The sequence below is a fragment of the Aliamphritea spongicola genome, assembly GCF_017051665.1.
Classification (GTDB): Bacteria; Pseudomonadota; Gammaproteobacteria; order Pseudomonadales; family Balneatricaceae; genus Amphritea; species Amphritea spongicola.
The window spans coordinates 1-230,686 of record NZ_JAFIDL010000007.1 but is presented as its reverse complement, the minus strand read 5'-3'; the positions used below and the strand labels follow the sequence as shown (position 1 = coordinate 230,686).

Sequence of the window (230,686 nt, the reverse complement as noted above, 5' to 3'; positions counted from 1 at the left end):
ACTTTCATGCAGCACATTTTTTACTGCTGACCATGCTAAATATGCAGTCTGAAACAAAACTGAATACTTTTACGGCTAAACTGCCCATACTGCGCAACCGGAAACATTATTATCTCTAATGACAAAGATTCACTTTTCTGACTTTATTCCCAAACCGTTTTGCTGGATGCTTAGCGAAAATAAGACAAGTGCAACCCTTGAGAACCCAGAAGCACAATTATGAACAAACTCATTCTCATCATGATCGATGGCATCAGTGCCGGTAAATTTGAACAGATGCGTGACCAGCTCCCTCATCTGGATGCGCTGGCCAGACAGGGCTGCCAGGTAAAGGAACTGACGCCTGAAATCTGCGGGACATCCTTCCCGGGCCGGACCTCAATGATCATAGGTCGTCCGCCGGCAGAGCACGGCGTGTATGGCAACAAAATCTGGGACGGTGACGTTTTCCGCTGGTCGAATCCATACGATGTTCGCGGTGAAACGCTGGCAGGCTTCGCCCGTAAGGCAGGGGGTGACGTTGTTAACGTGGGTTACGGCATGGTCCGCCCTGAAGACTGCAACCTGTTCATCAAGCCATGGTGGGTGAATGATGTCATGAGCCGTGGCCGTGATAACGAGCCACATCCGGCCAATGAACAGTGGCGCCTCACCGGTAAAGATCTCGATCCGGACAATCGCCTGTCACAACTGGGCCTGAACATTGATGACATGGTTGACCCTATTGCTGACCGTGAACAGACCCTGAGTCTGGGCATGCTGGCGGATTACCAACTGATGCAGGTAGCCGCAACTCTGGCAGGCGCTGACGCACCGGACCTGATCATGCTGGAAGTCGGTATCACTGACTATTACCTGCACCAGTACGGCACTGAACATCCGCAGACAGAACTTTCCTTGCGTACCGCTGATGCTCAGGTAGGCGCACTGATGACCCAGCTGCGCAGTAACGGCACGCTGGATAAATACAACTTCGCCATTATGAGCGACCACGGCCACACCGCCATGCCGGACGCTGTACGCTGCGACCTGTTACTTCCGGAAGGTTGCCGCTGGTCCAGCGAAGGCAGTGTGCTTCTCGTTGCCCCACGTTCAGATGAAGAAGCCGCAACCGTCACAGAGCAGCTCCTGGCACAGGGCATGGAAATCATGCCGAAAGACTTTATTCCTGCAGACCTGCACGACACGCTGATTGCGTTCACCTGCCCGGCCGGGGAATATGTCAGCTTTGAAGCCGACGTGATGGGCACAGGCACCATTCGCGGGGCATCCAAGTACAAATCCAATCACGGTATGCGCCCGGGGACCCCGGAAGATAACCGCTTCTGCATTTTTTCCGGCCCGAACGTACCGCAAATGGAAGTGGACTTCGCCACAGCTGTTCAGGTCGCGCCGACTATGGCCGAGATTATGGGTGTGGAAACTGACTGGACCGTTGAGCCAATCCTTAAAGCTGTTTAAGCGGCGGTCTGCCCTTTAACAGATACAAAAATCCCGGCTCAGGCCGGGATTTTTTATGTAAGCTTCAGCAATTTACAGACTCAGGTTCCAGTCCAGATTATCTTTGCAGGGATGCTGCTCTAACTCTTCCAGCATCCAGCGGCAGAAGTTATCTACCTTAGCGGTCATCGGCCGGTTAGGCAGCACCAGATAATGGCCGCACTCCGCTTCCATCTCGTATTCATGGGCCTTAATCAGCCGGCCACTTTGTAACGGTTCATATAAATGGCCACTCAGCCCCAGCAACGCCCCAACGCCGGCTTCAGCCATATCAATTGCCATCGTGGTGTTATCGCTTTCAAAACTGGTCATCGGCTGCAGCTCTACCAAGCCCTGTTCACCGAACCAGCTGTGCCACCCTTCGCGATATCCCATGATACTGATGAGCGGCATTTCGATCAGTTGCTCCAACTGATGGCTCCCCGGATACTTTTCCATAAACTCCGGACTGGCCACCACCTGCCACTGTTCTTTAATGATCCGCTGTACCAGTGAACCGGAGAAATCACCGTAGCCATGACAGATTTCCAAATCCACGCCATCAACACTCTCACCGTTCGGCCAGACCGACGTCTTCAGCCGCACCCGGTATTCCGGATACTTCGCCATAAATTTCGGCAGTCGCTCAACCAGCCAGCGCTGTGCAAAGGTTGTACCTGACTTAATCTGCAAAACAGGCTGATGAGAAGTATCAAACAATTCCTGGGTACTGGCCCGCATATTACTGAACGCCTGCGTCAGTACCGGCAAATAAGAACGTCCCAGATCCGTCAGCTGCAACTTACGTGACTTACGGGTAAACAGAGGCGCACCAAGATACTCCTCCAGTAACTTCACCTGCTGGCTAACCGCTCCCTGGGTTACAAACAGCTCCTCAGAAGCCTTTGTCAGACTCTGTAACCGCGCAGCTGCCTCAAAGGCACGCAAAGCATTCAGAGGTGGCATAGGTTTTTTCGGTCGCTGCATGCGAAATAATCTCCCGACAATCAATCTGTATAACGAGGAACCTGTCTACATCACCGGAAGGTATCCGGACGCAAAAAACCGCATAAGTAACGGAAACAGACAAACCCTTAATTGCCTAGAATGTAACTCAGGCGTCTCTCCGCGACAATGAAAGCACAACAATTTTATTAGATTTTCTGGAAAATTATTTTTTTAAAATTTGACAGAAATCAAATTTCCATATTTTTGTAATATTTCATTAACAATACTAACATACTGATAGTAAAGAATTTTAAGCCAAAAAAACGCTTTCACTTAACACTGTAACATTACATTAAAATGACAGCTTTCTTTAGTAAAACTAAAGCTTTTGTTCCGAAATTCTCGCTTTTTAGGCTATCGTTAATTTGCCACTATTGAGGTCACCTGAAATGACAGCAAGTACGTCGCTGTTCAGGATAAGAATAATTACTTTAGCTAAACAGGTTCAGCAACCGTCCAACCGCTCCGTGAACGCCAGCAACATCCGGCCAGACGGAACAGGAAAAGGCAGGGGGCGGACCTGATTATGCATACCGGTGACCACCGGCTACTTAACTGAATAAAAAAAGAGGTAGACATGTCACACGATTTAAATAAGTTGGCAATTGAAGCGGCGAAAGGCCGTCTGAGCCGCCGCGAATTCATGCGCCATGCAGCAGCCGTAGGTGTTGCTGCCCCATTCGCTTCCACACTGCTGAGCCAGGGTGTTCTGGCAGCAGAAACACCGAAGAAAGGCGGCCATCTGATTGCCGGCCTGAAGGGCGGCAGTTCAACTGACGTACTTGACCCGGCACTGAACGCTTCAAAAGTGCCATACAGCTTCCTGCGTACCTGGGGTGAAACCCTGGTAGACATTACCCCTACCGGTGAGCCTGTTCCTTACCTGGCGACGTCCTGGGAACCATCAAACGGTGCCAAAACCTGGACCTTCAACCTGCGTAAAGGTGTGTTGTTCCACAACGGTAAAGAAATGGACTCCGACGATGTGGTTAAAACCCTGCAGCGTCACTCCGGTGAAGACACCAAGTCCGGCGCGCTGGGTATCATGCGTGACATCGTAGACATCAAAGCCAACGGCAAGTACCAGGTTGTTCTGGAACTGAAAGAAGGTAACGCTGACCTGCCATACCTGATGTCTGATTACCACCTGACCATCCAGCCAGGCGGCGGTTTCGACGACCCGAATGCCGGTATCGGTACCGGTCCTTACGTTGTAACTGTTAACGAGCCGGGCATCCGTCACGTTGGCGAGAAGTTCAAAGATTACTGGAATGACGAAGTCGGCCACGCTGATACCGTCGAAATCCGTGTAATGAATGACCAGACTGCCCGTATGTCTGCCCTGCAATCCGGCAGCATTCACATGGCGAACCAGGTTGCGGCGAAAACGGCCAAGCTGATGACCCGTCTGCCAAACATCACCATTGAAAACACTCAGGGTAAGGGGCACTACCCATTCCTGATGCACGCTGATACCGCACCTTTCGACAACCTGGATCTGCGTCTGGCACTGAAATACGCCATCAACCGTGAAGACATGGTATCCCGTATCCTGCAGGGCTACGGTACTGTCGGTAACGACTTCCCAATCAACAAAGCCTACGACCTGTTTGACGAGTCTATCGAACAGCGTACTCAGGATCTGGATAAAGCAGCGTACCACTACAAGAAGTCCGGCCACACTGGCCCGGTTGTTCTGCGTACCTCTGACGCAGCCTTCTCCGGCGCAGTTGATGCGGCAATCCTGTTCAGCCAGCAAGCTGCTAAAGCGGGCATCAAGGTTGAAGTTAAGCGTGAACCGGCTGACGGCTACTGGTCGAACGTCTGGAATGCGCAGCCATTCTGCCTGTCTTACTGGAGTGGCCGTAACACCCAGGACGAGATGTACTCCGTTGCCTACAAGTCTGACGCTGACTGGAACGACACCAACTGGCGCCGTCCTGAGTTCGACAAACTGTTGTCTCAGGCCCGTGTAGAAGTTAACCGTGACACCCGTAAACAGATCTACAGCGACATGGGCCGCATGGTACGTGACGACGGTGGTGCGATGATTCCGTTCTTCAACGACTTCATCGACGGCGTTTCCAAGAAGGTTGGCGGTTTCGTCAAAGATCCTTCTGCAGAAATGTCTAACGGTTACGCACTGATCCGCTGCTGGTTGGCATAAACCATGGTTCTTGCGTCTAACTCACTGACCGCCCTTGTGGCCAAGCGCATTGCGCTTGGCCTCGGGCTCTTACTGGCGATCTCCGCACTGATCTTTGCCGGCACTGAAATGCTGCCGGGCGATGTTGCGCAGAGTATTCTTGGCCAGAGCGCCACCCCTGAAGCTCTTGCTAATCTGCGGGCAGATATGGGTCTTGATAAACCGGCACTGGAACGTTATCTGTCCTGGCTGGGTGGTATTTTACAAGGTGACCTGGGTAACTCCCTTAGCAGTGGTCGCGACATCGGCGAAATGATCGGCGGACGTCTTGGCAACACACTGTTTCTGGCGATGTGCACAGCAATTATTGCCGTCCCGCTGGCCGTCATTCTTGGTATGATTGCGGTTCACTTCCGCAACGGTATGGTTGATAAGCTGATCTCTGTTACGACGATCACCGCTATTTCACTGCCTGAATTCTTTATCGGTTACCTGCTGATTCTGGTATTTGCAGTTAACCTGGGCTGGTTACCGTCCAGCTCGATCATCTACGACGGTATGTCGTGGGGTGAAAAACTGACCGCTATCGCACTGCCCTGCGCAACCCTGACTCTGGTTGTACTGGCTCACATGATGCGGATGACCCGTGCAGCCATTCTCAATGTAATGTCCAGTGCATACATTGAAACTGCCGAACTGAAAGGCCTCAGCCCGTTCAAGATTATTTTCCGCCATGCATTTCCGAATGCCATATCGCCAATCATCACCGTTGTGGTACTGAACCTGGCGTATCTGGTTGTTGGTGTTGTGGTGGTTGAAATCATCTTCGTTTATCCGGGTATGGGACAACTGCTGGTTGACCACGTAACCAAGCGAGATGTACCTGTGGTACAGGCTGCTGGTCTGATTTTCGCAGCGATCTACATCCTGCTGAATATGTTTGCCGACATTATGTCGATCATTGCAAACCCGCGTCTGCGTCACCCGAAATAAGAGGCCAGGAAGAAAAATAATGAACTCAACTGCTTCTGACTTATCCGGCGCTGGCGCAGCTCAGGCTGCACCACACAAGCCAAACGCGCTGAAGAAATTTCTCAGCCACCTGTCGTGGGGTGCCCGGATCGGCTTACTGAGCCTGATGGTATTCGCACTGGCAGCCATTTTTGCGCCATGGGTAGCCCCTTATACGCAGGAAGAAATCGTCGGCGACGTCTGGTTGCCAATGTCCGGTGAATTCCTGCTGGGTACCGACCAGCTCGGCCGGGACATTCTGTCCCGTCTGATTTACGGTGCCCGCAACACTTTCTTCATTGCCGGCGCAGCCACCCTACTGTCCTTCTTTATGGGAACCTTTCTGGGCTTCCTGGCAGCGGTTACCGGTGGTCATACCGATCAGGTACTGAGCCGTCTGAATGACCTGATGATGTCGATCCCGACACTGATTTTTGCCTTAGTGGTACTGTCCGTACTGCCTGCAAACATGCTGTTCCTGATCCTCATCATGGGTGTACTGGATTCAACCCGTGTATTCCGTCTCTCCCGTGCGGTTGCAGTGGATATCGTGGTAATGGATTACGTGGAAGCCGCCCGTCTGCGTGGCGAAGGTACTCTGTGGATTATCTTCCGCGAGATTCTGCCGAACGCCCTTTCACCGCTGTTTGCTGAATTCGGTCTGCGCTTTGCCTTTGCGGTACTGTTCCTGAGTACCCTGAGCTTCCTGGGATTAGGCGTTCAGCCACCTGAAGCTGACTGGGGCAGCATGGTTAAGGAAAACAAAGACGGTATCGTCTTCGGTATTCCTGCCGCACTGATTCCGGCTGCGGCCATTGCAACGCTGACCATCAGTATTAACCTTGTTGTGGATTCAATTCTCAGCCGTACCAGCAGTCTGAAAGGAGGCCGGGAATGAGCACCTTACTCGACGTAAAAAACCTGCAAATCTCGGTAACCAGCCATGTTCCGGGAAAACCTGCCAAGACCTTTACCATTGTTGAAGGTGTTTCCTTCACCCTTGAAAAAGGTAAGGTGCTGGGTCTGATCGGTGAATCCGGCGCCGGTAAATCTACCATCGGCCTGTCCAGCATGGCCTATGGCCGTGGTGGCTGCCACATTTCCGGTGGCGAAGTCTGGCTGAACGGCGAGAATATTCTGGCCCATAATCACAGCCAGATCCGTCAGGTACGCGGTGCCCGGGTGGCCTATGTTGCCCAGTCTGCTGCAGCGGCATTCAACCCGGCTCACCGTCTCGGTGATCAGATCATCGAATCGGCGATGGAACACAATCTGATGAGCCGCAGCGAAGCAGAAAGCTACGCTAACACGCTCTACCATAAGTTAGGCCTGCCTAACCCGGACAGCTTCGGTGAGCGTTATCCTCACCAGGTATCCGGCGGCCAGCTGCAGCGTGCCATGACCGTTATGGCGCTGTGTTCAAAACCGGACCTGATCGTATTTGACGAGCCAACCACGGCGCTGGATGTAACCACCCAGATTGACGTACTGGCGACCATCAAACACGCGATTGCCGATACCGGTACAGCAGCCCTGTACATCACCCATGACCTGGCGGTTGTTGCGCAGATTTCTGATGACATCATGGTACTGCGGCACGGTAAAACCGTTGAATACGGCAGCGCTGATCAGATCATCAATAATCCGCAGGAAACCTATACCCGCGACCTGGTAAGCGTCCGCGGTATTGAAAAAGATCAGGCACCACCCTGTGACCAGGAACCGATTCTGAAAATCAATCAGATTGATGCGGCGTACGACGGCAAGAATAAGATTCTGCACGACGTCACCATGTTCCTGAAACCGGGCCAGACCCTGTCGATTGTAGGTGAGTCAGGCTCAGGCAAGTCGACGCTGGCACGGGTGATTACCGGCCTGCTGCCACCTATGTCCGGCAGCATTGAGTTTGCCGGTGAGACTCTGCCTGCCGCACTTAAGGCCCGCACAACAGATCAACTGCGTGAACTGCAGATGATCTATCAGATGGCAGACGTGGCAATGAATCCGCGCCACACCATCGGTCAGATTATCGGCCGCCCTCTGGGATTCTATTTCGGTGTCAACGGTGCTGAACAGCGTAAGCAGACCATTGAACTGCTTGAACAGATTGAGTTAGGGGAAGAATACATCGACCGTTATCCGGCCGAACTTTCCGGTGGTCAGAAGCAGCGGGTATGTATTGCCCGGGCACTGGCAGCCAAGCCAAAAATGATCATCTGTGACGAAGTAACCTCGGCACTGGACCCTCTGGTTGCCGATGACATCCTCCGTCTGCTGCTACGCTTACAGAAGAAGCACAATATTGCTTATCTGTTCATCACGCACGATATCGCCACTGTCCGGGCAATCTCTGACGCCATCGCCGTGATGTATCAGGGCAAGCTGATGCGATTCGGCGACAAAGACAGCGTGCTGTCACCACCTTTTGATGACTACACCGACCTGCTGCTCTCTTCCGTACCGGAAATGGAGCTGGGCTGGCTGGAAAAAGTCCTCAGCACACGCCGGATGGAATCGGCAGGAAACTGATCTTCCCTCATTGGGAATCATCAGACTTACTGACCCGGTCTCTCCCAGAGAGACCGGGCCCGTCCTTATTTATCTGACTACCGGTAAGCCGGCAGGAGACACTCGACTTAACATGGTACAGGCATAATGCATTCAGCGGTCGGCACAACAGTTCTGATCAACCTTCTCGGTGGCGTAGCCCTGCTTCTCTGGGGGCTGACCATGGTGAAGACCAGCATCATCAGCGCCTACGGTGGCAAGCTGCGACGGCACCTCGGCCGCAGCATGAGCAACCGTTTTAAAGCGTTTGGTGTGGGCATCGCTGTTACCTGTATGCTGCAGAGCAGTACAGCAACCGCATTACTGGCAAGCTCTTTTGCCGGTCAGGGGCTGTCAGCAGCACCAGCACTGGCATTACTGCTGGGCGCAGACATTGGTACCACCCTGGTCGCGCAAGCCCTGTCGATGGATCTCAGCCTGCTTAAACCGGTACTCATCTTTGCCGGTGTATGCCTGTATTTTAATGCCCGCAGCGAGCGGCAAAAACATCTCGGCCAGATCATTCTTGGGCTTGGCCTGATGCTACTGGCACTCCAACTGATCGTTACAGCCTCAGCCCCGATGCGGGACTCTTCCACCATTCAGTTCCTGCTGTCATCACTGGCAGACGAACCTGTACTGGCAGTCCTGATCGGCGCACTGATCAGCTTTCTGGCACACTCCAGTCTGGCAACGGTTCTGCTGGTTGTGGCACTGGGGGCATCCGGCTCCCTGCCGTTACACGTTGGCTTCGTTCTGATACTCGGTGCAAACCTGGGCGGCGCACTGCCCGCCATTCTGTCCACCATGCGTGCAGAACCCGCCATTCGCCGGCCACCACTGGGCAACCTGATATTCCGTACCGTTGGCGTACTGCTGATGCTGCCGATGCTGAACATTGTTACAGCCTGGCTACCGGAACTGGGAGAATCTCCGGCCCGCCAGTTGGTTAACTTCCATATGCTGTTTAACGTTGGCCTGGCGATCCTGTTCCTGCCACTGGTTAACCCGGCAGCTAAACTGGTCACCCGCATCCTGCCGGAACGGGAAGAAGACGCCAACAGCATTAAACCCCGTTATCTGGACCGTTCCGCCCTGGATAATCCTGCCATCGCCTTATCCAACGCCATGCGGGAAGTGCTGCGCATGGGTGACCTGCTGGACAACATGGTCAACAAAAGCATTGAAGCCCTGCAGCAGCGGGACAGCAGTGCCCTGAAGAAAATCACTCAGTCAGATGATCTGGTGGATGAATATCACGAAAAGATAAAACTTTACCTGACTGAACTGAGCCGGCGGGATCTGGGTAAGAAGAACCGCCGCCGCTGTAATCAGTACATGTCATTCACCACCAACCTTGAACATCTGGGTGACATTGTCGAAAGCAGTCTGGCAGACCTGATCTCCCGCAGTCTGAGCCAGAATATCCAGTTCGCCACCGCCGATATGCGAGCCATTGAAGAACTGCATAAAGCCACCCAGAACAATATGAAGCTGGCGTTTACCGTCTTAATGAATGGCCGGGTTGGCAATGCCCGTGAACTGCTGGAACAGAAAACCGCCATTCGCGAAATGGAAAACAAAGCCATTAACGCGCACCAGCGCCGGTTACGCGAACAGGTGAACTCTCCGGCAACAGACAGTGCACTGTTCCTGGATATTCTCCGCGACATCAAACGTATTAATTCACACCTGGCATCCGTTGCTTATCCGATCCTTGACCGGGCCGGAGAATTACGTGCCAGCCGGTTACGCCGTCAGCAGACGCCCGAACCGGAACAAAGCAACGTTCAGGAAAAAAAAATAGCCACTGCCACGCCCGATACCAAGCCGTCGCAGTGATCCGAAATTCACACTCAGTTCTATAAGAAAATAATTATGACCCAGTACAAAGGCTTACTTTTCGATAAAGACGGCACACTCATCGACTTCATGGCTTCATGGTTACCACTGATTCATGAAGCATCTAAAAAAATGGCCGGAGGCGATGAGCAGACGGCTGCGGAAATGCTGGCCGCCACCGGCTACGATGCTGAACAGGATATTATCCTGGGTGGCTCTGTACTGGCCGCCGCCAGTAACCGTGAAATCGCAGAACACTGGGCACCGTTCATTAAGCGTCCGCTGGATGATGCACTGGTCGATGAACTGAACACTATTTTCCAGCAAGGCAGCACCGAACACAGCGTACCGGTCACCGATCTGGGTGAGCTGTTTGACCAGTTCCGTGCCAGAGGCCTGAAACTGGGCATCGCCACCAGCGACAGCGAACAGGGCATTCACTGTTCACTGGGCCGGTTTAACGTACTGGATAAACTGGACTTCATCTGCGGCTACGATACAGGCCACGGCATTAAACCCGGAGCAGGTATGGTCAAAGGCTTCTGTGCAGAAACCGGACTGAAAGCTGAAGAAGTGATTGTGGTTGGCGATAACCTGCACGATATTGAAATGGCCCGCAACGCCGAAGCAGGCATGGCTATCGGTGTTCTTACCGGCACCAGCTCAGCCCAACTGCTCGGTGAACATGCCGATCACGTGTTGAATAACATTAACGAAATTCCGGCCTTGCTGGACCGCTTGCAATAAGCACCTGCTTGCGGCATCTTGGCCCTTTTTCACGGAAGAGGGCCAATCATGTTTACCTCAGTACAACATCTGTTTATTGCTTCAACCCTTCTGACAACAGCCAGCCTTGTGCAAGCCAGTCATCAGTGCGCCGCCGATCGCGTCAGCTTACAAGTGCTAGGTTCCGGTGGTCCTGAATTTACCGATAACCGCGCCTCCAGCAGTTACCTGATCAGCCTGGATAACCGCGCCCGTATCATGGTCGATGCCGGTGCCGGCAGCAGTATTAACTTCGAGAAGAGCGGCGCAAAAATCCAGGATCTGGATGCCATTCTGTTCACCCACCTGCATGTCGACCACAGCGCGGATCTGCCAGCCTTCATCAAGGCATCTTTCTTTACCCCGCGGCGCTCTGATCTGCAGGTATTCGGTCCGGCCGGAAACCGGGTAATGCCATCCACTACCGCCTTTATCCGTAAGAACTTCGGGCCTGAAGGCAGCTATTCATACCTGCAGAACTTTGTTGAACCTGATCAGCGCAGTGCCTATAAAATTCAGGCAACCGATGTACCGCTAACACCTCACGAAGTGAGCAACCACTCACTCAATGATGACATCAGCCTGCAGGCAATTCCTGTTAACCACGGCCCAATTGCCGCGACTGCATGGCGAGTGAACATTGCCGGCTGCAGCATCAGTTTCACCGGTGATATGAGCAATCAGTACAAAACCTTCGGCACACTGGCAAAAAACAGCGACATTATTGTTGCCCATAATGCCATTCCTCAGGGCGCTGGCGGCGTTGCTGCCCGGCTACATATGCAGCCCAGTGACATCGGCGTAATTGCCGCAGAAACGAATCCAGGAAAGCTGGTACTGTCTCACCGTATGAACCGCAGCCTGGGTAAGGAAACACAAACAGAAGCAGAAATTCGTAAGCACTATGATGGCAACATCATATTTGCGGACGATCTGGACGTGATTCAGCCAGCAAGCCACTGAATGCTCTTTCAAAAACAGAAAAGGCGCTATATGCGCCTTTTTTTGTAAGTCATGCCCGGTTAAAGTTGCCCTGCTCTTTCCCGGGCCTGCTTAGCCCCGCTGCTGTCACCACCTTCCCGGCGGATATCCGCAATCAGTAACCATAAGCGACGCTCCACTTTTGGCTGCCCACCGGCAACAGCAACACCTTTCAGCGCTAACTGCTCCGCCTGCAGGAACTGTCCCTGACGCCAGCGAACATCCGCCAGCTGGTAATACACCTGTGGATCCCGCGGTGCAATACGCTGGGCCCGTTCAAGGCTGGACTGAGCAGAGCTCAAAGATCCCTGCTGCTGTTGCTGTGCGGCCGTATTCAGCAGAGCAATCACCGCAGGATTGCGCGGCGGTGCAGGCGTCAGCGATGCAGAGGTCTTAATCGGCTTATTGGTCTGGGTAGGCAGCACATCAGGTTTGAGTGGCTGGCTGTCCAGTGAACGTGACTGAATCTGCCCACCGTTTTCCACCGGCGTGACAGTACCAATCGGCTGACTCGGATCAACCGGTGTCACAATAACCCCCTGACGGGAATCCGCCGCCGGGCGGGTTTCACCCACCGAGCTCTGACCACGCTCTTCAACAACCGGAACAAAATTTGAAGTGGCGCAACCGGTCAGCAATACGCTGAATGCCAGAGCGGAGAGTCGAATCAGTGACATGATAAGTCCTTATCTGCTGCAAAAAACTGAGCCGGGCTAAAAAGCCCTGTATATGTGACCATTATACCGGCCGCAGTTCATACAGCTAGTGCCCAAAAGCTCTCAGGCGTGATAAGTCATGTACACTGATTTCAGCGCCGTGCACAGAAATAATGCCAGCACTCTTCATTTCCTTGATCAGCCGGGAAAAGGTTTCCGGCTGCATCCCCAGTTGCGAAGCAATCAGTTGCTTAGCCATCGGCAAATCGAAACAGCAAGTCTGGGCGGTCTGATCCGGTGCCAGATTGGACAGATAATGCCCCAGACGGTGACGGGTATTCTGCAGTGTCAGGGTTTCTATCTCATTGATACGGCGGTGTAATTTCAACGCCATACTGCCCAGTAAACGCACCGCACACTCCGGTTCAGCCATCAGCAGCTTCATGTAATACTGGCGTGGGATCAGCAGAACATCTCCCGGCTCCATCCCTTCGGCGTTCAACGGATACTTGTGCTGGTCAAGGAACATCAGCGCTTCGGCAAATGCCTGACCAGGGCTGACAACTTCAATGACCTTCGTCTGACCATCTGGGGAAACCCGGAATAACTTTACCCTGCCGCTAAGGACAATATAAAAACTATGCGCTTCGCTTCCCTGATGAAACAGACTCTCGTTGTGCCCCAGGTGCACAATCCGGCAATGGCTGATGAGTTCAGCAAATGCCTGATCGGACATCGATGAAAGTAACAGATGCTGTCTCACCTCTGCAGCAATTTCTTCAATCATGATAAACGGGCTCTCGGACTGATTATTTATTAAACGAAAGTCTCCTCATAATAGCAGGCAGGAAGCGTTGCTTATTTAGACACATGTCAAAGCCTGTTCAGTTGATCATCAAAAACCGGGCAAAAAAGTGAACTTTCGTCGACCACACCGACATATTCAGTTGCCCGGGCATAAAAAAGGCCCTTCTTATGAAGAGCCTTTGTAACACTGCAGCGTGTTATTGTTTAACAGCGTTTATCTCAGCCTGATCATCATCCAGTGCTAACTTGTAGCCCAGGGATACATGGTGATAACGCCCGTTGGTGAAGTCATCGTGAATGGCAAAACCGAAGTTATACAGTTTGCCCGGTTCAATGCTGACATCTCCCGGCTGATCAGATTTCAGCTTACGCTTCACAACCACTGACCAGGTACCGGCTTTCAGAGACGCTTCTACTTCCGCACCCTGACCACCGTGCATGGTCCGTTCAGCCATAATCTGACCGTCTTCCACTTCATCTGCACCGGACTTGTAGCGCACCAGATCCATATACTGGTTGGCTGCCATCGCCGCGGTGAGATCCCCTTCAGACTTCAGCTTATCCCAGCCGCCAAGCGCTTTGCCGCGACGTCCTTTAAGCTCAATCTTAGTACGGGACTCAGTCAGATACTTGGTTACACCGGCACTCAGATCCAGACGGGCTGCCAGTTCGGAGTCTTTCAGCGCCTGATTTTCAGGTGCAAAAGGCATCTCATCAGCGTCCGCGTGGCAGGTGCCCCAGCAACCGGCACGGTCAGCGTACTCAACTTCATCTGTAGCCACCATGAAGGCCAGCTTCATTGGGTTTTCAGGATCCATCTTACCGCCTTCAACGAACGGCACCGGTGCGTGATCTCCGTCTGCCCAGTTAAAGCGCAGGTACAGGTATTCATCATCGTGAGTGGCATTGATTGTTACCGGAATGCTGCCCCGCTTACCCGGAATCAGATTCGGCTCCAGCTCTTTTTCACTCTCACCGCTGACAATCAGCTGACCAATGGTTTCTGTTTCTTCACCGTGACATTCAACACAGCGATCACCTTTGGTGAAGGCACGTTTACCACCGTGTTTACGGCCCAGGATCCACTCCATTGACGCAGTACCCGGATAGAACACAGTAATATCAGACGTACTGGCCTTGCCCCAGTCGACATTGATATTGCTGGCTGCCGCCGGTACAGCACCGACAGAGGCAACATTGTTTTTCGCATCAGCAACCAGACGTTCATTTTCAGCTTTCAGCGCAGCAACAGCACGCTCAATGGCCGCTTCATTTTTTGCTTTCGCTTCCGCTGCCATGGCCGCTTCCTTCGCCTCAACACGTGCCAGACCTTCCAGATATTCTTTTGGAATTTCACGGACGTATTTCGGATCCGGTGCTTCAATGGCTTCCAGCTCTTCGTCAGTTAACTGATCTCTGACGTTATGGTGCGCAATGCCTTTGTGGCAGTCGATACAGGTCTGGCCTGTTTCAAAGGAATTCATGTGCTGCTTACGGGCACGGGGTTTCTGGAATTCCGGATTCATCGATTCAAAGTTGTGACAGTTACGGCACTCTCTGGAATCGGTAGTTTTCATTGCCGACCAGACACTTTTCGCAAGATCCAGACGGTGTTCTTCAAATTTTTCAGGAGTATCAATTTTGCCTGTCGCCCAGTAGAACAATTCTCTGGAGGCTTTAATTTTACGTACCACCTTGTGAATCCACGGACGGGGTACGTGACAGTCAGGACAGCCGGCTCTTACACCGGTACGGTTTGAATAATGGATGGTTGGCTTGTATTCCTGATATACATTATTTTCCATCTCATGACAGCCAATGCAGAACTCAGTGCTATTGGTTGCTTCCATAGCAGTGTTAAAACCGCCCCAGAAAATAATACCAACAACAAAAAATACCAATGCACCGGCAGCGGTTACGCCCAGCACACGGCGGCGGGACCAGAAACCAGATTTGCTTGATGTATTTATATCCATAATCAACTCTAACCAAAGCGAGGTGAGCGGACATGGCTTGCGCCATGCCCGCATTCAGGGTTTACAGGGAGTGACTAGGTTTTATGGTTCATACGGTTGTAAACGTTGAACTTACCGGTAGGAGTTGTCAGGCCTTTAATGCGGGACTTCTCTTCAAGAGTCTTCGCATCGTAAACCACGATTTCACCGGTAGGGTTCTTGCTGTCTGTACGGTTCCAGACAGATACCCATACTTCAGAACCATCTTCGTTGAATTCCATGTGCAGTGCCGCTTTACCCGGCTCTTCAGTTACACGGATAGTCTTAACAATCTCACGGGTATCTTTATCAAATACCTGTACTGACTGCTGAATTTCTGGCTCAGGGTGTTTAATCTGGTCAGCCCAAACATACTGTGATGTCGGATGGGTACGGATGAATGCACCGGCACCATCAGTCTCCACTTCGTAGCACAGTTTCCATGCCTGATCAGGTTTACCGGCAGGATCATTACCCCAAACAGATACCAGACCAGTACCTAAGTGAGTTGTGCCGCCAACAGGGCCACACTCTTTGTCGTTCCAGTTAGCACCAGGGCCAGGGTGTGGCAGTGAATCAACATCAATCTGCGCTTCCAGCTTACCGGTTTCAGTATCAACGATTACCATCTTGTTTGAAGCGTTAGCCGCAATCTGGAAGTAACGACCGGTAGGATCGTAGAAACCGTCATGCAGGAACTCAGAAGAGGCAATGGAAGTAATGGTTAAGTTATCCAAGTCGCTGTAATCAACCTGCAGCATCTGGCCGGTTTCTTTAACAGCAACGGTAAACTCAGACTTGTTCGGAGAGGTGTAAACAGCCGCTACACGCGCTTCGTTAACAAACTCACCTTTTGTGTTGTAACCACGGGTTGTAATAACCTTCAGCGGGTTCAGTGTCACCGCATCCATGATTACAAAGTGCGCAGGCCAGTAACCACCGGCAACAACGTATTTGCCATCACCGGAAACGGCAATGTCACGTGCGTCATAAGCCATCTTGGTTTCAGCAACCAGCATCTTGTCAGGAGTCTGCCACAGGTCGATCTTGTTCACCTTGCCATCACGGCCAATGGTGTACCAGAAACGGCCAATGTCTTCTGCGTGATCAATCTTGTGATGCTCAGTACCCTTGATTACGTGTACTGCGTAACCGGTATTGATGTGGGTAATAACTTCTTTAGTGTCGCCATCAATGATTGCGGCTTTACCGGCATCACGCTCGATAACCACGAAGAAGTTCTTCCAGTTACGGCCGTGCAGCGGCTTGGTCGGGTAATCTTTTGGCGCAACGTACTCTTTGGTGTGAGAACGCATTTGCTCCAGAGACATTTCAGGTGGCACCGGTGGTTCCATCTGAATGAAAGTCGCCAGGTTGGCAATCTCTTCTTCAGAGAAAATGTCATCGAAGTTGTTCATACCGCCTTCTGTACCGTAGGCAATAATCTTCTCCAGACGCTCCTGACCTTTCTTCAGCGTTTCTTTTGGCTCAAGGTTCTTACCGGTAGCACCTTTACGTAAAACACCGTGACAACCAGCGCAACGCTGGAAGTACTGCAACTGTGCTTTAGCAAAATCTGCTTCAGATAAGGTAGGCTCAGCAGCGACAGCAGACATGCTCAGCGCTCCTGATGCCATACCGATAGCCAGGCCAATGGTGGATAATCCATACTTGAGTGTTTTCATCGAACAGCTCTCCAGCGGTTATTTACGTTTTTCGTTTGGCTAAATAACTTCTACTGGATGCACTATTAATCAAACCGGCAACAAAAAAACTGACAATGGTCAAGTTTAAAAACTTTTTATCATTTTTTTGCTATTTAAATGGAACCCTGTCTTTTTATTTAATAAAAACTCTGCTATTAGTTTTTATTATTTCAAAATACTGCTTCGGTTCTGAAACAATTACCAACAAAAGACATTACCAATACATATCAACAAGTTATGAGGACAACAAAGACGCCAGCCTGAAATCTGGCAGGGGAAACTCTGTGTAATTAAACACATTGTTTTAAAGTGATAAATACGGATAAAAGCAGTGCACTCACCATTGAGTTACAGTAAATGCACTGAGTTTATCCGCAAATTTTTCTAATGACTGGTGCCCGCGGAACGGGTTATTTTATTGTGAACATTGTATTTACCGACGGGTTTTTTCATCGGTAAGCGTTTCACTTCCTCCAGCGTTTCAGCATCGTAGACAATAATCGCACCATCCATCTCCCAGATACTGAGCAATGCATAACGGCCGTCTTTGGTGAACTCGATATGCCCGGACGTTTTACCCGGCTCAGGCTTCAGGGTTTTAACAATTTCCAGTGTTGCCTTATCGATCACGTGCATCACGTCTTTATCGGGTCCAACAAAAACATCCACCCAGGCATAACGGGAATTTTCATGGCTGCGCATGAAGAAGCCCGGCCCTTTGGTGTCGATCTTCTTGATGGTTTTCCAGTTTTGCGTATCGATAAAGGTAACCGTGTGCTCCTTAAGATTTGGCGTGGCCAGTACGGTGGTCCCCCCATACGGCCAGGTAATACCGGAGCCCAGATGGGGCATACCGGTCAGATCCAGATCCGCTGCTTTTTGCTGGCTGTTAAGATCAATCACCTGACCATTCTTCGCGTTTCGGGCAGCCCCCATGATGTGGTTATATTCCTGATCGAAGAAAAAATCGTCCAGATAATCATCCATTTTAATGCGGGCCACCTGTAACGGTGTTTCCGGCGCATAACTGATTTCCCAGACTTCGCGGAAGTCTTTCAGGGCGGCGATAAAACTCTGCCGGGGAGCAGCGGCATACACCGCACTGACCCGGGAGCTTTCGCCCTGTTCATCCGTCACCGGAATGGTCTTTACAAAGCTCAGATCAGTAGCATCCAGTACCACCAGCGTATGCGGCAGGTAATTACCCACCAGTACATAACGATCATCCCCGGATACGGCTACATTGCGGGCATTAATACCCGCACGCACTTCGGCGACCACTTCCAGGTTATACATGTCATATTTGGTTACCCAGCCATCCCGGGAAGCAAAATAGACAAAGCGGCCATCTGAGGTATATTTCGGCCCGCCATGCAGTGCATAGCGTGATTTAAAGCGGTGAATAGGCTCGAAGGTATCGCCATCCAGTACCGAAACATGGTGATCTCCCGCTTCCACCACCAGAAATACGTTCAGCGGATCCGCGTCATACACAGGTTTGGCAGTGGTAGCATCCCCGGTTACCAGATCCGGTTTGTAGATCACATGACTGTCTTTAATCGCCTGTTCGGTCCACTGTGGCACTTCCGCCAGCGGGGTGTAGATATAATCCGCCAGACTGGCAATTTCCGCTTCACTCAGTACATTGCCGAACGCCGGCATTTGCGTGGCGGGTAAACCATTGGTCACCGAGCTCAGCGCGGCCTTTTTTCTTACCCGCTTTAAATTTTCCGGTAACAGTGCCGGGCCAATCAAACCAAGCCGGTCGGCACCGTGACAGGCAGCACAATGTTGCTGGAACAGCTGTGCCGGATCAGGCTCAGCGGCAGCAACCGCTCCGCTGAGTAATAACGGCAGCAATACAGAAAGATGTCTAGCTGGCAAAGCGAATCCTCCGCACATTCAGATCCATTTTGATAGGTTTTTCTGCTTCATAGTCCGCCAGATTAATGCCCAGCTCCTGATCATCCAGATAGCAGGCAGGATCTTCCCACCATGGATCACCGGTTGTCTGGAACGCCCGGACACGGGTATTTCCGCCACAGACATCCTTATAGGTACACACACCGCAGCGTCCGCCCAGGCAGCGTTCTTCGGCTTTGAAACCGGCCATCAGCGGATCGCTGGTATCCTGCCAGATTTCTGAGAAAGGCCGTTCCAGCACATTCCCCAGGTTATAGTTCCACCAGAAGGTATCGGGATGCACATTGCCGAGGTTATCAATATTCGCCACATTCACACCGGATGAGTTACCGCCCCACTGAGACAGTTTCGCCCGCATATGCTCGTAACGGTCCGGGAAATGCCGCTGCACCCAGTGCAGGAAGTACACGCCGTCAGCATCGTTATTGCCGGTTACAAATTCCCGGTGACGGCCGGCCTGAACATCTTCCCAGCAACGTTCAAACAGCAGGTCCAGCGCTTCACGGGTAATCTGATGAACCGCATCATGTCCCCGGTGACGGTTACCCCGGCCACCGTAATTGAGATGGGAAAGGTAAAACTTATCGACCTTTTCCTCGTCCATTACATCCAGCAGGTAAGGCAGCTCATGGGAGTTATCCTGGGTGATGGAGAAACGCATCCCCACTTTAATACCTGCTTCACGGCACAGCTGCAGCCCTTTGAAAGAGGCGTCAAACGCCCCCTGTTTCTGGCGAAACTCATCGTGGGTTTCCCGTATACCGTCAATACTTATCCCCAGGTAGTCATATCCCACCGCAGCCAGTGCTTCGATATTAGATTCGTCTATCAGCGTGCCGTTGGTGGACAGCGCCACATAGAAACCCATGGCTTTTGCCTGATGGGAGATATCCAGAATATCCGGCCGTAACAACGGTTCACCGCCTGACAGAATCAGCACCGGCACTTTAAAGCTGCGCAGGTCCTTCATGACATCAACCACCTGAGCGGTGGAAAGCTCACCGGGGAAATCAACATCGGCAGAAATTGAATAACAGTGCTTACAGGCAAGGTTGCAGCGACGCACCAGATTCCAGATAACCACCGGTCCCGGAGGGTTACGCTTAGGACCTATAGGTGTTGGATTGACAAGCTCCTGCATATACTGAGAGATACGAAACATGGTTCAGCCTCCAATGCGGATTCCGGTTTTCTTTAAGATTCGGCTACTGAAAAGAACATCTCTGCTACGGCAGTGCTCTCCCAGTAAATCCGCTATTTTTTGTGCTTTTTCAATGACTTCTTCGCGGCTGCGGCCATGCACCATAGCAAACAGGTTATACGGCCAGTCAGGCAAAAAACGCGGGCGGTGGTAACAGTGGCTGACGTAGTCCAGCGCACCGATCATTTCGCCCAGCTCATGTACCTTTTCATCAGGTACATCCCAGACAGACATGCCGTTGCCCGTATACCCCAGCCGGTAATGATTCGGCACAGCACCGATGCGTCTGATCCGGCCATCTTCCTGCATAATTCTGATTCGCTGCATCAGCAGTTCGACATCAATATCCAGTTCAGCAGCGATCTGCTGATACGGCTCGGCGATCAGGGGCAATCCGGCCTGGGTTTTGAGAATAATGTCCCGGTCCAGCACCTGTAATTCTGCGTCAGATTTCAAAATACAGCCCCACATAAAACTCGTGTAATTTCGGCATATTCCGGACGGTCAGACCGGTTTTAGCTTCAATGGCAGCCAGCGTGTCTTCCAGCTCCTGCCAGCTCTCTGTCGCGGCCACAAACCACATATTCAGTTCATGATCCCGTTCATAATTGTGTGCCACCTGAGGAAAGGCATTAACCTGTTCAGCCACTTCATCGAAGCGTTCCTGAGGCACCGCAATGGCACACAGACTGACCGCACCGTCAAAACGGTCAGCGTTATAGAGGGGGCCAAAACGGCTCAGGATTTTACCTTCACGCAACCGCTGTAACCGGCTGATCAGCTCACTTTCTGTTGTACCGAGTTCTTCAGCCACCACCGCAAAGGGATGATCACACACCGGAAAACTGCGTTGCAGCGTATTGATAATGCGCTTGTCCAGAGCATCCAGCGCATCAGCCGGAGCGACTGTATTCAGATCGTTCATCGCAATACCGCCTGTTGATGTGCATTTTCCTGAACGATGTATTTCGCGCCGCACTGTTTAAACCGCTGCAATGAAAACAGCACTTCGTAAGGGGTATCTTTCAGTGCCAGCTTATCCACCAAATCATCTACGTAAGCCATTACTTCATCACGGCTTTTACCGTGAATCATGCTGAACAGGTTGTACGGCCAGCGGGGCTTGATTCTCGGACGCTGATAGCAAAGGGTTACCTTCTGCTCTGCACTCAGTTGCTGCCCCAGCGTATCCACCTGATCATCCGGTACGTCCCACACCAGCATGGCATTGGCCCGGTAGCCCAGTTCATGATGGCGGACAATGACACCAAGACGGCGAATGATGCCCGCAGACTGCATTTGTGAAAGTGTTTCAATCACTGTTTCTTCTGACAGCCCAAGCTGTTCACCCACCGTCAGGTAAGGCCGCTCTGTCAGTGGCAGGCCGGTCTGTATTGCCGCGATCAGTGAACCGTGCAGAGCCGGATCAAAGCTGCAGTCGGTATTATTCTGTTCCGCACTGCTGGTAACCTTTTGTTTGTCGCCGGCATCCATCCGGAAGCCCAGGTCAATGTGGTACTCCTTCAGCAGAGGCAGACTCATCACTTCATAGCCACTGCGGGATTCAATATCGCTGAGCACCTGTTCCAGCTTTTCCTGATCAGCCGCCACAGCAACAAACCACAGATTCAGCCGGTGCTCACGCTCATAGTTATGGTTCACTTCCGGGTAACCATTCACCAGAGTAGCCACCTCGGTCAGCATCTCCTGAGGTACACTCATGGCCGCCAGCGTGCTGCTGCCAAGCATACGGGGTTTAAACACCGGACCGACCCGGCTAACCTTGCCCCGCATCAGTAATTCCGCCAGCAAATCCCGGACGGTCTGGCTGTCCGAGCCCAGCTCACTGGCTAACTGCTCATAAGGCTCAGGCACCAGTGGGAAGTTACGCTGATAGTTATTCAGTAATCGTTGTTCCAGGCTACTCATGATCATAACCCTATGGTGTGTGCACGGTTGGTAAAGAAGATGCCGGACGGTTTTTCAACCGGCAGCTGATCAAGTTTTTCAAAACTTTTGGTGTCGTAAATCTGCACCTGATCATCATCCCGGACAGACGCCCAGACTTTGTCGCCCTTCGGCGTAAACTCCATATGTAATACGGCTTTACCCGGCTTCAGCGTCTTGATGATTTCCTGACTTTCGGTATCAATCACCTGCAGGGTATCGTTATTGGGGTAAGCAAAATTCACCCACATGTGCCGTCCGCCTGGCCGTGCCATAACAAAAATAGGCTGACCGTGTACCGGAATCTTGCCGACCTGCTGCCAGCTTTTGCGGTCAACAACGATCACCTGGTTATGTCCTACAGCCGGAACAAAGGCAAAGTCCCCGGCAATCGCCCAGCCTTCAAGATGCGGCATCTTATACACCGGCAGTTTCTCTTCACCGCGGCCATAGTTATCCAGAATTCTCCGGACGCCTTTTTCCGGATACCACAGATCCACCAGCGCCATACCATCTTCACCAAACAGACCGGCGATGTAATGGCGACCGTCCGGCGTGATCAGTGCGTCGTAGGGCCCACGGCCAATATCAGTAAACTTGGTGATTTGAGGTGCTGCCGGGTCAGACACATCGGCAATCCAGATTTCATCGGATTCATAGAGGCTGAAGACAAAGCGGTTATCCGGCGCATCCACCAGCCCGACCACTTTGGACTGCATACCGTTGGCGCCAACCGCGGGTATATCAGCCACCAGTTCCAGAGTCTGGGCATTGAAAATTTTCACACCGCCGGGTTCATAGTTTGAAACCGCTACCAGTGTGCCGTCTTCAGAGATCGCGCCACCAATGCTGTTACCGCCCTGTATCACCCGCTTATCAATCTCACCGCTGAGGATATCCACCTTGGTTAAGCCGCCATCCCGGCCGAATACATAGGCGAAGCGCTCATCACGGGAAAAAACAATGGAGGCATGGGATAAATCTCCCAGCCCTTCAACATGATAAAGCTGAGAGCCACCGGTATGTTCAACCACCTGCACACTGCCGGTGGCACGTTCAATAATTACGCCCAGATCCCCGGTGCCGCGGACAGCGGCAGCCTGGCTGACAGAAGCAATACTGATTAACAGCGGTACCACACAGCAGCTGAGTGCATGCCGGCGCCAGTTCTTAATATTCATGAATCAACACCTTCCTTAAGTGCGTCTACCAGCCAGCGGATATCATCATCACTGAGAATGCCCTGCCAGGGAGGCATCGGCGTTCCCTGAAGGCCATAGCTGATGACATGAAAAAGATATTCTTCAGGTTTGTTACTCAGGACATCCGGGGTTAATGCCGGCCCCAGCCCTCCTTTAAGGGTCATACCGTGGCAGGAACCACAGTCATGTCTGAGTAAGTGGGACAGTTCTGCCTGCCGCTCTGAGGAAAGTACGGCAGACTGATCACTGTCAGCGAGCGAACCGGCCTGCGCCAGGCTCAGAGTTGAAAAGCAGATAGTCAGAACAGCTAAATACTTCATATTCTTCACATCTCCCTTTTTACAGCGGGTAAATTACATCTGACTCATGGACTGCTGTTCTATCGGTTCACTGGCCGGCTCAAACCAGTCCAGTGTTGCAGCCAGATTAACCACATCCCCGATCACGACCATGGCCGGCGGCTTAATGCCCGCATCGGCAGTATCGGCAACCAGATGTGCAAGATCAGTCACAAGCCTGCGTTGCTGCGGCGTAGTACCCTTTTCGATAACGGCTACCGGTGTGGATGCAGAACGGCCGGCTGCCAGAACCGCATTCACAATTGGCGTCAGATTCGCCAGCCCCATGTACACCGCCAGGGTGCAACGGCTGTCGCTGAATGCGCCAAGATCCAGTTCAAGGCCCTGATCATTCTGACGGTGGCCGGTAACGATATGGACGCCGTCAGCAACCCCACGGTGAGTTAACGGAATGCCGGCATACGCCGCGCAGGCCATCGCTGAGGTAATGCCAGGCACAATTTCAAAACGCACATTGTTCTGTGTCAGCACCGCCGCTTCTTCACTGCCGCGGCCAAAAATGAACGGGTCACCACCTTTCAGACGCACAATATGGCGATACCCTTTTGCCAGCTTGACCAGCAGCTGATTAATTTCATCCTGCGGCAGGGAATGGCGGCCTGTGGCCTTACCCACGTAGATCCGGGCCACGCCCGCCGGAATCTGAGCGATAATTTCTTCAGAGACCAGACGGTCATATACCACCGCATCAGCTTCGCGAATCAGACGCTGTGCTTTCACAGTCAGCAAATCAGGATCGCCGGGACCGGCACCCACCAGATATACACAGGCATTGCTCTTAAAGTTGCGTGCTTTATTCCCCTTAGCAGACGGAGAATTATCAGTTTCAGGCAAGCTCATATCACATTCCTTCTGACTGTGATTGGAAAGACAAATCCAGTGTACGCAGCAGGTCTGCCAGCCACATTGATAAAAATCAAAAGATTAGAAATTAGCTGAAAGCGCTTCCGGCATGTCGAAAAACTGCTTATAAAACAATATGTAACAAGCCGGAAGGCGAAAATAAAACAACAGAAAAATAACAGGAAAGGCGTGGATCAACTCTGGCTGTACCAGTCCAGCCGGTCACGCAGAGCAACCACTTTGCCAATGATAATCAATGCCGGCGGCTGGAAGTCTGTCACCGCTGCCTGATCAGCAATATCCGCAAGCGTGCCGGTAAGAATACGCTGCTCAGGTAAGGTACCGTTTTCCACCAGTGCAATCGGCATACGCGGGGACATACCGTGGCGCATCAGTTGTTCACAGATCTGCGTCAGACTCAGCAGCCCCATATAGATCACCAGCGTCTGATGTTCCTGCACCAGCTCTGGCCACGGTAAGTCGCATTGGCCATCTTTCATATGCCCGGTCACGAAACGGACGGACTGGGCATAATTCTGATGAGTCAGCGGAATGCCGGCATAGGCGGCACACCCGGACGCCGAAGTAATACCTGGCACCACCTGAAAGGGAATATCTTCCGCCATCAGCTCACCGATTTCTTCGCCACCCCGGCCAAAAATAAACGGATCACCACCTTTAAGCCTCAGTACCCGTTTGCCTTCTTTCGCCAGCCTCACCAGTAAGGCATTAATTTCCTCCTGGGAGATAACGTGCTGATTGCAGGCTTTCCCCACAAACACCCGGTCAGCATCCCGGCGGCACAGATCCAGCACCCGGCGGGACACCAGACGGTCATACACAACCACATCCGCCTGCTGCATCAGCCGCAGGGCTTTGAACGTCAACAGATCAGGGTCACCCGGGCCGCCACCCACCAGATAGACTTCACCGTCTGAATGGCCGGTACTGCCTTCTTCCAGCGCCTGTTCCAGCAATTGCTCGGCTTTACGGTCCTTGCCGGCAAATATCATTTCAGCCACCGGCCCCTGCAGCACGGATTCCCAGAATACCCGGCGCTGATTCAGGGTTTCAAAACGGGCTTTCACCTGCTCGCGGAAACGGCCGGCCAACTGCCCCAAACGCCCGTAGCTGGCAGGAATCATCGACTCCAGTTTCCCCCGTAGCAAGCGGGCCAGAACCGGGGACTGCCCGCCACTGGATACCGCCATCACAATGGGTGAACGGTCGATAACCGCAGGAATAATAAAGTTACTCAGGGAAGGCTTATCCACAACATTCACCGGCAGGCCCTGCTGTTTGGCATCCGCAGAAACCTGCTCATCCACAGCCTGATCTTCAATGGCCGAGATAACCAGTACGACCCCTTCCAGATGGGCGGCAGTGTAGTCGGTCGGATAGTACTCACCGTCATGCTCCTGAATCAGAGCGTCCAGATCCGGACACAATTGGGGTGCCACGACACAGAGTTTGGCGCCTGCACTGACCAGAAGACTGGCTTTACGCAGCGCGACATCACCGCCGCCGACCAACAGGCAGCGTTGTTGCTGAAGATTATAAAAGATTGGCAGAAAATCCATTGACCGGCCCCCTGGCAAAGATCAGACATGCAAAGCTCGTAAGAAATGCCTGTAAACGAACGCTCGTAAACACATGCTCGTAAACACAGCCACTTTAAAAGCACTATTTGCACATCAGCCTAAACAGACAGGGGGATTTGCGCCTTGATGCATATCAATCAGCAACCGGCAGTTGCTTCAGTGTTCCAGCAGCTTGCCGGTCAGCTTCAGATACAGTTGCGGAAGTTTTTTCGGTAGCTGGGTCGCCCGGTGAATAAACGTATATCCCTGACGGCCAAACAGATACGGAAGATACTGATTAGCCTGCTCATCAATGGTGATACAGAATGGTACCAGCCCCATGCTGCGGGCTTCCTGAATCGCCTTACGGGTATCTTCAATGCCGTGCCGGCCTTCATAGCGATCAAGGTCGTTGGGCTTGCCGTCGGTCACAATCAGAAGCAGCTTTTTCTCTGCCGGCTGTTTCGCCAGCAACGCAGAGGCATGGCGGATAGCCGCTCCCATCCGGGTATAAAAGCCCGGCGAAATATCGGCGATACGGCCACGAACCGTGTCATTATAAGTTTCACCGAAATCCTTCAGGCAGTTAAAACGCACATGCTCCCGCCGGCGGGAAGAAAAACCGTGAATGGCGAACTGATCTTCACTGGCATGCAGGCTTTCCGAAAACAGATACAGGCTGTCACGGATCACATCAATCACCTGACAGTCATCTTCCGCATTCTGAGTGCCTACCCAGGCATCTGTGGATAACGACAAATCAGCCAGCAACAGACAGGACATATCCCGCTGCAAACGCCGTTTCTGACTGTATAAGCGGCCATCATCGCCCTTACCGGTAGCCAGAGCAGTGCGGTGTTGCAGATAGGCATCAATATCCAGCTCATCGCCGTCATACTGGCTGCGCAACCGCACGGAACGGTTAGTCAGCATTTCAAACTGGCGGCGCAGACGCCGGGCGGTTGTCTGTAGATGAGCCGGTAAATCACTGGCCTCAGCATTACGGCTTTGCATCGGAATGATACAGCTATAATCCGGCAGCAATACCTGCCGCTTATAATCCCATTCCGGATAACGGATACCATCACCCAGGGGGATATCATCTTCCTCAGCGGATGGCAGATCCAGGTCAAACTTAATCCGGCTGGCCACCGGGGTGCTGTCCTGGGTGACAGACATTTTATCAATGTCATTGGCAATGGACTCCGCCTGATCAAGGTCATCCTCGTCTTCACTGCCACGGTCCATCTGACAGAACTCAGCATAGGAGAACAAATCAGCCTCGTGCCGAACCCCCAGTGTTGTGCCGTTTTCCTCGGGCTTTTCCACCCGTTCCGCCTGACGGCGACGCTGCTCACCCTGCTTACTCTGCCCCTGGGAAGAATCCCGGTCTTTGCCGCTGTCTTCGCTGCGTAGCCCTTCTGCCCGGGGCGGATTCGGGTGCAGCCACAGGGGGACAGGGTCCGGTGCAAAATCATCCGCCGGCAGCTCGGTTACCGAACCAGGCTCACGTAACGCCTGATACACCGCCGACAGCACGGCCGCCTGGCCACTGTGTTTCAGATCAGCAGGATCACGTTGCTGAATAAAGGCATCCACCAACCGCCTGTAACGGGATCTCAGCCCTGGGTATAAAGAAAGCGTTTGCTGGCAGCGTGACTGGTTATCCACCAGCCAGTTCATCCCCCGGTGCACTTCAGCCGTTGCCGGCGTACCGGCCAGCGCGGCCAGCCAGAAATACAGTTCGCGGTTCAACTCTGCCTGCGGAAAAACATCCAGACGCTGCGGCAAGTAAAGGCAGCGCTCGTCATACCAGGCCAGTTCAACTTTGCTACCGGTACCAGCAACCCGGTGCAGCCAGTTACGGCGGGCACGGTGCAGAGTCGGGGTAGTGGCACTGATCGTCAGGCCGCTGTCTCCGCCCAGTCCGCGGTAGAAAACACCCAGCGCTGCTTTCACATCATCCAGCTGAACCGCCGCCTCAGGATACCCCTGATACGCCAGCTTAGTGATCCACTTATCCCATATCTGACCGACTCGCTCTTCCATTACTGCCTCTTCGCTAACCGTCTGATTTAAATATCACTCTGCGCCAAAAGCTGCCTGCGCCAACTCCATTAAACCAACAATGGTCTGAGCATCGTCGGTAAGCGGTTCGATCATACCTGCCCGGCACGCCTGTAACGGATCAAAACCTGCCGCGATCAGCGTGGCGGTATAAACGATCAGACGGGTACTGGCCCCCTCTTCCAGATCCTGATCTTTCAGTTCCCGAAGGCTGTTTGCCAGCGCCACCAGACGGGTGGCAATTGCCTGATCAACACCGGTTTCATGAACAATTACCGCGGTTTCTTCAGCCGCTGGCAGGTAATCAAAACTCATCGACAGGAAACGCTGCCGGGTACTCGGTTTCATTCCCTTAAGTACATTCTGATAGCCCGGGTTATAAGACACGATCAGCATAAAATTATCCGGCGCTTCCAGTACTTCACCGGTGCGGTCGATCGGCAGAATACGCCGGTCATCCGTCAGCGGGTGAATAACCACGGTGGTATCTTTACGGGCTTCCACCACCTCATCCAGATAACAGATGCCCCCTTCGCGAACCGCCCGGGTCAGGGGGCCGTCACTCCAGACGGTACAACCATCACCAATCAGGTGACGCCCTACCAGATCCGAGGCACTGAGGTCATCATGACAAGCTACCGTGTGAAGCGGCAGGCCAAGCTTTTCAGCCATATAACTGATAAAACGGGTTTTACCGCAACCGGTCGGCCCTTTCAGTAATACCGGCAACTGGTGCTCATACGCGTGCATAAACAGCGCTTCTTCATTGCCCTGTGGCTGATAAAAAGCAGCAGAGCCTGCCGCGGAAGTATCGATGGTTGTCAGATTATTCATCACATATTTCTCCATACGGCAAACGCCGTTGTTCGCCGCGAAGCGATCCGAGCGGTTGCTCAAAACAGATAAGTCACACTCACAATCACCCCGATCACCGGAGCGTATGCCAGTAACATAAAACGCCATACCCGCGGAGCTTTTCTCAGCCCCATAAAATAATCCACAACACAGAATGCTTTAACCGCACTGGCAGACAGGATCAGCACTACTGTTGCGAAGGTAATGGCACCATTCTCGCCGAAATATGCCATGGCCACCGTGACCAATATCAATAATATCCAGATACTGTCCGCTAAACGTGCTTCGCTCATAAGAGATATACCAAAGGAAAAAGTACTAACCAGAGAAGATCGACCATGTGCCAGTAGCTGGCACCGCTTTCAAACTCATTCATTCGCCCGTCACGGTACCTGCCGCGCCGGTTTTGCCACATCAGCCACACCAGCACCAGCATGCCCAGAATGACGTGAAACATATGAAACGCCGTCAGGCCATAATAGAAAAAGTAAAAATCGTTGGTGCCCAGATCAAAACCCAGCGCTGCCGAATGCTGATACTCTGAGCTTTTTATCCACAGATACACACATGCGGATATCAGGGCCAATAACAGAAATGCATTTCCACCGGCCTGACCTCTGTGTACCTTCAGCTGCGCACGTGCCACAAACCAACTGCTCGTCAGCAGCGCCAGTGTATTACCCACACCAGCCAGCACACTCAGTTGCGCCTGCCCCTCGGCAAACATTTCAGGAAAGCGCAGCCGGGTTATGGCATAGAGAATAAAGAACAGAGCAAATACACTCAGCTCAGCAAGAATAAACAACCAGACAGCAAAGTCCCCGGGCAACTGTCTGACATTAATGTCTGCCTGCGCGGTCATTTCCGGGCTCCTATATCGACACTGGGAATAATTTTATCTGCATCAGAGCTGCGTCGCGGATCGCCGTTACCCCAGTGCAGCAAACTGCCATCGGGGTTATCCTTCTGCACGACATTACACGCCTGAATACATTCACTGCACTGAGTACAGGTAAACTTCTTCCGCTTAATACTGCGGGCTGGCAAACGCATCGGACAGGCTTTATCGCAAGCTTTATCGCAGTCTTTACATAAGGCTGCACGGCTGGCATCAAAACTCACCATCAGTGCTTTGGGGTTCATCATCCAGACCAGGCTCTGAAACACACCCAGTGCACAGCCAAACTTGCAGAACAGATGGCGAGCAAACAGAAAATCAATAGTAAACAGCGTGGTGGCCACGCCTAAAAACAGCCAACTGGTGAATCCCAGCTCACCGGTTAATAAATCTTTATAAAGCTCCAGCGGCGGCAACAGATACCCCAGCAACCCAACCGCCCAGGTAAAGGCGATGAGCACCGCAACAACAACAAGGCTCAGCCAGGAAGACACACTGTGAGGTTTAGAGCCAGCTTCCCAGATGGTTGGCCGTCCCAACAGCTTTTGCATCCGGCCATTAATCAGTTCAACGACAGAGAAGTGCGGGCACAGCCAGCCGCAGTAGAGCCGACCAAATTTGTAAGCAATCCAGATACCCAGGGCAATCAGTATTACTGCAGGTAACAGCACCCGCAGAAGAATCTGCAACGCAGCATCGTGACCCTGTATCGATTCCAGCCCCAGACTCAGCGGATAGGTAAAAATTACGAAATGTCCGGCAACCAAATCATAGCGAAAGATATCCAGCACCGGTGCAACGAGAAACAGCGCAAAGAATGCGCTGCGGGTCAGAGTTCTTAAGCGTTGGCTTGGCTGCTTCATTACTTCACTCCGACAATCAAGCCCTCCCCGCGAACGGGGAGGGATACTACTTACACTTACTTAACTTGCTCTTCTTACTCTGCTTACTCTACAAGCGTCTGCTCAGCAGGCTTCAGTCGGGCTTCTTCACCCTTCACGAAGAAGCTGACGATGTAGACAATCAGGCCAAGCAGGAAGATCACACCGGCAAATTCACGTAACCAGTAGAACAGCTCGATCTTGTCCTGCACGATCATGAACGGCAGTGGTGCATCGCTGAAGCGTTGCAGGTAAACCTGCAGGATGCCTGCGCCGGTCAGGAACAGAGTAATGAAGACCATGGAAACAGTCATCAGCCAGAAGCCCCACATTTCAGTCACCTGAGATTTGTTGCTGTTAGCCGCTTCACGTCCGTTCAGCATTGGCATCGCGTAAGAGATCATAGTCAGTACGATCATTACGTAAGCACCGTAGAAGGCCATGTGACCGTGTGCTGCAGTAATCTGCGAACCGTGAGTGTAGTAGTTAACCGGCGCCAGAGTGTGCAGGAAGCCCCATACACCGGCACCCAGGAAAGCCATTACACCAGTACCCAGCGCCCACAGAACCGCCGCACGGTTCGGGTGCTGACGACGACGCTTGTTCACCATGTTGAAAGCAAACAGAGTCATCATGAAGAACGGAATCGGTTCCATTGCAGAGAATACTGAACCTACCCACAACCAGTACTCAGGAGTACCGATGAAGAAGTAGTGGTGACCGGTACCCAGCAGACCTGTAATCAGAGCCATGGCGATGATCACATACAGCCACTTCTCGATAACTTCACGGTCTACACCGGTAACCTTGATCAGTGTGAAGGCCAGGATTGCACCCAGGATCAGTTCCCATACACCCTCAACCCACAGGTGAACAACCCACCACCAGAACATCTTATCCAGTACAGGGTTATGCGGGTTATAGAAAGAGAACAGGAAGAATACCGCCAGTCCTACCAGACCCAGGAACAGCACCATGGTGATAACAGTCTTACGACCACGCAACAGTGTCATGCCCACGTTAAACAGGAAGCCCAGCGCCACAATCACAATACCGATCTTGGTAATGGTTGGCTGCTCAAGGAACTCCCGTCCCATAGTTGGCAACAGATCATTGCCGGTCAGCTCTGCCAGACGTGCATAAGGCACCGCCAGATAACCCACAATGGTCAGTGCACCGGCCACCAGGAAGACCCAGAACAGGAGCATTGCCAGCTTAGGCGAATACAGTTCGGTTTTAGACTCTTCAGGCACCATGTAATAGGTGGATCCCATAAAGCCGAACAGCAACCAAACGATCAGTAAGTTAGTGTGTACCATACGGGCCACGTTGAACGGAATTTCCGGGAACAGGAAATCACCGACTACGTACTGAAGCCCCATAATCAGGCCGAACAGAATCTGTCCGACGAACAGGCCAATTGCCGCAATAAAATACGGTTTGGCTACCTTTTGAGATTGATACTTCATAATCGTCCCTTACCCTTGAACATTAGGTGGCCAGTCATTGGTGTCTATCTCAGACATGTACTTGAGGAACTCAGCAATTGCGTCGAGCTCTTCTTCGGACATGTTGAACTGAGGCATACTGCGACGCCCAGGAATACCATCGACAGGACGGCTTGTAATAAAGCCCTTGATCGCTTCTTTGCTGTTACCGTAGCGGACATACACGTTGCCCAGCTCTGGTGCAAAATAAGCGCCTTCGCCCAGCAGGGTATGACAGCCCAGGCAGTTATTGTCTTCCCAGACTTTCTTGCCCAGTGCCACCTGCGGTGTCAGGTTTTCGCGGTTATCCCTTTCGGGCAGCCGTTGCACGGTATCCGCAGATAAACCGACCAACAGCAAAAAGAAGAACAGACTTCCGCCAAAGAAGATGTTCCTCGCCATTGATTTTGTAAACGTTTCATTCATAAAGGTATCTCCACCCTTTGCACCTTTAACTAAGTCACTGAAAACAGTGAATTAGCCCCAGTAACCACTACGAGTCAGCATTCTCCTATTGCACCCCTTCGGCCACCTTGACCTTTATCAAGTGTTGAAAAAAACTTATGCGTTACAAACTGTACTAACGGCTAAGACATATAATGAGAGGGAGGAGGAAACCGATGCAGACAGCGAATAAAACCGGACAAAAACTGGCCAGCATTGCGGCTTTAATGTATCTGGTGAACCTGCTGTTACTGCCGGGCATCACGCTGGGAGGACTCATCTGGATGCGCAGCCGCTATGCAGCAAGCAGCCCGCCACTGGCGGTCTATCACCTGCGTCTGGCAATCAATGCCAGCCTGATTGCAATTCTGATAATTGCCGGGGGAAGTGCCGTACTCTGGCTGCTGTTTTCTCACAGCGCAACGGGCATCAGCATGGTGCTGCTGTACGCCATCACCAGCCATACGTTTTGTGTTTTATGGGGAATTTTTTGTCTGGCCAAAGCCATGAGCGGGAAATACCTGAGTAATCACCTATAAAAAACCGGGCGGATATTGCATCCGGCCCGGTCAGTGAATCAGTTAAGCTTGCAGGCTTAGCGGAACCATTTTTTCAGCCAGTCCAGCGGTTCGTCTTCCACATAACCCGGCGCATACGCAGCGGCGCATGGAATATACTCCTGCGGCTCATTCTCCAGCAAGAATGGCAGCTGCACACCGCCACACTCTTCTGCCGATCCCAGCCCGGTCAGTTCGTCCACCCACAGGTATTCCACTTCAGCAGGCTGATCCAGAATCAGTGGCTGCGGCCGTTCCCGCTTCATCAGTTCTATCCAGGTTTTCAGCGCACCGCTGCTGCCGGTTAACGGCAAGGTACTGTTATCATCCGCCCCCAGCCAGACAACCGCCAGGCGGTCACCGGTAAAGCCAGCAAACCAACTGTCACGCTGATCATTAGTGGTACCGGTCTTGCCCGCCAGATTCAGGCCCTGTGGCAGGCTGGCATACGCCGAACGGGCAGTACCGATATGCCCTACCTGCTGCAGGGCGAACTGTAACTGATACATCGGCCCGGCATTCACCGTTTGCTGCACCACCAGCGGATAACGGGACAACTCCTGATTTTCGGCATCAGCCACCATACGGATCGCCCGCAGCGGTAACTGGAAGCCATTACCGGCAATGGTCTGGTAGATCTGCGCCACCTCAATCGGTGACATCGCCGTCGCCCCCAAGAACAGTGACGGATAGGCCGGTAAGTCACGGTTAAATCCTAAGCGCCGCAGGGTATCCAGCACCTCATCCACGCCAACATCCATCCCCAGACGCACCGTGGACTGGTTATAGGATTTAGCCAGTGAATAATACAGCGGCACCGGACCATGGCTCTTACGGTCATAGTTTTTCGGTGACCACGGGCCATCCGGCAATTCAACGGTTAAAGGTTCATCTTCCAGAAGCGACGCAAGGGTGTAACCTTTTTCCAGCGCGGTCAGATACACCGCCGGCTTGATCAGTGAGCCCACTGGGCGGATCGCATCAATGGCACGGTTAAATCCCTGATAGCGGGTATTCTTACCGCCGACCACCGCCAGCACTTCACCGCTGTAAGGGTTACTGACCACCATACCACCCTGCAACTTGGCCACTTTTTTGCCGTAACGTTTGGTTATCGATTTCACACTCGATACCAGACTCTGCTCAGCATTGGCCTGAACCACAGGGTCCAGCGCGGTAAAAATCCGCAACCCGTCACTGCTGAGCACTTCATCCGGATATTCTTCCCGTAACTGGCGTTTCACCAGATCCAGATACGCCGGATATGCACCGCGATGCAGACTCTTCTGCTTTACCACTCCCAAAGGCTGTTGCTGTGCCTGATGGCGCTGTTTAGCGGTAATCGTGCCCTGATCCTGCAGTACTTTTAGTACCAGATCCCGGCGCTTTTTCGCCCGGGCAGGATTACGGCGCGGATCATAATAAGACGGTCCCTTGACCATTGCGGCCAGCAACGCCACCTGATGCAGTCGGAGTTCCTGAATGGGCTGAGCAAAGAAATACTGGCTGGCCAGTCCGAAACCATGAATCGCACGGTTACCCTTCTGCCCCAGATAGACTTCGTTCAGATACGCTTCAAGGATTTCATCCTTGCTGTAATGACGGTCCAGCAAGAATGCCATCGGGATTTCCAGTAACTTACGTACATAGGAACGTTCCGAGGTTAAATAAAAGTTTTTGATTAGCTGCTGAGTCAGGGTACTGCCCCCCTGAACAATCCGGCCGGCTTTGAGGTTTACCCACATGGCCCGGGCAATCCCTTTCGGCGAAACCCCGTAGTGGGAGTAATAATCCCGGTCCTCGATAGCCACCAGCGCGTCTACCAGATAAGGCGGGGCCTGCTCGATCTGCAGCAGGTCCCGGTCTTCATTCGACTTGGGGTAAATACCGCCAATCTGGATCGGCTCCAGACGTGCCAAGTTAATATTACGCCCGGCATCGTCCCGAATCCGGCTGACAGTATCGCCGGAAAAATCCACCAGCAAACGCCGGCTCGGCTCGAGGCCGTCTACAAAGTCAAAGCCCCGTGAATAAATCCGGGCCCGGCGGCTGGCCCACTCAACGGTCCCGGGCTGACTGGCCCGGGCTTGAAATTTATACCCCAGGCCCTTCAGCTCCAGTTTAAGACTTTCACGGCTCAGCACCTGTCCCGGGTACAATTCCAACGGGCGGGCATATACCTTGGCCGGCAACGCCCAGCGCTTACCCTCAAATTTGGCCCGAATCTGAATATCCAGATACACCAGACCGATTGCGGCAAATACGCTGAGTAACAGCCCCAGCTTAAAGAACAGCCAAAAAAGCCGCCGTAACCATGAAGGTTTAGCTGCCTTAGACTTTGAATTACGCGACTTACGCTTCGTCGCTGCTTTTTTGGCCATAAATACTTAATAATCCTGGAATAAGAGCAAAGCGCCTGCACCGAAAAATAGGTAACAACTGCTGCAGGTTAAGAATGAAACGAGAGTTTATCAGACCCCGGTATTGTGTAAATTGTTGCCTGAATATGTTCTGAGCAAATAATAACTTTTGTTCAGCACATCACTGACGGATAAGATAGACACAATTTTTAACGGAGAATTCCCTATGCAACCTCTCTGCCTCGCCAGCGAGATTACAGAACAGCAAAGCAAAGGCTTTGAAATTGACGGCAGAGGCATTTTTGCAGTCCGTAAAAACGATCAGCTATACGTTTATGAAAACCGTTGCCCCCACCGGGGTGTGCCGCTTGAGTGGATGCCGGATACTTTCCTGGATCCTGAAAAACAGTTTATTCAGTGTGCCACCCACGGCGCATTATTTACCATTGATGCAGGCTTGTGTATTGCCGGCCCCTGCAATGGTACATCCCTTGAACCGGTCAGTTTTGAGGTTATCGACGGTCAGCTGTGCATTGCTCCGAATTGACTCCAGGGACATTTTTCTGGCCGGGTAACAGCTGGTAAATCACTATACCGGCCAGCATTGATACAACAAACATCACCGTATCCTGTTGCCCGTATACCAGTGCCGCCAGCGCGGGCCCCGGACAGTAACCATACAACCCCCAGCCGATGCCAAACAGAACCGCACCGCTTAATAACCGTGCATCAATTCCTGCAGCTTCCGGCCAGTGGAAACGCTGAGCAAATACCGGTCCGGAACGTTTCCCCAACCAGAAAAAACCCGCGACAGAAGTGCCAACCGCAGCTGCCAGCACAAACACAAGCTGCGGGTTCCATGCGCCGGTCACATCTAAAAAGCCGATAATGTTTGCCGGGTCAGTCATACCGGATAACGCAAGCCCTGCACCAAACAATCCGCCGCAGAACAGCGCCAGTGAAGATTCCGTTAATCTGCTCATGTCAGCCTCCCATCTTCATTACGAAAACAGTCAGCATCGCAGCCAGTACAAACACACAGGTAGCCACCAGTGAACGCACTGACAAACGGCCAATACCACAAACGCCGTGCCCACTGGTACAGCCTGATCCTAAACGGGCACCGAAGCCGACCAGCAACCCTGCCAGAACAATCTGCCAGGTATCTGTTTCTGGCAAAACAGGCAATGCCAGCCCGGTTACCCTGTGTACTGTCCAGGCGCCGGTTAACAAACCAATCAAAAAGAAAAGGCGCCATGCGCCACCGGAGAAAAAAGCAGGCCGGCTAACAGCCTGCCAGAATATCCCGCTGATACCTGCAATACGGCCCAGCCAGGCCATCATCAGCACCGCACACAACCCTATCAGTAAACCACCGGCCAGCGCCGGCACTGCCATACTGGTCATTTATTGCCCCTTTGCCATCATAAAAATGTAAAGACGCAACAATATTAGCGACAACTAATTTAATCAAGTCTAATATTCCTTAAAGCATAACCGGTAACTGCCGCACCAGTGTGACTTCATCCGGTGTAATGCGGGCTCCGTAGGCAATCACTTCCACTCCGGCATTGACTGCTTCACGCAATAACTGACCATATTCAGGGTCGATATGATCCGCCGGCATCACCCGTTCAATCCCGGTATGGGGCACACAGAAAAACAACACGGCCCGGTGACCTTCAGCTACCATGGCCATCAGTTCCCGCAAATGCTTGGCACCACGGGTCGTGACGGCATCCGGGAATGTCCCCAGCCCGTCACCTTCAAATAAAGTGACATTCTTTACTTCTACATAACAGTCAGCCCGGCCTTCCTGTTGCAGCAGTAAATCGATACGGCTGTTTTCCGCACCGTATTTCACTTCCGTACGCAGGGTTCCATAACCTTGCAGCGGCTCTGCTACGCCGCTTTCAATTGCCTCACGCACCAGATGGTTAGCCCGGCCGGTGTTAATACAGGCCAGATAACGGCCTTCAACTTCCACCAGCTCCCAGCCATAGACATATTTACGTTTCAGATTGCCGGAATCCTGAATCCAGGCACGGCTGCCGGGGTCTGCACAGTTTTTCATTGAACCGGTATTCGGGCAGTGAACGGTCATTTCACGGCCATTATCCAGCTCAATATCGGCCAGAAAACGCTTATAACGTTTGATTAACCGCCCTTCGAGCATGTTTTCAAGCTTCATACCTGTAACCGCCTTGCCAGTCGCTCCAGTGCTGTTTCGATTTGCTCAACACTGGTTGTATAAGAGAATCGGATAAATTCATTGGCCCGGTGGGAACCAAAATCTACCCCCGGGGTAACGGCCACATGCTCTTCTTCCAGTAAATCCCAGCAGAAGGAGAAGGTATCATCAGTAAACCGTGATGCATCCGCATATACGTAGAAAGCACCTTCCGGCATCAGCGGAATGACAAAGCCCAGATTACGTAACCCTTCCACCAATACATCCCGGCGTTCTTTAAAAGCGTGACGACGTTGTTCAAGAATACTCAGGGTTTCCGGCTTAAATGCCGCCAGTGCCGCGTGCTGAGCAATAGTGGATGGCGAGATAAACAGGTTTTGCGCCAGTTTTTCCATATCTGCCACAGCATTTTCCGGTACAACCGTCCAGCCCAGACGCCAGCCGGTCATGCCGAAATACTTGGAAAAGCTGTTCAGCACAAAGGCGTCTGCATCCACTTCCAGTACAGAAGGGGCATTACAGCCGTAAGTCAGGCCGTGATACAACTCGTCAACTACCCGGTGACCACCAAGTGTTTTCACCGTTTGGGAAATCAGTTCCATATCGTCCCGGTGTACCACACTGCCGGTAGGATTCGCCGGTGAAGCCAGCAAAATACCTGCGGTATTCGGCTGCCAGTGCTGCTCTATCAATTCCGGTGTTAACTGAAAATTGTCTTCTGCAGTGACCGGTACCAGTTGCCCGCGGGCTTCTACCAGCCGCAGAAACTGTCGGTTACAGGGGTAACCGGGATCAGCCATCATGAATGTCTGTCCGGGATTGGCGAGCAACGAAAACACCATCAGCAGCGCGCCGGAGGCCCCTGCAGTCACCAGTACCCGTTCCGGTGAGATATCCAAACCATAGGTATTGGCATAGTGTTCTGCGATCAGTTGGCGCAGCTCAGGAATACCGCCGGAAGGCGTATACTGGGTATGACCGTTCTGAATCGCAGCAACACCGGCCTCAGCAATTGGCGCGGCGGTAGCAAAATCCGGCTCTCCGGCTTCCATGTGAACTACATTATGCCCCTGCGCATCCAATTGTTTGGCACGCTTCAGCAATTCCATTACTTTAAAAGACTCAATATCGCGGACCCGGTCCGACCACTCGTTCATCAGAAATTTCCCGATTTAAAAACAGGCTGAAAATATTGCTGCGCAGTATACCTTAGTGGGATCAGAAAGCAGGGGAATTATCACGACCTGCAGCAAGCTTTTTCCTGTAGCCCACAGCCATTGCGGGCTACAGAGTACCCAGTGTGAGAAATCAGCAAAGCGTTGATATCAATATGAAACTACAATTATATGTCGTTAAGATGATTTTTCGTCGTAAGGGCTGGCCTAAGCCGAAAGGTTCTGGTAACGTCAGCTCCCTTCTGATTCTTGTGTTTACATTTAGTAAGCGCATTAATAAGTGCCGGTAAGAGATCAGGATAATTACCGCCGGCGTAGGTAGCGAGAAGCGAGGCAGAGATATGCCCAATCAAGACACACAATTTACACACTTCGAGCCTTACCCGATTGTGGAAGGCGAAGAATACATGAATGACGCTCAAAAGGATCACTTCAGGAAGATCCTTCTTGCCTGGAAGCAAGAGCTTATGGAAGAGGTAGATCGTACGGTTAACCATCTGCAGGAAGATGCAACCAACTTCGCCGACCCAAGTGACCGCGCCAGCCAGGAAGAAGAATTCAGCCTGGAATTACGTACCCGTGACCGTGAGCGCAAGCTGATCAACAAGATCGGTAAAGCCATGGATACCATCGATGAAGATGACTACGGTTACTGCAATGCCTGTGGCGTAGAGATTGGCATCCGCCGTCTGGAAGCACGTCCGACAGCGACACTTTGCATCGACTGCAAAACCCTTGCAGAGATCAAAGAAAAACAGCTGGGCATCTGATTCCCTCTGTGGCCGGCTCCCGCCGGCCACGCGCGTTTATGACCTATACCGGACGTTTTGCGCCCTCACCCACCGGCCCGCTGCACTTCGGCTCCCTGCTTGCTGCACTGGCCAGTTACCTTGATGCACGACACCATAACGGCCAGTGGCTGGTTCGTATTGAAGACCTTGATCCTCCCCGTGAAGCAGCCGGCGCCAGCGATGCCATTCTGCGTTGCCTGGAAAACTTTGGTTTTGAGTGGGATGGCGAAGTCATTTACCAGAGCCAGCGGCATGAATATTACCGGGAACACTTACAATTACTGATTGCCGGTCAGAACGCCTATTACTGTAACTGCTCACGGCAACAACTGCGCCAGCGCAGCGGCAGCCATCTGTATGATGGCTACTGTCTGACACACCCACCAGCAGGTTCAGAAGGCTGCGCAATCCGCTGTCGGGTGCCCGCTACCGCTAATCCGGAAAACGCCACATTCTCAGACCGTATTCAGGGCCTGCAACTGGCATATTGCAGTGAAGACTTTGTACTCTTTCGCCGGGACGGTTTCTTTGCTTACCAACTGGCGGTGGTGTTGGATGATGCCGTACAGAAAATCACCCATGTGGTACGCGGTTCCGACCTGCTGGACTCCACTCCTAAACAGTTACAACTGCAGCAGCGCCTCAACCTGCCAGATTTGTCATATGCACACATTCCGGTTGCCGCTAACGATCAGGGGCAAAAACTCAGTAAGCAGACTTTTGCCCGGGCGCTGGATGATGAACCCGTGCCACAATTACTGGCAGCGCTGGAATTCCTTGGCCAGCAGCCCCCTGCAACACTGAGCGGCTGTAACAAAGAAGATATTCTTGCCTGGGCCATCCAACACTGGCAGATTAACAACGTTCCGGCACAGGCCAGTATTATCTGGCAACCTGCCCCTTAGCCTGCCAGACCGGAGAACCCGGCCGGCAAAGAGAGATTGCTATGCAGCTATACCGATTAATGCTGGTATTCGTCGTTGGCGTGTACTTACTTTCTCCCGCTCTGATGGAGTGGTGGCACGAACATGACACCCCCTGGTACCGGCCCTTTATCCTCTGGGGCGGTCTGATCTTCATTGCCGTGCTGCTGGAAAGGAGCTATCGCCGTAATGAGTTTTAACTTTAACGACCTGTTACTGGCGGGTATTACTTTCCTGACCCTGCTATTCGGGGCGGCTTATATTACTGAACGGGGCTGGATTCCCCGACGCATCATCCGCCACCCTCTGACCTATATTCTGTCACTGGGTATATATGCCAGCGCCTGGACCTTCTACGGTACCTTTGGTCTGGCACAGCAGTCGGGTTACAGCTTTCTCGCCTCTTATCTGGGAGCCAGTGCAGCCTTCTTTCTCGCACCACTGGTGCTGATTCCCATTCTGCGCATTACCCGAAAAAACCAGCTCAGTTCACTGGCGGACTTATTTGCCTTCCGGTTCCGTTCTGCCGGAGCTGGTACCATGACAGCCCTGATGACAGTGGTCGCCACACTGCCGCTGATCTCCATTCAGATTCAGGCGGTGGCTGATTCACTTCACATACTTACCAGCAACTTTTCATCCAACCGGATTGCCCTGGGCTTCTGCAGTATTATTGCCCTGTTTTCGATTCTGTTCGGTGCCCGCTACCCTTCCCTGAAGCACCGGCATGCCGGACTGGTGGTCGCCATGGCCACCAGCTCACTGTTTAAGCTGATCGCGCTCGGCGGCATTGGCCTGTATGCGTTCTTTGATATTCTCGGCGGACCTTCAGGGCTGAACCAGTGGTTCGAACAGCAACCGATTGTACTGGAAACGTTTTACACCCCGCTGGACAGCGATACCTGGCGCACCATGCTGCTGAGTTTTTTTGTCGCGGCAATCGTCATGCCACACATGTTCCACATGATATTTACCGAGAACACATCCTCGGAAAGCCTCTACAAAGCCAGCTGGGGCGTACCTCTGTATCTTCTGCTCATGGCACTGGCCATCCCTCCAATCCTTTGGGCGGGTATGAAACTGCAACTGGCCAATGACCCTGAGTTCCTGATTCTCCATCTGGGTATAGGCATTCAGTCAGAGTTTCTGACCATGCTGGCGTTTATCGGTGGGTTGGCTGCCTCAAGCGGAATCATCATCGTTGCGACTGTTTCCATGGCTTCCATGCTACAAAATCACTTGATATTGCCACTGCTGCCGGCACCGAAAACCCAGCGGTTTTATTCATGGCTGCTGTGGTTACGCCGCAGCCTGATCATTGCCCTGATGCTCGGCAGTTACTTCTTCTATATCAATATCGGTAAACAGCACGACCTTCACTTGCTGGGCACCATCGCTTTTATTGCTTTCCTGCAGTTCCTGCCCGGTATTATTGCTACGCTTTTCTGGGCGTCTGCCAACCGTATCGGCTTTATCCTGGGTGTCATCGCCGGCATGAGCATCTGGCTATTAACCATGCTGGCACCGCTGTTTAACGGCTTTGACAGCAGCAGTTTTCTGCTTTCGTATCCGGAAGTCCGTGAGTGGCACCAGGCGGCCATGTACTCACTGGTGGCGAATATTTTTGTCTTTGTGCTGTTATCGGTTCTGCTGGACAACTCACCTGAAGAATTTCAGGCAGCCAGCGCCTGCCTGGTATCAGCCCCTCAGCAACTATCCGCACCGCAGCTGACCATTAAAGACAGCAACCAGTACATCAGCCTGTTAACACCACGACTTGGCCGCTCTGCTGCTTACCGGGAGGTCAATGCCGCCCTGCAAGAGCTGGATCTGGCAAACAGTCGTCTTTCACCGGTCAACCTGCTGCGCTTACACGTACAGATCGAAAACAACCTCAGCGGTTTGCTTGGCCCGATAGAAGCGGCCTCCCTGCTCAGACCCGCCAGCAGTCAGCTATCCGATACGTTCAAAACCCGTGACGTTAACCTGCTGGAAAACCAGCTGGAAACCTACCACGCCAAACTGACAGGCCTGGCTGCTGAGCTGGATAACCTGCGACGCCATCACCGCAGCACCCTGCAAAAACTGCCAATCGGCGCCTGTTCACTGGACGATCAGGGCAAGATCATTCTGTGGAACGCAGAGATGGAACTGCTTACCGAGCTGCCCCACGCGCAGGTTTTAGGTAAAACACTGGATGAGCTGCCAGCCCCCTGGGCAGACCTGCTGCATAACTTCGCCCTTGAAGAAGGCGCCCACCTGTTATCCCAGCGGATAAAGATTGAAAACCATGAACACTGGTTCAGCCTGCACAAAGCCAGCCTGGCCCACGACACCGATGCGGCGGTTATTCTGGTGGAGGATGAAACCGAACATCAGACACTGGTGAACAAGTTATCTCACAGTGAACGCCTGGCATCCATCGGCCGGTTTGCTGCCGGTGTTGCCCACGAAGTAGGCAACCCTGTTACCGGCATTGCCTGCCTGGCACAGAACCTGAAACTGGAAACTGACAGTGAGCCGGTCCTCGAGACCGGCGAACAGATCCTGACACAGACAAAACGGATCACCCGTATCGTTCAGTCACTGGTACGCTTTGCCCACACCGGGCAGGGTGAAGAACAGGAAGACCATTTACCCCTTAACCTGCATGAACTGATCGGTGAAGCCATTCATCTGGTATCACTGGACACCCGCAGCAAACAAATCAGTTTCATGAATGAAACACCTGTGGGAATGCAAATCAGCGGTGATCCGCAGCGATTACTGCAGGTATTTGTAAACCTGCTGAACAATGCCAGCGACGCCTCAGAAGAGCAGGATGAAATCTGTATTGAGGCTGATTACGAGGAAGGCTCGGTGGTTATCCGTGTAACCGATCAGGGTAGCGGCATATCCCCTGAGCATCAGGCCAAAATATTCGAACCGTTTTTTACCACCAAAGATCCTGATAAAGGCACCGGTCTTGGACTATCTTTGGTCTATAACATCATCATTGAGCATTATGGTAGTATTAATATCGTTAGCCCCGCCAACAACAAGCAGAATAAAGGCACACAGGTGGTTATCACCTTACCTATTCCTGCCACGGACAGCAGCATATAGCGTCATGCAGGAACTCAAGAGACAGGCAAAAAGGTAGACCAGATGAGCCGTATTCTGATAGTTGAAGATGAGAGCATTATTCGCTCTGCATTACGACGACTGCTCGAAAAAAATGACTACGATGTCGCCGACGCGGCATCCGTTGATCAGGCAACCCGCGATAACAACCTTGAGTCATTTGATCTGATCATCAGTGACCTGCGCTTACCGGGCGCTCCGGGCACTGACCTGATCACCCTTGCCGGACAAGTACCGGTACTGATCATGACCAGCTATGCGAGCTTACGCTCCGCAGTGGACGCCATGAAGCTGGGCGCCGTTGATTACATCGCAAAACCCTTTGATCACGAAGAAATGCTGGCAACAGTAGCGAGCATTCTGCAACGCTCAGCGAAAGCCCAGAGCACTGATGAAGCCACCGACACCGAAGTACAGCCCTCACAAAACACCATTACCGGTAACAGTGAGCCGATGCTGGAACTGTTCAAACGCTTAAGTAAAGTTGCCAAAACCCAGGCAACGGTACTGATACAGGGCGAGTCCGGTACCGGTAAAGAACTTACTGCCCGGGAAATCCACCAGCAAAGTACACGGGCAAGTGCCCCCATGGTCTCGGTGAACTGCGCGTCGATTCCTGACACTCTTATCGAATCTGAACTTTTCGGCCACGAAAAAGGGGCGTTTACCGGTGCGGACTCCAGCCGCAGCGGCTTAATTGAAGCAGCCGATGGCGGTACCCTTTTTCTGGATGAAATCGGCGAATTACCCCTCGAAGCCCAGGCACGTTTACTGCGTTTCCTGCAGGAAGGCGAAATACGTCGGGTCGGCTCGGTGAATTCCAAGCAGGTAGATGTGCGCCTGGTTGCGGCCACCCACAGAAACCTGAAAGCCATGGCTAAACAGGGGCAGTTCCGCGAAGATTTGTATTACCGCCTTTATGTAATGGAACTGCAGATGCCACCGCTGCGGGAACGTGGCCAGGATATTCTCGATATCGCCCAGCAGTTTCTGCGTAACAGCGGCAGTAAAAACGGCAAACCGGATCTGCAGTTTTCCCACCATGCGAGCCAGACCATGCTGCAATATCGCTGGCCCGGTAACGTACGTGAACTGCAAAATGCGGTTGAACGGGCTGTCATTCTCGCCGACGGTGACTTCATTGACACTGACCTTCTGGGTCTGGACCTTGAAGTGGATTCACTGGCGTCCCTAGAAACCAATTTTGTTGCCACTCACAAAAATGCTGTACCGGCCCCGGCCAACACAGCAGCCAATGACAGTGGCCGGCAAGACCATCAGAACCTCTCTCTGGACGACTACTTTCAGCGCTTTGTTCTGGATAACCAGGACGGTATGAGTGAAACCGCTCTGGCCAAAAAACTGGGCATCAGCCGGAAATGTTTATGGGAACGCCGGCAGAAACTTGGCATTCCCCGTAAACCCAAGAAAGCTTAGTCCGGGTAACAAACCTGTTACCTGGCACGGTTACAAAAGTGTTACCTTTCGCCCCGCAGAGCGGTTACAAAGTGTGTAGAGAGGTAACACTTTTTCAAGTAACAATGTTACAAAATGGTAACAAACAAGTGTTCGAAAAATACAATACCTATAAAAAACAATAACTTAAAAAAAGTGGCACGCCTTCTGCAATAATTAGATCAACAAGAAAAAGAATACTTAACACACATAATCACAATAAAAATAAAACCCAGATTGTGAGTGACTAAGTAACCGCCTCGAATAAAAATAATAATGAGGCTTAAAGCTGATCGCTGAAATTGACGCCTTTTACAACGGTCCCGAAATCAGTGCTTAGAAATAAAAACAACAAGCTAACACTAGCGTTGTTGTCTAACTAAGCGGTCAGCTTTACCCATCTCCTTCTCTCATAACAAATACCTTAAACCTCCCCTGATTCGTTGTTTTATGAAATTGCGTACATTACGTATTTTTGCTCAGTCACTCTCTGATCAGATCTGAATTCCTAATTATCCTTCATCAGCCACCTTCAGAAGCGCGCTTAATGATAATTTCATGATAAGATGCGCGTTTTAATCAGGCCTGCATAAGTAACACTACAGCATGGAAATAAGCGTACTCGTTCTACTTGTTATCAGCATCGCTGCAATTCTCTATTTTTTGCGCAATGCCTCCGGTAAACGTCAGCACAATGATCAGCCAGCTGCGGCCTCCCAATCTGCCTCAATGACTGACGCTGTGAATAACCAATATCCCCCTGCTCATTCATCCGATCATAAGCAACTTATTATTCATCAGGATGAACACAACATTCCCCGCCGCCATCTGAATGATGCGGCAATGAAAGTGGCCTATCACCTTCAGGATGAAGGTTATGAAGGCTACCTGGTCGGTGGCTGTATTCGCGATTTATTGCTTAACAAACGGCCGAAAGACTTTGATGTTGCCACCAACGCCCACCCTGAAGAAGCCCACGAACTGTTCCGCCGTTCACGGCTGATCGGTCGTCGCTTTAAACTGCTGCATGTCCGGTTTGGCCGTGACCTGATCGAAGTCGCAACCTTCCGTGCCAGCCACGACAGCAAGCAGGATAACAGCGACGGTGAACATGGCCGCCAGAACGACAGCGGTATGATTGTTCGGGACAATGTATACGGCACTATCGAAGATGATGCTCTGCGCCGTGACTTTACCGTTAACGCTCTGTATTACTGCCCCCGTGATCACAGTATCCACGATTTTGCCGGCGGTTATACCGACCTGAAAAACAAAGTACTTCGAATGATCGGTGAGCCGGATGCCCGCTACCGTGAAGACCCGGTACGGATGCTGCGTGCTGCCCGTTTCGCCGCCAAACTGGATTTCGACATTGAACCGGCTACCGCCGAACCGATTCAACGCCTGGCACCATTACTGAAAGACATTGCCCCTGCCCGGATGTTTGACGAAGCACTGAAAATTTTTCAGTCCGGACATGGCGTTGCATCGCTGGAACAGACACGTCATTACGGATTGTTCGAACAGCTTTTTCAACAAACCGAAGCTGCACTGAACAATCCACAGGGCATGCCTGTTGAAACGCTGATCAATAATGCCCTCAGCAATACCGATCGCCGCTTACAGCAGGGTAAAAGTGTTACCCCGGCATTTCTGTTCGCAGCATTTCTCTGGTACCCGATGGCCCAGCGCATGCAGCAACTGCAGGACGAAGACGGCATGCACCCGTTACCGGCCCTGCACGAAGCGGCCAATCAGGTTATCGCGGCACAGGTTCGGCAGACGGCGATTCCACGGCGTTTTTCAACCCCAATCCGGGAAATCTGGGAATTACAGCTGCGCCTCTCCCGCCGTCAGGGTAAACGTGCTGATCGTCTGATGGAACATCCACGCTTCCGGGCTGCTTATGATCTGTTGGTTTTACGGGAAAACAGCGGTGAAAACCTCGACGGTCTGGGTGAATGGTGGACCCGCTACCAGGACAGCAATCCGGGTAACCGTATGGAAATGAACAAAGAAGCCAGTAGCGACGATGCACCCAAGCGCCGTCGTCGCCGTCGTCGCCCATCCAAATCCAAGCAGCAACAACCGCAACCGCAGAATGACTGATATGAATAACTGGCAACTGTGTTACATAGGTCTGGGCAGCAACCTGGAAGATCCCTACCAGCAAGTGAGCAGCGCCCTTGAAGAACTGGCCGCTCTGCCAGACTGCAGAGCACACGCTCATTCACGTCTGTACCGCAGCGACCCGGTAGGACCGCCTGGCCAGCCAGACTACGTGAATGCGGTCGCCTGCTTTGAAACCACACTGGAACCTCTGGCGTTACTGGATGCACTGCAAGCCATTGAACAGGCACATCAGCGTGTCAGAATCCAGCACTGGGGACCACGTACACTGGATCTGGACCTGCTGCTGTATGGCAATCAGGTCATTGAGAATGAACGCCTGACCGTGCCTCACGCCTTCATGAAAGAACGTAGCTTTGTGCTATACCCGCTTGCGGACCTGGCACCCGACACAACCTTACCGGACGGCACAGAACTCGCCGAGCTGTTGAAGGATTGCCCGCAAGGCACACTGGAACCGATAAACCAATAAGCTTCATGCTTATACTTATTTGCTAGGTTTTTATTCCGCAGTTGCAACATAAGGAATAGTTAATCCCCCGGTGCATAGGTATAATCCCCGCCTGAGAGCCATATAAATCAGGTTAGACTTATGAGCAAGGTTACCCTACACACACTATTTACCCGAAAGCAGGCCGGAGAAAAGTTCGCTGTTCTGACAGCCTACGATGCCTGCTTCGCCAAGCAGATCAGCGATGCGGGTGTTGAAGTGTTACTGGTAGGTGATTCCTTAGGAATGGTCCTCCAGGGCAACGACAGCACACTGCCTGTCAGTGTTGAGCAAGTGGCATATCATACCGCTGCGGTTCGCGCCGGCAGCCAGAACGCAATGATCATGGCAGATATGCCTTTCATGAGTTACGGCACCCCCGCACAGGCAATGGAAAGCGCAGCCGCACTGATGCAGGCCGGCGCACACATTATCAAGCTTGAAGGCGCAGCCTGGCTGGATGAAACCATTGAACTCCTGGTACAGCGCGGTGTACCCGTTTGCGCACACCTCGGCCTTACTCCTCAGACAGTCAATGTACTGGGTGGATATAAAGTCCAGGGCCGTAATGATGATGCAGCGCAACAAATCCTCAGTGACGCACGCCGTCTGGAACAGGCCGGCGCCAGCCTCCTGTTACTGGAATGTGTTCCAAGTGATCTTGCACGGGCTGTCACCCAGGCTGTCAGTATCCCGGTCATAGGCATTGGCGCAGGTGCCGATACCGACGGACAGGTACTGGTCATGCACGATATGCTGGGCATCACACCGGGCAAAAAAGCCCGTTTCGTTAAGAACTTCATGCAGGAAGCCGACAGCATCTCAGGGGCATTCAAAGCTTATGCCGATGCAGTTAAACAAGGTAGCTTCCCCGGGCCGGAACACGGCTTCGAATAACGGCACTGATGCCAGAGCCGGAGGCATTCCGGCTCATATTTCGGATTTCAGATTATGCAAACAATTCACAGCATTACCGAGCTGCAGGCAGTTCTGGGTAATGAACGTGCTGCTAATAAGCGCATTGCTTTCGTACCAACCATGGGCAACCTTCATGAAGGTCATATTCAGCTGATTCATCAGGCAAACCGTAATGCCGACATTACCGTTGCGAGTATCTTTGTAAACCCGCTTCAGTTTGGTGAAAACGAAGATCTGGATGCCTATCCACGCACCCTGCAGAGCGATCAGGAAAAGCTCAGCGCTGCTGACTGTGACTACCTGTTCGCCCCTAAAATGGAAGATATGTACCCTAATGGTCAGGTCATCCAGACCCTGGTAGAGGTACCTGGCATCTCACAACTGCATTGTGGTATTTCACGGCCAATTCACTTCCGCGGCGTTGCTACGGTTGTCTGCAAACTGTTTGGCATTGTACGCCCGGATGTTGCCATTTTTGGCGAGAAAGACTTCCAGCAACTGATGGTAATCCGCCGGATGACCGAAGATTTGTTCCTGCCAGTTGAAATTCAGGGCGCTCCGATTGCCCGCGCCGAAAGCGGCCTGGCCCTCAGCTCCCGAAACGGTTACCTCAGCGAACAGGAAATGGAAATCGCTCCGACCCTTAACCGGACTATCCGTGAAACTGTTGCCCAGGTAATTTCCGGCAATCATGATTACAGCCAGTTGGAAGAATCAGCTCAGCAACAGCTGGAAGAAGCCGGCTTTAAACGTGATTATTTCAATATTTGCCGCCGGCACGATCTGCAACCTGCCCAGCCGGAAGATAAAGAGCTGGTTCTTGTTGCGGCAGCCTATCTGGGTAAAGCACGACTGATCGATAACATGGTAATTGATCTTTAACTGAACAGCGGCGGGAGCCTGTCCCGCCCTCCTCTCTTCTACCTGCCCCAGCATCTTCACTCTCTGCTAAGCCCTTGATAATCCTTAAAAGCCAAAAGCCCTTCGGATTACTGCGTTGCAGTTAAAAACTGACTATGTTTTACTGCAGTGCACAAAATAAAATACTTGCTGCCGGATAACCTCTGAATCAACATCGTTTTCTGCCCTGAGCGCAATAAAACAGTCATCAGAATCCCTTATCCTACAGCCAAGTTTTGATCAGCAAGAGGGAATATTATGCGTGACGTAGTAGTTGTAGCTGCAAGCCGTACGGCAATCGGTAGTTTTAACGGAACCCTTGCCTCGGTTGCAGCCAGCGACCTTGGTGCAACTGTGATTAAAAGCCTGCTGGATAAGTCAGGGGTTGATGGCAGCCAGGTAGAAGAAGTCATCATGGGTCAGGTACTGACCGCCGGCTGCGGGCAAAACACCGCTCGCCAGGCCAGCATCAATGCAGGCTTACCGGTTGAAGTGTCTGCAATGACCATCAACAAGGTATGCGGTTCCGGCCTTAAAGCCATCCAGCTGGCCACCCAGGCAATTCGCTGCGGCGATGCTGACATCATCATTGCCGGCGGCCAGGAAAACATGAGCGCATCTGCTCACGTACTGCCAAATTCCCGCAACGGTGCCCGTATGGGTGACTGGAAAATGGTTGATACCATGATCAAAGATGGCCTGTGGGATGCATTCAATGACTACCACATGGGTATCACCACCGAGAATATCGTTGAGAAATACGGCTTCACCCGTGAAGAACAGGATGCCTTTGCAGCCCTTTCCCAGAATAAAGCTGAAGCCGCTCAGGCAGCCGGTAAATTTACCGATGAAATCGTGCCTGTGGTTATCCCTCAGCGCCGTGGCGATGACATCGTATTCGATACCGATGAGCAGCCCCGTGCCGGTGTAACCGCTGAAGCGCTGGGCAAGCTGCGTCCTGCTTTCAAAAAGGACGGCACCGTGACCGCCGGTAACTCTTCAACTATTAACGATGGCGCTGCTGCAGTGATGCTGTGCTCGGCTGAGAAAGCAACCGAACTGGGGCTGCCTGTCCTGGCCCGTATCAAAGCCTATGCAAGTGCAGGTGTTGATCCGTCCATCATGGGCACCGGCCCAATTTGTGCCACACAGAAAGCCCTGGAAAAGGCTGGCTGGGGCATTGATGAACTGGAACTTGTTGAAGCTAACGAAGCCTTTGCTGCTCAGGCGATGTCAGTAAACAAGGATCTGGGATGGAATACCGACATTGTTAACGTTAATGGCGGTGCCATTGCGCTGGGTCACCCGATCGGTGCATCCGGCTGCCGAGTATTTGTCAGCCTGCTGCATGAAATGCAGCGCCGTGACGCCAAGAAGGGCCTTGCTACTCTGTGTATCGGTGGTGGTATGGGTACTGCTCTGGCTGTCGAGCGGGATTGAATCGCTCTTTCAGGTACAAAAAAACGGGACTGATGTCCCGTTTTTTTATGCGCAGGCTATATCCGCTTACCAGGGAACTAAAGCACACAGGAGGTAGCGAGACTCAGGTATGCTTCGGGCAGCGAATCAACCGTTAACGCAACAAGTCTTCCCCACTGAGTCCGTTTCGTTCGACAATCTCACGCAACTTACGCAGGGCTTCTACCTGAATCTGCCTTACCCGCTCACGGGTAAGCCCGATCTCACGGCCAACCTCTTCCAGGGTACTCATTTCAAATCCGCGCAGGCCGAAACGGCGGGACAATACCTCGGAGTGTTTCTCCGGTAGCATATCCAGCCACTGATTCAGGTTACCGCTGATATTAGAGTTCTGCAGCAGGGTTTCCGGATCAGAACTTTCTTCATCCGGAATCGTCTCCAACAACATTTTATCGGAGTCTTTACCTACCGGTGTATCTACAGATGTAACCCGTTCATTAAGCCCGAACATCCGCTCAACGTTTTCGACCGGCTTATCAACCGCCTGGGCAATCTCTTCAACAGAAGGCTCGTGATCAAGCTTTTGCGCCAGTTCACGGGCAGCCCGTAAATACACGTTCAGTTCTTTAACCACATGAATAGGCAACCGGATAGTACGGGTCTGATTCATAATCGCCCGCTCAATGGTCTGCCGAATCCACCAAGTAGCATAGGTTGAAAAACGGAATCCCCGCTCAGGATCAAACTTTTCAACGGCACGGATCAGTCCGAGGTTACCCTCTTCAATCAGATCCAGCAGGGTAAGCCCCCGGTTGATATAACGTCTGGCGATCTTAACAACCAGTCTCAGGTTGCTTTCGATCATACGCTTGCGCGCGGCCTCGTCGCCCTTCAGAGAGCGGCGGGAGAAATAGACTTCTTCTTCAGCAGACAGCAACGGAGAAAAGCCTATCTCATTGAGATAAAGCTGCGTTGCATCCAGAGTTTTGGCGTTTAATAAATCATTATGCGCCATACTGCCTTTACCACGCCCGCTGTTCATGAATTTAGGCTTCGCGGCCTCATCACGCTCAGTGGTTACTGTGGCTGTATCTTGCTCAGTTTTTTCAATATTTTCCATCGACCCACCTCAAATAGTTCCATTAACTGTGTGTCCCGGCTATCTTCTTTTGGGCAAGTACTTCTTAGGATCAACCGGACTCCCATTCCGGCGTATCTCAAAATGCAGCATGTTACGGGTGGCACCGCTACTGCCAATTTCGGCAATCTTATCACCGACTTTTACAACATCATTCTCCTTTACAAGAATTTTGCTATTGTGCCCGTAAGCGCTCAAATAGGTTTGATTGTGGTTAATGATCACCAGATTTCCATAACCTAATAATCCACTACCGACATATACAACTTTGCCGGATTCAGCCGCATAAACGGACTCACCCCGCTCACCCAAAAAGTTGATACCCTTATTTACCTTACCACTGCTGCTATAGCCCTGTACAATCCGACCCTTAGCTGGCCAGCGCCATTGCAGCTTACGATTTGCTGCTAAAGTAACGCTCTTGCCCGCAGTAGCAGGCTTTACCGGCGTTTTTTTAACTTTAGTCTCATTTTGGGTATTTTTGGGTTTTTTAACTGTTTTTTGTGCAGTCTTAGTCTTGGCTTTAGTGGGTTTAACTGAGGCTGATGATTTACTTTCTGTCCGGTCAGCCAGAGGGGCGGCATCAGAACCGCGGGCTACCGCTGAGGTATTCAGGGACAGTTTCTGCCCGGGGTAGATAGCATAAGAACGGTCAATATTATTGGCCCGGGCAAGCTGACGGTAATCCAGCCCGTATTTAAATGCGATACCGTAAAGTGTATCGCCCCGACGAACGGTATATTCTGAAAGGTTACCACTGCGTACAGCGCTGGTACTGACCCGGCGCTGATCGCTGGCTGAAAGATCACTGATAGGTGCGTAGGCGCTGTTGCTCGCGCAACCGGACATTACCAGCAAAGATGCAAGCATCATTACCAATAACTGTCGGTCGAGCACTCCAGCCATACACATTACTCCCAAGCGTTACCTGTCTGAGGACAAACCACGCTCCATTAACAGTACAATCGCCCCGCCCAACACCATCAAAGCAAGACTCGCATATAAGTATGATGGCTCACCGGTCAGCGCCTGATAACTCAGGGGTAATACATTATCCTGAGCCAGAGGAATCTGTTCGCCATGGCGGTTAATGGTATACGCAGTGGTATATTTCCAGGGCCAGATTTTATTCAGCGAGCCCAGCATAAAGCCCGCCAGGATCGCCAGAGTTGCCATCTTATAATGGGCAAACATCCAGCTAAGCACCCGTGAAAAGCCACTGATCCCCACCACACAGCCCGCCAGGAACAGGCCCAGCACCTGAACATCAAACGCCTTTACAGCACCCAAAACCGGTGTATACATACCAATAATCAGCAGAATAAAGCTACCTGAAATCCCCGGTAAAATCATTGCGCAGATAGCCACCATTCCTGACAGAAAAACCGCCAGAGCCGTAGGTTCTATTTCAGTGGGTGTTATTGACGTCACCAGATAAGCGAGCATTGCACCGACGACGAAAGTTATCGTCAGCGTGACATTCCAGTGATCAATCTGAGTCATCACCAGCCAGCAGGAAGCCAGAATCAGCCCAAAGAAAAACGCCCATAACATAACCGGATAGGTATCAAGCAAGAACAATACACTGCTGGCAACTGTCGCAATGCTCGTTACAATTCCCAGCACAAGCACCAGCAGAAAACTGCCGTTTATATGATTCCAGGCATTTCTGATTTGTCCGGAAAACAGCATCTTCAATGCTTCTGCATCGACTGACTTGATACTGTTAATCAGTTCTTCATAGATTCCGGTAATAAATGCGATTGTGCCGCCGGATACGCCGGGAACAGCATCTGCAGCCCCCATAAGCATACCTTTTAAGAACAACCTGATCCGTGCTGATACCATTCGCTTCCCATTACTGCAAACACACGCTAAGCGTATGAACTTTATACTTTATCGTACTGTACCACTTAACAAAGGAACAAATTTAACCGCTTCAAGTACTTCAGTGGTAAATTCCATTTCAGACTGACGTATAACCAGCTTCAGTTCCTGCTGACGGCCACCGACCGGTATCACCAGACGACCGCCAATAGCTAACTGCTGAAGTAATTCCGGCGGTACCTGCTCAGGTGCAGCGGTCACCAGAATACCATCAAAAGGCCCTCGCTCAGCCCATCCCATTCCGCCATCTGTATGCCGCAAATGGACATTACGCAAAGACAGCAACTGTAAACGTTTACGGGCTTTTTCCTGCAAAGGACGAATCCGTTCAACGCTGTATACCTGATCAACTAACTGTGCCAGCACGGTCGTCTGATACCCCGAGCCGGTGCCAACTTCCAGCACCTTCTTCATTGGACCTTCAGCTAACAGCAGCTCCGTCATCTTGGCGACGATGTAAGGCTGCGAAATGGTCTGGTTGAAGCCGATTGGCAAGGCAGTATCTTCATACGCCCGGTGTGACAGCGCCTCATCAATAAAAATGTGTCGCGGAGTGCTTGCCATCACATCCAGCACCTGCGGATCAGTAATACCCTGATCCTGCAACCGCTGCACTAACCGGCTGCGGGTGCGTTGCGAGGTCATACCAATCCCCTGCAACTGTAATTTATTCACAACAACTCCTTAAACACTTAATTCTCTGACAGCGATCAGTCACTCAGGTTTTCCAGCCACTGGCTTAAATTATCCATACCTGAATACTGGGTCATATCCACATTTAGCGGGGTAATTGCCACATAGCCTTCCTGAACAGCGTAAAAATCTGTTCCGGGACCGCAGTCAGCGGCTGCGCCTGCACCGGCAATCCAGTAACGCTTTGCACCACGCGGATCAATCGACTCAACCGGTGTATCTGCCAGTACCCGGTGACCCAGCCTGACCAGCTGCATGCCTTTTATATCCTCTAAAGGACGATCAGGTACATTAATATTTAATACTGTACGGGGGGCCAGATTCAAGCGTCTGACATCTGCCAGCAGCTGCTGAATAATAACCGCTGCCGTATGATAATTATCAGGATGACTGCCCAACATAGAGACAGCAATTGGCGGCAGCTTCAGGTAACGGCCCTCGATAGCTGCAGCAACGGTTCCGGAATAAATAACATCATCCCCCAGATTCGCCCCGGCATTGATGCCTGAAATCACGATATCAGGTTTCTCACACAGCACACCGGAAATTCCCAGGTGCACACAATCCGTTGGGGTGCCGTTCAGGCTGTAAAAACCGTTATGATGCTGATGCGCTTCCAGTGGCCGGTCCAGTGTCAGCGCGTTACTGGCACCACTGCGGTTACGGTCCGGTGCAACAACATCAACACTGAAGTCTTCATACAGCGTCGTCGCCAGCACTTCCAACCCCGGTGCATACACACCATCATCATTTGATAACAAGATTCGCATTAAAATTCTCCACGCTGTGCGTTTTCAACCTGACAGATCTCCCGCAGGACACTGGTCGCAAAAGACCCCACCGACAGATCAAAACTCAGTAGCAGCTGATCATCCGCTTCCTGAACCACACTGAGATTCTGTGGCAGTAAACGCAGTGCACGGCGCTCCTGATTCAGGCCAAGCTTTTCCAAACCTGTCTGCAGTTCTTCATAACCTGCCAGTTGCGCGGTTTCCCAGTCAAAGGCCTGATCGGTACAGATGGAACGACCACGCCCCCACATTGGCGCAGTCAGATGAATATCCAGATTAGCCAGACGCTCTCCAATGGTATGGTCTTCTGCATCATACGCAAAACAACTCTGACTGCCCTGATGCATCAGCACATCACCGGCCATCGGGCCGACTTCACCGGCATATCGTGCCGATACCACCTGATTAAACAAAAAAGAACGAACGGCTGAAATATACATCCCTTTCTTATGCTTCTGCCGTTCTTTATATTCACCTTTAATCAGGGCGGCCCCTTTTGTCAGGTTCCCCCCATGGTGACCAAAACGCTGCTCACCGAAATAATTAGGAACCCCCTGGCGAACCAGCTCACAACGACGCATGACATCATCGACATCGGTGACATTGCGCAAACGGATAGCAAAACGGTTACCGGTCAGGCTCCCCAGACGTAACTTACGCCCGTGTTTAGTAGCCTTTAATACCTGAATCGTCTCACGCTCAAACAACGACCATGTCAGCGGTGCCCGCCCTGGCAGATGTACACTGAACCATTGTTCAGTCACTGCATGACGGTCTTTTTTTCCGGCATAGCCAACTTCCCGCGGACTTACCTGACAAAAGTGCGCCAGTTGCCGAGCAACCCAGTCTGTATTTTCACCGGTTTTACGGATATACAGATAAACATGATCACCGCTGCCTTCCGGTTCAAATGCCAGGTTTTCAGTAACCTGAAAATCTTCGGGCTGCTGGCGGATAAGGGCGGTGGCCCGGGGTTCGCCATAGGCATAATTCAGTTCAGTGGGAAATGCTGTGGTCATGCAAATATCCAGCGGTTAAACAATCAGGGAGTATCATCAGATACAGGGGATTTTCCGGGAATTAACTGAAAGAAGGTTTCGTCTTCGCGCACCATACCCAGGTCATTGCGGGCACGTTCTTCAAGGGCTGCCAGCCCCTTTTTAAGGTCCTGAACTTCTGCCTGTAAGCGATGGTTCCGCTCCACAAGCAAGTCATTCTCAGCCTGCTGACTCTGAATCTTATCCTGTAGCGCCCAGACCTCACGCAAGTTCGCCTCGCCAAACCAGAGACGATACTGCAGAGCTGCCACAGCAATAATCAAAATCCAAACAAGCCAGCGAAACATAGAATACCGACGCCGATCCCCAGTTAAAAAAGGGGGCTTCCGCCCCCTTATATTCAGTACTCAGTCAGCGATTAACCCTGACCTTTGATCTCTTTCAGACCATTATAGACAGCTTTATCGCCCAGCTGGTCAGCAATCCGCAGCAAGCGGTTGTACTTAGCTACACGGTCAGAACGGCACAGAGAACCGGTCTTAATCTGACCTGCAGCGGTACCAACGGCCAGATCTGCAATGGTTGTATCTTCAGTTTCACCGGAACGGTGAGAGATAACAACTGTGAAACCAGCGTCTTTAGCCATAGCAATGGCATCCAGGGTTTCAGACAGTGAACCAATCTGGTTGAACTTGATCAGGATAGAGTTACCGATGTTCTGTTCAATACCGCGAGACAGGATCTTGGTGTTAGTCACAAACAGATCATCACCAACCAGCTGTACTTTATCACCGATCTTACGGGTCAGGCTTGCCCAGCCATCCCAGTCAGACTCATCCAGACCGTCTTCAATAGAAACAATCGGGTAGTTCTCAGTCAGGTTAGCCAGGTAATCGCCGAAACCTTCGGAATCGAATACCTTACCTTCGCCAGACAGATCGTACTTGCCATCTTTGTAGAACTCAGATGCTGCGCAGTCCAGCGCCAGAGTAACATCTTTACCTAACTCATAACCGGCATTCGCAACCGCATCACGGATAACAACCAGCGCTTCTTCGTTAGAACCCAGGTTAGGCGCAAAACCACCTTCGTCACCAACAGCTGTGCTCAGGCCTTTAGCCTTCAAAACCGCCTTCAGTGCGTGGAAAATTTCCGCGCCGCAACGCAGTGCATCGGCAAAATTATCCGTTGCAACCGGCTGAACCATGAATTCCTGGATATCTACGTTGTTATCCGCGTGCTCACCACCGTTCAGGATGTTCATCATCGGCACAGGCATAGAGAACTGACCAGCAGTACCGTTCAGCTCCGCAATGTGCTCATACAGTTCAACACCTTTGCTGATCGCTGCAGCTTTAGCCGCCGCCAGTGACACAGCCAGAATAGCGTTTGCACCGAGGTTAGCTTTGTTTTCAGTACCGTCCAGCTCCAGCATTTTATTATCCAGAGCACGCTGATCAGCAACGTCCATGCCTACCAGGCTGTCACGGATTTCACCGTTAATAGCAGCAACTGCTTTCAGAACACCTTTACCCAGGTAACGAGACTTATCACCGTCACGCAGTTCCAGCGCTTCACGTGAGCCTGTAGAGGCACCGGAAGGCGCACAGGCAGATGCCTGCTGGCCAGTGCTTAGAATTACATCCGCTTCAACGGTTGGGTTACCACGGGAATCAAGCACTTCGCGAGCTTTGATATCAGCAATTGTTGCCATTAATAGAACTCCAATATTACTTAGATATTACTTTTCAAGATCCGCCTGGGTTAAGGCAGCTTCAATAAATCCACGGAATAAGCCATGGCCGTCACGCGGGGTCGAGGTAAACTCAGGGTGGAACTGACAGGCAACGAACCAAGGGTGATCCGGCACTTCCACTACTTCAACCAGTTCACCATCAACAGAACGGCCAGCAATGACCAGACCGGCTTCTTCCAGCTGTGCAACGTAGTTGTTGTTCACTTCATAACGGTGACGGTGACGTTCTTTAATTTCTGTCGCGCCGTAAGCTGCTGCAGAGGTTGTGCCTTCTTTCAGGTGACAAACCTGTGCACCCAGACGCATTGTGCCGCCCAGATCATCAGCATCGCCACGTAATTCAGTCACACCTTCTTCGGTCATCCACTCGGTGATCAGACCAATCAGCGGGTTATTCGCATCTGCATCAAACTCTGTGCTGCTGGCATCTTCAATGCCGGCTACATGGCGTGCATATTCAATAACCGCTACCTGCATACCCAGACAAATACCCAGGTACGGTACTTTGTTTTCACGGGCATACTTAACCGCAGCAATCTTACCTTCCACACCGCGCTCACCAAATCCGCCCGGTACCAGGATTGCAGATACGTCTGACAACAGATCAACGCCATCACGTTCTACCTGCTCAGAATCGATATACTTGATGTTTACCTTGGTGCGCAGCTCGATACCGGCATGGGAAATCGCTTCGATCAGCGACTTGTAGGCATCCAGTAATTCCATGTACTTGCCCACCATCGCGATGGTCACTTCGCGGTGTGGGTTCAGCTTGGCATCGGCAACACGGTCCCATTCGCTCAGATCAGCGGCTGGACAATCCAGATTAAACCGTTCGATAACGATCTGATCCAGACGCTGTTCGCTCAACAGGCGAGGGATTTTATAGATGGAATCAGCATCCGGCAGGGAAATAACCGCACGCTCTTCAACGTTGGTAAACAGTGACAGCTTACGGCGTGAGCTTGCTGGAATCGCCACTTCAGAACGGCACACCAGAATGTCTGGCTGAATACCGATAGAACGCAGTTCTTTTACGGAATGCTGTGAAGGCTTGGTCTTGATTTCACCGGCAGTGGCAATATACGGCACCAGGGTCAGGTGCATGAACATCGCGCGGTTGAAGCCCAGCTCAACTTTTAACTGACGCACTGCTTCCATAAACGGCAGAGATTCGATATCACCCACTGTTCCGCCAATTTCCACCAGCGCAATATCAGCATCGCCGGCACCGTCAATGACACGGCGCTTAATTTCGTCAGTGATATGAGGGATAACCTGAACAGTACCGCCCAGATAGTCACCGCGGCGCTCTTTACGCAGTACGTGCTGATAAACACGACCGGCAGTGAAGTTGTTACGCTTACCCATGGTTGTACGGATAAAACGCTCATAGTGGCCCAGATCCAGATCCGTCTCAGCACCATCTTCGGTGACAAATACTTCACCGTGCTGAATCGGGCTCATCGTGCCCGGATCGACGTTAATATAAGGGTCCAGCTTAAGCATGGTGACTTTAAGCCCCCGCGCTTCAAGAATTGCAGCCAGTGAAGCGGATGCGATGCCTTTCCCCAACGAAGAAACAACACCGCCAGTGACGAAGATATAACGCGTCATGTGGAACCTGTATATGGTCGTAAACTTGGATAACGCCGTTTAATCAGCTATTCCTTTGCGGAATATTTTTTTCACGCAATAAAAAATACCGGCCGGAACAGGTATTTACGAAAGGCTTTCAGTCTGATTAAAACAGCAACATAAGATGGGGCTACAGGGTACCAGAATCACTGCCGGCAAACAATGCAACGGGCTGCCAATCTAGCCAGAAAGGCGGCTTATTTTCACCTTCACACCAGCCCTCACAAATACAGATTCCCGGGACCGCTACAATTTCATCACCGCGAACACATACCGGCCACTGATCCCGTTGCCAGGGCGGTACGCCAGCTTCCTGAAATAAATGCTTTAACGACTTTCCCGGCCGGCCTGACGGATAACACTTATCCCCATCCCGACGGTTGCGGATTTTCACCCCCGCCAGCCATGGATCAGGACAGATATCAGATTCTGCAGTCAGTGACAGACGCCCTGGATAACGCTCAGGTGCCGCCAGTACATCTACCAGCAGAGCATCCCATTGCGGACAGGCCTTCACCGCTTCAATAAATAAACGGTTACGGTAGCGGCGAATAACCCGGTCACCCAGTATCAGCTCCGGCTGCCGGTCACTGGCTGCTGCAATTAATGCCTTAAGACTACTCAGCTGTGCAGCACTGAGCAAAACACCGGCGCAGCGGCACCAGTAACGCAACAGGTTTGCCTGACGCCGCTGCGACAGCAATTGCAACTTAACTGTCAGCAAACAGTTATCGACGGAACAGTTCTGGAAATCAGACTGAGCAAGCTCTTCCAGCAGTGCTTCAGCATCCGCCAGATGACTGGCCGTTGCCTGAAGGCGCTCACTGATACCGGACCAGCGTCCGGCAAGTAAAGGCAGTACCTGCTGACGGAGAAAATTACGGTCATACTGAATATCCGTATTGCTCGGATCTTCCACCCAGCACAAACCTTCCTTCTGCGCCCACGCTTTCAGCTCACTCCGGCTAAAATCCAGCAGTGGTCTGAATAACGCCCCATCGCCCAAGGCACGCTGCCGAGGCATTGCAGCCAACCCCCGTACACCAGCCCCCCGAAACAGACGGAACAACAGGGTTTCAGCCTGATCATCACTGTGATGCGCCAGTAATACACAGGTATTCTCAGACTGCGCCTTTGCAAATACTTCATAGCGGGCATTTCTGGCGGCAGTTTCAATACTGCCCGGCTGCAAGTTCACCTGCTCGGCACAAAACGCCAGCCCCCGTTGTTCAGCCTGACGGGCACAAAACGCCTGCCACTCATCGGCTTCTGCCTGGAGCTGATGATTAATATGCAGCACCGTTAACCGGTCAGCAGGTAAACAGCGACTGGCAAGCTCCAGCAGCACCATTGAGTCCAGCCCGCCACTGAGCGCGACAATCCAGTGATCAACACCGGACTGACTCGCCAGTTGCTGTTCAAAGCGCTGCAGGAAGGTATCGTTAGCCATCTTGCCCATATACAGGTCTCTGTCTGAATTACTGGTGATTGTAACCTGAAACAAAAAAACCGCCGGGGATACCGACGGTTTTTTTTATAACAGAGTAATCTTACTGATCAATGCCGTAAGACATCAGACGCTGGTAACGACGCTCCAGCAGCTCTTCTGTGTTGAATTCATCATAGCGTGCCAGGGTTTCCATCAGATGCTTCTTCAGGTTAGCCGCCATTAAACCGTGGTCACGGTGCGCACCGCCCAGAGGCTCATCAACAATCTGGTCAACCAGTCCCAGCTCAGACAGACGGTCAGATGTCAGCCCCATTGCCTTGGCGGCATCCGGCGCACGTTCTGCACTCTTCCACAGGATAGACGCACAGCCTTCAGGTGAAATTACAGAATACGTTGAATAACGTAACATCAGCAGTTCATCGCAAACACCGATCGCCAGTGCACCACCGGAACCACCTTCACCGATAACGGTAGAAATAACTGGGGTTTTCAAGCGAGACATAACGGCCAGGTTATAAGCAATCGCTTCACTCTGACCACGTTCTTCTGCACCGATACCCGGATACGCACCCGGTGTGTCAATGAAGGTCAGAACCGGCATATTGAAACGCTCAGCCATTTCCATCAGACGCAGCGCTTTACGGTAGCCTTCAGGACGTGGCATACCAAAGTTACGGCGTACTTTTTCTTTAACTTCACGGCCTTTCTGATGACCTACCAGCATTACCGGACGGCCTTCCAGACGTGCGATACCGCCAATCAGTGCCTGATCATCCGCGTAATGACGGTCACCGTGCAGCTCTTCAAACTCATCAAAGATGTGCTTAACGTAATCAAGCGTATACGGACGCTGAGGGTGCCGCGCCAGCTGTGACACCTGCCATTCGCTCAGGTCAGAGAATAAAGACTCAGTCAGGCTGCTGCTTTTTGCCTGCAACTTGCTGATTTCTTCTTCAATATTCAGTTCGTTGTCATTACCAACCAGACGCAACTCTTCGATCTTCGCTTCAAGGTCAGCAATTGGCTGTTCAAAATCCAGATAATTGGGATTCATGCGTAACGTATTCCGTTTGTTTCTATATCGCTGCCGGGCGTGTCCCGGTAACGGAAAAAAATTCTGCTAAGTGTACCCGTACATGGAATTAAGAACCAGTATCAGGCGACACTTAGCGGCGATTTAATAACAAATAGACACAGCATCACCACCAAACTGATCCTTCAGCTTCAGTAACACTTCATCTGTTGGTTCCACTTTCCAGTCATCCCCCAGATACACCCGCGCCGATGCATCTTCCCGGCTGTACTGCAAAGCAACACTCACAGCTGAAGCCCCTTTAGCACCTTCAAGTACTTGTTCAAGGGCCTTAAGCTGACGTTCTTTCAGCTGATCAGCCTGACAATTTACCTGAATATGGGATGCATAACGGGCACGTGCCTGAGTGATATCGATGACTTTACTGGCCCGAACTTTAGTCCGGCCTGAATAGTCATCGTGGGCAATTTCACCTTCCACCAGCAGGATCGCATCTTTGCTCAGCAGATGGCGGTGCTCATCAAAGCTGTCGCCGAACAGGGTGATCTCGATTCGGGAAGTCCGGTCATCCAGCGTAATAAAGCACAGCGGATCACCTTTCTTGGTTTTCTTCATCCGGATATCGACCACCAGCCCCAGCATTTTCTGCTGCTGACCCCGTGCCGGCTGCAATTCAACAATCCGCTTGGAAATAATATTTGGCAATTCAGATTCGTATTCGTCGATCGGGTGACCCGTCACATACAAACCAAGGGTATCTTTCTCACCCTGCAGGCGTTCCTTATCCGTCCAGCAACGCAGCTTCATGTAGTCTGCATAAGGATCACGGGGATCTTCGGCCTCCATATCCCCGAACAGGTCAAACATCCCGGCGCTCTGATTACGCTCATTCTGGTCAGCCGCTTTCAGCGCTTCAGGAATGGCCGCCCACAGCTGAGCCCGGTCCGGGCCGAGCTTATCCAGTGCGCCACAGCGAACCAGCGCTTCCATTACCCGCTTGTTAATCTTCTTGCTGCCAACCCGCTTACAGAAATCAAAAATATCCTTAAACGGCCCTTCCTGACGGGCTTCAACAATCGATTCAATAGGACCTTCACCAACGCCCTTCACAGCCCCCAGCCCGTAAACGATTTCACCGTCGTCATTAACGGTAAACATATATTCGCCACAGTTCACATCCGGCAGGACCAGTGGTAGCTCCATGGTCCGGCATTCTTCAATGAAGATCACCACTTTGTCGGTGTTCTGCATATCAGATGACAATACTGCGGCCATAAAAGGCGCCGGATAATGGGCTTTCAACCAGGCTGTCTGATAGGAAACCAGTGCATAGGCAGCAGAGTGAGATTTGTTGAAACCGTAACCGGCAAACTTTTCCACCAGGTCGAAGATGTTACCGGCCAGATCCCGGTCGATACCATTCTTTTCCGAACCGTCCAGAAAGGAGATCCGCTGCTTAGCCATTTCTTCAGGCTTTTTCTTACCCATCGCCCGGCGCAGCATGTCCGCACCGCCAAGGGTATAACCCGCCATGACCTGGGCGATCTGCATAACCTGTTCCTGATACAGGATGATGCCGTAGGTCGGCTCCAGTACAGGCTGCAGGCTATCCAACTGGTAATCCGCATGAGGATACGCCAGCTCAGCCAGACCGTGCTTACGGGCAATGAAGTCATCAACCATGCCTGACTGCAACGGCCCCGGCCGGAACAGTGCCACCAGTGCCACAATATCTTCAAAACGGCTTGGCTTCAGACGGTTTACAAGGTCCTTCATACCGCTGGACTCAAGCTGGAAAACCGCCGTGGTTTCGGCAGATTGCAACAGATCGAATGTCTTTGGATCTTCCAGATCAATCAGCGCAATATCCAGCCGTTCTTCGCCGTTCTTCGCCCGGATCCGGTCGATGGTCTTCACCGCCCAGTCGATAATGGTCAGGGTCCGCAACCCCAGGAAGTCGAACTTAACCAGCCCGGCTTCCTCCACGTCGCCCTTATCAAACTGAGTAACCAGCCCCTGCCCGTGTTCATCACAATAAGTGGCGGCAAAGTCTGTCAGTTTGGTTGGCGCGATTACCACACCTCCGGCGTGCTTACCGACGTTACGGGTAACCCCTTCCAGCTTGTAGGCCATGTCCATGATTTCCTGCGCTTCTTCGCTGGACTCCACAAACTCACGCATCATCGGCTCTTCTTCCATAGCCTTGCTGAGCGTCATGCCAATTTCAAAAGGAATAAGCTTGGACAGCTTATCCGCCAGACCAAATGCCTTGCCCTGTACCCGGGCAACATCCCGTACAACCGCTTTTGCTGCCATGGTACCGAAGGTTACGATCTGGGATACCGCATCACGACCATAGGTCTCAGCCACATAGTCGATAACCTTATCGCGGTTATCCATACAGAAGTCGATATCGAAGTCGGGCATCGATACCCGTTCCGGGTTCAGGAATCGTTCGAAAAGAAGGTCATATTCAAGCGGATCAAGGTCGGTAATTTTTTGCGCATACGCCACTAACGAACCTGCACCGGAACCCCGCCCAGGACCTACAGGCACACCGTTATCCTTACCCCACTGAATGAAGTCCATTACGATCAGGAAGTAACCGGGAAAACCCATCTGGGTAATGATATCCAGCTCGAAGTTCATCCGTTCTTCGTAGGGTTTACGCTTCTCTGCATAATCCTCGGCATCTTTATCCAGCAGGATTTCAAGGCGCTCTTCCAACCCTTTCCACGACACATCGGCGAAAAACTCGTCCATGGTCATGCCTTCCGGAATCGGATATTTCGGCAAGTAATAGGTACCCAGATCAAGCTGCAGGTTACAGCGCTTGGCTATCTCTACCGTATTGGCAACCGCTGAAGGAATATCCGCGAACAGCTCCTGCATCTCTTCAGCAGATTTCAGATACTGAGTATCACTGTAATCTTTAGGACGGGTAGGATCTTCAAGCGTGCGGCTTTGGTTAATACAGACCCGGGCCTCGTGAGCCTCAAAATCATCCGGGGAAATAAACATGACTTCATTGGTCGCCACCAGTGGGCAACCGCTGCGCTGGGCCAGCTGCACCGAAGCATGTACACACTCTTCATCGTTAGTCCGGTCGGTTCGCTGGATCTCCAGATAAAACCGCTGCGGGAACATTTCCTGCCACTGAGCAAGTATGGCATCCGCTTCATCACTACCAGCAAGTAAGGCTTTACCGATTTCACCTTCTTTCGCACCGGACAAAGCGATCATGCCTTCCGGCTGGGCGGCAATCCAGTCTTTGAGGATGACCGCACGGTCATGCAACACATTCTGACCTTTCTCATACGCCAGAGAAATCAGTTCCGTCAGGTTCCGGTAACCGGTCTCATTCATTGCCAGCAAAGTCAGTCGGTGCGCCTCATCATCCTTGAGGCTGTTTACCACCCAGACATCTGAGCCGAAGATCGGCTTAACCCCGGCACCCGTAGCTGCTTTGAAGAATTTAATCAGGCCAAACAGATTAGTCTGGTCCGTCAGTGCAATTGCCGGTATCTGTTGTTGCTTAACAGCTCCCATCAGCTCTTTAATACGAACCAGGCCATCAACCAGTGAGAATTCACTGTGCAGGCGCAGATGGACAAAACCGGGAGCGTTATTCATAAATAAACCAACTCAGTTAAACAGATTGTTGTTCGAGTAAACGGGCAACAGGCTTAAAGCTGCGCCGGTGTTCTGCAATAGGGCCATATTTTTCAAGTTGCGCCATATGCAGGGCGGTCGGATACCCTTTATGCTTGGCAAAGCCATATTCCGGGTAAAGCTCATCAAGCGCTTTCATTTCCCGGTCCCGATATACCTTCGCTAAAATAGACGCGGCACTGATCGCAGGTTCTTTAAGATCACCTTTTACAATGGCTTCAGAAGGACAAACCAGCCCGGTCGGGCAGCGGTTACCGTCAATCAATGCATACTCAGGTACCGGGTTCAGCTGATTAACCGCCCGGCTCATAGCGAGCATTGAAGCATGCAGAATATTCAGTTCGTCTATTTCAGCTACATCAGCCCAGGCTATGGCCCAGGCAAGTGCTTTTTCCTGAATTTCAGGGTACAGCAGCTCACGTTTTTTTTCGGTGAGTTTTTTTGAATCAGTCAGCCCGGCAACAGGATTATCCGGATCAAGAATCACCGCAGCTGCCACCACTTTTCCAACCAGCGGACCACGGCCAACTTCATCAACACCGGCCACCAGCTGATGGCTGCGAAAATCAAATCCCTGCGTTTGCATTCAGGCCCCTCCCTGCTTATCAGTTACCAGCTGTAAAACTGCCTCTGCAGCACGCTGATCAGCATCCTGCCGAAGCTCAAGGTGTAACTGATGAAAGCGCTGCGTCATCGGCCCGTGCTGTTCACTGTCATGTAAAGCCTTCTCAACCAGAGGGCCCAGTATTTCCGGCCGCACATCATTTTGTAACACTTCAGGTACTAACTTTTCACCAGCCAGTAAATTTGGCAACGAGATGTAAGGGGTTTTAACCAGACGGGACAGAATCCGGTAAGTCAGTGACGCCATTTTGTAAGCGACCACCATCGGCTTTTTAAGTAACATCGCTTCAAGGGTAACCGTACCCGAAGCCATCAGTATGGCATCGCTTGCCTGCATCACTAAACGGGATTCCTTCAGATGCAGTCTGACAGGTAAATCCTGGTATTCTGACTGTAACAACGCCTGGAGCGTGTCAAAACGGGTCTGATTTGCCGCCGGAAGAATGAAACGCAAGTCCGGATTTCTTTCCAATAACCATCGCACAGTATCCAGAAAAGGGCGTGCCAGATACTTCAGTTCCCCGCCACGGCTCCCGGGCATAACAGCAATCAGTTGCTCTTCTTCAGAAATGCCAAGCTGACGCCGTGCTTCAGCCTGATCCGGCTGAAGGTCAATCATATTTGCCAGCGGATGACCCACAAATCTGACCGGCATATTATGCTGTTCATAAAAACGTGCCTCAAAGGGCAACAGCGTTAACATCAGATCAGTGGTATTAAGAATCTTAAATACCCGCTTGCTGCGCCAGGCCCACACTGACGGGCTGACATAATGGACGGTAGGAATACCTGCAGCGCGCAACTTCCCTTCCAGGTTGAGGGTAAAGTCCGGTGCATCTATGCCAATAAAGACGTCTGGCTGCCAGTCAGTGAGTTGCTGTGTCAGTTGCTTACGGATATTAAGAAGCTCTCTGAGCCGCCCTAGCACTTCAACCAGCCCCATCACCGACAAACGCTCCATCGGATAAAGCGAATGGCAGCCTTCAGCCTGCATCAGCTCACCACCAATGCCGCGGACTTCAAGATCTGGATTTGACTGGCGTAACGCCCTGATCAGACCGGCGCCAAGGATATCCCCTGACGCCTCACCGGCTACGACAGCAACTTTCATACGTCCGGCCATAGAAATGATTAGCGGATTATGCCCCGCTCAGAAGATTTCAGTGAATCGATAATCAGCTGTACTTCAGCACAGTCAACAACCAGCTTTTGCAGTTCAGCCAGTGCTTCATCCAGTTTTAAACCGCTGCGATAAATCAGTCGGTATGCGCGCTTAATCGTACGGATAGCATCATCGCTGTATCCTTTACGGCGTAATCCCACTGAGTTAATACCATGTGGTTTCGCCGAGTTACCATTGCACATAACAAAAGCAGGCACATCCTGCAGCACGACAGTTCCAGCACCACACATACTGTATGATCCAATATGGCAAAACTGATGCACCGCCGTAAAGCCACCCAGGATAATATAATCCCCTAAGTGAACATGGCCGGCCAGCGCTGCATTATTCGCGATAATATTATGGTTACCCACAACACAGTCATGCGCCACATGCGCATTGGCCATGAACAGATTATCACTGCCAATTATCGTAATGCTGTTATCCTGAACAGTACCCCGGTGAATCGTACAACCTTCACGAAAAACGTTGTCATCACCGATTACCAGCTCTGTAGGCTCACCCTGATATTTTTTATCCTGACAGTCTTCACCAATGCTGGTGAACTGAAACACACGGTTATTTTTGCCCATCTTTGTCGGGCCTTTTATCACCGCATGGGGACCTATACGGCACCCGGCACCAATCTCAACATCCGCACCGATGTAGCTCCAGGGACCTACTTCAACATCGTCAGCCAGCTTTGCGCCGGGCTCAACTATTGCTTGTGGATGAATCAATCTCAGACCTTTCTGTCAGCACAAAGAATTGTCGCAGAGCTTGCAAGCTCACCGTTCACAGTCGCTTTAACATCAAATTTCCAGATACCGCGCTTTTCTGAAACGATTGTAGCTTCCAGCTGTAGCTGGTCACCTGGCACTACCGGACGCTTAAAACGCAGCTTATCAGAACCTACAAAGTAATAAATAGAGCCGTCCTGCGGTGTTTTATCCATGGTTTTAAAACCAAGGATACCTGCCGCCTGTGCCATTGCCTCAACAATCAGCACACCAGGCATTACCGGATGATCAGGAAAGTGCCCGTTAAAAAAAGGCTCATTAATCGTAACATTTTTATAAGCAACGATGGATTCCCCGGGTATTAGTTCAACCACCCTGTCGACTAATAAAAAAGGATAACGGTGGGGTAAATATTTGCGGATCTCATTAACATCCATCATTCGGATCAACCTTTGCTTTGTATTGCTTAAATTCTGCTTCTAACTTTTTCAGCTTACGTGACATATCGTCAAGCTGACGAAAACGAACAACATTCCGCTTCCATTGTGAATGTGGCTCGGCGACTGTACCGGAGGAATAAGCACCGGCAGAGTCAATATTCTTACTTACTAACGACATAGCCGTTATATGTGTACCGGCTACAATTTCGAGATGTCCGGTAATACCACAGGCACCTGCCACAGTACATCCTTCACCGATATGCGTACTGCCGGCAACCGCAGTACAGCCAGCGATGGCGGTATTATCACCGATGACAACGTTATGTGCTATCTGTACCTGATTATCGATAATAACACCGTCACCAATGTACGTATGATCCAGAGCTCCGCGGTCGATCGTTGTACCGGCACCGATCTCCACCCTGCTTCCGACCCGCACACCACCTAACTGGTAAATCTTCAGCCACTGACCGTTATTCTGCGCGAAACCAAAACCGTCGGCACCAAGAACTGCCCCACTGTGAATACGGCAATCCTCACCCACCTTTACGTCGTTATAAAACGTCACGTTCGGCTGAATAACCGATCCTGCACCGATCTCACACTCATTGCCCAGTACAGTATTTGCACCGACAGAAACACCACTGCCAATCTTACAATTTTCACCAATGACAACGTTCGGCGCAATCGTTACATCCGCATCAATGGTTGCTGTCGGGGCTATTACCGCACTGCTGGCAATACTGCCCATCTGCACACCATCGGCTCCGCTGAATAAGCGACTAACCCTGGCATACGCAATATAAGGATCGTCTACAATCAGGCAAGCAGTCGGCACCAGAGCTTTATGCTCTTCACTGACTAATACCGCACCTGCACGGCATTTTTTCAACTGTTGCAAATAACGGGGTTTTGCACTGTGAAAAAACGTAAGATGCCTAGCGTCCGCATGCTCAAGAGTTGCTAGGCCAGTAATTTCCGCCTCGCCGCCTTCAAGCGTTGCATTCAGATATGTTGCTAACTCTTGTAGTGAATACTGCAAACCCGACACAGCCAACTTATTGCTTGTTCAGTAATTCAACAACCTTTGCTGTGATATCCAGCTCAGGCTTGGCATAAATTGTGGACTGTTTGTTAATCACAACGTCGTAACCGCCTTTTTCAATCATGTCACGGATGACAGCATCCAGACGTGGACGCATTTTCTTTAAAAAAGCCTGCTCTCGCTCACGCTGTTGTAACTGCATTTCCTGTCCCTGACGCTGATACTCGGTCACCAACTTTTGGAACTGCAGATTCTTCTGTTGCAAATCAGCCTGACTGGCACCCGCTGCCTGCGCACTTTGCAGGTCACCCTGCATCTGCTTAACCTGACTTTCCAGTTCAGCTAACTGTGCCGCCTGCGGCTTGAATTCTTCTGTCATTTTCTGACGGAATGCTTCCGCAGCCTGACTGCTCAGTAACGCCTGCTGCACACTCAGTGTGGCAACTTTATCTGCCATGGCCGATGAACTCAGACCCAGTGCAACAACCAGCCCCATCGTTTTAAAAATATTCATCACTTTCTCCTTAGAAAGTCCGGCCCAGTGCAAATTCAAATGTCTGCTCATCATCCCCGGACTTGGAGTTCAGAGGCTGCGCCAGTGCAAATGACAGCGGTCCCACCGGTGTTAGCCAACTGAAACCAATACCCGCTGAATAACGCAGCTCATCAAACTCAATACCCGAATCACAGTTCGTACTACCGGCCAGGCACTCAGTCTGGAATACGTTACCGATATCGAAGAACACCAGCGTACGGATAGAAGATGAGTCTTTAATAAACGGTGCCGGAACAATCAGTTCAACACTACCATCGATCTGCACGTTACCACCGAACGCATCATTCTGGCTGTCCCGCGGCCCCAGCGTATTGGTCTTAAAACCACGAACTGACGTCAGACCACCGCTGAAGTAGTTCCGGTAGAACGGATAATCATTATCCCCCAGCGAACCGGCATAACCTAAACGGCCTCTTGCAGAGATAATCCAGTCTTCTACACTATCCAGCGGCTTATACCACTTATACTCATAACGCTCTGAATGGTACGTCAGATCACTGCCCGGAATGGCTACAGTTAACTCAGCACTCTGATAAGTACCCCGGGTTGGGAATACACGGCGGTTCAGTTTGTTTTCAGTCCAGCGCAATGAAGTCGTGAAATTCAGGTAGCTATCACCTTCTTTTTCGATGAAATCAAATACTTCCTGAGCGGTATTGCTGCCGTTAGTTTTCAGATCAACCTGCTCAGCCCCGACACTGAAATTAATACGCTGGAAGTCGTCAATCGGATAGCCAAAGTTTACCCGCGCGCCAATCTCATCTGTCAGGTAATCACTGACGTTACTGTTAGTGAAGTTTCTTTCCCGGAAAAAGAAGTTAAACCCGCGGCTTACACCATCAACCGTATAATATGGATCTAAATAACTGAATGACAGTTCTTTACGGGTATCAGATTTCTCAACATTGATACCGACCTGCTTACCGGATCCCAGGAAGTTATCCTGCCGTAGCCCCAGGTTCAGAATCAGACCGGACGTACGGGAGAAACCAATACCTGCAGTTAAGCTTCCTGAGTTCTGCTCTTCCAGAACATAGTTGAGATCCACCTGATCATCAGTGCCCGGTACAGGGACTGTTTCCACATCTACTGACTGGAAATACCCTGTCTGTTCTATACGCCCTTTCGAGGTCTCGATCTTTTCTGAAGATGCAAGTGCACCTTCCATCTGAGTAATCGTCCGGCGAGCTGCTTCATCGGAAGTCCCGGTATTACCGGTAATGTTAATCCGGCGAACATAGGTACGCTTACCAGGTGCTACAAAATAACGCAGTGCAACTGTCTTATCGTCTTCATTCAGTTCCGGCACAGGGCTTACATTGGCAAACAGATATCCCTGATCACCCAGTTTACGTTCTACTGCTGTCTGGGAGGTCGTTACTTTTTCTCTGGAGAAAATTTCTCCTTCACTGATCGTCAGGGCCGCCATCAGCTCTTCTTTAGGCACCACCAGATCACCGGTAACATCAACACTGCTGACGCTGTACTGATCACCTTCAGTAATGTTAATACTGATGAATATGTGCTTTTTATCCGGTGATACAGAGACCTGTGTTGAATCAATATTAAAATTCACATAGCCGCGATCCAGGTAAAATGAACGCAAACGTTCAAGATCTCCGGACAATTTTTCACGGGCATAACGACCACTTTTTGTGAAGAACGACCAGAAACCAGGCAGTTTCAGACTGAACAGATCGGTCAGCTCTTCTTCTTCAAAAACGGTGTTACCAACAATATTGATGTGCTGAATCGTTGCGACCTTACCTTCCGTCACATTAATGTTCAGCGCAACCCGGTTACCGGATAGAGGTTCAACTTCAGTCTCAATATCCGCACCGTAACGCCCACGACCAACATAAAGGCGCAACAAATCCTGACGGATCTGATCCAGCGTTGCCCGCTTGAATACATCACCTTCCTTCAAACCGGTTTGTTCCAGGCCTGCCAGCAGTGCTTCGTCATCAATAACACTGTTACCTTCAAGACGAATCAGACTAACCGCCGGGCGCTCTTTTACCCGTAACACCAGAACGTTACCGTCACGCTCCAGCTGAATATCTTCAAAGTATCCGGTTTTAAATAAACGACGCGTCGCACTGGCCAGTTCAGCACTGTCTACCTGTTCACCTGAGTCTATTGCGAAATAGCGTAAAGCCACTCCCGGCTCTACCCGTTGAATCCCCTCAAGACGAATATCTTCTACTGTGAATGTTTCTGCCTGCGCACCAAATGCAAACAAAGCCAGGGAAAACAGAACTCCGAATCTGCGTTTCATGAACCACTTCTTTTCGTCGTTATTTTGGTTATTAAAGCCGCATGAGATCATTAAAGATCGCGACTCCCATCAAGGTAAACAGTACAGCCATACCCAGCCTTAATCCGACTGCCTGCACTTTTTCCGACACCGGTCTGCCCCGAATCATTTCGATGCAGTAGTACACCAGATGCCCGCCGTCCAGCATTGGGATCGGTAACAAATTTAAAATACCCAGGCTAATACTCAGATATGCCAGAAAGCTGGCAAAGGTTTCGATACCCGATGCCGCTGAGGCAGCTGCCACTTTAGCAATGGTTATCGGTCCACTCAAGTTTTTTACCGATAAGATGCCTTCAAGCATTTTCCAAATAGAATCAAGGGTCAGGGTGATCATTTGCCAGGTTTTTCGCACTGCGTGCTCAACCGACTCAAATACGCCGTACTGGACTACACGGTGCATTTCTTCCGGCCACTCAACAGGCTGAACGCCCGCACCGATATAACCCGTAACCTCACCGTTCTCCCAGCGTTTTTCCGCCGGAATAATGGACAACAAGATTACATCGTCGTTCCGTACAACCTCCAGCTGCAATTCCTGACCAGCACTCTTCTGAATCAGCGCAACAAAGTCTTCCCACATACCGGCAGGCACACCGTTCACGCGCACAACTTCATCACCGACCTGTAGCCCACTCAGTTCAGCCTGACCGGAAGGCTCAACCCGGCCGATCACAACAGGCACCTTCGGCCGGTACGCTTCAAGACCAACAGAGCTCAGCGGACTCTCTGTTTCAAGATCCAGCTGCCAATCACGCAAATCAAGATCGTAGCTTTTGCTGGTTTGCTGCGATTCGTACCGTACTTCCATCGGCACTATTGCCTCATCGCCAATACGGGCCGCCAGTCGCAGATTAATGTCATCCCATGTCTGGGTTTCATAACCGTCAACCGCAACAATTTCACCGCCAGGCATAACCCCGGCTACTTCCGCAATACTTTGTGGCTTAACGGATCCGACCACAGGCACAACAGCACTGATACCGGAAAGAAACAGCGCCCAGTAAACAAAGACAGGAAAGATAAGATTGACTAACGGCCCTGCTACAACGACAGCAAAACGCTGCCAGACCGTTTTACGATTAAAAGCTTGTGACTTGAGAGACTCTGGCACATCGCCCTCACGCTCATCAAGCATTGACACATAACCGCCCAAAGGAATAGCGGCAATAACGTATTCAGTATCCAGCTTATCCCGCCAGCGCACCAGCGGTTTACCAAACCCAACAGAAAAACGAAGTACTTTAATGCCGCAACGCCTTGCGACCCAGAAATGACCGTACTCATGGATTGTCACCAAGATTCCCAGGGTAACAATCATCGCAAGAACAGTGGTAAAGAAATCCATAGATCTGACTCCCTGAATTACACAGTAGTCAGCACATGCACACCCAGAACAAACATCGGTGCCGCAGCGGTAATACTATCGATACGATCAAGCACACCGCCATGCCCAGGCAATAACTTGCTGCTGTCTTTAATGCCCCGCTGACGCTTAAGCATACTCTCAAAGAGATCACCCAATACCGATGCAAGACCAGCAATGACAGAAAGCACAATCAGATAGAAACCATCCAGTGCAGAAAAATCCAGATAAACAACAAAACCAACAGCAATCAGAACGCAGCTACCGATACCACCCCAGAAGCCCGCCATGGTTTTACCCGGGCTCACCTTAGGCGCAAGTTTTTTACGCCCCCAGGTCTTACCGGCAAAATATGCACCGATATCCGCTCCCCATACAAGCAACAGGAGCATAAGCAGAAACACACTGCCATCTGGATGCTGACGAATACTTACCAGCGCCATCCAACTGGGCACCAGAACAAGCAAGCCGATAATCATACGTTGCCAACTGGACTGCCAGCCTCTGACAACAGGGAACCTAAGCACCCAGAACAACGCCATTATCCAGAACAAAACAGTCGGCAGCATAAAGTCTTTAAAGTGTTCAACCGGAAGGCTGTAGTCCACCAGCGCTATACAGGCTGCAACAAAAGAGGAGTATGCCACCCGCGCACTTGCAGACGGCACACCTGAAAGATCAGCCCATTCCCAGGCCGCAAATAAAACGATTACACAGGTAAACAGCTTGAAAAGATCGAACGAAAGGAAAAACAGCCCAGCTAATGCACACGGAGCTAAAATCAGGGCGGTAATCAATCGTTGTTTAAGCATTCTCAGACTCTAATTGTTCGCTTGTTTTGCCGAAACGTCGCTCCCGGCCCAAGTAACTTTCAATGGCATGAACCAATGCATACTTATCAAAATCCGGCCACAACAAGTCACTGAAATAGTACTCACTGTAGGCCATCTGCCATATCAGAAAATTACTTACCCGCTGCTCTCCTGCCGTTCTGATACACAAATCAGGGGCAGGAACATCAGCCAGATTAATATATTCACCCAGCATTGTTTCAGTAATATCTGCAGGATTCAGCTGCCCGTCAGCACATGCTTTCGCAAGCTGCTGACAAGCCTGTGTAATATCCCAGCGACCACCGTAATTGGCAGCAATATTCAGCGCAAGCCCGGTATTACCGGCTGTTTGGGCTTCCGCCTTTGCAATTTTATCCTGCAAGCTCTGGCTGAAACGGGACTTGTCACCAATAATACGCAGCCGGATATTATGCTTATGTAACTTACTGACTTCACGATCAAGAGCCCATGCAAAAAGCTCCATCAGCCCTTTTACTTCAAGCGCCGGCCGCTGCCAGTTCTCGCTACTGAAAGCAAACAGAGTAAGTGCTTCAACACCCAGCTCCACACAGCCTTCAATAACACTGCGGACACTGGCAACACCTGCTTTATGACCAGACAGACTGACACGCCTGTGTTTTTTTGCCCAGCGATTATTGCCATCCATAATAATTGCAATATGCCGCGGCACAACCTTCCCTTCCGGAAGGCTAAGATGAAGTTTTTCAGCCATCAACAAAGCACCCGACACCACTTAACAATGGTGCCGGGCATATCCCTATCAGATTTCCATCAGATCCGCTTCTTTCTCTTCAAGAAGCTTATCCACATCGGCAATGAACTTATCCGTTAACTTCTGAATCTGATCTTCACCGCGACGCAAATCGTCTTCGGTGATTTCCTTTTCTTTCAGAAGATCCTTCAGATCACCGTTAGCATCACGGCGAACGTTACGTACAGATACACGGCCTTTTTCCGCTTCCTGACGCGCCTGACGGATATAACCTTTACGGGTTTCCTCTGTCAGCATCGGCATTGGTACACGAATAACAGCACCTGCTGAAGAAGGATTCAGACCCAGATCAGACTTCATGATCGCCTTTTCAATTTCCGGGGCCAGATTATTTTCCCACGGAGAAATAGACAGAGTACGACCATCTTCAACAGAAATGTTAGCTACCTGGCTCAGCGGAACATCAGAGCCATAATAAGACACAGTTACAGTGTCCAGAATACTTGGGTGCGCACGGCCGGTACGAATCTTTTTCAGGTTATTCGCCAGTACTTCCAGGCTCTTTTGCATCCGCTCTTGAGCATCCTGAGCAATCTCATTCAGCATACTTATCTCCTACCGTCTCATTATTATCGATCACGGTGCCTTCATCGCCGCCAACAATCAGATTTGCCAGGGCGCCAGGCTTATTCATATTAAACACACGCAGCGGCATATCATGGTCACGGCTCAGACAGATAGCCGTCAGATCCATTACACCTAACTGTTTTTCAATTGCTTCATCAAAGCTCAGGTGACGGTAACGTCGTGCAGTCGGATCTTTCACCGGATCAGACGTATAAACACCATCAACTTTGGTTGCTTTAATCACGACATCTGCGCCAATTTCGATTCCCCGCAGACAGGCAGCAGAATCCGTCGTAAAGAAAGGATTACCGGTACCGGCAGAGAAAATTACCACATCGCCCTGATTCAGGTAACGCACTGCGTTACGGAAATCATAATCATCAACCACACCGGTCATCGGAATCGCCGACATAACCCGGGTTTTGATGTTTGAACGCTCCAGAGCATCACGCATTGCCAAAGCATTCATTACGGTAGCCAGCATACCCATGTGGTCACCGGTCACCCGGTCCAGACCGGCAGCGCTCAGTGCAGCACCGCGAAACAGGTTACCACCACCGATAACCATACCAACCTGAACACCAATACCTACCAACTGGCCAATTTCCAGCGCCATACGATTCAGAACTTGCGGATCAATACCGAAGTTTTCATCGCCCATAAGGGCTTCGCCGCTGAGTTTTAAAAGAATACGTTTAAATTTTTTGGAAGGCTGACTCGAGGCCGACATTGATTGCGTCTCCACCAAGACTGAAATTAGAAGCAGTGTAACAAGAAAAAAATGGATTGCGCACCTGAAAAGATGAGCAATCCATTAGCAGGCAGGTATTAGCCTTTCAGTTGCTCAGCAACTTCATCAGCGAAGTCTTTCTTCTCGACTTCAATACCTTCACCTACTTCGATACGCACGAAAGAAGCAACGCTTGCGCCTGCATCTTTAACCAGCTGACCAACTTTTACGTCTGGGTTCTTAACGAAAGGCTGTTCAGACAGGCTGTTCTCAGATAAGAACTTGTTGATACGACCAACAACCATCTTCTCAGCGATTTCAGCCGGCTTGCTTGCCATATCAGGCTGCGCCAGGATAATTTCTTTTTCCTTAGCAACAACATCAGCAGGCATGTCTTCTTTGTTAACAACCTGTGGGTTAACAGCAGTTACGTGCATTGCAACGTCTTTAGCCAGCTCAGCGTTACCGCCGTTCAGAGACACCAGCGCAGCCAGGTTACCGGTACCGTGCACGTATGCAGATACTACGTCACCTTCAACCAGCATGATGCGACGAACACCGATGTTCTCACCGATTTTCTGAACCAGTGCGTCACGGGCTTCGCTCAGTTCACCAGCCATCAGTGCTTCAACGTCAGTCTGCTTTTCAGCGAACGCTTTAGCCAGAACAGTCTGACAGAACGCAGCAAAGTTTTCGTCACGGGCAGCGAAGTCAGTTTCAGAGTTAACTTCAACAGCCAGCGCGTAGCTGCTGTCTTCAGCAACCTGAACAACCACAACACCTTCAGCAGCAGTACGGCCAGCTTTTTTAGCAGCCTTCATGCCTGAAGCTTTACGCAGCTCTTCGATAGCCTTGTCAACATCACCATCGGCAGCAGCCAATGCTTTCTTACACTCCATCATACCCAGACCGGTACGATCGCGCAGTTCTTTTACCTGCTTAGCGGAGAAGTTTGCCATTTAATTGTACCCCGTACACAAACTTTTAAATTCACATTGAAAAAAGGGGAGCTTACCGCTCCCCTCTCGCGAGCCCGGACATTATAGTTCCCGGCCGCTTACAGCCTGATTACTCAGCAGCTTCGTTCTGCTCTTCAACTTCGACGAATTCGCCTTTGTCAGCAGCAGTCGCTTCGCTACCTTCAGAGCACGCATCAGCAACAGCTTTAACGTAGATCTGAATAGCGCGCAGAGCATCATCGTTACCTGGGATAACGTAGTCAACGCCGTCTGGGTTGCTGTTAGTATCAACGATACCGATAACAGGAATACCCAGCTTGTTTGCTTCGTTGATAGCGATACGCTCGTGATCAACGTCAACAACAAACAGTGCGTCTGGCAGACCACCCATATCCTTGATACCGCCGATAGAACGCTCCAGCTTTTCCATTTCGCGCTGACGCATCAGAGCTTCTTTCTTGGTCAGCTGAGCAAAAGTACCGTCCTGGCTCTGTGCTTCCAGATCACGGAAACGACGGATAGACTGACGGATAGTCTTGTAGTTAGTCAGCATACCACCTAACCAGCGGTGGTTTACGTACGGCATACCAGAGCGGGTTGCTTCTTCTTTGATGCACTTGCTTGCAGCACGCTTAGTACCAACGAACAGGATCTTGTTCTTGTTACCAGCCATACCTTTAACAACATCCAGCGCACCATTCAGAGCAGGCAGAGTGTGCTCCAGGTTGATGATATGGATCTTGTTGCGAGCACCAAAGATGTACTTACCCATTTTAGGGTTCCAGTAACGGGTCTGGTGACCGAAGTGAACACCTGCTTTCAGCAGGTCACGCATTGTAACTTGTGCCATTTTCAAAATTCCTAATATTAGGGTTAGACCTCCATGCACCCCATCCCCCAACCGCAAGCGGCACCCAAGGCAATGTGTCGGTACATGTGTGGATTATTTATAATTTACGGGCAGTACCGGGATTACCGGCAACAGCTGCGCAAATTTGCGGGCGGATTTATACCATAAACCAAGCATATTTTGAAGTGCTTGTTTTGTTCTTAAGCGCTTAATTCGCTACAATGCGACGCTCAGACTATATAAGAGAGTTCCCGTACAATTTACGGACAAACAACTCTCAACACCGTCCCAGCCAATACAGTTTAAGGGTATATATGAGCATAGTAATTAAGACAGCCGACGCCATCGAAAAAATGCGGGTGGCCGGCCGCCTGGCGGCGGAAGTACTGGAAATGATTGGGCCTTATGTTAAACCAGGCGTCACAACCAATGAAATCAATCAGATCTGTCATGATTACATCGTCAATGAGCAGCAGGCGATTCCTGCGCCACTGAACTATCACGGTTTCCCGAAATCCATCTGCACATCGGTTAACCACGTGGTATGCCACGGTATCCCTAACGATAAGGCACTCAAAAACGGCGATATGATCAACATTGATATCACCGTCATAAAAGATGGTTACCACGGCGATACCAGCAAAATGTTTTTTGTTGGTAAAGCCCAGCCCCATGCAGAACGTCTGGCCAAAATCACTCAGGAATGTCTGTATAAAGCAATGGAACTGGTTAAACCCGGCGCACAGCTTGGCGATATCGGCCATGTCATTCAGCAGCATGCCGAATCCAACCACTACTCAGTGGTTCGCGAGTACTGCGGACACGGCATCGGCGAAGGCTTCCACGAAGACCCTCAGGTACTTCACTACGGCAAAGCCGGCACCGGCGTCACACTGGAAGAAGGCATGATCTTCACCATTGAACCAATGATCAATGCCGGTAAGCGTCACGTTAAGCTTCTGAAACGGGATGGCTGGACGGTTGAAACCGTCGACAAACGCTTATCTGCCCAGTGGGAGCATACAATTCTGGTCACAGCAGATGGTTATGAAGTACTGACCAAGCGTCAGGAAGAAAACTTCTGAATACAAACCTGACACAGGCTTAAAGATGTCCGACACTCTTTTCGCTGCGGATGAAACACTGTTCTGCGCAGCCGAATTCAGCGAAGAACTGGCGGCGGCACCGTCGCCAATAGTCGCTTTCAAACAAACCCTTAAAAAAGCGCGGGCCCTGATGGATGAGCGCTTTATTCAGGGAGAGGACATCCGGAAACTGATCTATGGTCGCGCCTGGCTGGTAGATCAGTTGTTACTGCAGGCCTGGAACCTTTTTGACTGGCCCGATAACGATGGCTTCGCACTCATCGCTGTCGGAGGTTACGGCCGCGGAGAACTGCACCCTCACTCAGATGTAGATTTACTTATCCTGCTCGATGAGACAGAAGATGAGCAGATGCAAGCCAGCATCAGCGGTTTTCTTACCCTTCTCTGGGACATCAATCTGGATATTGGCTCCAGCGTCCGCACCCTGGAAGAGTGCTATCAGGAAGCAGAAAAAGACATCACCATTGCCACCAACCTGATCGAATCCCGTCTTATTACCGGCAACCAACACCTGCATGACAAGATTTTTCACCGGGTTACTTCCGGCGCCTGGAGCGACAAAGAATTCTATCTTGCCAAGATCGAGGAGCAGAAAAGCCGCCACGATAAGACGAACGACACCGAATACAATCTTGAGCCAAACTTAAAAACCTCACCCGGCGGCCTGCGAGACCTGCAGACCATTGGCTGGGTAGCCAAAAGACACTTCGGCACCACCTTTATACATGATCTGGTGGATCACGGTTTCGTTACCGAGTCAGAGCTGGACACCCTCGAGAAAGGCGAACGCTACCTCTGGACCGTTCGGTATGCGCTGCATATGCACTGCAAGCGCCGGGAAGACCGCCTGCTATTTGACCACCAGCGGACACTGGCAGACCTCTTTGGCTATAAAGATCAGGATGGCGCACTGGCCGTTGAACAGTTCATGGTGAAGTACTACCGCGTCGCCAAAACCATGTCCGAATTCAACAACATGCTGCTACAGTATTTTGATGAAGTGATCCTCAGTGTCGGTGAAGAACAGGTAATCGAGCCTCTCAACAAACGCTTTAACCTGCATAACGGCTACATCAAAGCTGCCTACCCGAGCGTTTTTGAACACCATCCTTTTGCCATGATGGAACTGTTCGTCCTGCTGGCAGAAAACGAGCAGATTAAAGGGGTACGGGCTTCTACCATCCGGCTGATCCTGAACAACCGTCACCGGATAGATGATGATTTCCGTAAGGACATCCGCAACATTTCACTGTTCATGGAATTACTGCGGGGTAACCTGAAAGTTTCCACTGAGCTCAAGCGCATGAACCGCTTCGGCATACTGGGACGCTACCTGCCTGAATTTGGCGAAATTATCGGCCAGATGCAGCACGACCTGTTCCACATCTATACCGTTGATGCCCACACACTCAAGGTCATTCAGAAACTGCGCCAGTTCCGGCATACGGATAACAGTGAAAAATTCCCGGTTGCACACAGGATCATTAATCAGATTCCTAAAATTGAACTGATATATATTGCCGGACTTTATCACGATATAGGGAAGGGCCGTGGCGGCGATCACTCCGAATTGGGGGCAGAGGACGTCAAACTTTTCTGCGAACGGCACCACCTTGGTAAATGGGACACCCACCTGGTCACCTGGCTGGTCCGCAACCATCTGTTAATGTCGATGACTGCGCAGCGTAAAGACATTTCTGATCCGGACGTGATTCAGCACTTTGCAAAACAGGTGCGTGACCTGGACCACCTGGATCACCTTTACATACTGACCGTCGCTGACATCAACGCCACCAATCATACACTCTGGAACAGCTGGCGTGCGGCACTGCTTCGCCAACTGTACTCGGATACAAAAATCGCCCTGCAACGGGGGCTGGAAAACCCGATCAACCGGGAAGACCGGATCGAACAAACCCAGCATGAAGCGATGGTACAACTGCAACGTAACGGCTGTGGCGGTATGGAAGTACTCAACTTCTGGGAACACCTGGGTGATGATTACTTCCTGCGTGAACAGGCCCTCAACATTGCCTGGCAAACCCGTGCCATTCTGGAACACGGTGAGTCCGACCTGCCACTGGTTAAGATGCACGAGACCTCGCGGCGGTCATTTGAAGGGGCTACGGAAGTATTTATCTACATGCGCGACCAGCCAAACCTGTTTGCGGCGGCAGCATCTGCACTGGATCAGCTGAATCTGAACATTCAGGATGCCCGCATCATGGTTGCCGATAACAACCAGACACTGAACACCTACACTGTGCTGACTGCAGACAACCAGCCACTGACAGATAACGCCGCCCATCTGGACTATATTCAGCAAAGCCTGGTGAATGCACTCAACAACCCGGAAGAGTACCCGAACATTATTCACCGGCGCATTCCCCGCCAACTGAAACTCTTCGCCAACCCCACACGGGTCAATATTCTGAATGATACCGACAGCCAGCTCACCACTCTGGAAGTCATGACACCGGACCGGCCTGGGTTACTTGCCCGCCTGGGACGAATATTTATGACCCACGGAATTTCAGTGCGCAAAGCTAAAATCGCCAGCATTGGCGAACGGGTGGAAGACTACTTCTTTATCAGCGATATACAGGGCAACCCTCTGACTGACGAAACCCTGTGTGATGCACTGCAAAAAGATATCTGCCAACAACTGGATGAACACATTCAGGCCGAACAATAACCCAGCCTGCCGGTTACGGCAGGCCGATGTAAGGAATAAACATGGATAAGCAACAACAAACTGAACTGGAAGCAGCTGCCTTCCGCCGTCTTGTTAAGCACCTCGACAGCCGTAAAGACGTACAAAATATTGACCTGATGATTCTGGCTGGCTTCTGCCGTAACTGCCTGTCTAAATGGTATAAAGCTGCAGCTGATGAGCAAGGCATTGAAATGAGCTACGAAGATGCCTGCGAACAGGTTTACGGCATGCCGTATGCTGAATGGAAAGCCAACCACCAGAAAAAAGCCACCCCGGAACAGCTGGCTGCATTTGAAAAAGTTCAGAAACCTGAATAAAAACAATCAGGCACAAAAAAGGGCATGATTTCATGCCCTTTTTTAATTACAAACAGTTACTGGCTATCCCGCCATGCCCGCTGTAACTGATTCAGATCCACTTCCAGAATTGTGGCATAGACATCATCCTGAACCGGATAACTCTTCACCACCCGGGCCCCCCGGATAATACCGGCCACAGCCCCCTGAAACGAATTACTCTGTAAAATCATATCCTGTACGGACGTACTGCCCGCCAGGTGCTGACCATGAACAACAGCTGTCAACTCACGGTACGCATCAAGCTTTGACGCCTTAATCGCGTTAAGAATTTTGTGCTGACGGTTCAGCCCCGACTGCAAACTGATCGGCGCATAGCCTGTCACCTGCACCCAGTCCGGCGGCAACGGCGTATCATCAACCCGCGGCGGTATATCAGGCAGGGCACTGACAATATCCTTAGTCGACTCAACAAAGGTTTCACAACCGGCCAGCGAAATACTAAATATCGCTACCAGCAAAATCCGGTATAACTTTGCAGCAATCGTGGTCATTGCGCTCTCCCCTGACCATTTTCGATAATCATACCGGCAGCATCACTGGCCAGCGGATCATAGCCGGGAATTTCACCTTCCAGGCGGGCAACAGACACATGGGACTGCCCGGTCGCCATCACCTGCCGGGTCGTGGTATCAAGGACCCGGGCATTGATCACCAGACCATCCGGATGACGGGCATAAGTGCCGGTCAGAATAAAGTGAATTCGGAAACGGTTACGAATTGATGAAAGATTATCCCGGGACAGCGGATTCTTCAGCGTCGTATTCAGGCTCACCGCCCGATAATCCACCAGGTTATAACCATGCTGCTGCAGCTGGAAAATCATACTCTCACTGAGCCGCTCTCCCAGTCCTGCCGGGGTCGTGTTACCGTCAAGATTTTTGAAAGGCAGAATTGCAATCGGCAGTTTTTTCACTCGGTTCTTCGCCAGCCCGGAATCAATCTGAACCGCCATCTGGGCAACCACTTCGCTCATCGCATCAGCACCGTTAGAAACCGTATCGACCATAACGACTTCCCGTGTCAGGGCTGCCCGCTCAGCCTTCACGGCCTCAGTCTGCGTTTCACGTAATGTCTGAGCCGCTTCCGGACTGATACTGTCGAGCTGGATTTTCACAGTCTCATTCCGGGGTGCCGAACAGCCGGTTATCCCGATGATTATCAAAGCTACACCCAGTTGTCGTAAATATTTCATCAGCTGATCACATCTGCCATTATACGCTTTCAGGAAACTGCTAAAGTCACATCTGTATAGTCACAGGTAAGACCTATAATGCAGTCTGGATAAATTACCATAATTTTCTGCAGAGAATGCTATCTTATCCACCTGAATGACATATTCTCTACGCATATATGTACTGTATCGGTGACCCGAAGCTTATGTTTAATCTGTTACGCGTAATTTTTACCGCCTGCTTACTGGCATTTTCATCCCTCAGCACTGCGATTACGGTTGAAGCTCAGGGGCAATCAATGATTTTCGACGGCGACCTTGACTCTGCCCGCCGAAATGCAATCCGCAATGCCTCCCAACAGGCAGCATTACAGGCCAGCGTCTTCGTCAGCAGTACCCAGAAAGTCACCGATGGCGTACTCAGTATCGATAACATGCAAATCAAAACCCTGGGGCAGGTAAATGACATCGAAATCATTGATGAAGTCATCCGCAACCAGACACTGCACGTCAGAATACGGGCTAACGTTGAATACGAAGCAGACTGTAAAAACGGCACCCGCAGCCAGGGTTATATGAAGTCACTGGCAATTACAGCATTTCCACTGCTGACCCCCACCCAGGCAATCCTGGGTTCACTGGAAAATATCCAGTCAGGATTCAGTACTCAGCTGACCAATGACATCAATGAGAACACCAGCCTGACCGCCCGTAACGCCGGCCTTCTGACCATGCACCCCGAATTACTGACCGCCCCTTCCAGACAGCTCTCAGCAGGGGCTATTTCAACAGTACTACAGGAAATTCAGCAATTAGATGTGCAGTACGTTGTCTCCGGCGTCATCCGTGATATGACCATGCACGATCCGGACACAATCGCCCTCAAGCGCAACATACTGGTAGATTTTTATAACCGTCAGGATTACCGCAGCAAACGCCATTTACGCAATCTGGTTGTGGATGTGTTTATCCATGACGGCTTCAGCGGGGCTTTGTTATTTAATAAGCAGTACGTCATGGCAGGTCGCTGGAATCTGGCTCCGGAAGCCAAAATAGGCTTCGCCAGCGCGGCATACTGGAAACAGGATTACGGCACTCAGACCCGACTTCTGATCAGTCAGATCACCGACGATATTCAGACAGAGTTACGCTGCAAACCCTTTGCCGCCAGCATCACCCAGACCGATGGCAACTTCATCTGGTTCAACGCTGGCTCACAGGCGGGTATCAATGTCGGAGACCGGCTCAGCGTTTACCGGAAGTCCAGCTTCTACACCAACGGTCTCAGTGAAAACGTTCAGCTGACCAACACCCAGAGCAGCATTACCGTGACAGATGTGCAGCCGTTTTTCTCTGTCGGCCGCCTGACTCAGGAAGGCTCTACCTACAATATTCAGCCAGATGATGTGGTTATTACCCACTGAAACACAGCAACATACAGACACAAAAAAGCCGGCGCTGTTGAGAAACAGCTCCGGCTTTTTTACCTCAGCGATTCAGCAATGACTTACTGCTGTGTACCACGAATCTGAACTTCTACCCGGCGGTTCTGAGAACGTCCCGCCGCAGTATCATTACTGGCAACAGGATAACGTTCACCATAGCCACGGGCCTGCAGCCGCAAGTCTGAAACCCCGGTGCTGGCAAGATACTGAGCAACAGATGCTGCCCGACGCTCAGAAAGCTCCTGGTTGTACTGAGCAGAACCGGTGCTGTCGGTAAAACCATCTACATTCACAATTGTTTTATCGAACTTAACCAATACCTTACCCACAGACCCCAGCACGCCATTAAAGCCCGGTGCAATAGTGTAAGAATCAGTAGCAAAGGTAATATTACCCGGCATAATCAGACGAATTTCATCACCAACCCGCTCAACCCGTACACCGGTACCTTCCAGCTCCTGACGTAATAACATCTCCTGCTGATCCATATAGTAACCGATACCGCCGCCAACAGCGCCGCCCACCAGCGCACCGGTAATGGCACCTTTGGTACGGTCACTCTTACTGGAAACAGCCGCCCCTAATACAGCACCGGCCAATGCACCAATGCCGGCACCTTTAGTCGCATTACCGGTTTTTTGTTCCTGCGTATACGGATCCAGCGTCTGACAACCGGCTAAAACCAGCGCACAGGCAAGGACAGTTAATTTCTTCATAAATATACCTCAACATTCTTTATTGCCGGACCAACCGGCTACGCCACAGGCTGTGACTCCGGCCAACGCAAATAATTCAGCATCTTTTCCTCAAATTATCATGCCGGATGTAAAAAACATGTACATCTGCCGGAATGCTAAAAAATTATAGTCAGGGAATATGAATAATTACTGAGTTTATGAAAATTCCCCCGTCTATCCCCTAGTCAGTACGGGTCACAACTTATAGAATCGTTCGTTAATATATTTGTAAGATTCTGTTCCGAGGAAAGTCCCTTGTCTCAACTCCCGGTTATTGTAGGTTTCGGCGGCATCAGCCCGGCCGGTCGCAGTTCCTTTCACCATGGTTATCGTCGCCTCGTGCTTGACGAGCTGGATGAGACGAGCCGTGCAGAAACATTATTAGATCTGGCAACACTGATGGGGCTGGCCGGATTTGAAAATGGCCATTATGTTGATACTGAAGGCAAGCAACGCCCGGTAACAGAACTGGCACAAAGCCTCGCTGAACAGGTTAAAAACAATACCCTGATCCGCCGCATTGAAAACGACTGCTTTGACATCAACAACGTGGTGTTCAACCAGCCAGCCAAGCTGAATACATCTGAAACCGTGACTTTTACACTGCGTAAGCGGCAAATGCCACAGCAGATACCGGAAAACTGGCAGGTTACAGAACTCAATGCCAATCAGGTTGAAGTCACTTTCAGCGGCGAACTGAATACAATTTTACCGGACACCCGCGGTGCCCAGGTACGCACTGCCGGCCAGTTACCGACAGGCTTTAAACCCGGTACCCTGTATCAGTCCCGTAACCATCCGCGCAACCTGCAAATGACCGTTTTCGGGGCATCCGATGCGCTGAACTCAGCCGGTATTCCGTGGGAGGTAATTGCCGACTCCGTCGCACCGGACCAGATTGGCGTTTATGCCAGTAACTCTATCGGACAGCTGGATGACCTTGGCTTTGGCGGTCTGGTGAAATTCCCATCTATCGGAAAACGCACCACCTCAAAGAATATGCCACTGGGCTATGCTCAGATGCCCGCTGACTTTATCAATGCCTATATTCTTGGCAGCGTCGGTGTAACCGGTGGTGCTCTGGGCGCCTGTGCAACTTACCTGTATAACCTGCGCAGTGCTGTTAACGATATCCGCAGTGGCCGCCGCAAAGTCGTACTGGTAGGCGGCAGTGACGCACCTGTTACCCCGGAAATCATTGAAGGTTTCCGCGCCATGGGCGCACTGGCGGAAGATAAAGCCCTGCTGGCACTGGATAAGCTCAGCGAACTGAGCGATGAAGACTATCGCCGTGCTTGCCGGCCTTTTGGTGATAACTGCGGTTTCACCATTGCCGAATCCTGTCAGTTTACCCTACTGATGAGCGATGATCTTGCACTGGAACTGGGTGCTCAGATTCACGGAGCTATTCCGGAAGTGTTTGTAAATGCTGACGGCCATAAGAAATCCATTTCAGCGCCGGGCATCGGTAACTACATTACGATGGGCAAAGCCGCTTCCCTGGTAAAAAGCATGCTGGGTGAAGACTCACTGCGCCAGCGCAGCTTCGTACAGGCTCACGGCACCAGCACCCCGCAAAACCGGGTAACTGAATCTCACGTTATCAATGAAACCGCCAAAGCATTTAACATTCCGGCCTGGAAAGTTGCCGCTATGAAATGCTATCTGGGGCATTCTCAGGGAACCGCCGGCGGAGACCAGCTGAACCTGTCACTGGGTGTCTGGGAACACGGCATTATTCCGGGCATTGTCACCACACCGGCATTTGCAGACGATATTCACGCCAGCAACCTGCACCTGAGCAATCAGCATATGCAGGTAGGCAGCGACGGTATGGACTCCGTCATTCTGAACTCCAAAGGATTCGGCGGCAATAACGCCAGTGCGGTGATGCTGTCACCAACAGTCACGACCGCTATGCTGACCAAACGTCACGGTAAAGAAGCGATGGCCCGGTATCAGGATAAACTGGCTGAAACCCTGACCAATGCCAAAGACTATGATGAACATTCCGTCAAAGGCTTGAGCAAACCTATCTACCGCTATGATCATAACGTTCTGACCGGCGAAGATTTGCAGATGACCGACAGCGAAATTCAGCTGCCAGGCTACGCCAACCCTGTGGATCTGAAAATCGACAACCCGTTCAGCGATATGAGTGACAACTAAGTCATTTACGGGAACCGGCTGCTAAGCATGAGCAGCCGGTTGCTCATGCTTAGCAGCCATATCAACAACCCAGTTTCTTCCTGAACAGCCCTGCTTTTCGGCTTAAAATATCAAAACGCCGGTAAGACTCGCAAAGGCTGATACTCTCTTCCACACCGATCGCCAGAAAACCACCAGGCACCAGCGCATCCGCCAACTTATCCAGCACTCTGTTTTTCAGCTCATGGCCAAAGTAAATAAATACATTACGGCACAAGATCAGATGGGCTGATACATGATTCGGTTGCTGAACCAAATCATGTTTTTCAAAAGCGATACGCTGTAACAGATTGTCATTAAGCCTCAGTTGGCCATTCAGCGGCGTGAAATACTCTCTCAACTCCCCGCGCCCGCCTGAAGCCTTATAGCGTTCGAGTACATCGACATCCAGTGGACGCTGTAAGATTCCGGAACGGGCATTCCCGAGTGCCCCGGGGCTTATATCCGTCGCATACAGCTGGGTACGCTCCAGCAAACCGGCTTCTGCCAGTAAGATCGCCAGTGAATAGACCTCTTCACCATCAGCGCAGCCGGCAATCCAGATTGATAATCGGGGGAATGACTGCAGATACAGCAGCACATCTTCTTCCAGTCGCTTAAACAGCTCCGGATCACGGAACATTACTGAATAACTTACCGTGAGACGGTCGATGACATTGCGCCGGAACGCCAAATCATGCGCCACCAGAGGTATCAGATCAGATACATGCTCAAGGCCGTGTTCTGCCAGAACATTCTGAATCAGCCGCATCAGAGAACGACGCCCGTATTGGCGTAAATCATAATCACAAAAGCGGTACAGTGCCTCCAGCAAAAGCTCCAGCTCATCCATCTCCAGCGGAGTATAAGTCGCAGGCATAAGCAGCCCGTCATCAAACGGTTGCCGTGCCGTTATTTTATGACTGCCAGACATATTTATAACAACCGCTGCATATGCACCATCAGCTCTTCAATATCGACTGGTTTAGACAAATAATCATCAGCGCCGGCCTGCAGACATTTTTCCCTGTCGCCCGGCATGGCATTCGCCGTCAGAGCTATGATCGGTAAATCCGTATAACGGCTATCATCCCGTATTCTGGCAATGGTTTCATAACCATCCATTTCCGGCATCATAATATCCATCAGCACCAGTTCGATACCATCCATATCATCCAGCAATTCCAGAGCTTTAAGGCCGCTCGGCGCAATATGCACCGTCATTTTCTGCTTACGTAATACTTTTGCCAGTGCAAAGGTATTACGCATATCATCATCCACCAGCAGTGCTGTCCGCCCGCACAGATCCGTCTGTTTTTCTTCGACAGTTGCGACCTGAGGCACCGATACAGAAACAGGCGCCGATACCGCAGCACTGACCTCCGCATGCTCCTCCGACCCCACATCATTGAGAAACTGGAATACTTCGCTCAGCAAACGCTCCGGCGAACGGGCCGACTTAATAACAATTTTATCGGTGTACTGGCTCAACTCCAGATATTCATCATTGGTAAGTTCTTTACCGGTATGCACAATCACTTGTGGCAGAATTTCCTGAGGCAGATCACTCAGCGATCTCAATACTTCAAACCCCGTCATATCCGGCAATCCCAGATCAAGAATAATCGCCACATAACTTTGCCGGGTAACCGCATCCAGCGCGCCATGGCCTGTATGCACAAAATCCAGCTCCAGCTGATCCTGCTTAAGCAGCCGCTGCAGTGCAAGACTCCCTGCAGCATCATCTTCCACAATCAGTAAACGGGATTTCTGCGTCTGACTGGCGCCGTACATCTGATGCAAGACATCAACAATCTGCTCCTTACTGACCGGCTTAACCAACTGGCTGTCAGCTCCCCGCTGACTCAGATCTGCCAGATTATCCAGCGCACTCATCACATGTACGGGGATATGCCGGGTGGCTTCATCCGCCCGAAGCTGACTGATCACATCATCGCCATCCATACCCGGCAGCATATAGTCCATCACAATTCCGGTAACCGGGTACTGTTTGGCCAGCATCAGGCCCGTTTCGCCGTCGCCGGCAACCAATGCCTGAACACCCTGCTGATGACAGGTCTGATACAGAATTCTGGCAAACTTAGGATCATCTTCAACAATCAGAAACAGCGGGCGGCTCTCATCAAGACAATGACGATCATCTTCGTTGAGATCCTGCACCATGTTCAGTGAAGGCTCCAACAGATCAGCCGGCTCAAATGCGGCTTCAGTGGCGGTGGCAGTTTGCGCTTTAGAAACAGCCTTTACCGGTAAAACGGTCTTACGCGCCGGAATTCTCAGCGTAAACGTACTCCCCTTACCGGGAATACTTTGCAATTCAATATCCCCGCCCAGCAACCGGGCAAATTCACGGCTGATAGATAAGCCCAGCCCTGTTCCGCCAAACTCCCGGGTAGTTGACCCGTCAGCCTGCTGGAAAGCCAGGAACACATTTTCCTGCTGCTCTTCTGCGATGCCGACGCCAGTATCAGAAACCACGATTGCCAGCCAGCTTTCGCCAGACATATCAGCCTGCAAACTGAACCGCACGCTGACAGCCCCTTCGGAGGTAAACTTCACACCATTGCCGATCAGGTTAGTCAGAATCTGTTCAAGTCGAACATAGTCACTGATAAAGTTCTCCGGCACTTCAGCTTCCCGGGTTATCGAAAAACCAATACCTTTATCTGTGGCCAACGGCGTAAAGCGATGATTCAGGCTGCGAATAAGCCGGGTCAGTTCAATGTTCTCATCGTTCGCTAACATCTTGCCTGCTTCAACTTTCGACAGATCCAGAATGTCATTGATCAGGTTCAGCAAGTGCTTCCCGCTATCCTGAATAACCTCTGCTGATTCAACCTCATCCGCAGACAGGTTACCGTCATCATTGCTGGCCAGCGAACGGGCCAGAATCAGCAAACTGTTCAACGGCGTACGGAGCTCATGGGACATATTCGCCAGAAATTCCGACTTATAGCGGCTGGTCTGCTCCAGCTCAGAAGCCTTCATCTGAATATCTTTCTGTGACTGTTCCAGCGCCACTTTCTGGGCTTCAAGATCACTGCTCTTTGACCGCAGAGACTCATTCATGATCCGCAACTCTTCCTGCTGGGTCTGTAACTCCTCCGACAGGTTTTGCGAATCTTTCAGCGCAACACTCAGCGTATTTCGTGTAGTGACGTTTTCAAAGGCAATGCCCAGTGGCTCCCGTAACGTTTCCAGTAATCCGATGACTGAATCGCCGACCTGATTAAGGAAGCCTAATTCAATTACACCCCGCAGCTCGTTCCGGAAAGAAAAAGGTACCAGCACCAGACTGTGCGGTTCTGCCTGACCGCAGCCAGAGGCCAGAGTGAGATACCCCATCGGTACATCACCGACAACAACAATCTCATTTTCTGTGGCTGCCTGTCCGATCAAGCCCTGCCGAAGCTGGTAACGCCGATTTTCCCGGCCAATATCCATATGTGCAAAAGCAGCTACCCGCTCCAACACTCCCTGTCCGTCATCCAGTTCAGCATCCCGCCACAGATATAAACTGCCGGCCTGCGCCCCCACATACCTGGCCAGAACCTGCAGTGTTACCTCCGACATCACATCAATGTCCCGCTCCTGCCGCAGAACATCACTGACAGATACCACTCCCTCTTGCAGCCAGGCCTGCTGTTTACTGGCCTCACTGGTTTCACGCAGGTTAGCCGTCATCAGTTGCAGCGCATGATAAACACTGCCTTCAGTCGCTTTATCATTAAACGTCAGATCAAGATTACCGCTGGATATAGAGTTGGCAATCTGATTCATGGTAACCGGCTCACCACCCAACGGTTTCAGCACGATTCGTACCAGCAGCCAGGAAAGGCCCAGAGAAAATAACAGTAACGCAACGGCCATGACTTTCAGAATTAACAGCAGATTATCACTGCGCCCGAGAAAGCCGGCGACTTCCCCTGAGGTACGGCTATCCAGCAATACAAAGAAGTCATCGAGTGGACGCATAATCCGTTCTTTTTCCAGATGATAATCCCGGTTATGCAGCAGTTCAGTAGCCATTTGCAAATCAGGCGTACCGGCAACTGTGAAATCCCCCATAGCATCCTCGTACTGCCCGACAATTGCGTGCATCGCAATTTCCTCGGTCCGTACAAGGCCGTTAGAGTTAGCTTCAGCTTGTGCCAGTTTAGCCAGTTCAGCCTCATCAAAGCCCGCTTTCTCCATCAGGCTCTTCAGTGATTCAGTGTTGCCATCACGGCGTGGCGCAACATCTCTGGCCGCAAAGAAATCCCAGTAGATCCGTTCATACTCTTCCGGACGCGGTTTTTTTCCGTCACGGATATCAAGTACATCATGATAGTACTGCTGGTAACGCTCATCGCCGGTAATAGCATAGGTTCTGGCAAAGCGGGTAAGGTCATCGGAGCTTTGCCGCAACTGATCCGCCAGTAAATAGGACTGATAACGGTTTTCGTAGCTTTCAACCAAGGCTTTCTGATTGGTAAACACCAGTAAAACCACAGTCACCAAGCTGATGGAGAACAGTAACATCGTAATAAACGTTGTCAGTATTAGCCGTTTAATTGTCATGATATTCAGATCCGTCTTAATAAATGCTGTTCTTGTTGCTTGCCAGGCAATAACGCGCCACTACTGCGATACAACTGTTAACGACTGCACTGCAAATACTCAATAAATTCCTGCCGGGGTAAGGGGTGGGAAAAATAGAATCCTTGGGCCATGTCACACTTCTCATCTCTGAGAAAATGCCATTGCTGCTCGGTTTCCACACCTTCCGCAATCACTTCCAGCCCCAGCGCATGCCCCATTGCAATAATGGCCTGCACCAGCGCAACACTTTCTGCGTCCTCCGGGATACCGGCGACAAAGGTCTGGTCAATTTTAATTCGGTTCACCGGACAACGTTTCAGATACCCCAGGGCAGAATAGCCGGTGCCAAAATCATCAATTGAAAGGCCAATCCCCATCTGGCGAATTTTTTCCAGACGGGCGTCCACGTCATCGGTATTCGACAGCAATAACCCCTCGGTAATTTCTATGGCAGTTTTATCCGCTGCCAGTGCGCCGCTCTCCATCAGGTTAATCAGCTCTGCACACAAGTTATTATCATTAAACTGCAATGCCGAAGCATTCACACTGAAGGCAATCCCCGGACACTGCTCCATTGTTGCCGCTGACTGACGTAACACCCAGATCCCCAGTTGCTGAATCATTCCACAGCTTTCTGCCACTGGAATAAACTCCGCAGGAGACACAGCACCAAGCTCAGGGCTGTTCCAACGTAACAGAGACTCAGCCCCCACCGGCGAACCATCATCGGTCCTCACGATAGGCTGATAGTAGACTTCAAGTTCTTCTCTGATCAGAGAGTCCTGGATATGCCGTTCCAGCAAGAGACGACGCTGTAAACTCTCATTCAGCTCATCCGTATAAAAGCGGAACGTATTTTTACCCGCATCCTTTGCCAGATACATAGCGGCATCCGCACGTTTAATCAGGGTATCGCCATCGGAACCGTGATCCGGAAACACCGATACGCCAATACTGACACCTGCGGTTAAGTCATTCCCCTCCCAACTAAAAGGCTGCTGCGCCTGAGCGGCCAGCTGCTTCAGCCGGTTAGTCAGCGCGAGGGAATCATTCAGATCAGACAATAAAACAATAAACTCATCGCCACCGTAACGGGCAATGACATCGAAACTTCGAATCTGGCTGCTGAAACGGTCTGCAACATCCTTCAGGAAGGCATCTCCCGCTTCGTGTCCCAGCTCGTCGTTAATCCGCTTAAAACCATCCAGATCCAGAAATAAAACAGCAAATTTTTCTTTCGTACGGGTTGTACGGTCGATCATCCGTTCAATTTCGATATGTAACTGACGGCGGTTAGGCAGGTGGGTCAAAGCATCGTGCTGGGCGAGGTATTCAATTTCTTTTTCAATTTCACGGCGGCGGGAAATTTCCTGCTCCAATCCGAACCTCAGGGTCCACATGTTCAGGAAGATTTGTATTTTAGAAAGGAGAATATCCGGGCTCACCGGTTTCTGAATGTAATCGATGGCACCTGCGCTATATCCCCGCAGGCGCTGTTCTTCATTATGCTGAAACGCGGTAATAAAGATAATCGGAATATTTCGGGTCTCTTCCATTTCACTCAACAGCTGAGCAACTTCAAAACCATCCATCCCCGGCATATTCACGTCCAGAAGAATCAGTGTGACATGTTCTTCCAGCGCCATCGCCAACCCGTTATTCCCGGAGTCAGCGGTCACTACCTCTGCGGCAATATCTTTTAACAGTACTCGCATTGCTTTCAGGTTTGCATGAACATCGTCAATCACCAGAATTTTTGGCGTGACTGTTTGCATACTTCCCATTAATCAACCCCTTGCGATACAGCTTTGTTCTTATAGAGGAATACTCCTTTTATTCCCCGGAGATCTTACAAAACCTGCATCCGTGCAAAAGATCTGACTTTCCATACAACGTTGCATATATCTAAACGGTCTGGCGCTCACCCTTTCGTGCCAAACCGATACGCTAATACTCCTAACGCCCATTCAATCTTAAACTTTAATAAGAGCACAAAAACGGACACAAACGAAATCTTAGCCACTCATTCCGGGCATTCAATTATTTGTAACAGAAAACAATCAACGCTTCAGGTTCGGATCTGAAAAACTTCCCGGGTATTCTGCATGGTCACTTCAGCAACCTCTGCCGGAGCCATCCCCCGAAGTTCTGCCAGTACCTCAGCCACCAGCGCTGCCCGTTCAGGATAATTCGTTTCCCCCTGATACCCGCATAAAGGCATATCCGGCGAATCCGTTTCTAAAACCAATGCCCTCAAAGGCAGATAGGAAAAAGTCCGGCGCAGTTTTTTTGCCCGTTCATAGGTGATACTGCCACCGACCCCTAACTTAAACCCCAGCCTGATATACTCCCGGGCCTGCTGTTCGCTGCCACTGAAAGCGTGTACAACACCACCCCGTGCAAGCCCAACACGCCTCAATTGCTGCAACATCAGATCGTGGGCTTTACGCACATGAAGAATAACCGGCTTATCAAAATCTGCCGCCAGCCGAAGCTGCCGGTTCAGGATATCCAACTGACGCTCCCGGTCTTTGTCTGACTCATACAGATCCAGACCGATCTCCCCTACAGCCACAACTTCCGCTTCATGCTTAGCAAGATAATCAGCTAATACTGCAAGATCACCTTCACTGTTCGCATCGAGAAAACACGGATGGATTCCCAGTGCAGGGTAAATATTTCCGTACTGCTGCCCAAGCCTGATAACCCCATCCCAATTCGCCCGGTTTACCCCCGGCACAATAAACTGCCGGACACCAGCTTCATCAGCCCGCCGTAAAACATCCTGCAATTGTGACTGTAAAACCGGAAAATCCAGATGACAGTGGCTGTCGATAATCTCCACACGCGCTACCTGATTAAAAACCGTCTGAAACACATATTTATCATATGCTGAATCACAGATATAAAAAAACCGCTGCAATCGTTGATTACAGCGGTTTTCTGAAACCCTTTGGCTTAGTGTTCGCGAGTGGCCCGGAACTGCAGGTCCGGCCAGCGCTCTTCTGTCAGACTCAGGTTAACCCGTGTCGGCGCCAGATACGTCAGCAAACCGCCGCCATCCAGTGCCAGGTTATCACCGCCTTTACGGCGGAACTCTTCCAGCTTGCGCTCATCTTCACACTCTACCCAGCGGGCAGTCGCCACACTGATCGGCTCGTAAATGCACTCAACCTTGTATTCGTCTTTCAGACGGTAAACAACCACTTCAAACTGCAGCTGACCAACCGCACCAAGAATCAGATCGTTTTTAGTGATCGGCTGGAATAACTGTACCGCCCCTTCTTCAGATAATTGCTGCAAGCCTTTCTGCAACTGCTTCATCTTCAGCGGATCTTTTGCCCGGACACGGCGGAACATTTCCGGTGCGAAGTGAGGGATACCGGTAAATTTCAGCTCTTCCCCTTCGGTGAAGGTATCGCCAATCTGAATAGTACCGTGGTTATGCAAACCAATGATGTCGCCGGACCAGGCCTCTTCCACGTTGGAACGGTCACCCGCCAGGAAGGTTACTGCATCGGCAATTTTCACATCCTTTTTGATACGCACGTGGCGCATTTTCATACCCTTGGTATAACGCCCTGAACACACCCGCATGAAAGCAATCCGGTCACGGTGTTTCGGGTCCATGTTTGCCTGAATCTTAAACACGAATCCGGAGAACTTCTCTTCATCAGCCGGAACATCACGGGTCAGTGCCGCACGGGAAGCCGGGGCCGGCGCAAACTCAACAAAGCCGTCCAGCATTTCACGGACACCAAAGTTGGAAAGCGCTGTACCGAAATAAACCGGGGTCTGACGACCAGCCAGATATTCTTCCAGCTCAAACTCATGACTGGCACCGCGCACCAGCTCAATTTCATCCAGGAAGTCATCGTATAAATCGCCCAGTAACTCGCGGGCTTCATCCGACTCAAGACCTTTCACCTGAATATCATCAGGAATAATATTGCCCTGGCCCGGGGTAAATACGTGAATGATATCCGTGTACAGGTTATAAACACCGCGGAAGTCCTTACCCATGCTGATTGGCCAGGTAATAGGCGCCGCCGCAATCTTCAGAACTTCTTCAATCTCATCCAGCAACTCAATCGGATCACGGATATCCCGGTCCATCTTGTTCACGAAAGAAAGAATCGGCGTATCCCGCAGACGACAAACTTCCATCAGTTTGATTGTCCGGTCCTCGACACCTTTAGCACCGTCCACCACCATCAGGGCAGAGTCTACGGCGGTCAGCGTCCGGTAGGTATCTTCCGAGAAATCTTCGTGACCCGGTGTATCCAGCAGGTTAACAATCCGGCCATTGTGGGGAAACTGCATCACGGAAGAGGTAACCGAAATCCCCCGCTCCTGCTCCATGCTCATCCAGTCAGATGTGGCATGACGGTCAGCCTTTTTACCTTTAACAGTACCGGCTTTCTGAATCAGGTTTCCGAACAGCAACAGCTTTTCGGTAATGGTGGTTTTACCCGCATCGGGGTGCGAAATAATCGCAAAGGTGCGTCGAATATCGACTTCTTGAGCAATAGCAGAGCTGGACATAAGTAAGATCAGAATTCATGACGGCCAAAAGCAATGGCCCTGGTTGAAATTTGGCCGTCATTTTCGCTGATCCGGCGTCTTTACACAATGAAAGGTGAAAAATAACCGGAAAAGTTCTTAAAGAAACTCCACCATGACCTGACCACACCAGGCTTCCACCCGGTCATCCGTCATTTCACGCTGGCAGTCTTCATCCAGCGCCAGGCCGATAAAGAACTTCTTATCCTTGGTCAGTGCTTTAGACTCATCAAACTCATAGCCTTCGTTTGGCCAGTAACCGACAGCTTCCGCACCACGGGCCACAACCTTATCGTGCAGCATACCCATCGCGTCGACAAACCATTCAGCGTATCCGTACTGGTCACCCAGACCAATAAACGCAACAGTCTTACCAGTGAAATCCAGATTATCCACTTCATCCCAGATTTCCAGCCAGTCTTCCTGAACTTCACCGTAATCCCAGGTTGGAATCGCGAAAATGAGCTGATCGTAATTCGCTATCACACTGACAGGGGTGTCTTTCACATCAAACAACTCAACATCATCAAGATGCTCTTTAACCTTAACGGCGATATCACCAGTGTTGCCTGTTGTGGTGCCGTAAAATAATGCAATGCTCATCTGCGTATCCAGAAAGATAATAAAATCGCAATGATAATAATTTGCATTATGAAATCAAGTAAGATTTAGCTATAACTCATAACCGATCACACTAAGCTTAAAATCCGGGAGAAGATCAGCGGGAGACTACCTGCTTGAATACCGCTGCCAGATCATTGTCTTCAAGACAGCGTCTGTATAATTGCTCATCAATAATCCGGGACTCATTCTGATGGCACTCCAGATAGACAGTATCTGACTCCGGATCAACAAAGCTCACCAAGGGAATGCGCCGCAAGCATTCCAGCAAAAACTGACAGTTATCAGCAACATCCAGAGAAGCATTGGCCGGATATACTTCTTCCGGGCTGTTCGCATAGATATTTATCTTCTGATAGCGCTGAATATTCACCAGCCCCAGTGGCCGGTATATACGCATGCTTTTCTGGGTACCGGTGGCAATCGGTAAGGGAAACTCCCCTTTCGGAACACTGTTATCAAGGAACTCATAGCGAAATAATGGCCGGTCATACGCAAGCCATTTACAGAAAATCTTTGGCATTCCCGCATAGGCCTCAACACTGTGCCCCAGAAAATCTTCCACTGATTTATAACGGCCGCGCTGCAGGCCCCGCTCCCAGCCCCGCTCAACGGTTGCTTCCGGTGGGGTTATGACAAAATACATCTGCAGGGTGTGCACATACTTTGCGTAAGTATCATGAAGAATTCGGGATACCTTTTCGCTGGAAAAACTGTCAAAGCGAAAGCGGTCTACCAGTAAATGAGAAATTGAAGCCTGTTCATCCGCCTGCCGCCGCACATAGTGATCGAATTTAGCATCAATCACATTCACTTCATTACTGGTAAAGCGCCCGGCATATTTGTAAGCCTCACCCAGCGCTTCGTAATCCAGTAACAAACGGCGCCATATATCAGGGCTCACCGTTGCATAACTGCCGGGCTTAATACCCTTTGCCCGCAGAATTGTTTGCAGCATCGGTCGTAAAGAACTTTTGCCCGCAGCGGAAGCACCTTTAAGGCTGATCAGCAGGGGCTCCGCCACTTTCTCTACTTTCAGATAACCGCGACTCTGCACTGCCGCTTCAATACAGGGCATTATCCATTCGCCTATACGGCGACTGCCATAACCGTTCATGACGTGACGGGTCACCAGTAAACTGAGATTATCCAGGTCGGTTCCCAGATAGCCCCGTCTGCCGGCCACCCCGCTCAGCACCTGATAAAGGCTCCGGTAAACAGCCCTGGTAAAACGGTCATCACTGGCAAGACCGGCCTGCTTAAACTCATTGATTACCCGGTAATCACGCTCCAGCGCTGACTCCATAACCGGTTGCCGGACAGGCTTGCTTCGCTGGCGGCTCAACCCCGGCAGCCAGCGGCGCCAGCCGGAAAGCTTTACCTCTTCAGACTCCGTTACCGCATTTAACTGCCGGGCTAAAATATCCCTGGCCCGCTGTTCTACGTCAGCCTGCAAGCGGTTGAAATCTGCTGAAATCGCAGGCATTTGCGGGCGAATAAAATGCTCAAAAATATCATTCACAATCACCCGGAAATTAATGCCCAGCGCTTCATCGGTTTCACCTTCCATCACCCTAAGGTCTGCAGTCACCCGAACAATCAGTTCATGCAAAGCCAACCGCTCGGTCCGGAACGCAACTAAATCACCGGCAGACATTCCGGTCTGATCAACCCACTCCATCACATCGCTGTAACGGCTCAGCACATTATCAGGTAAAAAAATGGTTTCCTGATCCAGCAGATGTCTGGGCAGCTCAGATTCCAATCCCGGAGACCAGGCACTGAAAACATCAGGGCTAACCACTATATTTTGCTGTTCAGAGATGGACATACAGATTCCTGCTGACGGGCTGTTACCGGAAACTAACTCATACTAAAGTTTAAGTCTGCCAGAACAATAACAGGAATTGGAATCAATTTGCGTCAGTACAGCGGCTGCCTACGACAGAAATTTTGAATTCCGGAAACAGAAACGCCGTACCTGACTGCTCAGCTACGGCGTTTATACGACGGTCTCTGTAAAAACCGCAGAAGTGAAACTCAGTTACTTCTTAACATCTTCGTTAATCAGTTTACGTACTTTGAACGCGCCCCAGACCATGACAGCAGTCATACCGGCAATTCCCAGCAGGCTTGGCCACAAAGTTTCGAAAACATAAGGATCAATACCAAACATACGATCACCCCAATCAGCTCTATTAATCATTGAGGCCATGGTACGCCCATTTGTATTAGCGAATATTGATATAACTCAATATCTGAACCGAAAGCAGATTGAGTGCACCACCGGTGTAAATTTGCAAAAGCGGCTTTTGTGACCCATAACTTAATGGAGCACCCGGGCTGCTAGCTGCAGCCGTGCGACGTAATACCGCTGGCGGATTCAGATCCGGGCAGCCGCTGTAAATTGAGGCACACCATGACACAAGTTATAAAACACTGGACCCCAGAACAGCTCCGGCAAATGAATGAACAGGCCTTCCTGCTTGATTTACTCGATATGATCAAAATATCGCCGACAACCGACGAATCAGACAGCAGCCTGGCCGCCCTGCAAATTCAGCTGGCCACGATCGAAGCGATGATCGCCGACAGACTGGACTGAACTCAGCTTTTCTTCATCATCTTCCACACACCAGAATACAGACCAGCACCAGACAGGCTGTAACAACAGCCTGTCATCTGGCGCTTACAGACAGCCCGTATCCCTGGCCTGGGAGAAAACATTTCTTTAGTCAGACGCTTCCCAGCCCCTCCTTCCCCCCCTTCAGCTTTTTTCACTTTTCAATGCAAAAAACACCGTACCTGCCTTCTGTGGCCCTGCCAGGGCTCCAAAAACGCAAAAACCACAAGAGACCAATCAACAATAAATATTGATAATTTTATATATGAATAAGAATTATCTAAATCTATTATTAAGCATTTATTGATTGATATTACTTTTGCCTGCTAAAACCAAAAAAACCTTTTAATTACAACAAGTTAGAATTATTGACATCGCTTTCTGCAATATCTGCAATATTTTTTTATTTCCCCTTTAAAAACAATGAATTACGACCTTAGAAATATCTATTTTTATTTTCAATAAATCATTAAAAGATATATACTTAACTTAATAATATTTTGATCAATCACAAAGGTATAAAGACCATGCAAGAAAGAGAAATTAAACTTCTTTTTAAGGCAGGTGTTTTTGAATCTTGTCAGGCCGCGCCGGTATCAATGGCCCGTGGCTGGACCCTGAAATTCATCACCAAACAAAGCGAAGTGCTGACACTGAATTTGCAGCGTTCAAAAGGTGAGCGGGAATTCAAAAGCCTGGACGGTGCTGCCGCAGTTGCACGGCGAATTGGCTTTGAATGGCTGAATGTTCAGATCGGTGATCTGAAATGGCAGGAAAAAGTCTGAAGCCCTGCCAACCATGGCAGGTGTGAAGTCGCAGACATAAAAAAGGGCGCCTGAACAGGCACCCTGTGTGTACAATTTTGTCGTAGCAGTCTTACTGCTGGTATGACTCAGTTGTCTCTGTTCATCGCCTCTGCGATTTTCTTATCTGTCTTGTACTGGCTCAGTGCGTACACCGACCAGATTGCCGCAGGAATCCAGCCAATCAGCGTAATCTGCAGAATCAGGCAAATAATGCCTGCGAAAGGCCGGCCAATCGTAAAAAACTGAAACCAGGGCAGTAATAAAGCCAGTATCAAACGCATTGTAATATTCCTCGCAAATTTACATCAGTGATTACTGAGCAACCACGCCGTCTTTTAATTCGGCATCTGTTGCTTCACGAACCACCATTACTTCTATCTCAAAATTAAGAGTTTGTCCGGCAAACGGATGGTTAGCATCAATGGTTACTTCACCTTCCTCTTCATTAATGGCAACAATTGTTACCAGCTGAGGGCGGGAAGGGTCATCACCAATCTGACAAAACATGCCTTCTTCAATGCTTGGGAAAGCATCAAAAGAAGCTTTATCCACAATGCTAACCTTCTCTTCATCCCGGTCGCCGTAGCCCTGAGCAGGTTCAATGGTCGCAGTAAACTTATCGCCAACCTGATGACCAGCCAGCGCCTGCTCAAGCCCGGGGATTATATTTCCCTGACCATGAACGTAAGGTAAAGGCCCTGCATCCCGTGAACCATCAACCACTTCTTTTTCTTCATTAAACAGTGCGTAATGAAATTCAACGTAACAGTTTTCAGTAATATTCATTTCAGATAATTCCGCTACGGCTCTAAGCCTTTATATTTAAAACATTTTTCAGCCAGCCTGAAATCATTTCAACTTCTTCAGCACTGACACTGTGATCGATCGGATAGGTTCGCCACTGTGGTGAAAAACCTAACACTGTTAAGAATTCTTTTGCCGACTCACCTAACTGTGGCGGTACAACATCATCCTGTGAACCATGGGCTATCATCACCGGCATGTCACAGTTACCCGGATTTACCGAAGCACGTAAACTTTGTTCACAGGGAACATAGGTAGACAGGGCAAGAAGACCAGCCAGAGGCTGTGGATAAGCCAGCCCCGTCTGATAAGCGACAGCACCACCCTGGGAGAAGCCAGCCAGCACAACACGCTCAGGAGCAATGCCCCGCTCAGCTTCCCGTCTGATCAGCGCACTAACCTGACCGGCAGATTCAAGTAAGGAATCAGCATCGACTTTTCGGCTGATATTCATTTCCAGAATGTCATACCAGGCACGCATAACCCAACCGTTATTCACGGTAACCGGCCGTTCCGGTGCATGGGGAAAAATAAACCTGACGGCAGCATCTTCAGGCAAATTCAGCGCCGGTACGATACCGGCAAAATCATGACCGTCAGCGCCCAGTCCGTGAAGCCAGATAACCGTCGCATCTGCCGGTTTTACCGGTTCTACCTCGACACAGGGCAATAAGTTTGTATTCATCTGCCATCCAATAAATTATGCTAATAATTAAGTGTTAACTGCCGGTTAACCGTCTGACTGTTTCACTGCCCGCTTACCGGTACTACTATGCCATGACATCATGTATGCAATAACTTCATGAAAACACCAGCCAGCTCATTCACCGCCTGTCACGACTGCGATCTGCTTATCGCCCGCACCCGTCTGAAAAAGGGCCAGTCACTGAACTGTCCCCGCTGTCATGCCAAGCTCTTTCATGCCCGGCTGAATCCTATTGAACGGGGGCTTGCGCTGGCAATCACCAGTTTGATCCTGTTTTTACCGGCTAACCTGCTGCCAATTTTAAGCCTGAGCATTTTTGGTCAGCAGCAAAGCGAAACCATCTTACAAAGCGTATTATCCTTATATGACGGTGGCTTAGCTATAGTCGCAGCGGTTGTCCTTATTTTTGCGGTGCTGGTACCGGGTCTTCAGATCCTGCTGCTGACTTACATTACCGCCTGCTTACAGTTCCGGATTAACGGCCATTACCTGCGCCAGAGCCTTAATCTTTACCACACATTACATGGCTGGGGCATGCTGGAGATCTATCTGATCGGCACGCTTATCGCCGTCATCAAACTAAAAGATATCGCCAACCTTGAACCCGGACTCGGGCTCTACTGCCTGGCTGCTCTGATTTTCACTACGTGCCTGACCAACAGCCTGTTTGATATTCAGCATGCCTGGCAGGTATTCGGGCAACGCCGCGACACCCAGAAGGCTCACTTATGAACACCGGGAGCTATAAATCCGCACGTCAGGAAGGCTACCTGCTTTGCCGTCACTGTCACACCTTGCATACACTTGATCAGCAAGATCAACACTGCCACGTTTGCGAAACCCCGCTGCACAGCCGTATGGAACACACCCTGCAGCGCAGCTGGGCTTTTCTGCTCGCCTCAGTTATCTGTTTCTTTCCGGCTAACCTGCTGCCGATTATGACGTTTAAAAGTTTTGGCAGTGGCGCACCAAGCACCATCATGGGCGGCATCATCGAGTTATTCACCGGAGGGTTCTGGGGCATCGGACTGGTGGTTCTTATCGCCAGCATTATCATTCCCTGCCTGAAGATTCTTGGTATGCTGACCCTGTTACTCAGCCTTAAATTCCACTGGCGTACCAGCGCCCGCCAGAAAACCTGGCTCTACCGCGGCGTCGAATGGGTCGGCCGCTGGTCTATGCTGGATATATTTGTAATCGCTGTACTGGTCGCACTGGTCCAGCTGGGCAGCCTGGCGAGTATATCCCCGGGACACGGCGCCACAGCATTTGCTGCGGTGGTAATACTGACCATGCTCTCCGCTCTTAATTTTGATACCCGTTTAATCTGGGATAAATACGCACCTACGGACACTCAACATCATGACACCTGATAATACCCCTGCGACAGACGCCGTCATAAAGCAGCACCGCGGCCCGTCATTTGTCTGGATACTGCCACTGGTTGCAGCACTGATTGCCGCCTGGCTGGCCTGGCAGAGCTATCAGGATGCCGGCATCACTATTGAGGTGCAGTTTGAATCAGCAGAAGGACTGGAAGCTGAAAAAACCAAAGTACTGTTTCGTGGCCTGCCCAGCGGCACAATTAAACAACTGCGCCTGAATGAGGACCTGAAAGGCGTCACAGCGATCATTGAAATGGCCAGTGAAGCCGAGCCGCTGCTGCATGAAAACACCCGTTTCTGGCTTGTAAAACCCCAGGTATCCCTCAGCGGTGTCAGAGGGCTGGAAACACTCCTGTCCGGTTACTACATCGGTATTCAGCCCGGTGACGGAGAAGATCGCCGTGAGTTCGTGGCCGACAGCGAACCACCACCATCCAGCAAAGATAAACCGGGACTGTATCTGACCCTGAGCAGTGACTCGGCCGCGTCTGTTTATCGCGGCTCCAAGCTGTTTTACCGGGATATACAAGTCGGTGAAGTCATCGACGTTAAACTCGGCAAAGCAAAGCAACAGGTGCTGATTGACCTCTATGTAGAAAGTAAATACAGCGAACTGATCAACGGTGGCACCCGCTTCTGGAACGCCAGCGGTATCAGCATCAAAGCAGACTTACCCAAACTGGACATTAAGTTTGATTCGCTGGCCTCTATTGTAGCCGGCGGCATCAGCTTCTATACCCCTGCCGATGGTGGTGAACTTAATCCAGATACGGTACTGCCTCTCTACAGTGACTATGAAGCAGCCGAAGACGGTGTTGCCGTGACCGTTAAGTTCCCGGCCCGTACGCCACTGTCAGAAGGGACCAAAGTGGTCAGTCAGGAAATTGTCATTGGCCGGATACAAAAGCTCGAATTTAACAATGATCTGACCACCCAAACAGCCCACCTGCTAATCGATCCCCGGGCCAAGCCCCTGTTACGGGCAGGCAGCCAGTTCTGGTTACCAAAGCCGGACTTTGACATTACCCAGATCGGCCAGCTGTTCGACGGCAACGCTATCCAGCTGCAGCCAGGCCCCGGCATTCCCCTGTTCCGCTTCATTGCCCTGAATACCCCGCCGGCGAAACGCCCTGGCATTCCGGGACTGGATATTCAGATTATCGCTGATCAGTTAGGCTCACTGGACTTCGGTTCACCGGTACTCTACCGGCAGGTACCCGTAGGTGAGGTCCGCGGCTATGAACTGATCGAACAGGGCAAGAAAGTCCTTATCCACGCCACCATTGCCAAAGAACATTCACAGTTACTGAAATCCAACAGCCGATTCTGGAACATCAGCGGCGTTCAGGTTGCCGCCGACCTGGACGGCGTTAAACTCGATACCGGCTCACTGACGTCTGTCATCAAGGGCGGTATCAGCTTCTTTACCCCTGACATTAAAGAGAAACAGGACGCAACGCCGAATCAGCAATTCCACCTATATAAAGATTTCGATACCGCCAGCCAGCAGGGCAAGCTTATTTACAGTAATCAGGCAGGCAAACTGCAGATACGGCTGGTCAGCGAACAGCTCGGTTCAGTTAAAGCAGGCTCTCCGGTACTTTACCGGCAGTTGCCAGTCGGTAAGGTACATGGCTACCGCTTAAGTGAAGACGGACAGAATGTTGAAGTGCAGCTACTGATTGATAAGGCTTACCGTCACCTGGTCACCAGCAAAAGCCGCTTCTGGAACGCCAGCGGCATTCACGCCAAGCTTGATCTTTCCGGGCTGACTCTGCAAACAGAATCGATTGATACCATCGTGCGCGGCGGTATCGCCTTTGATAACAAACCGGGTAAAGGTAAAGCTGCCAAATTTAATCAGCGCTTCACCCTGCATCCAAACAAGCAGGAAGGCCTGTACGACGCGCTGGCTATCCGGATCAGCTTCCCGGCAGGTAATACGCTGGAGCCCGGTGCTGAACTGCGTTTTCAGGGACTCAAAATGGGCCGGGTGGACACCGTCAGGCTGCTTGATGCCAGCGGACGTATTGAAGCCCGTGTGATTATCGACCAACAGGCAGAGTTTCTGGCACGTGAAGGCAGTCGTTTCTGGGTTGCCAGCAGCCAGATTTCCCTCAGTGGTATCAAGAACCCGGAAGCCTTACTTAGCGGAAACTACATTGTCGCCAGCGCTGGAAAGAATCTGAAGGCTCCCCGCAAAACGCAGTTTAAAGGGATTAATAACGCCCCTGCCGTCAGCCTGCCGGGGCTTAACGTCACTCTGACCTCGCCGGCACTGGATTCTGTCGAAACCGGCAGCCCAGTCTATTACCGTGGTCTCAAAGTGGGTCAGATAACCGGATTTGAACTGGGAGAAGACCTGCAAAGCGTTGAAATTTATGCCAATATCCAGCCTAAATACAGCAAGCTGGTCAAAGTCAACAGCCGCTTCTGGAATCTCAGTGGCATCAGTGCTGACTTTGGCCTGTTCAGTGGTCTGGAAATCGAAACCAGCACTCTGGACACCCTGGTAAGCGGTGGCATCGCATTCGACTCCCCGGCAGGTTCCGGTACAGTCGGCCCGCAACCACGCTTCCGATTACTGAAAGACGCCCCTTAAAGGAATACGGATATATGATGCGCAGTTATACACATTTGTTAAGCCTGTTACTCCTGATCAGCAGCCTGCTGATCAGCGGCTGCGCAACCAATAACAGCGGTTTTAAAATCAGCCAGTTGGCCAAAACCGATATTGATACGGTGACCGATGCCCATATTACCGAACTGAAACGTCTCAACCGGGAACTCGCCGCTAAGCTTTATAAACGCAACCCCCGGGAACTGATGAAAGCCGGTACTGCTGATATCACTGCGCGCATCGACCTGATGTTTAACCGCGACAGCCCACAGCGACAGGCAGAAATGAACAGCCTGGATGGCATTGATGCCGTGCCGCTGGCCTTTGCTGAAGATTATCAGGGAGACAGGGTATATGCGCTAATGGCCGGTATGATCAGCATGCTGGACGCCTCATATAACTACAAGGATGAGTTCTTTCTGCTGGACGAACTGGACCATCAAAAGCTCTACAACAGTGCCCGTAACCTTGAAACCATCGCCTGGCGGCTGAACAGCCTGAAAAAAGAAGATGGCGATTTGTTTCTGTTAAGTAACGGTGTCAGCCCGCAGGGTGTAAAAAACCTCAGTTTTGAACGCATCTTCGGCAAGATGATTGCCCTGCAGGATATGATGGCCAATCTGGTAGCCGGCAGCAGTAACCGCACGATCACTAAAGTGGTGCACAGCGTCGCCTCAACAACCCTGTTACCGATTTAACAACCAGTCACATACCGGCTGAATCTGCGCCGGCATCATCAGCGCCGGAGCATGTCCGGTCGCGGCAATTTTAAGAACATCCAGCTGCGGATTCACCTGCTGCATATGGTCGACACTACCGGCCTCCAGCAGGTCAGAATCTTCTCCCCAGATAAGTAACTGCGGACAACGCACCTGCGACCAGAACGGCATAAGATCAATATCCTCATGCGGACTGGTTTTCAGACCTTCTGCGATTCGGGGATCATAATGCAGATGCAACCTGCCGGATTCATCCGTCCGGTGCCCACACTCAGCCAGATGCCGCCACTGCCGGTCTTCTAAATCATGAAAAGCCCGATAAGTGTTACGCATATACGTTTCCACGGCTGAGAGCGAATCAAAACCGTGGTCACCCATATATATCGCAATCCGTTCTAGCGCTGCAGCAGGAATCCGGCAGCCCACATCATTCAGCACCAACTTATGAACAGGCGTCTCAGGTAACGATGCCAGTATCATCCCGATAATGCCTCCCATGGAGGTTCCCAGCCAGTCTACCTTTGCAAGCTGCAAATGCTTTAGTAAAGCTTGCATGTCCTCCACATACAGCGGCATATCGTACTCAAGGTCTGCCGGTAACCAGTCGCTCACGCCCCGGCCAACCACATCAGGGCAAATCACCCTGTACTCACTGCTCAGCTGTTCAGCAATAAAATCGAAGTCCCGTCCGTTCCGGGCCAGCCCATGGACGCACACCAACACTCTGGGATTATCTGCTTTTCCCCACTCATGGTATGCCATACGGTATTCTGCACCGCGCTGTAAGGTTAAATAATGTGTTTGCATCAGATTCCATCCTAACTGTCTTAGCCGGCAGCGTCGTTAAATACTCCCCGGGCTGTGTAAAGTAATGTAAACACAACTGTGGATATCTGTCTTCATTCCCCAGGAATGTATTATGATTCAAAGAGTAGATCACTTTTGACAACTAAAGAACTGAGCCAACATGCCAACAACCCGCAAGCCATCCCCGCTGGCCAAATTTCTGTTGCCAGTACTATTTATCGTCCTGGGCGTTGGCAGTCTGCTTTACCTCAATAACAACAAAGCAGCGGTACCCGCGAAGCCGGTTAAAGAAAAAATCTGGCGGGTAAAAGTACAGCAAGCTGAGTTTTCCCAGGGCCAGCCTGAGCTTACATTATTCGGTAAAGTTGAATCGCCCCTCAGCAGTAATCTGACAGCCCCTTTAACGGCTTATGTCAGCCAGCGTCTAGTTGCGGAAGGTAATCGGGTAACCAAAGGCCAGGTACTGGTCAAGCTGGATGACCGGGATGCCCGCCTGCTGCTGGATCAGCGCAACGCCGAGGTACAGCGTATTGAAGCTCAGATCGGCGCTGAAGATGTCCGTTTTGCCGCGGATCAGAAAGCTCTGAAAATCGAACAAGAGCTGCTGACCATCAGCCAGCGTACACTGAACAGATACCAGAACCTCAGCAGCCAGCAGGTCGCCAGCCAGAACCAGCTGGACGATGCACGCCGCACCCGTCAGCAACAAGCCCTTTCACTGAACAACCGCCGTCAGGCAATTGCAGACCATCCAAACAGACTGGCACAGCTAAATGCCCAGTTGTTGCAGGCTAAAGCCCTGCAGGCCAGTGCCGCGCTGGATGTCGAACGCAGTGAAATAAAAGCCCCCTTTGATGGCCGCATTACACGGCTGGAGGCAGCTCCCGGAGACCGGGTGCGCGGCGGTGATCAGATACTCAGCATGTACAGCGATAAAGATCTGGAAATAAGAGCACAGCTACCGAACCAGTATCTGAGCGAAATCCGCGCCCAGTTAGCACAGCAGGCAGGCATTCCCGCAACCGGCCAGCTAAACGGACAGAATATTCCCCTCACACTGGACCGCATAGCCGCAGAAGCCAACGCCACCCGCCCGGGTGTTGATGCGCTGTTCAGTGTTAAGCAACAGGACCAGGTACTGGAACCCGGACGCTCACTGGCAATGACCCTGACACTGCCGCCTGTTGAGCGCAGTCTGATTATTCCGCCACAGGCACTTTACGGTACCAACCGTATCTACAGAATTACAGACGGCCGTCTTGAAGCGCTGGAAATCCAGAGAATCGGCGATACCTCAGTCAACGGCAAAGCAGGTATTCTGATAACCGCCAGCGACTTGCAGGAAGGCGATAAAATTCTAGCCACCCAACTGCCCAACGCAATTTCAGGCCTGCGGGTCGAGGCAGCGGAATAAATCATGAATACTTATCAGGGCCCCCTTAAAAACCTCACCACGCTGTTCACCAGCCATAAGGTTGCCGCCAATTTGCTGATGCTGCTGATGATACTGAGCGGCATCTGGGGCCTGAAAAAACTTAACACCCAGTTTTTCCCCAGCTTTGAGCTGGACGTTATTACCATTGCAATCGTCTGGAGCGGTGCCGCTGCCGAAGACGTCGAACGCTCGGTTATATTACCCGTCGAACGGGAACTGAAAGCCGTCAGTGGTATAGACACACTGTACTCTACAGCCACTCAGGGAGCGGCCTCCATTCGGCTTGAACTGGAAGAAGGCAGCGACAGTGCCTTCATTCTTGATGAGGTCAAACAGAAAATAGACGGCCTCAGTAACCTGCCTCAGGAATCGGAAACGCCGATTATTCAGCAAGTCATCCGCTATGAGAATATAGCCAGTCTGCTGATCACCAGCAAACAGGGCAGCCTTGAAGAACTCCGGCAACTGGCCAGAAAATATGAACGGGAACTGCTGAGACGCGGCATCAGCAAGATCGACTTTATCGGCATGCCTGAGGAAGAAATTGCCATACAGGTCTCCTCTGCCAAACTCCATGAACTGGGCTTATCCCTTGACCAGATAGCCAGCAGAGTCAGCCAGCGCAGCCTGGACATTCCTGCCGGAACAGCCGCGAAAGATGACGGTTCCCGTCTGGTACGCGGCCTCAATCAGCAACGGGATGTTGAAGGCTTTAACCAGCTGCCCCTGCTCACTGAAGAAGCAGGCCGTTTAATCCGTCTAGGAGACATCGCCGATATAGACTGGCGCATGCAGGATGATCAGATTTATCTGACCTATCGCGGCAGCCCTGCCATTCAGTTACACCTGCGCCGTACCGAAAACAGCGACACTCTGGAAGCCGCCGGGATCCTGCGGGACTGGCTTACAGAACAGGAAGGTCAATTGCCGGACGGCGTTCAGCTGATCCCGTTTGACGAAAGCTGGAAACCCATTCAGGACCGCATCAACCTGTTGCTCAAGAACGGCCTGGGGGGCCTGATTCTGGTTATTGCCACCCTGTTCCTGTTCCTTAACGCCCGGGTCGCCTTCTGGGTAACCATCGGTATTCCGGTGTCCTTCATGGCAACTCTGGCGGTGCTTTATGGCATCGGTGGCAGCATCAACATGATCAGCCTGTTTGGCATGATTATGGCGGTAGGGATCATTGTTGACGACGCCATCGTCGTCGGTGAAGACACCCTGACCCATCTGCAAATGGGTGAACCCGGATTACAGGCAGCCATCGGCGGCGCTCACCGGATGCTGGCGCCGGTTATGGCCTCATCACTGACAACCATTGCCGCGTTCCTGCCGTTACTGTTAATCGGCGGCATTATCGGCAACATTCTGATCGACATTCCCACCGTTGTTATCTGTGTCATTGTGGCATCTGTGATCGAATGTTTTCTGATACTCCCCGGCCACTTACATCACAGCCTGCACAAAGCCAGCGACCTCCAGCCATCGAAATTAAGAAAGCGGCTGGATGCCGGATTTGAGCGCTTCAAGCAGGGGCCGTTCAGAGGCGCTGTTGAAACCGCAATTATCTATCGCTGGTCAACCATCTGTGCAGCCATTGCGTTACTTACCCTCAGCGCCGGTCTGATCTCTAGCGGCCAGTTGAAATTCACCTTTTTCCCCGCCGTTGAAGGGGAAACCATGACTGCGAACATTCAATTCAGTGCCGGCACCGATGCCAGCAAAGTGGATAACTTTCTCCAGCATCTGGATACGACATTGCGGGAAACCAATGATGATCTGGGGGGCGACCTGGTCGTCGTGGCTCTGCAAAAACATGGTCAGAGCAGCACATCCCGTAACAGCAGCCGGGCAACACGGGGAGATGAATTCGGTGCGTTATTTGTCCAGTTAACCCCTGTTGATGACCGGGAAGTCAGTAATTCTGAATTTGTAAAAACCTGGCGTGAAAAGATCATTCAGCCCGCCGGCATTGAAAAATTCACCATCGACATCAGCCGTTCAGGCCCACCGGGGAAAGCCATTGAAGTAAAACTCAGTGGCCAGGACGTTGAAACGCTCAAACAGGCATCCCTCGCGGTGCAGTCAGCCCTGCGAAAATATGCCGGCATCAGCAATGTGGATGACGACCTTCCGTTTGGTAAATCACAGCTGATTTATGCCCTGACACCCGCCGGTGAAACCGCCGGACTCAATCTTCAGTCTGTCGGGCGACAGCTCCGCGCAGCGCTGGACGGGCAGCAGATTCAGGTATTCTTCCGCGGTGAAGATGAAGTAGAAGTTCGGATGGTATTACCGGACGCTGAACGTAACCGCCTCAGCGCCCTTCAGCACTTGCCGGTGATATTACCTAATGGCGATACATCACCGCTGGCGAATGTTGTCAGCTTCACTGACAAGCAGGGACTCGACCGGTTACAGCGGATCGACGGCCAGCTGGCCATTAACGTAATTGCGGATCTCGACGAGTCCGTCGCCAACGCTAACGAAATCATCGCCGACTTCCAGGCTAACCAGTTGGGGGAGATCCTCGCTGAGTATGGCATCACTGCGACATTTGAAGGTAAAAATAAAAATCAGCGCGAAACCCTCTCAGACATGAGGACCGGCCTGTTTCTCGCACTGCTGCTGATATTTATCATTCTGAGCTGGGTGTTCTCTTCTTACAGCTGGCCACTGGCTGTGATGCTGGCCATTCCACTGGGGCTGACCGGCGCAATTTTAGGTCACTTCCTGACTGGCCAAACCCTGACCATTCTTTCTTTATTCGGTTTTTTTGGTCTGTCCGGTATCGTCATCAACGACTCTATCGTGCTGATCACCTTCTATCAGAAGCTGAGAAAAATGGGACAAAGTGTGCATGAAGCCATTGTCGAAGCCGCCTGTCAGCGCTTACGGGCAGTGCTTCTGACGTCACTGACCACCGTTGCAGGTCTGGCACCGATTCTTTTCGAAACATCCCGTCAGGCACAGTTTCTGATCCCGATGGCAACCTCGATCGTCTTCGGCTTGTTATACGGTACAGTCCTGATTCTGTTAGTCATTCCGGCACTTCTGGTGGTAATAGAAAATGCCCGGGCAAACCTGTTCTGGCTGCTGGGAAAGAAAGACCCTTTACATCAGGAAAACACCGCCAGTAAGCAGACGGGCTAAAGATAACAGTCGATCAGCGCTGCCAGCTGAAGTTTTTGTGCAGCGCTGTTATAGATAAAGCGCATGCCCCATTCATACTGATGCTGCGACAACCTGCGTACATGCACCAGCCGGCAATGGCACTCAATATTTTCGCCATCCAGACAAAAGCCGACCATAAACTCACTGCTACGCTGTGACTCAGGCCGGTCAAGCCGTAAACTTCTGACTAACGCCTGTTCACCCTGAACCGTAATGCCACCCAAGCTGATATTAGTAATCTTTGCTAACGCGGGTTGTTCCTCCAACGGAACTCCATACATGCCAATCTGCGCTGTCAGATCAATCGCCACCCTGGGATGTACCCGATTCTCTGCAAACATAGAAGTCTTTCGCACCTAAAACACTGTGTAACACCCTGATTATAGGTGAACATTCGACAGGGGATATATCCATACGCATGCAGACAAAAAAATCCCCTGTGACAACTGGCCCGGACAAGCCCGGCCACACAGGGGAAAGATCAAGCTCCATAAGGACACAGACCGGACAATCCAGGTTACCGGTCTGCGGTGAGTACCGTTACTGATCAGCCATGGCCGGTCAGTAACAGTAAACCTGTTTTATGCCGTTACTGAACCCCCAGAGATTTCAGAGTCTGAATGGTCAGCTGGCCGATAGGTAACTGATTATCCTGCTGATAAGCCTCCACGGCCGCCATCGTCTCCTGACCGATCACACCATCAATTGGCCCCGGACTGTAACCCCGGCTGTTCAGCGCCTGCTGTATCTCAGTGACAATGCCCGGATGGGTATTGGTTTCACAGAGAATTGAGCGCCATTCCAGCCGGGCATCAGCGACTTTTACCCGCTGGCTGACGGTTTCATACTGCGCCGGAATCTCCACAACCTGCTGCGAAGGGGCTTCAGCCAGCCGTTTTACCCGTACCGTTTCATACACAGCGGGAGTGACGACCTCACGGGTAGTTTCCGGCGTGTCAATCACCCGGCGTTCAACCGTTTTATATTGCGCGGGAATTTCAACTTCGCGGATCTGTTCAGGCTCAGCAAGTACCTGTCGGGTAACCGTCTGATATTCAGCGGGGACTTCCACCAGGCACATGATTTCGCCGGTTGCCGCATCAATCCGCTCAATCGGACCACGGCCTTTCTTCCAGATCGTATGCGCCGGTTTAATCAGAATCTGCTCTGTTACCGTTTCATAGCGGGCCGGTATTTTCTCCAAGCGGGTACCGGCTTCCTGAATCAGCACCTGCTCAGTGACCGTTTTATAGGTGGCCGGAACGATCTCCAGATGAGTATGGGCTTCTTTCACCAGCACCTGCTCTTCAACCCACTCATAGCGGCCCGGCACCACATCAATACGCTGATCGGCGGAGGCGACTTCAACGGTTTGTTCTTCGGTTTTATACACCGCCGGAATCACTACCCGGGCATAACATTCGCCGGGCTGCGGATTTGGAGGCAACAGGCTGTCATCTGCCGGGTTCTGCTGCAAACTGGCTACCAGCGTTTCCAGCTCAGAGTTATCTTCCAACGCCTGCATACGGGCCTGATCGGCCTGCTGATACTGAGTGTGCAGCGCGACATATTCCGCACGGGTAACAACACCCGCAGAGTCAGAACCCGGACCAGACGCACATCCGGACAACACGCCGGCAGATATTACAGCCGTCGTGATCAAAGGCAGTTTTTTCATAACAAAATCCCTGTTAAATAGTCTTCCGTAAACGCCAGATAAACCTGACAGCTGAAAAGACTAGATCCCAACGCCTGAACCCACTGTGAACTGTCATTTTTTGTACAATACAGCCCCCAAAGGTGCCGTATTCTGCTAGTTTATACGCCCCCTTATCCGCTATAATTGCCAGCCTTAATGACCACGCGCAATATACTGACAAAACATCTGTGCTAATGCAGTTGCAGTGCTGCGTCCGTTGGTCCGCCAAAGGCGACGGTACCGGGAATCCATTTAAGGCAGATCCATGAATCCAGATTTACAAAAGCTTCAGCCCTACCCATTTGAAAAACTGACCAAGCTGAAAAATGCAGTCACGCCACCGGCGGAGCTGGAGCACATTGCGTTATCCATCGGTGAGCCAAAACACCCTTCTCCGCAGTTCGTTCTGGATGTCTTTACTGAGAGCATGGGCCGCCTGGCAAATTACCCGACAACCGCCGGTATGCCGGAACTGCGTCAGGCCATTGCAGACTGGGCAACGCGCCGCTTCAAACTGCAACCGGGCAGCCTGACAGCCGCTGATAATATCCTGCCGGTAAACGGTACCCGTGAAGCAATTTTTGCCTTCACCCAGGCCGCTGTTGCCCGTGCGCCGGAAGGTGAAGCAACACCGCTGGTTGTATCACCGAACCCGTTCTACCAGATTTACGAAGGCGCGGCTTATCTGGCCGGTGCTGAACCTCACTTCCTGAACTGTACCGCTGATAACGGTTTTATTCCTGACTTTGATGCTGTCGATGCATCCGTCTGGGAACGCTGCCAGCTGTTGTTCCTGTGCTCGCCAAGCAACCCAACCGGCGCAGTGACCGATCTGGAAACCCTGAAAAAGCTGATCGCCCTGGCCGATAAGTACGACTTTATCCTTGCCAGCGACGAGTGCTATTCCGAAATTTACCTTGATGAAGCCCAGCCACCGGTTGGCTTGCTGGAAGCCTGTGCGGTTCTGGGGCGTCACGACTTCAGCCGCTGTATCGTATTCCACAGCCTGTCCAAGCGTTCTAACCTGCCGGGCCTGCGTTCCGGTTTCATCGCCGGCGATGCAGCATGCATTAAACCGTTGCTGAGCTACCGTACCTACCACGGCTGTGCCATGTCGATTCCGAACCAGCTGGCCAGCATTGCCGCCTGGAATGATGAAGCCCACGTGCTGGAAAACCGCGATAAATACCGCGAAAAATTCCAGACGGTGGTGGATATCCTGTCACCGGTAATGGACGTTAAATCACCTGACGCCAGCTTCTACCTGTGGGCCAAAACACCGATCGCTGATGATCAGTTCGCACAGGGCCTGTTTGGCCAGCAGAACGTAACCGTCCTGCCGGGCCGTTACCTGTCCCGTGAAGTGGATGGTCAGGTGCCCGGTGAAGGCTATGTCCGCATGGCACTGGTTGCCACCATTGAAGAATGCGTCGAAGCTGCTCAGCGCATCCGCGCATACGTTGAATCTCTGTAACAGGAATATACTGATGACAACTCTGTACGGTATTTCTAACTGTGACACCGTGAAAAAAGCCCAGCGCTGGTTAGACGCACAGGGCATTGAATTTACCTTCCACGACTTCCGCAAAGACGGTCTGGAAAAAGCGCAGCTGGAACAGTGGACCAGTGAACTGGGCTGGGAAAGCCTGGTGAACAAGCGCAGCACCACCTGGCGTCAGCTGGAAGACGATGTAAAGAACACACTGGATGCCGCATCTGCCGTAGAGGTAATGCTGGCCAATCCAACTCTGATTAAGCGTCCGGTTCTGGATTTGGGTGACAGCCGTAAACTGGGATTCAAAGACAGCGATTACGCATCTTATTTTTAAACATTAAGAACTGGGCATAACGTCACGGCACCGCCGGACGGGCTGTTGCAGTTAAAAATAAATACTGAGGTTAAAACTATGAGTACTTTTGCACTGGGTCTGGGCGTTGGTAGCCAATCTTCCACTGGCGAGCTGCTGGAAGTCTACTTCAACCAGCCACTGCTGAACCCTTCCGACGAGCTGGTTGCTGCTGTTGCAGCAAAAGTAGGCTACGAAGGCGGCAACCAAAATATTCAGTTGAGCGCTGAACAACTGAATGATCTGGAAGCGGCGTTCCTGTCTGTAGACGCTGAAGATCAGGCAGAAATCGTTGAAGTATGTAAAGGTACTCAGCAGCCAATGATCCTGACCATTCTGGCCACCGATGACGAGCCACAGGGTACTGCAGACGCTTACCTGAAACTGTCCCTGATCTCTAACCGTCTGGTTCAGCCACACGGTGTTAACCTGACAGGCATCTTCGGCAAGCTGCCTAACGTTGCCTGGACCAACGAAGGTGCAATCTCCCTGGCGGACCTGCCTAAGCGTCAACTGGCTGCCCGTGCTCAGGGTCGCATCATCGATGTTCACTCTGTTGATAAATTCCCGAAAATGGCCAACTACGTTGTACCGGCCGGTACCCGTATTGCAGCGACTTCCCGGGTACGTCTGGGTGCACACGTGGGTGAAGGCACTACGGTTATGCACGAAGGTTTCATCAACTTCAATGCAGGTACTCTGGGCGTGAGCATGGTTGAAGGCCGTATCTCTGCAGGCGTTGTGGTTGGTAACGGTTCTGACCTGGGCGGTGGTTGCTCTACCATGGGTACTCTGTCCGGCGGTAACAACGTGGTTATCTCTGTAGGCGAAAACTGCCTGATGGGTGCTAACGCCGGTCTGGGTCTGCCTCTGGGTGACCGTTGTACTGTTGAAGCTGGCCTGTACGTAACTGCCGGTTCTAAAGTTACCGTACTGGATGACCAGAACAACGAAGTCAGCACCGTTAAGGCTGCTGAACTGGCTGGTAAGCCGGACCTGCTGTTCCGCCGTAACTCTCAGAACGGTCGCATCGAGGTGAAAACCAACAAGACTGCTATCGAACTGAACGACGAGCTGCACGCACACAACTAAGCAGCCCTGCGTCCTTTATCAGGCCGCTCCGGCCTGATCAGTAACCCCGGTCACGTACCGGGGTTCTCGTCTCAATCCAATTATCAGGTACCCCGATGTCCCATTCCCCCACTGTTGAACTGGCTAAAGAATTAATCTCTCGCCGCTCTGTTACCCCTGAAGATGCAGGTTGTCAGGAGCTGATGATCAAACGCCTGGAAGCCATGGGGTTTGTCATTGAGCGCATGCAGTTTGAAGACGTGAGCAATTTCTGGGCCCGTCGCGGTACCGAAGGTCCGGTTTTCTGTTTTGCGGGACACACCGATGTAGTGCCAAGTGGCCCTGAAGAAAAATGGAGCCACCCTCCATTTGAGCCGGTCATTGAAGACGGCTTCCTATGCGGCCGGGGCGCTGCCGACATGAAAGGCGGCATTGCCAGCTTTATGACGGCACTGGAACGTTTTGTTGCCCACCACCCGAACCACAAAGGCTCTATTGCCCTGCTGATCACCAGTGACGAAGAAGGCCCGTTCATCAACGGTACCACCCGGGTAGTCGATACGCTGGAAGCCCGTAATGAAAAAATCACCTGGTGTATCGTCGGTGAACCGTCCAGCACCTCACAGGTAGGCGATATCATCAAAAACGGTCGCCGAGGCTCTATCAGCGGTGAAATCACCGTTAAGGGTAAACAGGGACACGTAGCGTATCCCCATCTGGTGAAAAACCCTATCCACATGACAATGCCGGCATTTGCGGCGCTGTCTGCTGAAGTGTGGGACGAAGGCAACGAGTACTTCCCGCCAACCAGCTTCCAGCTTTCCAATATTCACGCCGGTACCGGTGCCAATAACGTGGTTCCGGGCCATCTGGAAGCGAAGTTCAACTTCCGTTTCTCTACCGAGCTGACAGACGTTGAAATCAAGGAACGTACCCACGCCATTCTGGATGCACACGGTCTGGATTATGAACTGACCTGGATTCTCAGCGGTCACCCATTCATCACCGGTGAAGGTAATCTGGTAAATGCCTGTCAGGGCGCAATCAAAGCCATTACCGGCCTTGATACAGAGCTGTCTACCTCTGGTGGTACTTCAGATGGCCGTTTCATTGCCCCGACAGGTGCTCAGGTGGTGGAACTGGGGCCGGTTAACGCCACCATTCATCAGATCAATGAGCGGGTAAAAGCTGAAGATCTGGATACCCTGTCTTCAGTGTACGAAAATATCATGGCCCGCTTACTGGTTGATGAGGCCTGATCCTTGTTCTCTCTGAACTGCCCAAGCTGTCAGGCTCCCCTGACAGCCACTGATAAAAACCTGCGCTGCCCGGCAGGACACAGCTTTGATGCTGCCCGGCAGGGCTACTGGAACCTGCTGCTGGCACACCAGAAACGTTCCAAAGATCCCGGCGACAACGCAGAGATGGTTGCCGCCCGGAACAGCTTTCTGGCACTGGACCACTATCAGCCCCTTTCAGACCGGCTTAACCTGCTGGCGGGCGAAACGCTGACCGGTAACCAGACGCCCCGCATATTGGATATGGGTTGCGGTGAAGGCTATTACACCAGCCGTTTGCACCAATATCTGACCGAAACACGCTCCGAGGATGCTGATCAGCCTTTTCAGCTTGCCGGTCTGGACATATCCAAACATGCAGTCAAAGCCGCCTGCCGGCGCAGTAAAGTGGTTACCTGGCTGGTCGCCTCCGGGGCAAACATGCCAGTGGCTGACGCTTCCGTGGATCTGCTAACCGTGGCTTTCAGCCGGCTGATGCCGGAAGAATTTGCCCGGGTGCTTAAACCGGAAGGCCACCTGATTATCGCCTACCCTGGTGATCAGCACCTGCGTCAGCTGCGGGAAATCATCTACAAAGAAGTCCGTGAGTCAGGCTTTGCACCTTCAGCGGTGCTGGGAGATGCCTTCACAGCTGTTTCAGAGCAACAGGTCACCTATGACTTCGAACTGGGCTCTCAGACAGAGATTCAGCAACTGCTGGCAATGACCCCTCACGGCTGGCGGATTAAGCAGGACGTGCGTGACACTCTCAGCCAGTTGCCATCCCTGACGCTGACACTGGATGTCCGGCTGGCCCTGTTCCGGCGTACGGATAACCGCTGACATGCGCCTGAGAACCCGCATCAAACTTGCCCTGATCCACAGAGCGGACCAGGGTAAACAGAATCTTATGATTCTGATGACCGGTGCGGGCACCTTCCTGATTGGCTTTCTGCTGATGAACTTTGCGGAATATTTTCTGCTCAGCTCCGTCACTCAGGAACTGATCGCCCTGCTGGGGCTTATCCTGGCAATTGTGGGAGTAATTATTGCCGCCTTCGGCTATATTTGTCTGAGTTTTTTGCGGATCTTCCGCGTCATCAACACTGATACTGCACACAGCAGCAAGAAGAAAAAATCATGAGCGAAACAGCAACGACACGTCATCCGGATATCGAAATTTATGTCAAAAGCCGTAACCTGGAAGAGATCTGTCAGTGGCTGAACGGCGTCTTCTCTGCCGTTGAACTGCAACATTCACAGGGCACCGTGCATCAGTACCGCACCGGCTGCGGCATTCCGGTACTTATTCATGAAAAAGTCTCAGGCAAAGCCTGGACCAGTGTCTGGTTCGATTCCGACAGCACTCCCTGGGAAAAAGATCTGGACTGCGCGGTCGTTGCCAGCCAGCAAATGGACACTGAAATCCGCTGCATTGCCGGCGGCTGGAATGATGGTGATGACCCGGATGAATGGTGGAAAGTAACAACCGACCGCGAAGCCACTAAAATGCAGTGGCGCACCTGAAATCAGGCAACTGCGCTGAACTGTGAGCGGGATTCTTCAATCTCGCTGATCATCAGGTTACGGGAAGACGTCAGCCCGATCCGTGCATAGGTATCAGCCGCCAGCGCCTGATTCTCCGGCATAATCGTCTGGGTATGAACATGGCTCAATACATAGGCCATATCGGCAAAGTTATTGCTGCCTACCGAGGTATTCAGCCGGCCAACAATTTCTTCATTATATAAAGTATCCGGATCCGGATAGCTCAGTTCATCAGTTGCAGGCAGCTCAAACACAGCACCGCTGCTTACCTTCTTTGCCGCCTGATCTTCGCTGGCAGAAATCATACTCAACAGCATAGAGAACTGCGCCCCCTGACCATTCTGAACCGCGTGGCTCAGGGTCGAGGTATACGTCTCGATCTGTTGTTCTATGCGTTCTATCTGCATGCTGAAGTCTGTTACTTGCCTGATGTTTCATTTTCAATTTAATATTAGTCGGCGCCGGGGAAATTTTCTTTAGCCTGATTTCCCCTGTTATCCGTAAAAATTCTTCATCGAATATCAATAAGTTAACTTTTACCGTCTGAGCTTTTCCATGTCCCGTTACCGTCCACCTGCACCGCCAAAATCCCGTTATATTACTGCCGCCGGTGCTGCAGCAATGAATGCCGAACTGAAGTATCTGTGGAAAGTTAAACGCCCGGAAATCACCCAGTCCGTTAAAGAAGCGGCCGCCCAGGGCGACCGGTCAGAAAACGCCGAATACATTTACGGTAAAAAACAGCTGCGGGAAATTGATCGCCGGGTGCGTTACCTGTCAAAACGGCTGGATGTATTAACCGTGGTAGACCGCATTCCCGATGACCGTGAAACAGTATATTTTGGGGCCTGGGTAGAGATTATCGATGAAGAAGACAAACAAGCCAGATACCGGATTGTCGGCCCGGATGAAATCGGTGAACGCCCTGACTACATAAGTATGGACGCCCCCATGGCTAAACAGTTACTGAAGAAAAAGGTTGGCGACGAATTTGCTATTCGCCGCCCGGATGGTAACGAAGTCTGGTACGAAATTACTGCTATCGAATACCTGCCAGACCCGGAATAAAGCCCTTCAGGCCGCTGAATCTACATTATCATCAGACTTCTCGGCCAGCTCCAGATGGCCCGGATGGCGTCCAAACATACGCTTGAGCATTGGAATAAAAAATTCCAGTGGTTTGGTCGGATAATCCGGATCGAAGGCATTCTGATCATAGTGATGGCAGAAGTACTTACAGTCTTCGTAGTAAGGGCTGTCTTTATACTTCTCCCGGGCATGTCGGTCACCGCCCAGATGGTGATTATAGTAATACCCCTGAAACACACAGTGATGCTGAATAATCCAGTGCACCTTCTCACTGACGTAAGGCTTGAGAATCGCCGCCGCTACTTCCCCATGGTTATAAGGTGCAACGATATCGCCAATATCATGCAACAGTGCCGCCACCACCAGTTCTTCATCGGCATTATCGTCATAGGCGCGGGTCGCCGACTGCAGTGAATGCTGCAGACGGTTAACCGGGTAAGCCGTCCAGGGTTCATCCAGTTCTTTGAGCTGAGCAACCAGACGATCCACCAGACCGGCATTGTACTCATCCTCAAAATCCATGATGGCGGCAAACTCTTCTTTACTGGCGTCTTCCATCCGAATCCACGTGGCTTTATAACTCTTATCCATTGTTCCTCACCCCGGGGCTTATTGTGATTTTTCTGTCAGTAAACTCTAGGCCCTTTACAGTGAAAAATAAAACGAATAGATTTTGTCGATCTGATAACTAATTTTAATCAGCAGGTCTGTATGCATAATGATGCCCTGAATACCTTTCTGACCGTGGCCCACTGTGGTGGATTTCACGCCGCCGCGGAACAGCTGCATATTACCCAGGCAGCAGTTTCAGCCCGTATCCGCAGCCTTGAAAGTCAGCTGGATGTCAGCCTGTTTGAACGGGGCCCGGGAGGCAGCCAGCTCAGTGAAGCAGGCAAATACTTGTTGCCTTATGCCGAACAGATGCAAACCACCTGGCAGCAGGTTAGCCGGGATCTGAAAGAGCGCTTTACTGATCATATTGCCCTGCGCTTAGGAGCCCAGCTGAGCATCTGGGAACAGCGCCTGATCGACTGGGTAATTTGGATCGAAACAGAACACGGCAAACTCCCCATGACGCTGGACTTTGATTACCACCGGGATATGAATCAGGCGGTACTGAATCGCCTGGTGGATGTTGCCATCAGCCACCAACCAGGCAAAGACAACAGTCTGATCAGCTTTCCTTTGCAACCGGAAAAACTGGTACTGCTGGCCCGGCGCGCCTGTCATTTTAACGACCCGGATCTGCCTCGCTTTATCGACTTCGACTTCGGAGAAGACTATCACCGGGAAGTAAACGCAGTCCTGCCGGACAGCCAGCGCCTGCATGTTTTCTCCGGTAACAGCGCCATGGGCTTACGCTACATCATGGCCAACGGCGGCATGTCGTATTACCCGTTGCGTCTGGCGCAACAGTATCTTGAGAGCGAACAGTTACACCCGGTAAAAGATGCACCGGATATCGCACTGCCCTGTTATCTGACCTATCACAGAGACAATCCCCACAAAGGACTGATTGAGGAGATGATTCAGGCATATTTTCAGCGCTGAACTGCTTCACACATCAGCGCAGAATTCAGGGGATAAGTTCAGAGAGATAAGTTCAGACTGATATTTTATCTGTCGGCAGATCCTGGCTGACATCACAGACACTGGCCAGATATTTCTGCAGACTGATATCGTCCCGCTGTGGGTATTTATCATGAACAAATAACAGCACTTTTATCTGCTTTCCTCTGACATCAACCAAACACACAACTAACTACTATATATTAGGTAGAGTTCCCAACTGGTGAGAATTCCCCCTATGCGATAGTATTGATGATAATCATGAATTGAGCTTTGAGCATCGAGAACTCATAAAGTTGTATGGACTGCACAGGAACAGAATAAGGAATGAAAGCGCCATCCCTACCACGCATAGAAGAAGAAATAACCGATATAACTTCGGTATCTCAGCTAAATAGCAACAGCTGTGCACTTCTAAGACGTATTGATTTTAAAAAAGGTGATCATACCAAAAAGCCTCTTAAACTAACTAAAATCACTTTCATAAAGTGCTTGTTTTCACGTGAACATATCCAAGATTTGACATTCGAAGATTGTCGTTTTGAAGATTGTCAATTTGTAGGCACTAAAATCATCGAATGTAAATTCCACCGCTGCACCTTCGTTGACTGTAATTTCTTTAAAGCTTTTTTATCTCGCACATACATAGATCCCACTTTATTTAGGTTCAATAGTAAGTGGCGAAAATACTGGCCCAATGTAAATACAAGCTGGTTTCAAAACTTGTACCGTAATGCTATGGATCAACATCAAGAAGAATTTGCCCGAGCGGCTGATAAAAAATTCCTTTTCTATAAGCGCTATGAACACTTAAATGGCAAAAATAGAAATACAGTAAAGTTTTTACGTGGTTTTTTATACGATTGGATTCTTGGTTATGGATATGGCATATTAAATTCGCTCATAGTCACTCTTGCACTACTTATTTCATTTGCCATACTCATGCTCGGGCAAGCCCAAAGTAACAGCAGAACACATCTTGACTTTATAGAAATGATTTATTTTTCTATTGTTTCATTTACGACTGTTGGTTATGGGGAAATCACACCTATTCATGAAACCTTCGCTCTGTCTATAACTATTGCATTCCTATTTCTGTCAGTTGCATGGGGAGCTATTGTAACTGCTGTAATTGTAAAACGGCTGGTGAGATAAATGACCTATATTGTTCTAAAATGCGGTTCTGCAGCTCGGGGAGATACAAATACATATAGCGATGAGGACTATGTTTGTATTTACCAAGCAGAATCCCCTCCTCTTGCTTTACTTAAAAGATACAAGGACATAAGTTTTTTTTCTGACGCTAACATTAAACTTATGAAAACAAGAGGTTCACTTTTTATTGTCCATCTAGATACTGAAGCACATACAGTAGAAGGAGATGAGCGTCTCCTTTCTCTTATCAAAGAATTCCGTCCTAAAAAATCATCAATCCTCAGTTCGCGGCAACCTTCAATCAACTTTATTAATTCAATAGAGTGGTATCCAAGTACCCCTGATGGAATCTTATGGTTAATGGATGTGTTATATGTCGCGTTTCGCAATATTTTATACTGTGATAATGCTTTAAATGGCATTTATAATTTTGGTCTAGAAAAGTCTATGTTTTACAAGGGGCTTAACTCAAATGATGCCTCAACACTTCGAAAAATTCGTTTAGGAAAATATGCTTTTCGTAGCGAGAACGTTAAAAACCTTGGTTTTATTGGCCCTGATAGTGATTCCTTAACAGGTTTGATGCAAACACTGACAGGATCAACCTCGAATATTTCTGAAGGTGGTAAAACCAAATGGTGGAAAAATTGGAAGTACGACTACTGGGATGAAAGGCTTATTGAAAGAGCAATAATAAATGAAGAAATTAATGCTCCTTATTTTATAAATCAACTAAAGAAACACAACTACAATCGTCGGGCTCTACCAACGGAAGCCAAAAGGCTTGTTGAATCTGGCAGATATAATCAGAATGATCGCTTCGGTATCTGAATAAATTTTGTTAAATTCTTATCCAAGATTAAACCCACTGTGTATAAAATCAAGTACCTTTTAGCACTCTTATTTTCACCTTAACTTTTTCCCTTGATACTTTTAATCTATTACTACCCAGAGGAACAGAATAAATAGTAAACAAAATAGAACTAACTACTTTATAGCACCTAATTATTTATGAAAGTCCATTTTTAATTAACATGGCCGCAATTATCCACATGGTCATGCCGACCAGTATGTCCAGTTTTTGCCAACTGGCCGCACTTTTAAACCAGGGTGCCAGCAACCGTCCGCCCAGCACCAGCGTCAGGAACCACAATAGCGATGCCACACAGGCACCCAGCGCAAACCATACAGGCTCTTCACCCGGCAACTGGCCACCAATACTGCCTAACAGAACTACCGTATCCAGGTAGACATGGGGGTTCAGCAAACTTAGCGCTGCAGTGGTAACAATTGCCCCCTTTAATGACAGGGTTTTAATCTTTCCGGCGTTTAAACCTTCCGGCCGCCAGGCCCGGTGGAACGCCAAGACCCCGTACCCCAGCAGGAACAGCGCACCGCCCCAGGTAGCCACATCCAGTAAAACCGGTGCCTGACGGATCAACGCCCCCAAACCAAACACCCCTGACACGATCAGCACCGCATCAATACAAATACACAGCCACGCAACTGTCATGGCATGCTGCCTGCGTAGTGCGCTGCTCAGCACAAACGCATTTTGCGAACCAATCGCAATAATCAGGCTGGCCCCCAGCCCCATACCTTTAAAAAACGGCAGTACTAACATCACTCACATCCACTACATCACTGATCGGAAGCGCCACTATGCGAAAAACACCTTAATTAGTAAAATTAAACATTTTACTTAATAATTAATAATTCTAATTACCGATTTGCTCACAGCCGGATTAATTACTCATGATTGATAACAAAGGCCTCTGTGCATTCATGGCGGTTATTCAGCAGCGTAACTTTGAAAAAGCAGCGCAGCAGCTGTTTATCACACAGTCAGCGGTATCCCAGCGGCTGAAACTGTTGGAAGAGCAGCTCGGGCAAACCTTACTGATCCGCACCCCGGAAATCGCCCCTACCCGGGCCGGACAGGCCCTGCTTAAATACGCTCAGAACCTGCAACAGCTGGAGCATGCTCTGCAGCATGAACTGGAGCCCCAGCGCCAGCAATCCTGGGTGCAGCTATCGATAGGTACCAACGCCGATACCCTGGCCACCTGGCTGCCTCAGGCACTGGCTCCCTGGTGCCAGCAACACAAAGTGTTATTACAGCTGCATGTGGATGATCAGGATCAGACCCACCACTTACTCCACAGTGGCGAAGTGATGGGCTGTATCAGTTCACTGGATAAACCGGCCCACGGCTGCATCAGCACTCCGATGGGCAGTATTGAATACCATTGTGTCGCCAGCCCTGAATTTCACCGGCTGTATTTTTCAGGCGATATCTGCGCCGAACAGTTTAAGAAAGCTCCGGTGGTGTGTTTTAACCCTAAAGATGCCCTGCAGCACCAGTACCTGAAAACCTACTTTCAGCTGGATGCTGACCAGCTACCCCGGCATCAGGTGCCATCCTCTGAAGGTTTTCTGGAATGGATACGTCTGGGCATGGGCTGGGGCATGGCGCCCAAGGCTCAGGTTGAGCAATTACTGCTTAACGGAGAGCTTACCGAGCTGACACCCGGTAAAACAGTAACAGTCCCGCTTTACTGGCATCAGTGGCGGGTCAGTAGCGGTCTTACCGATGCACTCAGAACACATATACTGGCGTACACCCGCGGCTGATTCAGCGGGTCATTTTCTTAACGAACACCACCACGAACAACGCCAGGGTAAAACTGCCCATCAGAGCCTCGCAGGCAGCAAACAGCCTCGACAGCCCCAGTGGCGTGATATCGCCATACCCCAGCGTAGTAAAGGTCACCACACTGAAATACAGGCTGTCCAGAAACGCCGTTGCATTCTGCTCCAGCCCGGAGCCGCTCCGGTAAGCCAGCTGTTCACCGGCAAAACTGACACCCGAAACGAAGTACAGCATGGCGAATAACAGAATGATGATATTACTGAAGACGATAACCCGCAGCGGCTGTTCGCCATAGCCACAAAACAGATCCACCAGCTTGGAAAATAACCGTGGTGCCGACCACTTTGGCATCTGCTTGCGCCGCACCACCATTTCCCGTTCAAAGAAATAACCGGCCTTCTGGAACAGACCTTCTGTCTCAAACACTTTACGCAAATGCCGGTAAATCTCTTCTGCCTGCTGATAAAGATCCTGACGTTCCTCTTCAGTGGCCGCAACCTCTGCCTGCTGTTCCTGCAGCACTTTATCTCCCCAGATCACATGTTCCAGCTTGGCATGGTTAAAGCGGGTACCTAACAGATTACAGCCCGTGAGGTTGGCACAGTGAAGATTCGCCCCGGTAAGATCCGCTTTCATCAGCGAACTGCCGGAAAGATCGAGCATGAAACAGTGCGCGCCTCTGAGATTTGCCCGGTAGAGATCTGCATTATGTAAACGGAACCCCTGCTTAGCATGATGATTCACCAAGCTGATATTCGACAACTCACAACCGTTAAGCTTGAAGCCTTGCATAGGCCGCCCTGAACGGGCCCGCTTTTCCAGCTTTTCTGTCAGATTCTCACAGTCCCGGTTTTCCCCGCTGATCCAGGCTTCATCCGTTTCCTCTATCCGCTCTGCAACTTCACTAACTGTCATAAACAACACCTCTGGCCAGTACAACCGCCCGGTTATCCGGGACACTAACTGTTATCGGTATTTAAATGGCAATCAAAAAACTCAGCCACACCAATACGTTATACCGGTTAATACTAGTTGCTATCTGGCCTGGGTAATGCCCGAAATGAGAGGTAGGAAGAAAAATGCAGGGTAGGGCTCGCTACCCTGCAAGGGGACAAGCCGGCGCTCCGGCTCTATCAGGACAAACGTATTCAGGCTGATCAGTCAGATCGACTGCCGAGCTTTAAGCTGGTCCACCAGTTTCAGGCGTTGTACCTTACCCGATGGTCCTTTGGGCAGATCATCAAAGAAGAAGATCTGTTTCGGAGTTTTGATCTTGCCAAGTTTATCCCGGCAAAAATCAATCAACTCATCCGCCGACACACTGGCGGCTTCACGGGTTACCACACAGGCGACCACTTCCTGCCCGTAGTGCTCGTCATCCACGCCAACGGCACCGGCTTCGATCACCTTCGGGTGTGAATACAGCACATCATCGATTTCCCGGGGCGCGATATTTTCCCCACCTTTGATGATCAGCTCTTTAAGCCGGCCTGTAATGAAGACAAACCCATCCTCATCCAACCGGGCCAGATCACCGGTATGTAACCAGCCATCACTTTCCAGCGCTTCGGCGCTGGCCTCAGGGTTCTTGTAGTAACAGCGCATCACACAATCCCCCTTTACCATCAGCTCACCTTCCTCACCGGCAGGTTGCTCCCTGCCCTGATCATCAATCACCTTGATCTCAGTACCAAAAGCAATCCCGGGTGACCCGTATTTATTCGTTTTAGGCGGCATGGGATTAGATAAGATTTGTGCCGAGGTTTCCGTCAGCCCCATGGTTTCCACAATAGGAATGCCAAACTTTTCTTCAAAACCGGCATGCAATGCCGGTGGCAGCGCAGCGGATGCTGAACGACCAAAGCGGACATCTTTAAGTGCATCTTTCAAGGCATCACCGCTAAGTGGCCCTTCATGGTGCATCAGGTAGGAAATGATGGTCGGCACCACCGAAAACCAGCTTACCCCATGATCAGTGACCCATCCCCAGAACGAAGACACACTGAAACTGTGTGGCATAACCAGGCTGCCACCACTGGCCAGCGGTGCCATCACCGTCACACACTGAGCATTGATATGACACAGCGGCAATACACAGAGAGCCCGGTCAGCAGCACTCAGCTCATGGGCAACCGCAGTGTTCATTCCCCCTGCAAGCAGGTTCTTATGGGTCAGGATCACCCCTTTAGGCCGGCCAGTTGTTCCGGAGGTATACATCAGCAGACCATCATCACCGGCCTCCACCGTAAGCGTTGGTGTTTGTGCAGGCACCGTGCCGGCAGGCCATACCGGCCCTTTATCCACATCACACAGAATAATTTCGACAGAGCGTTCCAGCTGACCTGCAGCAGCCTTTACCTGCTCACTGAACGCTTCGGACGTAAATACAATGGGGGTATCCGAATGATCCAGTACATATTCAATCTGATCCGGCCCGGCAGCCGGGTTCAGCGGCGAGGACACACAGCCGGCATAGAGGCTGGCCAGAAACAGCAGCAGGGTTGTTTTACCGTTGCCCATCATGAAGGAAACCGTATCCCCCCGCTTTACATCCAGTGCTGCAAAATAACCGACATAAAGACGTACTTCTTCAAGCAGTTGCGCGTAGGTTAACTGCTCTCCGGTTTCCGGGAAGCGGACAAAAACCTGCGCTGGCTGACTGGCAGCGAAGTGCTCAATAACCGCACGGATGCTCTGCGCCGGTGGCGTATATAGTGTGCTATTCATGACAGATACTTCCTTTTGTAGTCACCGAAAATGTCATCCACTGACACCTCTCTGGGCGGGATCGTCCGCACCACCCGGGTAATATTCATGTACTGGCGGTAATGCACGTTCTGATCGGTGATATTCCCGCCCCATGAACCGCAGCCCATCGACAGCGAAAACGGCAGCGCATTATCAAAACTGCCCCCCGTGGCAAAACAGTGCGCCTGGTTAACAATGACCCGGCATACCGGCATGGTTTCGCCAAGCTCCACCGGGCGGTCGGTATCTGTGGTATGAATCCCCAGCGAGTGCCCTTTACCCATGTAATCCAGAATTTCGCTGGCCTTTTCTTTGGCCGCGGCATAATCACTGGCCCGGTAAACGGTCAATACCAAAGACATTTTTTCACCGCTAAAGGGCGCTTCCGGTCCGGTACCGGTTTCGGTCACCATCAGGAAGTCGCTGTCTTTCAGCCCTTCCCTGCTCAGCCCTGCCACGGCACATACATCCGCAACAGGCTTTGCCAGCACGTGACGGTTCAGGTGGCCGTCATGCCACATGGCAGCCTGCAGCTGCTGCTTCTCGTCACTGTTCAGCAATGCGCCGTTCACCCGTGCCAGTTCAGCCAGCATGGCGTCATATACGGCATCCACAATGATGACTGAGTTTTCAGAAGAACAACTGGTGGCGTTATCAAAGGTTTTGGAGGCTTTAATCTTGGCAGCGGCATCGGCAAGATCCGCCGTTTCATCCACAATCACCGTGACATTACCGGCCCCGACACCAAAAGCAGGGGTACCGCTGGTATACGCTGCACGGACATTGTTCTGCGAACCGGTGGCAACAATATGATCCACCTGACGCAACATTTCCTGGCTGAGCACCTTACTGACCGGTGCCGGTAACTGCTGCACCAGATCACGGGGAGCTCCAACCCGATCCAGCTCCTGATGTACCAGTTCAAGTAACCGGGTACAGGAAGGCTGGCCTTTCGGTGACGGCGCCAGAATAATGGCATTGCGGCACTTCAGGGCATTCAGCAGGTTATTCATCGGCGTCGCAATCGGGTTGGTCGAAGGTACGATCACCCCCACAACGCCCACCGGCCGGCCAATTTCCACCATACCGTTTGCCGGGTCTTCACTGATAATCCCGACTGTCTTTGCCTGTTTTAAATCCCGCAAAAGCCCTAAAGTCTTACGGTGATTCTTGGTGATTTTATCTTTAACGTTACCCAGACCGGTCTCTTCCACTGCCAGCTCCGCCAGCCGGGCATTATTTTCAGGATTAATCAGCGCCCAGGCGGCAGCGGTGACCACTTCATCTACCTGTGCCTGGTTATAGCCGTCGAAGATCGCCTGCGCCATCCGCGCTTTGGTAACCAGTTCCGCGACCGCTTGTTCCGGTGATAATGACATAACAAATCTCCACTGATCCGGATATTGATATAACTCTCATAACTCAGCTATATGTGTAGATCAGGCAGCATACAGCTGTATGCTGCCCTTCACTGATGCTGATCTAACCAGGCATCAGTGCTGCTTCAGACAACCGTTACTTTTTCAGATCGGCTAACAGTTCTTTCAGATAGGCCTCACGCTCTTTCCACATGGTGATGACCTCTTCACGGGGAATGATCCGCACCGGAGAGCCGGCAGAATCCATTTTCTTCAGGGTTTTCTTATCTTCAAACATCATCGGTACACGCTGTGCCAGATAATCCACTACTTCGTCAGGAGTACCTTTACGGGCCATGATGCCGCGGAAGTTCACACTGGAATCATCCACATCGACCCCCTGTTCCATAAACGTCGGTACGTCCGGCAGGAACTCCTTATTCCGTTCCAGATCCGCTACCGCCAGAATCTTCACACTGTCACGGTTACGGAAAGCATCCGACAGGTTATTAAAGCCGGCCTTCACCTGGCCACCCATAACGCTCTTCATTGCCGGGGTGCCCCCTTTATGTGGCACGTAGGTAAGTTTCAGGCCGGAGGCCTTGGCAAACTGCAGATACGCAATATGATGACCCACATATAAACCGGCACCGGAGAACGTTACCTTGCCCGGATTTTCCTTCGCATAGTTCATCAGGTCTTCAAGGGTATTAAATGGGCTGTCTTTACCGACAATCAGTACTGCCGGGTCAGCCCCCCAGTTAGCAATTGGCTCCAGATTATCGATGTTGTATTTGGTTTTAAAAACGATCGACTGGGCAATGAAGTGCGGTACGTTATAAGCCGCCAGCTCATAACCATTCTTTTTCGCTTTAGAGGCAAAGAAGTCCCAGCCAACTTTACCGCCGGCGCCGGGTTTATTCAGGATAACCATGGGCTGCCCCAGATAATCTTCATTCCCCGCCAGCATAGTCACAATACGTGCCTGAAAATCCGTTGCCCCACCCGGTGAATATGAAACCACCATACTCACCGGCCGTTCCGGATAGGCATCCGCCTGTGCCAGCTGTGGCAGTACTGCCGCACTTGCAACGGCAAGTGCCAGCGCAGAGGTTTGCAGGGTTTTAGTGATCTTTTTCAGCATGGATAACTCCTCGTCCCAGGGACTGTATTTATTGTTGTATCGAGCATTTCAGGTCATGCAATGCCCGGCTAAATCAGCCAGGCGGAAGGTGTCTGCAACTGCAGAAGCACCGAGAAAATCAGATAAATCACACCGGTAAACAGCACACCTATCACCGTGTTCTTCAGTACTGAGCGGCTCCTTGGACGCAGGGGTGTATAAATCACCGTGATCAGAACAAAAGCCAGAAAAGACGTGGTGTACATACCGACAATGTCAGCAAAGTACAGATACAGCAGAATGATGATAAACATCGGAATCAGCCGTACGGCATCCGGCCAGCGGGCCGGATTACCCTGCCCGACAATGCCGAACATCCAGCGCCATAGGAAATCAGCAATTTCCTTCAGCCAGCTCAGTAACTCACCGTCAGTGATAAGCAGAATCAGTGCAAAGCCGAACAGAAAATAGGTCAGTAAATTCGGAAAGAAATACGCTTCCTCACCGTATTCAACGTTGGTGCCCAGGCTCAGTAAAAGTACCGCCAGCGCCAGCCCGCCAAGTGCCGTTAAACGTTTCGCTAACATGATCAGGCCTCCTTCTCGACAACATAGCCGTCGTCATCAGCCTGCTGTGCCGCACGCTGCTGCCGTTTGGCTTTCATTTCACTGAAGACACTGTAAACAACCGACAGGACTACAATGGTGACCAGAGTGATATTCAGCGCACCTCCGAAGAAATACGGCACCATACCGTCCCCCACCTGTGCAATGATTTGCCCCTGCAGGAAGTTAGTCTCAGCAATCGGCCCGAGAATAATACCCAGTACCACCGGTGAAGGACTGAAACCGACCTTGGAGGCAAAATACATGGTGATCCCCAGTCCCATCATGACGAATACATCTGAGAAACTGTTTTGCACACTGAAGGTACCGAACACCGCCAGCACAGTGATCGCTGCCGCCATATAGTATTCGGGGATATCCATCACAAACCGGCTGTAACGGCTGATCATGATGCCGAAAACACACATCAGCAGCTGACCGACCAGCAGGGAATTGATAAAGGTCCAGACCACCGGGCCATGCTCGGAAAACAGTGCCGGCCCCGGGAACAGGCCATGAATTAACAGCCCACCCAGCAAGACAGCCGCCGTCGGTGACCCCGGGACACTCAGGGTCAGTAGCGGCACCAGTGAAGGACCCACCATCGCATTATTCGCCGATTCAGCCGCGATCACACCGGCAGGTTCACCCTTACCGAATTTTGCCTTGTCGCGGCTCATTTTCTTGGTCTGGTCATAGGACACCAGACCGGCAATCTGACCACCGGCACCGGGAATCAGACCCACAACCACACCTATAACACTGCCTACCAGCAGAGCCTTCCAGCGCACCAGCGTATCGCGGATCGACATCGCGATACTCTGGGCTTCCATAGCAAACTTGGTGACACCGCCCGGCAGATCCTGCGGTGTCAGCATTGAAAGTACCTGCGGGATTGCAAACAGCCCCACCAGCGCCGCGATGATATTAATACCGCCGCCCAGATGCTCACTGTAGTTAAAACGCTCCACCCCCAGTACCGGATCATAGCCAATGGTGGATATCCACAGCCCCACAAACCCGGCGAACAAGCCTTTAATCACGGAGCCCGAGCCCAGTGAACCGATTACGGTTACCCCAAGAATAGCCACCCAGAACAGATGTGAAGGACCGAATCCCAGTGCCCACTGGGACAGCGTCGGCGTGAAGAAAATCAGCACCAGCACACCCAGCACACCGCCCACGAATGAGGCTAAAAAACAGTAATGCAGGGCGGCGGTTGCCTTACCCTGTTTCGCCAGAGGGTTACCGTCCAGTGTGGTGGCGATATTGGCCGGCGCACCGGGAATACTCAGCAGAATTGCACTGACTGCGCCCCCTGCTACCGTCGCGGTATAAGCTGCCCCCAGCAGAATCAAACCGGTGGCCGGCTCCATATGAAAAGTAAAGGGAATAAGCAGCGCTACCGCCATGGTAGGGCTGAGACCCGGAGTCGCACCGAGTATAAGGCCACCCACTGTGCCAAGCACCAGCACGAGGAAATTCCAGGGCGTGAATACGTCCGGAAGGTATTGCAAAAACTCTAGCATCATTATCACCCTTGCACCGCTTAGTCATAACAGAACTGGGTTCTGCTTCCACCACGGTGTCGTTGTTATTTTATCTCGGGCTAATCGGGATTTTCATGCTGTTTACCCAGCGTGTAAAACCCCAACAGACATTTGGTTTTTATCTTTTTTTACAGTCAGTTACAGCAATATTTATGCACATTCTGTGGGCCACGCCCGGTTATTTAACAATCAGCATGCTGATCGATGAAATATCAGCGATTTTCCTGGAAATACTGCCGATCAGTGCGCCTTCCACCTTACCCAGTCCCCGGGTACCGACCACAATCAGATCTGCTTCAAACTTTGTTGCCTGTTTGATGATAGTACCGGCCGGATCACCTTTGGCGACTTTAGCGGTTACATTTCCAGTTCCCTGCTGACGAGCCACCTCCAGGGCGTTGGTCATAATTTCCTTACCCACCTCTTCCAGCGCAGAAGAACGCAGCTTGGCCAGATCGTCACTTTTTATGTAACGCTCCAGTTCGGTGGGTATTTTCATTGGCCGGATCACATGCAGCAACAACAGATCTGCGCTGAAAGCCGTGGCAATTTCAGACGCCGCCGTCACCGCCTGAAGTGACATTTCCGATCCGTCTACTGCGACGCATATTTTTTTATACATGCGAATGTCTCCGGTAATGATCTGCCTGAGGGAACGTCACCTCAGGGCTGAAATACACATCGGTATACATTTTTCACCGATACACTTCATATAACTCATATATATGACTTATATGATCGTAACCGGTCAGCTCTGTAAGTCAAGCCTAAATATAGCCTTGCGGAAAAATCAGTCTGGCTGTGTAATGTCTTCCTTACCGCTTAACAGCAGTAAGAAGTAAACGAAACGGAAACGAAAAAGTGCATATAAAACATGTCACTTAGCCTGGCCTGGCTCTGTCGGCAATGACATTCAGAAAACAAAGAAAAAAGCGGGAGATGAAATATCTGCAAGTAAAACTTTCAGGCGATACCTGCAGATATCAGAAAGAAAAAAGAGGGTTAAAAAGACGAAAAAACTTAGCGAATCTCAGCTTTATAACTGAATTTATCCGCCCGGCCGACCGTTTTACGGTACTCAATCATCTTATTATTACGGCTGTAGGTATGACGCACCAACACCACTACCGGAGACTTTTCAGGAATCCCCAGAATCTGAGCGGTCTGCTTATCGGCAATATCAGCGGTCAGGGTTTCCTCTGCCCGCACCACAGGCACTTTATACTTTTCCACCACCATGGCATACATCAGGTCCGGTATATGTACATCGCCTTTTTCCAGCCCGGGCAGTACATCCGGACACCACCAGCAATGTTCCACCAGAATCGGTAATTCCTGAATATAGCCCTGACGCTGGATATACAGTAATTCGCTCTCCGCCGGATAACCTAGCTGCTGGCAAATATGTTTCGGGGCAGCACGCAATGCCCGTTCCCCGGCTTCCTTATGAATCCGGACTCCTTTTCCGGTACCGTCGCCATAGGAAAAGAACCTGAACAGGCTGTTATTAAAATCAATCGTTGATACGTAAGTACCCTTCCCCTGATGCCGGAACAACCGTTTTTCATTGACCAGATTATCAATGGCTTTTTTCACCGTTCCCTGGCTGACATCCAGTTGAGCAGCCAATTGAGGTTCAGAAGGAATAAGATCCCCCGGGACCAGGCGACCGCCATCGATGTCATTGAGAATATGCTGTTCAACACGCTTATACAGAGGGATGTGCTGGGCACTCATAGGGGCAAAAACCCTTGATAAATTAATAAGACAGATCAGCTGAAATATACGCGATTCCCCTTAATGCCGCAATTTACAGCCAGCTGCCGAACCGTATTCAGGATCTTTAACCCCTCATTTACCGCCGTGTTTATACGCTTTCCTCAACCTCCGGATACCGAGAAAAACTCATGGATTTTCCAACATCTGAACAAGCACAGTTCCCCATTCCCGCGGCAATTATCACGGGCTATGGTATTCTGTTCTCAACCTTCATTACCCTGATTTTAATACCGGCAATGACAATGATCAGCGAAGATCTTAAACAGGCAGCCCAAAAGCACTCCCGGTACCGTATCGCTGCGCAACCACTGTCCAGCCTCAGGAACTGATTTCATGACGCAACCCAATATCGAGATTCTGCTGGTCGAGGATGATATCGATCTGGCCAGCTCTACGGCCGACTTTCTGGCACTGGAAGGCATCACCTGCGACCATGCATATAATGGTCAGGCCGGTCTGAAACTGGCGACAGAAAACAGCTATCAGGTGCTGGTACTGGATCTGATGCTGCCCCGCATGGATGGCATTACTCTGTGTGAGAAACTGCGTCAGCAGGGTACCGACACCCCGGTTCTGATGCTCACCGCCCGGGATACACTGGAAGATAAAATTGCCGGCTTTCGGGCCGGTACCGATGACTACCTGGTAAAGCCCTTCGCGATGGAGGAACTGGCCATGCGGGTCCGGGCACTGGCGGTCCGGCGCAGCGGCCAGGTACGTAAACTGCAGGTCGGCGGCCTGGTTCTGAATCTGGACAGCCGTCATGCCAGCCGCGACGGTGTCACCCTGAAACTGACCCCCAGCTGCTGGACCCTGCTGGAAACCCTGATGCGCGCCAGCCCGAATCCCGTCAGCCGAAAAGACCTTGAATACAGCCTCTGGCAGGACAGCCCACCGGATACCAACAGCCTGAAAGTACATATGTACAACCTTCGCCAACAGGTGGATAAACCCTTTGCAGAAGCAATGATCCAGACCCTGTCACAGCAGGGATTCGTATTACGGGATAACAATGTTTAGACGTGGCAAACGTACCATGCGCAGGCAGTTCAGCCTGCTGATTCTCAGTCTGACCCTGATTACCGCACTGATCTATACGGTACTGGTAGACAAGAGTCTGACCCGTGGCCTGAAAGAAATGGTACAGCTGAGTATACAGGTCGAAATTCAGGAGTTCGAAACACGTTACGCCAGTAATCCTGATACCCCGTTACCGGACACAGGTATGCTGAATTTTTACATTGATGACTGGCGTCAGGCGCCCTCCCTGTATCATGAAATTATCCCCTTTACCGACCTGCAGGACGGTGAGTACCTCGACGTGGACTGGTCACCCAACGGCGATGACGACTGGGAAGGCTCCCGCTATTTGCTCATCTACCCTCACCGTTTACATGATCAGCGAATCCTCTACGCCGTGGCAGACTTCAATGCCGACAAAATATCCCAGGAACAACGTAATGAGTTTGACCGGCTGTTTGACCGGGGGCTCTATGTGGGCGGTGTCTATGTATTCCTGATGATTCTGGTGGTCTGGCTGTACGGCCGGCGCCTGACACGCCGCAGCGATGCACTGGCAAAATGGGCTGAAGAATTATCCTTTGAAAAACTCCAGCAGCCGGTCCCTGATTTTTATTTCCACGACCTTAATCAGATTGCTAATCAACTGCAGACCGCATTTGTCCGAATCGCTGATCTGCTGGAAAAAGAACACCGTTTTTTACGTAATGCCAGCCATGAATTACGTACCCCCATTGCGGTTATTAAAGCCAATATGGAATTGCTGGCCCGCATGGAATCTTCCGCACCGCTGCAACGCCCCCTTGAACGCATCAACCGGGCCAATGCCAGTATGCAAAAGCTGACTGAGACCCTGTTATGGATATCCCGGGATAACAACACACCGCCTAAACAGGAAAATATCGTCCCGGCACAGCTGGTCAGTGAATTGATGGAAGATCTGGGCTACCTACTGGAAAACAAGCCCGTAGAACTCAGTTTCCGGGAAAACTTCACAGGCCATAAATTTCTGCCGGTAACCCCGCTGCGGATTGTGCTCAATAACCTGTTACGCAATGCTTTCCAGCACACTCAGGAAGGCAGCATTAAGATTGAAATCAATGAACATTATCTGCGCATTGAAAACCACGATGAAGGGGCCACACTGACCGACAGTGATAACAGTTTCGGTCTGGGGATTCATCTGGTGGAACAGATCTGCCAGAAACTCCACTGGGAACTCCGGCTTGAATATATTGAAGACGGCGTCATCGCCACACTGAAGTGGCCCGAGCACATTTTTACACACTGAAATCCGGACATAAAAAAACGCTGCACAGGCAGCGTTTCTTTTTCCGGTACGTCAGGGGAAGACGTGTATCAGAACTGGTAACGGACGCCCATCATCGCAGAAACAGCTGAGTCTTCACTGACGATCGAGCTATCAGTAATCTCATCACTGTAATGTTCATAATTAACCGCGCCGATAATGGTCCATTCCTGATTCAGCGCGTATTCCGCCGCGACACCCACACCATAAATCCAGGCACTGTCACCGTCATAAGCTGCACGGCCGACACGGGCCTCACTGGCAGATACACCGTAGTAATGGTTTACTAACTTGTCACTTACCCAACTGGCAGATACCGCCGGCAGAACCGTCAGATCACCAAACTCAACCGGGACACCCCACTCAAGATTCACCTGGGTGCCTTTATGCTCATCAGCAACATCCTGAGCAATGGAAGCGCTCAGCATACCGACTTCAGTCATCATTTCCGCGCCCAGTACCAGGTTTGTACCACTGTCCACATCACCCAGATCACGCAATTGCCTGCTGTCGGTCCGTTCGCCGTCCAGATCATCTGCAGCAATCGCCGCATACAGGCTCAACGTTTCAGTTTCGTAGTAGGTGTAGCCCGCTTCCAGGCCAGAAATATAAAAATTGCCATATTCAATATCAAACAGCGGCAGTGCAGCAGTGTCGTCATCAATCCCTTTATAGATTGATTCACTGTAACCTGTCCCAAGCCCAAGGCTGATATTCAGCTCCGGCTCACTCTCTGCTGTCATACCGGCAGTTGCCCAGAGTCCGGCGGACAGGCTTATCGCCCCCAGACCGGTCAGTCTTGCATATTTTTTCACCTTTTTTCTCCTGCACTTAGCCATGAAAGCCGACAGCATACGCGCTATGGGGTTAAGTAAGAGTTAAGGTGAAAAACAACCCTCAAAATGCCAACATTCAGGCAAAATTCATCCCAGATACTGTTCAGGATATGCTAGGCTAGCCCCTCTGATATGCAGCGTACCCACAGAAACAGGGAGGTAATGTTTCAAACAGAGCATCTTCAAAGGTGTTACATCTTTGCCGGTGATTCTCTCTGTCATTCCCCTGCACTTAACTGAATTGTCAGCCGCAGTACCTGCGCCAGAGGTAAGTTGCCATGGTAAAAATCCCTAAACAGCTGATCAGCATCTTGTTGTTCGCCAGCTTCAGCCTCTTCGGCAACGCGGCGACCGATGCCCCTCTGCAGCCCGGTTCCGGCGTCAGCATTACCCCTGTGTTTTCCTCTCTTCCTGAAGAACATTTTCGCGGTGAAATTGCCATCGCCGGCCTGCAGGAACTCGGTTATGACGTCCTCCCGGCAAAGCAAACCGGTTATGCCACCATGCTATTGGCGCTGGCTTACGGAGATGCTGACTTCAGCGTTCATATGTGGGATGTCCTGCACGATGAGTTCTATCAGAAAGCAGGCGGAGTAAAAGCAATTCTGAAAACCGGCAATATTATTCCCGGCCTGAAACAGGGTTACCTGATCGACAAAAAAACCGCTGAAGCTCACGGCATCAAAAGCCTCAATGATCTTGCTGACCCGGCCGTCGCTGCACTGTTCGACACCGACAAAGACGGTAAAGCGGACCTGACCGGCTGTAACCCTGACTGGGGCTGCAAGGATATTATCGACGACCACCTGAAAACTTACGGCCTTAGCAACACTGTCAGCCACAACCGGGGCGATTATTTTGCGCTTATGAAAACGACAATTAAGCGCTATAAATCCGGTAAGCCCGTGTTGTATTACACCTGGCTACCACAATGGATTTCCAGTGTACTGGTACCGGGTAAGGATGTGATCTGGTTAACAGTAGAGCCAGCTGAAACACTGGAAGGCGTTGTACTGCCAGCCAGTTTACCCACAGAAGAAACCTCCGGCGACAATGCACTAACAGAACCCCAAACGGCAGCTCAGCTGGGGTTTGAAGAAGATCAGATCAGGGCTGTTATGAATCAGGACTTTGCGGCAGACAATCCTGCCGCCCGCACTTTCTTATCACTGCTGCAAATTCCGGTGGCGGATGAAAGTGCCCAGAATCTTCGCATGATGCGCGGCGAAAAATCTCCGGAAGAGATAAAACGTCATGCGGCGAACTGGATAAAGAAAAACCGTAAAACCTTCGACGGCTGGCTGGAAGAGGCAAGAGAAAGCGTCCCTTCTCCGGTCAGACCCGAAGACCCCGCAGACAATACTACAGCGGTTAACGCTGAAGCAGAGACTGAACAAAAAACAGAGAAAGAGCCGGAAGCCGCAAAAGAGCCGGAAACTGTCAAAGAGCCAGAGACTGCCAAAGAGCCGGAAACTAAACCCAATACCGACAATCAGGCTAACAGCCCTACAGAGGTTCCTGCTGAAACCCGCGCAGCATCCGCAGCTGTCGCAAGCCAGTAATCACGGCTCAGTTATTGCTGTAGACATATACAACCTCAACGGTTGCACCATGGTTGCTGTATTCAACACTTTCACACAACCCGGATACCAGCTCAATTCCCCGGCCGCTTAACATGCCTATATTGAAGGTGTTTTCTTTACTCAGCCAGGATTCGTAATCGAAGCCATCACCGCTGTCTTCAATCCGGATAAAGACCCTGCCGCCGGCAGCCAGCCGCGCATGCTGAACATGCACCGAGACGGAGCCCCAACTGAGGGTTTCCAGGCGTTGTTCCCGTTCACTGAAGTAACGTGCAAACCCTTCCGGGGAGTCTTTCAAGCTGGATTCCAGTTTAAGGACACCGTGATCAAGCGCATTCACATACAGTTCTGTCAGAATACTGAATACCGTATGCCAGTGCTCGCCCTCACCTTCTGATTCCTGCAACCGGCTAAGTGCCTGGGCAACAGGATCAATCCGTGCCAGACTGCGCCCCTGCAGTTCCAGTCCCCAGTCCCAGACATCCAGATTATCGTTATCCTCTCCGTCTGAGTCTAACTGTGAGGTCGCGGTAAAACTGCGTTCTGACTGAACAGAGTTACCAGGAATATCAATCAGGGAGATGTCATCCCGTTGCGGGAAATCACGGACAAAATGCTGCAGGCTGGTCAGAATACTGTCGACCAGAGAGTATTTATGACGGTACTGAGGGTCAGTTATCGCGGCAAACATTCTGGCCTCACCAAACATATCCCCCTCAGCATTTTCTGCTTCAAGCACCCCGTCACTGATCATTAAAATATGATCTTCCGGCTTAATGTTGCTGATCTCAAAATTCAGCTCATTTACCTGGGGTAAAATACCCAGCGGCGGATGGCTGGAGCTTATCCGCTGTACCAGTTCCCCCTGGCTGAAGACCATGACATCCGGTAAACCACCGTTCCAGATCCTCGCCGTACCATCGACTTCCAGCGTGACGACGGCCACCGCGAGAAATAAACCGGTCGGTAATAAACGGTATAACTTAGCATTAATTTGCGCGATCACTTCTTCTGCGGCATACCCCTTAGCGGTCATCGCCCGGAAGGTTTCCGCCAGTGGTAACGCTCCCAGCGTCGATGTCAAACCGTGGCCGGTAAAATCCCCCAGCAGAATATTCAGATCACCGTTGGGACGATAAGCAGTTAGCTGCACATCACCGCTAAAAGTAGTCGCCGGCTGTTTATGCATCCGGATCGTTTCCAAACCCACATTAGACGACTCGATAGCGCCGCTGAACAATTGTTCAGCCACTTCAACTTCACTCTGGCGAATCTGATTTAGTTCGGTAACCTGCTGATACAATTCAGAAATCCGGCGTAAGGCGACAATTTTCCCTTCCAGCAGCTCGAACGGAAAAGGCCGCTGGATAAAGTCATCCCCGCCGGCATCAATTGCATTGCGGATAATGTCCTGACCTTCAGCACCGGATACAAAAATGATCGGTATAAAATTATCTGCTGCCAGATGCTTTATCTGTCTTGCAGCTTCTATTCCTCCCATTCCCGGCATATTCACATCCATGAGAATCAGAGAAGGCTTAAGCGCCAGATATTTCTCAACTGCCTCAAAACCGTCTGATGCAAACTCAGCAACCAGGCCCATATTGACGACCATCTTCTCCAGCAACCGCTGGTTCAGAGTCATGTCATCTGCAATCAGTACGAGATCGAGATTGGTCTGCAGCTTTTCCGCAACTGTCATATTTATGCTTCTATCGTTACAAACTGATCGAATTTAGCAATGGAAAGAATTTTGTGAACCGCCGGGTTAGGCTTGGCCAGCACCACTTTACCGGACAGGCTGTCTGCATGTTCCTTAAGCAGAAGAATCATCCCCAGCGCGGAGCTGTCCATATAGGTTGCTTTGGAAAGATCCACCCGAAACATTGCGCCCGGCTGATCCACAAAGCGGTAAGCTTCACGGAAAGACTGATGTGCTGAATAATCAAACTGCTCAGCCACGCAGATATCGACGGTTTTCTTATCATCGGAGGTTTTTGCAGTTACGGACATCGAATACCTCAGGTATTAATTGTTCAATTCCAGGTGATGAAACAATCGGCAATCACCGTGCTGTCTGTTTCAGAACAGCTCGATTTCGCCTTCATCCATATCATTCTGTGCCACTGTACGGGCCTCATTCCGGGTCTGAGCAGTGACCCTCAGTTCCTCACAGCGATGCTGACAACGCAAAGTAGCTGCTGTATCAAGATTACCTTCTGCGGTGGTCATATCGTCCACCAGCGTAGCAATTTCATTCAGTGAATTAACATTATGCTCCATTGAGTTCAGAGCCTGAGAAGCAATGTCCTCAAACTGCAAAGACCGTACGGCGTTATCCACAGTGGAGTCGATCTGCATGCTGAGCTGAGATATCTCAGTGACCTTGCTGTTCATAAACTCGCCGTTACTGGCCATAAATGCCAGCATTTCAGTCATTTTCTCCTTGGTTCCGATGGTATCGCTCAGATCCGTCGCGGCCATCCCGGATACCGTACTGCGCAGAGTTTCAATGGTTGCCCGGGCTGAAGCCATTTCTTCACGGATTTTGTTATTCAGATCACCGGAGTTAACCGAAAGGGTTCGCACTTCATCAGCGACCACCGCAAAGCCACGGCCAGCCTCTCCGGCGCGTGCCGCTTCAATACTGGCATTAAGCGCCAGCAGGTTCGTCTGACTGGCCAGCCCCTCAACATTTTCTATCAGGCTGAAAATACCATCGAGCTTTTCCACCATATCATCAATGTAATGTACGGTTTCTAGACTGTTCTTACTGACATTCACCATCACCTGTACAAACTGATCAAGTATCGAGCCGGTTTCATTTATAAACATCTGAATATTAAATTCTTCAGAACTCCCGTGACTTTCTTCTTCCTCGGTACGGGTAATGATCTGTGCAGTGAGCTCTGACTGCTGGCTGGTTAAACCATGCAAACTGTGGAAGCTGTCGGACATCAGTACAACCGCTTCCTTAATCAGCGCATCAACACGGGCAATTTCCTGATTCACAATCAGTGCTTCATGGGTCAGCGTCTGTGACAACTCTTCCATAGCATGCTGCAGTTCTCCGTCCACATGCTCAGGCGCAACGGCCTGAACCTCTGACTTAGCCGGCCGTTCCACCTTCGGCTCTCGTACCAGCCCAATGCCGCCAGCCAACACAGCAGCAATCGCAATCCAGACAATTATTTGCGGCACGGGCAACAACTGAGCCATCGCCAGTAACAGCGCACCGCCTATTACCAGCCCCGCCAGGGTTTTCTTTTGCCACATAACAAAGTACCTCACTTTCGCTAGCGGTTAAGGTGTTGCATTAACCGTCCAGCTATTTTTGGCAGCGCAACCACTTCCCTGGCTGCGCCATACTTAACTGCTGCGCCCGGCATACCCCACACCAGACTGGAAGCTTCATCCTGAGCAATGGTATGCGCACCGGCATCCGCCAGCCGCTTCATTGCCATGGCACCGTCTTCCCCCATACCGGTTAACATCAGCGCCGTCACATGAGGCGCCTGCATGTCGAGCAGTGAATTAAATAACACTTCAACGGAGGGTTTATGACGGTTCACCGGGTCGCTATCTTCCAGCCGGCAAACCATTTTCAGACCGTGTTTTTTCACCATTAAATGCTGTGATCCGGGGGCGATGTAGACATGCCCTGTTTCCAGTACATCGCCATCCTTTGCCTCTTTAACCGTCAGGTCACAAACTGTATTCAGGCGGTTGGCAAAGCGTTCACTGAAACTGGCAGGAATGTGCTGTGCAATTACGATCGGCGGCATATTGGTCGGTAACTTGTTCAGCAGATCACGCAAGGCTTCCGTCCCGCCGGTTGAAGAACCAATCGCAATGACCCTTTGCTGCTCACGGGCTCGGTCCCTGCTAACCAGTGCCGGCGCGGCGACCCGCTCTGCAGGCTCAGGCCGGCTACGGCGAAAACGCAGTTTCTGGCTGGCACCGGCTGCGGCTTTCACTTTATTAATCAGGTCAGTCTGGAAGTTTTCCAGATGGCTGTCCAGGCTGGTTGCTACTGGCTTGCCGATAAAATCAACGGCTCCCAGTTCAAGTGCCTGCAGCGTCACATCCGCCCCTTCCTGGGTCAGTGTGGATAACATCACCACCGGCATGGGGTTGAGCTTCATCAGATTGCGCAGAAAGGTAATGCCGTCCATTTTTGGCATTTCCACATCCAGAGTCAGTACATCCGGGCGTAACTGTTTAATCTTGTCCCGGGCATCATAGGGATCAACAGCTTCACCGACGACTTCGATATCAGCATCAGCAGACAACATCTCATTAATGACACTGCGTACTACCGCCGAATCATCAACAATCAGTACTCTGGTTTTTGTCATAAATAACTTTCCTTATTAAAACAGTTCCACGTCGGAATCATCCAGATGACAATCAACATCCTGACGGTATGAACGTTCCTCTTCTATCAGACGCTGGTCATCCCGGTGGTCCATCCGGTTAACAAGCATCCGCCCTTCCTGGGGAAAATACGCCACTTTTCGGGCCTGATCACCGCCGAAGTCTGCTGCCAGTACCTGTAGCTTTTCTGCAGCGACATAATCTTTTATAAAGTCGATGTTTTGCTGACCGATACTGGTTATACCCTGCATCATGTCACCGCCACCGGTCAGTTTTACCTGCAAGCTTTCCCGGCGGCTGCCCAGCCGCAGTAACCCGTTAATCAGCTGTTCCATGGCAAACAAACCATAGCGCATAGAACGCCCGCCATCATCCTTCACATTACTAGTGGGTAACATAAAGTGGTTCATACCACCGATTTTCAGTTCCGGATCATAGATACAGGCAGAAATACAGGAACCGAGCACTGTTGTCAGTACGACCTTCTCCTTACTGATACAGAATGCGCCAGGTTGCACCTTAATGGCATAGCATTCCCATTTTGGCTCCCAGAATGCCCTCATGTGTTCAAAACCTCGCATGGGTTTGGGGGCAGGTGGTTTGGTCGCAAGCATCAGTTTACCTTCCTGTAAATTGTCTTTCCCATCAGTTCAAAATTACTCTGATGACGCGCAAGGGCTTCCGAATGCCCAACAAATAAATGCCCACGGGGTTTTAACAGCGCAGCCATTCGCTGCAACAACCGGGCCTGGGTCTGCTGGTCGAAATAAATCATTACGTTGCGGCAGAAAATAAAATCGAACGGCCCTTTCATTGGCCAGTCGTCCATCAGGTTGAGATGATTAAACGCCACCATCTTCTGCAATTCAGGACGTACTTTTACCCGACCATCGTTATGATTTTTCCCTTTCAGAAACCATTTATGCACAGTTGCTTTCGGCAGCGACTTAACACGGCTCTGCTCATATACACCGGTTCTGGCACTGGCCAGCACTTTGGAATCAATATCAGTGGCGAGAATTTTTACATCACAGCTGGACGGATCAATACCAGCCTCCAGCAGACTGATCGCCAGACTGTAAGGTTCTTCACCAAGGGAACAGCCAGCGGACCAGATACGCAAACGGGCACCGGGGCTGTTTTTAATTGCCGGTACTATCTGACTTTTCACATAATCAAAATGATGCCGCTCCCGGAAAAAAGCGGTGAGGTTGGTCGTCAGTGCATTAATGAACTGAGTGAATTCTGCGGGAGAGCTATCCAGACACCGGAAGTATTCATCAAAACTGTCCAGCCCCAGCTCCCGCAAACGCCGAACCAGGCGGTTATACACCATGTCCTGTTTATGATCTGCCAGCGCAATGCCAGCATAATCATACAGTTCCTGTTTAGCCTTCGTGAAATGCTTGTCGGTAAAGACAAATTCACGCTCTGTGGCGGTTGTTGTTGCCATCCGTTAACCTCAAAACTGGGGTGCCTGGCTTAATATGCGCGCCATTACAGCGCGCCTTCCTGTGTTACACCGATAAACTCAGAACTCTTCCCATTCATCACTGCCGCCGGCGGTGACCGGCGCGGTTTTAATACTGTTTCGGCGGGGGACTGCCGGGCTGGCGGCAACCGGTGTCTCGGATACCAGTGAACGCACCCGTTCCATACCTACACTGTTATGAACGGCAGCGTTCATATCACTGACCCTGAATGCGCTCACCAAGCGCTGCAACTGCTCTGCCTGCTCTTCCATAGATGAAGACGCTGCGGCAACTTCTTCCACCAGCGCAGCATTCTGCTGAGTGCCTTCATCCATCTGAGTGACAGCCACGTTCACTTCTTCAATGCCGATCGCCTGTTCGCGGCTGGCCGAAGCAATCTCACTGATAATGGCAGAAACATTTTTAATAGCGCCCATGATTTCATCCAGTGCTTTACCGGACTCATCAACGAATACGCCACCTTCCTCGACTTTCTCAACACTGTCGCTGATCAGTTCTTTAATTTCTTTCGCCGCACTGGCGCTGCGCTGGGCCAGATTACGCACCTCGGAAGCCACGACAGCAAAACCACGCCCTTGCTCGCCAGCCCTTGCTGCTTCAACTGCAGCATTCAGCGCTAACAGGTTCGTCTGGAAGGCTATCTCATCGATGACACTGATAATTTCTGCAATTTTGCTGGAGCTGGCACTGATATCGCCCATGGAAGTCACAACCCGGGCTGAAATCTCACCGCCTTTTTCCGCCAGAAGCTGAGCATTTTCTGCCAACTTGCGGGCTTCATCTGCATTGTCTGCATTCTGCCTTACCGTGCTGGTCATTTGCTCCATACTGGCTGCAGTTTCCTGCAGACTCGCCGCCTGGGCTTCAGTACGCTGGCTAAGCGTCGTATTGCCGCTGGAGATCTCAGATGAACCGGTATTAATACTGGCACCGGCACTGCGAATCTCACCCACCATGTGCTCAAGATTACGGATGGAGCTGTTCAAAGCACTATTCAGTTCCGCAAACTCGCCGTGATACTCACCGCTCATTTCCTGTGTCAGGTCGCCCTTCGCCAGTGCTTCCAGTACAGTTTTCACATCACGTACCGGGACAACCACCGCATCCAGCATCTGGTTAACGCCTTCGGCGATGTTCTTCATAAAGCCACTGTAGATATCAACATCCAGCCGCTGATCCAGCTGTCCCAGTGATGCCTGACGAATCAATTCTTCTACCTGCTGTTCAGCATTCAGCTGATCAGTCACATCAGCCCACTCAACGACAGTCCCTAACCGGTTGTTCTGCTCATCAACCACTGGATTGGCAATCAGGTTAAAGGTTCTGGACGCCACTTTGATCTGGCTGTTATGCGTGGATGTCAACGCTGCCAGCATGCGGCGCTGATGTTCGGGATTCTCATGGAAAATATCGAAGTTCGCGCCGACCAGGGCACGGGCATCAAAATCAGGCAGTTGCTCGCGGATATCCGCTTCAGCGTTACTCATCATCTGAATAACCGCATCGTTACAGTAGATGATTTCACCTTCATTATTGGCCAGCATGACATTGGAAGAAACATTATCCAGTGCCACTTTAATCCGCTGAGCCCGTTTAGCCTGCTCTCTGGCATCATTCACTTCAAAACCAAGCTTCACCGCCAGCATTTTCACGCTACGCTTAAGCTCGCCGACTTCACCGGGTTCTTCGATTGGAATCGGCTCAAGATAGTTACCCTCAGAAACATCCCGCATGTGACGCTGCGCATCCTGAGCAGGGGTAATGACATCTTTATCCAATACCCGTTTTGAACCAAAAGCCATGATCAGGTAAGCCAGCAAAGGCCCGGCCATCAGCGCTTCTGCCGGCAGTCCCAGTGCATAAATCCCCGCATTAACAATTACCGCTGCGGCCAGTCCAACTACGGTGTAACGGTTCAGCTTGCCTTTCAGGTTTGCCGGCTTAATGTTTTCCGGGCTGGGCAGGCTGGCATCTTTACCGCGCAGTGTGGAATACAGCGACTCAGCAGTGTCAATTTCATCCTGAGTCGGCCGGGTCCGGACCGACATATATTCAACAATGTCACCGTTTTTAAATACCGGCGTTACGTTTGCTTTTACCCAGTAAAAATCACCGCTCTTACAGCGGTTTTTAACCAATTTACTCCACGGACGGCCCAGTTTCAGGGTGTCCCAAAGATCTTTGAACGCGGCCTGCGGCATATCCGGATGGCGCACCAGATTATGATTCTTACCAACCAGTTCATCTTCACTGAAGCCACTCACCTCAACAAAGTCGGGGTTGGTATAGGTAATGATGCCTTTAAGGTTGGTTTTAGTAACCAGCTCCTGACCGTCTTTGAGCTTCACTTCCCGATCGGTCACCGGCTCATTAATCTTCATGCTCTCTCCTTTTACAAACCTGTACTGCGCGTCTAACCGGCAACTGGCGCAGCTACCGCCAGCTCACCTGAATTCATTAACTGATCGATATCCATCAGCACAATCATCTTGTCATCATGTGCCACCAGCCCCGTGATAAATTCGGAATTGATAACCCCGCCGATCTGTGGGGATACCTGTATCTGATCCGTTGCCAGCGAATATGTCTCGGCGACCGCATCAACAATGATGCCCATAATCCGCTCGCCCTTTTCACTTTGCACCTTGATAACAATCACCACGGTGGTCGGGCCGTATTCCAGGGCCGGTAAACCAAAGCGTAACCGCAGATCAATGACCGGAATGATTGCACCACGCAGGTTCAGAACACCGCGCAGATAATCCGGCATTTCCGGAATCGGGGTTACCGGTGCCCAGCCACGCAGCTCCTGAACCCGCAGAATATCGATACCGTACTCTTCATCTTCCAGCAGGAAGCTCAGATACTGCTGACCATCTTCGCTGTAGGTAAGATCATCACCTAGTTGTTCATGGCTGTTCATGCAACGTTCTCCCGATCTGGCACGGCCTGAAGACCGCCATTACGCGTATTGGCAGAATGCGCCACTTCAGCACTCAGGCCACGCTTAATAATCCCGGTCACATCCAGAATCAGTGCGACACTGCCATCTCCAAGAATGGTTGCACCGGCAAATCCTTCTATCGGTTTGAAATTCACCTCAAGGCTTTTGATAACGACCTGTTGCTGTCCATAGAGCTCATCCACCACCAGCCCCACTTTCTGGCCACCATTTTCCACAATTGCAATCAGACTGCCGGCAAAACCTTCTTCTTTAGGCTCCGGAGGTAGCTTAAACAGCGCACGCATCGAAATCAGCGGGATATACTCATCACGGAAATGCAGCAGCTTATTTTCCCCGGCGATAGGGCTCAGGGACTTTTTATCTGCCTGGAACGTTTCGACGATCGATACCAGCGGTAAAATGTAAGTCTGGTCATGAATTCTGACCAGCTGGCCATCAAGGATAGCCAGAGTCAGTGGCAGGCTAACGCTGAATTTTGCTCCGTTCCCGGGATCAGAACGGACGCTGACGTTGCCCCCCAGGGATTCAATATTCCGCCGCACCACGTCCATGCCGACACCCCGGCCGGAGAGATCGCTGACTTCTTCTGCGGTGGAAAAACCCGGTTTAAAGATCAGCTCATCAATTTCCTGATCCGTCATCACCTGATCTTCTGTGATCAGCCCGTTTTCAAGTGCTTTCTGGCGGATTCTGGCGGTATTCAGACCGCGGCCATCATCAATGATATCGATGACAATAACACCACCCTGATGATAAGCATTCAGCTGCACGGTACCGGTTTCATCCTTACCGGCAGCCAGGCGTTCTTCTGGCGTTTCCAGACCATGATCAAGAGAGTTGCGGATCAGATGCACCAACGGGTCACCGATCTTCTCCATCACGGTTTTATCAATTTCTGTCTGCTCACCGGAGATAACCAGATCCACCTTCTTACCCAGCTTACCGCTGACATCATGCACCAGCCGTGGGAAGCGGTTAAACACAAAACTGATCGGCAGCATCCTTACCCGCATAACATCTTCCTGCAGGTCGCGGGTGTTTCGCTCCAGTTGCTCCAGACCACTTTGCAGGCGTTCGATGTCAGCCCCGGTGGACTCCATCAGTTCCTGACCTATCTGTCCGAGCATCGCTTGGGTAATCACTAACTCACCAACCCGGTTTATCAGTGCATCAATTTTGTCGGTATCGACCCGGATAGAACTGCTTTCGGTTGCTTTTGGCTTACGGGCAGCTGGCGTTTTATCTGCCGCAGCCGGTGTTACTTTAGCAGCTGGTTCAGAAGCGGCAGCTGGAACCGGTGTAGCCGGCTCACTGACAGGCGCGCTCTCCGGCACGGTTTCAGTTATCTCCGCAGCAGGCTGGGTATCCGTAACCGGAGCTGTGGACTCAGCACCAGCCAACGCTGAAACATTGATCTCACAATCATCTTCTACCCACTCGAAGATTTCCCGCACGGCGTCTTCATCGCAGTCAGACTCCAGTGTCAGCTGCCAGGAAAGATAAATAAGTTCGGGATTCAGATCAGCCAGTGAGGGCAGGTTGCTCAGGTTCGCTTCAACTGTCAGCTCACCAAGATCAGTGAGGGTATCCAGCATCAGTGAAGGCTCATTACCTGTCTGGACAATATCTTCACCGGGAATAAACTCAATCCGCCAACCGGCAGGCGGCGTCACACATAACGGGCTGACACTCAGGTCACATTCGTCTTCAACCCATTCAAAAATTTCTTTAACATCCTCATCGCTGCAGTCAGATGTCAGTTCAATCTGCCAGTTAATATGCAGCAATTCAGGATTTAACTCTGCCAGTGCGGGCAGCCCGGTACAGTCAGGCTGAATACTCAGGTCGCCAAAGTCTCCAAGCGCTTCAAACATAAACGCAGGCTCATGGCCCTGCTGCAATAAATCCCGGTGCGGCTGAAAGTCAATCAACCAGCCTGAGGGCTGATCCGCCACCTCAACAATCTCAGCCAAGACATCCAGCGGAGGCTCTGCCGGGGCTTCTTCTGAGCTCTCCCCCAAAGCCATTTCGAGACCTTTCTGGACACTGGCAAGCATGTCCGGGTCCGCATCAGCGCCTCCCTGCACAGACTCAAGCAAAGCCTTGATACAGTCGACAGATTCAAGCAGTAAATTAACCAGAGGCCCGGTAACGGCCTGCTTGCCGCTGCGCATTTCATCAAGCAGGGTTTCTACACGGTGAGTAAAGTCCGCAACTTCATTAAACCCAAAGGTACCCGCGCCCCCTTTAATGGAATGGGCAGCACGGAAGATAGTATTGATCGTTTCTTCGTCTGCAGAGTCCATATCCAGCAGACTAGATTCCATGACTTCTAAACCTTCGTAACTCTCTTCGAGGAAGGTTGCAATAAACTGCGACAGATCAATACTCATAGGCGATCACCGTACGACGCGTTTGATTGTGCTGATCAACTTCTCAGGATTAAAAGGTTTTACCAGCCAGCCAGTCGCACCGGCACTTTTACCCTGCTGTTTCATGTCAGCAGAGCTTTCGGTGGTTAGCATCAGCACCGGGGTAAACTTAAACGTCGGCAGTTTGCGAAGCTCAGAGCACAGAGTAATCCCGTCCATAACCGGCATATTCACGTCGGTAAGTACCAGATCAAACCGGCCGCCTTTTGCTTTAGTCAGCGCTTCCTGACCATTGCCGGCTTCAACAACCTGATAGCCTTCCTGTTTCAGGGTGAAAGTCACCATGTTCCGTAAAGAAGCCGAATCATCAACAACTAAGATGGTTGCCATTTAATAATCTCCGTAATCCGTTATTTTTTATGCTGACTCGAGTTGTAGCATGGATGCCAGTCCCAATTGGCGGGCAACCTTATCCAGCTCAGCAGACCGACTCTGCCACTCAAAATTGATGTTTTGTGACTGCAGCTCTTTGATAAACACTACAAGTAACTGAACCGCTGCGGTGTCGACCCTGGTCAGGTCAGCAGCGTTAATTGAAATCGAAGCAGAAGATTCCAGAAGGTCAGTAAACTTATCTTTCCATTCACCGATATTTACAATTGAGATCTCTTCCGGCAACTGTAACTCATCCCTGGTTTCATTGGTCATATGCGTATCTCTCAATTTTCCGGGTACTTCTTATGTCCCGGCTTTGCTCCTGCAGACTTAAACAGGAATAATTGTAGATATTAATGTGTTACACAAAGCTGCTTATGTCAAAAAATCAATCACTTAGCTTACTCACTTTGGTGAGTAGATCACCTTGATTTACATGAGTTTTCAGCATCTTGCGAAACACTTTTTCCTCCCCGAAAATCGTTTTTTAACGTTATCCTTTGTTATTACTGAAGATTTAGATTTCAGCCCACAAATTTAAGGCGAAAAAAAAGCTGCTATAAAAGCAGCTTTTTTCAATATATCTGGCATCAGGTGCGGCGGTCCGCCGCAGAGCCCATCCGTTTGCGGCCTGCAAAATCAGGCGACACATCAGTACTGCGGACATAACCAACAACACAGCGCTCAGGGTCAATTACATCACCCAGTACCTGTTGCCATTTTTCCGCATTCAGTACTACATGGGAAGAATCACTGAAGTACAGCCATTCGTTCTCAACCATGCTCTTTACCTTACGCCGTACGGTTTCATACGGGATACCGGTAGCAATACTGATTGAATGATTATTACAGGAGAAACCCGGCACAGCCTGTTTCGCCTCTTCATCTTCACGCTGGCGCAGGGCCCACAGTGAGATTACATTAAAAATAATCGCGGCTTTGATGTCACCGTCAAATACCCGGTAACAGCGAATCAGAAAGTCGGTCGAAAAAGATACGAAGCCCAGTTTCTGTGCTAATTCTTCCGCATCAAAGCAGGACCTCAGATTTGTCGGGTTCGCCCCAACAGGCGAAGACTGATCATGCCGATTTGAAACGGTCGTAGAAGTTGCATTTTTATCCATATTATTCCCCAGCCAGCAGCTAACAGCGTTCCGTTGCTATGTCAGATTCTTGTTAATTAAACAGATCTTACAATTATTGTATGACTTTTAACATATACCAACAAAGTATCCCCATTCAAGAAAATACCGCTCTTTCCCTAATGAAATTAGACCATTGCAATGATTTTGTCACATCTTACTGCTAAAACTGACATCCAGAATCAGCCTTAGGATTAAAACAATGACGATGAACTCATTGCAACACCAGATACTTCAATTGACCCGTAAGGGCTTAAGCTTAAATGAAATTCTGCAAATAACTGACGCACCGGCAGACCTGGTACGACAGCTTTACCATCAGAGCTTCATTCAGCATAAACACCGTGACGCCAAAGCATTTTCACAACATCAACAGGCAATGTACGCTATGAACCTTCGTGCCACACATAATTAATCGGCAGGTTCCCGGAAAATTTAAGCATTCCTTGACACAGATTCAATTCTTATCTGTTCTGGCTATTTACAGACGCCGTCCCGAGTTTCTAAACTGACCCAAGCATAGAAGTTCACCACAGGGTTTCTGTGTTCACCTTTGCTCTAGCCAAACATTAGAGGCCTCAAGGAATTACAATGAAAAAATTATTACTGGCAGCCACTGCTGCTGCACTTTTGACACCTGCCGCCGCCTTCGCTGAACGGGACGGAGTTACTGTATATAACACTTACTGCCTGGCATGCCACATGACTGGTGTAGCCGGTGCGCCAAAAGTAGGCGACCCTGAAGCCTGGAAAACCCGCATAGAAAAAGGCGTTGAAGGTATGCTGGCAACCGCAAAAAGCGGTCTGAACGTTATGCCACCAATGGGTAACTGCCAGAACTGTACTGACAGTGAGCTGACTGCAGCGATTCAGCACATGCTGGATAACTCCAAGTAAGCGATACATCTATAAAAAAACCCGGCATATGCCGGGTTTTTTTGTATCAGAAGACTTCCTGCGGGGTCAGTGGTCCGAAATTCTCAACATCCCCGGCTTTAATTTTTTCCAGCGCTTCAGGGTCTGCACCTTTCTGCACAATGATTTCAACCCGCCGGTTGGTACTGCGGTTCAGTGAAGTATCATTAGGCGCCAGTGGTTTGGTATCAGAATAACCGACAACGTTAAACCGTGACTGATCTATTCTCGGGTCCGCAAATAACTCATGTGCAACCGATAAAGCCCGTGCTGTAGATAGTCCCCAGTTCGACTCATACTGCCCACCGGACACCGGAATGTTATCAGTATGCCCTTCAATCGCGACCTTACCACGAACCGTCAGCAACACATCACGGATTTTCGCCATCACAGGGATGTAGGCAAACTTAAGCTCCGCCGAGCCTGAACTGAAAGAACCTTTATCCTTAACACGGATAATAATCTTCTTACCGTCGGTCTCAACTTCTACGCTGCCCTGACCAATTTCAGACTGCAATGCCGCCGCAAAAGAAACAGCATCTGTCTTAGCCTGGGCTTCAGCCTGCTCTTCAATCTGTTCTAACAGTTCCTGAAGCTCTTCCTGAGTTTCACTCTTTTCCTGTTCATCAACCTCTGACTGACCTTCCTGGGTACGTATATCCAGCGTCTGAAGGTCGTTGTCCGTGGTCATTTGCCGCACCTCATTCAGGGGCGTAGGCTCCGGACGGCCCGGGCTGAATTCCTGAGCAATAATGCTGGTACCTTTCGGAATATCAGCAACCTTTACCTGATTCTGAACACCAAACGCCTCACGCATGGAACCCGCCAGCTGCTTAAACTTCAGCACGTCCATTTCTGAAAATGACAGCAGTAATACGAAGAAGCACATCAGCAGCGACATAAGGTCGCCGAAGGTTGCTAGCCAGCCCGGTAACCCCGCGGGACAGGGGGGGCATTTTGTTTCTTCTTCATCACTCATGCGCGTTACCCTTCAGCCACTGCCCGCTTTTTCTCAGGCAGATAGTTACGCAGCATTTGCTCAATAACCCGTGGGTTCTGACCGGCCTGAATCGCCAGCAGGCCATCAATAATAAGCGACTGATTCAGTTCTTCTTCTGCTTTACGGCCGTCCAGTTTATCTGCAATCGGCAGCGCAAACATGGTGGCTAGCATTGCACCGTAAAGCGTAGTTAACAATGCTACTGCCATCGCAGGGCCGATTGATTTAGGGTCACTCATGTTAGACAGCATCTGTACCAGACCTACCAGGGTTCCGATCATCCCCATTGCGGGGCCTACATCACCCATCGCTTTGAAAATGTCGCAGGCACTTTCGTGACGCTCAGTCGTCAGAGATTTTTCTTTATTCAGGAGGCCGCGAACAATGTCCGGGTCATGACCGTCTACCAGTAACTGAATGCCACGTTGCATAAAGTCACTGCTAACCGTTTTATCTTCCAGAGACAGCAGACCGCCTTTACGGGCAGCATCTGCCAGATCAACTGCTTCAGCGATAATATCTTCAGGCTTCACGGACTTGAACATGAAAGCCTTACCCATCACCTTACCGATACTCAGGAACTGGCCCAGGGTAAATTTCATCAGCACAACAAAAAGGCTGCCGCCCATTACGATAAGCAATGATGGCACGTTAACAAAGGTGCCTACGTCGCCACCGGTTACCATCGCTGCGACTACGATACCAAATGCACCTAATAACCCAACGAGCGTTGCTAAATCCACTCTGTACTCCTCAGCGTCATAAACTCAAATCCACTTTGAAAAAGTTAATCCACTTAGTGTTATCGCCCTGACCAGACGAATACTTTAGCTTCATCCGCATAAAAATCTACATCAAGTGACAGGCAAGATTCAAACGATTGATTTAGGGCCCTTCTTTACTTGCCCTATATCGTACTATTTACAGTACAATATGCCAGTCTAAATGAACCCAACACGCACTAAGCTGCTAGATTATTTGAGAATTTCGCTAATGCCTGCATCTAAGAAGCCCCTCGATTTTGAAACAGCACTCGGCCAGCTTGAAAGCATGGTCGAAGAACTGGAAAAGGGCGACCTCAGCCTTGAGCAGTCACTGCACACCTTCGAGGAAGGCGTCCGGCTGACCCGAAGCTGTCAGACCATGCTAAGCGATGCCGAGCAGAAAGTTCAGCTACTGATTAAGCAAAATGGTGAGTTACAGGAAACACCGTTTGAACTGCCGGAGGAATAATCCGTGGATATGAAGCAGCAACTCAACAGGTATCGCAGCAGAGTCGATCAGGCTCTGGAGCAGCATATGGCCAGCCAGACGGCTGCTCCCCTGCTTCAGGAAGCGATGCGTTATTCTCTGTTTAACGGCGGTAAACGGGTACGGCCACTGCTGGTCTACATGGCCAACCAGCTGCTCGCGGGAAACCTTGACGCCGCCGATAATGCCGCCTGCGCAATCGAATGTGTCCACAGTTATTCACTGGTACATGATGACCTGCCAGCAATGGATGATGACGATCTCCGCCGCGGTAAACCGACCTGTCATATTCAGTTTGACGAGGCGACCGCCATTCTTGCCGGTGATGCTTTACAGGCGCTCGCATTCGAGCTGCTAAGCACGCCTTCAGACTTTGTCAGCCCGACGACACAACTGCAGATGCTGGCCTCTCTGGCCCGGGGCAGCGGTGCCATGGGTATGGTTGCCGGTCAGTCGATTGATCTCAGCCATGTAGGCAAAGCGATGACCCTGAACGAACTGGAGAATATGCACCGCCATAAAACAGGCGCGCTTATCTGCAGCAGCATTGAAATGGGTGCCCTGAGCAGTGGCAACGCTACCCGTGAAGATTTACTGGCACTGGACACTTACGCCCGGCATATCGGCCTGGCCTTTCAGGTAAAGGATGACATTCTGGACATTGAAGGGGATACCCAGACGCTGGGCAAACCTCAGGGCTCCGATACCGAACAGGATAAACCGACTTATCCGGCACTGCTTGGCATGGCCGGGGCAAAACAAAAACTGGCCCTATTAAACGAACAGGCCCATGCTAGTATCCAGTCATATGGTGATGCTGCCCAACCACTGCACTGGTTAGCGGATTACATCGTAGAACGCCAATACTAATCCGCTGCTGAAGATTGTCACACTGATGTTTTTTGAAATTCCCACTGCCCGTCCCGATACCCCTTTACTGAACCGGCTCGACCAGCCGGATCAGCTGCGTCAGCTGTCTGCTGATCAGCTGGTAGAACTGGCCCGGGAACTGCGGCACTTTCTGCTCTACAGTGTCGGCCAGACAGGTGGCCACTTTGGTGCCGGGCTGGGCGTTGTCGAGCTGACAATTGCACTGCATTACTGCCTGAATACCCCGGAAGACCATCTGGTCTGGGACGTAGGCCACCAGAGCTACCCACACAAAATACTGACCGGCCGCAGAGAGGAGCTGCTGACGATCCGTAAAAAGGATGGCCTGGCCCCGTTCCCCCGGCAGAGCGAAAGCCCTTATGATGATTTCGGTACCGGGCATTCAAGCACATCGATCAGCGCCGCTCTGGGTATGGCCCTGGCAGATAAACTGCAAAACATCGACAGCCGTACGGTTGCCGTTATTGGCGATGGCGCGATGACCGCCGGTATGGCTTTTGAAGCACTGAATCATGCGGCACACACCGGCAGCAACCTGCTGGTCATTCTTAACGACAATGACATGTCGATCTCCCATAACGAAGGCGGACTGGCCACCTATCTGGCCAAGAACCTTAAAGACAACATGGGTGAAACAACCGCCGCACTGTTTGAAGCGCTGGACTTTAACTATTCAGGCCCGGTTGACGGCCATGACATTCCGGCCCTGTTAGATGCACTGCAACACAGTCTGAGCCAGCCAGGACCGCAGTTTTTACATATCACGACTTTGAAGGGCAAAGGGTTCGCGCCGGCCGAAAAGGATCCGATCGGCTATCACGCCATCGCCAAAATCGACCCAATCGACAAACCCAAAGTAAAAAGTAAACCAACTTTTGCCCATATCTTTGGCCAATGGGCGACAGATAAAGCTGCTGAAGATCCAAAACTTACTGCGATAACGCCCGCCATGCGCGAAGGCTCTGGCCTGGTGGAGTTCTCCCGGCAGTTTCCGAAACGTTTTTTTGATGTTGCGATTGCAGAGCAGCATGCCGTCACACTGGCTGCAGGAATGGCCTACCGCAACATGAAGCCGGTCGTTGCTATTTATTCGACCTTTCTGCAACGCGCATATGATCAGCTGATCCACGATGTCCTGATTCAGGACCTGAACGTACTGTTCTGTATTGACCGTGCAGGGCTGGTTGGTGAAGACGGTGCAACCCACGCGGGCTGCTATGACATCAGTTACCTGCGCTGTATTCCGGAAATGGTCATTATGACCCCGGCAGATGAGCAGGAATTACTGAATCTGCTGGAAACCGGCTACCGGCATCATGGGCCGGCTGCTATCCGTTACCCCCGTGGCAGTGGTACAGCAACACAAACCTCTACAGCAACCCCGGTCCCTCTGAGCCGGGCACGTGAAATTCGCCGGGGCAACAGTGGCATTGCTGTCCTTAACTTCGGGCCGTTACTCAGTCAGGCAGAAGCGCTGGGGGATGAGATGGATATCACCATCATTGATATGCGTTTCGTCAAACCACTGGATCAGCAGATGATCCTGACACTGCTGGCAGATCATCACACCTTAATTACGCTGGAAGACCATGCCATTAAAGGCGGCGCTGGATCAGCGGTCAGCGAGTACTTACACAGCATCAACAGTCAGGTACAACTGATCAGCCTGGGGATTCCGGACCGCTGGATAGAACACGCCACACGTCAGGAACAGCTGACAGAATGCGGGCTGGATACCGAAGGTCTGCGCCAGGTGATCCGCCCACTGCTCTGGCCTCTGACCTAAGCAGAGAAGAGAAGAGCCATTCTGCAGACACAAAAAAGGCCGGCTCACTGTAACAGCAGAGCCGGCCTTTTTTAAAATCTGAAGGAAATTATTTTTCCTGAGGTTCTTCCTGGAAATGCTGCTCAGTCATCATATGTCCGAGCTTGCCCATTTTCGTTGCCAGATACTCTTCATTATGGCGGTTTTTACCTACCTGAAGCGGCACACGCTTATCAACATTCAGACCGCTGGCCTGCAACGCTTTAACTTTGCGCGGATTATTGGTCATCAGTTTAACGCTGGTAATACCCAGGTGCTCCAGCATTACCTGACACATGGTGTAATCCCGCTGATCGGCCTGAAAGCCCAGTTGCTCATTGGCTTCAACAGTATCAGCACCGCCATCCTGCAGGTGATAAGCCTTAATCTTATTCAGCAGTCCGATACCACGGCCTTCCTGACGCAGATACAAGATCACCCCACTGCCTTCTTCCGCGATACGTTTCATCGCTTCCTGTAACTGGAATCCACAGTCACAACGCAGTGAAAACAACGCGTCACCGGTCAGGCACTCAGAGTGAATACGGGCCAGCACCGGCGCATCAGATGCCAGCTCACCAAAGGTAAGTGCTACATGCTCTTTACCTGTCGCCCGGTCTTCAAAACCGACCATGGTAAATACACCCCAGGGGGTGGGCAGCTTGGATGAGGCAACATATTCAACAGACACAGGGGGCATTCCTTAATCAAAACAGGCGGGCATTCTACCAGCCCGGCGAAACAAGCGCTAACTCTGAATACGACATAATCAGCAAGTCATCGACCTGCGTCACATAACGCAGCGCGGATACACTCAATATGGGGGAAATTACCCGGGTTTCAAGAGGAAATTATACTTCAGCTACATCCATATCTAACTGGCGGGGCAGAATAACCTGTACCTGCAGACCACCCAGTGTCGCAGAATGACTCAGCTTACAGGTCCCCTGATACTGCCGGATAATCTCGGAAATAATGCTCATCCCCAGACCGTGACCACTGGTTTCTTCATCCAGACGCTCACCACGGTTCATTAACCGCTCCAGATCTTCAGGGGCAACTCCCGGCCCGTCATCCGCAACAATCAGCTCGAGGCTTTCATCATCCATCCGAGCCACAATACTGATCTGGCTTTTGGTCCACTTTGACGCGTTATCCAGCAGATTGCCCATCAGCTCAACAAGGTCGTCACGCTCGCCGGGAAAATAGGTTGTCGCTGATACATCCAGTCGGAAATCAATGGCTTTTTCCCGGTAGATCGCCTTCAGCGTCCGTACCAGCTTTTCCAGTTCTTCCTGAATATAGATACGCTGCCCGGGCAGTGCAGCACCGGCAATCCGGGCACGGGTCAGTTCCCGTTCCATCATACCCCGCAAGCGGGATGACTGTTCCTGCATGTCCTTACCCTGGCTATAACCGGCCTCAATCAGCGCTTCTATTTGCCGGTCAATGACTGTCAGTGGTGTCTTGGACGCATGGGCAAGATTCCCCACCGCATTTCTGGAACGCTGCAGGCGCATTTCCATACTTTGCACAAGATAATTAATCTCGGTCACCAGGGGTTCAATTTCTTTGGTTTCCACCGCAGGTAACTGCCGGATATGTCCGGATTTAAGCTGGGCAATCTCATGCCTGACGGCTTTAAGCGACGACAGCCCCTGCCGGATAACCCACACCTGAACCGCCAGCAAAACCAGCAACAACACACCACCAACGCCGGCAAACAACCAAGTAAGCTGTGCCAGAGAAGCTTCAATAAAGCTGACATCTTCCGCCAGTGCGACGCGGATTGCCCGCCCCTGCTTCATGAACTTATTTTCATAGACCAGCCAGGGAGCACCGTTCATATCCAGCAGGCGGATACGCTCTTCACCCACGTCCTGGTGATCACTCAAAGGAATTTTTGCATCCCACAGGGAGCGGGAAAAGAACCACTTATCGTCCACAGCCACCTGAAAGTAGTGGCCTGACATCGGCTGTTCATACACGGAGGAGGTTTTATCCGGATCCAGTCGCCAGCCACTGCCGATATCCATGTCCACCGCGCGCAGCAGTGTATAGGCATCACTGGCCAGCCGGGCAGATACAAAGTCATACGCCATCTGGCGTAAGAACCAGCCCTGCCCGAGCCACAGCACAACAAAGAGAATCAGAGTAACCAGCACAAAGCCGAAATTCAGCCGTGCCTGAATGGATCTCAAGTGGGATCTCCGAACACGTATCCCTGACCGCGCTTGGTCTTAATCAGCTCTGCACCAATCTTTTTACGCAGCATCTTGATATAGGCCTCGACCACGTTACTGTCATTTTCAGTGCCGTCATCGTACATATGCTCAACCAGTTGCAGCTTAGACAAAACCCGGCCGGGGTTATGCATCATATAACGCAGCAAACGGTATTCGGTGCCGGTCAGGGAGACTTCAGCACCGTCTTTAATGACTGACTGACTGTTCTCATCAAGGGATAGACCGGAAGATTCCAGCTGAGAACTGATCTGCTGATTTGCCCGGCGCAGCAATGCAGTCATCCGCACTAACAGTTCTTCAGTATGAAAAGGCTTACACAGGTAGTCGTCTGCTCCGGCTTCAAAGCCGTCCACACGTTCCTGCCAGGCACTGCGGGCTGTCAGAATCAGAACGGGGATATTGTTCTTCTTGCTGCGCCAGTAACGTAATACATCCAGACCGGATTTATCAGGTAAACCCAGATCCAGTACTACAAGGTCGTAAATGTCTTCTTCACCCAGGGCCTGGGCATCGATACCGTTAACCGCCAGGTCAACGGCGTAGCCATGCTTAGCTAATGCTGTTTTTAATTCAGGGCCTAACGCCGGATCATCCTCAGCCAGCAAAATCCGCATTGCAATTCCTCTTGGTGAAAAAAACTGAATGAAAATGCCGGCGGCATTCACCGGCCTTCAGATCAGTTTAAATGTCTTTTTGTTCGTCACCTTCCAGCGTATGGCTGATGGCACCTGTACGGGCATCAATATATAGCATTTCAATCATGCCATTGGTACCGGCAATCTCCATTTCATAGATATACACCGTCCCTTTTTTGAGCAGACTGGTCTCAATGATACGCCCTTCAGACATATCCTTAACCAGCGCCATCAGCTCAGCCATTGACAGAATCTCACCACTGGACACCAGCTCCCGGCAATCTTCATAATCAAGCTTTTCAAATGACTCCATCGCCGCAGCGGAGAATCCCTGCAACATCAGCATAGAAAATAATAATATTTTTATAAATTTCATTCCGGCCCCTCATTGTACGGTATCAGCCTACCGTCAACGGCACTCACAAATTGCTAAAACGTATAATACCTGGCTCCGGCCAACAGCTGTTGAACTGTCAGGCGGGGTAAGGAGTCTCCGGTATATGCATCAACAAAATCGGTACGCACTTTGCCAGACTGATCCCGTCGCTGCAGCTGGTACATGTACCCGCGGGCATGTGGAATCAGGCTCATATCAAGCATATCGCCGGGCGCAGCCTGAATACGTTCTCTCAGCTCGGTCACCGACAGGATATTACCCTGCACCAGCACCGGCTGCACATCAGAAAAACTAAGACGTTTTGTATCAGCCTGAGCATTAAGCGTCAGACCCAGCAGTAATACTGCTACCATTCCAGATTGTATGAATCGCATATTCAGCCCACCTCTTTGTAAGACAGTTAGTAAGCTGGGCAAAGTATTCAGGCATTATCCTGACGCACTTTGCCTCACGGAGAATATGTCGAACGTTGAAAACATCAGCACACAGGCTGCAGAAGGAACACAGGGGATAGTTCCGGATTATTTCACACGGAGTTCGGCAGACTCTGAGCCAATCTTAAAATGCTTATCTGAAATTAAACTGAAAGTTCCGGTGCAACAATGCTTACTGAGCCAGCATCAGCCAGCCATAATAACCGGCCTGCAAACAGGCCCATGCCATGATGCCGGCCAGCACATCGTCCAGCATAATGCCCAGGCCACCACTGACACGCTTATCAGCCCAGCTGATAGGCCATGGTTTCACGATATCGAAAAAACGGAATAAAACGAAACCAACCACGATCCATAACCAACCTGCCGGTGCCATAAACATGGTGATCCAGTAACCGACAAACTCGTCCCAGACAATGCCGCCATGGTCATGCACGCCCATATCTTCAGAGGTTTTACCGCACAGATAAATACCGACAGCAAAGGTAACCAGCAACATCAGAGCGTAAGCCGTTGCGGATAAGGGTTCCAGCAATAAATACAGAGGCACCGCCGCCAGCGTACCGAACGTACCGGGAGCCTTAGGTGCCGCGCCGCTGCCGAAGCCAAACGCCAGAAAGTGCACAGGATTACGCCAGACGGAGGCCGGAGTTGTTTGCTTCATGACTCAGCGTGCTCAGAAAAATGATTAAAACCACGGGCGGTTACCGGCCGCTCTCCGGCGGCATCCCGGACAAACAGTCCCGGCTCAGAACGAATCTCACCAACCTTCCACACCGGCACATCATGATGGACCAGGCTATCCAGCACGGCCTCTTCATGGTCAGCAGGGAGGGTAAAGCACACTTCAAAATCCTCGCCGCCAGAGCATGCCCACTCAACCGCCTTTTCTTCACCGGCAAAGCGACGCAGGGCCGGTGACAGAGGTAACTCATCCAGCTCGATGCAAGCACCTACATGACTCGCACTGAGTATATGCTGCAAATCAGCCAGCAGACCGTCTGAAACATCAATAGCGGCAGAAGCCTGACCGGTCAGCAACTGTGCTGTACTTAAGCGGGGTTCGGGGGCGAAAAAACGTCGCTGCAGATAGGCAACATCTTCACTGTGCGGGGTATTTTTCAGCAGCGTTTCAAGCCCCGCGCGGGAGTCACCCAGCGTGCCGGTCACATACACAGCATCTCCGGGACGGGCACCGTCGCGCCGTAAGCCACGGCCATATTCTACCCAGCCGTGCACCTGCACCGTCAGTGTCAAAGGGCCTTTTGTGGTATCACCACCCACCAGACGCACACCATGGCGCTGCGCCATCTGTGCAAGCGGCTCAGCGAAAGCAGCCAGCCATTCAGGGTCTGATTCAGGAAGGGTCAGCGCCAGCGTAAAAAAGCCCGGACGGGCGCCCATAGCGGCAAGGTCACTAAGCGTAGCGCCTAACAGACGGGTAGCAATTTGCTGCGCAGGCGTACCCGGCAGAAAGTGAGTACCTTCTACCAGAGTATCAATTGAAAAAACCAGTTGTTGCCCCGGAGGCGGAGAGACAATGGCACAGTCATCACCAACCCCCAGCTCAACACAGCCGGAGCTGTCCTGGCCGAGATCAGAAAAATACTGACGTATCAGTTCAAACTCGTCCAAGAAACACTCCTGATCAGGACTTTTTGGATTCACGCTTGGCGTTGATCTCTGTCATACGTACCCGCGCGGCCAGCTTGTCCAGAATGCCATTTACGTAACGGTGGCTCTCTGTGGCACCAAAGGTTTTCGCCAGTTCAACACTTTCGTTGATGACAACCTTATACGGCACAACAATACGGTGGGCCAGTTCAAAACTGCCAATACGCAGAACAGCCAGCTCAATCGGATCAAGGTCTGTCAATGCACGGTCCAGGAATGGCTCAAAAGAAGCATCCAGATCACCGGCATGCGCAGGTACACCGTGCAACAATTCACTGAACAACGGAATATCCGCACCGGACATGTCGTTATCAATACGGAATTGCAGCTCGATGTCGGTAACTGAGTTACCGGACATCTGCCACTGGTACAACGCCTGTAACGCGAAGCTCCGCGCGGCGCGACGTTTTTCAGTCAGCGACGGCTTCTTAGTCTTCTTTGGCGTAGGATTATCGGTCATCTCACTTACCCTTCAAGCTGGCGCAGCAAGCTAACCATTTCCAGCGCAGACAGTGCAGCTTCAGCACCTTTGTTACCGGCTTTGGTACCGGAACGCTCAATTGCCTGTTCAATGGAGTTTACTGTCAGGATGCCGTTCGCAACCGGCACGTTGTAATCCAGAGAAACCTGAGCAACGCCCTTAGAGCTCTCACCGGATACATATTCAAAGTGCGGAGTACCACCGCGGATAACTGCACCCAGAGCGATGATTGCATCGTCTTTCTTCTGTGCAGCAACTTTCTGAACCGCCAGAGGGATTTCAAATGCACCCGGCACACGCACAACACGGATGTTGCTTTCTTCAACACCGTGACGCTTCAGCGTGTCGATCGCACCTTCCAGCAGGCTTTCAACAACGAAGCTGTTAAAACGGCCAACCACGATGCTGTAGTTACCGCCACCGGTCAGGAAATCACCTTCCACATACTGTACTGACATTTTCTCTTAATCCTATCGTCAATTATTCATTCGCACTTATGGCTGCCCGGCAGCCATAACAGCATTATTCTTCACAGGTAATATATTCAACAATTTCCAGATCAAAACCGGAAATTGCATTAAATTTCATCGGTGAGCTCAGCAGACGCATTTTGCCCACACCCAGATCACGCAGGATCTGCGAGCCGGTTCCCACCGTCAGATACGAACCGGAGGCACTTACGTTCGCCGGACGGATCTTTTTATCTTTATTCAGCATCTGATTCAGGGCATCACCCAGATCGATCCGCTCAGAGGTATCCAGCAACAGCACAACGCCCTTGCCTTCTTCAGCGACTTTGCGTAATGCACGGCGCATGGTCCACTTCTGCTCTTCACCCTGGCTGGCACCGACTACGTCACGCAGTACTTCAGTACGGCTGTGAACCCGGACAGGCGTCGGCTCATCAGCGGAAATTTCACCTAAGGTCAGCGCCAGATGGGTGCAGTTCTGAATTTCGTCCTGGAATGTAAAGCAGGTGAAATCACCAAACTCGGTTGGCAGAACGCTCTCACTTTCACGGACAACAGTATGTTCGTTAGTTGCCCGGTAGTGAATCAGATCCGCAATGGTACCGATCTTCAGGTCATGCTTTTCAGCAAACACTTCCAGATCAGGACGACGGGCCATGGTGCCGTCATCATTCATAATTTCAACAATTGCCGCCGCTGGCGTGCAACCCGCCAGACGCGCCAGATCACAACCGGCTTCAGTATGACCGGCACGGCTCAGAACACCGCCTGGCTGTGCCATCAGTGGGAAAATATGGCCCGGCTGAACAATGTCTTCCGCCTTTACGTTATGACGCACTGCAGTACGCACCGTATGAGCACGGTCTGCGGCAGAAATACCCGTTGTCACACCTTCCGCGGCTTCAATAGACAGGGTGAAGTTCGTCGAGAACTGAGCGCCGTTGCTCTGTACCATTAACGGCAGTTTCAGCTGTTCACAGTGCTTGCGGGTCAGCGTCAGACAGATCAGACCGCGGGCATGGGTCGCCATGAAGTTAATGTCTTCCGGACGTACCATTTCCGCAGCGATTACCAGATCGCCTTCATTTTCACGGTCTTCGTCATCCATCAGGATAACCATTTTACCCTGACGAATATCTTCGATCAGTTCTTCAGGTGTGTTCAGATTCATCGATCCAAAACCTCAGTTCAAAAAATTGATGCCACCCTGCCGGTAACCAGCAGCATAGCGAAATGTATTACCGGTTAAGATAACCGGCTGCTGCCAGAGTGCTCATGCTGACACCTGACGTTTCAGTTTGTTCGGCGGTACGGTTCAGTAAACGCTCCATATACCGGGCAATAATATCGACTTCCAGATGTACCAGACGCCCGGCCTGATAGCCCGCCAGAATCGTCTCCTGAGCGGTATGCGGCACAATGTTCAGCTGAAAATTGTTACCTTCCACCGCGGTCACTGTCAGACTCGTTCCGTCGACAGTAATTGATCCCTTTGCCGCAATATAACGGCTGATATCTGCCGGCGCTTCAATCTCAAAACGGATCGAGCGGGCATCTTCATGACGGCTCTTTACCTTACCCAAACCGTCTACGTGACCGGTGACGATGTGACCACCCAGCCGGCCACTTGGCTGCATTGCCTTTTCAAGGTTGACCTGTTCACCGGGCTTTAAGTCTGGAAAACGGGTGTGCACCAGGGTTTCCCGGGACACATCCGCCCAGAAACCGTCGCCTGGCAACTCTACCGCAGTCAGACATACACCGTTCACGGCAATACTGTCTCCCAGCGCCACATCGCTGAGATCCAGCGAGCCGGTACGGATATACAGTCGCAGGTCACCCTGTACCTGCTCCGTAGCAGCAATACTTCCCAGCGCTTCGATGATTCCCGTAAACATACGTCTTAATCAATTCCTTCATGCTGCCTGTCAGCAGCCTGTTATCTATGTTTAGTCAGCAGTATCTGTGTGATTAACCGGCACCAATGTTAACCGGATATCATTTCCCAGAACCCTGCTGTCGGTCAGGGTTAAGCGTTGTTGCTGCTGCATTTTCTGCAATGGTAACTCAACCAGACTGCGGGCCTCACTGCCCAGCAATGTCATTGCCTGATATAACACCACTTCATTCACCAACCCCTGACGGATAAAGCTGCCCGCCAGAGTTGCACCGGTTTCAACCAGCACTTCATTACACTGACGCTGCGCAAGCGCTTCCAACAGTGCCAGCAGATCAATACCGGCCTCAGTGCCGGCTAATTGTAACCACTCCAGCTCAGCAGATGTGTCCTGAGACGACGCCAGCTGGCTGAAAAACGCCGGGCACTCAGCCTGACTGACCACCAGCGTTTTACCCGGCTGGCGTAAAATCTTTGCGTTTTCAGGGATACGTCCCTGGCTGTCCAGCACCACCCGCAAAGGCTGCCGCTGGCAAATCAGCTCAGCATCCGGCAAGCCTAACTGTTCAGCACGAACCGTCAGGGAGGAATCATCCAACAGAATCGAGCCGATACCGGTAATAACCGCTGAGCTTCTGGCACGCAGTCGCTGAACATCCTGCCTGGCTTGCGGGCCGGTTATCCACTGGCTTTCGCCACTGGCCATTGCCGTACGACCATCAAGACTGGCAGCAAGTTTAAGTCGCACGAACGGACGCTGCACGCGCATCCGGTTGTTGAAACCGGGATTCAGGCTTTCTGCTTCAGCATTTAGCAGGCCAGTGCGTACCCGTATACCGACATCTTCTAAGCGCTTAATTCCCCGCCCTGATACCTGTGGATTAGGATCCACCATACCGACAACCACTTCCGCAACTCCGGCCTTTACCAGCGCCTCAGCACAGGGAGGGGTCTTACCGAAATGGCTGCAAGGCTCAAGAGTCACATACGCTGTTGCGCCCTCCGCCGTTTCACCGGCATCGGCAACCGCCCGTAAAGCATTTACTTCCGCATGACCTTCACCGGCTATCCGGTGAAAACCTTCACCAATCACTGCACCGTCACGGACCAGTACACAGCCCACCCGTGGGTTGGGCTCTGTGGTGTACAGACCACACTTTGCCAGCTCAACCGCCCGCGCCATAAAGCGGTGATCATCAGCGGACCAATGTTCAGTATTACTCGACATCTGCGCCGTCCTTCGCTTCCGACAAACGCTCAATCTCTTTCTTGAATTCGTTTATGTCCTGGAAACTGCGATAAACAGAAGCAAAACGCACATAAGCAACTTCATCCAGCTTACGTAATTCCCGCATCACTTCTTCACCAAACATACGTGACGCCAACTCCCGTTCCCCGGTCGCCCGTAAACGGTGTTTAATTCGGCTGATGCAGGATTCAATATCTTCAACGCTGACCGGCCGTTTTTCCAGCGCCCGCTGGATACCGCCGCGCAGCTTATCTTCGTCAAACGGCTGGCGCGAACCGTCGGCCTTAATAACCTTAGGCATTAACAGTTCAGCAGTTTCGTAGGTGGTGTAACGCTCATGACAGCTCATACATTCCCGGCGACGACGTACCTGCTGGCCTTCAGCCACCAGACGGGAGTCGACCACCTTGGTTTCATGGTCACCACAGAACGGACAATGCATAGAACCAACCTCAAAGAGCGTCAGGACCGTCTTTTGAACGGTCATTCCGGCGGCATTATCAGCCACCGCAGTCAGATAGAACATCCGCGCCGGCGGATAAGCCCTGCGCAGATACAAAAAAGGCAGACATTATACGCGAAGTTTAGCCGTAATAGCAGGCGCTGTAGCAGAGAAATTCGGTCATTTTGATAATTTATCAGCATCTCTTTGCTTACACCGGCAAACCCTGGCTCAGCGCCTAGCATTAGCGACAGCCTGAAGCTAAAATATGCAGCAAATTTTAGGCTGCCGACTTCCCTACTGACCGGCAGAATCCCTTACATCCAGCATACAGGTTCTGTAATGGCCCAGTTCGTATACACCATGAACCGGGTGGGCAAAGTTGTCCCACCCAAGCGTGAAATTCTTAAAGACATCTCTCTGTCCTTCTTCCCGGGTGCCAAAATCGGCGTACTGGGCCTGAACGGTTCAGGTAAATCCTCCCTGTTACGTATCATGGCCGGTATCGACAAAGACTACCTGGGTGAAGCACGCCCAATGCCAGACCTGAACGTGGGTTACCTGCCACAGGAACCAGAACTGGACGATACCAAAAGCGTCCGCGAAATTGTTGAAGAAGCGGTTTCAGATGTTAAAGACGCCCTGTCCGGTCTGGATGAAGTCTATGCCGCGTACGCCGAACCTGATGCCGACTTTGATGAACTGGCGAAACGCCAGGCTGAATTCGAAAACCTGATTGCCGCCAAAGACGGTCACAACCTGGAACGTACGCTGGAAGTTGCCGCTGAAGCACTGCGTCTGCCACCATGGGATGCCCGTGTAGAGCACCTGTCCGGTGGTGAGCGCCGCCGTGTTGCGCTGTGCCGCCTGCTGCTGGATAAGCCAGACATGCTGCTGCTGGACGAACCAACCAACCACCTGGATGCAGAATCTATTGCCTGGATCGAGCGCTTCCTGCAGGAATACCCGGGAACTGTTGTGGCGATCACCCACGACCGTTACTTCCTGGATAACGCTGCCGGCTGGATTCTGGAACTGGACCGTGGCCACGGCATTCCGTACGAAGGCAACTACTCTTCCTGGCTGGAACAGAAAGACAACCGTCTGAAGATGGAAGCCAAGCAGGAAGCCGCTCACCAGAAAGCAATCAACTCCGAACTGGAATGGGTACGTCAGGGACAGAAAGGCCGTCAGGCTAAATCCAAAGCCCGTCTGCGTCAGTTTGAAGAAATGAGCTCCCGCGAATTCCAAACCCGTAACGAAACTCAGGAAATCTACATTCCGCCTGGCCCGCGTCTGGGTGAAAAAGTTATCGTTCTGGATAATGTCAGCAAGGCATTTGGCGATAAGGTGCTGATTGAAAATCTGAGCTTCAGCATCCCGCAGGGTGCTATCGTCGGCATTATCGGCGGTAACGGTGCCGGTAAATCTACCCTGTTCAAGCTGATCACCGGTGCAGAACAGCCAGATTCCGGTAGCATCGAAATCGGTGAAACGGTACAGCTGGCTTATGTCAATCAGGACCGTGATCTGGACGGTACCAAAACCGTTTGGGAAGAAATCTCTGACGGTCAGGACAACATTGTTGTCGGTAACTACAGCACTTCATCCCGTGCATACTGTGGCCGCTTCAACTTCAAAGGTTCTGATCAGCAGAAGTTTGTTAAAGACCTGTCCGGTGGTGAGCGTAACCGCCTGCACATGGCCAAACTGCTGAAAGAAGGCGGCAACGTTCTGCTGCTTGACGAACCGACCAACGATCTGGACGTTGAAACTCTGCGTGCACTGGAAGAAGCACTGCTGGCCTTCCCTGGATGTGCCGTGGTTATTTCCCACGACCGCTGGTTCCTTGACCGCGTATGTACCCACATGCTGGCTTACGAAGGCAACTCTGAAGCCGTATTCTTTGAAGGTAACTACACTGAATACGCTGAAGATTACAAACGCCGCCACGGTAAAGACCACCAGCCTGAACGTATTAAGTACAAGCGTCTGGCTTAAGCACTTAACACATGTGCTGACCCGAAAAACAAACCGGCTGATTCAGCCGGTTTTTTTATACCCACGATCTATCCATCGTTTTTTAACAGGGTTTAAATTACCCAAGTTAGGTTGTACTCTTAGGCGAAGTAGGCAAGTTATTATCCAATGTCACTATCTCTGCAGTATTAGTGATTCACAGCAGGAGTGCAGCCCGTGCAAGAACGACGCCGGTTTAAACGCATTAAATTCGATGCTCAGACAGAAATTGTTGATGATGAGCATATCTGGCCAGTCCATCTGCTGGACCTGTCCTTCAAAGGCTCATTGGTTGAAGTAGATGAAGCAGTGCCAATTGAACTCGGCACTCAGGTCACCCTGAAAATTCACCTGGCTGCCAACGATATTCTGATGGAGCTGCCCTCCACCCTGATGCATCAGGAAGGCAAGCAGCTGGGCTTCCACACCAACAACATCAGCATTGAAAGTATTTCCCACCTGCGCCGCCTGGTCGAGCTCAACCTGGGCGACGAAACCTTACTGGAACGGGAACTTGAACACCTGATGGATGAGAAATAATCAGATCGCATCCAGCGCTTCTGATAAACGGCTGACACCGATTACCTTCATGCCCTTGGGCGTCGTCTTAGGGGCATTAGCCTTAGGCACAATCGCCCGGGTAAAACCGTGTTTAGCCGCTTCCCGGATCCGGTCCTGACCATTAGGGACCGGACGAATCTCTCCCGAAAGCCCCACTTCCCCGAAAACAATCAGATCCTGCGGCAACACCCGGTCACGGAAACTGGAGACAACGGCCAGCAACAGCGCCAGATCCGCCGACGTTTCCAGCACCTTTACGCCGCCCACAACGTTAACAAATACGTCCTGATCACCGGTTTGCAAGCCGCCATGACGATGCAGGACCGCCAGCAGCATTGCCAACCTGTTATGTTCCAGACCGACCGCCACCCGACGGGGATTATTCATGTGAGTCTGATCCACCAGCGCCTGCACTTCCACCAGCAATGGCCGGGTACCTTCCCAAACCACCATCACCAGACTGCCCGGGCTGGGTTGCTCGCCCCGGTTCAGGAAGATCGAACTGGGGTTCTTCACTTCTTTCAAACCGTTTTCCAGCATGGCAAATACACCAAGCTCATTCACGGCACCAAAGCGGTTTTTATGGCTGCGCAGAGTACGGAAACGGCCATCGCTGTCGCCCTCCAGCTGCAGTGAACAGTCAATCATATGTTCAAGAACTTTCGGACCAGCCAGACTGCCATCTTTGGTGACATGGCCCACCAAAAACAATACAGTGCCCGTCTGTTTGGCAAAGCGGGTGAGATAAGCTGCCGCTTCGCGTACCTGAGATACACTGCCCGGTGCAGACGTTACATCCGCCACATGCATCACCTGAATGGAATCAACAACAAGTACCTTCGGCTTCAGGGTTTCAGCCACCGCGCACAGCTCTTCAACACTGGTTTCAGACAGCATTTTCAGATTCTGTGCGCTGATTCCCAGGCGATTCGCCCGCAATGCGACCTGCTGCAATGATTCCTCACCGGTAACATACAAAGCCGGCATTTGCTGCGCCAGATAACACATGGTCTGCAGCAACAGGGTACTCTTACCCGCTCCCGGATGACCGCCAATCAGAATAGCGGAGCCAGGTACCAGACCACCACCCAGCACCCGGTCAAGCTCTCCGGACCCCGAACCAAAGCGTGGCATTTCGGCCAGATCCACCGACGCCAGGTCTGTTACTTTATTATGCGGCAGTCCACCGGACGCAGCACTGCCCGCGTAGCTGTCAAACCGCGCCCCCCTGGAACCGGACTGTTTAGCACTGCTCAGACGAATTTCCGTCAGGGTATTCCACTGCATACAGGCAGTACACTGCCCCTGCCATTTAGTGTAATCCGCGCCACACTCATTACACACATATGCAGTTTTCTGCTTTGCCATGAATAACCCCTGATTTTCCCGTGAGAAACACTTCTGATCCGATCAGGCATTCTAAACAAAAGCACCGGCCACTGGCAGCAAAAAACACCGGCTTTCTTTATTACGCAAAGAGATTACAATCGAAAGCGCTCCGCTACATTCTTATGTAATTATTTTGAAGGATCAGACAATGAAACTGGAAACACTCGCCGTGCATGGCGGTTATACCCCTGACGAAACGACTAAAGCAGTTGCCGTACCTGTCTATCAGACAGCTTCCTACGCATTCGACAGCGCCCAGCATGGCGCAGACCTGTTTGACCTGAAAGTCCCGGGAAATATCTACACCCGCATCATGAATCCAACGACAGATGTACTGGAGCAACGCGTTGCGGCAATGGAAGGCGGTGTTGCGGCACTGGCTGTCGCGTCAGGTATGGCAGCTATCACCTATACCATTCAGACACTGGCAGAAGTGGGCGACAACATCATCGCCACCAGCGAACTGTATGGCGGTACCTATAACCTGTTTGCCCACACCCTGCCCCGCCAGGGCATTGAAGTACGCTTTGTGGATAAAGATGATTATGCCGCCATCGAAGCAAACATCGACGAACGCACCAAAGGCATATTCTGCGAGTCTGTAGGCAACCCTTCCGGCAGCATTGCCGACATTGAGAAGCTGAGTGAGCTGGCACACAGTAAAGGTGTACCGGTCATTGTGGATAACACCGTTCCAAGCCCAGCGCTCTGGCGCCCTATCGAGCACGGTGCCGATATCGTTGTGCAGTCTGCCACCAAATACATTGGCGGCCACGGCAACTCCATTGGCGGCGTAATCGTGGATTCTGGTAACTTCCCATGGGCAGAGAATAAAGAACGCTTCCCTCTGTTAAACGAGCCGGATATTTCTTACCACGGCGTGGTGTACACCGAAGCATTCGGCCCCGCCGCATTTATTGGCCGTTGCCGGGTAGTGCCACTGCGCAACATGGGGGCAGCACTGTCACCGATGAATGCCTTCCTGCTATTACAGGGTATGGAAACACTGCCACTGCGGATGGAACGTATTTGTGAAAACAGTGCCCGTATTGCTGAATTCCTGGACAACCATGATCAGGTTGAGTGGGTGAATTATGCGGGCCTGAGCAGCCATAAAGATAACGCACTGGCTGAAAAGTATATGAATGGCCGGGCGTCCGGTATTCTCAGTTTCGGCCTGAAGGCTGGCCGGGAAGGTACCCGCCGCTTCTATGACGCGCTGAATGTATTCCTGCGTTTGGTGAACATCGGTGACTGTAAGTCCCTGGCGTCTATTCCGGCTGAAACCACTCACCGTCAGTTAAACGACGAAGAACTGAAAGCCGCCGGCGTCACACCAAACATGGTACGTTTATCCGTCGGTATCGAACACATTGATGATTTGCTGGCCGATCTGGAACAAGCCTTCAACGCTGCACAACAATAAGCAGTTAAGCAATCAAAAAAGCCCTGCCAGGTATACCTGGCAGGGCTTTTTTATCAGACAGAATAATCAATTCGCTTTATTAAACACCTGCTGCACGCGGGCCCACAGCGAACGGGCACTCTTGCCCTTGTTGCTGGACGCCATTGCCAGTTCACGCAGTGCTTCAATTTTGCTCAGTGCCAGCTTGTACTGCTCCGGGACATCATCTTTACAGGAAGCGTTGAATTCCAGATCGTTCACCAGGCCGTCACTCAGGCCATAAACCCAGCCGTGTACTGTCAGTTTCTGACCAGCCGCCCAGGCTTCCTGAACAATGGTGGAATCACACACATTGTAAGCCTGCTCGATCACATTCAGCTCACACAGACGGTCCAGCTTCTGGTGGGAATGATCCCAGGCAGATAACAGATCTTTATGATGCACATATACATTACGGATGTGTCGCAACCAGTTATCAATCATACCGTTTGATTTATCGGCAATCGATGCAGCTACACCGCCACAACCATAGTGGCCAACAACCAGAATGTGCTCAACTTTCAGTACCTGCACAGCATACTGAATTACCGACAGGCAGTTCATATCACTGTGAATTACCAGATTGGCAACATTACGGTGCACAAACAGCTCACCCGGTAACATACCAACGATTTCATTAGCTGGTACCCGGCTGTCAGAGCAACCGATCCAGAGATATTTTGGCGACTGTTGCTGCGCCAGTGTTTCGAAGAACGCAGGATCCTCCTTATTGATCTTCTCCGCCCATTCTTTATTACTTTCAAGTAAATCAGTAAGTCGATTACTCATAACACCCTTTGGAACCCGAGTTAAGTTTGCCTTTTAGAAAATCCATTACATTTTGTGTGCCTTCCAAGGCATAAACGAAGAGGGCTGTATTAGCCCCCTTTCTTATAATTACTTGTGGTACTGCGCACTCAGTTCGTGAACCGCATCAACGAACGCTTTCGGTCGTTCCGGATCAACAAACTGGTGAATACCATGTCCCAGATTAAACACATGACCTGAACCTGCGCCAAACCGACCCAGAATATCACCCACTTCCTGACGAATACGTTCCGGCGAGGCATACAGTACGCTCGGATCCATATTCCCCTGCAGGGCAACGCTGTTACCCACACGGGCACGGGCATCATCAATATTTGTGGTCCAGTCCAGACCCAGTGCATCCGCACCTGCCTCAGCCATTGTTTCCAGCCACTGACCGCCGTTCTTGGTAAACATGATTACCGGCACTTTACGTCCTTCGTGTTCGCGGATCAGTCCGGAGATAATTTGCTGCATGTAACGCAGTGAGAATTCCTGATACATCGGGCCGCTTAATACACCACCCCAAGTATCAAAAATCTGTACCGCCTGAGCACCGCTGAGAATCTGCTGATTCAGATAGTCGGTTACCGACTGTGCCAGTTTATCCAGCAAAGCATGCATCACCTCAGGGGTGGCATACATCATTTCTTTAATGTGACGGAAATCTTTACTGGAACCGCCTTCAACCATATAGGTTGCCAGTGTCCACGGGCTGCCAGAGAAGCCAATCAGTGGCACCCGGCCATTCAGTTCACGGCGAATTTCTTTCACCGCATTCATCACATAGTCCAGATCCTTCGCCGAATCCGGTACCGGCAGCGCCGCCACATCCGCTTCTGTGCGGATAATCTTTTTAAATTTTGGACCTTCGCCAGTCTCGAAGTACAGACCCAGCCCCATGGCATCCGGAATCGTCAGAATATCTGAGAACAGAATGGCTGCATCCAGCTCATAACGCTCCAGCGGCTGAATAGTTACTTCACAGGCCAGCTCTTTATTCTTACACAAACTCAGAAAATCACCCGCCTGAGACCGGGTTGCACGGTATTCTGGCAGATAGCGGCCAGCCTGGCGCATCATCCATACCGGTGTAACATCCACAGGTTCACGCAACAGGGCACGCAGAAAGCGATCATTCTTCAGTTCGGTCATCAGATTCTCTCGGGTCAAAACAGATTGGCGGCTATTCTACAGGGTTGGCCACAATTGTTCTGCAACTCAGATCAAAAAAAATCCTGCTGCCGATATTTTTTCCAGCCTGTAAATACAATAAAGGCTCCTTACGGAGCCTTTATGCATTCAGATCACTCAGACTTCAAGATAGTCCAGAATGCCTTCAGCTGCTTTACGGCCTTCATCAATTGCCGTTACCACCAGATCCGAACCGCGAACCATATCGCCACCGGCGAACACTTTCGGGTTACTGGTCTGGAAAGCATACTGCTGATTCACAGAAGTTGTGATCCGGCCATCCTGTTCCAGGTCGATGCCGAAATCAGCAAACCATGGCGCAGGGCTCGGACGGAAACCAAAAGCAACCAATACCGCATCTGCGTCAATCACTTCTTCACTGCCAGCCACCACTTCAGGACGGCGACGGCCATTTTCATCCGGCTCACCCAAAGCGGTAGTCACAACCTTAACACCAACAACTTTGCCGTTTTCACCAACCACTTCTACCGGCTGGCGGTTGAACATAAACTCAACCCCTTCTTCACGGGCATTTTCCACTTCCCGCTTGGAACCCGGCATGTTGGCTTCATCACGACGGTAAGCACAGATAACTTTCTCCGCGCCCTGACGCACCGACGTCCGGTTACAGTCCATCGCGGTATCACCGCCGCCCAGCACAACCACTTTCTTGCCCGCGACACCGATGTATTCTTCTTCGCTACGCTCATAACCCAGGCAGCGGTTCACGTTGGAAATCAGGAATGGCAGGGCATCATGCACACCTTCCAGATCCTCACCTGGGAAGCCACCCTTCATATAGGTATAGGTACCCATCCCCAGGAATACCGCGTCGTATTCATCCAGCAGTTTCTGCATCTGGATATCTTTACCCACTTCGGTATTAAGACGGAACTCAACACCCATTTCAGTAAAGATTTCACGGCGACGTACCATTACGTCTTTATCCAGCTTGAATTCCGGAATACCGAAGGTCAGCAAACCGCCAATTTCCGGATGACGGTCAAAAACGACCGGTGTCACACCGTTACGCACCAGTATATCGGCACAGGCCAGACCCGCAGGTCCCGCACCGATGACAGCTACCTTTTTATAGGTTTCCGGTACCTTACTCATATCCGGACGCCAGCCCATAGCAAAGGCCGTATCAGTGATATGTTTTTCAACCGAACCGATGGTAACCGCACCAAACTCATCATTCAGTGTACAGGCACCTTCACACAGGCGATCCTGCGGGCAAACCCGGCCACAGACTTCCGGCAGGGAGTTAGTCTGATGGCTCAGTTCCGCCGCTTTAATGATGTTGCCTTCAGATACCAGCTTCAGCCAGTTCGGAATGTAGTTGTGAACTGGGCATTTCCATTCGCAATACGGGTTACCACACTCCAGACAACGGTGGGCCTGCTCGCTGGCCTGCTTTTGCTGAAACGGCTCATAAATTTCTGCAAACTGTTGCTTACGGACTGCCGCCGCAATTTTTACCGGACCTTTACGGTCCACTTCGACAAACTGAAAATCGTTATTTAGACGTTCTGACATATCTCTACCCCGTCTAGCGGTACAGACCCACTCTGCGATCTGCACCCTGTTAATTACATTGGCTTCGTTATTACTCTGGTCGTGAACGCATGTGGTTCAACAGAGCCCCAAGGCTTGCAGCCTTAGGCTTCACCAACCAGAAGCGGCCGATGTAATCATCGAAGTTCTCAACAATATGGGTTGCCCATGCACTGTCAGTCGCATCAATGTAACCCATAATCACTGAACGCAAGTGGTTCTTGTATTCTTCCATGTGTTGTGGCGCTACCCGGTGAATTTCAACCAGCTCATGGTTGTACTTATCCACAAAGGTGTTATCCATATCCAGCACATAGGCAAAACCACCTGTCATACCGGCACCGAAGTTACAGCCTACCTGACCCAGAACGGTTACCAGACCGCCGGTCATATATTCGCAGCAATGATCGCCTGCGCCTTCAATGACAGCGTGAACGCCGGAGTTACGCACAGCAAAACGCTCACCGGCACAGCCCGCAGCATACAGGGTTCCACCGGTTGCTCCGTACAGACAGGTGTTACCAATAATTGTGGTTTCATTGCTGGCATACTCAACCGTCTCCGGCTGACGGATGACGATCTTACCTCCGGCCATACCTTTACCGACGTAGTCGTTGGCATCGCCCTGCAGATACAGTTCCTGACCACCGGCATTCCAGACACCAAAACTCTGACCGGCATGACCGGTAAAGTTAAAGCGTACCGGCTTATCTTGCATGCCCAGGTTACCGTGTGCTTTGGCGATCGCCCCGGAGGTGCGTGCGCCCACAGAACGGTCACAGTTAGTGATGGTTAATTCATATTCACCGCCACTCTTGTCTGCAATGGCCTGCTCGGCCAGTTCCAGCATCTTCGTGTTCAGATCCGCCAGATCATAGGGATCGTTATGACCAACCTGACAGGTCTGTGGCATTTCAGCCGGAATACCTGCATCACTCAGTAACGGCTGTAAATTCAGCTTACCGTGCTTAGCGGTGCTACCTTCAATCACTTCAAGCAGGTCGACTCGGCCAACCAACTCTTCCATAGAACGAACGCCCACAGAAGCCATCCACTGACGGGTTTCCTCAGCAACAAAGCGGAAATAGTTCTTCACCATTTCAACCGTGCCACGATAGTGATTTTCCCGCAGCTGATCGTTCTGCGTTGCCACACCGGTAGCACAGTTATTCAGGTGACAGATCCGCAGGTACTTACAACCTACAGCTACCATCGGCATAGTGCCGAAGCCAAAGCTTTCTGCACCCAGAATCGCTGCCTTAACCACATCCAGACCGGTCTTCAGACCACCGTCTGTTTGCAGGCGCACCTTACCGCGCAGATGGTTACCACGCAGTGACTGGTGAGCATCCGCCAGACCCAGTTCCCATGGAGAACCGGCGTAATGTACAGAGGTCAGCGGGCTCGCTGCAGTACCACCGTCATAACCGGATATGGTAATCAGGTCGGCATAGGCCTTGGCAACACCACAAGCGATCGTGCCCACACCCGGGCGAGATACCAGCTTCACGGATACCAGGCCGTCAGGATTTACCTGTTTCAGGTCGAAGATCAGCTGCGCCAGGTCTTCAATCGAATAAATATCATGGTGTGGCGGAGGGGAAATCAGCGTCACGCCCGGCACCGAATAACGTAACCGTGCAATTAACTGGTTAACCTTGCCACCCGGTAGCTGACCACCTTCACCAGGCTTAGCGCCCTGAGCAACTTTGATCTGCATAACCTCAGCGTTCACCAGATATTCCGGCGTTACGCCGAAACGGCCTGAGGCAACCTGCTTAATCTTGGAACGACGATTCGTACCGTGACGGGCAGGATCTTCACCGCCTTCACCAGAGTTCGAACGACCGCCCAGTTCATTCATGGCCATCGCCAGACATTCGTGGGCTTCAGGCGACAGCGCGCCTAAAGACATAGCAGCAGAGTCAAAGCGCTTGAAGATTTCTTCTACCGGCTCAACTTCTGAGATATCAATTGCTTTGGCGTCAGATTTCAGTGCCATCAGGTCACGGATAGTCGCCACACCGCGCTTGTTCACCAGGTCTGCATAAACCTGATAGTCAGAACCTTCGCCGGTACGAACCGCTTTATGGATAGACTGAATCACATCCGGGTTATAAGCGTGGTACTCACCACCATGGACATACTTCAGTAAGCCACCCTGACGAATACGCTTACGGGCAACCCAGGCATCTTTAGCCAGCTCAGCCTGATCCTTCTGGAAATCGGTAAAGTCAGCGCCTTCAATACGGCTGGTTACGCCGGTAAAGCACAGATCAACTACCGGCGAGCTAACACCAACGGCCTCGAACAGCTGGGCACCGCGGTAAGAAGCAATCGTTGAGATACCCATCTTGGACATGATTTTCATCAGGCCCTTGTTGATACCTTTACGGTAATTCTCGTGGCTATCCAGCCAGTCCATCGGCAACTCGCCGGTGTTACACAGATCCGTCAGGGCACGGTAAGCCAGATACGGATATACAGCTGTCGCACCGAAACCGAACAGTACTGCAAAATGATGTGGATCACGGACGGTACCGGACTCAACAATCAGGTTTACATCCGGACGCAGACCTTCATTGATCAGGCGATGATGCACTGCACCGGTTGCCATTGAAGCATGGATCGGCAACTTACCCTGACGGATAGCCGCATCCGACAGGATGATGATCACTTTACCGTCACGGGCAAACGCTTCTGCCTGATCACAAACCGCTTTGATTGCCTCTTCCAGACCGGTTGTGGCCGGATCATAGTTCAGGTCAATCTGAGCGACGTCAAAACCATCCAGCTGATTATTCTTAAGACGCAGGAATTTACTGGCTGACAGCACAGGGGTTGTCAGCATTACCCGACGAGCGTACTCCGGCGATTCAGCAAACACGTTACGTTCAGAGCCGATACAAGTATCCAGCGACATCACGATGGATTCACGTAACGGATCGATTGGCGGGTTCGTTACCTGAGCAAACTGCTGACGGAAATAGTCATATGGCGAACGCACCTGAGAGGACAACACAGCCATCGGCTTGTCATCACCCATCGAACCTACTGCTTCCATACCGGTCTCACCCAGCGGACGCAGCACCTGATCACGTTCCTCAAACGTCACATGGAACATTTTCATGTGAACCTTAACTTCTTCCGCACTCATTTCACGGAATGACTGTGATTCCTCAGTCAGGTTCATGGTCTGTTCCAACGGCAAGGAATGCTCACGCATCCACTGCTTGTACGGCTGGGCTTTTTTCAGGCGGTCATCAACATCTGCGGTATGCAGGACTTCACCGGTTTCAGTATCGATAGATAAAATCTGCCCCGGTCCGACACGGCCCTGAGCAACTACGTCTTCCGGCTGGTAATCGAATACACCAATCTCAGAGGCAGTACAGATGAAGCCATCTTTGGTCATTACCCAACGGGACGGACGCAGGCCATTACGGTCCAGCATACAAACCGCGAAGCGGCCATCGGTCAATACCATACCTGCCGGGCCATCCCACGGCTCCATATGCATGGAGTTATAATCGTAGAAAGCTCGTAACTCAGCATCCATGGTATCCAGGTTCTGCCAGGCCGGTGGCACGATCATTCGGGCAGCCCGGTAGAGGTTCATACCGCCAATCAGCAGAAACTCCAGCATATTATCCATGCTGGAAGAATCTGATCCGGTCGTATTCACAATCGGCTGCAATTCGCTGATGTTGGGTAACAGTTCGGTCGCGAACTTATCAGAACGGGCACGGGCCCAGTTACGGTTACCTTCGATTGTGTTGATTTCACCATTATGCGCCAACAGGCGAAACGGCTGAGCCAGTGGCCAGCGAGGCGCAGTGTTGGTAGAGAAACGCTGGTGATAAGTACAGATAGCAGTAGCCAGCTCAGGATCACCAAGGTCAGTATAAAATACCGGCAGATCCACCGGCATCATCAGACCTTTATAGGAAATAACCTTGTCAGAAAGACTACAGATATAGAAGTCTTCATCCGCACTCAGAGCAATTTCAGCTTTGCGGCGTGCAACGTAAAGGCTAACGGCAAATTCACGCTGAGACTTGTCGGTGGTCACGAACACCTGCTCAATCTGAGGCAGGGTATCTTTGGCAATTGTGCCCAGACAAGCATCATCAGTTGGCACTACACGCCAGCCGGCAACTCCAAGGCCCTGATCTTTCAGCGCCTGGTCCATAATTTTTCGGGCGGCCTGTGCTTTCACCGGATCACGGGAGAGAAAAATCATCCCTACGGCATATTCTTCAGTCAGCTCAACTGATAATTCTTTGTGCGCCGCCGCACGTAAAAAGGCATCAGGTTTTTGCATCAGCAAACCACAACCGTCACCGGTCTTTCCGTCTGCTGCAATGCCACCACGGTGTGTCATACAGGCAAGGGCCTCAATCGCCTTTTGCAGCAAGTCATGGCTTGCCTCACCCTGCATGTGGGCCATAAGCCCGAACCCGCAGTTATCTTTAAATTCACCTGGGCGATATAGACTGTTGCTCATAAGTTATCCCACCAAAAATTCTTTCTTATCAATATATTATCGCCGTCCTTCACACCCAAAAGGTGGCTTCATCCTCTTCAAAGGGAGGGCCATTCTACACACCAAGCCCCGGAAGGACAAATTATACACAATTCAGAGGATATTTTTGTCACAGGTATTTTTATAGATTTTTACTCTGCCACTGAGCATTAAATATACAAATACCCTAAAAACACCCAGAAGTTTCCTTTAGGAAACAGGAAAATCTGAAAACCTGCTCAGTTCTGAAAAACAGCTCCCGGATAGTGGTAAAAAGCACACAAAAACGCGCTTTTATCTTCTTTCATGATGATTTTTCACCCTGAGCATTAGCAGATTTCACCAGTCACATAAAAGCATCAGCAAAATATAAAAGCCCTCACTACCTTTATATTTTGCAACTGTATTGTGCAAACGCACAATACGACACTGGTCATACACGGACTGAGAATAACAATATCGGTAGGCGCCGCTTTCCTCTTCGCGTCAGACTCATGAGGATTACAGTTTAGATACGACTGATTTTTCAGTTTGATTTCAGAAGGCGGGGATATATTGGCGTTGCAAGTGACAAAGGCCTGAAGTTCAGCAACAGTGAAATTCACTGAGATTTCAGTTTATGCGAAACACCGGTTAGCCCAGAACGAACGTCAGGCCACACGTCATTTCTCTCCTTGTTTGTCCTTTTCTTCAGGGCTTCACTCAGTGAAGCCCTATTTTTTTATTTCTGACTGAATACCCTGAATGGATCTTGCCCATGGTTGCAGCTTTCGCAGATCATCAGGAAGTGACTTACTGGCAGCGGATGCTGACTGACGACTCTTGTATTGCCCATATACAACTACGTACCATGGATTACCCTTATAAGTCGTACGGAAGAGGTAAAACTTCTGCGGCTCTTTCTGCCCCCTGATAAAATCATCAGCACTTTTCTTCAGACCTGCCCCCAGCACTTGCAGGGTATAACCCGATGTCGGCCACTCGAGCAATGCCTTTTCACTGGCTGAAAGTTGCTGCCCTGCCGGCTTAGCAGCGGGCTTCGCTTTAACAACCGGCTTGGCAGCCGCAACATTTACTGCCGGCTTAGCCTTTGGCGGAGCTTCAGCTTTAACTGCAGGTTTAACCTCTTCTTTTACCTGTTTGGCCGTTACAGCAGCCACTTCAGCAGGCTTTTTTTCTGCTACAGCAACAGGTTTCGATACAGGCTTCTTTTCAGCAGGCTTTACTACAGTCACCTGGGTGTCTTTAACTGTCTTTGCAACAGACTCAGGCTCTTTTTCTGAAACAGTTTTCAGCGGCTTCCGTAACTCCGGTTTTTCTGCAGCTGCAGTTACTACACCTTGTTCTATGTTTTTAGTATCACTTACCGGCCCTTCCTTTTCTGTAGCTTTAGCTGTAGCAAGGGTGGCAGATGTAACCGGCGCAGTATCTGAAGCTTTGTCGGTTTTGGTATCCGCTGCTTTTACGTCGTCAGCCGCTAATTCCGGCTCCAGGGAGGGAATAGGTAAAATTTTACGGGTTGCCGGTTCATCTGCTATTTCTATCGTAGCCGCTTCCTTTTCCGCCGGTGTAACCGGCAGTTCCAACTGAACCCGTTCACGCACATCATCATTTTGCTGTTCCTCCGGCCAGTACTGCCATAACGAAATCAACAGCACACCAATCAAAACAGTTGCGATACTGACCAAATGCAAACGGGGTAAACCACGGGACGTTTTCTCCTGGCTGATTTCTCCGGCACGAAACAGATTTTCCACTGCCTGATTCAAGCCGCCAGGTAAGCCACCGGAAATAATAAACAGCTGACGCAACTGATCTTCAGAAAGAGACTGCGCAGCTTTATATCGCTGAATGATATAACTGCGCGCTTCGTCTTCTGCAAATGGCTCCAGTACCTGATGGTGGGTCTGACCATCCAGCTGATCAACACTGTGATCCTGTTGCAAACGGGTCATCAGTTCCGGCAAGCCAAAAAGAATCACATGGGGTTTAGCGGACAAAGCAGCAGTATCGGTTAACAGATGCAACAGAAATTCCAGCGCATCCTTACCCAGCTTCTCAGCATCATCAACCATCACCAGCCATTGCATACCCTGTGCGGATAGTACATTACAGGCTTCATAGATCAGTGCGAGTAGCTTACGGTTATCGGCCTGCTCCGGAATATCTACCGGTAACTGCTTTGCCAGACTGCGCAGCAGTACAGAAACATTAACCGGCTGATCACAACGCAGAATACTGGCGCAAAGCGTTGTATCTGTCTCAGGTACTTTCAGCTGTTCCAGGAGTGTTGATTTACCGGCTCCGGCCTCTCCGGTCACTACCAGCAAAAAATCACTGAAGCGGCTCAGATGCTCAAGTTTATCAACCATTTGCACCCGGGAAGCCGGCTCAAAGTAAAATGATTTACGCTGCTGAGCAGAGTCAAAAGCCGCTGCCAGTGCCTGTTGATTTATCGGAGTCTGCGCCATCGTCGAAAAATAAACCTTCTGTTAGCAATACGTGTCAGCAATTAACGTTTCCTGCAACAGGTCAGCTGAAAAATCTGCAGTTACCACTGCTTCACCCAGAGACTTCAGCAATACCAGACGTAATTGCCCGTCCAGCACTTTTTTATCTACTGACATCAACTCAATAAAGTCAGACGCTGACATATCCTGTGGCGGTTTAACCGGCAAATTAGCCGCGACTAGTACATTCTCAACACGTTTTACATCTTCGCGGGACAGCCAACCCAAACGGCAGGACAGATCCGCCGCCATCATGGTTCCGGCAGCCACCGCCTCACCATGCAACCAGTTTCCATATCCCTGCTTAGCTTCAATGGCATGACCAAAAGTATGACCAAGATTTAAAATTGCCCGGATACCTCCTTCGCGTTCATCCTGCGCAACCACCTCAGCCTTAATTTCACATGAGCGGTAAATTGCCTGACTCAGCTTTGCACTATCCCGGGCGACCAGATCCGCCATATTCTCTTCGAGCCAGCAAAGAAACGCTTCATCGTAAATAAAGCCATATTTGACCACTTCAGCCAGGCCCGCAGATAATTCCCGGTCAGGTAATGTTTCCAGCGCATCGACACTTGCTAAAACAACCTGAGGTTGGTGGAAAGCGCCAATCATATTCTTGCCCATAGGGTGATTCACACCGGTTTTGCCCCCCACCGAAGAATCAACCTGAGAAAGCAAAGTTGTTGGCACCTGAATAAAATTAACCCCTCGCTGATATGATGCAGCAGCATAGCCTGTCATATCTCCCACAACACCACCGCCAAGCGCAATCAGCGTGGTCGTACGGTTGTGTTTTTGCTGAAGCAGCTCATCATAGATTGCATTCAGATGAGTCAGGTTTTTATATTCTTCGCCGTCCGGCAAAATTACTTCATTAATCTGAATGTCCGGTAAAGCGGCCTTCAGTGCATCCAGATACAGTGGCGCAACTGTCGTATTACTGACAATCAAAACCTGATTCCCACGGATATAAGGCTTCAGCATTTGTGGCTGAAATAAATCTTTACCCACAAAAATCGGATACGAACGGTCACCTAAATCAACATTAAGTGTCTGCTGAGTCATATTTATACAATCACTTATTTAAGAATTTTCTGCTGCTGTAAAAGCTCAACAATTTCAGTCACTACAGAGCGGGGGTTACGTCGGTCAGTGATGACTGAAAAATCGGCAACCTGTGTATAAAGCGGGTGTCGCTGCGTCATCAGTTTGGTCAAAACTTCTTCCGGATCGGGGTGCTGCAACAGCGGCCGGTTTTTATCTCTGGAAGTCCGTTCCAACTGTTGCTCAATAGATGTTGTCAGATAAACCACCGTCCCGCGCCCCTGAAGACAAGCCCGGTTCTCTTCCCGAAGAACGACTCCACCACCGGTTGCCAATACCTGATCATCCTGACCGGTAAGCTGATCGATAACATTTGCTTCACGCTGACGAAAGCCTTCTTCGCCTTCCACGTCAAAAATCCAGGGAATATCTGCCCCGGCACGCTCTTCTATCACCCGATCCGAATCAACAAAATCTAACTTCAGTTCCTGAGACAGCAGGCGACCAATCGTACTCTTACCCGCCCCCATGGGACCGACTAAAAAAATATTCAAATTAACCTATCCATTACAAAAAACACCGCAGTTTGCTAACAAACTGCGGCGTACATACTACCTGACTGATAAAGATTCCCGAACCAACTTCGGAGTTATAAAAATCAACAACTCCTGCTTAGTATTTTTATAACTCTTATTCCTAAATAAGGCACCTACCACTGGAATATCCCCCAACAACGGAGTCTTATTTACAGTATTTTCCTTTGAATTCTCAAATACACCGCCAAGCACTATGGTCTGACCATCAGGCACAACCACTGATGTTTCCAGTTCATTGTTAATAATACTGATTTCACCATTTGGAAGAAGATCGCCAATGGAATCTTTTTTAACAACTAAATCCATTGCTATACGGTCACCCGGGTTAATCCGGGGGGTTACTTCCAGCGCTAATACAACATTTTTAAACTCTACCGATATATTACCATCATCCACTGTCTGAAACGGGACTTCTCTTCCTGATTCAATCAGAGCTTTTTTACCATTGGTGGTAACAATCTTTGGCTGTGAAATCACATCAACACGTTCATCAGACTCCAGAGCCGAAAGCTCTAACTGCAACAACGAACTTGAACCAGGTTTATAACCAATTGCGATTGATGTGGCATTTGTTACATTTGCGCCCAAATCCACCAGCAAACCAGATGGTACTGTAGTACCAGGGCTCGCTACATCAGCAATGGTGCTACCCAGTGTAAAATCAGAACCGTTAGTATACCCGGCTCCCCATTTAACGCCTAAGTCTTTAGTAACGTCGGTGTTGGCAGTAACCAATCGAGCTTCAATTAAAACCTGCGCGACTTCAATATCAAAACGGCTCAGGGTTTTCCGCACCTCGGTCAAACCTTTAGCTGTTTCACGAACCATCAGCGTATTGGTTTCATCATCGGCAAGAATGAATCCACGTTCAGAGATAAGGCGAGCATCCGTCAGCCTCGCAACCATATCAGACGCTTTACGAAAATCCACCTGAATAAACTCAGTTCTCAAAGGAGCCAGTTCTTCAACCTGTTTACTGCTCTCTAACTCAGCTTTCTCACGCTCAGATATTTCAACAGCAGTGCCAATCAACAGCACATTGCCCATCTCACGCTTATCCAGTTGATTGGTGCTCAAGATAAGATCCAAAGCCTGATCCCAGGGAACATTTTTTAAACGCAGCGTAATATCACCGCTCACCTGATCACTAACTACCAGGTTTTTCTCCGCCACTTCTGCAAGGATTTGCAGTACAGAACGGATTTCTACACTCTGAAAGTCCAGATCAATACGCTCACCTGAATACGGGAAACGCTCTTCACGCTCTTCCAGCGCTTCAATAGTCAGTGGTTTCAGTTCAATCCACAACTGATTATTGGTCTGATAAGCCAGATAATCATAAGGTTCCGCTGAAGGCTTCACTAAAATACTGGTATTTTCACCACTCGCCATAGAATCAATAAACATAACCGGCGTAGCAAAATCCTTTACATCCACCCGCTGCTGTAGTGCCTGAGAAAGCTCAACCCCCAACAGGTTAACAACGATGTTATTGCCTTCCTCAACAATATCTACACCTGCAGTGTCATCAGAAAGCGTGATCACCACACGCCCACCGCCTTCCTGCGTTCTTTCAAAATCGACTCCCTGAACACGGGTTCTGGCAATACTGGTTGGGTCTTGTTTAGCCGAATGACTTACTCCGGCAAGGTTCTGTTTTTCAGGTGCTGATTTTTTTTCATTTTTGCTCTGATCGCCAACAACAACGAATAAACTGTTGCCATCTGCATAGGTTTCGTAAGCTGCAGCTTCATACAGGTTCATCACAACCCGGACCCGTCCCGGTACCTGAGCAAAATTAACACTTCTGACTTTGCCACTTTCAACCTCAAGCGTTTTCACATCCTGACTGTTTTCCACCCCCCACAGATCCAGCACTAGTCTGGCTGGACTATTGGTCATGTAAGCTTTCGGAATCGTAGGAGGAATATCAAAATCAAAACGCATTTCCAACTTATCGTTAGGTAAACTGACAAAAGAGGACTTCAATAACTGCGCGTCTGCGGCAACCGTTAACTGAGCAAAACAAACCAGGAACAAAGTACTTAGAATTTTAACCATAAAACTAATCATGCTCTTCGGTGAACTTAATGCGGCACTGAACCGATAAAACTGCTGCTGTAAAATCATCATTCATCATCCATTACTATGCTGCGTTGTCGGGTCATCCACCCACCACGGCCATTCGGCACAATTTCTTTCAGTTCAATAAACCCGTTACTTACCGTCACTACCTGACCGAAATCCAGCCCCATATAGTCACCACTGGTAACACGATGCACTTCACCTTTATCATCCCTGATTAATGCCCAGCGCTGTTTGCTCATACCAATCGTCCCCACCATTTTCAGTGAATCCAAAGCAAACTCTTCGAGATAAGACTTAGGACGCTCAGAATCCGGACGTAATCCGTTCTCGTTGTTCTGTACAACTTCTGCTGCTACTTCATTAGTATCGCTCAACTGAGCAAGACTCTGAAAAGGATCCCGCAAACTTGCCCCTTCATACACAAAGCTATGATAAGGCTTAAACTCAGGCAATGGTTTAATAGGTGGTGCTTCAGCCTGACGTACCTGCTGAACAAACTGCCTCAAATCATTAGGATCTTCTACCCAAACACATGCATTCATCATGAGCGCCAGCACAATTAAAAGAACGGCCTTAATATACTTAATTAGTGTCATCATATCGGTACGTCTTTGCGCTTATATTCATTGATAACGTGCTGCCATCAGGAACAATCCTGTAATCATGTAACGTCACTATTCGGGATAAAGCAGCCACACCACTTACAAACTGGCCTAACTGATGGTATGCCCCGGTTACCTGAATATTAATCGGCAACTCAATATAGAACTTTGTCTTTTGCTCGGCCGCTAACTGAATCACCTGAATATCCAACCCACTGGAACGGCCTATCTCAGAAATATCTTCAAGTAACCCCGGCACTTCTTTTTCTGTAGGTAACTGTTTCAAAAGCTCAGTAAACTGCCCCTGAACATCTGCCATCTGCTTTCTCAACGCAGCCAGATTTGCTACTTGGCCTGCTTTAGCCTGCACCTGTTGCTTTAAGCCTTGCTCAGCAGAAATCTCATTATTCAGACGTTTCTCTGCATCTGATATATGCAGATAAACACCACCGGCAATCACCGCCGCAAACACAATCAGATAACAAATAACCTTGACACCAACCGGCCAGTTACCCGCCTGACTGAAATCAAGGTTATCCGGATCAAAGCCTTTAAAACTGTTGGTCAGTTTGTCCATACTCATCTCAATTAGCCTCGCTAAGCTCGGGCTTCAAAACCGGAACAGTAAGGTTAAAATCTTTCATACTGTCCGCATTGGCAACCTTAGTCAGGTTTGGCTCCCCAAACCACACACTGGCATAAATCTGCCGCATCAGAGATGAAACATCGGCGCTTTTTTGCGCCCGACCATCCAGAGTAATCACGTCACCTGTTCTGGAAAGAGAAGAATACAGAACACCATCCGGCTGAACCCTGACCAGCTCGTCAAAATTCCGGACAATCAACGGCCGGCTGGACTGTAAATCCTGAATGGCTTTTAAACGGTCGGTCAGACGTGCCCGCTTTAAATTCAGTTCCTTAATTTCCGCAAGCTGAACATCCAGCTGAGCAATTTCACTGTTGAGATAGTTATTTCTTATCCGCTGACGATCCGTCTGAAAATCAAAATAAAACCCTACCAGCAATACAACAGACACGGCCAGAAATGCACTCGACAAGACATTTACCATGAACTGTTTCTGTCGTTGAGCAGCTCTTTCTTCCCGCCAGGCCCTGAGGTTTATTTTTGCCATTCGTAATCCTATTAATCAGTGCTCGAAGCTTCGCAGCGACATGCCACAGGCTTTTACCAGTGAAGGAGCATCATGCGCCAGTCTGGCAGGATTTATTTTCGAATCTACGTCCATGCCGGCAAACGGATTGGCAAGCTCTGTCGGTACACCAACCTCTTCCGCAACAATATCAGCCAAGCCTTCAATGGTTACACCACCGCCCTGTAAACATAGCTTAGTCAACTGGTTATGAGCGCCTGATGAATAAAAAAACTGTAACGCACGGGAAATTTGCTGGCTGATTGTGCTGCGGAACGGCAACACAACGGTTTCCATCAACTCATCACTTAACTCACCGCTACGTAACTGATGTTCTATCTCTGCAGGAATAAGTCCGGTCTGCTGCTGTAACAGATGGTTCAGATCATTACCGCCAAATGCCTGCTCCCGGTTATAAACAATCTGATTATTTTTAAAAACATTTAGCGTCAGCGTTGCGGCCCCGATATCCACCAAACCAACCAGAGCCTGATCATCTGCACCATCTAGAACAAGCAGAGGATAGACCCGCTCAATACAGAAGCTGTCAACGTCCACAACCTGACAACTCAGCTCGGCACCGTTAATCGCATCTTCCCGCTTTTCAACATCATTACTTCGGCAGGCAACAAGCAACACTTCGTTCAGACCTGCATTTGAAGGAGACGGACGCAAGACTTCAAAATCCAACGCCACTTCATCAAGGGGATAAGGAATAAAACGGTCTGCTTCAATCTTAACCTGCTCTTCAAGGTCAAATTCTGTGAAGGAATCACTCAGTTCAATCGTTTTGGATATAACAGCCGAAGATGGAACTGCGGTTACAGCCTGCTGGAGCGGCTTATTGCAGATTTTCAGGCCACGTTCAATCATTTCTGAAACAAGGCCAACATCCTGAATACTGTTATCAATGACAGCTGTTGCCGGCAGGGGGACAATTGCATACGCATCAACACGAAGATCGTCACCCCGTTTGGACAGCGCAACCATTTTCACTGATGATGTCCCTATATCAACACCTACCCAGCCCTTTTCCTGCTTTTTAAGAAAGCTCAACACAATAAGTAATCCTTTAAAACAGCCAGCATGAGATAAAATATAGTTCTGATCTTAAATATATATAAATTTCAACGCTGTTTCACTAGTGACCATTACTTAGATACAGATATAATAACTCGGCAGCAAGTAAACTTTCTTTAAAATCACAATAAAAAGATATTAATGAAAATTATATTAAAAATCGGCCTGACATTATCCCTTGTAGGTATGGTCCTGGGCTTAGCAGTACTCGGCGGAGCTTACTATCATTACGCCCCCAAACTGCCGGATGTACAAACATTAAAAGACGTCAAACTGCAAACGCCGTTACGTATTTACTCCGCGGACGAAAAACTGATTGCGGAATTCGGTGAAAAACGTCGTACCCCCATCAGTTTCGACCAGGTTCCACAAACCTTCATTAATGCCCTGCTTGCTGCCGAAGACCGTAATTTCTTCAACCACTTTGGCATTGATGTTAAAGGTCTTGCCCGAGCCGCATACCAGTTGGCGAGCAGCGGTAAGATAAAAAGTGGTGGCAGTACCATCACCATGCAGGTAGCAAAAAACTACTTCCTGACCCGCGAACGTTCTTTTGTCCGTAAATTCAACGAAATACTCCTTTCACTCCGAATTGAGCAGGAGCTGAGCAAAGAACAGATTTTTGAGCTGTATATCAATAAGATCTATCTGGGACACCGGTCTTACGGAATACAGGCAGCAGCTAATATTTACTACGGCAAGAACATTGACGAGCTTAGTGTTGCGCAATACGCCATGATCGCCGGCCTGCCCAAAGCACCCTCAGCCTACAACCCGATTACTAATCCGACCCGGGCACTGGAGCGCCGGAACTGGATCCTGAAACGCATGCATTCCCTGAGTTTCATCGATGATCAGGCTTATGAAGAAGCAGTTTCAGCGCCTGTAACCGCTGAATATCATGGTACCCAAATTGAGCTCTATGCCCCATACGTTGCAGAAATGGTTCGTAACCGCTTGTATGAGCATTTCCAGGATGCACTGTATACCGATGGCCTGAAAGTCTACACAACCCTCGACAGCTCAATGCAGGTCGCAGCCAACAAGGCCCTTGAAAAAGGCCTGCTTGCTTACACTGAACGTCATGGTTATTTCGGGCCGGAAGCAACCACCGAAGACTTAACCGATGACGGCCTGAAAGCATTTTTCAAGAAACAGACGGTCTACGGCAGCCTGTTACCTGCCGTCATTACTGAGGTCAGCGAACAAAGTGCGACTGCCCGCTTAAGATCCGGTGAAGATATCACACTGGATTGGGATAACATCAGCTGGGCAAAAGCCTATAAAGGCCCGAACAGAATGGGAGCAGCCCCGAAACAGGCCGCTGACATTCTGACTGTCGGAGATATGGTGCGGGTGGTACCGGGCGAAGAAGAAAACACCTGGCACCTTACTCAGGTACCACATGTACAGGGCGCGCTTGTTGCCTTATCACCGAAGGATGGTGCACTGAACGCACTGGTTGGTGGTTTTAACTTCGTACATAACAAATTTAACCGTGCAACACAGGCATTACGCCAGCCGGGCTCTAACTTTAAACCGTTTATCTATGCATCTGCTCTGGAGCAGGGCTTTACACCCGCAACCACCATCAATGATGCGCCGGTTGTACTCAACGATAACGACCTAGAAGCCAGTTGGCGTCCGGAGAACTACAGCAAGAAATTCTATGGCCCTACCCGTCTGCGTGAAGCCCTGTATCGCTCACGCAATCTGGTATCCATCCGGATCTTACGCTCTATTGGTATTGATACAGCAACCGATTACCTGACCGGATTCGGTTTTGATAAAACCCGTATTCCGCAGAATCTTTCGCTGTCTCTGGGCAGTGCTGACGTTACGCCGCTGGAGTTGGTGACCGGTTATGCCGGCCTGGCAAACCAGGGATACAAGGTAGCCCCTTATTTCATTAACCGGATGGAAAATGCAGCAGGCAAAACGCTCTATCAGGCGCAACCTGCCACAGTCTGCCCGGGTTGCGAATACTCTGAGCCGTCCACCAGCATTCCAAGCAATATCGAAGCCATTGACCTGACCACCGTTCAGGAAGCTGCAACCGCATCCGGTGAAGACACCGATAAACTTCAGCTGTCTGGCAGCAAAATCTCACAACTACCGATTGCTGCGCAAATTATGGAGCCACAGGCAGCCTATATGATTTATGACATCATGCAGGATGTCATTACCCACGGCACCGGCCGCCGGGCGCTTAGTCTCAAGCGCTCGGACATTGCGGGTAAAACAGGCACAACCAACGATCAGAAAGATGCATGGTTCTCAGGTTTCAATAAAGATGTAGTTGCCACCGCCTGGGTTGGATTCGATCAGCCGTCAACACTGGGACGCCGGGAGTTTGGCGGCAGTGCGGCATTGCCAATCTGGATAGATTTCATGGAAGTAGCGCTGGCAGACAGCCCTGATGAAGCGGTCAACAAACCTGACGGAATCATTTCCCGCCGTATTGATCCGGAAACAGGCCTGCTTGCCTATCCCGGGCAGGAAAATGCTGTATTTGAAATATTCCCTGCTGACAAAGTACCGACAGAAGTTGCAACTGGCCCTGGCCAAGCAGCTGGCGGTGAAAGTCAGACCGACGATATATTCTGATCCTCAGCCAGGTTAAAACGTTTAACCTGGCTGTTAATCTCACCACATTCAGACAGTTCTAATAACCGGTAAGCAGGTGCCTGTAATGCAGGCACATCCTCCAATGTCATTTCATCACAGCGCTTTTTGAACTGAACAGAAGAAGCCGGACAACTCATCACATCCACCCCCTTATACTGCCAGCGCCATTCCTGATGAACATGTCCACATATGATGCCCTGCACCTGACTGTATGGCTCTAAAACTCTCCAGAACTGATCTGCATCCGCCAGCATAATAGGGTCCTGCCAACCACTCTCGACTGACACAGGATTATGATGAAGCACAATCAGGCAATACCTATCACTGTTCTGATCAAGCGCCTGCGTTAAAAACGCCAGCTCCGCCTGCCCTAACGCACCACTGCCCCGGCCATCCGGCTCAGACGTACTGTCCAGCAAGATCAGGCACCATCCCCGAACCTGTATAACCTTGCGGTTCAGTCGTTCACCACATGCCTGCATCAGGTCTGCATCGTCATGGTTCCCGGGAATCCAGGCGGTATCAAAGGGTAAAGACGCCAGCTTAGCCGTCAAACGCCGGTAAGCATCAGGCCCGCCATGATGGACGATATCCCCTGTTAACAGTAACAAGGTCTCTTCCGGCAAAGTGCTTTTCAGATGAGCAAGCAACTGATCCAGCTGAGACTCAACATCTTGGTTTCGATAAAGCTGAGAAGGATCATTCTGCAAATGACAGTCCGTCACCTGCACCAGTTTTACGGTAGGATTATTCAAAAGAAAATACTGCTTCGGTTACATGACCATGGTTCAGGCAATGATTCAGCCACTCACCAAGATACTGATTTAACTGTGCTTTTTCATCAGGATGTCGCATATCCATATTCGGATACTGATACACACCGCGCAATTGCTTACCCCGTATAATACAGATAACTTCCGCTGCACGGGCATCATGGTACATTCTGACCAGCAAACAGGGGGCTTTAAGCCAGTCATGCTCAAGCAAATGGCTGACACGTACCGTGGTTGTATACGTAAAACGCTCTTCAACCTGTAAACGGACCGCACTGTTCTGGCCCTGCCAGTGAATTTCGAATTCACGTTCATCGCAGTTATCAAAATCCGGCAGCAAACGCATGAGACGCACATAGTTCGCCTCACAATCAGCCATCTGCTTAACAATATCCGGTATATAACGTCTGCGCATAAGTTCGTTTATCAACTTTATGGTTCTTCACAGCCAGAAAATATCTGACAACATTTGGTATAAAACACCAATAACTAAAAAATCATTGCCAGTTTTGCAGCACTTTATCCAGGTTCAACTGCAACCACTGCAACGCAATGATGGTTCCGGCGTTGTCTATAACCCCTTCAGCAACCAGTTTAATTGCTTCCTCCAAGGGTATCACATGCACTTTAATATCTTCGCCTTCTGCTTCCAGCCCGTGAAGACCTCCAAGTGCAGCGGCATCGACTCTGGCACAAAAAAGATCAACATACTCATCACATCCACCCACACTCGGGGAGTAACGTGTTATCGGTACCAGATCTTTGATAATAGCACCCGCTTCTTCGACTGCTTCCCGAATAGCCACATCCTGAGCAGTTTCACCCGGTTCGACCATACCGGCCACCAATTCAAGCAGCCAGGGGCTCGGTGATTTATCCACAGCGCCAACCCGGAACTGTTCAATCAGCGCCACTTCTCTGGACTGGGGATCAAACAACAGAACACATACAGCATCCCCCCGGTGCAGTAATTCACGCTGAATAGTGATATTTCCACCGGCAAAGCGCGCATGGCGAATCTGTAACTCTGATACCTTAAAAAAACCGTGATAAACCGTTTTACTGGCGATGATTTCTACATCATCACGGCAAAACCCTGGTTGCCAGGCCATACAATCACCCCGAATAATTATCAGGGCGTTACTGTAACACAGGATATAAGACCTATAAGAAAAACCACAACTACTTAAACACTGACCAGCTCACCTTCCGAACTGCCCAACCTGCGGCGACGGGAAACAAAGACAAAACTGCCATCCGCTTTTTTAGCCTGCGCCTTCGCCTGCGCCGCTAACTCTGCGACCTCGTGATAACTGAGACACGAATAAGGATCAGGATGCACCACCCCTACAGACAAACTCAGGATAGGGAAAAAGCTGGATTCCCCTGACCGGCTCTGAGACCAAACACCACCCTGCTCCAGATCCTGAGGGCTGTAAAACTCACGAACAGCATGATCAAACTCAGTAATGATACTCTCACAACGCTCCAGCCAGTCTTCACAGCGAAACACCACTACAAAGTCATCACCTCCCACATGCCCTGTAAAGTTATCGCCATTTGCAAACCGGGTTAGCAGGCTGCCCAGTTGCTGAATCAGTAAGTCACCTTTCACGTACCCATAAGAATCATTGAAGGGTTTAAAGTAGTTAATGTCGAAATAGGCCACCCGAAAATCATCAGTACGCTTCAGTAAGCTGTCAATTTCCCTGCTGATAGGAACATTGCCCGGCAACAGGGTCAGCGGGTTAGCATAACGGGCATTGCGGATTTTCAATTCAGTGATTTTTTTCAGCAAATCGCGGACATTTCCCAGCCCCAGATACAAGCCGCTACGGGTAATGACCAATCCCTGGTTCAGATACACTGCATCCTGCTCGGTGACCATCTGCGACACTTTTTCCAGTGACATATCACTTTCGATAATCAGGGCATCATCCATCATGACGGACACCGGTTTCTGCTCATATAACGCCCGGCCATACTGTGTCGAAAACAACTCCAGCAGTTTAGCCCGGGCAACAGTCCCCACAGGCCGCCCTTCCTCCAGCACAGCTAAAGCGTTATAAGCAGGATTATCCCTGAACAGCTGGCTGGCCAGCTGCAACTCATCATTCTGCGACAGCGATGGTGCCGGCTGAACCAGCACCGAGGCTGTTTCAGCCATATCCGAATCCCGGCCTTCCCGGGGCTGCTTTGGTAACCAGGTATATTCCTGCGGAGCATCTTCCGGCTTTTGCGAAGGCCGCCCCAGATAAAACCCCTGACCAATTGTTACGCCTAATTCTTTCAGCGTTAGCAGTTCCGATTTTGTTTCGATTCCTTCCGCAATAATTGAACAACCGACACCGTTAGCAATGCTACAAATCGATTTTACGAACTGCCGCTTGATCGGCTCACGGTCAACGTTATGTACAAAATGTTTATCGATTTTGACAATGTTCGGCTGCAGCTCTGACCACAATTTCAGGCCCGAATAGCCACTGCCAAGATCATCAATCGCAATATTAAACCCCATCCCTCTGTAATGCTGGACAGCTTCAAGCGTCAGCCCATACTGATCAAAGGGATGTTGCTCAGACAACTCAATCACAATTGCGTGCTGAGGAATATCCAGCTCGGCCAGCATATCTGCCGTTAAACCTTTCTGATGCTCCGGCGTACCCAGCAGAGAAGCACTAATATTCAGAAACAGCTTGCCATCAATTTTCAACTCAGCAAAACGCTGCAATGACAAACGCCGGCAGCTCAGCTCAAGCGTGTGCAACAACCCACAGCGAATAGCCGTCTGAAACAGACTGTCAGGTGAATACAGCACACTCCCCTCCGGCCCGCGGATCAGCGCCTCATGCCCGATGGTTTCACCATTTCTCAAATCGACAATCGGCTGAAAATGGGGAAAAAGGTTATCCTCGGCAATCAGACTGCGCAGTAACTGTTCTTCATAATCAATATTCAACGTCGTACTCAGGCCCATAAAAACTACTCTGGCATCTTTGTTTGTCGCTCAACTTAAATTTTCCAGATGACAAACAAATGACAAATCACACAGCCGTGCCCGAATAACTGCCCATTAAGAGCTTCAACTAATGGATAAGATTAAGTTTGCCGCTTTTTGATTAGGCTCAAGTGATACAACCCGAATTAATGTCACTGTGTTGTTTTCGTCAGCTCAGATCCTGTGCAACTCAGCCATGAACCAGAACAGGTAATCGCAACTATGCTCTCCCGTATATCTATCTCGAAACGTATCTGGCTGTTACCAGGCCTGCTCATCCTGATTTTTTCCGGTGTTTATCTCCAGGACACATTACTCCTGAAAGAAAATTTACTGGCCGCCAAAAAAGATCGTCTGCAGGGGCTGGTCACCACTGCTCACGCCATTCTTGGTGATTATTATCAGCGCAGTCAGAATCAGGAAATGACCGAAATCCAGGCCCAAAAAGAAGCCAGCCGGGTCATAAGCCAGCTACGCTACGATGATAACCAGTACTTCTGGATAAATGATCTTCAGCCACAAATCATCATGCATCCAATCAAACCTGCCCTCATCGGTAAAGATGCCTCTGCGATTAAAGATAAACAGGGTAAATTGCTCTTTGTTGCCTTTGTTGATGTCGTCCAAAAAGACGGAGCCGGTTTTGTAGACTATTTCTGGGCAGCACCTAACGGTTCGGAAGATCAGCTTCCCAAGCTTTCCTACGTAAAAGGTTTTGCCCCCTGGGGCTGGATGGTAGGGAGTGGGATTTATGTTAACGATATTGATGAACAGTTTACTTCGATCCTCAGCCAGCGGCTGATTTTTCTGAGTATCATTCTGGTGGTATTCATTGCACTCTGCCTGCTGATCAGCCGCAGTATTATCAAACATTTGAACCAGACAACCGCGGCCATGCGGGATATTTCTCAGGGAGAAGGCAACCTTACTGTTCGGCTACCGGTTAAAACATCCGACGAACTGGGCATGCTTGCAGCAACGTTCAATACCTTTGTTGAACGCATTCATCAGACCGTTGTACAGGTTAAAGTATACGGCGATGAACTGGTGACAGCCTCACACTCACTGGCAGCGATAACAGAACAGACTAATGCCAGCATCACAACCCACCAGCAGGAAACACAAAATATGGCTGAGGCTGTCCGGGAAATGAACCATACCGTTCAGGAAGTTGCTGGCAATGCTTCTGAAGCAGCACATTCAGTCAGCGCTGTACGCAGTCAGGCAATGGCCGGGCAGGAAGTGGTGAAAGCCAGTATCAGCGCCACTCATAATCTCGCTAAGTCTGTGGATAAAGCCGTCAACAGTATTCAGACTCTGGAAAATGATGTCGAAAATATCGGCGGCATACTCGATGTTATCCGCTCTATCGCCGATCAGACTAACCTTCTTGCCCTGAATGCCGCGATTGAAGCCGCACGGGCCGGTGAACAGGGCCGTGGTTTTGCGGTGGTAGCCGATGAAGTCCGGGTACTGGCTAAGCGTACCCAGGAATCAACAGAAGAAATTCAGGCTATGATTGAGCAGTTGCAAAGTGGGGCGCACAATACAGTGACCGTCATTCAGACCGGCAGGAGCCAGGCTGAAATCAGTGTTCAGGAATCTGAACAGGCAGGGGCAACTCTCAGTGCCATTACGCAGGAAATTCTCAGTGTTGCAGACATGAATACCCAGATAGCCAGTGCCACCGAGCAACAAAGTTCAACGGTCAGCACCATTACTCACAATGTCGACAATATGCATCAGGCATTCGGACAAACCACAGAAGGTGCCAATCAGGTCACCCATGCCAGTGAACAGCTGAATCAACTGGCTGGCAATATCCACAAACTGCTTGGGCAGTTTAAGATTTAATGACGTAGCCTAGCTGCCAGCCTTTGCTGCCAGCCTTTGCTGGCAGCCATTACTCACAGCTTACAGGCGCCACCCAGACAATCATCAAAATCCATATTTTCAAGTTCATCACGTTCAACCTGAGCCTGTTGAAGACGCGACAGCAAATCCAGCTCTTCAGGGCTGGCTTCCCCCTGCTGAATACCCGCTTTGGCAAACACAATCAGTAATGTGTTTAATTCCTGCAAACTGAAATCATTCATACAAGTATTCCCTGCTTTATTTATGTAATATCAGGCCAGCGGCAGCAGATGATCAATCATCAGCTGCACATTACGCTGTCCCCTGAACTCATTCACGTCCAGACGGTATACTGCCCGGACTTTCTGAATAGTCTGATCCGGCCAGCATTTAGTATCTGCATTAAAGTGTATACCGTCCACCGCAATGCCACTCTCAGGATCCATTAACACCACTTTGAGATGCCGCTGCCCCACAATGCGCTGCTGAATTAAAGAAAACTCACCATCAAATAAAGGCTCCGGGAAATGCTGTCCCCAGGGTCCCCCTTCTCTCAGGAGCTCAGCGACCTGAAGCGTAAAGTCCTGACCGCTAAGCGCGCCATCAGTCAGTACAGAGTGCTGTAACTGTTCGGCAGACATTTGCCGGCGCACTTCAGCATCAAAGGCTGACTGAAATGCATCTAACTGATCAGCCACGATAGTCATGCCCGCCGCCATTGCATGGCCGCCAAATTTTTTCAGTAACTGTGGATGTTTAGCAGCGACTGCATCCAATCCATCCCGAATATGAAAACCGGCCACAGAACGGGCAGACCCCTTCAGCTCACCGTCATCACCGGCGGCAAAAGCAACAACAGGACGGTTCAGCTTCTCTTTAATTCTGGAAGCAAGGATCCCAATCACCCCCTGATGCCAGTCTTCCTGAAACAGGCAGACACCAAACGGCAACTCCGAATCATCAAGCTCCAGCTTATCCAGCAAAGTCAGCGCCTGCTGCTGCATTTCCTGCTCAATACCACGACGCTCCTGGTTCAGCTCGTCCAGCTGAACAGCCAGAGCCCTCGCCCGCTCAGGATCATTGCACAGTAAACATTCAATCCCCACTGACATATCATCCAGCCGGCCGGCGGCATTCAAACGGGGCGCCAGCGCAAATCCAAGGTCAGATGCCACAAGGTTATGCCGGGCCCGCCCGCTAATATCCAGCAGGGCTAAAATACCGGGACGGGCCTGGCCAGCCCGGATTCGCTGTAATCCCTGATGCACCAGAATACGGTTATTCTCTTCCAGCGGCACCACATCGGCCACGGTACCCAACGCCACCAGATCCAGTAAACTGCCAAGATTCGGCATAGGGATATTTTGTCTGCTAAACCATCCCTGTTCCTGTAACAGCCGGCGCAACGCCGCCATTACATAAAAAATCACACCTACGCCACAGGTAGATTTTTCAGAAAACTCACACCCGGGCTGATTAGGATTTACAATCGCACAGGCATCCGGCAGAACATCTCCGGGTAAATGGTGATCCGTAATAATCACATCAATGCCCGCTTCATTCGCAGCAGCTACGCCACTCACACTGGAAATACCATTATCCACTGTGACGATCAGATCCGGCTGTCGCTGAGCAGCTACCGCAACGATTTCCGGACTGAGCCCGTAACCGTATTCAAACCGGTTAGGTACCAGATAATCCACACGCCGGGCGCCCATCATCCCCAGCGCCAGCATCCCCAGCGCCGTACTCGTCGCACCGTCACAGTCAAAATCCCCGACAATAAGAATACTCTGCTGATGCATAACCGCTTGCGCCAGACGCTGAGCTGCAGCATCAAGGCCCCGGATATTCTGACCATTCTGCAACTGATTTAGCTGCCGCCCTAACCGGTCAGCATCGAACAGGCCGCGGCTAGCATAAATCCGTGCCAATAAAGGATGTACCTGATTAAAGACGGCACCATCCGCTTTCACCTCACGGCGGCGGATTAATAACTCTGACATAACACCTAAATACTCAACGCTTTTGTTTGACCGCTCATAACATCTTCTGCGGGAAACCATTCCCCGGTTTTACCCGTTGCATAATAAGCCAGTAAGCCAACCCATTCACGTACAGCCGTGCCCAGATTGCCAAGGTTATCAGCCAGATCAAACCTGACATTATCAAACTCAAACGGCTGGGAATAATAATCCACCGGATAAGGAATAACCTTCCAGCCCTGCTGGCGGTATATACCAACAGAACGCGGCATATGAAAAGCCGAGGTCACTAATAACCAGCCATCCCCGTCATCAATGCTGCTTGTCTCAGGCAGTACCTGTCCGGAATAAAGCGCATTTTCATAGGTATTACGTGACTGTCGCTCATATATAATATTCTCGGACAAACTGAACTCCTCCAGCCATGCCTTCACCGTATCAGCACCACGGTATTCCGGATTCAGTACCGAGCCCGAACCACCGGTAAAAATAATAGGTTTGTCCGGAAAACGCTTCATCATGGCAGGTAAAGTCATTACCCGGTCTGCACCTTCTGAAAACTGCGGCTGGCCCCAAATACTTGTCAGTTCAGCATCTTCACCGCCACCAAGCACAATTACGCCGGCAATATTATCGGGTATTTCCCGGGGCTGGCTGAAACGATTTTCCAACGGCTGCAGCAACAGATTTCCTACCGGATATACGGTCAGAACCATCAGACTCAGCACCGTCAGGAAGGTAATTTTTTTCCAGCCAAACAGCATCGAAACAACAAGTACTAAAACAATAAAATTCCCAGGGTTCGCCAATGCCCAGAAAATTTTCGAAAGGTTAAAAAACGTGTCCAAAGCCCCATCTCCACCAACAGCGAATCACTGATAATTATCCTTTTTTGGTTAATCTACCTGCTCCCAGATACAGTGACATCCTGATGATCAGCCGCGCCGGCACATTCCCTGCCGGTTTGTACAAATAACTGACCCTGCCTGCTTATTTAATACACCACTCACCAGAGAAACACGAATACTTTCAAGTAAATAATGGTAATTCTGTGACATTTACAAAAGCACCTGAACAGGCCGGATAAAAATGCACAAAAAAACCCGTAACAGTTTCCTGCTACGGGTTTAAATAGCACATCAGAATTTATGCGGTAACATTCTTCGCTACAAATTCCTGTACGGTCGTCAGTTCATTAGGCAGCACTGTCATACGCTCTTCACGCTCAAACAGATCTGCCATATGCTCCGGCAATTCCGGCGCCTGCAAACCCGCTTTGAGAACCGCTTCAGGGAACTTAACCGGGTGCGCTGTCGACAGTACAATCATTGGCACACTTTCATCACGACGGCACTTACGGGCAGCAGCAACACCGATAGCCGTATGCGGATCCAGCAGATAACCGGTATTTGCATGTACCTCAGCAATCAGCTGGCAGGTTGCATCATCGTCACAGGCATGACTGTCAAACAGCTCACGGACTGCTTCCCAGCGGGATGCATCCAGCTGAACGGATTCTGTTTTAAAGCGATCCATAAGATCAGTAATGGCAGCACCGTCACGGCCGTATACATCAAACAGTAAACGCTCGAAGTTAGACGACACCATGATGTCCATGGATGGCGACAGCGTATGAACAAGCTCACCTTTGCTCATATCATTGTCCGCGATGACCCGGTGCAGAATATCATTACGGTTAGTCGCTACAACCAGTTGGCTGATTGGCAGGCCCATCTGCTTTGCAATGTAACCGGCAAAAATATCACCGAAGTTACCTGTTGGCACTGAGAAGGCAACCTCACGGTGCGGGCCACCCACAGCCAGTGCTGCAGAGAAGTAATAAACGATCTGCGCCATGATGCGCGCCCAGTTAATGGAGTTAACCGCGCCCAGCTTACGGCCGTTCAGGAACCCCTGATCCGCAAAGCTGTCTTTAACCATTTGCTGACAGTCATCAAAATTACCTTCCAGGGCAATGTTATGCACATTGTCCGCCAGAATACTGGTCATCTGCTTACGCTGAACTTCTGAAACCCGGTTATAAGGATGCAGAATGAAGATATCCAGGTTATTGCTGTGACGACAGCCTTCAATAGCAGCAGAACCGGTATCACCGGATGTTGCTCCCATAATAACCAGACGCTCATTGCGCTGCTGCAGGACAAAGTCCATCAGACGTCCCAGCAGCTGCAGGGCAAAATCTTTAAATGCCAGGGTCGGGCCATGGAAAAGTTCCAGCACCCACTCATTGGTATTCAGTTCTTTCAGCGGCGCAACCGCTGTATGGTTAAACCCCGCATAGGTCTCATCAACCATCCGTTTAAAGTCGGCATCATCAATGCAACCGGCCACAAACGGCTGAACAACTTTATAAGCCAGATCTGCATAGGACAGGCCCGCCCAGGAAGCAATTTCTTCCTTTGAGAAGGTCGGCAGTTGTTCAGGCACATACAAACCGCCATCACTGGCCAGACCTGCAAGTAACACATCAGCAAAATCCAGTGCCGGTGCTTGTCCACGTGTCGATATATATTTCACGGTTATGACTTCCTAAAACTTAAGCTTCGAAGTGTTCAACACGGATACGGGTAACCGCACCGTCGATGTCAGCTGAGGCTTCGATCTTAGCAATTGCCTCATTCATCTGCTGTTCCTTCACTTCCTGGGTCAGGATAATGATAGGCACCAGTTGCTCGTGGGTTTCTTTCTGCAGAATCGCGTCAATGCTGATACCAGACTCACTCAGAATACCAGTCACCATTGCCAGCACGCCCGGCTTCTCAACCGCATGCAGGCGCAGGTAGTAAGCGCTTACAACCTCTTCAATCGGCAGAATAGGCTCATCAGACAGTTCACCCGGCTGGAATGCCAGATGAGGTACACGGTTATCGCGATCTGCAGTCAGGGTGCGGACAACGTCAATAACATCAGCTACAACGGCAGAAGCTGTTGGCTCTGCACCGGCACCAGCACCGTAATACATGGTCTGACCAACGGCATCGCCATCAACCAGCACGGCGTTCATAACACCGTGTACGTTAGCAATCAGTGCTTTCTCAGGAATCATGGTTGGGTGAACACGCAATTCAACACCGGACTCACTGCGACGGCTGATACCCAGATGTTTAATCCGGTAGCCCAGCTCTTCAGCATACTGCACGTCTTCCGCAGTAATCTTGCTGATACCTTCGGTATAAGCCTTAGAGAATTGCAGGGGAATACCAAACGCCAGTGAGGCCAGAATAGTCAGCTTATGCGCCGCATCGATACCCTCAACATCAAAGGTAGGATCAGCTTCGGCATAACCCAGCGCCTGAGCTTCAGCCAGCACATCAGCAAAATCACGGCCCTTGTCCCGCATTTCTGTCAGGATGAAGTTACCGGTGCCGTTAATGATACCCGCCAGCCAGTTGATCCGGTTCGCAGATAAACCTTCACGGATAGCCTTGATCACCGGGATACCACCCGCTACACCCGCTTCAAATGCAACCATCACATTTTTTTGCTGTGCCGCTTCAAAGATCTCATTACCGTGCTCAGCGATCAGCGCCTTGTTAGCCGTCACAACGTGCTTGCCGTGCTCAATGGCAGTCATTACCAGCTCAAGCGCGGTTTCATAACCACCGATCAGCTCAATAACAATATCGATTTCAGGATTACGGGCAACGGCAAAAATATCCGCGGTAATCTGGGTGCCTTTAGTATCGCAATCAGGATTTGGACGACGTGCACCCACTTCCTCGATAATAATCTTACGGCCGGCGCGACGCGCAATTTCTTCAGCATTGCGCTTCAATACGTTATAAGTGCCGCCACCTACGGTGCCGAGTCCACAGATACCCACTTTTACTGGTTTCAAACCGTTACCTCGCTTGTCATGTCAGGGAATGCCTGATGGCATACCCGGGCCGAGTCAAAATAGCTTCGCATTATATCTAAGTCAGCAGGGATGCACTACGCAGCAGGTCGCTTTGAAACTAAAAAAGGGAGCATTTTGCTCCCTTATTGATGAATAGTTTTTAATCTGCAGGATTAATTCACCTGAAGCATCTCAGCCAGACGTGCTGCCGGCACATAACCCGGTACCAGAGTACCGTCTTCCAGAACCAATGCAGGCGTACCAGTTACGCCAGCCTTACGGCCAACATTCATCTGCGAAAGTACCGGACTCTCACAGCTACTGTTCGCCTGTGGCAGGCTGTCTCCCTGCTTAGCCTTAGTCATAAGCTCTTTACGGGTTTCTTCATCGTCAGCACACCACACAGAATCCATCGTCAGGTGTGCAGGTGAGCCTGCGCCGGCACGAGGGAAGGCCAGGTAACGCACTTCGATTCCCAGTGCATTAATATCTGCAATTTCCTTGTGCAGTTTACGGCAATAGAAGCAGTCCACATCCGTAAATACGGTGACACTGGCTTTCTTCTCGCCCTCAGCCGCAAAATTAATGGTATCGCTGGCGTCGTTGCTGGCCAGCAGTTCAAGCCGGTCACCTTTCTTAGCTTCTTCAGTCAGGTTAACCAGCGCACCGTTCTCGCTTACTTTAAACATATCACCAACGACAAAATGACTGCCGCTCTCATTGGTATACAGGGTTTCACCGCTCTTCAGTGTCACCTGATACAATCCGGGAAATGCCGCCGGCTTTACTTCAACGATAGGCACCATCGCATTCAGGCCACGCAAAGCGTTACGAATATCGGCTTCCTTATCCCCTTCCGCCTGAACGGTTGCAGCAAATGCAAACAATGCGGCTGCCATCATCAAAAATTTACGCATGAAATCCTCTACCTTAATCACTGCAAATCATCACCGGTCAGAAACCGGTATATTTGTGGTCTGAATCTTGAGACGACAGGATACCCTTAAAGTTCAGAGTCTTAAGCATTTTTTTATCCCCGTGGATGATGCTTCCGGTGCAGGGACTGCAACCGGTGCTGTGCCACATGGGTGTATATTTGTGTCGTGGACAAATCACTGTGTCCAAGCAATAACTGAACAACCCGCAAATCAGCGCCATGATTCAGTAAATGTGTCGCAAAGGCATGCCTCAGAACGTGAGGTGACGGCAAATGGGTTAATCCAGCCGCCAACCCGTGACGCTTAATCCGGTACCAGAAGGTTTGCCGGGTCATTTGTGTCCCCCGTTTACTTGGAAACACAACTTCATTACGTGAATCACTTATCAGCAGTGGCCGCACATTCTGCACATAATCCCGCAGCCAACGGGCAGCTTCATCTCCTAACGGTACCAGACGCTCTTTGTCACCTTTACCCACGACCCGGATAATGCCCTGCCGGGGATTAACCTGACCAAGCTGTAACGATACCAGCTCAGTTACCCGCAACCCCGCCGCGTACAACATCTCCAGCATTGTCCGGTCACGAAAATCCAGGGGATCATCCGTATTCGGCGCCTCCAGCAGCGCTTCAACCTCTGCTTCTGTCATTGTTTTTGGCAGTGACCGTCCCCGCTTCGGGCTTTCAATATCCAGTGTCGGATCAGCACTGAGCACAGCCTCGCGTACGTAATACCGGTAAAACCCCCGTAAACAGGACAACATTCTTGAAGTCGATGCCGGTTTCAGTCGCTGTGTAACCCGCCAATTCAGATAAGCAAGCAGCTCAATCCGCTCCAGTTGCAGAAGAGAATAACCCCGCTCCTGCAACCATACTGCAAACTGACGAAGATCCCGCCGGTAAGACTGCAATGAATTATCACTCAAGCCTTTTTCAAGCCAGCTGGCATCCAGATAAGCATCTATAGCCTGCAAATTATCCTGTGAAAGCTGCTCCGTGTCTGACTGCAGTTCTGACACACTGCCCCCCTTAACTAGACTGATTCCGGCGCACTGTCACCAACAACGACCGGTTTGTTCGCTATTTTATAGTGTCATATCTAAGATCACAGCAATACACATCAACAAAAGTCACCACTATGCTGTCACCCACAGAACAGGCATCTCAGAAGAACACACTGCTTCTTACATGCGGTGCGCTGGCAAAAGAAGTAGTCACTCTGATCTCGCATAACCACTTGCATCATATTGATATTCAGTGTCTGCCCGCTCACCTGCATCACCGCCCCGTACTGATACCTGAAGCCATTCGTAAAGCAATTGAAAAATACCGGCACCGTTACCAAAACATATTTGTTATTTACGGTGATTGCGGGACTGCAGGTGCGCTGGATGAAGTACTGGAGGAATATGGCATTGAACGCATCCCGGGCCCACACTGCTTTTCCTTCTTTGAAGGCAACGAGCGCTTTGCAAACAACGAAGATGACGTCACTTCATTTTTTCTGACCGATTTCTTTTGCCGACACTTCGATAAATTTATGTGGCAGCAATACGGCCTCGACAAAAGTCCGAGCATGCTGTCTTTCATGTTCGGCAACTACAAAAAACTTGTTTATGTCGCCCAAACCCGGGACAAAAAACTCTATGACAAAGCCCGTGAGATTGCCCGCCGTCTCGGACTGGAATTCGAATATCGCTACCGGGGCTACAGTGACCTCGGCATTTACATAGAAAGTATTGATAAATAAAACACAGGCACAAAAAAAGGTGGCCTGAGCCACCTTTTTTATTCCCGCAGGAAAGTTGCTTACTTAGCCAACTTTTCCTTGATACGTGCAGACTTACCGCTACGCTCACGCAGGTAGTACAGTTTAGCCTGACGAACGTCACCACGACGCTTAACAGCAATGCTGTCAACGCTGGTAGCGAAAGTCTGGAAAGTACGCTCAACGCCCACACCGTGAGAGATCTTACGTACGGTGAAAGCAGAGTTAACGCCACGGTTACGCTTACCGATAACAACGCCTTCGAAAGCCTGCAGACGCTTACGCTCGCCTTCTACAACTTTAACCTGAACAACAACGGTATCACCCGGTGCAAATTCAGGAACGTCTTTAGTCATCTGTTCAGCTTCAATCTGCTGAATGATTGGATTTTTGCTGCTCATCGCTCGCTCCTAATACTAACCCTGAGACCCTCGGGTCTCCTGGATAAATTCGTTTAACAATGTTTGCTGCTCTTTATCTAACTCAAGGTCTTCCAGCAAATCAGGACGCCTCTGTGAGGTTCTGCCTAACTGCTGTTTCAGACGCCAGCGTCTGATTGCCTCGTGGTTACCGCTGAGCAACACATCAGGTACGGACATTTCGTCGAGTTTTTCAGGCCGCGTATAATGCGGACAGTCCAGCAAACCGTCACTGAAAGAATCTTCTGCCGCTGAGTCCGCATGTCCAAGAACACCCGGAAGCAGCCTGGAAACCGCATCGATCATTACCATTGCCGGTAATTCGCCACCGCTGAGAACAAAATCGCCCAACGACCACTCTTCATCAATTTCCGTTTCCAGCAGACGCTCATCAATACCTTCATAGCGTCCGGCAACCAACACCAGCTTTTTATGGCTGGCTAACTCTTTCGCACCGGCATGATCAAATCGGCGGCCCTGCGGTGACAGATAAATAACTTTAACGTTTTCATCTGCACCGGCAGCGTTTTTGGCTGCATGGATTGCATCCCGCAGCGGCTGCACCTTCATCAACATGCCGGGACCACCACCATAAGGGCGGTCGTCAACGGTACGGTGTTTGTCTGTAGTGAAATCCCGCGGATTCCAGCACTGCACATCCAACAGGTTATTGCGCACTGCCCTTCCTGTCACACCGTGGCAGGTAACTGCCTCGAACATTTCAGGAAAAAGGCTGACAACACCGATCCACACCGGTTAAAACTCCGGATCCCAATCGACCCGAATCGTACCTTCATCAAGGTTTATTTCTTTGATCACCTGATCCGGCAGGTAAGGAATCAACCGCTCACGGCGATCAATGCTCTGACCATTACCTTTCACAACCAGAACGTCATTCGATCCGGTAGCAATCAGGTGACTTACCTTACCCAGCTTCTCGCCAGACTCGGTGATAACATCTAACTTTTCCAGCTGGCTCCAGTAAAATTCACCGTCATCCAGTTCTGGTAACAGGCTGGTTTCAATCGCGATATCCAGGCCACAATAGTCCCGGGCTACATCACGGTCATCCACACCTGCTAATTTAGCAATCAGCCCTTTGCCATGTTTCTTGCCGTCAGCAATTTTGACCGGCAACCACTGACCATTTCTGTTCAGCAGCCATGGTGAGTAATTCAGAATGCTTTCCATCGGCTCAGTGTGTGAATAAATTTTCACCCAACCTTTTACGCCGTAGATGGTTGTAATGCGCCCAACAATCGTCGTTTGCTCAGACGTTAAACCACTCATTCTAAAAACCCGACTGATAACTAATTAATTATGCGCTTTTTGCTTCTTTCAGAAGCGCAGCAACACGGTCAGATACCTGAGCACCTTTAGATACCCAATGTTCAACGCGCTCAAGATTGACACGCAGACGCTCTTCCTGACCTTTCGCCAGCGGGTTGAAGAAGCCAACACGCTCAATAAAACGACCGTCACGAGGATTACGAGAATCTGCAACAGAAAGGTGATAGAAAGGACGCTTCTTAGCGCCGCTGCGAGCTAAACGAATAGTTACCATGCGTTCGGTCCCTTTATTAAGTGAGCTTTGACATCACTCACAGTTCATTGTTTGCAATCTCGCTCAGGTTACGAAACCCGTAATCCCGCGTAGACTGCGCCTAACATAAAAAACGAGGCGGCATTTTACGTGAAAATGCCGCCTTTTGAAAGCTTATTATCTGACAGTATTTCAGCCTGCTATTTACAGCTTGGGAAAGCCTCCCGGGCCACCCATTCCGCCCATGCCACCCATACCCGGCGGTAGCATACCTTTCATGCCACGCATCATCTTCGCCATACCGCCTTTGGTAGAAAACTTCTTCATCATTTTCTGCATCTGCTTGTGCTGTTTAAGCAGGCGGTTGATATCCTGGATCTGAGTACCGGAACCGGCAGCAATACGCTTTTTACGTGAGCCACTGATGACATCCGGACGGCGGCGCTCATGAGGCGTCATTGAATTAATGATGGCTTCCATCTGCATGAAGTTCTTTTCAGCACCGGCCATATTGCCGCCCTGCATCATCTGGCCCATCTGGCCCATGCCTGGCAACTTATCCATCAGCGAAGACATACCGCCCATATTCTTCATCTGCTGTAGCTGGTCACGGAAATCTTCCAGGTCAAAACCTTTACCCTTCTGAACCTTCTTCGCCAGCTTTTCAGCTTTGGCTTTATCGACTTTCTGCTCAACTTCTTCGATCAGCGACAGTACATCGCCCATGCCCAGAATACGGGAAGCAACACGGTCCGGGTGGAACGGCTCCAGCGCGTCAACCTTTTCACCCACACCCAGGAACTTAATCGGTTTACCGGTAATGTGACGAACAGATAATGCAGCACCACCACGGGCATCACCATCTGTTTTGGTCAGAACAACACCGGTCAATGGAAGGACATCATTAAATGCTTTCGCTGTATTGGCAGCATCCTGACCGGTCATGGCATCTACCACGAATAATGTTTCAACCGGTTTGATCGCTGCATGCAGGTCTTTGATCTCATCCATCATGTCGCTGTCTACGTGCAAACGGCCCGCAGTATCGACAATCAGAACATCAAAGTGCTTCACTTTGGCATGGTTTATAGCGGCATTAACAATATCAACCGGCTTCTGCTCAACAGTAGACGGGAAGAAATCCACTTCCACTTCGCCTGCCAGCGTTTCCAGCTGTTTAATCGCAGCCGGACGGTATACGTCCGCAGATACAACCAGTACTTTCTTTTTCTTGCGCTCACGCAGGAAACGGGAAAGCTTAGCAACAGAGGTAGTTTTACCTGCACCCTGCAGACCCGCCATCATAATGACTGCCGGTGGCTGAGCGGCCAGATTCAGCTCTTCATTCGCCGCACCCATGACCGCTTCCAGCTCTTGCTGGACGATCTTTACAAAAACCTGTCCGGGACTCAGGCTCTTGCTGACTTCCTGACCAACAGCACGTTCTTTAACGCGCTCAATAAATGCTTTAACAACCGGCAGCGCAACATCCGCTTCCAGTAAAGCCATGCGTACTTCACGCAAAGTGCCTTTAATGTTGTCTTCGGTCAGCTTGGCTTGACCCGTCACCGCCTTTAACGTTTTCGACAGGCGATCCGTCAGATTCTCAAACATATTACTCTTGCCCTGATGGCTGATATCGGTTCGCCGCAATAATGACTGGCAGCGCAACCTTAAATAAAGGATGGCGGCATTATACAGCACCCCGGTTTATAAACCCAATACACAAACTTATCTGCTCAGCATGCACAGACTTTGATCTGTACCAATGGAATATATTTCATCACCCTGATATTTATGACAAACTTGACACTGAGTATTTTCAATTAATTCATTCTCTGTTTAAAAGTTCTGTGCCGTGTGTCGCCCGGCACCTGAAAGAGCACCCTATACACATGCTGACTCTATTCACTGCAAGTGCAATTATCTTTTACCTGAGCGCTGCTTTTATGCAGGTCAAAAATCTCCAACAGGCAGACCGGTTTGCCCCAGCTAAAGTAAAAGGCATTGCGCTTATTGCTTTCGCTGCGCACAGCTACGCGGTTTTCCTGGATTTACACCGCCCAATGGGGATCCATCTGGACTTTTTCAGTGTCGGCTCTCTGATCGCCTGGTTGGTTGTCGCACTGGTATTACTTAGCAGCCTAAGACAAAAAATCGATAACCTGTTCATCGGCGTATTCCCGATGGCGGCAATCTCTCTGACCTTTGCCCTGCTGGCGCCGGACACGAATATCGCCAAAGATTTTGCCACCGGGCTGGTGATTCATATCTTGCTGTCCATCATGGCTTACAGCATTTTTACCCTGTCCGTTTTCCAGGCAGTACTGCTGGCCAAACAGGAGTATATGCTCAAGCATCACCGGACCCGTGGCCTGATCCGTTCGCTACCGCCGTTACAGATCATGGAAAAATTGTTGTTTGAGATGATCTGGACCGGTTTTATTCTGTTAACCGCGTCGCTGATTACCGGCATGCTGGTCTTTGATGACTTATTTGCCCAGCATCTGGTACACAAAACAGCCCTTTCAATCATCGCCTGGCTGCTTTATGTCGCGTTGTTGGTTGGCCGCCACGTCATGGGCTGGCGCAGCCAGAAAGCAGTTCGCTGGACCGTCGGCAGCTTTACCCTTCTGATGCTGGCTTTCTTTGGCAGCAAATTTGTTATAGAGCTGCTGTAAACCTGTCGTTACGGGCAGCCATCAAAGCTTGACTTAAAATCGGCTTGTATTGAAAATGGCTGCTCAATAATTAAGCGAAGGTTTCTGCATCTTGGACGACGCATCGATCGGCTCCCTTTTGGGAGTTTTGTTGTTTCTAATCTTTTGTTCCGCATTCTTCTCCAGCTCCGAAACGGGCATGATGTCCCTCAACCGCTATCGCCTGCGGCATATGGTGAAGAACAAACACCGGGCAGCCACCAAAGCCAGTAAATTACTGCAACGTCCTGACCGACTGATCGGTGTTATCCTGATCGGCAATAACTTCGTTAACATTCTGGCCTCTGCAATTGCCACAATCGTTGCCGTACGCCTGTGGGGAGAAGCAGGTATTGCCATTGCTACGGCCTCTCTGACGCTGGTCATTCTGATTTTTGCCGAAGTAACCCCGAAGACGGTTGCAGCCCTTCACCCGGACAGAATCGCCTTTCCTGCATCCTATATCCTGCAGCCTTTACTGCTGGTGCTTTACCCGTTCGTCTGGATTGTGAACGGCATCACCAACGGCCTGTTAAAACTGTTCGGCATTAAGGTAACCGAAGGTAATCACCATCACCTGAGCACAGAAGAACTGCGCACACTGGTAAACGAGTCTGGTGCGGTACTGCAGCAGCGAAACCAGTCGATGCTGCTCGGCGTACTGGAACTGGACGACGTTGCCGTAAATGACATCATGATTCCGCGAAATGAAGTCATCGGCATCGACCTTGAAGATGATATTGAAGTCATTATCGAGCAGCTGAGCACCACCAACCACACCCGCCTGCCGGTTTACCGGGGCGAGGTAAATAAGGTGGTTGGCATGCTCCACATGCGTAACCTTGCACAGGTTTTCCAGCAAGGCTCTGTCACCAAGGCAGCGATCCTTCAGGTGATTCATGAACCTTACTTTGTGCCGGAAAGCACCCCACTGCAAACCCAGCTGCTGAACTTCCAGAAAGCCGGTCAGCGAATTGCTCTGGTGGTAGATGAATACGGTGATATTCAGGGCGTGGTTACTCTGGAAGATATCCTTGAACAGATTGTGGGCGAGATGTCCGGCAACACCAAGGAAGAAGATCAGGACATTCACCGCCAGGAAGACGGTAGCTATTTCATCGACGGCACCGCTAACATCCGGGACGTAAATAAATCGCTGGACTGGGACTTACCAACCGACGGCCCTAAAACCATCAACGGTCTGATGACTGAAGTACTGGAATCTATTCCGGATGCCAACGTCTGCCTGACGATTGGCCGCTACCGGATTGAAACCCTGCAGGTAACCGCCAACCTCATTAAAACCATCCGCATTATTGAGCTGGAAGGAAAAGATGAAGAGGATGAAGACGACTAAGCATTTAGCCGTCTCCTGATGAACACGACAAACGCTCCTTAACCGGAGCGTTTTTGTTTGTCCGCCAGCTCCCGCTCCCGGATCAGACTGTAGACTTCCAGCTTCTGCTCATCACTCATCACGCCCCACTCGGCAATTTCCATTCCGCTGCGGCGGCAGGCAATACACAGATCCTGTTCATCCAGCGCACATACCCCGGTGCAGGGTGAGCGGACGGGCGTTGATTGTTCAGTCATACGTTACAGCTCTTATCTCTTGCAGCTATCTTGCTACTTATTATTGATGTTCCGGGCGCGGTCTGACAGGAATACCGGCATCCAGCCCAATATTTAACAACTCAACCAAAATGCAGGCTGTCAGCCCCCAGATGATATTACCCTGATATTCATACGCCGGCACATAGTGGGTTTTACCCCGGTACTTAAATGCATCCGTACGGTGGCGCTTATCTTCCAAAAAAAACCGCAGGGGCACAGTAAATATTTCATCCAGCTCAGCTGGGTTTGGAGTTAAATCCGTATCCGGATCAATCAGCCCGACATAAGGTGTTACCCGCAACCCATGCTTTGACATTGCCTGGCTGAGCACCCCCAGCACTTCCACCCGCTCCGGCGGCAAGCCTACTTCTTCATGAGCCTCACGCAGTGCGGTCGTCAGCAAATCCGCATCTTCAAAATCTTTTTTCCCTCCCGGGAACGCCACTTCTCCTCCATGAGAGGACAAGTGCATTGTCCGGCGGGTCAGCACCACCTGCGGATCATCACTCTTGGTCAGCGCTACTAAAACAGCTGCCTCAGGCCCTTCATACTCAAGCACCCTTGGCGAACTGGCATGTAACCGACGCGCTAACTCCTGAATCATATACCCTCCACATTTACTTCTTTCCATCATACCCGGCGCAACAGGTAAAGTTTAGTCGCGCCACCGTCGCCGAATGGGAAAATTTTGCGGTACACTTTGCTCCAACATGAATATCAGGAGCCAGTATGAAATTTTGCAGCAGCTGCGGGGCACAGGTTCGCATTGAAGTCCCGGCCGGTGATAACCGCCCACGTCATGTCTGTATCAGTTGCGCTGAAATCCATTACTCGAATCCTAAAATCATTGCCGGCTGCCTGCCGGTTTTCGAAGACAAGGTGCTACTGTGCAAACGGGCCATCGAGCCCAGAATCGGCTACTGGACACTTCCCGCCGGATTCATGGAAAACAACGAATCCACTGAACAGGCAGCATGCAGAGAAACATTGGAAGAAGCGAATGCCAGAGTCAGCAACCTCCAGCTTTACAGCCTCACCTCAATGACTCACATCAGCCATGTGCAGATGATCTACCTGGCAACGCTGGATGATCTGGATTTCTCAGCCGGAGAAGAAAGCCTTGAAGTTGAGCTGTTCAGCGAAGCCGATCTGCCCTGGGAAGATATTGCCTTTCAGAGTATCACCAATGCATTGCGCTGTTACTTTGAAGACAGACGCAGTCAGAGCTTCCCTCTGCGACACTTTGAAATACACGCACCATCGAAACGCCCGCTCAGTAAGGCTTCAGTCTGAAGCCTTACCACCCCGTTTTTTACGCCGGATCAGAGGCCTGAATTTCGCCAACCACCAGGCACAGAGAATACCGCTGATAAAACCGGCGATATGGGCTTCAAAACTCACCTGACGGCTAAAATCGAGCAGGGTATACACCAGCCCGCCGTAGAGCAGGATGGTCAGCAGACTGAAGGCAACTGCCTTAAATGAACGGGTAAACAGGCCATAGCTCAGTAAAAATCCCCAGTAGCCCATAACTACACCGGAAGCACCGATGTGAATGCTCATCCTCCCAAAGATCCACACCAGCAGACCGCTCACCAGAATTACAAAACAGGTTACAAAAGCCAGTGGCCGCAACTGGATAATTAAAATACCCAGCAGTGCCAACGGCACAGTGTTGCCCAGTAAGTGTTCAACATTGCCGTGTAAAAACGGCGCTGTCACCACACCATACATGAGCTCTGTATGCCTGGGGATTAATCCGTATAAACGTAAACCGCCACCGGTTAACTGATTAACACCCTCAATAATCCACAACAGAGCAATGAAACCTGCCAGCCATTTCAACTGCGCTGATCTTTTTATCACCAATTCACCGCTCCCCCGCTATTACTGGGCCACAGCCTTTATCTGCAAGTCATGAAGATGTTATTCACATGCTAATCCACAGAAAAACTGGATAATTTTATGTTTAACCACTGCCTTGCCACACCACCTGAACACAATAAGAACAAGCAAAAATAACTCAGCTAAAACAACAGGCTAGCAGCTTTATCAGAACCTTATGCAAATCTATTACACAGGTTTATTCACAGAATACGTGCATAACCTCCTGAACTTTATAAACAGCGGCCACCAATGGCTCGCTAAGCCCCTTGCCACCCGCTATACGACCGACTCAGAAATCAGCCAGCTTATACACCTCGTAAGCCACTTCTTCATAAGGATGAGATCGCTTCAGTTCCTCAACCACTGAGCTGATCAGACTGTCTTCACACACCAATTCGACCTTCCACTCTGCCAGGCGTTCCACTTTGTGCACACTGCCAATATGAGGATTACTGCCTTCCAGCGGTCGAAACTGCCCCTGCCCCAACACCTGCCAGCAGCAATTGTCATAATCCCCGATACGGCCTGCACCTGCAGTAAACAGCGCTTCTTTAACTGTTTCCAGACTATCTTCAGGTACAAAAAAACATAATTTATACACTGACCAACTCCTTTAATCCTTTCCTCAAACAAAAAAGCCCCGGTAAAACCGGGGCTCTTCAAAAATAGCATATGCAAAATCAATTCAGATCCAGCACATCCTGCATGCTGTACACCCCTTTCGGCTGCTCACTTAACCAGCTTACTGCCCTTACAGCACCTTTAGCAAAGGTCATACGTGAACTGGCTTTGTGGGTAATTTCAAAACGCTCGCCCTCATTGGCAAACATGACAGTATGATCACCGACTACATCACCGGCACGGACCGTCGCGAAGCCAATTTCTTTTTGGGTTCGCGCCCCTACCTGACCTTCACGGCCATAAATCGCACATTCACGTAAATCACGCCCCAGCGCACCGGCAACAGCTTCCCCCATACTCAGCGCAGTACCAGACGGAGAATCCACCTTATGATGGTGATGGGTTTCGATGATCTCAACATCATAATCATCCCCCAGAACTTTAGCTGCCATCGCTAACAGTTTGAAACTCAGGTTAACGCCCACACTCATGTTAGAGGCAAATACCACTGGCATTTTATCCGCATAACTATCCAGTTCGGCACGCTCTTCAGGTGTTAGACCGGTAGTACCAATCACAATACGCTTGCCGTTTTCAGCACAAAGCGCCATGTTCTGCAGCGTCACCTGAGGCGAGGTGAAATCAATCAGCACATCGAAGTCATTAATTACGCTTTCCAGCGAACCGGACAGGGTAACACCCAGCTTGCCAACACCCGCCAGCTCACCAGCATCTGCACCAATCAGACTGCTTTGCGGGCTTACAATCGCCGCACCTAACTGCATTCCATCAGCGGCTTCCACCGCCTGGATATTTGCCTTTCCCATCCGGCCGGCGGCACCGGCAACTGCTACTCGAATCATGCTTTAATCCTGATAAACGGCCCGCAGAAAGCAGGCCGGTATAAATGTATTATTCAGATCTGTATTTATTCCGGTGCGCACGGCTGTTCGCAAGGCACATTCTGATCCATATCCAGTGCCGGCTTGGCAACTTCCGGACGGCCAACAACTTTAGCAGGTACACCTACAACCGTGGTGTGAGCCGGTACTTCATCCAGTACTACAGATCCACCGCCAACTTTGGCACCTTTACCCACTTCGATATTACCGAAGATTTTTGCCCCGGCGGCAATCAGTACACCTTCACGGATCTTAGGATGGCGGTCACCGCTCTCTTTACCGGTACCGCCCAGAGTAACACCCTGAAGGATGGACACATCATTTTCGATGACACAGGTCTCACCCACCACAATCCCGGTGGCATGGTCAAACATCACCCCGTGACCGATTCGGGCTGCCGGGTGGATATCTACCTGGAACACCGAGCTGACACGGCTCTGGATATACAGCGCCATCGAATAGCGTCCCTGATTCCACATCCAGTGTGATATCCGGTAAGACTGCAGGGCATGAAACCCTTTAAGATATAACAGTACGATGGTGAAACGCTCAATTGCCGGATCACGGGTACGCACCGCGACGATATCCTGACAGATAGATTCAAGAATACCCGGATCTGCCCGTAATGCCTCATCAATCAGTTCACGCAGGGCAACCGCTGGCATCACATCATCTGACAGTTTGCTCGCCAGCAAATAGCTGACCGCCGCACACAGGCTCTTGTGACCTATGATGCTGGCATGGAAAAAACTGGAAAGGAAAGGTTCGCGCTCAATTTCTTTGCGCGCTTCTTGCTGGATCAGTTGCCATAAAGCATCCGGTTCCACTGGCCAATCACTCATAACAGGCTCTCTATCTGACGGCTACAGACACCCCTGCCGGGCTAAGATACTCGCAGGAGCCTTCAATCTCTTGCTAAACAGGGCCTGCATTCCTGCAGGCCCTGTTTATATTTTAGGTCATATCTTCGAAGAACTTCTTCACACTGTCGAAGAAACCTGTCTTCTTAGGTGCATGATGCTGCTGGCTGTCGTCCATGGCGGACTCAAATTCACGCAACAGCTCTTTCTGACGGTTACTCAGGTTAACCGGCGTTTCTACGATCGCCCGCACTAACAGATCACCCACTGCACCACCGCGGACCGGCTTGATTCCTTTACCACGCAGGCGGAACAGCTTACCTGTCTGGGTTTCTGCCGGAATCTTCAGCTTCACGCGGGACTCAAGCGTCGGCACTTCCAGTTCACCACCTAAAGCAGCATCAATAAAGCTGATTGGCACTTCGCAGAACAGGTGTTTGCCGTCACGTTCAAAAATAGCATGATCACGAACATTCATCTGGACGAACAGGTCACCGGACGGTCCACCGTGAGTACCGGCTTCACCTTCACCCGCCAGACGGATACGGTCACCGGTATCAACGCCCGCCGGAATCTTAACCGACAGTTTCTTGGTTTCTTCAATACGGCCCTGACCGTGACAATCGTTACACGGATCAGACACTACCTGACCTTCACCATGACAGGTCGGGCAAGTTTGCTGTACAGAGAAGAAACCCTGCTGCATCCGCACCTGACCAACACCGCCACAGGTACCACAGGTTTTAGCACTGGTGCCTGGCTTAGCACCGCTGCCATCACAGGTATTACAGCCAACAAGTGTCGGCACAGTAATGGTTTTTTCACAGCCCTTAACTGCTTCTTCCAGCGTCAGGTCCATGGTGTAACGCAAATCTGCACCGCGTTGTACATGACTGCGACGGCGTCCACCGCCACCTGCGCCACCGAAAATATCACCGAATACGTCACCGAATACATCGCTGAAACCACCGGCACCGCCGCCGAAGCCACCGCCACCCATGCCGTTAGGATCAACACCCGCATGGCCGTACTGATCGTACGCGGCTTTTTTCTGCTGATCAGACAGTATTTCGTAAGCTTCGTTAACTTCCTTGAAAGCTTCCTCTGCTTCTTTGTCGTCCGGGTTACGGTCCGGGTGATACTTCATCGCCATTCGGCGGAAGGCTTTCTTGATATCCCGGTCTGAGGCGTCTTTGGCTACACCCAGTACTTCGTAAAAATCTCTTTTCGACATAATCTGTTTCGCTTGTCGTCGGTGCTCAGCTGGCACGTATTAAAAACGCGACAACGCGGGACCGGCCCGCGCTGTATAAAGACGGACTCAGGCTGCCAGGCAACCCGAGTCTGTTTAGCATCATCTGTTCAGATGAAACGACTTATTTCTTGTCGTCTTTCACTTCTTCAAATTCTGCATCAACCGCATCATCAGCCGGCTCAGCCTGTGCCTGTTCAGCACCGCCTTCAGCACCTTCAGCAGCCTGGGCTTCAGCATACATCTTCTGAGCCAGACCGGAGATTGCTTCTGTCAGCGCCGCTGTTTTGGTGTCGATCGCTTCTTTATCTTCACCTTTCAGCGCTTCTTCCAGCTCTTCTACTGCAGCATTGATTGCAGTTTTCTCTTCTTCAGTTGCCTTATCACCGGCTTCTTCCAGAGTCTTCTTCGCAGAGTGAACCATCGCATCACCCTGGTTACGCGCCTGAGCCAGCTCTTCGAACTTCTTATCTTCCTCAGCATTTGCCTCGGCGTCATTTACCATTTGTTCGATTTCGTCATCACTCAGACCGGAAGAGGCCTTGATCACGATAGACTGCTCTTTACCAGTCGCTTTATCTTTCGCAGATACGTTCAGAATACCGTTGGCATCAATATCGAAAGTTACTTCGATCTGAGGTACACCGCGAGGCGCCGGCGGGATATCAGCCAGGTCAAAACGGCCCAGAGATTTGTTGGAGCTAGCCTGCTTACGCTCACCCTGTACCACATGAATGGTAACAGCAGTCTGATTGTCATCTGCAGTTGAGAACACCTGAGACTTCTTAGTCGGGATAGTGGTGTTCTTGTCGATAACAGGAGTAGCAACGCCACCCATAGTTTCGATACCCAGAGACAGTGGAGTTACGTCCAGCAGCAGAACGTCTTTAACGTCACCGGCCAGAACCGCACCCTGAATTGCAGCACCCATTGCTACTGCTTCATCCGGGTTAACATCTTTACGCGGAGACTTACCAAAGAACGCAGATACTTTCTCCTGAACCATTGGCATACGGGTCTGACCGCCTACCAGGATAACTTCATCAATTTCAGAAGAAGACAGATCAGCATCTTTCAGTGCGATACGGCAAGGTTCCAGTGAACGCTCAACCAGCTCTTCAACCAGAGATTCCAGCTTAGCGCGGGTAATTTTAACGTTCAGGTGCTTAGGACCGGTTGCATCTGCAGTGATGTACGGCAGGTTCACGTCAGTCTGCTGAGCTGAAGACAATTCAACTTTTGCTTTTTCAGCACCTTCTTTCAGACGCTGCAGCGCCAGTGGGTCGTTGTGCAGATCAATGCCGGACTCTTTCTTGAATTCGTCTGCAAGATATTCGATCAGACGCAGGTCAAAGTCTTCACCACCCAGGAATGTATCACCGTTGGTTGCCAGTACTTCGAACTGGTGCTCGCCGTCAACTTCAGCAATCTCGATGATAGAGATATCAAAGGTACCACCACCCAGGTCGTATACAGCAATGGTCTTATCGCCTTTAGACTTGTCCATGCCGTACGCCAGTGCTGCTGCAGTTGGCTCGTTGATGATACGTTTAACTTCCAGACCAGCGATCTTACCGGCATCTTTAGTTGCCTGACGCTGCGCATCGTTAAAGTAAGCAGGTACTGTGATAACCGCTGCATCAACAGTCTCACCCAGGTAGTCTTCTGCAGTCTTCTTCATTTTCTTCAGAACTTCTGCAGATACCTGTGGTGCAGCCATCTTGTTGTCGTTTACCTGAACCCAGGCATCACCGTTATCGGCTTCAACAATCTTGTATGGCACCATGCTGATGTCTTTCTGAACAACATCATCTTTAAAACGACGGCCAATCAGACGCTTAATCGCGAACAGAGTGTTGTCCGGGTTAGTAACCGCCTGACGCTTAGCTGGCTGACCTACCAGTGTCTCACCTTCGCCAGTGTAAGCGATGATGGAAGGAGTGGTGCGATCGCCTTCTGCGTTTTCGATAACTTTAGTGTTTTCACCGTCCAGTACAGCAACGCATGAGTTAGTGGTACCTAAGTCGATCCCGATGATTTTACCCATTGTAAAACTCCAATCTTTCTGAGCCCGGTATGACGGGCGTAAATTCTGTAATAAAGCCTTTGCTTGCTATATATGTCCGGTTTTCATGCTTTCAAGCCAAAACCGGATCTTTTTTGCGGCTTTTATAACTTTTTCTGCGGTCAGTTACCGCAGCAGGACTCTTTTAGCCCTGAGAAACAATCACCATTGCCGGACGAATCAGACGCCCGTGCAGGGTGTAACCTTTCTGCATCACTGCCATCACGTGATTAGCCGGTACTTCAGGGTTCGGCACCATAGACATAGCCTGATGAAGTTCCGGATTAAATGCATCACCCACAGGGTTCACCTGCTCAACCTTGAACTTCTCAAGACCGGATACAAACATGTTTAGTGTCATTTCAACACCTTCACGCAACGCTTTAACCGCTTCATCATCAGACTGGCTGGCTTCGATCGCACGCTCCAGGCTGTCCATGACCGGCAACAGTTCGTTGGTGAATTTTTCCAGCGCAAACTTATGCGCTTTCTCTACATCCATTTCCGCACGGCGACGTACATTTTGCATGTCTGCCTGAGTGCGTAATTCCTGATCCTTCAGCGCAGCAACCTGTGCTTCCAGTGTCGCTACGGATGCCTGCAGAGCAGTGATATCCGCATCTCCCTCAACAGCAGTGTCCAGCAGCTCGTCTTCATCCGCCAGAACACCTTCTACCGTTTCAAGAACGTCTTCTGCACCACCGGCCGGATTTTCCTGCTGTGCTGCATCTGCCTGAACTTTGTCTTCACCTGCCATCTGAATCTCCAAGTATTTCTGCCTGCAACGTATATCTGGCCGTTGCTTCACAAAAGAAATCTTTACGCCTGACAATCTGAATTGCAGGGGTAAATCGCGTTGCTGACATATATGGGGCTGTACAGCCGGGATTCAAGTTTAAAAAACGTATTTTTTTAGCCCTAATTTCGAAAATATATTGCGCTGAAAACATGAATGGCTTATAAAATACAAAAAACACTGTACAAAAACACAGCCTGTACAGTAAAACAGTATTCATCCCTTAAGTTTGCCGACAGCAGCGGCACCTGATTAAACACAGCAGTACGTAAAGATAGCGTTACCTTTGACCGAGGCCAGACAGATGCTGACACAGTTAAATATTCGTAATTACGCAATTGTTGAACAACTTGATTTAGAACTGCACAACGGCATGACCGTCGTTAGTGGTGAAACAGGTGCCGGTAAATCAATCATGCTGGATGCACTGGGGCTGGCACTGGGTAACCGTGCCGACAGCGGTACCGTCCGCAACGGTGCTGAACGGGCAGAAATCACTGCTGATTTCGACATCAGCAATATTCCGGCTGCGCGGGACTGGCTGATAACCGAAGAACTCAATCAGGATGACCAGTGCATCCTGCGCCGGGTCGTTACCGCTGAAGGCCGCTCACGCTGCTATATAAACGGTACTGCCTGTCCGATAGCCAAAGTACGCCAGCTGGGCGAATATTTAATTGAAATCCACGGCCAGCACGAACATCAGCGGTTGCTGAAAAAGGACCATCACAGGCACCTGCTTGATGCATTTTCAGGAGAAGCCCGGCTGGTACAGCAAGTCCGGCAGCAACATAAAAAATGGCGCGTACTGGACCAGAAACACAAAACCTTATCCCAGCAAAACGAAGAGCAAGCCGCCCGGGTACAGTTGCTCAGCTATCAGGTTGAAGAACTGGAAACCCTGCAAATTGAGGAAGGCGAATTCGAATCGCTGGTAAAAGAACAGCAAACCCTGGCTAACGCCGGCGAAATTATTCAGACCGGCCAGCACATACTCCAGATCACCCAGGACAGCGATAGCGGCAACTGCCTGAGTTTACTGAACCAGTGTCAGCACCTGCTCAGCAACATGAAGGCTCAGTCCCCTTCCATTCGGCAGACCATGGAAATGCTGACCAACGCCCAGATTCAGATTGAAGAAGCCAGTCAGGAAATGAATCAGTATCTGGGCCGTGTCGAACTTAACCCTGAACGCCAACAAATCGTTGAAGAACGCCTTAGCAAACTCTTTGACCTGGCCCGCAAACACCGTATCGCACCGGAAGAACTGACCGAACACCTGGCTGCTCAGCAACAGGAACTGGCAGACCTGTCCATGTCTGATCAGGAACTGGATGCGCTGGCTGAACAGGTCGGCACAGCCTATCAGGACTTTTTACAGCTGGCCCAGCGTCTCAGCGATATCCGCGCACGCACAGCGAAGAAACTGGCCAAGCAGGTCAACCAGCAACTGCATGATCTGGGAATGCCTGCTGCCAACCTCGATGTTCAGCTCACAGCTTATGAAAGCGGACAACCGAACCCTAACGGGCTGGAAGAAATTGAATTTCTGATTTCAACCAACAAGGGCCAACCGGCACGCTCACTGCACAAAATTGCATCTGGTGGTGAACTTTCCCGTATCAGCCTGGCCATTCAGGTGATTACCGCAAAATCCTCCAGCACACCGTCGCTGATATTTGATGAAGTGGATGTAGGTATCGGCGGCGCTATCGCAGAAGTTGTTGGCCGGCTGTTACGTCAACTTGGGGGTCACAGCCAGGTACTGTGTGTAACACACCAGCCGCAGGTTGCTTCTCAGGGGCATCAGCATCTGTTTGTCAGCAAACGGGCCGGTAAAAAACACACCCATACGCAGATCAACACGCTTAGTTCCGACGAACGCATCGAAGAGGTTGCCCGTATGCTGGGAGGAATCGATGTAACCAATACTTCCCGCGAGCATGCAAGGGAAATGCTCGGCGTTCAGCGCCCGCACTGAAGCCCCGCACAGATACAAAAAAAACCGGCAATCAGCCGGTTTTTTTTTAAAGTGGATAAGATTTACTTATCTTTAGCATCCTTATGAACACCATAAAGATAAACTGTCCGGTCGGTAATAGTGAACCCCATACTTTCGGCAATTTCGTCTAGCAATTCATTTAACCGTGGATCGGTAAACTCTTTAATCATTCCACTTTTTACACAAACAATGTGGTCATGCTGCTCATCTTTGGTCAACTCGAACACTGAATGGCCACCTTCAAAATGGTGACGGCTTACCAACCCGGCCGCTTCAAACTGCGTAAGTACCCGGTAAACGGTTGCCAGACCGACATCTTCACTCTGATCCAACAGAATTTTGTAGATATCTTCCGCACTGAAATGATCGCTTTCACCCGCTTTCTCAAGGATCTGATAAATTTTAATCCGGGGCAGAGTAACTTTCAGACCTGCTTTTCTTAATTCTTGATTTTCAAGTGACATAATCTTTCTCTATGATGTTGACCGCAACGGATGATAGACTTATTTTTTCCGAACTTTTGAATAAGCCCAGTCTCATAACAACAACTGAACTCATTCAGAAGTTCTAGACTGATTATCTGATTTTATGCCCGAAAGTGGAAGTCATTTACCTATGCAAAAACTATATATTGCTCTTCTGACCGCAATTTTCCTTAGCGGCTGCGCTGAATTTCCCGGTGTTTACAAGATTGATATCCCTCAGGGTAACATCGTCACTCAGGAAATGGTTGATCAGCTTCGCCCGGGCATGACCATTAATCAGGTACGTTACGTAATGGGTACGCCGCTTCTGACAGACCCGTTTAACAAATACCGCTGGGACTACATTTACAACAACAAGCATCCGGACGGCTCTGTCACTAACGAACGTCTGACCCTGGAGTTCGATAAAGAAACCGGCACCCTGAAAGGTCTGGCCGGCAACTTCAGGCCCGGCGGCGATAAACAAGCCACACAGTAAGTCTGACCCGTTTCATCAAAAAAGCCAGCACTGGAAACAATGCTGGCTTTTTTGTGGATCATTACTGATGCAGACTTATTCCGCTTCTTGTTCTGCCTTAGCCTTTGCTGCCCGCTTCGCCCGTGCTTCTTTAGGATCAGCAATCAGCGGCCGGTAAATCTCTACCCGCTGCCCTTCTTTCAGAATGACATCCTTCGGATTACGGATCGACTTACCAAAAATTCCCATCGGATCATTATCGATATCGATTTGAGGGTACATCTCTACAATCCGTGACTGCACCACCGCTTCATACGCGGAACAGTCATCCTGTACCTGTAAGCTGACAATCTTCTGCTCATGGGGTAAGGCATATGCCACTTCTACACTGATCATACCGCTTAAAACCTGATACCTGATGCTGCACAACGCAGCAATAAATTAAACATAAACCTGATCGGCACGGCTGACAAACGCATCAACCATGGTTGCCGCCATCTGGTTAAACACCTTACTCATCGCCATACTGGCCAGCTTACCGGAAAAATCAAACTCAAGATTCAGACTGACTTTACACGCTTCATCGCTCAGTGGAGTAAATACCCACACACCTGCCAGTTTCGAGAAAGGGCCTTCAACCAGTGATATACGTATTTCACCGGGGCGCTGTAGCTCGTTTCTGGTCGTAAAACTGTATTTAAGACCGGCTTTCGCCACATGCAAACTGGCTTGCATCACATCATCAGTCGCCTCATGAATGGTTGTGCCAGTACACCAGGGCAAAAACTCCGGATAACCCGCTACATCATTCACCAGATCAAACATCTGCTCAGCAGTGTGCAGAACCAAAGCGCTACGGTCTACCTTTGTCATTATCTCTCCGAATACCCTCTGTATGGCTACACTTAAAGCATCCCACACACAGAGTAATTGAAACAGGGGACGCTATTTTCTGAGGTTCGCTCCGTAATTACAACTTTAACCACACTTTCACCACGAAAAGCTGATCCGCAGCACCACTTCGCCAGATTGCTTTTCCCACATACCCCTATATAATCGCGCTCCATGGCAAAGAAGAAATCAAAACCCAGCGGCAATACCATCTGCCAAAACAAAAAAGCCCGTCACGAATATCATATTGATGAAAAAATCGAGGCAGGCCTGGCATTAACAGGATGGGAAGTAAAAAGCCTTCGCGACGGACGCGCACAACTGGTTGAATCCTATGTTATTTTTGACAAAGGTGAAGCCTGGCTGATCGGTGCTCATTTCACTCCGTTAAAAACGGCCTGTACTCACGTAATCGCAGATCCGACGCGACCGCGGAAACTTCTGATGCACGCCAGACAGATTTCAAAGCTGTTTGCTGCCACCCAGGCCAAAGGCTACACCTGCGTTGCACTGGGCCTGTACTGGAAGAACAACAAGGTTAAATGTGAGGTCGCACTGGCCCGTGGTAAAAAGCTCCACGACAAACGGGATACAGAAAAGAACCGTGACTGGGATCGCCAGAAGCAGCGCCTGATGGCTGCACGCTAAAACGAGCTACAACACATAAAAAAGAGCCACACGGCTCTTTTTTAATGCCTCAATAAAATTTTCTCTGCTCAGTAACTTATTGCTGCTTCTTGGAAAAAAATCATTATAATGAGCCCACCCCGGGGGTGACTTGGCTTCGACGCTGATTGCGAACCCTTTGGTGCATGTCGTGAGTGTAGTGAATCACGTAAATCCCTTACTACATTGTTATAGTTGCAAACGACGATAACTACGCTCTAGCGGCATAAGCCCGCTAGCGCTGCGCTTAAGGTGTCTATAACTTAAGATTTTGCAGTGTCATTTGAGATAGAATCGCCCGGATGCTTTGTCTCAAGCTGAACGGTTAAAACTAAAGAGGCTCGCCCTAAACGCCCTGACCTTCGGGCCGTGATGGGTTAACCCAATAGAAGCGTCTAAACATGTAGATCTGAAGGCAGAGGATTGGCGGACGCGGGTTCGAAACCCGCCACCTCCACCAAATACTGCTTAGATATCAAAGAGTTACAGATATCTAACTTGAAAATGACCACTTATCGTCCACACGATAGGTGGTTTTTTTTGCCTGTACATTACTAATAATCGAATCAACTATCGATTAACTTCATCACGAGAAAGCCACAAGACCCTGCATAAATCATTGAAATTAAAAAACCTAAATCCTCTATGTATTGAGACGTCGAGCTATGATCTGACTCATACAAGAACAGCAAATGTTTTTTGACCCCTTCTGACTCTATCGAGAAATCCCAATCATGAGCAGCCCTATTTCTGATCTCTCTGATAGCATGGTATTTCGCTTGTTCGGTAGAGCTAATAACTCCCTTTCGCTGAGCATTATCAATCACTTGCTCAAAAATATAACGTTTAGGGGGATTAACATCAGGATTAGCTTCATACCATACTTTTAATTTGTTAATTAACTCTTCTTCTAAGAATGCCCCCCAAACCATAGTAATCGCTCTTGGTGACTTACTAGCATTCTCATTATTCGCAAACTCAATGAATCGCTGTAATGTAATGTATTTTTCAGGCAGCTCCGGTGGTTCCCCCTCCACTTCAACCACCTTATTAGATTCAGCAATCGGACCAAATTCTTCATTCATACAACGATAAAAAACGTCCCTTCCATGGAGCTCAGAATCATAAGGTGATGCCGTAAAAGGGACTTCTTCTTTGAGGGTGTTCGTAGTAATGAAACAATCTATCGTTTTTCTTTCTTCATTCGACCAGCGAGGATCTCGGACAGACAAGACCTGTGTTTGCACCATAAATAATTCCTTTTAAGCAGCCTTAGACGCTAAACGCCTCTGTATCAAACTCTCCTCAATGTACTGCATGAGATCCTCTCGATCCAACCCTTTGCTTCGTAGATATCCAATCAAATCAATATATAAGCCACTACGTTTGATGCACTTCAGGGCATAGTGAGCAGGGAATTTTCTGCGAGCATAGATTGATAGCAGATTACCCAGGGCGATGGTGACATTTCGTTCATTGCCAACACCTGGCTTTTTATATTCTCTGCGATACTCAAAGCCTGTTTCGAACTGATCAAAGCCAGCTTCAGTCATAAATACTGTCCAAACAGGATGGATAAAGCGGGAGTTATAGTCATAGCGGAAGTTGTTCAGGCCGTAGGTCCATAGGCCACCCAGATGCTTAATGACGTCTGCATATGTGTTGATGGTGGTTTGGTTTGCCAGTGCGAACTGGTGGATTACTGAGTGTGAGAAGCGTACTTCTGCCCGCCAGACGGTTTCTTCCGGGTTGTACAAGGGTTGTAGAAAGTCACTGGTTTTACTGTTCCAGCGGTCTTTGAAGTAGTCGAGCTTGTCCGAGTAATGGGCTTCTTTGCTTTTGTTATATAGGGCGAACTGGAGCGTTGAAGCAGCGCCAAACAGGTAGGACTGGCCGTGGCCGTAAACCGTGCAGATATCAGTGTCTAGTTTCAACTCGCTGATGCCAGAGCGGTCTGATACTCTACGCGACCTGCAGGTGATCTTCTCTACGAAGTGTTTTGGAGGTTCCCAGCCCTGATAGTCACACGCTAAGTGGATGGCGACACCTGCAGGGCTATATAAACTGTCCACAGAGACCA

215 protein-coding genes, 1 other RNA gene and 1 pseudogene are annotated in these 230,686 nt (G+C 50.7%); 66 read left to right on the top strand and 151 right to left on the bottom strand.

All coding sequences use genetic code 11. The annotated features are described in order from the left end of the window. Nucleotides 1-219 precede the first annotated feature (219 nt). Complete coding sequence (locus JYB63_RS18675) at nt 220-1,461, top strand: alkaline phosphatase family protein (protein ID WP_205659431.1); 1,242 nt, start codon at nt 220-222, stop codon at nt 1,459-1,461. Nucleotides 1,462-1,533: 72 nt separating this feature from the next. On the opposite strand, the gene JYB63_RS18670 is transcribed toward JYB63_RS18675, so the two are convergent. Beyond that, nucleotides 1,534-2,466, bottom strand: a complete 933-nt coding sequence (locus tag JYB63_RS18670; protein ID WP_205659430.1) for a LysR substrate-binding domain-containing protein — start codon at nt 2,464-2,466, stop codon at nt 1,534-1,536. Between the two features lie 598 nt (nt 2,467-3,064). Between JYB63_RS18670 and JYB63_RS18665 the strand changes: the two genes are divergently transcribed. The 7 genes from JYB63_RS18665 to JYB63_RS18635 all read left to right on the top strand — a co-directional run bounded on the left by JYB63_RS18665 (nt 3,065) and on the right by JYB63_RS18635 (nt 11,761). Then, nucleotides 3,065-4,654: an ABC transporter substrate-binding protein gene (locus JYB63_RS18665; protein WP_205659429.1), complete on the top strand. Its 1,590-nt coding sequence runs from the start codon at nt 3,065-3,067 to the stop codon at nt 4,652-4,654. A 3-nt stretch (nt 4,655-4,657) separates the two neighbouring features. Next, nucleotides 4,658-5,626: an ABC transporter permease gene (locus JYB63_RS18660; protein ID WP_205659428.1), complete on the top strand. Its 969-nt coding sequence runs from the start codon at nt 4,658-4,660 to the stop codon at nt 5,624-5,626. Between the two features lie 19 nt (nt 5,627-5,645). Continuing rightward, nucleotides 5,646-6,542, top strand: a complete 897-nt coding sequence (locus tag JYB63_RS18655; RefSeq protein ID WP_205659427.1) for an ABC transporter permease — start codon at nt 5,646-5,648, stop codon at nt 6,540-6,542. Continuing rightward, nucleotides 6,539-8,173, top strand: coding sequence for an ABC transporter ATP-binding protein (locus tag JYB63_RS18650; RefSeq protein ID WP_205659426.1), 1,635 nt, complete (start codon nt 6,539-6,541; stop codon nt 8,171-8,173). The genes JYB63_RS18655 and JYB63_RS18650 overlap by 4 nt, the downstream gene beginning before the upstream one ends. A gap of 126 nt (nt 8,174-8,299) precedes the next feature. Further along, entirely contained in the window at nt 8,300-10,033 is a 1,734-nt protein-coding gene (locus tag JYB63_RS18645; RefSeq protein WP_205659425.1) for a Na/Pi cotransporter family protein, read from the top strand. Between the two features lie 36 nt (nt 10,034-10,069). Beyond that, the gene (locus JYB63_RS18640) at nt 10,070-10,780 is read left to right on the top strand and encodes an HAD family hydrolase (protein WP_205659424.1); all 711 of its coding nucleotides are present in this window, start codon (nt 10,070-10,072) and stop codon (nt 10,778-10,780) included. A gap of 48 nt (nt 10,781-10,828) precedes the next feature. Further along, nucleotides 10,829-11,761 (top strand): MBL fold metallo-hydrolase, encoded by a 933-nt coding sequence (locus JYB63_RS18635; protein ID WP_205659423.1) that lies wholly within the window; start codon nt 10,829-10,831, stop codon nt 11,759-11,761. A 59-nt stretch (nt 11,762-11,820) separates the two neighbouring features. On the opposite strand, the gene JYB63_RS18630 is transcribed toward JYB63_RS18635, so the two are convergent. The 20 genes from JYB63_RS18630 to JYB63_RS18535 all read right to left on the bottom strand — a co-directional run bounded on the left by JYB63_RS18630 (nt 11,821) and on the right by JYB63_RS18535 (nt 32,611). Next, nucleotides 11,821-12,456 carry a tetratricopeptide repeat protein gene (locus JYB63_RS18630; RefSeq protein WP_205659422.1) on the bottom strand — a complete coding sequence of 212 codons (636 nt, stop codon included), beginning with the start codon at nt 12,454-12,456 and terminating at the stop codon, nt 11,821-11,823. Nucleotides 12,457-12,541: 85 nt separating this feature from the next. Further along, nucleotides 12,542-13,222 (bottom strand): Crp/Fnr family transcriptional regulator, encoded by a 681-nt coding sequence (locus JYB63_RS18625; RefSeq protein ID WP_205659421.1) that lies wholly within the window; start codon nt 13,220-13,222, stop codon nt 12,542-12,544. Between the two features lie 217 nt (nt 13,223-13,439). After that, complete coding sequence (locus tag JYB63_RS18620) at nt 13,440-15,218, bottom strand: NapC/NirT family cytochrome c (protein WP_205659420.1); 1,779 nt, start codon at nt 15,216-15,218, stop codon at nt 13,440-13,442. Nucleotides 15,219-15,292: 74 nt separating this feature from the next. Then, the gene (locus JYB63_RS18615; RefSeq protein WP_205659419.1) at nt 15,293-16,921 is read right to left on the bottom strand and encodes a cytochrome D1 domain-containing protein; all 1,629 of its coding nucleotides are present in this window, start codon (nt 16,919-16,921) and stop codon (nt 15,293-15,295) included. Nucleotides 16,922-17,326: 405 nt separating this feature from the next. Beyond that, nucleotides 17,327-18,826: a cytochrome D1 domain-containing protein gene (locus tag JYB63_RS18610; RefSeq protein ID WP_243432063.1), complete on the bottom strand. Its 1,500-nt coding sequence runs from the start codon at nt 18,824-18,826 to the stop codon at nt 17,327-17,329. After that, entirely contained in the window at nt 18,816-20,027 is a 1,212-nt protein-coding gene (gene nirJ / locus JYB63_RS18605; RefSeq protein ID WP_205659417.1) for a heme d1 biosynthesis radical SAM protein NirJ, read from the bottom strand. Before nirJ ends, JYB63_RS18610 begins: the two co-directional genes overlap by 11 nt. Nucleotides 20,028-20,030: 3 nt before the next feature. Beyond that, nucleotides 20,031-20,522, bottom strand: a complete 492-nt coding sequence (ahbB, locus tag JYB63_RS18600) for a siroheme decarboxylase subunit beta (RefSeq protein ID WP_205659416.1) — start codon at nt 20,520-20,522, stop codon at nt 20,031-20,033. Beyond that, the gene (locus JYB63_RS18595; protein ID WP_243432062.1) at nt 20,512-20,991 is read right to left on the bottom strand and encodes an Lrp/AsnC family transcriptional regulator; all 480 of its coding nucleotides are present in this window, start codon (nt 20,989-20,991) and stop codon (nt 20,512-20,514) included. Before JYB63_RS18595 ends, ahbB (JYB63_RS18600) begins: the two co-directional genes overlap by 11 nt. After that, on the bottom strand, nt 20,988-21,995 hold the full coding sequence (gene ahbB, locus JYB63_RS18590; RefSeq protein WP_205659415.1) for a siroheme decarboxylase subunit beta: 1,008 nt from the start codon (nt 21,993-21,995) through the stop codon (nt 20,988-20,990). Before ahbB (JYB63_RS18590) ends, JYB63_RS18595 begins: the two co-directional genes overlap by 4 nt. A gap of 2 nt (nt 21,996-21,997) precedes the next feature. Further along, nucleotides 21,998-23,194, bottom strand: coding sequence for a cytochrome D1 domain-containing protein (locus JYB63_RS18585; RefSeq protein ID WP_205659414.1), 1,197 nt, complete (start codon nt 23,192-23,194; stop codon nt 21,998-22,000). Then, on the bottom strand, nt 23,191-23,535 hold the full coding sequence (locus JYB63_RS18580) for a c-type cytochrome (RefSeq protein WP_205659413.1): 345 nt from the start codon (nt 23,533-23,535) through the stop codon (nt 23,191-23,193). Before JYB63_RS18580 ends, JYB63_RS18585 begins: the two co-directional genes overlap by 4 nt. Nucleotides 23,536-23,568: 33 nt before the next feature. After that, entirely contained in the window at nt 23,569-24,414 is an 846-nt protein-coding gene (gene cobA / locus JYB63_RS18575) for a uroporphyrinogen-III C-methyltransferase (protein ID WP_205659412.1), read from the bottom strand. A 197-nt stretch (nt 24,415-24,611) separates the two neighbouring features. Then, nucleotides 24,612-25,997, bottom strand: coding sequence for a siroheme synthase CysG (gene cysG / locus JYB63_RS18570; RefSeq protein WP_205659411.1), 1,386 nt, complete (start codon nt 25,995-25,997; stop codon nt 24,612-24,614). A gap of 177 nt (nt 25,998-26,174) precedes the next feature. After that, on the bottom strand, nt 26,175-28,046 hold the full coding sequence (locus JYB63_RS18565) for a nitric oxide reductase activation protein NorD (protein WP_205659410.1): 1,872 nt from the start codon (nt 28,044-28,046) through the stop codon (nt 26,175-26,177). Nucleotides 28,047-28,079: 33 nt separating this feature from the next. After that, nucleotides 28,080-28,898: a CbbQ/NirQ/NorQ/GpvN family protein gene (locus JYB63_RS18560; protein WP_205659409.1), complete on the bottom strand. Its 819-nt coding sequence runs from the start codon at nt 28,896-28,898 to the stop codon at nt 28,080-28,082. 59 nt (nt 28,899-28,957) lie between these two features. Beyond that, nucleotides 28,958-29,212: a cytochrome C oxidase subunit IV family protein gene (locus JYB63_RS18555; protein WP_205659408.1), complete on the bottom strand. Its 255-nt coding sequence runs from the start codon at nt 29,210-29,212 to the stop codon at nt 28,958-28,960. Beyond that, nucleotides 29,209-29,781, bottom strand: coding sequence for a cytochrome c oxidase subunit 3 (locus JYB63_RS18550; RefSeq protein ID WP_205659407.1), 573 nt, complete (start codon nt 29,779-29,781; stop codon nt 29,209-29,211). The genes JYB63_RS18555 and JYB63_RS18550 overlap by 4 nt, the downstream gene beginning before the upstream one ends. Beyond that, nucleotides 29,778-30,680, bottom strand: a complete 903-nt coding sequence (locus JYB63_RS18545) for a 4Fe-4S binding protein (RefSeq protein ID WP_205659406.1) — start codon at nt 30,678-30,680, stop codon at nt 29,778-29,780. The genes JYB63_RS18550 and JYB63_RS18545 overlap by 4 nt, the downstream gene beginning before the upstream one ends. 83 nt (nt 30,681-30,763) lie before the next feature. Continuing rightward, entirely contained in the window at nt 30,764-32,167 is a 1,404-nt protein-coding gene (locus tag JYB63_RS18540) for a cbb3-type cytochrome c oxidase subunit I (protein ID WP_205659405.1), read from the bottom strand. Between the two features lie 9 nt (nt 32,168-32,176). Continuing rightward, complete coding sequence (locus JYB63_RS18535; protein ID WP_205659404.1) at nt 32,177-32,611, bottom strand: c-type cytochrome; 435 nt, start codon at nt 32,609-32,611, stop codon at nt 32,177-32,179. 194 nt (nt 32,612-32,805) lie between these two features. Between JYB63_RS18535 and JYB63_RS18530 the strand changes: the two genes are divergently transcribed. Beyond that, on the top strand, nt 32,806-33,168 hold the full coding sequence (locus JYB63_RS18530) for a hypothetical protein (protein WP_205659403.1): 363 nt from the start codon (nt 32,806-32,808) through the stop codon (nt 33,166-33,168). 56 nt (nt 33,169-33,224) lie between these two features. Here JYB63_RS18530 and mrcB read toward each other — a convergent pair whose 3' ends face one another. Beyond that, on the bottom strand, nt 33,225-35,567 hold the full coding sequence (mrcB, locus tag JYB63_RS18525; protein ID WP_205659402.1) for a penicillin-binding protein 1B: 2,343 nt from the start codon (nt 35,565-35,567) through the stop codon (nt 33,225-33,227). A 205-nt stretch (nt 35,568-35,772) separates the two neighbouring features. Here mrcB and JYB63_RS18520 point away from each other — a divergent pair, with 205 nt between their 5' ends. After that, nucleotides 35,773-36,093: a Rieske (2Fe-2S) protein gene (locus JYB63_RS18520; RefSeq protein ID WP_205659401.1), complete on the top strand. Its 321-nt coding sequence runs from the start codon at nt 35,773-35,775 to the stop codon at nt 36,091-36,093. Here the strand turns inward: JYB63_RS18520 and JYB63_RS18515 are convergent. The 4 genes from JYB63_RS18515 to JYB63_RS18500 all read right to left on the bottom strand — a co-directional run bounded on the left by JYB63_RS18515 (nt 36,059) and on the right by JYB63_RS18500 (nt 38,894). Continuing rightward, entirely contained in the window at nt 36,059-36,529 is a 471-nt protein-coding gene (locus JYB63_RS18515; RefSeq protein ID WP_205659400.1) for a YeeE/YedE family protein, read from the bottom strand. The two genes, JYB63_RS18520 and JYB63_RS18515, sit on opposite strands and share 35 nt — an antisense overlap. A gap of 1 nt (nt 36,530) precedes the next feature. Further along, nucleotides 36,531-36,953, bottom strand: a complete 423-nt coding sequence (locus tag JYB63_RS18510; protein WP_205659399.1) for a YeeE/YedE family protein — start codon at nt 36,951-36,953, stop codon at nt 36,531-36,533. Nucleotides 36,954-37,032: 79 nt separating this feature from the next. Continuing rightward, nucleotides 37,033-37,737 (bottom strand): DNA/RNA nuclease SfsA, encoded by a 705-nt coding sequence (gene sfsA / locus JYB63_RS18505; protein WP_205659398.1) that lies wholly within the window; start codon nt 37,735-37,737, stop codon nt 37,033-37,035. Continuing rightward, nucleotides 37,734-38,894 (bottom strand): pyridoxal phosphate-dependent aminotransferase, encoded by a 1,161-nt coding sequence (locus tag JYB63_RS18500; RefSeq protein WP_205659397.1) that lies wholly within the window; start codon nt 38,892-38,894, stop codon nt 37,734-37,736. The genes sfsA and JYB63_RS18500 overlap by 4 nt, the downstream gene beginning before the upstream one ends. Before the next feature lie 359 nt (nt 38,895-39,253). On the opposite strand from JYB63_RS18500, the gene dksA reads away from it, so the two are divergent. From dksA to JYB63_RS18450, 10 genes are all read left to right on the top strand, one after another. Further along, nucleotides 39,254-39,682 (top strand): RNA polymerase-binding protein DksA, encoded by a 429-nt coding sequence (dksA, locus tag JYB63_RS18495; RefSeq protein ID WP_205659396.1) that lies wholly within the window; start codon nt 39,254-39,256, stop codon nt 39,680-39,682. A 38-nt stretch (nt 39,683-39,720) separates the two neighbouring features. Further along, entirely contained in the window at nt 39,721-40,608 is an 888-nt protein-coding gene (gluQRS, locus tag JYB63_RS18490; RefSeq protein WP_205659395.1) for a tRNA glutamyl-Q(34) synthetase GluQRS, read from the top strand. Between the two features lie 41 nt (nt 40,609-40,649). Continuing rightward, a complete protein-coding gene (locus tag JYB63_RS18485; protein WP_205659394.1) occupies nt 40,650-40,826 on the top strand; it encodes a hypothetical protein in 177 nt (58 codons plus the stop codon). Then, nucleotides 40,816-43,731, top strand: a complete 2,916-nt coding sequence (locus JYB63_RS18480) for a sensor histidine kinase (protein ID WP_205659393.1) — start codon at nt 40,816-40,818, stop codon at nt 43,729-43,731. Before JYB63_RS18485 ends, JYB63_RS18480 begins: the two co-directional genes overlap by 11 nt. A 42-nt stretch (nt 43,732-43,773) precedes the next feature. Continuing rightward, nucleotides 43,774-45,186: a sigma-54-dependent transcriptional regulator gene (locus JYB63_RS18475; protein WP_205659392.1), complete on the top strand. Its 1,413-nt coding sequence runs from the start codon at nt 43,774-43,776 to the stop codon at nt 45,184-45,186. A gap of 624 nt (nt 45,187-45,810) precedes the next feature. Beyond that, entirely contained in the window at nt 45,811-47,313 is a 1,503-nt protein-coding gene (gene pcnB / locus JYB63_RS18470; RefSeq protein WP_336510906.1) for a polynucleotide adenylyltransferase PcnB, read from the top strand. A 1-nt stretch (nt 47,314) separates the two neighbouring features. Further along, nucleotides 47,315-47,806 (top strand): 2-amino-4-hydroxy-6-hydroxymethyldihydropteridine diphosphokinase, encoded by a 492-nt coding sequence (gene folK, locus JYB63_RS18465; protein WP_205659391.1) that lies wholly within the window; start codon nt 47,315-47,317, stop codon nt 47,804-47,806. Nucleotides 47,807-47,926: 120 nt separating this feature from the next. Next, complete coding sequence (gene panB / locus JYB63_RS18460) at nt 47,927-48,721, top strand: 3-methyl-2-oxobutanoate hydroxymethyltransferase (RefSeq protein ID WP_205659390.1); 795 nt, start codon at nt 47,927-47,929, stop codon at nt 48,719-48,721. A 54-nt stretch (nt 48,722-48,775) separates the two neighbouring features. Then, nucleotides 48,776-49,624 carry a pantoate--beta-alanine ligase gene (panC, locus tag JYB63_RS18455; protein ID WP_205659389.1) on the top strand — a complete coding sequence of 283 codons (849 nt, stop codon included), beginning with the start codon at nt 48,776-48,778 and terminating at the stop codon, nt 49,622-49,624. A 276-nt stretch (nt 49,625-49,900) separates the two neighbouring features. Then, a complete protein-coding gene (locus JYB63_RS18450) occupies nt 49,901-51,082 on the top strand; it encodes an acetyl-CoA C-acetyltransferase (protein ID WP_205659388.1) in 1,182 nt (393 codons plus the stop codon). Nucleotides 51,083-51,215: 133 nt separating this feature from the next. Here the strand turns inward: JYB63_RS18450 and rpoS are convergent, their stop codons facing one another. From rpoS to rpsB, 26 genes are all read right to left on the bottom strand, one after another. Further along, nucleotides 51,216-52,181 (bottom strand): RNA polymerase sigma factor RpoS, encoded by a 966-nt coding sequence (gene rpoS / locus JYB63_RS18445; RefSeq protein ID WP_205659387.1) that lies wholly within the window; start codon nt 52,179-52,181, stop codon nt 51,216-51,218. Nucleotides 52,182-52,220: 39 nt separating this feature from the next. Beyond that, entirely contained in the window at nt 52,221-53,105 is an 885-nt protein-coding gene (locus JYB63_RS18440) for a peptidoglycan DD-metalloendopeptidase family protein (protein ID WP_205659386.1), read from the bottom strand. 18 nt (nt 53,106-53,123) lie between these two features. Continuing rightward, nucleotides 53,124-54,047: a polyprenyl-phosphate transporter gene (locus JYB63_RS18435; RefSeq protein ID WP_205659385.1), complete on the bottom strand. Its 924-nt coding sequence runs from the start codon at nt 54,045-54,047 to the stop codon at nt 53,124-53,126. Between the two features lie 48 nt (nt 54,048-54,095). Then, nucleotides 54,096-54,731 (bottom strand): protein-L-isoaspartate(D-aspartate) O-methyltransferase, encoded by a 636-nt coding sequence (locus JYB63_RS18430; protein ID WP_205659450.1) that lies wholly within the window; start codon nt 54,729-54,731, stop codon nt 54,096-54,098. A gap of 65 nt (nt 54,732-54,796) precedes the next feature. Further along, a complete protein-coding gene (gene surE, locus JYB63_RS18425) occupies nt 54,797-55,549 on the bottom strand; it encodes a 5'/3'-nucleotidase SurE (protein WP_205659384.1) in 753 nt (250 codons plus the stop codon). Further along, entirely contained in the window at nt 55,549-56,589 is a 1,041-nt protein-coding gene (truD, locus tag JYB63_RS18420) for a tRNA pseudouridine(13) synthase TruD (RefSeq protein ID WP_205659383.1), read from the bottom strand. Before truD ends, surE begins: the two co-directional genes overlap by 1 nt. A 23-nt stretch (nt 56,590-56,612) precedes the next feature. Next, a complete protein-coding gene (gene ftsB, locus JYB63_RS18415; protein ID WP_205659382.1) occupies nt 56,613-56,915 on the bottom strand; it encodes a cell division protein FtsB in 303 nt (100 codons plus the stop codon). A 71-nt stretch (nt 56,916-56,986) separates the two neighbouring features. Then, nucleotides 56,987-58,282: a phosphopyruvate hydratase gene (gene eno / locus JYB63_RS18410; protein ID WP_205659381.1), complete on the bottom strand. Its 1,296-nt coding sequence runs from the start codon at nt 58,280-58,282 to the stop codon at nt 56,987-56,989. Nucleotides 58,283-58,309: 27 nt separating this feature from the next. Beyond that, complete coding sequence (gene pyrG / locus JYB63_RS18405; RefSeq protein WP_205659380.1) at nt 58,310-59,941, bottom strand: CTP synthase; 1,632 nt, start codon at nt 59,939-59,941, stop codon at nt 58,310-58,312. 151 nt (nt 59,942-60,092) lie between these two features. Then, entirely contained in the window at nt 60,093-61,466 is a 1,374-nt protein-coding gene (gene tilS, locus JYB63_RS18400) for a tRNA lysidine(34) synthetase TilS (RefSeq protein ID WP_205659379.1), read from the bottom strand. 46 nt (nt 61,467-61,512) lie between these two features. Then, nucleotides 61,513-62,466, bottom strand: coding sequence for an acetyl-CoA carboxylase carboxyl transferase subunit alpha (gene accA, locus JYB63_RS18395; protein ID WP_205659378.1), 954 nt, complete (start codon nt 62,464-62,466; stop codon nt 61,513-61,515). A 123-nt stretch (nt 62,467-62,589) separates the two neighbouring features. Further along, entirely contained in the window at nt 62,590-66,078 is a 3,489-nt protein-coding gene (gene dnaE, locus JYB63_RS18390; RefSeq protein ID WP_205659377.1) for a DNA polymerase III subunit alpha, read from the bottom strand. Nucleotides 66,079-66,094: 16 nt separating this feature from the next. Then, nucleotides 66,095-66,703 (bottom strand): ribonuclease HII, encoded by a 609-nt coding sequence (gene rnhB / locus JYB63_RS18385; protein ID WP_205659376.1) that lies wholly within the window; start codon nt 66,701-66,703, stop codon nt 66,095-66,097. Then, complete coding sequence (gene lpxB / locus JYB63_RS18380) at nt 66,704-67,852, bottom strand: lipid-A-disaccharide synthase (RefSeq protein WP_243432060.1); 1,149 nt, start codon at nt 67,850-67,852, stop codon at nt 66,704-66,706. A gap of 20 nt (nt 67,853-67,872) precedes the next feature. Continuing rightward, nucleotides 67,873-68,643: an acyl-ACP--UDP-N-acetylglucosamine O-acyltransferase gene (lpxA, locus tag JYB63_RS18375; RefSeq protein WP_205659374.1), complete on the bottom strand. Its 771-nt coding sequence runs from the start codon at nt 68,641-68,643 to the stop codon at nt 67,873-67,875. A 2-nt stretch (nt 68,644-68,645) separates the two neighbouring features. Beyond that, on the bottom strand, nt 68,646-69,083 hold the full coding sequence (fabZ, locus tag JYB63_RS18370) for a 3-hydroxyacyl-ACP dehydratase FabZ (RefSeq protein WP_205659373.1): 438 nt from the start codon (nt 69,081-69,083) through the stop codon (nt 68,646-68,648). Continuing rightward, complete coding sequence (gene lpxD / locus JYB63_RS18365) at nt 69,070-70,134, bottom strand: UDP-3-O-(3-hydroxymyristoyl)glucosamine N-acyltransferase (RefSeq protein ID WP_336510905.1); 1,065 nt, start codon at nt 70,132-70,134, stop codon at nt 69,070-69,072. Before lpxD ends, fabZ begins: the two co-directional genes overlap by 14 nt. Before the next feature lie 7 nt (nt 70,135-70,141). Then, nucleotides 70,142-70,642 carry an OmpH/Skp family outer membrane protein gene (locus JYB63_RS18360; protein WP_205659371.1) on the bottom strand — a complete coding sequence of 167 codons (501 nt, stop codon included), beginning with the start codon at nt 70,640-70,642 and terminating at the stop codon, nt 70,142-70,144. A 10-nt stretch (nt 70,643-70,652) separates the two neighbouring features. Beyond that, nucleotides 70,653-72,962, bottom strand: coding sequence for an outer membrane protein assembly factor BamA (bamA, locus tag JYB63_RS18355; protein ID WP_205659370.1), 2,310 nt, complete (start codon nt 72,960-72,962; stop codon nt 70,653-70,655). A gap of 31 nt (nt 72,963-72,993) precedes the next feature. Beyond that, nucleotides 72,994-74,349: a sigma E protease regulator RseP gene (gene rseP / locus JYB63_RS18350; RefSeq protein WP_205659369.1), complete on the bottom strand. Its 1,356-nt coding sequence runs from the start codon at nt 74,347-74,349 to the stop codon at nt 72,994-72,996. A 17-nt stretch (nt 74,350-74,366) separates the two neighbouring features. Then, a complete protein-coding gene (locus JYB63_RS18345; protein ID WP_205659368.1) occupies nt 74,367-75,179 on the bottom strand; it encodes a phosphatidate cytidylyltransferase in 813 nt (270 codons plus the stop codon). Beyond that, nucleotides 75,172-75,933 (bottom strand): undecaprenyl pyrophosphate synthase, encoded by a 762-nt coding sequence (gene uppS, locus JYB63_RS18340; RefSeq protein WP_205659367.1) that lies wholly within the window; start codon nt 75,931-75,933, stop codon nt 75,172-75,174. Before uppS ends, JYB63_RS18345 begins: the two co-directional genes overlap by 8 nt. Nucleotides 75,934-75,981: 48 nt before the next feature. Then, nucleotides 75,982-76,539, bottom strand: a complete 558-nt coding sequence (frr, locus tag JYB63_RS18335) for a ribosome recycling factor (protein WP_205659366.1) — start codon at nt 76,537-76,539, stop codon at nt 75,982-75,984. Next, entirely contained in the window at nt 76,529-77,290 is a 762-nt protein-coding gene (gene pyrH / locus JYB63_RS18330; RefSeq protein WP_205659365.1) for a UMP kinase, read from the bottom strand. Before pyrH ends, frr begins: the two co-directional genes overlap by 11 nt. Before the next feature lie 98 nt (nt 77,291-77,388). After that, nucleotides 77,389-78,249, bottom strand: a complete 861-nt coding sequence (gene tsf, locus JYB63_RS18325) for a translation elongation factor Ts (RefSeq protein ID WP_205659364.1) — start codon at nt 78,247-78,249, stop codon at nt 77,389-77,391. A 109-nt stretch (nt 78,250-78,358) separates the two neighbouring features. Next, nucleotides 78,359-79,099, bottom strand: coding sequence for a 30S ribosomal protein S2 (gene rpsB, locus JYB63_RS18320; protein WP_205659363.1), 741 nt, complete (start codon nt 79,097-79,099; stop codon nt 78,359-78,361). Nucleotides 79,100-79,320: 221 nt separating this feature from the next. On the opposite strand from rpsB, the gene map reads away from it, so the two are divergent. The 3 genes from map to JYB63_RS18305 are packed head-to-tail and all read left to right on the top strand — an operon-like array spanning nt 79,321 to nt 83,238. Beyond that, nucleotides 79,321-80,184 carry a type I methionyl aminopeptidase gene (gene map / locus JYB63_RS18315; protein WP_205659362.1) on the top strand — a complete coding sequence of 288 codons (864 nt, stop codon included), beginning with the start codon at nt 79,321-79,323 and terminating at the stop codon, nt 80,182-80,184. Nucleotides 80,185-80,209: 25 nt separating this feature from the next. Beyond that, nucleotides 80,210-82,900: a [protein-PII] uridylyltransferase gene (locus tag JYB63_RS18310; protein ID WP_205659361.1), complete on the top strand. Its 2,691-nt coding sequence runs from the start codon at nt 80,210-80,212 to the stop codon at nt 82,898-82,900. 41 nt (nt 82,901-82,941) lie between these two features. After that, on the top strand, nt 82,942-83,238 hold the full coding sequence (locus JYB63_RS18305; protein ID WP_205659360.1) for a DUF1244 domain-containing protein: 297 nt from the start codon (nt 82,942-82,944) through the stop codon (nt 83,236-83,238). A 56-nt stretch (nt 83,239-83,294) separates the two neighbouring features. Here the strand turns inward: JYB63_RS18305 and JYB63_RS18300 are convergent, their stop codons facing one another. Both JYB63_RS18300 and JYB63_RS18295 read right to left on the bottom strand, forming a co-directional pair. After that, nucleotides 83,295-83,771, bottom strand: a complete 477-nt coding sequence (locus tag JYB63_RS18300; protein ID WP_205659359.1) for an LPP20 family lipoprotein — start codon at nt 83,769-83,771, stop codon at nt 83,295-83,297. Next, nucleotides 83,768-84,394, bottom strand: coding sequence for a FlgO family outer membrane protein (locus JYB63_RS18295; RefSeq protein WP_336510904.1), 627 nt, complete (start codon nt 84,392-84,394; stop codon nt 83,768-83,770). Before JYB63_RS18295 ends, JYB63_RS18300 begins: the two co-directional genes overlap by 4 nt. Before the next feature lie 263 nt (nt 84,395-84,657). Here JYB63_RS18295 and JYB63_RS18290 point away from each other — a divergent pair, with 263 nt between their 5' ends. Continuing rightward, a complete protein-coding gene (locus tag JYB63_RS18290; RefSeq protein ID WP_205659357.1) occupies nt 84,658-85,875 on the top strand; it encodes a flagellar assembly protein T N-terminal domain-containing protein in 1,218 nt (405 codons plus the stop codon). An 83-nt stretch (nt 85,876-85,958) separates the two neighbouring features. Here JYB63_RS18290 and JYB63_RS18285 read toward each other — a convergent pair whose 3' ends face one another. Beyond that, complete coding sequence (locus JYB63_RS18285) at nt 85,959-86,612, bottom strand: YiaD family glycine zipper/OmpA-like lipoprotein (protein WP_205659356.1); 654 nt, start codon at nt 86,610-86,612, stop codon at nt 85,959-85,961. Between the two features lie 276 nt (nt 86,613-86,888). On the opposite strand from JYB63_RS18285, the gene JYB63_RS18280 reads away from it, so the two are divergent. Continuing rightward, nucleotides 86,889-88,802 carry a beta-ketoacyl synthase gene (locus JYB63_RS18280; RefSeq protein ID WP_205659355.1) on the top strand — a complete coding sequence of 638 codons (1,914 nt, stop codon included), beginning with the start codon at nt 86,889-86,891 and terminating at the stop codon, nt 88,800-88,802. A 61-nt stretch (nt 88,803-88,863) separates the two neighbouring features. Here JYB63_RS18280 and JYB63_RS18275 read toward each other — a convergent pair whose 3' ends face one another. The 8 genes from JYB63_RS18275 to JYB63_RS23545 form a co-directional block, all read right to left on the bottom strand. After that, nucleotides 88,864-89,700 (bottom strand): CheR family methyltransferase, encoded by an 837-nt coding sequence (locus JYB63_RS18275; RefSeq protein ID WP_205659354.1) that lies wholly within the window; start codon nt 89,698-89,700, stop codon nt 88,864-88,866. 56 nt (nt 89,701-89,756) lie between these two features. Continuing rightward, entirely contained in the window at nt 89,757-93,401 is a 3,645-nt protein-coding gene (locus JYB63_RS18270) for a response regulator (protein WP_205659353.1), read from the bottom strand. A gap of 77 nt (nt 93,402-93,478) precedes the next feature. Continuing rightward, the gene (locus JYB63_RS18265) at nt 93,479-95,206 is read right to left on the bottom strand and encodes a putative bifunctional diguanylate cyclase/phosphodiesterase (protein ID WP_205659352.1); all 1,728 of its coding nucleotides are present in this window, start codon (nt 95,204-95,206) and stop codon (nt 93,479-93,481) included. A 284-nt stretch (nt 95,207-95,490) separates the two neighbouring features. Next, complete coding sequence (locus JYB63_RS18260) at nt 95,491-96,267, bottom strand: TatD family hydrolase (protein ID WP_205659351.1); 777 nt, start codon at nt 96,265-96,267, stop codon at nt 95,491-95,493. A gap of 113 nt (nt 96,268-96,380) precedes the next feature. Next, nucleotides 96,381-97,967: a peptide chain release factor 3 gene (locus JYB63_RS18255; RefSeq protein ID WP_205659350.1), complete on the bottom strand. Its 1,587-nt coding sequence runs from the start codon at nt 97,965-97,967 to the stop codon at nt 96,381-96,383. A gap of 117 nt (nt 97,968-98,084) precedes the next feature. Then, entirely contained in the window at nt 98,085-98,588 is a 504-nt protein-coding gene (gene fldB / locus JYB63_RS18250) for a flavodoxin FldB (protein ID WP_205659349.1), read from the bottom strand. 115 nt (nt 98,589-98,703) lie between these two features. After that, nucleotides 98,704-100,437, bottom strand: coding sequence for a DEAD/DEAH box helicase family protein (locus JYB63_RS18245; protein ID WP_205659348.1), 1,734 nt, complete (start codon nt 100,435-100,437; stop codon nt 98,704-98,706). 213 nt (nt 100,438-100,650) lie between these two features. Next, nucleotides 100,651-100,782 (bottom strand): hypothetical protein, encoded by a 132-nt coding sequence (locus tag JYB63_RS23545; protein ID WP_272873599.1) that lies wholly within the window; start codon nt 100,780-100,782, stop codon nt 100,651-100,653. A 243-nt stretch (nt 100,783-101,025) separates the two neighbouring features. On the opposite strand from JYB63_RS23545, the gene JYB63_RS18240 reads away from it, so the two are divergent. Continuing rightward, nucleotides 101,026-101,211, top strand: coding sequence for a hypothetical protein (locus JYB63_RS18240; protein WP_205659347.1), 186 nt, complete (start codon nt 101,026-101,028; stop codon nt 101,209-101,211). Between the two features lie 545 nt (nt 101,212-101,756). Then, nucleotides 101,757-102,014, top strand: coding sequence for a hypothetical protein (locus tag JYB63_RS18235; protein ID WP_205659346.1), 258 nt, complete (start codon nt 101,757-101,759; stop codon nt 102,012-102,014). 107 nt (nt 102,015-102,121) lie between these two features. Here JYB63_RS18235 and JYB63_RS18230 read toward each other — a convergent pair whose 3' ends face one another. The 3 genes from JYB63_RS18230 to JYB63_RS18220 are packed head-to-tail and all read right to left on the bottom strand — an operon-like array spanning nt 102,122 to nt 103,524. Next, nucleotides 102,122-102,316, bottom strand: coding sequence for a YqaE/Pmp3 family membrane protein (locus JYB63_RS18230; RefSeq protein ID WP_205659345.1), 195 nt, complete (start codon nt 102,314-102,316; stop codon nt 102,122-102,124). A gap of 31 nt (nt 102,317-102,347) precedes the next feature. Next, nucleotides 102,348-102,821 carry an FKBP-type peptidyl-prolyl cis-trans isomerase gene (locus tag JYB63_RS18225; protein WP_205659344.1) on the bottom strand — a complete coding sequence of 158 codons (474 nt, stop codon included), beginning with the start codon at nt 102,819-102,821 and terminating at the stop codon, nt 102,348-102,350. Between the two features lie 22 nt (nt 102,822-102,843). After that, nucleotides 102,844-103,524 (bottom strand): alpha/beta hydrolase, encoded by a 681-nt coding sequence (locus tag JYB63_RS18220; protein WP_205659343.1) that lies wholly within the window; start codon nt 103,522-103,524, stop codon nt 102,844-102,846. A 117-nt stretch (nt 103,525-103,641) separates the two neighbouring features. Here JYB63_RS18220 and JYB63_RS18215 point away from each other — a divergent pair, with 117 nt between their 5' ends. Genes JYB63_RS18215 through JYB63_RS18200 form a run of 4 tightly spaced genes read left to right on the top strand, consistent with a single transcriptional unit; the run spans nt 103,642 to nt 108,248 of the window. Next, nucleotides 103,642-104,277, top strand: a complete 636-nt coding sequence (locus JYB63_RS18215) for a paraquat-inducible protein A (RefSeq protein WP_205659342.1) — start codon at nt 103,642-103,644, stop codon at nt 104,275-104,277. Next, complete coding sequence (locus JYB63_RS18210; RefSeq protein WP_205659341.1) at nt 104,274-104,918, top strand: paraquat-inducible protein A; 645 nt, start codon at nt 104,274-104,276, stop codon at nt 104,916-104,918. Before JYB63_RS18215 ends, JYB63_RS18210 begins: the two co-directional genes overlap by 4 nt. Next, nucleotides 104,908-107,532: a PqiB family protein gene (locus JYB63_RS18205; protein WP_205659340.1), complete on the top strand. Its 2,625-nt coding sequence runs from the start codon at nt 104,908-104,910 to the stop codon at nt 107,530-107,532. Before JYB63_RS18210 ends, JYB63_RS18205 begins: the two co-directional genes overlap by 11 nt. Before the next feature lie 14 nt (nt 107,533-107,546). Then, nucleotides 107,547-108,248 (top strand): hypothetical protein, encoded by a 702-nt coding sequence (locus JYB63_RS18200; RefSeq protein ID WP_205659339.1) that lies wholly within the window; start codon nt 107,547-107,549, stop codon nt 108,246-108,248. Here JYB63_RS18200 and JYB63_RS18195 read toward each other — a convergent pair. Further along, on the bottom strand, nt 108,237-109,076 hold the full coding sequence (locus JYB63_RS18195) for an alpha/beta fold hydrolase (RefSeq protein WP_205659338.1): 840 nt from the start codon (nt 109,074-109,076) through the stop codon (nt 108,237-108,239). The genes JYB63_RS18200 and JYB63_RS18195 overlap by 12 nt on opposite strands. 160 nt (nt 109,077-109,236) lie before the next feature. Here JYB63_RS18195 and JYB63_RS18190 point away from each other — a divergent pair, with 160 nt between their 5' ends. Beyond that, on the top strand, nt 109,237-110,490 hold the full coding sequence (locus tag JYB63_RS18190) for an efflux RND transporter periplasmic adaptor subunit (RefSeq protein WP_205659337.1): 1,254 nt from the start codon (nt 109,237-109,239) through the stop codon (nt 110,488-110,490). A gap of 3 nt (nt 110,491-110,493) precedes the next feature. Continuing rightward, a complete protein-coding gene (locus JYB63_RS18185; RefSeq protein WP_205659336.1) occupies nt 110,494-113,664 on the top strand; it encodes an efflux RND transporter permease subunit in 3,171 nt (1,056 codons plus the stop codon). On the opposite strand, the gene JYB63_RS18180 is transcribed toward JYB63_RS18185, so the two are convergent. Then, nucleotides 113,661-114,026, bottom strand: coding sequence for a PilZ domain-containing protein (locus JYB63_RS18180; RefSeq protein ID WP_205659335.1), 366 nt, complete (start codon nt 114,024-114,026; stop codon nt 113,661-113,663). The genes JYB63_RS18185 and JYB63_RS18180 overlap by 4 nt on opposite strands. Before the next feature lie 248 nt (nt 114,027-114,274). Then, on the bottom strand, nt 114,275-115,363 hold the full coding sequence (locus JYB63_RS18175) for a peptidoglycan-binding domain-containing protein (protein WP_205659334.1): 1,089 nt from the start codon (nt 115,361-115,363) through the stop codon (nt 114,275-114,277). 286 nt (nt 115,364-115,649) lie between these two features. Here JYB63_RS18175 and dapC point away from each other — a divergent pair, with 286 nt between their 5' ends. The 7 genes from dapC (at nt 115,650) to JYB63_RS18140 (ending at nt 121,106) form a co-directional block, all read left to right on the top strand. After that, nucleotides 115,650-116,858, top strand: coding sequence for a succinyldiaminopimelate transaminase (gene dapC / locus JYB63_RS18170; RefSeq protein ID WP_205659333.1), 1,209 nt, complete (start codon nt 115,650-115,652; stop codon nt 116,856-116,858). A 13-nt stretch (nt 116,859-116,871) separates the two neighbouring features. Further along, entirely contained in the window at nt 116,872-117,213 is a 342-nt protein-coding gene (locus tag JYB63_RS18165) for an ArsC family reductase (RefSeq protein ID WP_205659332.1), read from the top strand. Nucleotides 117,214-117,291: 78 nt separating this feature from the next. Then, the gene (dapD, locus tag JYB63_RS18160) at nt 117,292-118,323 is read left to right on the top strand and encodes a 2,3,4,5-tetrahydropyridine-2,6-dicarboxylate N-succinyltransferase (RefSeq protein ID WP_205659331.1); all 1,032 of its coding nucleotides are present in this window, start codon (nt 117,292-117,294) and stop codon (nt 118,321-118,323) included. Nucleotides 118,324-118,418: 95 nt separating this feature from the next. Continuing rightward, complete coding sequence (dapE, locus tag JYB63_RS18155) at nt 118,419-119,561, top strand: succinyl-diaminopimelate desuccinylase (RefSeq protein WP_205659330.1); 1,143 nt, start codon at nt 118,419-118,421, stop codon at nt 119,559-119,561. A gap of 3 nt (nt 119,562-119,564) precedes the next feature. Continuing rightward, nucleotides 119,565-120,422 carry a putative RNA methyltransferase gene (locus tag JYB63_RS18150; RefSeq protein WP_205659329.1) on the top strand — a complete coding sequence of 286 codons (858 nt, stop codon included), beginning with the start codon at nt 119,565-119,567 and terminating at the stop codon, nt 120,420-120,422. Nucleotide 120,423: 1 nt separating this feature from the next. Beyond that, entirely contained in the window at nt 120,424-120,723 is a 300-nt protein-coding gene (locus tag JYB63_RS18145; protein ID WP_205659328.1) for a hypothetical protein, read from the top strand. Continuing rightward, complete coding sequence (locus JYB63_RS18140) at nt 120,720-121,106, top strand: hypothetical protein (RefSeq protein ID WP_205659327.1); 387 nt, start codon at nt 120,720-120,722, stop codon at nt 121,104-121,106. Before JYB63_RS18145 ends, JYB63_RS18140 begins: the two co-directional genes overlap by 4 nt. A 2-nt stretch (nt 121,107-121,108) precedes the next feature. Here the strand turns inward: JYB63_RS18140 and JYB63_RS18135 are convergent, their stop codons facing one another. Then, the gene (locus JYB63_RS18135) at nt 121,109-121,534 is read right to left on the bottom strand and encodes a hypothetical protein (RefSeq protein ID WP_205659326.1); all 426 of its coding nucleotides are present in this window, start codon (nt 121,532-121,534) and stop codon (nt 121,109-121,111) included. Between the two features lie 148 nt (nt 121,535-121,682). Between JYB63_RS18135 and greB the strand changes: the two genes are divergently transcribed. Then, nucleotides 121,683-122,195 (top strand): transcription elongation factor GreB, encoded by a 513-nt coding sequence (gene greB / locus JYB63_RS18130; RefSeq protein WP_205659325.1) that lies wholly within the window; start codon nt 121,683-121,685, stop codon nt 122,193-122,195. A 6-nt stretch (nt 122,196-122,201) separates the two neighbouring features. On the opposite strand, the gene JYB63_RS18125 is transcribed toward greB, so the two are convergent. Next, on the bottom strand, nt 122,202-122,807 hold the full coding sequence (locus tag JYB63_RS18125) for an HD domain-containing protein (protein WP_243432058.1): 606 nt from the start codon (nt 122,805-122,807) through the stop codon (nt 122,202-122,204). 120 nt (nt 122,808-122,927) lie between these two features. On the opposite strand from JYB63_RS18125, the gene JYB63_RS18120 reads away from it, so the two are divergent. From JYB63_RS18120 to JYB63_RS18110, 3 genes are all read left to right on the top strand, one after another. Further along, nucleotides 122,928-123,767 carry a LysR family transcriptional regulator gene (locus JYB63_RS18120; protein ID WP_205659324.1) on the top strand — a complete coding sequence of 280 codons (840 nt, stop codon included), beginning with the start codon at nt 122,928-122,930 and terminating at the stop codon, nt 123,765-123,767. Nucleotides 123,768-124,112: 345 nt separating this feature from the next. Then, nucleotides 124,113-124,940, top strand: a complete 828-nt coding sequence (locus tag JYB63_RS18115) for an ion channel (protein WP_205659323.1) — start codon at nt 124,113-124,115, stop codon at nt 124,938-124,940. Continuing rightward, nucleotides 124,941-125,771 (top strand): hypothetical protein, encoded by an 831-nt coding sequence (locus JYB63_RS18110; RefSeq protein ID WP_205659322.1) that lies wholly within the window; start codon nt 124,941-124,943, stop codon nt 125,769-125,771. A 178-nt stretch (nt 125,772-125,949) separates the two neighbouring features. Here the strand turns inward: JYB63_RS18110 and JYB63_RS18105 are convergent, their stop codons facing one another. Next, on the bottom strand, nt 125,950-126,564 hold the full coding sequence (locus JYB63_RS18105) for a LysE/ArgO family amino acid transporter (RefSeq protein ID WP_205659321.1): 615 nt from the start codon (nt 126,562-126,564) through the stop codon (nt 125,950-125,952). Nucleotides 126,565-126,695: 131 nt separating this feature from the next. On the opposite strand from JYB63_RS18105, the gene JYB63_RS18100 reads away from it, so the two are divergent. After that, complete coding sequence (locus JYB63_RS18100) at nt 126,696-127,574, top strand: LysR family transcriptional regulator ArgP (RefSeq protein WP_205659320.1); 879 nt, start codon at nt 126,696-126,698, stop codon at nt 127,572-127,574. A 1-nt stretch (nt 127,575) separates the two neighbouring features. On the opposite strand, the gene JYB63_RS18095 is transcribed toward JYB63_RS18100, so the two are convergent. The 8 genes from JYB63_RS18095 to JYB63_RS18060 form a co-directional block, all read right to left on the bottom strand. Continuing rightward, nucleotides 127,576-128,508, bottom strand: coding sequence for an ion channel (locus JYB63_RS18095; RefSeq protein WP_205659319.1), 933 nt, complete (start codon nt 128,506-128,508; stop codon nt 127,576-127,578). A gap of 246 nt (nt 128,509-128,754) precedes the next feature. Next, nucleotides 128,755-130,320: an AMP-binding protein gene (locus JYB63_RS18090; RefSeq protein ID WP_205659318.1), complete on the bottom strand. Its 1,566-nt coding sequence runs from the start codon at nt 130,318-130,320 to the stop codon at nt 128,755-128,757. Further along, entirely contained in the window at nt 130,317-131,720 is a 1,404-nt protein-coding gene (gene sauS, locus JYB63_RS18085; protein WP_205659317.1) for an acylating sulfoacetaldehyde dehydrogenase, read from the bottom strand. Before sauS ends, JYB63_RS18090 begins: the two co-directional genes overlap by 4 nt. A gap of 136 nt (nt 131,721-131,856) precedes the next feature. Beyond that, nucleotides 131,857-132,843 (bottom strand): tripartite tricarboxylate transporter substrate binding protein, encoded by a 987-nt coding sequence (locus JYB63_RS18080; protein WP_205659316.1) that lies wholly within the window; start codon nt 132,841-132,843, stop codon nt 131,857-131,859. A gap of 68 nt (nt 132,844-132,911) precedes the next feature. Further along, the gene (locus JYB63_RS18075; RefSeq protein ID WP_205659315.1) at nt 132,912-133,409 is read right to left on the bottom strand and encodes a tripartite tricarboxylate transporter TctB family protein; all 498 of its coding nucleotides are present in this window, start codon (nt 133,407-133,409) and stop codon (nt 132,912-132,914) included. Nucleotides 133,410-133,411: 2 nt separating this feature from the next. Further along, nucleotides 133,412-134,959: a tripartite tricarboxylate transporter permease gene (locus JYB63_RS18070; RefSeq protein ID WP_205659314.1), complete on the bottom strand. Its 1,548-nt coding sequence runs from the start codon at nt 134,957-134,959 to the stop codon at nt 133,412-133,414. A 196-nt stretch (nt 134,960-135,155) separates the two neighbouring features. Further along, entirely contained in the window at nt 135,156-135,599 is a 444-nt protein-coding gene (locus JYB63_RS18065; RefSeq protein WP_272873598.1) for a universal stress protein, read from the bottom strand. 398 nt (nt 135,600-135,997) lie between these two features. Continuing rightward, nucleotides 135,998-136,714 carry a GntR family transcriptional regulator gene (locus tag JYB63_RS18060; protein ID WP_205659312.1) on the bottom strand — a complete coding sequence of 239 codons (717 nt, stop codon included), beginning with the start codon at nt 136,712-136,714 and terminating at the stop codon, nt 135,998-136,000. 170 nt (nt 136,715-136,884) lie between these two features. On the opposite strand from JYB63_RS18060, the gene JYB63_RS18055 reads away from it, so the two are divergent. From JYB63_RS18055 to JYB63_RS18045, 3 genes are read left to right on the top strand one after another with little or no spacing between them, the layout of a single operon-like run. After that, nucleotides 136,885-137,085, top strand: a complete 201-nt coding sequence (locus JYB63_RS18055; RefSeq protein WP_205659311.1) for a hypothetical protein — start codon at nt 136,885-136,887, stop codon at nt 137,083-137,085. A 4-nt stretch (nt 137,086-137,089) separates the two neighbouring features. Beyond that, nucleotides 137,090-137,776, top strand: a complete 687-nt coding sequence (locus JYB63_RS18050) for a response regulator transcription factor (RefSeq protein ID WP_205659310.1) — start codon at nt 137,090-137,092, stop codon at nt 137,774-137,776. Beyond that, a complete protein-coding gene (locus tag JYB63_RS18045) occupies nt 137,769-139,067 on the top strand; it encodes a sensor histidine kinase (RefSeq protein ID WP_205659309.1) in 1,299 nt (432 codons plus the stop codon). Before JYB63_RS18050 ends, JYB63_RS18045 begins: the two co-directional genes overlap by 8 nt. Nucleotides 139,068-139,135: 68 nt before the next feature. Here the strand turns inward: JYB63_RS18045 and JYB63_RS18040 are convergent, their stop codons facing one another. Next, nucleotides 139,136-139,900, bottom strand: coding sequence for a MipA/OmpV family protein (locus JYB63_RS18040; RefSeq protein ID WP_205659308.1), 765 nt, complete (start codon nt 139,898-139,900; stop codon nt 139,136-139,138). Nucleotides 139,901-140,199: 299 nt separating this feature from the next. Here JYB63_RS18040 and proX point away from each other — a divergent pair, with 299 nt between their 5' ends. After that, complete coding sequence (proX, locus tag JYB63_RS18035) at nt 140,200-141,483, top strand: glycine betaine/L-proline ABC transporter substrate-binding protein ProX (RefSeq protein WP_205659307.1); 1,284 nt, start codon at nt 140,200-140,202, stop codon at nt 141,481-141,483. A 7-nt stretch (nt 141,484-141,490) separates the two neighbouring features. On the opposite strand, the gene JYB63_RS18030 is transcribed toward proX, so the two are convergent. The 12 genes from JYB63_RS18030 to JYB63_RS17975 all read right to left on the bottom strand — a co-directional run bounded on the left by JYB63_RS18030 (nt 141,491) and on the right by JYB63_RS17975 (nt 154,270). Continuing rightward, nucleotides 141,491-143,206: a SpoIIE family protein phosphatase gene (locus tag JYB63_RS18030; protein WP_205659306.1), complete on the bottom strand. Its 1,716-nt coding sequence runs from the start codon at nt 143,204-143,206 to the stop codon at nt 141,491-141,493. 2 nt (nt 143,207-143,208) lie between these two features. Next, nucleotides 143,209-143,517, bottom strand: a complete 309-nt coding sequence (locus JYB63_RS18025; protein WP_205659305.1) for an STAS domain-containing protein — start codon at nt 143,515-143,517, stop codon at nt 143,209-143,211. 69 nt (nt 143,518-143,586) lie between these two features. Then, nucleotides 143,587-144,780: a methyl-accepting chemotaxis protein gene (locus JYB63_RS23540; RefSeq protein WP_205659304.1), complete on the bottom strand. Its 1,194-nt coding sequence runs from the start codon at nt 144,778-144,780 to the stop codon at nt 143,587-143,589. 20 nt (nt 144,781-144,800) lie between these two features. Next, nucleotides 144,801-145,862, bottom strand: a complete 1,062-nt coding sequence (locus JYB63_RS18015) for a protein-glutamate methylesterase/protein-glutamine glutaminase (RefSeq protein WP_205659303.1) — start codon at nt 145,860-145,862, stop codon at nt 144,801-144,803. A gap of 15 nt (nt 145,863-145,877) precedes the next feature. Continuing rightward, the gene (locus tag JYB63_RS18010; RefSeq protein WP_243432057.1) at nt 145,878-146,495 is read right to left on the bottom strand and encodes a chemotaxis protein CheD; all 618 of its coding nucleotides are present in this window, start codon (nt 146,493-146,495) and stop codon (nt 145,878-145,880) included. Further along, nucleotides 146,495-147,334, bottom strand: coding sequence for a CheR family methyltransferase (locus tag JYB63_RS18005; protein ID WP_205659302.1), 840 nt, complete (start codon nt 147,332-147,334; stop codon nt 146,495-146,497). Before JYB63_RS18005 ends, JYB63_RS18010 begins: the two co-directional genes overlap by 1 nt. A gap of 78 nt (nt 147,335-147,412) precedes the next feature. Continuing rightward, complete coding sequence (locus JYB63_RS23535) at nt 147,413-149,755, bottom strand: methyl-accepting chemotaxis protein (protein ID WP_205659301.1); 2,343 nt, start codon at nt 149,753-149,755, stop codon at nt 147,413-147,415. 32 nt (nt 149,756-149,787) lie between these two features. After that, entirely contained in the window at nt 149,788-150,297 is a 510-nt protein-coding gene (locus tag JYB63_RS17995) for a chemotaxis protein CheW (protein WP_205659300.1), read from the bottom strand. Beyond that, nucleotides 150,294-152,732 (bottom strand): chemotaxis protein CheA, encoded by a 2,439-nt coding sequence (locus JYB63_RS17990; protein WP_205659299.1) that lies wholly within the window; start codon nt 152,730-152,732, stop codon nt 150,294-150,296. The genes JYB63_RS17995 and JYB63_RS17990 overlap by 4 nt, the downstream gene beginning before the upstream one ends. Before the next feature lie 6 nt (nt 152,733-152,738). Next, entirely contained in the window at nt 152,739-153,101 is a 363-nt protein-coding gene (locus tag JYB63_RS17985; protein ID WP_205659298.1) for a response regulator, read from the bottom strand. 27 nt (nt 153,102-153,128) lie between these two features. Then, complete coding sequence (locus tag JYB63_RS17980) at nt 153,129-153,419, bottom strand: STAS domain-containing protein (protein WP_205659297.1); 291 nt, start codon at nt 153,417-153,419, stop codon at nt 153,129-153,131. A gap of 317 nt (nt 153,420-153,736) precedes the next feature. After that, on the bottom strand, nt 153,737-154,270 hold the full coding sequence (locus JYB63_RS17975) for a hypothetical protein (protein ID WP_205659296.1): 534 nt from the start codon (nt 154,268-154,270) through the stop codon (nt 153,737-153,739). A gap of 609 nt (nt 154,271-154,879) precedes the next feature. On the opposite strand from JYB63_RS17975, the gene JYB63_RS17970 reads away from it, so the two are divergent. Continuing rightward, complete coding sequence (locus tag JYB63_RS17970; protein WP_205659295.1) at nt 154,880-155,185, top strand: c-type cytochrome; 306 nt, start codon at nt 154,880-154,882, stop codon at nt 155,183-155,185. 46 nt (nt 155,186-155,231) lie between these two features. Here the strand turns inward: JYB63_RS17970 and JYB63_RS17965 are convergent, their stop codons facing one another. Next, nucleotides 155,232-156,182, bottom strand: a complete 951-nt coding sequence (locus JYB63_RS17965; protein WP_205659294.1) for a flagellar motor protein MotB — start codon at nt 156,180-156,182, stop codon at nt 155,232-155,234. A 5-nt stretch (nt 156,183-156,187) separates the two neighbouring features. Further along, a complete protein-coding gene (gene pomA, locus JYB63_RS17960; RefSeq protein ID WP_205659293.1) occupies nt 156,188-156,946 on the bottom strand; it encodes a flagellar motor protein PomA in 759 nt (252 codons plus the stop codon). A gap of 250 nt (nt 156,947-157,196) precedes the next feature. On the opposite strand from pomA, the gene JYB63_RS17955 reads away from it, so the two are divergent. The 3 genes from JYB63_RS17955 to dxs are packed head-to-tail and all read left to right on the top strand — an operon-like array spanning nt 157,197 to nt 160,131. Next, nucleotides 157,197-157,436 (top strand): exodeoxyribonuclease VII small subunit, encoded by a 240-nt coding sequence (locus JYB63_RS17955; protein WP_205659292.1) that lies wholly within the window; start codon nt 157,197-157,199, stop codon nt 157,434-157,436. 3 nt (nt 157,437-157,439) lie between these two features. Beyond that, nucleotides 157,440-158,324, top strand: a complete 885-nt coding sequence (gene ispA / locus JYB63_RS17950; RefSeq protein ID WP_205659291.1) for a (2E,6E)-farnesyl diphosphate synthase — start codon at nt 157,440-157,442, stop codon at nt 158,322-158,324. Nucleotides 158,325-158,349: 25 nt separating this feature from the next. Then, nucleotides 158,350-160,131, top strand: coding sequence for a 1-deoxy-D-xylulose-5-phosphate synthase (gene dxs / locus JYB63_RS17945; protein WP_205659290.1), 1,782 nt, complete (start codon nt 158,350-158,352; stop codon nt 160,129-160,131). An 88-nt stretch (nt 160,132-160,219) separates the two neighbouring features. On the opposite strand, the gene ribA is transcribed toward dxs, so the two are convergent. The 13 genes from ribA to nrdR form a co-directional block, all read right to left on the bottom strand. Beyond that, complete coding sequence (gene ribA, locus JYB63_RS17940) at nt 160,220-160,840, bottom strand: GTP cyclohydrolase II (protein ID WP_205659289.1); 621 nt, start codon at nt 160,838-160,840, stop codon at nt 160,220-160,222. A gap of 160 nt (nt 160,841-161,000) precedes the next feature. After that, the gene (locus JYB63_RS17935) at nt 161,001-162,350 is read right to left on the bottom strand and encodes an ATP-binding protein (protein WP_205659288.1); all 1,350 of its coding nucleotides are present in this window, start codon (nt 162,348-162,350) and stop codon (nt 161,001-161,003) included. Further along, nucleotides 162,347-163,009: a response regulator transcription factor gene (locus tag JYB63_RS17930; protein ID WP_205659287.1), complete on the bottom strand. Its 663-nt coding sequence runs from the start codon at nt 163,007-163,009 to the stop codon at nt 162,347-162,349. Before JYB63_RS17930 ends, JYB63_RS17935 begins: the two co-directional genes overlap by 4 nt. A 67-nt stretch (nt 163,010-163,076) precedes the next feature. Further along, nucleotides 163,077-163,406: a PepSY domain-containing protein gene (locus JYB63_RS17925; protein ID WP_205659286.1), complete on the bottom strand. Its 330-nt coding sequence runs from the start codon at nt 163,404-163,406 to the stop codon at nt 163,077-163,079. 53 nt (nt 163,407-163,459) lie between these two features. Beyond that, nucleotides 163,460-163,801 carry a PepSY domain-containing protein gene (locus tag JYB63_RS17920; protein WP_205659285.1) on the bottom strand — a complete coding sequence of 114 codons (342 nt, stop codon included), beginning with the start codon at nt 163,799-163,801 and terminating at the stop codon, nt 163,460-163,462. Between the two features lie 232 nt (nt 163,802-164,033). Further along, nucleotides 164,034-164,525 carry a phosphatidylglycerophosphatase A family protein gene (locus JYB63_RS17915; protein ID WP_205659284.1) on the bottom strand — a complete coding sequence of 164 codons (492 nt, stop codon included), beginning with the start codon at nt 164,523-164,525 and terminating at the stop codon, nt 164,034-164,036. Further along, the gene (gene thiL / locus JYB63_RS17910; RefSeq protein WP_205659283.1) at nt 164,522-165,496 is read right to left on the bottom strand and encodes a thiamine-phosphate kinase; all 975 of its coding nucleotides are present in this window, start codon (nt 165,494-165,496) and stop codon (nt 164,522-164,524) included. The genes JYB63_RS17915 and thiL overlap by 4 nt, the downstream gene beginning before the upstream one ends. A gap of 13 nt (nt 165,497-165,509) precedes the next feature. Continuing rightward, entirely contained in the window at nt 165,510-165,995 is a 486-nt protein-coding gene (gene nusB / locus JYB63_RS17905; RefSeq protein WP_205659282.1) for a transcription antitermination factor NusB, read from the bottom strand. Nucleotides 165,996-166,000: 5 nt separating this feature from the next. Then, nucleotides 166,001-166,474: a 6,7-dimethyl-8-ribityllumazine synthase gene (ribH, locus tag JYB63_RS17900; protein WP_205659281.1), complete on the bottom strand. Its 474-nt coding sequence runs from the start codon at nt 166,472-166,474 to the stop codon at nt 166,001-166,003. Nucleotides 166,475-166,538: 64 nt separating this feature from the next. Then, nucleotides 166,539-167,657, bottom strand: a complete 1,119-nt coding sequence (ribBA, locus tag JYB63_RS17895; protein ID WP_205659280.1) for a bifunctional 3,4-dihydroxy-2-butanone-4-phosphate synthase/GTP cyclohydrolase II — start codon at nt 167,655-167,657, stop codon at nt 166,539-166,541. Nucleotides 167,658-167,724: 67 nt separating this feature from the next. Then, a complete protein-coding gene (locus JYB63_RS17890) occupies nt 167,725-168,384 on the bottom strand; it encodes a riboflavin synthase (protein WP_205659279.1) in 660 nt (219 codons plus the stop codon). Between the two features lie 51 nt (nt 168,385-168,435). After that, complete coding sequence (gene ribD / locus JYB63_RS17885) at nt 168,436-169,611, bottom strand: bifunctional diaminohydroxyphosphoribosylaminopyrimidine deaminase/5-amino-6-(5-phosphoribosylamino)uracil reductase RibD (RefSeq protein WP_205659278.1); 1,176 nt, start codon at nt 169,609-169,611, stop codon at nt 168,436-168,438. After that, entirely contained in the window at nt 169,601-170,074 is a 474-nt protein-coding gene (nrdR, locus tag JYB63_RS17880) for a transcriptional regulator NrdR (RefSeq protein ID WP_205659447.1), read from the bottom strand. Before nrdR ends, ribD begins: the two co-directional genes overlap by 11 nt. A 342-nt stretch (nt 170,075-170,416) precedes the next feature. On the opposite strand from nrdR, the gene ettA reads away from it, so the two are divergent. Further along, a complete protein-coding gene (gene ettA / locus JYB63_RS17875; RefSeq protein WP_205659277.1) occupies nt 170,417-172,075 on the top strand; it encodes an energy-dependent translational throttle protein EttA in 1,659 nt (552 codons plus the stop codon). Between the two features lie 195 nt (nt 172,076-172,270). Next, on the top strand, nt 172,271-172,633 hold the full coding sequence (locus JYB63_RS17870; protein WP_315982333.1) for a PilZ domain-containing protein: 363 nt from the start codon (nt 172,271-172,273) through the stop codon (nt 172,631-172,633). Here the strand turns inward: JYB63_RS17870 and radA are convergent, their stop codons facing one another. After that, complete coding sequence (gene radA / locus JYB63_RS17865) at nt 172,634-174,022, bottom strand: DNA repair protein RadA (protein WP_205659275.1); 1,389 nt, start codon at nt 174,020-174,022, stop codon at nt 172,634-172,636. 169 nt (nt 174,023-174,191) lie between these two features. Here radA and JYB63_RS17860 point away from each other — a divergent pair, with 169 nt between their 5' ends. Further along, nucleotides 174,192-175,469, top strand: coding sequence for an O-acetylhomoserine aminocarboxypropyltransferase/cysteine synthase family protein (locus JYB63_RS17860; protein WP_205659274.1), 1,278 nt, complete (start codon nt 174,192-174,194; stop codon nt 175,467-175,469). A gap of 66 nt (nt 175,470-175,535) precedes the next feature. Here JYB63_RS17860 and can read toward each other — a convergent pair whose 3' ends face one another. The 12 genes from can to pilM form a co-directional block, all read right to left on the bottom strand. Further along, nucleotides 175,536-176,276 (bottom strand): carbonate dehydratase, encoded by a 741-nt coding sequence (gene can / locus JYB63_RS17855; RefSeq protein WP_205659273.1) that lies wholly within the window; start codon nt 176,274-176,276, stop codon nt 175,536-175,538. Between the two features lie 108 nt (nt 176,277-176,384). Then, the gene (gene hemE, locus JYB63_RS17850; protein ID WP_205659272.1) at nt 176,385-177,449 is read right to left on the bottom strand and encodes a uroporphyrinogen decarboxylase; all 1,065 of its coding nucleotides are present in this window, start codon (nt 177,447-177,449) and stop codon (nt 176,385-176,387) included. A 156-nt stretch (nt 177,450-177,605) separates the two neighbouring features. Further along, a complete protein-coding gene (locus tag JYB63_RS17845) occupies nt 177,606-179,027 on the bottom strand; it encodes a glutamate synthase small subunit GltD family protein (RefSeq protein WP_205659271.1) in 1,422 nt (473 codons plus the stop codon). Between the two features lie 70 nt (nt 179,028-179,097). Further along, entirely contained in the window at nt 179,098-183,552 is a 4,455-nt protein-coding gene (gene gltB, locus JYB63_RS17840; RefSeq protein WP_205659270.1) for a glutamate synthase large subunit, read from the bottom strand. 731 nt (nt 183,553-184,283) lie between these two features. After that, complete coding sequence (locus tag JYB63_RS17835; RefSeq protein ID WP_205659269.1) at nt 184,284-186,041, bottom strand: AAA family ATPase; 1,758 nt, start codon at nt 186,039-186,041, stop codon at nt 184,284-184,286. 21 nt (nt 186,042-186,062) lie between these two features. Further along, nucleotides 186,063-187,148 (bottom strand): 3-dehydroquinate synthase, encoded by a 1,086-nt coding sequence (aroB, locus tag JYB63_RS17830; protein ID WP_205659268.1) that lies wholly within the window; start codon nt 187,146-187,148, stop codon nt 186,063-186,065. A 14-nt stretch (nt 187,149-187,162) separates the two neighbouring features. Continuing rightward, nucleotides 187,163-187,681, bottom strand: a complete 519-nt coding sequence (aroK, locus tag JYB63_RS17825) for a shikimate kinase AroK (RefSeq protein WP_272873597.1) — start codon at nt 187,679-187,681, stop codon at nt 187,163-187,165. 57 nt (nt 187,682-187,738) lie between these two features. After that, nucleotides 187,739-189,856 carry a type IV pilus secretin PilQ gene (locus JYB63_RS17820; RefSeq protein WP_243432056.1) on the bottom strand — a complete coding sequence of 706 codons (2,118 nt, stop codon included), beginning with the start codon at nt 189,854-189,856 and terminating at the stop codon, nt 187,739-187,741. Next, nucleotides 189,853-190,356 carry a pilus assembly protein PilP gene (locus tag JYB63_RS17815; RefSeq protein ID WP_243432055.1) on the bottom strand — a complete coding sequence of 168 codons (504 nt, stop codon included), beginning with the start codon at nt 190,354-190,356 and terminating at the stop codon, nt 189,853-189,855. The genes JYB63_RS17820 and JYB63_RS17815 overlap by 4 nt, the downstream gene beginning before the upstream one ends. A gap of 37 nt (nt 190,357-190,393) precedes the next feature. Beyond that, nucleotides 190,394-190,996: a type IV pilus inner membrane component PilO gene (locus JYB63_RS17810; protein ID WP_243432054.1), complete on the bottom strand. Its 603-nt coding sequence runs from the start codon at nt 190,994-190,996 to the stop codon at nt 190,394-190,396. A 1-nt stretch (nt 190,997) separates the two neighbouring features. Next, entirely contained in the window at nt 190,998-191,546 is a 549-nt protein-coding gene (locus JYB63_RS17805) for a PilN domain-containing protein (RefSeq protein WP_205659266.1), read from the bottom strand. 15 nt (nt 191,547-191,561) lie between these two features. Continuing rightward, a complete protein-coding gene (gene pilM / locus JYB63_RS17800) occupies nt 191,562-192,623 on the bottom strand; it encodes a type IV pilus assembly protein PilM (protein ID WP_205659265.1) in 1,062 nt (353 codons plus the stop codon). A gap of 162 nt (nt 192,624-192,785) precedes the next feature. On the opposite strand from pilM, the gene JYB63_RS17795 reads away from it, so the two are divergent. Continuing rightward, nucleotides 192,786-195,251: a penicillin-binding protein 1A gene (locus JYB63_RS17795; RefSeq protein ID WP_205659264.1), complete on the top strand. Its 2,466-nt coding sequence runs from the start codon at nt 192,786-192,788 to the stop codon at nt 195,249-195,251. On the opposite strand, the gene JYB63_RS17790 is transcribed toward JYB63_RS17795, so the two are convergent. The 4 genes from JYB63_RS17790 to JYB63_RS17775 form a co-directional block, all read right to left on the bottom strand. Beyond that, nucleotides 195,230-196,027 (bottom strand): metallophosphoesterase, encoded by a 798-nt coding sequence (locus JYB63_RS17790; protein ID WP_205659263.1) that lies wholly within the window; start codon nt 196,025-196,027, stop codon nt 195,230-195,232. The two genes, JYB63_RS17795 and JYB63_RS17790, sit on opposite strands and share 22 nt — an antisense overlap. Next, nucleotides 196,020-196,460 (bottom strand): DUF1249 domain-containing protein, encoded by a 441-nt coding sequence (locus JYB63_RS17785; RefSeq protein WP_205659262.1) that lies wholly within the window; start codon nt 196,458-196,460, stop codon nt 196,020-196,022. Before JYB63_RS17785 ends, JYB63_RS17790 begins: the two co-directional genes overlap by 8 nt. Nucleotides 196,461-196,542: 82 nt before the next feature. Further along, nucleotides 196,543-197,157: an NUDIX domain-containing protein gene (locus JYB63_RS17780; RefSeq protein ID WP_205659261.1), complete on the bottom strand. Its 615-nt coding sequence runs from the start codon at nt 197,155-197,157 to the stop codon at nt 196,543-196,545. A 74-nt stretch (nt 197,158-197,231) separates the two neighbouring features. Continuing rightward, nucleotides 197,232-199,022, bottom strand: coding sequence for an EAL domain-containing protein (locus tag JYB63_RS17775; RefSeq protein WP_205659260.1), 1,791 nt, complete (start codon nt 199,020-199,022; stop codon nt 197,232-197,234). Between the two features lie 243 nt (nt 199,023-199,265). Between JYB63_RS17775 and JYB63_RS17770 the strand changes: the two genes are divergently transcribed. After that, nucleotides 199,266-200,897, top strand: a complete 1,632-nt coding sequence (locus tag JYB63_RS17770) for a methyl-accepting chemotaxis protein (protein WP_205659259.1) — start codon at nt 199,266-199,268, stop codon at nt 200,895-200,897. Nucleotides 200,898-200,950: 53 nt separating this feature from the next. On the opposite strand, the gene JYB63_RS17765 is transcribed toward JYB63_RS17770, so the two are convergent. The 7 genes from JYB63_RS17765 to xerD form a co-directional block, all read right to left on the bottom strand. Next, nucleotides 200,951-201,139 carry a hypothetical protein gene (locus JYB63_RS17765; RefSeq protein WP_205659258.1) on the bottom strand — a complete coding sequence of 63 codons (189 nt, stop codon included), beginning with the start codon at nt 201,137-201,139 and terminating at the stop codon, nt 200,951-200,953. Nucleotides 201,140-201,169: 30 nt separating this feature from the next. After that, complete coding sequence (gene recJ, locus JYB63_RS17760; RefSeq protein WP_205659257.1) at nt 201,170-202,903, bottom strand: single-stranded-DNA-specific exonuclease RecJ; 1,734 nt, start codon at nt 202,901-202,903, stop codon at nt 201,170-201,172. 5 nt (nt 202,904-202,908) lie between these two features. Continuing rightward, entirely contained in the window at nt 202,909-203,730 is an 822-nt protein-coding gene (locus tag JYB63_RS17755; protein WP_205659256.1) for a YdcF family protein, read from the bottom strand. 298 nt (nt 203,731-204,028) lie between these two features. Next, the gene (gene thrC, locus JYB63_RS17750; RefSeq protein ID WP_205659255.1) at nt 204,029-205,420 is read right to left on the bottom strand and encodes a threonine synthase; all 1,392 of its coding nucleotides are present in this window, start codon (nt 205,418-205,420) and stop codon (nt 204,029-204,031) included. 19 nt (nt 205,421-205,439) lie between these two features. Further along, nucleotides 205,440-206,741 carry a homoserine dehydrogenase gene (locus tag JYB63_RS17745; protein WP_205659254.1) on the bottom strand — a complete coding sequence of 434 codons (1,302 nt, stop codon included), beginning with the start codon at nt 206,739-206,741 and terminating at the stop codon, nt 205,440-205,442. Nucleotides 206,742-206,914: 173 nt separating this feature from the next. Continuing rightward, nucleotides 206,915-207,658, bottom strand: a complete 744-nt coding sequence (locus JYB63_RS17740) for a DsbC family protein (protein WP_205659253.1) — start codon at nt 207,656-207,658, stop codon at nt 206,915-206,917. Between the two features lie 113 nt (nt 207,659-207,771). Beyond that, nucleotides 207,772-208,698, bottom strand: a complete 927-nt coding sequence (gene xerD / locus JYB63_RS17735) for a site-specific tyrosine recombinase XerD (RefSeq protein ID WP_431193909.1) — start codon at nt 208,696-208,698, stop codon at nt 207,772-207,774. 119 nt (nt 208,699-208,817) lie between these two features. Here xerD and JYB63_RS17730 point away from each other — a divergent pair, with 119 nt between their 5' ends. After that, nucleotides 208,818-209,429 carry a DUF1638 domain-containing protein gene (locus tag JYB63_RS17730; protein WP_205659252.1) on the top strand — a complete coding sequence of 204 codons (612 nt, stop codon included), beginning with the start codon at nt 208,818-208,820 and terminating at the stop codon, nt 209,427-209,429. A 59-nt stretch (nt 209,430-209,488) separates the two neighbouring features. Here the strand turns inward: JYB63_RS17730 and rplS are convergent, their stop codons facing one another. The 5 genes from rplS to ffh form a co-directional block, all read right to left on the bottom strand. After that, nucleotides 209,489-209,848 carry a 50S ribosomal protein L19 gene (gene rplS / locus JYB63_RS17725; RefSeq protein ID WP_205659251.1) on the bottom strand — a complete coding sequence of 120 codons (360 nt, stop codon included), beginning with the start codon at nt 209,846-209,848 and terminating at the stop codon, nt 209,489-209,491. A 15-nt stretch (nt 209,849-209,863) separates the two neighbouring features. Then, nucleotides 209,864-210,619 (bottom strand): tRNA (guanosine(37)-N1)-methyltransferase TrmD, encoded by a 756-nt coding sequence (trmD, locus tag JYB63_RS17720; protein WP_205659250.1) that lies wholly within the window; start codon nt 210,617-210,619, stop codon nt 209,864-209,866. A gap of 3 nt (nt 210,620-210,622) precedes the next feature. Beyond that, complete coding sequence (rimM, locus tag JYB63_RS17715; protein ID WP_205659249.1) at nt 210,623-211,156, bottom strand: ribosome maturation factor RimM; 534 nt, start codon at nt 211,154-211,156, stop codon at nt 210,623-210,625. A 28-nt stretch (nt 211,157-211,184) separates the two neighbouring features. Further along, nucleotides 211,185-211,430, bottom strand: coding sequence for a 30S ribosomal protein S16 (gene rpsP / locus JYB63_RS17710; protein ID WP_205659248.1), 246 nt, complete (start codon nt 211,428-211,430; stop codon nt 211,185-211,187). A gap of 183 nt (nt 211,431-211,613) precedes the next feature. Beyond that, the gene (gene ffh / locus JYB63_RS17705; protein ID WP_205659247.1) at nt 211,614-213,023 is read right to left on the bottom strand and encodes a signal recognition particle protein; all 1,410 of its coding nucleotides are present in this window, start codon (nt 213,021-213,023) and stop codon (nt 211,614-211,616) included. Between the two features lie 335 nt (nt 213,024-213,358). Between ffh and JYB63_RS17700 the strand changes: the two genes are divergently transcribed. Both JYB63_RS17700 and JYB63_RS17695 read left to right on the top strand, forming a co-directional pair. Beyond that, nucleotides 213,359-214,090, top strand: coding sequence for a cytochrome C assembly family protein (locus tag JYB63_RS17700; RefSeq protein WP_243432053.1), 732 nt, complete (start codon nt 213,359-213,361; stop codon nt 214,088-214,090). A gap of 91 nt (nt 214,091-214,181) precedes the next feature. Then, the gene (locus JYB63_RS17695) at nt 214,182-215,465 is read left to right on the top strand and encodes an HlyC/CorC family transporter (protein ID WP_205659245.1); all 1,284 of its coding nucleotides are present in this window, start codon (nt 214,182-214,184) and stop codon (nt 215,463-215,465) included. A gap of 38 nt (nt 215,466-215,503) precedes the next feature. On the opposite strand, the gene JYB63_RS17690 is transcribed toward JYB63_RS17695, so the two are convergent. Together JYB63_RS17690 and JYB63_RS17685 are read right to left on the bottom strand one after the other, a co-directional pair. Further along, a complete protein-coding gene (locus JYB63_RS17690; protein WP_205659244.1) occupies nt 215,504-215,701 on the bottom strand; it encodes a DUF1289 domain-containing protein in 198 nt (65 codons plus the stop codon). A 40-nt stretch (nt 215,702-215,741) separates the two neighbouring features. Continuing rightward, nucleotides 215,742-216,326, bottom strand: coding sequence for a CoA pyrophosphatase (locus JYB63_RS17685; protein ID WP_205659243.1), 585 nt, complete (start codon nt 216,324-216,326; stop codon nt 215,742-215,744). Between the two features lie 125 nt (nt 216,327-216,451). On the opposite strand from JYB63_RS17685, the gene JYB63_RS17680 reads away from it, so the two are divergent. Then, nucleotides 216,452-217,015 carry an NUDIX hydrolase gene (locus JYB63_RS17680; protein WP_205659242.1) on the top strand — a complete coding sequence of 188 codons (564 nt, stop codon included), beginning with the start codon at nt 216,452-216,454 and terminating at the stop codon, nt 217,013-217,015. Here JYB63_RS17680 and JYB63_RS17675 read toward each other — a convergent pair. The 7 genes from JYB63_RS17675 to grpE form a co-directional block, all read right to left on the bottom strand. Beyond that, on the bottom strand, nt 217,007-217,588 hold the full coding sequence (locus JYB63_RS17675) for a rhomboid family intramembrane serine protease (protein WP_205659241.1): 582 nt from the start codon (nt 217,586-217,588) through the stop codon (nt 217,007-217,009). The two genes, JYB63_RS17680 and JYB63_RS17675, sit on opposite strands and share 9 nt — an antisense overlap. Before the next feature lie 310 nt (nt 217,589-217,898). Beyond that, on the bottom strand, nt 217,899-218,210 hold the full coding sequence (locus JYB63_RS17670) for a YqfO family protein (protein WP_205659240.1): 312 nt from the start codon (nt 218,208-218,210) through the stop codon (nt 217,899-217,901). A 79-nt stretch (nt 218,211-218,289) separates the two neighbouring features. Next, nucleotides 218,290-219,093: a 4-hydroxy-tetrahydrodipicolinate reductase gene (dapB, locus tag JYB63_RS17665; RefSeq protein WP_205659239.1), complete on the bottom strand. Its 804-nt coding sequence runs from the start codon at nt 219,091-219,093 to the stop codon at nt 218,290-218,292. 65 nt (nt 219,094-219,158) lie between these two features. Next, on the bottom strand, nt 219,159-219,974 hold the full coding sequence (cysE, locus tag JYB63_RS17660; protein WP_205659238.1) for a serine O-acetyltransferase: 816 nt from the start codon (nt 219,972-219,974) through the stop codon (nt 219,159-219,161). 112 nt (nt 219,975-220,086) lie between these two features. Further along, nucleotides 220,087-221,226: a molecular chaperone DnaJ gene (dnaJ, locus tag JYB63_RS17655; RefSeq protein ID WP_205659237.1), complete on the bottom strand. Its 1,140-nt coding sequence runs from the start codon at nt 221,224-221,226 to the stop codon at nt 220,087-220,089. Between the two features lie 142 nt (nt 221,227-221,368). After that, a complete protein-coding gene (dnaK, locus tag JYB63_RS17650; protein ID WP_205659236.1) occupies nt 221,369-223,291 on the bottom strand; it encodes a molecular chaperone DnaK in 1,923 nt (640 codons plus the stop codon). Nucleotides 223,292-223,454: 163 nt separating this feature from the next. Then, complete coding sequence (gene grpE / locus JYB63_RS17645) at nt 223,455-224,066, bottom strand: nucleotide exchange factor GrpE (protein ID WP_205659235.1); 612 nt, start codon at nt 224,064-224,066, stop codon at nt 223,455-223,457. Nucleotides 224,067-224,409: 343 nt separating this feature from the next. On the opposite strand from grpE, the gene recN reads away from it, so the two are divergent. Next, nucleotides 224,410-226,086: a DNA repair protein RecN gene (gene recN / locus JYB63_RS17640; protein WP_205659234.1), complete on the top strand. Its 1,677-nt coding sequence runs from the start codon at nt 224,410-224,412 to the stop codon at nt 226,084-226,086. Nucleotides 226,087-226,148: 62 nt separating this feature from the next. Here the strand turns inward: recN and fur are convergent, their stop codons facing one another. Next, a complete protein-coding gene (fur, locus tag JYB63_RS17635; protein ID WP_205659233.1) occupies nt 226,149-226,571 on the bottom strand; it encodes a ferric iron uptake transcriptional regulator in 423 nt (140 codons plus the stop codon). A 151-nt stretch (nt 226,572-226,722) separates the two neighbouring features. On the opposite strand from fur, the gene JYB63_RS17630 reads away from it, so the two are divergent. Beyond that, nucleotides 226,723-227,070 (top strand): outer membrane protein assembly factor BamE, encoded by a 348-nt coding sequence (locus JYB63_RS17630; protein ID WP_205659232.1) that lies wholly within the window; start codon nt 226,723-226,725, stop codon nt 227,068-227,070. A gap of 75 nt (nt 227,071-227,145) precedes the next feature. Here the strand turns inward: JYB63_RS17630 and JYB63_RS17625 are convergent, their stop codons facing one another. Together JYB63_RS17625 and JYB63_RS17620 are read right to left on the bottom strand one after the other, a co-directional pair. Then, nucleotides 227,146-227,445, bottom strand: a complete 300-nt coding sequence (locus tag JYB63_RS17625; RefSeq protein ID WP_205659231.1) for an RnfH family protein — start codon at nt 227,443-227,445, stop codon at nt 227,146-227,148. Nucleotides 227,446-227,490: 45 nt separating this feature from the next. Further along, nucleotides 227,491-227,922, bottom strand: coding sequence for a type II toxin-antitoxin system RatA family toxin (locus tag JYB63_RS17620; protein ID WP_205659230.1), 432 nt, complete (start codon nt 227,920-227,922; stop codon nt 227,491-227,493). A 192-nt stretch (nt 227,923-228,114) separates the two neighbouring features. On the opposite strand from JYB63_RS17620, the gene smpB reads away from it, so the two are divergent. Further along, nucleotides 228,115-228,588 (top strand): SsrA-binding protein SmpB, encoded by a 474-nt coding sequence (gene smpB, locus JYB63_RS17615; RefSeq protein WP_205659229.1) that lies wholly within the window; start codon nt 228,115-228,117, stop codon nt 228,586-228,588. Between the two features lie 121 nt (nt 228,589-228,709). Further along, nucleotides 228,710-229,066: a transfer-messenger RNA gene (gene ssrA / locus JYB63_RS17610) on the top strand. Between the two features lie 106 nt (nt 229,067-229,172). Here the strand turns inward: ssrA and JYB63_RS17605 are convergent. Both JYB63_RS17605 and JYB63_RS17600 read right to left on the bottom strand, forming a co-directional pair. Then, nucleotides 229,173-229,856, bottom strand: coding sequence for a hypothetical protein (locus JYB63_RS17605; RefSeq protein WP_205659228.1), 684 nt, complete (start codon nt 229,854-229,856; stop codon nt 229,173-229,175). A 12-nt stretch (nt 229,857-229,868) separates the two neighbouring features. Continuing rightward, a pseudogene (locus JYB63_RS17600) lies at nt 229,869-230,686 on the bottom strand (hypothetical protein); the annotation flags it as partial.

Coding starts and splice junctions, on each gene's coding strand:
- JYB63_RS18675 (WP_205659431.1), top strand. CDS start 220: ATGAACAAACTCATTCTCATCATGATCGATGGCATCAGTGCCGGTAAA.
- JYB63_RS18670 (WP_205659430.1), bottom strand. CDS start 2,466: ATGCAGCGACCGAAAAAACCTATGCCACCTCTGAATGCTTTGCGTGCC.
- JYB63_RS18665 (WP_205659429.1), top strand. CDS start 3,065: ATGTCACACGATTTAAATAAGTTGGCAATTGAAGCGGCGAAAGGCCGT.
- JYB63_RS18660 (WP_205659428.1), top strand. CDS start 4,658: ATGGTTCTTGCGTCTAACTCACTGACCGCCCTTGTGGCCAAGCGCATT.
- JYB63_RS18655 (WP_205659427.1), top strand. CDS start 5,646: ATGAACTCAACTGCTTCTGACTTATCCGGCGCTGGCGCAGCTCAGGCT.
- JYB63_RS18650 (WP_205659426.1), top strand. CDS start 6,539: ATGAGCACCTTACTCGACGTAAAAAACCTGCAAATCTCGGTAACCAGC.
- JYB63_RS18645 (WP_205659425.1), top strand. CDS start 8,300: ATGCATTCAGCGGTCGGCACAACAGTTCTGATCAACCTTCTCGGTGGC.
- JYB63_RS18640 (WP_205659424.1), top strand. CDS start 10,070: ATGACCCAGTACAAAGGCTTACTTTTCGATAAAGACGGCACACTCATC.
- JYB63_RS18635 (WP_205659423.1), top strand. CDS start 10,829: ATGTTTACCTCAGTACAACATCTGTTTATTGCTTCAACCCTTCTGACA.
- JYB63_RS18630 (WP_205659422.1), bottom strand. CDS start 12,456: ATGTCACTGATTCGACTCTCCGCTCTGGCATTCAGCGTATTGCTGACC.
- JYB63_RS18625 (WP_205659421.1), bottom strand. CDS start 13,222: ATGATTGAAGAAATTGCTGCAGAGGTGAGACAGCATCTGTTACTTTCA.
- JYB63_RS18620 (WP_205659420.1), bottom strand. CDS start 15,218: ATGGATATAAATACATCAAGCAAATCTGGTTTCTGGTCCCGCCGCCGT.
- JYB63_RS18615 (WP_205659419.1), bottom strand. CDS start 16,921: ATGAAAACACTCAAGTATGGATTATCCACCATTGGCCTGGCTATCGGT.
- nirJ (WP_205659417.1), bottom strand. CDS start 20,027: ATGTTTCGTATCTCTCAGTATATGCAGGAGCTTGTCAATCCAACACCT.
- JYB63_RS18595 (WP_243432062.1), bottom strand. CDS start 20,991: ATGAACGATCTGAATACAGTCGCTCCGGCTGATGCGCTGGATGCTCTG.
- ahbB (WP_205659415.1), bottom strand. CDS start 21,995: ATGAGTAGCCTGGAACAACGATTACTGAATAACTATCAGCGTAACTTC.
- JYB63_RS18585 (WP_205659414.1), bottom strand. CDS start 23,194: ATGAATATTAAGAACTGGCGCCGGCATGCACTCAGCTGCTGTGTGGTA.
- JYB63_RS18580 (WP_205659413.1), bottom strand. CDS start 23,535: ATGAAGTATTTAGCTGTTCTGACTATCTGCTTTTCAACTCTGAGCCTG.
- cobA (WP_205659412.1), bottom strand. CDS start 24,414: ATGAGCTTGCCTGAAACTGATAATTCTCCGTCTGCTAAGGGGAATAAA.
- cysG (WP_205659411.1), bottom strand. CDS start 25,997: ATGGATTTTCTGCCAATCTTTTATAATCTTCAGCAACAACGCTGCCTG.
- JYB63_RS18565 (WP_205659410.1), bottom strand. CDS start 28,046: ATGGAAGAGCGAGTCGGTCAGATATGGGATAAGTGGATCACTAAGCTG.
- JYB63_RS18560 (WP_205659409.1), bottom strand. CDS start 28,898: ATGAATAATCTGACAACCATCGATACTTCCGCGGCAGGCTCTGCTGCT.
- JYB63_RS18555 (WP_205659408.1), bottom strand. CDS start 29,212: ATGAGCGAAGCACGTTTAGCGGACAGTATCTGGATATTATTGATATTG.
- JYB63_RS18550 (WP_205659407.1), bottom strand. CDS start 29,781: ATGACCGCGCAGGCAGACATTAATGTCAGACAGTTGCCCGGGGACTTT.
- JYB63_RS18545 (WP_205659406.1), bottom strand. CDS start 30,680: ATGAAGCAGCCAAGCCAACGCTTAAGAACTCTGACCCGCAGCGCATTC.
- JYB63_RS18540 (WP_205659405.1), bottom strand. CDS start 32,167: ATGAAGTATCAATCTCAAAAGGTAGCCAAACCGTATTTTATTGCGGCA.
- JYB63_RS18535 (WP_205659404.1), bottom strand. CDS start 32,611: ATGAATGAAACGTTTACAAAATCAATGGCGAGGAACATCTTCTTTGGC.
- JYB63_RS18530 (WP_205659403.1), top strand. CDS start 32,806: ATGCAGACAGCGAATAAAACCGGACAAAAACTGGCCAGCATTGCGGCT.
- mrcB (WP_205659402.1), bottom strand. CDS start 35,567: ATGGCCAAAAAAGCAGCGACGAAGCGTAAGTCGCGTAATTCAAAGTCT.
- JYB63_RS18520 (WP_205659401.1), top strand. CDS start 35,773: ATGCAACCTCTCTGCCTCGCCAGCGAGATTACAGAACAGCAAAGCAAA.
- JYB63_RS18515 (WP_205659400.1), bottom strand. CDS start 36,529: ATGAGCAGATTAACGGAATCTTCACTGGCGCTGTTCTGCGGCGGATTG.
- JYB63_RS18510 (WP_205659399.1), bottom strand. CDS start 36,953: ATGACCAGTATGGCAGTGCCGGCGCTGGCCGGTGGTTTACTGATAGGG.
- sfsA (WP_205659398.1), bottom strand. CDS start 37,737: ATGAAGCTTGAAAACATGCTCGAAGGGCGGTTAATCAAACGTTATAAG.
- JYB63_RS18500 (WP_205659397.1), bottom strand. CDS start 38,894: ATGAACGAGTGGTCGGACCGGGTCCGCGATATTGAGTCTTTTAAAGTA.
- dksA (WP_205659396.1), top strand. CDS start 39,254: ATGCCCAATCAAGACACACAATTTACACACTTCGAGCCTTACCCGATT.
- gluQRS (WP_205659395.1), top strand. CDS start 39,721: ATGACCTATACCGGACGTTTTGCGCCCTCACCCACCGGCCCGCTGCAC.
- JYB63_RS18485 (WP_205659394.1), top strand. CDS start 40,650: ATGCAGCTATACCGATTAATGCTGGTATTCGTCGTTGGCGTGTACTTA.
- JYB63_RS18480 (WP_205659393.1), top strand. CDS start 40,816: ATGAGTTTTAACTTTAACGACCTGTTACTGGCGGGTATTACTTTCCTG.
- JYB63_RS18475 (WP_205659392.1), top strand. CDS start 43,774: ATGAGCCGTATTCTGATAGTTGAAGATGAGAGCATTATTCGCTCTGCA.
- pcnB (WP_336510906.1), top strand. CDS start 45,811: ATGGAAATAAGCGTACTCGTTCTACTTGTTATCAGCATCGCTGCAATT.
- folK (WP_205659391.1), top strand. CDS start 47,315: ATGAATAACTGGCAACTGTGTTACATAGGTCTGGGCAGCAACCTGGAA.
- panB (WP_205659390.1), top strand. CDS start 47,927: ATGAGCAAGGTTACCCTACACACACTATTTACCCGAAAGCAGGCCGGA.
- panC (WP_205659389.1), top strand. CDS start 48,776: ATGCAAACAATTCACAGCATTACCGAGCTGCAGGCAGTTCTGGGTAAT.
- JYB63_RS18450 (WP_205659388.1), top strand. CDS start 49,901: ATGCGTGACGTAGTAGTTGTAGCTGCAAGCCGTACGGCAATCGGTAGT.
- rpoS (WP_205659387.1), bottom strand. CDS start 52,181: ATGGAAAATATTGAAAAAACTGAGCAAGATACAGCCACAGTAACCACT.
- JYB63_RS18440 (WP_205659386.1), bottom strand. CDS start 53,105: ATGGCTGGAGTGCTCGACCGACAGTTATTGGTAATGATGCTTGCATCT.
- JYB63_RS18435 (WP_205659385.1), bottom strand. CDS start 54,047: ATGGTATCAGCACGGATCAGGTTGTTCTTAAAAGGTATGCTTATGGGG.
- JYB63_RS18430 (WP_205659450.1), bottom strand. CDS start 54,731: ATGACCTCGCAACGCACCCGCAGCCGGTTAGTGCAGCGGTTGCAGGAT.
- surE (WP_205659384.1), bottom strand. CDS start 55,549: ATGCGAATCTTGTTATCAAATGATGATGGTGTGTATGCACCGGGGTTG.
- truD (WP_205659383.1), bottom strand. CDS start 56,589: ATGACCACAGCATTTCCCACTGAACTGAATTATGCCTATGGCGAACCC.
- ftsB (WP_205659382.1), bottom strand. CDS start 56,915: ATGTTTCGCTGGCTTGTTTGGATTTTGATTATTGCTGTGGCAGCTCTG.
- eno (WP_205659381.1), bottom strand. CDS start 58,282: ATGGCAACAATTGCTGATATCAAAGCTCGCGAAGTGCTTGATTCCCGT.
- pyrG (WP_205659380.1), bottom strand. CDS start 59,941: ATGACGCGTTATATCTTCGTCACTGGCGGTGTTGTTTCTTCGTTGGGG.
- accA (WP_205659378.1), bottom strand. CDS start 62,466: ATGAATCCCAATTATCTGGATTTTGAACAGCCAATTGCTGACCTTGAA.
- dnaE (WP_205659377.1), bottom strand. CDS start 66,078: ATGAATAACGCTCCCGGTTTTGTCCATCTGCGCCTGCACAGTGAATTC.
- rnhB (WP_205659376.1), bottom strand. CDS start 66,703: ATGCAAACGCAGGGATTTGATTTTCGCAGCCATCAGCTGGTGGCCGGT.
- lpxB (WP_243432060.1), bottom strand. CDS start 67,852: ATGAAAGTTGCTGTCGTAGCCGGTGAGGCGTCAGGGGATATCCTTGGC.
- fabZ (WP_205659373.1), bottom strand. CDS start 69,083: ATGATGGATGTTAATGAGATCCGCAAATATTTACCCCACCGTTATCCT.
- JYB63_RS18360 (WP_205659371.1), bottom strand. CDS start 70,642: ATGAATATTTTTAAAACGATGGGGCTGGTTGTTGCACTGGGTCTGAGT.
- bamA (WP_205659370.1), bottom strand. CDS start 72,962: ATGAAACGCAGATTCGGAGTTCTGTTTTCCCTGGCTTTGTTTGCATTT.
- rseP (WP_205659369.1), bottom strand. CDS start 74,349: ATGGATTTCTTTACCACTGTTCTTGCGATGATTGTTACCCTGGGAATC.
- JYB63_RS18345 (WP_205659368.1), bottom strand. CDS start 75,179: ATGCTTAAACAACGATTGATTACCGCCCTGATTTTAGCTCCGTGTGCA.
- uppS (WP_205659367.1), bottom strand. CDS start 75,933: ATGGCTGAAAAACTTCATCTTAGCCTTCCGGAAGGGAAGGTTGTGCCG.
- frr (WP_205659366.1), bottom strand. CDS start 76,539: ATGCTGAATGAGATTGCTCAGGATGCTCAAGAGCGGATGCAAAAGAGC.
- pyrH (WP_205659365.1), bottom strand. CDS start 77,290: ATGTCGGCCTCGAGTCAGCCTTCCAAAAAATTTAAACGTATTCTTTTA.
- tsf (WP_205659364.1), bottom strand. CDS start 78,249: ATGGCAAACTTCTCCGCTAAGCAGGTAAAAGAACTGCGCGATCGTACC.
- rpsB (WP_205659363.1), bottom strand. CDS start 79,099: ATGGCACAAGTTACAATGCGTGACCTGCTGAAAGCAGGTGTTCACTTC.
- map (WP_205659362.1), top strand. CDS start 79,321: ATGCGACGCTCAGACTATATAAGAGAGTTCCCGTACAATTTACGGACA.
- JYB63_RS18310 (WP_205659361.1), top strand. CDS start 80,210: ATGTCCGACACTCTTTTCGCTGCGGATGAAACACTGTTCTGCGCAGCC.
- JYB63_RS18305 (WP_205659360.1), top strand. CDS start 82,942: ATGGATAAGCAACAACAAACTGAACTGGAAGCAGCTGCCTTCCGCCGT.
- JYB63_RS18300 (WP_205659359.1), bottom strand. CDS start 83,771: ATGACCACGATTGCTGCAAAGTTATACCGGATTTTGCTGGTAGCGATA.
- JYB63_RS18290 (WP_205659357.1), top strand. CDS start 84,658: ATGTTTAATCTGTTACGCGTAATTTTTACCGCCTGCTTACTGGCATTT.
- JYB63_RS18285 (WP_205659356.1), bottom strand. CDS start 86,612: ATGAAGAAATTAACTGTCCTTGCCTGTGCGCTGGTTTTAGCCGGTTGT.
- JYB63_RS18275 (WP_205659354.1), bottom strand. CDS start 89,700: ATGCCTGCGACTTATACTCCGCTGGAGATGGATGAGCTGGAGCTTTTG.
- JYB63_RS18270 (WP_205659353.1), bottom strand. CDS start 93,401: ATGACAATTAAACGGCTAATACTGACAACGTTTATTACGATGTTACTG.
- JYB63_RS18265 (WP_205659352.1), bottom strand. CDS start 95,206: ATGGGAAGTATGCAAACAGTCACGCCAAAAATTCTGGTGATTGACGAT.
- JYB63_RS18255 (WP_205659350.1), bottom strand. CDS start 97,967: ATGTCCAGCTCTGCTATTGCTCAAGAAGTCGATATTCGACGCACCTTT.
- fldB (WP_205659349.1), bottom strand. CDS start 98,588: ATGAGCATTGCATTATTTTACGGCACCACAACAGGCAACACTGGTGAT.
- JYB63_RS18245 (WP_205659348.1), bottom strand. CDS start 100,437: ATGTCCATCTCTGAACAGCAAAATATAGTGGTTAGCCCTGATGTTTTC.
- JYB63_RS23545 (WP_272873599.1), bottom strand. CDS start 100,782: ATGTTTGGTATTGATCCTTATGTTTTCGAAACTTTGTGGCCAAGCCTG.
- JYB63_RS18240 (WP_205659347.1), top strand. CDS start 101,026: ATGACACAAGTTATAAAACACTGGACCCCAGAACAGCTCCGGCAAATG.
- JYB63_RS18235 (WP_205659346.1), top strand. CDS start 101,757: ATGCAAGAAAGAGAAATTAAACTTCTTTTTAAGGCAGGTGTTTTTGAA.
- JYB63_RS18230 (WP_205659345.1), bottom strand. CDS start 102,316: ATGCGTTTGATACTGGCTTTATTACTGCCCTGGTTTCAGTTTTTTACG.
- JYB63_RS18225 (WP_205659344.1), bottom strand. CDS start 102,821: ATGAATATTACTGAAAACTGTTACGTTGAATTTCATTACGCACTGTTT.
- JYB63_RS18220 (WP_205659343.1), bottom strand. CDS start 103,524: ATGAATACAAACTTATTGCCCTGTGTCGAGGTAGAACCGGTAAAACCG.
- JYB63_RS18215 (WP_205659342.1), top strand. CDS start 103,642: ATGAAAACACCAGCCAGCTCATTCACCGCCTGTCACGACTGCGATCTG.
- JYB63_RS18210 (WP_205659341.1), top strand. CDS start 104,274: ATGAACACCGGGAGCTATAAATCCGCACGTCAGGAAGGCTACCTGCTT.
- JYB63_RS18205 (WP_205659340.1), top strand. CDS start 104,908: ATGACACCTGATAATACCCCTGCGACAGACGCCGTCATAAAGCAGCAC.
- JYB63_RS18200 (WP_205659339.1), top strand. CDS start 107,547: ATGATGCGCAGTTATACACATTTGTTAAGCCTGTTACTCCTGATCAGC.
- JYB63_RS18195 (WP_205659338.1), bottom strand. CDS start 109,076: ATGCAAACACATTATTTAACCTTACAGCGCGGTGCAGAATACCGTATG.
- JYB63_RS18190 (WP_205659337.1), top strand. CDS start 109,237: ATGCCAACAACCCGCAAGCCATCCCCGCTGGCCAAATTTCTGTTGCCA.
- JYB63_RS18185 (WP_205659336.1), top strand. CDS start 110,494: ATGAATACTTATCAGGGCCCCCTTAAAAACCTCACCACGCTGTTCACC.
- JYB63_RS18180 (WP_205659335.1), bottom strand. CDS start 114,026: ATGTTTGCAGAGAATCGGGTACATCCCAGGGTGGCGATTGATCTGACA.
- JYB63_RS18175 (WP_205659334.1), bottom strand. CDS start 115,363: ATGAAAAAACTGCCTTTGATCACGACGGCTGTAATATCTGCCGGCGTG.
- dapC (WP_205659333.1), top strand. CDS start 115,650: ATGAATCCAGATTTACAAAAGCTTCAGCCCTACCCATTTGAAAAACTG.
- JYB63_RS18165 (WP_205659332.1), top strand. CDS start 116,872: ATGACAACTCTGTACGGTATTTCTAACTGTGACACCGTGAAAAAAGCC.
- dapD (WP_205659331.1), top strand. CDS start 117,292: ATGAGTACTTTTGCACTGGGTCTGGGCGTTGGTAGCCAATCTTCCACT.
- dapE (WP_205659330.1), top strand. CDS start 118,419: ATGTCCCATTCCCCCACTGTTGAACTGGCTAAAGAATTAATCTCTCGC.
- JYB63_RS18145 (WP_205659328.1), top strand. CDS start 120,424: ATGCGCCTGAGAACCCGCATCAAACTTGCCCTGATCCACAGAGCGGAC.
- JYB63_RS18140 (WP_205659327.1), top strand. CDS start 120,720: ATGAGCGAAACAGCAACGACACGTCATCCGGATATCGAAATTTATGTC.
- JYB63_RS18135 (WP_205659326.1), bottom strand. CDS start 121,534: ATGCAGATAGAACGCATAGAACAACAGATCGAGACGTATACCTCGACC.
- greB (WP_205659325.1), top strand. CDS start 121,683: ATGTCCCGTTACCGTCCACCTGCACCGCCAAAATCCCGTTATATTACT.
- JYB63_RS18125 (WP_243432058.1), bottom strand. CDS start 122,807: ATGGATAAGAGTTATAAAGCCACGTGGATTCGGATGGAAGACGCCAGT.
- JYB63_RS18120 (WP_205659324.1), top strand. CDS start 122,928: ATGCATAATGATGCCCTGAATACCTTTCTGACCGTGGCCCACTGTGGT.
- JYB63_RS18115 (WP_205659323.1), top strand. CDS start 124,113: ATGAAAGCGCCATCCCTACCACGCATAGAAGAAGAAATAACCGATATA.
- JYB63_RS18110 (WP_205659322.1), top strand. CDS start 124,941: ATGACCTATATTGTTCTAAAATGCGGTTCTGCAGCTCGGGGAGATACA.
- JYB63_RS18105 (WP_205659321.1), bottom strand. CDS start 126,564: ATGTTAGTACTGCCGTTTTTTAAAGGTATGGGGCTGGGGGCCAGCCTG.
- JYB63_RS18100 (WP_205659320.1), top strand. CDS start 126,696: ATGATTGATAACAAAGGCCTCTGTGCATTCATGGCGGTTATTCAGCAG.
- JYB63_RS18095 (WP_205659319.1), bottom strand. CDS start 128,508: ATGACAGTTAGTGAAGTTGCAGAGCGGATAGAGGAAACGGATGAAGCC.
- JYB63_RS18090 (WP_205659318.1), bottom strand. CDS start 130,320: ATGAATAGCACACTATATACGCCACCGGCGCAGAGCATCCGTGCGGTT.
- sauS (WP_205659317.1), bottom strand. CDS start 131,720: ATGTCATTATCACCGGAACAAGCGGTCGCGGAACTGGTTACCAAAGCG.
- JYB63_RS18080 (WP_205659316.1), bottom strand. CDS start 132,843: ATGCTGAAAAAGATCACTAAAACCCTGCAAACCTCTGCGCTGGCACTT.
- JYB63_RS18075 (WP_205659315.1), bottom strand. CDS start 133,409: ATGTTAGCGAAACGTTTAACGGCACTTGGCGGGCTGGCGCTGGCGGTA.
- JYB63_RS18070 (WP_205659314.1), bottom strand. CDS start 134,959: ATGATGCTAGAGTTTTTGCAATACCTTCCGGACGTATTCACGCCCTGG.
- JYB63_RS18065 (WP_272873598.1), bottom strand. CDS start 135,599: ATGTATAAAAAAATATGCGTCGCAGTAGACGGATCGGAAATGTCACTT.
- JYB63_RS18060 (WP_205659312.1), bottom strand. CDS start 136,714: ATGAGTGCCCAGCACATCCCTCTGTATAAGCGTGTTGAACAGCATATT.
- JYB63_RS18055 (WP_205659311.1), top strand. CDS start 136,885: ATGGATTTTCCAACATCTGAACAAGCACAGTTCCCCATTCCCGCGGCA.
- JYB63_RS18050 (WP_205659310.1), top strand. CDS start 137,090: ATGACGCAACCCAATATCGAGATTCTGCTGGTCGAGGATGATATCGAT.
- JYB63_RS18045 (WP_205659309.1), top strand. CDS start 137,769: ATGTTTAGACGTGGCAAACGTACCATGCGCAGGCAGTTCAGCCTGCTG.
- proX (WP_205659307.1), top strand. CDS start 140,200: ATGGTAAAAATCCCTAAACAGCTGATCAGCATCTTGTTGTTCGCCAGC.
- JYB63_RS18030 (WP_205659306.1), bottom strand. CDS start 143,206: ATGACAGTTGCGGAAAAGCTGCAGACCAATCTCGATCTCGTACTGATT.
- JYB63_RS18025 (WP_205659305.1), bottom strand. CDS start 143,517: ATGTCCGTAACTGCAAAAACCTCCGATGATAAGAAAACCGTCGATATC.
- JYB63_RS23540 (WP_205659304.1), bottom strand. CDS start 144,780: ATGTGGCAAAAGAAAACCCTGGCGGGGCTGGTAATAGGCGGTGCGCTG.
- JYB63_RS18015 (WP_205659303.1), bottom strand. CDS start 145,862: ATGACAAAAACCAGAGTACTGATTGTTGATGATTCGGCGGTAGTACGC.
- JYB63_RS18010 (WP_243432057.1), bottom strand. CDS start 146,495: ATGCTTGCGACCAAACCACCTGCCCCCAAACCCATGCGAGGTTTTGAA.
- JYB63_RS18005 (WP_205659302.1), bottom strand. CDS start 147,334: ATGGCAACAACAACCGCCACAGAGCGTGAATTTGTCTTTACCGACAAG.
- JYB63_RS23535 (WP_205659301.1), bottom strand. CDS start 149,755: ATGAAGATTAATGAGCCGGTGACCGATCGGGAAGTGAAGCTCAAAGAC.
- JYB63_RS17995 (WP_205659300.1), bottom strand. CDS start 150,297: ATGAACAGCCATGAACAACTAGGTGATGATCTTACCTACAGCGAAGAT.
- JYB63_RS17990 (WP_205659299.1), bottom strand. CDS start 152,732: ATGAGTATTGATCTGTCGCAGTTTATTGCAACCTTCCTCGAAGAGAGT.
- JYB63_RS17985 (WP_205659298.1), bottom strand. CDS start 153,101: ATGGCAACCATCTTAGTTGTTGATGATTCGGCTTCTTTACGGAACATG.
- JYB63_RS17980 (WP_205659297.1), bottom strand. CDS start 153,419: ATGACCAATGAAACCAGGGATGAGTTACAGTTGCCGGAAGAGATCTCA.
- JYB63_RS17975 (WP_205659296.1), bottom strand. CDS start 154,270: ATGGATAAAAATGCAACTTCTACGACCGTTTCAAATCGGCATGATCAG.
- JYB63_RS17970 (WP_205659295.1), top strand. CDS start 154,880: ATGAAAAAATTATTACTGGCAGCCACTGCTGCTGCACTTTTGACACCT.
- JYB63_RS17965 (WP_205659294.1), bottom strand. CDS start 156,182: ATGAGTGATGAAGAAGAAACAAAATGCCCCCCCTGTCCCGCGGGGTTA.
- JYB63_RS17955 (WP_205659292.1), top strand. CDS start 157,197: ATGCCTGCATCTAAGAAGCCCCTCGATTTTGAAACAGCACTCGGCCAG.
- dxs (WP_205659290.1), top strand. CDS start 158,350: ATGTTTTTTGAAATTCCCACTGCCCGTCCCGATACCCCTTTACTGAAC.
- JYB63_RS17930 (WP_205659287.1), bottom strand. CDS start 163,009: ATGCGGATTTTGCTGGCTGAGGATGATCCGGCGTTAGGCCCTGAATTA.
- JYB63_RS17925 (WP_205659286.1), bottom strand. CDS start 163,406: ATGAAATTTATAAAAATATTATTATTTTCTATGCTGATGTTGCAGGGA.
- JYB63_RS17920 (WP_205659285.1), bottom strand. CDS start 163,801: ATGCGATTCATACAATCTGGAATGGTAGCAGTATTACTGCTGGGTCTG.
- JYB63_RS17915 (WP_205659284.1), bottom strand. CDS start 164,525: ATGAAGCAAACAACTCCGGCCTCCGTCTGGCGTAATCCTGTGCACTTT.
- nusB (WP_205659282.1), bottom strand. CDS start 165,995: ATGACCGATAATCCTACGCCAAAGAAGACTAAGAAGCCGTCGCTGACT.
- ribH (WP_205659281.1), bottom strand. CDS start 166,474: ATGTCAGTACAGTATGTGGAAGGTGATTTCCTGACCGGTGGCGGTAAC.
- ribBA (WP_205659280.1), bottom strand. CDS start 167,657: ATGAATCTGAACACACCTGAAGAACTGATCGAAGATATTCGTCAGGGT.
- JYB63_RS17890 (WP_205659279.1), bottom strand. CDS start 168,384: ATGTTTACGGGAATCATCGAAGCGCTGGGAAGTATTGCTGCTACGGAG.
- ribD (WP_205659278.1), bottom strand. CDS start 169,611: ATGTCGAGTAATACTGAACATTGGTCCGCTGATGATCACCGCTTTATG.
- nrdR (WP_205659447.1), bottom strand. CDS start 170,074: ATGCATTGTCCGTTCTGTGGTGACCATGAAACCAAGGTGGTCGACTCC.
- ettA (WP_205659277.1), top strand. CDS start 170,417: ATGGCCCAGTTCGTATACACCATGAACCGGGTGGGCAAAGTTGTCCCA.
- radA (WP_205659275.1), bottom strand. CDS start 174,022: ATGGCAAAGCAGAAAACTGCATATGTGTGTAATGAGTGTGGCGCGGAT.
- JYB63_RS17860 (WP_205659274.1), top strand. CDS start 174,192: ATGAAACTGGAAACACTCGCCGTGCATGGCGGTTATACCCCTGACGAA.
- can (WP_205659273.1), bottom strand. CDS start 176,276: ATGAGTAATCGACTTACTGATTTACTTGAAAGTAATAAAGAATGGGCG.
- hemE (WP_205659272.1), bottom strand. CDS start 177,449: ATGACCGAACTGAAGAATGATCGCTTTCTGCGTGCCCTGTTGCGTGAA.
- JYB63_RS17845 (WP_205659271.1), bottom strand. CDS start 179,027: ATGTCAGAACGTCTAAATAACGATTTTCAGTTTGTCGAAGTGGACCGT.
- gltB (WP_205659270.1), bottom strand. CDS start 183,552: ATGAGCAACAGTCTATATCGCCCAGGTGAATTTAAAGATAACTGCGGG.
- JYB63_RS17835 (WP_205659269.1), bottom strand. CDS start 186,041: ATGGCGCAGACTCCGATAAATCAACAGGCACTGGCAGCGGCTTTTGAC.
- aroB (WP_205659268.1), bottom strand. CDS start 187,148: ATGACTCAGCAGACACTTAATGTTGATTTAGGTGACCGTTCGTATCCG.
- JYB63_RS17820 (WP_243432056.1), bottom strand. CDS start 189,856: ATGATGATTTTACAGCAGCAGTTTTATCGGTTCAGTGCCGCATTAAGT.
- JYB63_RS17815 (WP_243432055.1), bottom strand. CDS start 190,356: ATGATGAATGCATGTGTTTGGGTAGAAGATCCTAATGATTTGAGGCAG.
- JYB63_RS17810 (WP_243432054.1), bottom strand. CDS start 190,996: ATGAGTATGGACAAACTGACCAACAGTTTTAAAGGCTTTGATCCGGAT.
- JYB63_RS17805 (WP_205659266.1), bottom strand. CDS start 191,546: ATGGCAAAAATAAACCTCAGGGCCTGGCGGGAAGAAAGAGCTGCTCAA.
- JYB63_RS17795 (WP_205659264.1), top strand. CDS start 192,786: ATGAAAATTATATTAAAAATCGGCCTGACATTATCCCTTGTAGGTATG.
- JYB63_RS17785 (WP_205659262.1), bottom strand. CDS start 196,460: ATGCGCAGACGTTATATACCGGATATTGTTAAGCAGATGGCTGATTGT.
- JYB63_RS17780 (WP_205659261.1), bottom strand. CDS start 197,157: ATGGCCTGGCAACCAGGGTTTTGCCGTGATGATGTAGAAATCATCGCC.
- JYB63_RS17775 (WP_205659260.1), bottom strand. CDS start 199,022: ATGGGCCTGAGTACGACGTTGAATATTGATTATGAAGAACAGTTACTG.
- JYB63_RS17770 (WP_205659259.1), top strand. CDS start 199,266: ATGCTCTCCCGTATATCTATCTCGAAACGTATCTGGCTGTTACCAGGC.
- JYB63_RS17765 (WP_205659258.1), bottom strand. CDS start 201,139: ATGAATGATTTCAGTTTGCAGGAATTAAACACATTACTGATTGTGTTT.
- recJ (WP_205659257.1), bottom strand. CDS start 202,903: ATGTCAGAGTTATTAATCCGCCGCCGTGAGGTGAAAGCGGATGGTGCC.
- JYB63_RS17740 (WP_205659253.1), bottom strand. CDS start 207,658: ATGCGTAAATTTTTGATGATGGCAGCCGCATTGTTTGCATTTGCTGCA.
- JYB63_RS17730 (WP_205659252.1), top strand. CDS start 208,818: ATGCTGTCACCCACAGAACAGGCATCTCAGAAGAACACACTGCTTCTT.
- rplS (WP_205659251.1), bottom strand. CDS start 209,848: ATGAGCAGCAAAAATCCAATCATTCAGCAGATTGAAGCTGAACAGATG.
- rimM (WP_205659249.1), bottom strand. CDS start 211,156: ATGAGTGGTTTAACGTCTGAGCAAACGACGATTGTTGGGCGCATTACA.
- rpsP (WP_205659248.1), bottom strand. CDS start 211,430: ATGGTAACTATTCGTTTAGCTCGCAGCGGCGCTAAGAAGCGTCCTTTC.
- ffh (WP_205659247.1), bottom strand. CDS start 213,023: ATGTTTGAGAATCTGACGGATCGCCTGTCGAAAACGTTAAAGGCGGTG.
- JYB63_RS17700 (WP_243432053.1), top strand. CDS start 213,359: ATGCAGGTCAAAAATCTCCAACAGGCAGACCGGTTTGCCCCAGCTAAA.
- JYB63_RS17690 (WP_205659244.1), bottom strand. CDS start 215,701: ATGACTGAACAATCAACGCCCGTCCGCTCACCCTGCACCGGGGTATGT.
- JYB63_RS17685 (WP_205659243.1), bottom strand. CDS start 216,326: ATGATTCAGGAGTTAGCGCGTCGGTTACATGCCAGTTCGCCAAGGGTG.
- JYB63_RS17680 (WP_205659242.1), top strand. CDS start 216,452: ATGAAATTTTGCAGCAGCTGCGGGGCACAGGTTCGCATTGAAGTCCCG.
- dapB (WP_205659239.1), bottom strand. CDS start 219,093: ATGATTCGAGTAGCAGTTGCCGGTGCCGCCGGCCGGATGGGAAAGGCA.
- cysE (WP_205659238.1), bottom strand. CDS start 219,974: ATGAGTGATTGGCCAGTGGAACCGGATGCTTTATGGCAACTGATCCAG.
- dnaJ (WP_205659237.1), bottom strand. CDS start 221,226: ATGTCGAAAAGAGATTTTTACGAAGTACTGGGTGTAGCCAAAGACGCC.
- dnaK (WP_205659236.1), bottom strand. CDS start 223,291: ATGGGTAAAATCATCGGGATCGACTTAGGTACCACTAACTCATGCGTT.
- grpE (WP_205659235.1), bottom strand. CDS start 224,066: ATGGCAGGTGAAGACAAAGTTCAGGCAGATGCAGCACAGCAGGAAAAT.
- recN (WP_205659234.1), top strand. CDS start 224,410: ATGCTGACACAGTTAAATATTCGTAATTACGCAATTGTTGAACAACTT.
- fur (WP_205659233.1), bottom strand. CDS start 226,571: ATGTCACTTGAAAATCAAGAATTAAGAAAAGCAGGTCTGAAAGTTACT.
- JYB63_RS17630 (WP_205659232.1), top strand. CDS start 226,723: ATGCAAAAACTATATATTGCTCTTCTGACCGCAATTTTCCTTAGCGGC.
- JYB63_RS17625 (WP_205659231.1), bottom strand. CDS start 227,445: ATGATCAGTGTAGAAGTGGCATATGCCTTACCCCATGAGCAGAAGATT.
- JYB63_RS17620 (WP_205659230.1), bottom strand. CDS start 227,922: ATGACAAAGGTAGACCGTAGCGCTTTGGTTCTGCACACTGCTGAGCAG.
- smpB (WP_205659229.1), top strand. CDS start 228,115: ATGGCAAAGAAGAAATCAAAACCCAGCGGCAATACCATCTGCCAAAAC.
- JYB63_RS17605 (WP_205659228.1), bottom strand. CDS start 229,856: ATGGTGCAAACACAGGTCTTGTCTGTCCGAGATCCTCGCTGGTCGAAT.